This window comes from Agarivorans sp. DSG3-1 (assembly GCF_046774965.1).
Lineage (GTDB): Bacteria > Pseudomonadota > Gammaproteobacteria > Enterobacterales > Celerinatantimonadaceae > Agarivorans.
Window position 1 is genome coordinate 4,319,037 of record NZ_CP177241.1, and the last position, 230,686, is coordinate 4,549,722.

The 230,686-nt window shown below is 44.6% G+C and carries 215 protein-coding genes, 17 tRNA genes and 1 other annotated feature (2 of these 233 only partly in view); of the genes, 84 read left to right on the forward strand and 148 right to left on the reverse strand.

Features of this window, described 5'->3' with window-relative positions; genetic code table 11:
• The 8 genes from ACLD71_RS20005 to ACLD71_RS20040 all read right to left on the reverse strand — a co-directional run.
• Nucleotides 1-112: the start of a polysaccharide biosynthesis/export family protein gene (locus ACLD71_RS20005; RefSeq protein WP_411991781.1), read on the reverse strand. It extends 464 nt beyond the left edge of the window; the window shows 112 of its 576 coding nt (coding positions 1-112); the start codon lies at nt 110-112; its stop codon lies off the left edge, out of view.
• A 25-nt stretch (nt 113-137) separates the two neighbouring features.
• Nucleotides 138-1,547, reverse strand: coding sequence for an undecaprenyl-phosphate glucose phosphotransferase (locus tag ACLD71_RS20010; RefSeq protein WP_411991782.1), 1,410 nt, complete (start codon nt 1,545-1,547; stop codon nt 138-140).
• Between the two features lie 503 nt (nt 1,548-2,050).
• Nucleotides 2,051-2,141: transfer RNA gene (locus ACLD71_RS20015), tRNA-Ser, on the reverse strand.
• A gap of 54 nt (nt 2,142-2,195) precedes the next feature.
• Nucleotides 2,196-2,286, reverse strand: a tRNA-Ser gene (locus tag ACLD71_RS20020).
• Between the two features lie 182 nt (nt 2,287-2,468).
• On the reverse strand, nt 2,469-3,461 hold the full coding sequence (locus tag ACLD71_RS20025; protein ID WP_411991783.1) for a Gfo/Idh/MocA family protein: 993 nt from the start codon (nt 3,459-3,461) through the stop codon (nt 2,469-2,471).
• A gap of 167 nt (nt 3,462-3,628) precedes the next feature.
• On the reverse strand, nt 3,629-5,704 hold the full coding sequence (locus ACLD71_RS20030; protein ID WP_411991784.1) for a TRAP transporter permease: 2,076 nt from the start codon (nt 5,702-5,704) through the stop codon (nt 3,629-3,631).
• 76 nt (nt 5,705-5,780) lie between these two features.
• Entirely contained in the window at nt 5,781-6,785 is a 1,005-nt protein-coding gene (locus ACLD71_RS20035; RefSeq protein WP_137671509.1) for a TAXI family TRAP transporter solute-binding subunit, read from the reverse strand.
• 163 nt (nt 6,786-6,948) lie between these two features.
• Nucleotides 6,949-7,665 carry a substrate-binding periplasmic protein gene (locus tag ACLD71_RS20040; RefSeq protein ID WP_411991785.1) on the reverse strand — a complete coding sequence of 239 codons (717 nt, stop codon included), beginning with the start codon at nt 7,663-7,665 and terminating at the stop codon, nt 6,949-6,951.
• Between the two features lie 158 nt (nt 7,666-7,823).
• Here ACLD71_RS20040 and ACLD71_RS20045 point away from each other — a divergent pair, with 158 nt between their 5' ends.
• Both ACLD71_RS20045 and ACLD71_RS20050 read left to right on the forward strand, forming a co-directional pair.
• Nucleotides 7,824-8,504: a L,D-transpeptidase family protein gene (locus ACLD71_RS20045; protein ID WP_411991786.1), complete on the forward strand. Its 681-nt coding sequence runs from the start codon at nt 7,824-7,826 to the stop codon at nt 8,502-8,504.
• 45 nt (nt 8,505-8,549) lie between these two features.
• Nucleotides 8,550-8,942 (forward strand): hypothetical protein, encoded by a 393-nt coding sequence (locus tag ACLD71_RS20050; protein ID WP_137671511.1) that lies wholly within the window; start codon nt 8,550-8,552, stop codon nt 8,940-8,942.
• Nucleotides 8,943-8,964: 22 nt separating this feature from the next.
• Here the strand turns inward: ACLD71_RS20050 and ACLD71_RS20055 are convergent, their stop codons facing one another.
• The 3 genes from ACLD71_RS20055 to ubiT form a co-directional block, all read right to left on the reverse strand.
• Nucleotides 8,965-10,872: a sensor histidine kinase gene (locus ACLD71_RS20055; protein ID WP_411991787.1), complete on the reverse strand. Its 1,908-nt coding sequence runs from the start codon at nt 10,870-10,872 to the stop codon at nt 8,965-8,967.
• On the reverse strand, nt 10,862-12,037 hold the full coding sequence (locus ACLD71_RS20060; RefSeq protein WP_411991788.1) for an extracellular solute-binding protein: 1,176 nt from the start codon (nt 12,035-12,037) through the stop codon (nt 10,862-10,864). The genes ACLD71_RS20055 and ACLD71_RS20060 overlap by 11 nt, the downstream gene beginning before the upstream one ends.
• Nucleotides 12,038-12,161: 124 nt before the next feature.
• Nucleotides 12,162-12,650, reverse strand: a complete 489-nt coding sequence (ubiT, locus tag ACLD71_RS20065) for a ubiquinone anaerobic biosynthesis accessory factor UbiT (protein ID WP_411991789.1) — start codon at nt 12,648-12,650, stop codon at nt 12,162-12,164.
• Between the two features lie 140 nt (nt 12,651-12,790).
• Between ubiT and ubiU the strand changes: the two genes are divergently transcribed.
• Together ubiU and ACLD71_RS20075 are read left to right on the forward strand one after the other, a co-directional pair.
• Nucleotides 12,791-13,789 (forward strand): ubiquinone anaerobic biosynthesis protein UbiU, encoded by a 999-nt coding sequence (gene ubiU, locus ACLD71_RS20070; RefSeq protein WP_137671515.1) that lies wholly within the window; start codon nt 12,791-12,793, stop codon nt 13,787-13,789.
• A gap of 13 nt (nt 13,790-13,802) precedes the next feature.
• A complete protein-coding gene (locus ACLD71_RS20075; RefSeq protein ID WP_303516854.1) occupies nt 13,803-14,675 on the forward strand; it encodes a U32 family peptidase in 873 nt (290 codons plus the stop codon).
• A 27-nt stretch (nt 14,676-14,702) separates the two neighbouring features.
• Here the strand turns inward: ACLD71_RS20075 and nlpI are convergent, their stop codons facing one another.
• The 6 genes from nlpI to hemA form a co-directional block, all read right to left on the reverse strand.
• On the reverse strand, nt 14,703-15,572 hold the full coding sequence (gene nlpI / locus ACLD71_RS20080) for a lipoprotein NlpI (RefSeq protein WP_411991790.1): 870 nt from the start codon (nt 15,570-15,572) through the stop codon (nt 14,703-14,705).
• A gap of 126 nt (nt 15,573-15,698) precedes the next feature.
• Nucleotides 15,699-16,556 carry a 3-deoxy-8-phosphooctulonate synthase gene (kdsA, locus tag ACLD71_RS20085; protein WP_411991791.1) on the reverse strand — a complete coding sequence of 286 codons (858 nt, stop codon included), beginning with the start codon at nt 16,554-16,556 and terminating at the stop codon, nt 15,699-15,701.
• 10 nt (nt 16,557-16,566) lie between these two features.
• Nucleotides 16,567-17,331, reverse strand: coding sequence for a SirB1 family protein (locus tag ACLD71_RS20090; protein ID WP_137671519.1), 765 nt, complete (start codon nt 17,329-17,331; stop codon nt 16,567-16,569).
• A 54-nt stretch (nt 17,332-17,385) separates the two neighbouring features.
• Entirely contained in the window at nt 17,386-18,225 is an 840-nt protein-coding gene (gene prmC, locus ACLD71_RS20095; protein ID WP_411991792.1) for a peptide chain release factor N(5)-glutamine methyltransferase, read from the reverse strand.
• A 1-nt stretch (nt 18,226) separates the two neighbouring features.
• The gene (gene prfA / locus ACLD71_RS20100; RefSeq protein WP_411991793.1) at nt 18,227-19,318 is read right to left on the reverse strand and encodes a peptide chain release factor 1; all 1,092 of its coding nucleotides are present in this window, start codon (nt 19,316-19,318) and stop codon (nt 18,227-18,229) included.
• 67 nt (nt 19,319-19,385) lie between these two features.
• Complete coding sequence (hemA, locus tag ACLD71_RS20105) at nt 19,386-20,636, reverse strand: glutamyl-tRNA reductase (RefSeq protein ID WP_303516860.1); 1,251 nt, start codon at nt 20,634-20,636, stop codon at nt 19,386-19,388.
• 205 nt (nt 20,637-20,841) lie between these two features.
• Between hemA and lolB the strand changes: the two genes are divergently transcribed.
• The 13 genes from lolB (at nt 20,842) to ACLD71_RS20170 (ending at nt 27,290) form a co-directional block, all read left to right on the forward strand.
• Nucleotides 20,842-21,435, forward strand: coding sequence for a lipoprotein insertase outer membrane protein LolB (gene lolB / locus ACLD71_RS20110; protein ID WP_411991794.1), 594 nt, complete (start codon nt 20,842-20,844; stop codon nt 21,433-21,435).
• Nucleotides 21,416-22,294: a 4-(cytidine 5'-diphospho)-2-C-methyl-D-erythritol kinase gene (ispE, locus tag ACLD71_RS20115; RefSeq protein ID WP_411991795.1), complete on the forward strand. Its 879-nt coding sequence runs from the start codon at nt 21,416-21,418 to the stop codon at nt 22,292-22,294. Before lolB ends, ispE begins: the two co-directional genes overlap by 20 nt.
• A gap of 68 nt (nt 22,295-22,362) precedes the next feature.
• On the forward strand, nt 22,363-23,304 hold the full coding sequence (locus ACLD71_RS20120) for a ribose-phosphate pyrophosphokinase (RefSeq protein ID WP_137671525.1): 942 nt from the start codon (nt 22,363-22,365) through the stop codon (nt 23,302-23,304).
• A 205-nt stretch (nt 23,305-23,509) separates the two neighbouring features.
• Complete coding sequence (locus ACLD71_RS20125; protein WP_137671526.1) at nt 23,510-24,145, forward strand: 50S ribosomal protein L25/general stress protein Ctc; 636 nt, start codon at nt 23,510-23,512, stop codon at nt 24,143-24,145.
• Nucleotides 24,145-24,735 (forward strand): aminoacyl-tRNA hydrolase, encoded by a 591-nt coding sequence (pth, locus tag ACLD71_RS20130; protein WP_137671527.1) that lies wholly within the window; start codon nt 24,145-24,147, stop codon nt 24,733-24,735. The genes ACLD71_RS20125 and pth overlap by 1 nt, the downstream gene beginning before the upstream one ends.
• 25 nt (nt 24,736-24,760) lie before the next feature.
• Nucleotides 24,761-25,852 (forward strand): redox-regulated ATPase YchF, encoded by a 1,092-nt coding sequence (gene ychF / locus ACLD71_RS20135; protein ID WP_137671528.1) that lies wholly within the window; start codon nt 24,761-24,763, stop codon nt 25,850-25,852.
• A 488-nt stretch (nt 25,853-26,340) separates the two neighbouring features.
• Nucleotides 26,341-26,417, forward strand: a tRNA-Met gene (locus ACLD71_RS20140).
• A gap of 35 nt (nt 26,418-26,452) precedes the next feature.
• A tRNA-Leu gene (locus ACLD71_RS20145) sits at nt 26,453-26,537 on the forward strand.
• A gap of 39 nt (nt 26,538-26,576) precedes the next feature.
• Nucleotides 26,577-26,651 (forward strand) — tRNA-Gln (locus tag ACLD71_RS20150).
• Between the two features lie 126 nt (nt 26,652-26,777).
• Nucleotides 26,778-26,852, forward strand: a tRNA-Gln gene (locus ACLD71_RS20155).
• A 141-nt stretch (nt 26,853-26,993) separates the two neighbouring features.
• Nucleotides 26,994-27,070, forward strand: a tRNA-Met gene (locus ACLD71_RS20160).
• Between the two features lie 21 nt (nt 27,071-27,091).
• Nucleotides 27,092-27,176 (forward strand) — tRNA-Leu (locus ACLD71_RS20165).
• 39 nt (nt 27,177-27,215) lie between these two features.
• Nucleotides 27,216-27,290: transfer RNA gene (locus tag ACLD71_RS20170), tRNA-Gln, on the forward strand.
• Between the two features lie 145 nt (nt 27,291-27,435).
• On the opposite strand, the gene ACLD71_RS20175 is transcribed toward ACLD71_RS20170, so the two are convergent.
• On the reverse strand, nt 27,436-28,593 hold the full coding sequence (locus ACLD71_RS20175) for an FAD-dependent monooxygenase (protein ID WP_411991796.1): 1,158 nt from the start codon (nt 28,591-28,593) through the stop codon (nt 27,436-27,438).
• Between the two features lie 215 nt (nt 28,594-28,808).
• Between ACLD71_RS20175 and miaB the strand changes: the two genes are divergently transcribed.
• The 5 genes from miaB to lnt are packed head-to-tail and all read left to right on the forward strand — an operon-like array spanning nt 28,809 to nt 34,284.
• Nucleotides 28,809-30,236 (forward strand): tRNA (N6-isopentenyl adenosine(37)-C2)-methylthiotransferase MiaB, encoded by a 1,428-nt coding sequence (gene miaB / locus ACLD71_RS20180; protein ID WP_137671530.1) that lies wholly within the window; start codon nt 28,809-28,811, stop codon nt 30,234-30,236.
• 59 nt (nt 30,237-30,295) lie between these two features.
• Nucleotides 30,296-31,357: a PhoH family protein gene (locus ACLD71_RS20185; RefSeq protein WP_137671531.1), complete on the forward strand. Its 1,062-nt coding sequence runs from the start codon at nt 30,296-30,298 to the stop codon at nt 31,355-31,357.
• A gap of 2 nt (nt 31,358-31,359) precedes the next feature.
• Nucleotides 31,360-31,806 carry an rRNA maturation RNase YbeY gene (gene ybeY, locus ACLD71_RS20190; protein WP_137671532.1) on the forward strand — a complete coding sequence of 149 codons (447 nt, stop codon included), beginning with the start codon at nt 31,360-31,362 and terminating at the stop codon, nt 31,804-31,806.
• 35 nt (nt 31,807-31,841) lie between these two features.
• On the forward strand, nt 31,842-32,726 hold the full coding sequence (gene corC / locus ACLD71_RS20195; RefSeq protein WP_137671533.1) for a CNNM family magnesium/cobalt transport protein CorC: 885 nt from the start codon (nt 31,842-31,844) through the stop codon (nt 32,724-32,726).
• A 1-nt stretch (nt 32,727) separates the two neighbouring features.
• Nucleotides 32,728-34,284 carry an apolipoprotein N-acyltransferase gene (gene lnt, locus ACLD71_RS20200; RefSeq protein WP_411991797.1) on the forward strand — a complete coding sequence of 519 codons (1,557 nt, stop codon included), beginning with the start codon at nt 32,728-32,730 and terminating at the stop codon, nt 34,282-34,284.
• 78 nt (nt 34,285-34,362) lie between these two features.
• Here lnt and ACLD71_RS20205 read toward each other — a convergent pair whose 3' ends face one another.
• On the reverse strand, nt 34,363-34,857 hold the full coding sequence (locus tag ACLD71_RS20205) for a zinc ribbon-containing protein (protein ID WP_137671535.1): 495 nt from the start codon (nt 34,855-34,857) through the stop codon (nt 34,363-34,365).
• 175 nt (nt 34,858-35,032) lie between these two features.
• On the opposite strand from ACLD71_RS20205, the gene leuS reads away from it, so the two are divergent.
• From leuS to lipA, 14 genes are all read left to right on the forward strand, one after another.
• The gene (gene leuS, locus ACLD71_RS20210; protein WP_137671536.1) at nt 35,033-37,612 is read left to right on the forward strand and encodes a leucine--tRNA ligase; all 2,580 of its coding nucleotides are present in this window, start codon (nt 35,033-35,035) and stop codon (nt 37,610-37,612) included.
• 46 nt (nt 37,613-37,658) lie between these two features.
• A complete protein-coding gene (gene lptE, locus ACLD71_RS20215) occupies nt 37,659-38,153 on the forward strand; it encodes an LPS assembly lipoprotein LptE (RefSeq protein ID WP_411991798.1) in 495 nt (164 codons plus the stop codon).
• Nucleotides 38,154-39,164, forward strand: coding sequence for a DNA polymerase III subunit delta (gene holA / locus ACLD71_RS20220; protein WP_411991799.1), 1,011 nt, complete (start codon nt 38,154-38,156; stop codon nt 39,162-39,164). It begins immediately after the preceding gene.
• Nucleotides 39,151-39,798 (forward strand): nicotinate-nucleotide adenylyltransferase, encoded by a 648-nt coding sequence (gene nadD / locus ACLD71_RS20225; RefSeq protein ID WP_411991800.1) that lies wholly within the window; start codon nt 39,151-39,153, stop codon nt 39,796-39,798. Before holA ends, nadD begins: the two co-directional genes overlap by 14 nt.
• 57 nt (nt 39,799-39,855) lie before the next feature.
• Nucleotides 39,856-40,200, forward strand: coding sequence for a ribosome silencing factor (gene rsfS, locus ACLD71_RS20230; protein WP_137671540.1), 345 nt, complete (start codon nt 39,856-39,858; stop codon nt 40,198-40,200).
• Entirely contained in the window at nt 40,197-40,667 is a 471-nt protein-coding gene (gene rlmH / locus ACLD71_RS20235) for a 23S rRNA (pseudouridine(1915)-N(3))-methyltransferase RlmH (RefSeq protein ID WP_137671541.1), read from the forward strand. The genes rsfS and rlmH overlap by 4 nt, the downstream gene beginning before the upstream one ends.
• Before the next feature lie 10 nt (nt 40,668-40,677).
• On the forward strand, nt 40,678-42,540 hold the full coding sequence (mrdA, locus tag ACLD71_RS20240) for a penicillin-binding protein 2 (protein ID WP_161985062.1): 1,863 nt from the start codon (nt 40,678-40,680) through the stop codon (nt 42,538-42,540).
• A gap of 2 nt (nt 42,541-42,542) precedes the next feature.
• Nucleotides 42,543-43,655 (forward strand): rod shape-determining protein RodA, encoded by a 1,113-nt coding sequence (rodA, locus tag ACLD71_RS20245; protein WP_411991801.1) that lies wholly within the window; start codon nt 42,543-42,545, stop codon nt 43,653-43,655.
• Between the two features lie 8 nt (nt 43,656-43,663).
• On the forward strand, nt 43,664-44,641 hold the full coding sequence (gene mltB / locus ACLD71_RS20250; RefSeq protein WP_137671543.1) for a lytic murein transglycosylase B: 978 nt from the start codon (nt 43,664-43,666) through the stop codon (nt 44,639-44,641).
• Nucleotides 44,631-45,452, forward strand: a complete 822-nt coding sequence (locus ACLD71_RS20255) for a septal ring lytic transglycosylase RlpA family protein (protein ID WP_411991802.1) — start codon at nt 44,631-44,633, stop codon at nt 45,450-45,452. Before mltB ends, ACLD71_RS20255 begins: the two co-directional genes overlap by 11 nt.
• A 94-nt stretch (nt 45,453-45,546) precedes the next feature.
• Nucleotides 45,547-46,725: a serine hydrolase gene (locus tag ACLD71_RS20260; protein ID WP_303516422.1), complete on the forward strand. Its 1,179-nt coding sequence runs from the start codon at nt 45,547-45,549 to the stop codon at nt 46,723-46,725.
• A gap of 140 nt (nt 46,726-46,865) precedes the next feature.
• On the forward strand, nt 46,866-47,129 hold the full coding sequence (ybeD, locus tag ACLD71_RS20265; protein ID WP_137671546.1) for a DUF493 family protein YbeD: 264 nt from the start codon (nt 46,866-46,868) through the stop codon (nt 47,127-47,129).
• Entirely contained in the window at nt 47,129-47,785 is a 657-nt protein-coding gene (lipB, locus tag ACLD71_RS20270; protein ID WP_411991803.1) for a lipoyl(octanoyl) transferase LipB, read from the forward strand. Before ybeD ends, lipB begins: the two co-directional genes overlap by 1 nt.
• A complete protein-coding gene (lipA, locus tag ACLD71_RS20275; RefSeq protein ID WP_368411621.1) occupies nt 47,782-48,750 on the forward strand; it encodes a lipoyl synthase in 969 nt (322 codons plus the stop codon). Before lipB ends, lipA begins: the two co-directional genes overlap by 4 nt.
• Before the next feature lie 63 nt (nt 48,751-48,813).
• Here the strand turns inward: lipA and ACLD71_RS20280 are convergent, their stop codons facing one another.
• Both ACLD71_RS20280 and ACLD71_RS20285 read right to left on the reverse strand, forming a co-directional pair.
• Nucleotides 48,814-49,059 (reverse strand): hypothetical protein, encoded by a 246-nt coding sequence (locus tag ACLD71_RS20280; protein ID WP_137671548.1) that lies wholly within the window; start codon nt 49,057-49,059, stop codon nt 48,814-48,816.
• A 110-nt stretch (nt 49,060-49,169) separates the two neighbouring features.
• Nucleotides 49,170-49,760 (reverse strand): PEP-CTERM sorting domain-containing protein, encoded by a 591-nt coding sequence (locus tag ACLD71_RS20285; RefSeq protein ID WP_411991804.1) that lies wholly within the window; start codon nt 49,758-49,760, stop codon nt 49,170-49,172.
• A 734-nt stretch (nt 49,761-50,494) separates the two neighbouring features.
• Here ACLD71_RS20285 and ACLD71_RS20290 point away from each other — a divergent pair.
• Entirely contained in the window at nt 50,495-51,838 is a 1,344-nt protein-coding gene (locus ACLD71_RS20290) for a glycosyl hydrolase family 8 (protein WP_411991805.1), read from the forward strand.
• Nucleotides 51,839-51,888: 50 nt separating this feature from the next.
• Here the strand turns inward: ACLD71_RS20290 and ACLD71_RS20295 are convergent, their stop codons facing one another.
• Entirely contained in the window at nt 51,889-53,658 is a 1,770-nt protein-coding gene (locus tag ACLD71_RS20295; RefSeq protein WP_411991806.1) for a sigma-54-dependent Fis family transcriptional regulator, read from the reverse strand.
• A 251-nt stretch (nt 53,659-53,909) separates the two neighbouring features.
• Here ACLD71_RS20295 and ACLD71_RS20300 point away from each other — a divergent pair, with 251 nt between their 5' ends.
• Nucleotides 53,910-55,430: an aldehyde dehydrogenase family protein gene (locus ACLD71_RS20300; protein WP_411991807.1), complete on the forward strand. Its 1,521-nt coding sequence runs from the start codon at nt 53,910-53,912 to the stop codon at nt 55,428-55,430.
• Between the two features lie 78 nt (nt 55,431-55,508).
• Here ACLD71_RS20300 and ACLD71_RS20305 read toward each other — a convergent pair whose 3' ends face one another.
• Nucleotides 55,509-56,231, reverse strand: coding sequence for an SDR family oxidoreductase (locus ACLD71_RS20305; protein WP_411991808.1), 723 nt, complete (start codon nt 56,229-56,231; stop codon nt 55,509-55,511).
• Between the two features lie 136 nt (nt 56,232-56,367).
• On the opposite strand from ACLD71_RS20305, the gene ACLD71_RS20310 reads away from it, so the two are divergent.
• A complete protein-coding gene (locus tag ACLD71_RS20310) occupies nt 56,368-57,210 on the forward strand; it encodes a LysR family transcriptional regulator (RefSeq protein WP_137671554.1) in 843 nt (280 codons plus the stop codon).
• A 7-nt stretch (nt 57,211-57,217) separates the two neighbouring features.
• Here the strand turns inward: ACLD71_RS20310 and ACLD71_RS20315 are convergent, their stop codons facing one another.
• The gene (locus tag ACLD71_RS20315) at nt 57,218-59,632 is read right to left on the reverse strand and encodes a beta-mannosidase (RefSeq protein WP_411991809.1); all 2,415 of its coding nucleotides are present in this window, start codon (nt 59,630-59,632) and stop codon (nt 57,218-57,220) included.
• A 420-nt stretch (nt 59,633-60,052) separates the two neighbouring features.
• Between ACLD71_RS20315 and ACLD71_RS20320 the strand changes: the two genes are divergently transcribed.
• Both ACLD71_RS20320 and ACLD71_RS20325 read left to right on the forward strand, forming a co-directional pair.
• The gene (locus ACLD71_RS20320; RefSeq protein ID WP_411991810.1) at nt 60,053-60,697 is read left to right on the forward strand and encodes a hypothetical protein; all 645 of its coding nucleotides are present in this window, start codon (nt 60,053-60,055) and stop codon (nt 60,695-60,697) included.
• Nucleotides 60,698-60,739: 42 nt separating this feature from the next.
• The gene (locus ACLD71_RS20325; RefSeq protein WP_411991811.1) at nt 60,740-61,105 is read left to right on the forward strand and encodes a hypothetical protein; all 366 of its coding nucleotides are present in this window, start codon (nt 60,740-60,742) and stop codon (nt 61,103-61,105) included.
• Nucleotides 61,106-61,170: 65 nt separating this feature from the next.
• Here ACLD71_RS20325 and ACLD71_RS20330 read toward each other — a convergent pair whose 3' ends face one another.
• From ACLD71_RS20330 to ACLD71_RS20355, 6 genes are all read right to left on the reverse strand, one after another.
• Complete coding sequence (locus tag ACLD71_RS20330) at nt 61,171-61,698, reverse strand: SixA phosphatase family protein (protein WP_411991812.1); 528 nt, start codon at nt 61,696-61,698, stop codon at nt 61,171-61,173.
• A 69-nt stretch (nt 61,699-61,767) separates the two neighbouring features.
• Nucleotides 61,768-63,021 carry a glutamate-5-semialdehyde dehydrogenase gene (locus ACLD71_RS20335; protein ID WP_411991813.1) on the reverse strand — a complete coding sequence of 418 codons (1,254 nt, stop codon included), beginning with the start codon at nt 63,019-63,021 and terminating at the stop codon, nt 61,768-61,770.
• Between the two features lie 9 nt (nt 63,022-63,030).
• Complete coding sequence (proB, locus tag ACLD71_RS20340) at nt 63,031-64,140, reverse strand: glutamate 5-kinase (RefSeq protein WP_411991814.1); 1,110 nt, start codon at nt 64,138-64,140, stop codon at nt 63,031-63,033.
• 105 nt (nt 64,141-64,245) lie between these two features.
• Complete coding sequence (crl, locus tag ACLD71_RS20345) at nt 64,246-64,680, reverse strand: sigma factor-binding protein Crl (protein ID WP_235836131.1); 435 nt, start codon at nt 64,678-64,680, stop codon at nt 64,246-64,248.
• Between the two features lie 34 nt (nt 64,681-64,714).
• Entirely contained in the window at nt 64,715-65,944 is a 1,230-nt protein-coding gene (locus ACLD71_RS20350; protein ID WP_411991815.1) for an alpha/beta hydrolase, read from the reverse strand.
• Nucleotides 65,945-66,041: 97 nt separating this feature from the next.
• Entirely contained in the window at nt 66,042-67,331 is a 1,290-nt protein-coding gene (locus ACLD71_RS20355; protein ID WP_411991816.1) for an NCS2 family permease, read from the reverse strand.
• A gap of 403 nt (nt 67,332-67,734) precedes the next feature.
• Here ACLD71_RS20355 and ACLD71_RS20360 point away from each other — a divergent pair, with 403 nt between their 5' ends.
• A complete protein-coding gene (locus ACLD71_RS20360; protein WP_411991817.1) occupies nt 67,735-69,198 on the forward strand; it encodes an aminoacyl-histidine dipeptidase in 1,464 nt (487 codons plus the stop codon).
• 194 nt (nt 69,199-69,392) lie between these two features.
• Nucleotides 69,393-70,784 carry an SPFH domain-containing protein gene (locus ACLD71_RS20365; protein ID WP_137671565.1) on the forward strand — a complete coding sequence of 464 codons (1,392 nt, stop codon included), beginning with the start codon at nt 69,393-69,395 and terminating at the stop codon, nt 70,782-70,784.
• 5 nt (nt 70,785-70,789) lie between these two features.
• Here ACLD71_RS20365 and dinB read toward each other — a convergent pair whose 3' ends face one another.
• Nucleotides 70,790-71,869, reverse strand: coding sequence for a DNA polymerase IV (gene dinB / locus ACLD71_RS20370; RefSeq protein ID WP_411991818.1), 1,080 nt, complete (start codon nt 71,867-71,869; stop codon nt 70,790-70,792).
• Between the two features lie 164 nt (nt 71,870-72,033).
• Between dinB and ACLD71_RS20375 the strand changes: the two genes are divergently transcribed.
• The 3 genes from ACLD71_RS20375 (at nt 72,034) to ACLD71_RS20385 (ending at nt 75,543) form a co-directional block, all read left to right on the forward strand.
• Complete coding sequence (locus tag ACLD71_RS20375) at nt 72,034-73,911, forward strand: MOSC N-terminal beta barrel domain-containing protein (RefSeq protein WP_411991819.1); 1,878 nt, start codon at nt 72,034-72,036, stop codon at nt 73,909-73,911.
• Nucleotides 73,912-73,968: 57 nt separating this feature from the next.
• A complete protein-coding gene (gene gloA / locus ACLD71_RS20380) occupies nt 73,969-74,424 on the forward strand; it encodes a lactoylglutathione lyase (protein ID WP_137671568.1) in 456 nt (151 codons plus the stop codon).
• Nucleotides 74,425-74,583: 159 nt separating this feature from the next.
• Nucleotides 74,584-75,543, forward strand: coding sequence for a diguanylate cyclase domain-containing protein (locus tag ACLD71_RS20385; RefSeq protein WP_411991820.1), 960 nt, complete (start codon nt 74,584-74,586; stop codon nt 75,541-75,543).
• Here the strand turns inward: ACLD71_RS20385 and ACLD71_RS20390 are convergent, their stop codons facing one another.
• From ACLD71_RS20390 to ACLD71_RS20415, 6 genes are all read right to left on the reverse strand, one after another.
• The gene (locus ACLD71_RS20390; RefSeq protein ID WP_137671570.1) at nt 75,544-76,167 is read right to left on the reverse strand and encodes a sulfite oxidase heme-binding subunit YedZ; all 624 of its coding nucleotides are present in this window, start codon (nt 76,165-76,167) and stop codon (nt 75,544-75,546) included.
• A gap of 11 nt (nt 76,168-76,178) precedes the next feature.
• Nucleotides 76,179-77,186: a protein-methionine-sulfoxide reductase catalytic subunit MsrP gene (gene msrP, locus ACLD71_RS20395; RefSeq protein WP_411991821.1), complete on the reverse strand. Its 1,008-nt coding sequence runs from the start codon at nt 77,184-77,186 to the stop codon at nt 76,179-76,181.
• Between the two features lie 54 nt (nt 77,187-77,240).
• Complete coding sequence (locus ACLD71_RS20400; RefSeq protein ID WP_411991822.1) at nt 77,241-78,512, reverse strand: CinA family nicotinamide mononucleotide deamidase-related protein; 1,272 nt, start codon at nt 78,510-78,512, stop codon at nt 77,241-77,243.
• Nucleotides 78,513-78,525: 13 nt separating this feature from the next.
• Entirely contained in the window at nt 78,526-79,539 is a 1,014-nt protein-coding gene (gene ltaE / locus ACLD71_RS20405; protein WP_411991823.1) for a low-specificity L-threonine aldolase, read from the reverse strand.
• Nucleotides 79,539-80,372: an NAD(P)H-binding protein gene (locus tag ACLD71_RS20410; protein ID WP_411991824.1), complete on the reverse strand. Its 834-nt coding sequence runs from the start codon at nt 80,370-80,372 to the stop codon at nt 79,539-79,541. The genes ltaE and ACLD71_RS20410 overlap by 1 nt, the downstream gene beginning before the upstream one ends.
• Before the next feature lie 295 nt (nt 80,373-80,667).
• Entirely contained in the window at nt 80,668-81,687 is a 1,020-nt protein-coding gene (locus ACLD71_RS20415; protein WP_137671575.1) for a LacI family DNA-binding transcriptional regulator, read from the reverse strand.
• Between the two features lie 197 nt (nt 81,688-81,884).
• Between ACLD71_RS20415 and pdxH the strand changes: the two genes are divergently transcribed.
• A complete protein-coding gene (pdxH, locus tag ACLD71_RS20420; RefSeq protein ID WP_411991825.1) occupies nt 81,885-82,538 on the forward strand; it encodes a pyridoxamine 5'-phosphate oxidase in 654 nt (217 codons plus the stop codon).
• 132 nt (nt 82,539-82,670) lie between these two features.
• Here pdxH and ACLD71_RS20425 read toward each other — a convergent pair whose 3' ends face one another.
• From ACLD71_RS20425 to ACLD71_RS20450, 6 genes are all read right to left on the reverse strand, one after another.
• Entirely contained in the window at nt 82,671-84,614 is a 1,944-nt protein-coding gene (locus ACLD71_RS20425) for a transglycosylase SLT domain-containing protein (protein ID WP_411991826.1), read from the reverse strand.
• 35 nt (nt 84,615-84,649) lie between these two features.
• Nucleotides 84,650-86,221 carry an ABC transporter ATP-binding protein gene (locus tag ACLD71_RS20430; protein ID WP_411991827.1) on the reverse strand — a complete coding sequence of 524 codons (1,572 nt, stop codon included), beginning with the start codon at nt 86,219-86,221 and terminating at the stop codon, nt 84,650-84,652.
• A gap of 9 nt (nt 86,222-86,230) precedes the next feature.
• Entirely contained in the window at nt 86,231-87,283 is a 1,053-nt protein-coding gene (locus ACLD71_RS20435) for an ABC transporter permease (RefSeq protein ID WP_137671579.1), read from the reverse strand.
• A gap of 1 nt (nt 87,284) precedes the next feature.
• Entirely contained in the window at nt 87,285-88,379 is a 1,095-nt protein-coding gene (locus ACLD71_RS20440; protein WP_137671580.1) for a microcin C ABC transporter permease YejB, read from the reverse strand.
• A gap of 7 nt (nt 88,380-88,386) precedes the next feature.
• Entirely contained in the window at nt 88,387-90,159 is a 1,773-nt protein-coding gene (locus tag ACLD71_RS20445) for an extracellular solute-binding protein (protein ID WP_411991828.1), read from the reverse strand.
• 91 nt (nt 90,160-90,250) lie between these two features.
• On the reverse strand, nt 90,251-92,461 hold the full coding sequence (locus ACLD71_RS20450) for a putative bifunctional diguanylate cyclase/phosphodiesterase (RefSeq protein ID WP_411991829.1): 2,211 nt from the start codon (nt 92,459-92,461) through the stop codon (nt 90,251-90,253).
• A gap of 270 nt (nt 92,462-92,731) precedes the next feature.
• Here ACLD71_RS20450 and hpf point away from each other — a divergent pair, with 270 nt between their 5' ends.
• Together hpf and aroF are read left to right on the forward strand one after the other, a co-directional pair.
• The gene (hpf, locus tag ACLD71_RS20455) at nt 92,732-93,097 is read left to right on the forward strand and encodes a ribosome hibernation-promoting factor, HPF/YfiA family (protein ID WP_137671583.1); all 366 of its coding nucleotides are present in this window, start codon (nt 92,732-92,734) and stop codon (nt 93,095-93,097) included.
• Nucleotides 93,098-93,183: 86 nt separating this feature from the next.
• Nucleotides 93,184-93,311, forward strand: a sequence feature (Phe leader region).
• Nucleotides 93,312-93,327: 16 nt separating this feature from the next.
• The gene (gene aroF, locus ACLD71_RS20460; RefSeq protein WP_411991830.1) at nt 93,328-95,331 is read left to right on the forward strand and encodes a 3-deoxy-7-phosphoheptulonate synthase; all 2,004 of its coding nucleotides are present in this window, start codon (nt 93,328-93,330) and stop codon (nt 95,329-95,331) included.
• A 68-nt stretch (nt 95,332-95,399) separates the two neighbouring features.
• Here the strand turns inward: aroF and ffh are convergent, their stop codons facing one another.
• Nucleotides 95,400-96,800: a signal recognition particle protein gene (gene ffh / locus ACLD71_RS20465; RefSeq protein WP_411991831.1), complete on the reverse strand. Its 1,401-nt coding sequence runs from the start codon at nt 96,798-96,800 to the stop codon at nt 95,400-95,402.
• Between the two features lie 142 nt (nt 96,801-96,942).
• Between ffh and ACLD71_RS20470 the strand changes: the two genes are divergently transcribed.
• Both ACLD71_RS20470 and ACLD71_RS20475 read left to right on the forward strand, forming a co-directional pair.
• Complete coding sequence (locus tag ACLD71_RS20470; protein WP_137671587.1) at nt 96,943-97,734, forward strand: inner membrane protein YpjD; 792 nt, start codon at nt 96,943-96,945, stop codon at nt 97,732-97,734.
• Nucleotides 97,735-97,806: 72 nt separating this feature from the next.
• Complete coding sequence (locus tag ACLD71_RS20475; RefSeq protein ID WP_137671588.1) at nt 97,807-99,093, forward strand: HlyC/CorC family transporter; 1,287 nt, start codon at nt 97,807-97,809, stop codon at nt 99,091-99,093.
• Nucleotides 99,094-99,167: 74 nt separating this feature from the next.
• On the opposite strand, the gene luxS is transcribed toward ACLD71_RS20475, so the two are convergent.
• From luxS to recA, 23 genes are all read right to left on the reverse strand, one after another.
• Nucleotides 99,168-99,677, reverse strand: a complete 510-nt coding sequence (gene luxS, locus ACLD71_RS20480; protein WP_137671589.1) for an S-ribosylhomocysteine lyase — start codon at nt 99,675-99,677, stop codon at nt 99,168-99,170.
• 52 nt (nt 99,678-99,729) lie between these two features.
• Nucleotides 99,730-100,374 carry a hypothetical protein gene (locus ACLD71_RS20485; protein ID WP_174235914.1) on the reverse strand — a complete coding sequence of 215 codons (645 nt, stop codon included), beginning with the start codon at nt 100,372-100,374 and terminating at the stop codon, nt 99,730-99,732.
• Nucleotides 100,361-101,938, reverse strand: coding sequence for a glutamate--cysteine ligase (gene gshA / locus ACLD71_RS20490; RefSeq protein WP_411991835.1), 1,578 nt, complete (start codon nt 101,936-101,938; stop codon nt 100,361-100,363). Before gshA ends, ACLD71_RS20485 begins: the two co-directional genes overlap by 14 nt.
• An 84-nt stretch (nt 101,939-102,022) precedes the next feature.
• A complete protein-coding gene (locus ACLD71_RS20495; RefSeq protein ID WP_411991837.1) occupies nt 102,023-104,869 on the reverse strand; it encodes a M16 family metallopeptidase in 2,847 nt (948 codons plus the stop codon).
• Between the two features lie 16 nt (nt 104,870-104,885).
• A complete protein-coding gene (locus ACLD71_RS20500) occupies nt 104,886-105,317 on the reverse strand; it encodes a YqaA family protein (RefSeq protein ID WP_303516353.1) in 432 nt (143 codons plus the stop codon).
• A gap of 9 nt (nt 105,318-105,326) precedes the next feature.
• The gene (locus ACLD71_RS20505; protein ID WP_411991839.1) at nt 105,327-105,932 is read right to left on the reverse strand and encodes a beta-phosphoglucomutase family hydrolase; all 606 of its coding nucleotides are present in this window, start codon (nt 105,930-105,932) and stop codon (nt 105,327-105,329) included.
• A 295-nt stretch (nt 105,933-106,227) separates the two neighbouring features.
• Nucleotides 106,228-106,353: a hypothetical protein gene (locus tag ACLD71_RS20510; RefSeq protein WP_255437583.1), complete on the reverse strand. Its 126-nt coding sequence runs from the start codon at nt 106,351-106,353 to the stop codon at nt 106,228-106,230.
• Between the two features lie 59 nt (nt 106,354-106,412).
• Entirely contained in the window at nt 106,413-107,546 is a 1,134-nt protein-coding gene (locus tag ACLD71_RS20515; RefSeq protein WP_137671594.1) for a sodium ion-translocating decarboxylase subunit beta, read from the reverse strand.
• A gap of 12 nt (nt 107,547-107,558) precedes the next feature.
• Nucleotides 107,559-109,337, reverse strand: coding sequence for a sodium-extruding oxaloacetate decarboxylase subunit alpha (gene oadA / locus ACLD71_RS20520; RefSeq protein ID WP_411991841.1), 1,779 nt, complete (start codon nt 109,335-109,337; stop codon nt 107,559-107,561).
• A 19-nt stretch (nt 109,338-109,356) separates the two neighbouring features.
• The gene (locus tag ACLD71_RS20525; RefSeq protein WP_411991843.1) at nt 109,357-109,590 is read right to left on the reverse strand and encodes an OadG family transporter subunit; all 234 of its coding nucleotides are present in this window, start codon (nt 109,588-109,590) and stop codon (nt 109,357-109,359) included.
• Between the two features lie 363 nt (nt 109,591-109,953).
• Nucleotides 109,954-110,030 (reverse strand) — tRNA-Arg (locus ACLD71_RS20530).
• Between the two features lie 56 nt (nt 110,031-110,086).
• Nucleotides 110,087-110,163, reverse strand: a tRNA-Arg gene (locus ACLD71_RS20535).
• 11 nt (nt 110,164-110,174) lie between these two features.
• Nucleotides 110,175-110,267 (reverse strand) — tRNA-Ser (locus ACLD71_RS20540).
• 48 nt (nt 110,268-110,315) lie between these two features.
• Nucleotides 110,316-110,392 (reverse strand) — tRNA-Arg (locus tag ACLD71_RS20545).
• Between the two features lie 47 nt (nt 110,393-110,439).
• Nucleotides 110,440-110,516 (reverse strand) — tRNA-Arg (locus ACLD71_RS20550).
• A gap of 54 nt (nt 110,517-110,570) precedes the next feature.
• A tRNA-Arg gene (locus ACLD71_RS20555) sits at nt 110,571-110,647 on the reverse strand.
• A 46-nt stretch (nt 110,648-110,693) separates the two neighbouring features.
• A tRNA-Arg gene (locus ACLD71_RS20560) sits at nt 110,694-110,770 on the reverse strand.
• Nucleotides 110,771-110,781: 11 nt separating this feature from the next.
• Nucleotides 110,782-110,874 (reverse strand) — tRNA-Ser (locus ACLD71_RS20565).
• Nucleotides 110,875-111,116: 242 nt separating this feature from the next.
• Entirely contained in the window at nt 111,117-111,296 is a 180-nt protein-coding gene (gene csrA / locus ACLD71_RS20570; protein WP_137671596.1) for a carbon storage regulator CsrA, read from the reverse strand.
• Nucleotides 111,297-111,402: 106 nt separating this feature from the next.
• Nucleotides 111,403-112,617 (reverse strand): aspartate kinase, encoded by a 1,215-nt coding sequence (locus ACLD71_RS20575; RefSeq protein WP_137671597.1) that lies wholly within the window; start codon nt 112,615-112,617, stop codon nt 111,403-111,405.
• 38 nt (nt 112,618-112,655) lie between these two features.
• On the reverse strand, nt 112,656-115,280 hold the full coding sequence (alaS, locus tag ACLD71_RS20580; protein ID WP_137671598.1) for an alanine--tRNA ligase: 2,625 nt from the start codon (nt 115,278-115,280) through the stop codon (nt 112,656-112,658).
• A gap of 142 nt (nt 115,281-115,422) precedes the next feature.
• A complete protein-coding gene (locus ACLD71_RS20585) occupies nt 115,423-115,872 on the reverse strand; it encodes a regulatory protein RecX (RefSeq protein WP_137671599.1) in 450 nt (149 codons plus the stop codon).
• Between the two features lie 32 nt (nt 115,873-115,904).
• On the reverse strand, nt 115,905-116,948 hold the full coding sequence (gene recA / locus ACLD71_RS20590; RefSeq protein ID WP_137671600.1) for a recombinase RecA: 1,044 nt from the start codon (nt 116,946-116,948) through the stop codon (nt 115,905-115,907).
• Between the two features lie 160 nt (nt 116,949-117,108).
• Here recA and mutS point away from each other — a divergent pair, with 160 nt between their 5' ends.
• Complete coding sequence (mutS, locus tag ACLD71_RS20595; protein WP_411994890.1) at nt 117,109-119,694, forward strand: DNA mismatch repair protein MutS; 2,586 nt, start codon at nt 117,109-117,111, stop codon at nt 119,692-119,694.
• A gap of 48 nt (nt 119,695-119,742) precedes the next feature.
• On the opposite strand, the gene ACLD71_RS20600 is transcribed toward mutS, so the two are convergent.
• The 15 genes from ACLD71_RS20600 to rlmD form a co-directional block, all read right to left on the reverse strand.
• Nucleotides 119,743-120,947 (reverse strand): IS3 family transposase gene (locus tag ACLD71_RS20600; RefSeq protein WP_411991759.1). Its coding sequence is split into 2 segments (ribosomal slippage): nt 119,743-120,560 and nt 120,560-120,947, totalling 1,206 coding nucleotides; the frame shifts between segments, so codons are not numbered across the junction.
• 104 nt (nt 120,948-121,051) lie between these two features.
• A complete protein-coding gene (gene rpoS, locus ACLD71_RS20605; RefSeq protein ID WP_303511265.1) occupies nt 121,052-122,002 on the reverse strand; it encodes an RNA polymerase sigma factor RpoS in 951 nt (316 codons plus the stop codon).
• Nucleotides 122,003-122,057: 55 nt separating this feature from the next.
• On the reverse strand, nt 122,058-122,861 hold the full coding sequence (locus ACLD71_RS20610) for a peptidoglycan DD-metalloendopeptidase family protein (RefSeq protein WP_411991847.1): 804 nt from the start codon (nt 122,859-122,861) through the stop codon (nt 122,058-122,060).
• A 4-nt stretch (nt 122,862-122,865) separates the two neighbouring features.
• Nucleotides 122,866-123,444 (reverse strand): YqaA family protein, encoded by a 579-nt coding sequence (locus ACLD71_RS20615; RefSeq protein WP_303511260.1) that lies wholly within the window; start codon nt 123,442-123,444, stop codon nt 122,866-122,868.
• A complete protein-coding gene (locus tag ACLD71_RS20620) occupies nt 123,441-124,082 on the reverse strand; it encodes a protein-L-isoaspartate(D-aspartate) O-methyltransferase (protein ID WP_201798666.1) in 642 nt (213 codons plus the stop codon). Before ACLD71_RS20620 ends, ACLD71_RS20615 begins: the two co-directional genes overlap by 4 nt.
• A complete protein-coding gene (gene surE / locus ACLD71_RS20625; RefSeq protein WP_411991848.1) occupies nt 124,082-124,837 on the reverse strand; it encodes a 5'/3'-nucleotidase SurE in 756 nt (251 codons plus the stop codon). Before surE ends, ACLD71_RS20620 begins: the two co-directional genes overlap by 1 nt.
• Nucleotides 124,818-125,873 carry a tRNA pseudouridine(13) synthase TruD gene (gene truD / locus ACLD71_RS20630; protein WP_411991850.1) on the reverse strand — a complete coding sequence of 352 codons (1,056 nt, stop codon included), beginning with the start codon at nt 125,871-125,873 and terminating at the stop codon, nt 124,818-124,820. Before truD ends, surE begins: the two co-directional genes overlap by 20 nt.
• Complete coding sequence (gene ispF, locus ACLD71_RS20635; protein WP_411994892.1) at nt 125,874-126,347, reverse strand: 2-C-methyl-D-erythritol 2,4-cyclodiphosphate synthase; 474 nt, start codon at nt 126,345-126,347, stop codon at nt 125,874-125,876.
• 2 nt (nt 126,348-126,349) lie between these two features.
• The gene (ispD, locus tag ACLD71_RS20640) at nt 126,350-127,057 is read right to left on the reverse strand and encodes a 2-C-methyl-D-erythritol 4-phosphate cytidylyltransferase (RefSeq protein ID WP_411991852.1); all 708 of its coding nucleotides are present in this window, start codon (nt 127,055-127,057) and stop codon (nt 126,350-126,352) included.
• A 26-nt stretch (nt 127,058-127,083) separates the two neighbouring features.
• Nucleotides 127,084-127,368, reverse strand: a complete 285-nt coding sequence (ftsB, locus tag ACLD71_RS20645; RefSeq protein WP_137671610.1) for a cell division protein FtsB — start codon at nt 127,366-127,368, stop codon at nt 127,084-127,086.
• 138 nt (nt 127,369-127,506) lie between these two features.
• Nucleotides 127,507-128,805, reverse strand: coding sequence for a phosphopyruvate hydratase (gene eno, locus ACLD71_RS20650; RefSeq protein WP_303549770.1), 1,299 nt, complete (start codon nt 128,803-128,805; stop codon nt 127,507-127,509).
• 63 nt (nt 128,806-128,868) lie between these two features.
• A complete protein-coding gene (locus ACLD71_RS20655) occupies nt 128,869-130,500 on the reverse strand; it encodes a CTP synthase (RefSeq protein ID WP_137671612.1) in 1,632 nt (543 codons plus the stop codon).
• Between the two features lie 134 nt (nt 130,501-130,634).
• Nucleotides 130,635-131,447: a nucleoside triphosphate pyrophosphohydrolase gene (gene mazG / locus ACLD71_RS20660; RefSeq protein ID WP_411991855.1), complete on the reverse strand. Its 813-nt coding sequence runs from the start codon at nt 131,445-131,447 to the stop codon at nt 130,635-130,637.
• Nucleotides 131,448-131,468: 21 nt separating this feature from the next.
• Nucleotides 131,469-133,694, reverse strand: a complete 2,226-nt coding sequence (gene relA, locus ACLD71_RS20665; RefSeq protein ID WP_411991857.1) for a GTP diphosphokinase — start codon at nt 133,692-133,694, stop codon at nt 131,469-131,471.
• A 52-nt stretch (nt 133,695-133,746) separates the two neighbouring features.
• A complete protein-coding gene (rlmD, locus tag ACLD71_RS20670; protein ID WP_411991859.1) occupies nt 133,747-135,054 on the reverse strand; it encodes a 23S rRNA (uracil(1939)-C(5))-methyltransferase RlmD in 1,308 nt (435 codons plus the stop codon).
• A 94-nt stretch (nt 135,055-135,148) separates the two neighbouring features.
• Here rlmD and barA point away from each other — a divergent pair, with 94 nt between their 5' ends.
• Nucleotides 135,149-137,926, forward strand: a complete 2,778-nt coding sequence (gene barA, locus ACLD71_RS20675; RefSeq protein WP_411991861.1) for a two-component sensor histidine kinase BarA — start codon at nt 135,149-135,151, stop codon at nt 137,924-137,926.
• A gap of 51 nt (nt 137,927-137,977) precedes the next feature.
• On the opposite strand, the gene ACLD71_RS20680 is transcribed toward barA, so the two are convergent.
• The 12 genes from ACLD71_RS20680 to rpoE all read right to left on the reverse strand — a co-directional run bounded on the left by ACLD71_RS20680 (nt 137,978) and on the right by rpoE (nt 147,291).
• Nucleotides 137,978-138,289: a hypothetical protein gene (locus tag ACLD71_RS20680; RefSeq protein WP_137671617.1), complete on the reverse strand. Its 312-nt coding sequence runs from the start codon at nt 138,287-138,289 to the stop codon at nt 137,978-137,980.
• Nucleotides 138,290-138,301: 12 nt separating this feature from the next.
• Entirely contained in the window at nt 138,302-138,679 is a 378-nt protein-coding gene (acpS, locus tag ACLD71_RS20685; protein ID WP_137671618.1) for a holo-ACP synthase, read from the reverse strand.
• A 3-nt stretch (nt 138,680-138,682) separates the two neighbouring features.
• Complete coding sequence (pdxJ, locus tag ACLD71_RS20690; protein WP_137671619.1) at nt 138,683-139,423, reverse strand: pyridoxine 5'-phosphate synthase; 741 nt, start codon at nt 139,421-139,423, stop codon at nt 138,683-138,685.
• Between the two features lie 25 nt (nt 139,424-139,448).
• Nucleotides 139,449-140,156, reverse strand: coding sequence for a DNA repair protein RecO (recO, locus tag ACLD71_RS20695; protein ID WP_161985065.1), 708 nt, complete (start codon nt 140,154-140,156; stop codon nt 139,449-139,451).
• A gap of 2 nt (nt 140,157-140,158) precedes the next feature.
• Nucleotides 140,159-141,058 (reverse strand): GTPase Era, encoded by a 900-nt coding sequence (era, locus tag ACLD71_RS20700; RefSeq protein WP_137671621.1) that lies wholly within the window; start codon nt 141,056-141,058, stop codon nt 140,159-140,161.
• Complete coding sequence (gene rnc / locus ACLD71_RS20705) at nt 141,055-141,729, reverse strand: ribonuclease III (protein WP_201798681.1); 675 nt, start codon at nt 141,727-141,729, stop codon at nt 141,055-141,057. The genes era and rnc overlap by 4 nt, the downstream gene beginning before the upstream one ends.
• Nucleotides 141,730-141,739: 10 nt before the next feature.
• Nucleotides 141,740-142,654, reverse strand: a complete 915-nt coding sequence (lepB, locus tag ACLD71_RS20710) for a signal peptidase I (RefSeq protein WP_411991864.1) — start codon at nt 142,652-142,654, stop codon at nt 141,740-141,742.
• Between the two features lies 1 nt (nt 142,655).
• Entirely contained in the window at nt 142,656-144,455 is a 1,800-nt protein-coding gene (gene lepA, locus ACLD71_RS20715; RefSeq protein WP_201798667.1) for a translation elongation factor 4, read from the reverse strand.
• A 196-nt stretch (nt 144,456-144,651) separates the two neighbouring features.
• Complete coding sequence (locus ACLD71_RS20720) at nt 144,652-145,119, reverse strand: SoxR reducing system RseC family protein (RefSeq protein WP_411991866.1); 468 nt, start codon at nt 145,117-145,119, stop codon at nt 144,652-144,654.
• Nucleotides 145,103-146,113 carry a MucB/RseB C-terminal domain-containing protein gene (locus ACLD71_RS20725; protein ID WP_411991868.1) on the reverse strand — a complete coding sequence of 337 codons (1,011 nt, stop codon included), beginning with the start codon at nt 146,111-146,113 and terminating at the stop codon, nt 145,103-145,105. The genes ACLD71_RS20720 and ACLD71_RS20725 overlap by 17 nt, the downstream gene beginning before the upstream one ends.
• A 41-nt stretch (nt 146,114-146,154) precedes the next feature.
• Nucleotides 146,155-146,691 (reverse strand): sigma-E factor negative regulatory protein, encoded by a 537-nt coding sequence (locus ACLD71_RS20730; RefSeq protein ID WP_411991870.1) that lies wholly within the window; start codon nt 146,689-146,691, stop codon nt 146,155-146,157.
• Nucleotides 146,692-146,712: 21 nt separating this feature from the next.
• Nucleotides 146,713-147,291, reverse strand: coding sequence for an RNA polymerase sigma factor RpoE (rpoE, locus tag ACLD71_RS20735; RefSeq protein ID WP_137671626.1), 579 nt, complete (start codon nt 147,289-147,291; stop codon nt 146,713-146,715).
• Between the two features lie 200 nt (nt 147,292-147,491).
• Between rpoE and nadB the strand changes: the two genes are divergently transcribed.
• Entirely contained in the window at nt 147,492-149,105 is a 1,614-nt protein-coding gene (gene nadB, locus ACLD71_RS20740; protein ID WP_137671627.1) for an L-aspartate oxidase, read from the forward strand.
• Between the two features lie 70 nt (nt 149,106-149,175).
• Here nadB and ACLD71_RS20745 read toward each other — a convergent pair whose 3' ends face one another.
• Both ACLD71_RS20745 and ACLD71_RS20750 read right to left on the reverse strand, forming a co-directional pair.
• Entirely contained in the window at nt 149,176-149,577 is a 402-nt protein-coding gene (locus ACLD71_RS20745; protein ID WP_137671628.1) for a protein YgfX, read from the reverse strand.
• Nucleotides 149,549-149,794 (reverse strand): succinate dehydrogenase assembly factor 2, encoded by a 246-nt coding sequence (locus tag ACLD71_RS20750; protein ID WP_137671629.1) that lies wholly within the window; start codon nt 149,792-149,794, stop codon nt 149,549-149,551. The genes ACLD71_RS20745 and ACLD71_RS20750 overlap by 29 nt, the downstream gene beginning before the upstream one ends.
• 154 nt (nt 149,795-149,948) lie before the next feature.
• Between ACLD71_RS20750 and ygfZ the strand changes: the two genes are divergently transcribed.
• Both ygfZ and ACLD71_RS20760 read left to right on the forward strand, forming a co-directional pair.
• Nucleotides 149,949-150,893 (forward strand): tRNA-modifying protein YgfZ, encoded by a 945-nt coding sequence (gene ygfZ, locus ACLD71_RS20755; RefSeq protein ID WP_137671630.1) that lies wholly within the window; start codon nt 149,949-149,951, stop codon nt 150,891-150,893.
• Between the two features lie 29 nt (nt 150,894-150,922).
• Nucleotides 150,923-151,135 carry a DUF1289 domain-containing protein gene (locus ACLD71_RS20760; RefSeq protein WP_137671631.1) on the forward strand — a complete coding sequence of 71 codons (213 nt, stop codon included), beginning with the start codon at nt 150,923-150,925 and terminating at the stop codon, nt 151,133-151,135.
• A 49-nt stretch (nt 151,136-151,184) separates the two neighbouring features.
• On the opposite strand, the gene pstB is transcribed toward ACLD71_RS20760, so the two are convergent.
• The 11 genes from pstB to ACLD71_RS20815 all read right to left on the reverse strand — a co-directional run bounded on the left by pstB (nt 151,185) and on the right by ACLD71_RS20815 (nt 161,224).
• A complete protein-coding gene (gene pstB, locus ACLD71_RS20765; protein WP_137671632.1) occupies nt 151,185-151,934 on the reverse strand; it encodes a phosphate ABC transporter ATP-binding protein PstB in 750 nt (249 codons plus the stop codon).
• 9 nt (nt 151,935-151,943) lie between these two features.
• The gene (pstA, locus tag ACLD71_RS20770; protein WP_137671633.1) at nt 151,944-152,786 is read right to left on the reverse strand and encodes a phosphate ABC transporter permease PstA; all 843 of its coding nucleotides are present in this window, start codon (nt 152,784-152,786) and stop codon (nt 151,944-151,946) included.
• Nucleotides 152,786-153,721 (reverse strand): phosphate ABC transporter permease subunit PstC, encoded by a 936-nt coding sequence (gene pstC / locus ACLD71_RS20775; RefSeq protein ID WP_411991872.1) that lies wholly within the window; start codon nt 153,719-153,721, stop codon nt 152,786-152,788. Before pstC ends, pstA begins: the two co-directional genes overlap by 1 nt.
• Nucleotides 153,722-153,798: 77 nt before the next feature.
• On the reverse strand, nt 153,799-154,614 hold the full coding sequence (locus ACLD71_RS20780) for a phosphate ABC transporter substrate-binding protein (protein ID WP_411991874.1): 816 nt from the start codon (nt 154,612-154,614) through the stop codon (nt 153,799-153,801).
• Nucleotides 154,615-154,934: 320 nt separating this feature from the next.
• Nucleotides 154,935-155,501 (reverse strand): DUF882 domain-containing protein, encoded by a 567-nt coding sequence (locus ACLD71_RS20785; RefSeq protein WP_411991875.1) that lies wholly within the window; start codon nt 155,499-155,501, stop codon nt 154,935-154,937.
• A gap of 153 nt (nt 155,502-155,654) precedes the next feature.
• Complete coding sequence (locus ACLD71_RS20790; protein WP_411991877.1) at nt 155,655-157,400, reverse strand: L,D-transpeptidase family protein; 1,746 nt, start codon at nt 157,398-157,400, stop codon at nt 155,655-155,657.
• Between the two features lie 109 nt (nt 157,401-157,509).
• On the reverse strand, nt 157,510-158,049 hold the full coding sequence (locus ACLD71_RS20795; RefSeq protein WP_137671637.1) for a DUF924 family protein: 540 nt from the start codon (nt 158,047-158,049) through the stop codon (nt 157,510-157,512).
• Nucleotides 158,050-158,070: 21 nt separating this feature from the next.
• A complete protein-coding gene (locus ACLD71_RS20800; protein ID WP_137671638.1) occupies nt 158,071-158,511 on the reverse strand; it encodes a hypothetical protein in 441 nt (146 codons plus the stop codon).
• A complete protein-coding gene (locus tag ACLD71_RS20805; protein WP_411991879.1) occupies nt 158,508-159,131 on the reverse strand; it encodes a helix-turn-helix transcriptional regulator in 624 nt (207 codons plus the stop codon). Before ACLD71_RS20805 ends, ACLD71_RS20800 begins: the two co-directional genes overlap by 4 nt.
• Before the next feature lie 108 nt (nt 159,132-159,239).
• Nucleotides 159,240-160,439: an ABC transporter substrate-binding protein gene (locus tag ACLD71_RS20810; protein ID WP_161985068.1), complete on the reverse strand. Its 1,200-nt coding sequence runs from the start codon at nt 160,437-160,439 to the stop codon at nt 159,240-159,242.
• Nucleotides 160,440-160,759: 320 nt separating this feature from the next.
• Nucleotides 160,760-161,224, reverse strand: coding sequence for a hypothetical protein (locus ACLD71_RS20815; protein WP_137671641.1), 465 nt, complete (start codon nt 161,222-161,224; stop codon nt 160,760-160,762).
• Nucleotides 161,225-161,769: 545 nt separating this feature from the next.
• Between ACLD71_RS20815 and ACLD71_RS20820 the strand changes: the two genes are divergently transcribed.
• Nucleotides 161,770-163,758 carry a methyl-accepting chemotaxis protein gene (locus ACLD71_RS20820; protein ID WP_411991881.1) on the forward strand — a complete coding sequence of 663 codons (1,989 nt, stop codon included), beginning with the start codon at nt 161,770-161,772 and terminating at the stop codon, nt 163,756-163,758.
• Between the two features lie 220 nt (nt 163,759-163,978).
• Here the strand turns inward: ACLD71_RS20820 and ACLD71_RS20825 are convergent, their stop codons facing one another.
• From ACLD71_RS20825 to ACLD71_RS20855, 7 genes are all read right to left on the reverse strand, one after another.
• Nucleotides 163,979-164,377, reverse strand: coding sequence for a GFA family protein (locus tag ACLD71_RS20825; RefSeq protein WP_411991883.1), 399 nt, complete (start codon nt 164,375-164,377; stop codon nt 163,979-163,981).
• Between the two features lie 53 nt (nt 164,378-164,430).
• Nucleotides 164,431-164,946, reverse strand: a complete 516-nt coding sequence (locus ACLD71_RS20830) for a transglutaminase-like domain-containing protein (protein ID WP_411991885.1) — start codon at nt 164,944-164,946, stop codon at nt 164,431-164,433.
• Between the two features lie 2 nt (nt 164,947-164,948).
• Nucleotides 164,949-165,344: a DUF3465 domain-containing protein gene (locus tag ACLD71_RS20835; RefSeq protein ID WP_411991887.1), complete on the reverse strand. Its 396-nt coding sequence runs from the start codon at nt 165,342-165,344 to the stop codon at nt 164,949-164,951.
• 251 nt (nt 165,345-165,595) lie between these two features.
• Nucleotides 165,596-165,979: a GlcG/HbpS family heme-binding protein gene (locus ACLD71_RS20840; RefSeq protein WP_411991889.1), complete on the reverse strand. Its 384-nt coding sequence runs from the start codon at nt 165,977-165,979 to the stop codon at nt 165,596-165,598.
• Nucleotides 165,972-166,745, reverse strand: coding sequence for a DODA-type extradiol aromatic ring-opening family dioxygenase (locus ACLD71_RS20845; RefSeq protein ID WP_411991891.1), 774 nt, complete (start codon nt 166,743-166,745; stop codon nt 165,972-165,974). The genes ACLD71_RS20840 and ACLD71_RS20845 overlap by 8 nt, the downstream gene beginning before the upstream one ends.
• Nucleotides 166,742-167,731 carry a glutathione S-transferase family protein gene (locus ACLD71_RS20850; protein WP_411991893.1) on the reverse strand — a complete coding sequence of 330 codons (990 nt, stop codon included), beginning with the start codon at nt 167,729-167,731 and terminating at the stop codon, nt 166,742-166,744. The genes ACLD71_RS20845 and ACLD71_RS20850 overlap by 4 nt, the downstream gene beginning before the upstream one ends.
• A gap of 46 nt (nt 167,732-167,777) precedes the next feature.
• Nucleotides 167,778-168,197: a DoxX family protein gene (locus tag ACLD71_RS20855; RefSeq protein WP_411991895.1), complete on the reverse strand. Its 420-nt coding sequence runs from the start codon at nt 168,195-168,197 to the stop codon at nt 167,778-167,780.
• A gap of 138 nt (nt 168,198-168,335) precedes the next feature.
• Here ACLD71_RS20855 and ACLD71_RS20860 point away from each other — a divergent pair, with 138 nt between their 5' ends.
• The 4 genes from ACLD71_RS20860 (at nt 168,336) to ACLD71_RS20875 (ending at nt 178,037) form a co-directional block, all read left to right on the forward strand.
• The gene (locus ACLD71_RS20860; RefSeq protein ID WP_411991897.1) at nt 168,336-169,211 is read left to right on the forward strand and encodes a LysR family transcriptional regulator; all 876 of its coding nucleotides are present in this window, start codon (nt 168,336-168,338) and stop codon (nt 169,209-169,211) included.
• Nucleotides 169,212-169,279: 68 nt separating this feature from the next.
• Nucleotides 169,280-170,545, forward strand: coding sequence for an L-methionine/branched-chain amino acid transporter (gene yjeH / locus ACLD71_RS20865; RefSeq protein ID WP_411991898.1), 1,266 nt, complete (start codon nt 169,280-169,282; stop codon nt 170,543-170,545).
• 870 nt (nt 170,546-171,415) lie between these two features.
• The gene (locus tag ACLD71_RS20870; protein WP_411991900.1) at nt 171,416-174,628 is read left to right on the forward strand and encodes a glycoside hydrolase family 48 protein; all 3,213 of its coding nucleotides are present in this window, start codon (nt 171,416-171,418) and stop codon (nt 174,626-174,628) included.
• A 484-nt stretch (nt 174,629-175,112) separates the two neighbouring features.
• Nucleotides 175,113-178,037, forward strand: coding sequence for a glycoside hydrolase family 48 protein (locus ACLD71_RS20875; RefSeq protein WP_411991902.1), 2,925 nt, complete (start codon nt 175,113-175,115; stop codon nt 178,035-178,037).
• A gap of 66 nt (nt 178,038-178,103) precedes the next feature.
• On the opposite strand, the gene ACLD71_RS20880 is transcribed toward ACLD71_RS20875, so the two are convergent.
• Nucleotides 178,104-179,048 (reverse strand): L-lactate dehydrogenase, encoded by a 945-nt coding sequence (locus tag ACLD71_RS20880; protein WP_411991904.1) that lies wholly within the window; start codon nt 179,046-179,048, stop codon nt 178,104-178,106.
• A gap of 172 nt (nt 179,049-179,220) precedes the next feature.
• On the opposite strand from ACLD71_RS20880, the gene ACLD71_RS20885 reads away from it, so the two are divergent.
• Nucleotides 179,221-179,853, forward strand: coding sequence for a glutathione S-transferase (locus ACLD71_RS20885; RefSeq protein ID WP_411991905.1), 633 nt, complete (start codon nt 179,221-179,223; stop codon nt 179,851-179,853).
• Nucleotides 179,854-179,875: 22 nt separating this feature from the next.
• Here ACLD71_RS20885 and ACLD71_RS20890 read toward each other — a convergent pair whose 3' ends face one another.
• Nucleotides 179,876-180,472 (reverse strand): TetR/AcrR family transcriptional regulator, encoded by a 597-nt coding sequence (locus ACLD71_RS20890; protein WP_411991907.1) that lies wholly within the window; start codon nt 180,470-180,472, stop codon nt 179,876-179,878.
• A 115-nt stretch (nt 180,473-180,587) separates the two neighbouring features.
• On the opposite strand from ACLD71_RS20890, the gene ACLD71_RS20895 reads away from it, so the two are divergent.
• Both ACLD71_RS20895 and ACLD71_RS20900 read left to right on the forward strand, forming a co-directional pair.
• A complete protein-coding gene (locus ACLD71_RS20895; RefSeq protein WP_411991908.1) occupies nt 180,588-181,121 on the forward strand; it encodes a dihydrofolate reductase family protein in 534 nt (177 codons plus the stop codon).
• A 137-nt stretch (nt 181,122-181,258) separates the two neighbouring features.
• Complete coding sequence (locus ACLD71_RS20900; RefSeq protein ID WP_411991910.1) at nt 181,259-182,041, forward strand: substrate-binding periplasmic protein; 783 nt, start codon at nt 181,259-181,261, stop codon at nt 182,039-182,041.
• 46 nt (nt 182,042-182,087) lie between these two features.
• On the opposite strand, the gene ACLD71_RS20905 is transcribed toward ACLD71_RS20900, so the two are convergent.
• From ACLD71_RS20905 to ACLD71_RS20920, 4 genes are read right to left on the reverse strand one after another with little or no spacing between them, the layout of a single operon-like run.
• Nucleotides 182,088-182,585, reverse strand: coding sequence for a protein disulfide oxidoreductase (locus tag ACLD71_RS20905; protein WP_411991912.1), 498 nt, complete (start codon nt 182,583-182,585; stop codon nt 182,088-182,090).
• On the reverse strand, nt 182,575-183,381 hold the full coding sequence (locus ACLD71_RS20910; RefSeq protein WP_411991914.1) for a thioredoxin domain-containing protein: 807 nt from the start codon (nt 183,379-183,381) through the stop codon (nt 182,575-182,577). The genes ACLD71_RS20905 and ACLD71_RS20910 overlap by 11 nt, the downstream gene beginning before the upstream one ends.
• Before the next feature lie 4 nt (nt 183,382-183,385).
• On the reverse strand, nt 183,386-185,461 hold the full coding sequence (locus tag ACLD71_RS20915; RefSeq protein ID WP_411991916.1) for a protein-disulfide reductase DsbD family protein: 2,076 nt from the start codon (nt 185,459-185,461) through the stop codon (nt 183,386-183,388).
• A gap of 43 nt (nt 185,462-185,504) precedes the next feature.
• A complete protein-coding gene (locus ACLD71_RS20920) occupies nt 185,505-185,852 on the reverse strand; it encodes a hypothetical protein (RefSeq protein WP_411991917.1) in 348 nt (115 codons plus the stop codon).
• A gap of 216 nt (nt 185,853-186,068) precedes the next feature.
• Here ACLD71_RS20920 and ACLD71_RS20925 point away from each other — a divergent pair, with 216 nt between their 5' ends.
• The gene (locus ACLD71_RS20925; RefSeq protein WP_411991919.1) at nt 186,069-186,491 is read left to right on the forward strand and encodes a DJ-1/PfpI family protein; all 423 of its coding nucleotides are present in this window, start codon (nt 186,069-186,071) and stop codon (nt 186,489-186,491) included.
• Between the two features lie 51 nt (nt 186,492-186,542).
• Nucleotides 186,543-187,010: a GlxA family transcriptional regulator gene (locus tag ACLD71_RS20930; protein WP_411991921.1), complete on the forward strand. Its 468-nt coding sequence runs from the start codon at nt 186,543-186,545 to the stop codon at nt 187,008-187,010.
• 43 nt (nt 187,011-187,053) lie between these two features.
• On the opposite strand, the gene ACLD71_RS20935 is transcribed toward ACLD71_RS20930, so the two are convergent.
• From ACLD71_RS20935 to ACLD71_RS20985, 11 genes are all read right to left on the reverse strand, one after another.
• Nucleotides 187,054-189,090 carry a methyl-accepting chemotaxis protein gene (locus tag ACLD71_RS20935; RefSeq protein ID WP_411991923.1) on the reverse strand — a complete coding sequence of 679 codons (2,037 nt, stop codon included), beginning with the start codon at nt 189,088-189,090 and terminating at the stop codon, nt 187,054-187,056.
• A gap of 307 nt (nt 189,091-189,397) precedes the next feature.
• Complete coding sequence (locus ACLD71_RS20940; RefSeq protein WP_411991924.1) at nt 189,398-189,865, reverse strand: DUF302 domain-containing protein; 468 nt, start codon at nt 189,863-189,865, stop codon at nt 189,398-189,400.
• 110 nt (nt 189,866-189,975) lie between these two features.
• The gene (locus tag ACLD71_RS20945; protein ID WP_137671664.1) at nt 189,976-190,788 is read right to left on the reverse strand and encodes a hypothetical protein; all 813 of its coding nucleotides are present in this window, start codon (nt 190,786-190,788) and stop codon (nt 189,976-189,978) included.
• Nucleotides 190,781-191,344, reverse strand: a complete 564-nt coding sequence (locus ACLD71_RS20950; protein WP_411991926.1) for an RNA polymerase sigma factor — start codon at nt 191,342-191,344, stop codon at nt 190,781-190,783. The genes ACLD71_RS20945 and ACLD71_RS20950 overlap by 8 nt, the downstream gene beginning before the upstream one ends.
• 13 nt (nt 191,345-191,357) lie before the next feature.
• The gene (locus tag ACLD71_RS20955) at nt 191,358-193,166 is read right to left on the reverse strand and encodes a vWA domain-containing protein (RefSeq protein WP_411991927.1); all 1,809 of its coding nucleotides are present in this window, start codon (nt 193,164-193,166) and stop codon (nt 191,358-191,360) included.
• A 188-nt stretch (nt 193,167-193,354) separates the two neighbouring features.
• Nucleotides 193,355-194,350 (reverse strand): branched-chain amino acid aminotransferase, encoded by a 996-nt coding sequence (locus tag ACLD71_RS20960; protein WP_411991928.1) that lies wholly within the window; start codon nt 194,348-194,350, stop codon nt 193,355-193,357.
• Between the two features lie 463 nt (nt 194,351-194,813).
• Nucleotides 194,814-195,152, reverse strand: coding sequence for a hypothetical protein (locus ACLD71_RS20965; RefSeq protein WP_411991929.1), 339 nt, complete (start codon nt 195,150-195,152; stop codon nt 194,814-194,816).
• A 195-nt stretch (nt 195,153-195,347) separates the two neighbouring features.
• Nucleotides 195,348-196,070: a hypothetical protein gene (locus tag ACLD71_RS20970; protein ID WP_411991930.1), complete on the reverse strand. Its 723-nt coding sequence runs from the start codon at nt 196,068-196,070 to the stop codon at nt 195,348-195,350.
• 228 nt (nt 196,071-196,298) lie between these two features.
• On the reverse strand, nt 196,299-197,246 hold the full coding sequence (locus ACLD71_RS20975; protein ID WP_411991931.1) for a pyridoxamine 5'-phosphate oxidase family protein: 948 nt from the start codon (nt 197,244-197,246) through the stop codon (nt 196,299-196,301).
• A 17-nt stretch (nt 197,247-197,263) separates the two neighbouring features.
• Entirely contained in the window at nt 197,264-197,737 is a 474-nt protein-coding gene (locus ACLD71_RS20980) for a DUF1348 family protein (protein WP_411991932.1), read from the reverse strand.
• Nucleotides 197,738-197,844: 107 nt separating this feature from the next.
• Nucleotides 197,845-198,456, reverse strand: a complete 612-nt coding sequence (locus ACLD71_RS20985) for a glutathione S-transferase family protein (RefSeq protein ID WP_411991933.1) — start codon at nt 198,454-198,456, stop codon at nt 197,845-197,847.
• A gap of 273 nt (nt 198,457-198,729) precedes the next feature.
• On the opposite strand from ACLD71_RS20985, the gene ACLD71_RS20990 reads away from it, so the two are divergent.
• Nucleotides 198,730-199,314 carry a TetR/AcrR family transcriptional regulator gene (locus ACLD71_RS20990; protein ID WP_411991934.1) on the forward strand — a complete coding sequence of 195 codons (585 nt, stop codon included), beginning with the start codon at nt 198,730-198,732 and terminating at the stop codon, nt 199,312-199,314.
• A gap of 78 nt (nt 199,315-199,392) precedes the next feature.
• Nucleotides 199,393-200,346, forward strand: coding sequence for a hypothetical protein (locus ACLD71_RS20995; RefSeq protein ID WP_137671675.1), 954 nt, complete (start codon nt 199,393-199,395; stop codon nt 200,344-200,346).
• Between the two features lie 9 nt (nt 200,347-200,355).
• Here ACLD71_RS20995 and ACLD71_RS21000 read toward each other — a convergent pair whose 3' ends face one another.
• Together ACLD71_RS21000 and ACLD71_RS21005 are read right to left on the reverse strand one after the other, a co-directional pair.
• Nucleotides 200,356-201,522, reverse strand: coding sequence for a PQQ-dependent sugar dehydrogenase (locus ACLD71_RS21000; RefSeq protein ID WP_235836133.1), 1,167 nt, complete (start codon nt 201,520-201,522; stop codon nt 200,356-200,358).
• 156 nt (nt 201,523-201,678) lie between these two features.
• Nucleotides 201,679-203,166: an L-fucose/L-arabinose isomerase family protein gene (locus ACLD71_RS21005; protein ID WP_137671676.1), complete on the reverse strand. Its 1,488-nt coding sequence runs from the start codon at nt 203,164-203,166 to the stop codon at nt 201,679-201,681.
• 346 nt (nt 203,167-203,512) lie between these two features.
• Here ACLD71_RS21005 and ACLD71_RS21010 point away from each other — a divergent pair, with 346 nt between their 5' ends.
• Entirely contained in the window at nt 203,513-203,944 is a 432-nt protein-coding gene (locus ACLD71_RS21010) for a GNAT family N-acetyltransferase (RefSeq protein WP_137671677.1), read from the forward strand.
• Between the two features lie 122 nt (nt 203,945-204,066).
• Here ACLD71_RS21010 and ACLD71_RS21015 read toward each other — a convergent pair whose 3' ends face one another.
• From ACLD71_RS21015 to ACLD71_RS21040, 6 genes are all read right to left on the reverse strand, one after another.
• Nucleotides 204,067-205,110 carry an alcohol dehydrogenase family protein gene (locus ACLD71_RS21015; RefSeq protein WP_137671678.1) on the reverse strand — a complete coding sequence of 348 codons (1,044 nt, stop codon included), beginning with the start codon at nt 205,108-205,110 and terminating at the stop codon, nt 204,067-204,069.
• Nucleotides 205,110-205,625: a TetR/AcrR family transcriptional regulator gene (locus tag ACLD71_RS21020; RefSeq protein WP_137671679.1), complete on the reverse strand. Its 516-nt coding sequence runs from the start codon at nt 205,623-205,625 to the stop codon at nt 205,110-205,112. Before ACLD71_RS21020 ends, ACLD71_RS21015 begins: the two co-directional genes overlap by 1 nt.
• Before the next feature lie 177 nt (nt 205,626-205,802).
• The gene (locus ACLD71_RS21025; RefSeq protein ID WP_235836134.1) at nt 205,803-206,216 is read right to left on the reverse strand and encodes a lysozyme inhibitor LprI family protein; all 414 of its coding nucleotides are present in this window, start codon (nt 206,214-206,216) and stop codon (nt 205,803-205,805) included.
• Between the two features lie 85 nt (nt 206,217-206,301).
• Complete coding sequence (locus ACLD71_RS21030) at nt 206,302-206,826, reverse strand: GNAT family N-acetyltransferase (protein WP_137671680.1); 525 nt, start codon at nt 206,824-206,826, stop codon at nt 206,302-206,304.
• Nucleotides 206,827-207,026: 200 nt separating this feature from the next.
• Entirely contained in the window at nt 207,027-207,275 is a 249-nt protein-coding gene (locus tag ACLD71_RS21035; protein WP_137671681.1) for a DUF3297 family protein, read from the reverse strand.
• 179 nt (nt 207,276-207,454) lie between these two features.
• Nucleotides 207,455-208,936 (reverse strand): ricin-type beta-trefoil lectin domain protein, encoded by a 1,482-nt coding sequence (locus ACLD71_RS21040; RefSeq protein ID WP_411991936.1) that lies wholly within the window; start codon nt 208,934-208,936, stop codon nt 207,455-207,457.
• A 332-nt stretch (nt 208,937-209,268) separates the two neighbouring features.
• On the opposite strand from ACLD71_RS21040, the gene ACLD71_RS21045 reads away from it, so the two are divergent.
• The 7 genes from ACLD71_RS21045 to ACLD71_RS21075 are packed head-to-tail and all read left to right on the forward strand — an operon-like array spanning nt 209,269 to nt 215,842.
• On the forward strand, nt 209,269-210,495 hold the full coding sequence (locus tag ACLD71_RS21045) for an extracellular solute-binding protein (protein ID WP_411991937.1): 1,227 nt from the start codon (nt 209,269-209,271) through the stop codon (nt 210,493-210,495).
• Nucleotides 210,496-210,549: 54 nt separating this feature from the next.
• Nucleotides 210,550-211,419, forward strand: a complete 870-nt coding sequence (locus ACLD71_RS21050; RefSeq protein WP_152781747.1) for a carbohydrate ABC transporter permease — start codon at nt 210,550-210,552, stop codon at nt 211,417-211,419.
• Nucleotides 211,416-212,228, forward strand: a complete 813-nt coding sequence (locus ACLD71_RS21055) for a carbohydrate ABC transporter permease (protein WP_406610798.1) — start codon at nt 211,416-211,418, stop codon at nt 212,226-212,228. Before ACLD71_RS21050 ends, ACLD71_RS21055 begins: the two co-directional genes overlap by 4 nt.
• Before the next feature lie 11 nt (nt 212,229-212,239).
• Nucleotides 212,240-213,280, forward strand: a complete 1,041-nt coding sequence (locus tag ACLD71_RS21060; protein ID WP_411991939.1) for an ABC transporter ATP-binding protein — start codon at nt 212,240-212,242, stop codon at nt 213,278-213,280.
• A complete protein-coding gene (locus ACLD71_RS21065; RefSeq protein WP_137671687.1) occupies nt 213,270-214,043 on the forward strand; it encodes an MBL fold metallo-hydrolase in 774 nt (257 codons plus the stop codon). The genes ACLD71_RS21060 and ACLD71_RS21065 overlap by 11 nt, the downstream gene beginning before the upstream one ends.
• Nucleotides 214,033-214,845 carry an inositol monophosphatase family protein gene (locus ACLD71_RS21070; RefSeq protein WP_411991940.1) on the forward strand — a complete coding sequence of 271 codons (813 nt, stop codon included), beginning with the start codon at nt 214,033-214,035 and terminating at the stop codon, nt 214,843-214,845. The genes ACLD71_RS21065 and ACLD71_RS21070 overlap by 11 nt, the downstream gene beginning before the upstream one ends.
• A gap of 4 nt (nt 214,846-214,849) precedes the next feature.
• Entirely contained in the window at nt 214,850-215,842 is a 993-nt protein-coding gene (locus ACLD71_RS21075) for a substrate-binding domain-containing protein (protein WP_411991942.1), read from the forward strand.
• 27 nt (nt 215,843-215,869) lie between these two features.
• Here ACLD71_RS21075 and ACLD71_RS21080 read toward each other — a convergent pair whose 3' ends face one another.
• The 4 genes from ACLD71_RS21080 to ACLD71_RS21095 all read right to left on the reverse strand — a co-directional run bounded on the left by ACLD71_RS21080 (nt 215,870) and on the right by ACLD71_RS21095 (nt 218,283).
• Nucleotides 215,870-216,040, reverse strand: coding sequence for a hypothetical protein (locus tag ACLD71_RS21080; protein WP_411991944.1), 171 nt, complete (start codon nt 216,038-216,040; stop codon nt 215,870-215,872).
• A 139-nt stretch (nt 216,041-216,179) separates the two neighbouring features.
• Nucleotides 216,180-216,497, reverse strand: a complete 318-nt coding sequence (locus tag ACLD71_RS21085; protein WP_411991946.1) for a hypothetical protein — start codon at nt 216,495-216,497, stop codon at nt 216,180-216,182.
• 72 nt (nt 216,498-216,569) lie between these two features.
• On the reverse strand, nt 216,570-216,815 hold the full coding sequence (locus tag ACLD71_RS21090) for a peptidase (RefSeq protein ID WP_137671691.1): 246 nt from the start codon (nt 216,813-216,815) through the stop codon (nt 216,570-216,572).
• Nucleotides 216,816-216,912: 97 nt separating this feature from the next.
• Nucleotides 216,913-218,283 carry an MATE family efflux transporter gene (locus ACLD71_RS21095; RefSeq protein ID WP_411991948.1) on the reverse strand — a complete coding sequence of 457 codons (1,371 nt, stop codon included), beginning with the start codon at nt 218,281-218,283 and terminating at the stop codon, nt 216,913-216,915.
• A 101-nt stretch (nt 218,284-218,384) separates the two neighbouring features.
• Between ACLD71_RS21095 and ACLD71_RS21100 the strand changes: the two genes are divergently transcribed.
• The gene (locus ACLD71_RS21100; RefSeq protein ID WP_411991950.1) at nt 218,385-219,272 is read left to right on the forward strand and encodes a LysR family transcriptional regulator; all 888 of its coding nucleotides are present in this window, start codon (nt 218,385-218,387) and stop codon (nt 219,270-219,272) included.
• A 19-nt stretch (nt 219,273-219,291) separates the two neighbouring features.
• On the opposite strand, the gene ACLD71_RS21105 is transcribed toward ACLD71_RS21100, so the two are convergent.
• The gene (locus ACLD71_RS21105; protein WP_411991952.1) at nt 219,292-219,699 is read right to left on the reverse strand and encodes a GFA family protein; all 408 of its coding nucleotides are present in this window, start codon (nt 219,697-219,699) and stop codon (nt 219,292-219,294) included.
• Nucleotides 219,700-219,968: 269 nt separating this feature from the next.
• Between ACLD71_RS21105 and ACLD71_RS21110 the strand changes: the two genes are divergently transcribed.
• On the forward strand, nt 219,969-220,454 hold the full coding sequence (locus ACLD71_RS21110) for a hypothetical protein (protein ID WP_137671695.1): 486 nt from the start codon (nt 219,969-219,971) through the stop codon (nt 220,452-220,454).
• 45 nt (nt 220,455-220,499) lie between these two features.
• On the opposite strand, the gene ACLD71_RS21115 is transcribed toward ACLD71_RS21110, so the two are convergent.
• From ACLD71_RS21115 to ACLD71_RS21125, 3 genes are all read right to left on the reverse strand, one after another.
• Entirely contained in the window at nt 220,500-221,999 is a 1,500-nt protein-coding gene (locus tag ACLD71_RS21115) for a methyl-accepting chemotaxis protein (protein ID WP_411991954.1), read from the reverse strand.
• Nucleotides 221,996-222,577 (reverse strand): SCO family protein, encoded by a 582-nt coding sequence (locus tag ACLD71_RS21120; RefSeq protein WP_411991956.1) that lies wholly within the window; start codon nt 222,575-222,577, stop codon nt 221,996-221,998. The genes ACLD71_RS21115 and ACLD71_RS21120 overlap by 4 nt, the downstream gene beginning before the upstream one ends.
• Before the next feature lie 159 nt (nt 222,578-222,736).
• Nucleotides 222,737-223,558, reverse strand: coding sequence for an NAD(P)H-binding protein (locus tag ACLD71_RS21125; protein ID WP_411991958.1), 822 nt, complete (start codon nt 223,556-223,558; stop codon nt 222,737-222,739).
• Nucleotides 223,559-223,689: 131 nt separating this feature from the next.
• Here ACLD71_RS21125 and ACLD71_RS21130 point away from each other — a divergent pair, with 131 nt between their 5' ends.
• The 3 genes from ACLD71_RS21130 (at nt 223,690) to ACLD71_RS21140 (ending at nt 226,752) form a co-directional block, all read left to right on the forward strand.
• Nucleotides 223,690-224,646 carry an AraC family transcriptional regulator gene (locus ACLD71_RS21130; protein WP_411991960.1) on the forward strand — a complete coding sequence of 319 codons (957 nt, stop codon included), beginning with the start codon at nt 223,690-223,692 and terminating at the stop codon, nt 224,644-224,646.
• Nucleotides 224,647-224,800: 154 nt separating this feature from the next.
• A complete protein-coding gene (locus ACLD71_RS21135; RefSeq protein WP_411991962.1) occupies nt 224,801-226,045 on the forward strand; it encodes a cytochrome-c peroxidase in 1,245 nt (414 codons plus the stop codon).
• A 149-nt stretch (nt 226,046-226,194) separates the two neighbouring features.
• Nucleotides 226,195-226,752, forward strand: coding sequence for a VC2662 family protein (locus ACLD71_RS21140; protein WP_411991964.1), 558 nt, complete (start codon nt 226,195-226,197; stop codon nt 226,750-226,752).
• Nucleotides 226,753-226,836: 84 nt separating this feature from the next.
• Here ACLD71_RS21140 and ACLD71_RS21145 read toward each other — a convergent pair whose 3' ends face one another.
• On the reverse strand, nt 226,837-227,610 hold the full coding sequence (locus ACLD71_RS21145; RefSeq protein ID WP_411991966.1) for a hydratase: 774 nt from the start codon (nt 227,608-227,610) through the stop codon (nt 226,837-226,839).
• A 306-nt stretch (nt 227,611-227,916) separates the two neighbouring features.
• Here ACLD71_RS21145 and ACLD71_RS21150 point away from each other — a divergent pair, with 306 nt between their 5' ends.
• The 3 genes in view from ACLD71_RS21150 to ACLD71_RS21160 are tightly spaced (at most 35 nt apart) and all read left to right on the forward strand, a layout consistent with a single transcriptional unit that may run on beyond the window.
• Complete coding sequence (locus tag ACLD71_RS21150) at nt 227,917-229,263, forward strand: hypothetical protein (protein WP_411991968.1); 1,347 nt, start codon at nt 227,917-227,919, stop codon at nt 229,261-229,263.
• Nucleotide 229,264: 1 nt separating this feature from the next.
• Nucleotides 229,265-229,606 carry a hypothetical protein gene (locus ACLD71_RS21155; RefSeq protein WP_411991970.1) on the forward strand — a complete coding sequence of 114 codons (342 nt, stop codon included), beginning with the start codon at nt 229,265-229,267 and terminating at the stop codon, nt 229,604-229,606.
• 35 nt (nt 229,607-229,641) lie between these two features.
• Nucleotides 229,642-230,686, forward strand: the 5' portion of a protein-coding gene (locus tag ACLD71_RS21160) for a hypothetical protein (RefSeq protein WP_411991972.1). It continues 281 nt past the right edge of the window; only the first 1,045 of its 1,326 coding nucleotides appear in the window; it begins with the start codon at nt 229,642-229,644; its stop codon lies off the right edge, out of view.

The window sequence follows — 230,686 nt, forward strand, 5'->3', positions numbered from 1 at the left end:
CATCGGCACTAACAGGAGAGCTAAGCACCAGTAAACCTAATACTATGCTTAACCAGCTTTGCCACTTATGACTGGCCAGCTTAACCGACGCCAACAAACGTTCCCTATTCATCAAAACTCCTTGTACAAGCTTGTTTCTAGTAGGCTGTTTTACCTACAAAACCTTTAAAAATGGTGAGGAAAACAATTTTAATATCCATCCACAATGTCCAAACACGAATGTACTCCAAATCGTATTGAACCCGTTTTTCCATTTTTTCTAAGGTATCTGTTTCACCACGATAACCGTTTATTTGCGCCCAACCGGTAATACCAGGCTTTACTTTATGACGTAGCATGTAACGATTAACAATTTGACGATATTCTTCGTTGTGCGATACCGCGTGTGGACGAGGCCCAACAATAGACATGCTCCCCATCAGTACATTGAAGAACTGTGGCAATTCATCTAACGAAGTACGGCGAATAAACGCGCCAAATTTAGTAACTCTAGGGTCGTTTTTAGTGGCTTGTTTAACCACCGCGCCGTTATCTTGGGTGCTCATAGAACGAAACTTCCAAACTCGAATTCTTTTGCCATCTAAACCATAGCGATCTTGCTTAAACAAAATGGGGCCAGGAGAAGAACGCTTAACCCCAATGGCTACCGCTAACAGCAATGGGCTAATTAACATGATAATAATGGAAGCAAGCACGATGTCTTGAATCCGTTTAACCAACATACTGCCGCCTCTGAACGGGCTATCAAAAACACTAATGGTTTGAATATCCCCCAGAGAACTCCAACGTGAATGCAGTAAGTTGTAAGTAAAGAAATCAGGAACAATGAAAGTGGTGGTAGTGGTATCTGAGAGCTGCTGTAGATACTTGGTGATCCGCTCTTTTGCATGCATAGGCAGAGCAATATAGACATGATCAACTTCGCCACGCTTAGCCATATCTAATACGGTGTCGACTTTAGCAATCGGCCCAATAAAGCCAGAGTCTTCTAGTCTAGATTTATCACGGTCATCGAAGAAACCAACAAACTGAATACCCAGTTCATCGCTGTTTTCAAAGGTTTCCTTAAGTTGAATACCGTTAGGGGAAACACCGATAATGGCAGCACGCCTTGTGTTGTAACCAAAACGGCGTAAGACCGCTAAGCTTTCTCGAAACACTAAACGTGACAAAATGAGCAACATAGGTGTAATCAACACCCAGGAACCAACCACAACACGAGAATAAGTAGCAGATACTTTGAGGAAATAGTTAACTGCAAACAATAACGCGATGCTTACAACCCAAACCCACAAGCTAACCATCGCCTGCTCTTTGAGTGAAGCAACTCGCCAAGAGCGATAAAGATTAAACGACTCGGCAACCACCAGATAGATGGCTGAAAGTCCAACCCCCATCAGTTGAAAGGCAAATTCGTAACTGCCATTTTTGAGCCAAGATAAACCTGCCAGAGCGGCAATAATAAGAAAAACATCTGAGATTCGATAAACGACAGCGAGTTCAAATTCATTAGATCGAACGACACCATTTTGGTTCTGCATATCCATTTGCATACCTCTAAATCAAGCTGAAAATCCATGTTGTGCTTGTATATCTGTGTCTCAAATGGGTCGTTACTAAATTCAAGCTTGGCATTTTCTGCTCTTTAGCTGAACTCTTCATACAGGTCAAAACGAAGCAGACCTAAATCACAAAACTTAAAAACAACACAGACTTTAAGGTGATCGAGATCTCAAAAAAAATAACTAAGAAATCCATTTATAGGTATCTGTATTGTATTTGTCAACAAAAAATATAAAGCACAACAACATTTTTTTAGCCATTATTTGACTAATAGTTTATGTGCCATACACCTTATAATTGATAAATTTAATTTTTATGACCATAACATGTCAAGAATATGAATGTCACCAATGTGGCGAAAAAATATGTTTGAAACTGTAAAGATAGGTGGAAGAAATAGCTTTAATTTCAGAAAGTTAAAATCGGGAAATGTTTTTATACTGTTTAAAACGAAAAAAAGCCACGCAATAGCGTGGCTTTTTAAAAATGGCGGAGGAGGAGAGATTTGAACTCTCGAAGGGCTATTAACCCTTGCCGGTTTTCAAGACCGGTGCATTCGACCACTCTGCCACCCCTCCGCAGGGGTGTTGCTGCGATTAAAAAAGCCATGCTTTGGCATGGCAAATTTAATATGGCGGAGGAGGAGAGATTTGAACTCTCGAAGGGCTATTAACCCTTGCCGGTTTTCAAGACCGGTGCATTCGACCACTCTGCCACCCCTCCGCAGCGGTGTGAATATTACGTATATGAATTTAGAATGTAAAGACTAAAACCGTTTAACCGCTCGCAATTCAGTCAATTAAGCGTAAGTTTTTCTCTGCTCGTTGAATTATTCGCCAGTCCTCGTCTTTTTTAGGTCAACTAGCAAATGCTTAGCCTTAACCCAAAGACTTAATTAGTACCTTTTATTCACCTAAAAAAGGATAACGAACGCCAACTTGAGCACGAATTTCATCCATTGTTTGCATCGTAGCAATACTGTCTTGCCAGCCCATGACTTCACTTTGTAACTTGCCTGCCGCAACACATTGCATCACTTCTTCAATCTGATACTCGAATCCAGAGGCCTTAAATGGAAAATCAAGCATCTGCTCAGCTTGACCATCAACACGCAAGCTGGCTTTAGTACCTACCCAGAACATGTTTGGCACTCGAATAGAACCTTTAGTCCCATAAATCGTAAAATCATTTTCGGTGGTAGCCAGAAAGTTGCAGGTAAACTGACTGGCCGCGTTACCGTAATTCAGAATCACCGAGCTACGCTCGTCAACACCCGTTTCACCGACAATGCCATCGGCTAAAATTTTAGTCGGATTGCTTTGCATAACAAACTGGGACATCGATACGTTATACACGCCCATATCCAGTAAACAGCCACCCGCTAAGTCGATATTTAGTAAGCGGTCATTATCATCACGCGGAATGTTAAAACCAAAGCTAGAACTCATTAGCTTAATATCACCAATCAATTGCTCATCTAACCAACGGCGAACTTGTTGCCAGGAAGGCTGGAAACGGGTCCATAAGGCTTCCATCAAAAACACCTTATTCTGCTCAGCGATATCAACCAAGGCTTGAGTTTGCGCGGCATTTACTGTGAGGGGTTTTTCACATAGAACCGGCTTGCCAGCCTCTAGACACATTTTAATACTGTCAAAATGAAACCGGTGGGGATTGGCAATGTAAATAGCATCTACATTTGGATCTTCGGCTAAGCGCTGGTAATCATCATAGGCATATTGGCCAGAAAACTCATCAGCGAATGCTTGAGCTCGCGCTAAGTTTGAACTCGCCACCGCATATAACTCAGCGTTAGGAACTACAGCTAAAGCTTCAGCAAAATTACGGGCAATACGACCAGGAGCGATGAGCCCCCAACTAAATGCGCGTTCTGTCATGTTCGCTCTCTTTGATAAGTCAAATAAAGGTTTATTTTAACCCGTTTATGCTCACTTTCCAGCCACGCGCCCGCTTGCACCTAAAACATATAACAAACTGTGAAGCGCATCGACTAGCGCGTTTTTTCAATGAAACTTTTCATGATTAAATCAATAAAAACATCATGCTAAGCACGCACTACGGCTTGCGAGCTTCGACTAAAGTAAACCATGGCTATCGCTAAAACGGCCAAGGCGATAATCTGCCATTGCAGCGCCAATGGGCAAAGCAGCACTAATGCTATACAGGCCATTAATGCCCTCTCCCAATGTTGTAGCTTTCGTTTTTGCCAGCCTTGCATCACCAAGGTAAAAGCATATAAACCGGGTAAAGCAAACCCAAACACTTGAAGCGCATTTAACCAGTTACCGTGAGCAAGTGGCGTATAGGCAAACAATAGCGGAATAATGTATAAACCCTTGGCAATTTTCCAAGAAGTAAAGCCAGTAGCCATTGGTGGTGATTTAGCAATTGCGGCTGCGGTAAACGTACATAAACATACTGGCGGCGTAACATTACTGTCTTGCGATAACCAAAAAATGACTAAGTGGGATGCTAACAGCAACATTGAAATAGTCGCTTCATCAAGCAGCATCGGGCGCAATAAGGCCATCATTTCGTCCGGCATTTGCGCAATAACGTTCTGCGCTTCAGCCAAACTTAAACTGCCTTGCTCAGGGCTAACGCCTACCAGCATCAATACCGCTTGAACCTCAGCGCTAATCGAGCCAGAACTCAGTACACTAACTAATTCTGCATTAGCCATCAGTTGCAATAATGCAGGTGCGGATAAGGTAGCCAGCACAATGTATGAGGCGGTAACAGGCAACCCCATGCCTAATACCAAGGAAGCAATAGCCACCAGTAACAAAGCAATAAGTAAGCTGCCACCCGACCACTCGGTAATCATCAAAGAAAATGTATTGCCTATACCAGCAGTGGCAATAACGTTAACGATTAAGCCTACAGAGCAAAGCAATACCGCCGTAACCACCATATTTCGAGAACCCAGCGCAAACGCATCGGCAATCGCCCGAAAGCCCATTTTATTGGGGGTAAACCAAGAGCTAACAACAACGGCGATGATGGCGATTACCGCGGCATAGGTGGGTGTGTACCCCATCACTAACAACACAATGAGCAGGGTAACAGGCACTATAAACGACAAACCTTCGCGCATCACTATTGGTAACAGCGGTGGTGCTTTATCCATGGTGCGGGTAAGCCCGGCCTTGTAAGATTCGGTGCGCACATAAAACACTAATGAGGCGAAGTAGAGTATCGCTGGCAAAATACTCACCATAACAATAGTGCTGTAAGGGATCTGAGTATAACTGGCCATAACAAAAGCCCCTGCCCCCATAATTGGCGGAACAATTTGCCCACCTGTTGAGGCTGATGCTTCTACTGCTGCAGCGAATCGAGGGCTAAAGCCGGCATTTTTCATCAATGGAATAGTGACTACACCAGTTGATGCGGTATTGGCTACCGCACTGCCAGAGATAGTCCCGGTTAACCCCGAAGCAATAATCGCAACAATGCCCGGCCCTCCGACTAAACGACTCGCAATACTTTTCGATAGGTGAATGACAAAGTCACCTGCTCCAGACCGCAGTAAGAACGCGCCAAACAAAATAAACATAAATACAAAGCTGGCCGAAATTCGAGCAATATTGCCAAAAATGGCATCGTCGCCATAAATACTTCTAAACAACAGCGTTTCTAAACTAAGACCTTTAAACTGAAACACCCCTGGAACAAAATTACCCCACCATGCTAAATAAGAAATCGCGGTTACAATTAAAATAGGGATAACCCAACCGGTTGCTCGGCGAGTCATATCGATAGCGCCGAGTATCACTACCGTGCCACACAACCAATCTAAAGCGACTAAACGTACTCCACGCTCATAGATTAGGTCTTCAGCAAACAGTAAATAAACAGCAGATAGCGCAATCGCTAACACCCATACCTTATCGAGAAATGAAACAAATCTATTGTCTGTTAACGGCTTAAGTAGGCCACATAACAGTACAAAACCTGCGAAGTGTAAGATGTTCTGTTGCAGCACTGCGATGTCGGCAAAGATATTGAAATAAACATGAGCGAGGCTAATTACAATGCCCAAACCATAAACCACGGGTACAGCACGGGTATCTTCAATTTCCTGACGAATACTGTCAGGTACGGCGTTCCACTGCATGCTTAAGGATCCTGAAGGTAGAAGAATCTAAAAAGAAAAAACCTAGGCACTACACCTAGGCTTTAAGCCTCGCTAACTAGTTGGCAACAAGGTGATCTGGAATATCTAAGCCAGCTTCGCGGTAGTAACGAGCAGCGCCTGGATGTAGCGGCGCGGGCAAACCGGCAAGCGCTTTGTCTAAGGCCATTGCATTAGTCGCTTTATGAATGGCTTGCAAAAAGCCTAAGTTTTCGTAAACGGTTTTGGTGAGCAGGTAGACAAACTCTTCATCTACATCAGCGTGTACCGCCAGAAAATTAGGCTGCGCCATAGTATTCCAATCTTCGCTTAAATTTGGATAAGTACCGGCAGGGATAACATAACGGGTCCACAAACCTAAACCACCATTGGCCTTTTTCATCTGTTCATCAGTCACCGCAAGGGGCATAACATCCGCTGCAGCGGCTGCAAACAACTTGGTTACCGCACCAGTAGGTGCACCAGCAGGTGTGTTAATGCCTTCAACTTGGCCATTTTGCAGGGCTTCTGCTGATGGACCATAACCTGCTGAAAACAGCTCCATTTGTTTATCTATATCCACACCAAGATTACTCAGTAAAAAACGATTGGAACCAATGGTGCCCGAGTTCTTTTTACCTAAAGCTACTTTGCTACCCGTCAACGCCAGTAAATCACTTAAATCACCGTTTTTAGCGTGCTCCTTTTTCACCACAAATTGCTCAACGTTTTGCCACAACATAGTGATAGAACGAAGGTGAGTTTGCTTGCCTTCCTTCTCCAGAGGTCCAGTACCATTTACCGCATATGAACCATACAAACCTTGTAAAATGGCAAACTGCGCTTCTTTGTCACGCAAAAGCTTAATGTTCTCACCAGAGCCTGCAGAGTTAATCGCCGAAACACTCACTTTGTGCTTAGGTTGAATTTTCACCTTCGTTAAAGTGGCTAACGCCACCCCCACTGGGTAATAAGTACCGCCAGTACTGGCTGTTGCTAACAGGTAATTAGTGCCTGTGTCAGCGTGTACTGAAAAAGATAATGCACTCGCGATTAACGCGACCTTGCCAAGCCAGTTACGCATGGTTTTACTCTCCTTAGTAAGCAGCCCAGATACAACTCGAGCCAAACACGGTGTTGATTATGAAATCACAATGATTTAATGAATTTTCATCCTAGACATCGCGGCTTGAATTAACAAGCTATTAACATAGCTATTCGACTAAAGTTGCAAATGGTAAATAACGCTATTCAAAGTACTTTTTAAAGAGAGCGGCGAACTCGGCAGATTCACGTACCTGCGCCAAGGCTTGTTGAAAGCGTTGTAACTCTAGCTGACTAATTGAGCGATTAAAGGCAAAACAATATTGGTGTTCAAATAAGCGATAAATGGGTTTAAAACTTGATTCATGCCCTACTACGCTTTGCTCGGCAAGCGCAATTAAATCGACTCGGCGTAAGGCTAACAACTTAAACGCTTGCTCAACAGTTTTTAGCCTGTGCAGATTGTCTTTTAACTCGGTGTTACTTAAGTAGCCGTCTATTGCTTGCCCTTTAATCACCGCAATTTTATAGCTCGCAGCATCACTCAGTTGGGAAATCTTCAATTTACTATCAGACAAGCCATAAAACTGGCCTTTGGCAGAGTTAATCGGGCAAGCCCACTTAAAGTAGTCTTTACGTTGATGAGTTTTAATTGTGGAGAACAACACCGTATAACTTTGTTGCTGCAAAATAGAATAGCCACGTGCCCAAGGCACCATTTCTACCTTTGGCATTGGGCTACCAAGCTGTTTAAAGACTAACGCTAAAAGCTCAATAGAAAAACCACTTACCTGTTTTTGCTCAGTAAAGTTGTAAGGGAAATATTCTTCGCTGTAATACCGCAACTCTTCCAAAGTATGGGCATAAAGGGGCGTACTGGAAAACAACATAGCAAAGACAAAAGGCTTGATATTGAGCAAACAAATGTCCTCTTTAGGCTAACGGCCTTTGATGATAATGGCGATAATGCCATTGCAAACTGGCCAGCTATAGCACTTCTGATTAAGTACAAGTACACTTCTCACTCACTTATTCGATAGAGTATTAGCCTTTGAGTTTTTATCGACTGTGCTGCGCAATGTTACTCAGTTTTTGCAGCGCTTCTCTGCATGCCTCAGCTTGGCATGAAAGCCAGCCGACCGCCGCGGGTAAACGTTCTATTAAACAAGTGATTAAGACTTATCATAACGATAGTCTAAAGCGGCTATTACCGCTATTTGTCGCCGCTAAAGTGGACTACCCCCCACAAAAAATAACTTTATTGGCCAGCAAACGGTCACGCCGACTGGAGCTTTGGGCAGACAGTGGAGAGGGGTTTAAGTTTATAAATACCTATTGGATTAGACATGCCAGCGGCACTGCAGGCCCAAAACTGCGTGAAGGCGACTTACAAGTGCCCGAAGGGATTTACGAAATAAACGCTTTAAATCCAAATAGCAAATTCCACCTTTCGATGAAGCTAAACTATCCCAACAGTTTTGATTTAGAGAAAGCTAAACTAGAACAGCGCCATCAGCCCGGCTCCAATATTTTTATTCACGGTAAAACCTCATCGGTAGGCTGTTTAGCCATGGGTGACCAAAACATCGAAGACCTGTTTGTACTGGTGGAGAGAATTGGCCCCAACAACAGTAAAGTGGTCATTGCCCCTCACGATCCACGACTGTTATCCTTATTCCCAGTACCAGATCATTTACCCGAATGGACCGGTGAGCTATATAAACAAATTCAACAACAATTTGAACAATTTAGCCAATGAGTTAGGCTAAGCGTATTGCTTAACTCGTAAACGGAGAAGTTGTTAATGCCAATTGTGCATATTCGCTCCCTAGCACTGACCGACTCAGTAGATATGCCAGCGCTTTTGAACAAACTGGCCAAAGACTTTGCCCAACAGGCCAAGATTCAACTAGAGCATATTAGCCTTGACTGGCAATACATTCAGCCGGGGCACTACTTCGTTAACCAGCAAGTACATATGCAACAACATGTTCATCAGCCCCCTCTCATTGCAGAATTGATCGTACCCGATGTGCACAGTGAGAAGCGCCAGCAGCAGCTATTAAGCTTGCTAGCTAAGCTCATTCATCAGCACAGTCATATTGCGCTAAACAACATATTTATATCGCTGCAGGTCGCCCAGTCAGGGACTATTTTTGATAATGGAAAGATCGTTACTTGGCCTCAAAAAGGCTAAGAGGAAAGCGCCTTACATTCAACTACTTACCGTATTCTCTAGGCAAATTGATTTTGAAACCCAAACCCTGTGGCTCCGCGGTAAAACTCTCTACGCTGCCAAGTAAGTGTTGATGCACCAAGTTATATACTTGATTTAACCCTAAGCCCACATTGCCAGAGCTGCGCCCAGTTGTATAAAAAGGATTAAAGATGAGGTTTATATCTTCGGCTTGCACGCCTGTTCCATTGTCTTGATAAACAATTTCCACAGTCTCATGTGAGGCGCTAATATCCACTTTAATATGCGGGAAGGTTTGGCTAGAAAATCCATGTTGAATTGAGTTATCAATTAGACAAGAAAATACCAATTCTACAGCGCGCTGATTGAGCAACATATTTGGATTTGCCCCAGAAATAGACAACTGAATTTGTCGCTCCGAAAAAGGCTGCAAAAACATTTGTAGTTGTTGCTCCAACCATGTTTTTAGATTTAGTCGCTGCAAACTGGCATCAATGTCGCTGCCAGCCAAGGCCTTAAAGGTATTTACTAAGGCTGCCGAGCGCTGCAAGCTACTTTCAAGTAATTCACCGCCCTCTGCCCCTTGACGTATCAACGCTTCCAAGTCTGAGCGGGCTAAGGTTCCACTTTCTAAGCTTTGCCCTATCGTTTGAAAGTAACTCACTAATTGAGAGGCCGCAGTAATTCCCACTCCTAAGGGGGTGTTAAGTTCGTGAGCCATTCCGGCTACCAAGCCACCCAAGGCAGCCATTTTCTCTTTTTCCACCAGTTCTAATTGGGTATCGTTTAACTTACCCAATGTATCTTGTAGGGTATGATTTGCTTGCTCGAGCTCATAAGTTCGCTCGGTAACTCGTTGCTCCAGTTGTTCCTGATCTCGAGTCACTCTCTCCGCCATGCTATTAAGTAAACTACCCACTTGATTGAACTCTTCATAGGCCAACGACGGCGCTTTGCTGTCGTAGCGGCCTTCTGAATAATTAGCCACTAAACGACTAAGGTGCTCTAAAGGATCCACAATACGCCGAGTTAGCATTAGCGCGATGATCGCCACCAAAACAAAAATCACCAACAAGATAATTACAACATTAGATTGGCGCTCTACCAACAAGCCCCAAAACGAGCGGCTTTCAGCACTGAGTGATAGCGACAAGGGCTCCGACATATTACTCAAATCTAAGTCTACATCTATGTAAAATCTACGAATCGGTTCTTCGCCTTTAGTGCCTTTAAATAACAAACGCTGCGAGTGAAATAGCTCTAAACTTCCGTGCTGAGAAATCCTCGACTCAGCTTCTTTCCATAGCGATTGCATCGGCACAAAAACCAACAATGCCCCCACCTGTTGGCTGTTCTCTATCGCGTTTAAGTTTTTCTGTACTAAAGGTTGCATCAGCAACAAGCCCGAATCACTATCTATCGCCTCTCCATTTTCTACTAATTGGGCAAACTCGGCGTCTTGATATACTTCTACCACCGCCTTATTGCTACCTTGCTTGACCAACTGATTGAGCCTGCGAACTGCAGGTAAATGCGCTTTTAGATCTAGAATTTCAGCTTGAAGTGGCGCACCTTCAATAATTCGGCCATCTAAATCAACAATATAAATCGCTGAGGCCCAATCGTTTTGTTGCAGTACCTCAGTTATTAGCTGATTAGAATGGAAACCAAAAATTGCTGAGGTGGGTGTTAATACAACATCATTTACCTGCGCCAAACTTTGCAAATCTAATAGTAATTGGCGCACCCTGTGCTGAATGTTTTGGGCAATGTTATTAGCTTTTAAATACAAGGTTTGAGTAATAGCCTGTTGATCTTGCTCAGCAATTTGCTTGAGCATGAACGAGCCAATAAGCGTACTGGGCAACAAGGCTCCAAGTAAAATACTAAGCGCTAAAATGGTTCTAAGTTGGTTGGCCTTAATTCTCATTTTTTAGATGCTGTCCATAATCTCTTTCGGCATATTGCTGCATATATTCTCCAGCTTTATTTGCATCAATGACGCCTTTATTAAATAACTCAAATCCCTTACGCAAGCCAATCCAAGCACTACCTTGTGCTGCCTCGGCCGACATCGGTACCGCTAACTCTAGTTGAGCCAGCATTGCGCTTTCGTTTTCATCAGAGTTTGCTTTTATTTCACTAATTAGTTGGCTATCTACCGGTAAGAAACGCGCCTTTTCGTAAAGTACGCGCTGAACCTTTTCGCTTTGCAAAAATACACTTAATTGCTTAAGCGCCTCGGCTTTGGGGCCATCTAAACTGTTATCAGGAAACACTAACACTAAGCTAGAAGACAACGGTCGAAAGGCTTTTTTGCCAATATTGGGAATTAACGCAATACCTAAGTCATCCCCTAAGTGCTTCTCAAAATCAGCAACTGCCCACTCACCGTTTATTGCATACGCTACTTTGCCTTCAATAAAATCTTTGTATCCACAGTCGTAGGTGCACTCAGAGCTCACCAACCCTCGGGTTGCTAAGCTTTTGTAAAAATTAAGCGCATCATTCATTGGCGGATCGTTTAAGGTCACCAATTTTCCACGGGTCATTCGCCCACCAAAAGTATTATAAAAGCCCGCAAACCAATACATCTCAGAATAGTTCCAACCAATGGCCGCCACGCCAGCCTCATCAAACTGATCCTTTTGCTCTAACAAAGACTGCCAAGTCGTTATTGGTTCTTTCACTAACTGGCGATTGTAAAACAACATGAGGTGATTCCCCTGTAAAATGGGAATACCGTAAAGCGTATTATCGATGCTGGCAGTGAGTTGAATTTCGGCATTGGTTTTCTGGCTAATGAGCGCCTGCGGTACCTCAGAAAATTTGCCTTGTTCGGCAATACCTACGAAGTCTGAAGGGGCAAAAACCACATCGGCCGCAGTACCTTGCAGTACTGATTTTATTAAAGAGGGTTTTAAACTTTCTGAGGTGATTTGGTACAACGTAACTTGATGGTTATGGTCACGAGAAAACTCTTCAAGCAGCGCTCGGAAGGTAGCGCTACCTTGTTCTCGATAGTACAAAAAACTTATCTCGACTGCGCTAGCGCCTTGCCCTAATAGACATAAAAGCAGCAACCCAACTCGCATGCAAACCTCTTCTTCATCCACCCTGCATTGAGTGTAGTTCAAATGAAGCTGTTTGCGCCTAAATTGGGCTTATAATTCGAGACATAGCAATCACTTAAGTGATTGCAGTTTTGTTATTTTGGGTCTATGCAGGCTGGTATTGCGCCACTAATTCAGCACTCTGAGTAAGCGCTGTTTTTACCCAGTTAGGCAAGTCATCAATGTCTAAGTTATCCAAGAGATTTTTAAGCTCTAGACCTAACTCTGTATCGCCTTCTATTTTCAATCGGCGTTGGAAAAAAAGCGTATCAGGATCTTCTTGACGCCCCATCATCAACACAAAGTCATTTAACTCACCGGAAAAACTCACATCAACAGTGTCAGCTTTGGCTTGTACCTGCAATTTTTGCTGGCTAAAAGTGATGTACCAACTCGCGTTTAAATCACTCACTGTTAACTTTAAATGGCGCTGTTCTAGAAAGTCCAAGTCACCGTCTTCAATGGCCTCAGCAAAGGATACAGCTAAGGCTTTTTCTATCACTAAACTTTGTAAAGAAAAAGGGCAATATTTGGCAGGTAAACTCAATACCCTTGGCATTTCTTTCACTAAAGACCGTTTTAAGCGAGTAAGCACTTAGTTACCTCATAAAAATAAAATCAACGTATATAAGTGGCTCAGTTTACTCAAGTTTGCTTAGCGCAAAGCTGCGCTGAGTCAATATCCAATAGAACTAAGCCCAGTAGAATGACAAAAAATCTCTAGTAGAGCGACATATGGAATTACTTTGTCCTGCCGGCTCATTACCTGCAGTGAAAGCAGCGGTAGACCACGGCGCCGATGCCATTTACATCGGTTTTAAAGATGCCACTAACGCACGCCACTTTGCGGGTTTAAACTTCGAAGGCAAAAAACTAGATAAAGCCGTTGATTACCTAAAAAGCCGCCAGCGCCAATTGCACGTAGCAATCAACACTTTTGCTCACCCTCAGCAACACCACCTATGGTTTGCAGCCATTGATCGCGCCGTTGAAATTGGTGCCGATGTGGTGATTTTGGCCGACATTGCTTTACTGGAATATGCTAAACAGCGTCATCCTAATTTAACGGTACATTTATCGGTGCAGGCCTCGGCCACTAATGCCTCGGCAATTGCATTCTATCAACGTAACTTCAATGTAAAACGGGTGGTATTGCCACGCGTGCTATCGATACACCAAGTTAAGCAACTTTCTAGAGCTTGCCCAGATATGGAGCTTGAAGTATTCGCCTTTGGTAGCTTGTGTGTCATGGCAGAAGGGCGCTGTTATTTGTCATCGTATTTAACTGGCGAATCACCAAATACGGTTGGAGCCTGTTCACCAGCTTCTTTTGTTCGCTGGCAAGAAACCGAACAAGGCTTAGAATCTCGCCTGAATGACATTCTAATTGACCGCTATGGGCCCAATGAAACAGCTGGTTACCCAACGCTGTGTAAGGGCCGTTTCGATGTAGATGGCCACCGTTATCATGCGCTTGAAGAACCTACTAGCCTAAATACCCTCGAATTATTGCCAGAACTGTTTTCTGCCAATATCTCTGCAGTAAAAATTGAAGGCCGGCAACGCAGCCCAGCCTATGTCGCGCAAGTGACTCAAGTGTGGCGTGAAGCTATTGATAGCTACCAGCGTGACCCTGAGCAGTATGCAGCAAAAAATCAATGGATGAGCCAATTAGCGAAACTGTCTGAAGGCAGCCAAACTACCTTAGGCGCTTATCACAAAGCTTGGCAATAGAAATAGGTACATTATGAAGTATGCACTTGGGCCAATTTTGTATTATTGGCCAAACCATAAAATTGAAGAGTTTTACCACTTGGCTAAAGCCAGTAGCGCAGACATTATCTACCTTGGCGAAACTGTTTGTAGCAAACGTCGCAACATGAAAGCACAAGATTGGATAGACCTGGCAAAACAACTGAACCAAGCAGGTAAGCAAGTCGCGATTTCTACCATGGCCTTGCTAGAGGCACCGTCTGAGATCCGTAACTTAAAAAAGCTGATTGATAACGGTGACTTTATCATTGAAGCCAATGACTTCAGCGCTATCGAAGAAGCCCATAAAGCTAAATTACCATTTGTTTGTGGCCCTGCCATTAACATTTACAACGCTTATGCCTTGAAAGTATTGCTAGACCAAGGCATGCAACGCTGGGTAATGCCAGTTGAGCTATCGAGAGATTGGTTACAAAAGCTCAGTGACGAGTGTACTGAAATGGGTATTCGTGAACGCTTTGAAATAGAGGTTTTTGCTTATGGACATTTGCCACTAGCCTATTCCGCGCGTTGCTTCACTGCACAGTCTGAAGGCAAGAGCAAAGACAACTGCGAAACCTGCTGTATTAACTACCCTAACGGTCGTCGAGTAGACAGCCAAGAAGGCCAGCCACTGTTTGTACTTAACGGTATTCAAACGCTTTCTGGTGATTGCTACGACTTAATTAACGACCAACAAAGCATGCAGGGTTTAGTTGATATAGTGCGGATTAGTCCACTGGGTGAAGAGAGTATTGAACACTTAGAAGCTTTTCGACGTCGCACAGAAACCAGCGAACCCTTCCCCACTCCCGACAGTGTTAACGGCTACTGGCACCAAATTGCTGGCATTCGCCAGCAAGATTAAACCAAATCTAATCGCGATGAGAGCGAGTTAAATCTGGCTCTCATAACGGTTTAGTTCAAACAAGGCCAAACGGTGTTCTACAAAATCATACACGTTGTTCGCTAACGATAATTTGAAGTAACTGCTTGCCAACTGAGGGTCGCCAGCGCGCTGGGCTAATTTAGCCATGTAGAAATAAGCTTCGCATAAACGCTCAGCCAAAGCGCGGTTATCACCCTCTACATCCATGGTGCTGCGTAGAAACTCTTGTTGAGTGATTTCGCCAGCGTACAAACGAACAATTTCCCAACCCCAATCTTCATTTTGATACGTTTCTAAGGCTTCGCTTAGCTCTACAGCTGCGCCCTCTTCACCGGCTTCAAGCTGAATAAGGTAGCGCCACAACACACGGTAAGGGTCATTAGGAGCTTGGTCTGCATAGTGTTTTACATCAACGATGGCCAACTCAGGCTTGTTGGCATAATTAAGCGCAATTCCACGATAGAAATAAGCAAAGCTATAATTTGGTGCCAGCTCTACCGCCGAGTCAAAAGCTTCAAATGCGCTATCAAACTCTTCGGCTAAGGTGAAATAAACACCTAAAAAATTATAGGCTTCTACAAAGTCAGGCTTTAACTGAATAGCCCGGTTAAAATCGAAGCGTGCTAAGGCTCGCAACCCAACGCGGTCAAATACAATGCCGCGCTCGTAATAAAGCTGCGCCATTTGGTCTTGATTGTATTCACCAGAGTTAAGCATCTGTCCAAGACGCGCTAGAGCGACTTCAGATTGATAATTAACTTGTAAAGGTGTAGCTAATACCACCGTTTGCGGAGCTTGACTTGAAGTGCTGGCACAAGCGCTAAGGTAACCAAAAGTCACTAACATACACCCGGTGCGCAAGGCTTTAATTAACATATCACTTCCATTTTTCTTGTTGAGCTAAGGGCTGAAAAATAGCGACTTTCAGCCCTGTTAATGTTGTTTACCCTAGCAAGAGAAGAAGATTAGGGAAACCGAAAGTTGCCATTATCGACAAATTTCTTATTTTGAATGAGTATCTAAAACGTCGAAAGATTTCACCAAATCATCCAAGGCTTTAATCTGCGTTAAAAATGGCTCTAGCTTCGACAAGGGCAATGCACTTGGTCCGTCACATTGTGCATTATCTGGATCTGGATGTGCTTCTAAAAACAATCCAGCCAGTCCGGTAGCCATACCGGCTTTAGCCAACTCGCCAACTTGCTCACGGCGACCGCCAGAGGCAGCGCCTAATGGATCGCGACACTGCAGCGCATGGGTAACATCAAAAATAACTGGCGAACCATTACTAACTTTTTTCATGGTACCAAAACCTAGCGTATCAACCACCAAGTTGTCGTAACCAAAGTTGCTGCCACGTTCACACAGAATAATCTTTTCATTGCCGCACTCAGCAAACTTATCAACAATATTGCCCATTTGTGACGGGCTTAAAAACTGAGGTTTCTTTACGTTAATTACCGCGCCCGTTTTAGCCATTGCTTCAACTAAGTCGGTTTGGCGTGCTAAAAAGGCAGGTAGTTGAATAACGTCTGCCACTTCAGCAACTGGAGCGGCTTGCGCTATTTCATGTACATCGGTAATCACCGGAATAGAAAACTGCTGCTTAATCTCTTCTAACAAACGTAAACCCTGCTCCATGCCTGGTCCACGGTAAGAATGCACTGATGAGCGGTTTGCTTTATCAAACGACGCTTTAAATACGTAAGGAATACCTAACTTGCTGGTTACTTCTACAAAATGCTCAGCAATACGCATCGCTAATTCACGAGACTCTAATACGTTCATTCCGGCAAACAAAGTAAATGGCGCGTTATTGGCTACGGGGATTGCGCCAATATTAACGGTTTTCTGCTGCATGCTATTCCTCTTAATGCAAAATGGCAGGTTGCGAATCCATGGAGTGGATTTGCACCTTTAGTATCTTCGACAATGGGTCGTCGGGACACTGTTCAATAAAATATTCAAAGTCATTAATTGCAACGCTATTGCAATCGAGTTGTTGATAGATAAACCCTCTGTCACGCATTTCGTGTGGGTCACCAGGCTTTAAGCGTAGTAACACTTGGGAAACCCGCAATGCCTTCTCAAACTCATCTTCGCGTAAACAGGCACTCTTTAATTCGCCCAGCCAGCGCTCTGTCACTTGTGAAGAGCTAATCGGTTCTAAGTTGTCACTCAGTAATCGAGCCAAGTTGCCTTTATGTCCGCGATGAATCACTTCAAGTTGGCTTAAGCTTTTTTGCTCACCCGCAAAGGCATCAAAATAGATAAATCTATCGGTCAGCTTTACCGCCAAAATTGTTTGTGCCGGAAAGGCTAAGGCGTGACATTCAATATCGAGTTTACGGGCAAAGTAATGCAGTAACACCGCTAAACTAGTGCCATTACCACAACGCCGACTCAAGGCATCACTAATCAACCAGTTCTTACTGTGATAGTAAGACTGCCAATCACTGCTGAAGCCCAAGTCTTTATAAAAAAGCGTTTTGAGCTGTTCAAATCGAAGCTCAACCGTGTCTTCTAATGGATTGAGTTTGAGCCAATCTAACCACAGCCTATGCAAGGTTTTACGGACCAACGCAAAGGACTGCCCAGTGATCTCTTCTTCAATACCTAAAATGCGAAAAATCACTCGTTTTCTTTCCTTACTTTATTCTTTTACTGGCAGCGCTAATCCAGAACCACATTAGCCACTAAACCGGCCACCGCTTACGCGATCCATTCCGCCATAGTCTTGCTCAGTAAATACATCTTTGAACCCAGCTTGTATTAAAAGCTGCTGAACCGCCGTTTTTTGGTCGTAACCATGTTCTAACATTAACCAACCATCACTTTTTAAGTAGCTTGGTGCTTGTTCAACAATATGTTGAATATCGGCCAAGCCATGCTGCTCTGCGGTAAGCGCTGAGCTAGGCTCAAAGCGCACATCGCCTTGCGACAAGTGTGGGTCTTGTGGGTCAATATAAGGTGGATTACTTACCACCAAATCAAATTTTTGCTCACTAAAGGGGGCAAACCAAGAACCTTGCCTAACCTCTACATTAGCAAGCTTTAACAGCGCAGCATTCTCTTTCGCCAATGCTGCGGCTTCGTCTCGTAAATCACTGGCATATACACTCGCTTGCGGTAATTCGCTGGCAAGCGCAAGAGCAATTGCTCCAGTGCCGGTTCCTAAGTCGACTATTTTAGTATCGGCGTGATTAATGAGTTTCTTTAGGCTTTGTTCAACTAAAACTTCAGTATCTGGGCGCGGGATCAAGGTTGCAGGAGAGACTTTTAAGGCTAACGACCAAAACTCGCGTGAGCCAACAATATAAGCCACCGGCTCACCCGCTAGGCGTTTGGCCACCAGTTGTTGATAATTCTGCCACTGTTCGGCCGTTAACGTTCGCTCAGGCCAAGTGAGCAAATACGCTTGCTCACATTGCAATACGTGTTGCAAAATCACCTTAGCATCAACCTTCGGTGACTCGCCTCCCGCTAGAGCTTGCTTGGCCCACTCTTGAGCCTGGGCAATACTCGGCAATTTAGCCTTCACCTTCTGCTAATGCCGCCAGTTGATCAGCTTGAAACTCTTGTAGAATAGGGTCAAGTAAGGCCAGTAACTCACCTTCCAATATATCGTTTAAACGGTATAAGGTAAGGTTGATACGGTGATCGCTCACGCGGCCTTGTGGGTAGTTATATGTACGAATACGTTCACTACGGTCACCACTGGCAACCAATTCACGACGCATGCTGGTTTCTTCTGCGCGACGTTTATCGTCTTCTAGAGCTTGCAAGCGAGCCGACAGTACCGACATCGCTTTAGCACGGTTTTTATGCTGTGAACGCTCTTCCTGACATTCCACCACTACGCCTGTAGGTAAGTGAGTCAATCGAATGGCTGAGTCAGTTTTGTTAACGTGCTGACCACCTGCGCCAGACGCTCGGAAAGTATCAACCCGTAAATCACCGGTGTTAATCTCAATTTGCTCAGCTTCAGGAATCTCTGGTAATACAGCAACGGTACAGGCAGAAGTATGAATACGGCCTTGCGATTCAGTTTCTGGTACCCGTTGAACGCGGTGACCACCAGATTCAAACTTCATTAAGCGGAATACATCTTCGCCGTCAATTTTAGCGATCATTTCTTTGTAACCGCCTTGCTCACTTTCGTTAGCCGACATAACCGACATACGCCAGCCCTGCTGCTCTGAAAACTTGCTGTACATGCGGAATAAGTTACCGGCAAAAATAGCCGCTTCATCTCCACCGGCGCCTGCGCGGATCTCTAAAAATACGCTGCGAGAATCGTTCGGGTCGCGAGGCAATAACAATAACTGCAAGTCTTCCGACAAGGTTGCCATGCTTTCTTTAGCTTCGGAGGCTTCCATCTCAGCCATCTCACGCATTTCTGGGTCGTCGTCTTGCATCATCTCGTTAGCCGACTCAAAGTTTTCTTGAGCTTGCTGGTAAGCAGTAAAGCAATTTACCACTTCCTCTAACTGCGAATATTCTTTTGTCAGGCCTCTAAAGCGAGTTTGATCAGAAATAATTTCTGGTTCGCCGAGTAATACTTGAACCTCTTGGTAACGCTCTTTCAGGGTTTCAAGTTTTGTTATAATTGACGCTTTCATGCTTTCTCTCTATAAACGCAATATTCCGTCGGCTTTAGCTAGCAACGAAACATCGACCACAAATGGGTTATTTTCTTAGGCCTATAGCCTCTCGTATTACTGCCAGCTCTTCGAGACGACCATCGCGGCCAGCCTTATTAATGGCTTCGGTAGGGGCGTGAATCAACTTGTTGGTGAGTTGGAAGGCGGTTTCGCGAATCACTGTTGCGGGGTCTTTACCGTTGGCTAAGGACTCCATAGCTTTCTCTACTGCGGCATCACGAACTCGCTCGCTATGGCTGCGGTAGTCACGAATGGTAGTTACCGACTCTAACGAGCGTAACCAAGCCATAAAGTCTTCACTTTGAGCACTAACAATAAATTCAGCTTGTTCAGCAGCTTCTCGGCGCGAGGCCATATTCTGTTCAACAATACCTTGTAAATCATCTACGGTGTACAAGTAAGCATCACGCAAATCACCTACTTGTTCTTCAATATCGCGTGGTACTGCAATATCCACCAAAAACATCGGTTGAAAGCGACGTTTCTTTAACGCGGTTTCCACCATACCTTTACCAATAATGGGTAAAGGACTGGCAGTAGAACTAATCACGATGTCTGAAGCCGCCAAGTGCTGTGGGATTTCGTTTAGTGTAATCACCTCTGCACCAAACTTATCACCCAAGGTTTTAGCCCGAGATACCGTACGGTTGGCCACGATTAACTTATTTACACCTTGGTCAACCAAATGTTTAGCCACTAGCTCAATGGTTTCACCAGCGCCTACTAACATGACTTTAGACTGGCTAATGTCATCAAAAATTTGTTTCGCTAAGCTCACCGCAGCAAACGCCACTGAAACAGCATTCACGCCTATATCAGTATCGGTTCTCACTTGTTTCGCAACCGAGAACGCTCGCTGAAAGAAACGCTCCAATACGCTGCCCACTGCGCCTGCTTCACGAGATTCGGTATAGGCTTGTTTAATTTGCCCTAAAATTTGCGGCTCACCCAATATAAGAGAATCTAAGCCACTGGCCACACGCATTAAATGCGCTACGGCTTGCTGCTGCTCATATTGATATAAACAGGGCTTAACCTCTTGCTCTGATAACTGCTTGTAGTTAATTAACCATTGCACAACGGCTTGGCAATCTACATCGCCTAAATTGCAATACAGCTCGGTTCGGTTACAGGTAGATACAATCACCATCTCCACACCAAGCTGAGTACTAGCGTGACTCAACGCATGGTTGACCTGCTCAGGGCTAAACGCGACTTTTTCACGCAAGCCGACGGGAGCCGATTTGTGATTAATACCTAAGACTTGCAGAGTCATCGTTGTGGGGGGCTTTGCAGCGCCGTTTCCTAATGGGGTAAAAACACAAATTGTACGGGAATGTGGACTTAAATAAAAGAAACTCGCACGTTAAGCAGCGCTTGATGCACTAAATTTAATCTCAATTAGCGACACATCTTTGCTGATAAGCAATTTACAGCAAGCACCTTGAACTTTTATACTGCAAAAAAAAGTCGGAATCACTGTGCGCCAACTCGTTTTTATCATCATCTTTGCGATGAGCTTAACCGCTTGTAGCATTGCGCCACCTATTAGCACTGATAACAGTGAATGGGATAGCCATTTAGCCGATCTCAATCGCTTAAACAATTGGCAATTGAGCGGCAAAATAGCGTTTATTAGCGACGCCTCACGCCAAGCGGCCAATCTATATTGGCAACAGCAAGGCGACAAAAGCATTTTAAGAATTAACGGCCCCTTAGGAATACAAGGTATAGAGCTGCACTACCAACCTGGAAAAGTATGGGTAAAAACCAAAGACGAAGAATACTCAGGCAAAGATGCACAATTGTTAGTTCACCGGCTCACTGGCTGGCAGGTTCCTGTTGAACAACTCCCTAAGTGGCTACTGGGCATACCCACTCAAAATGACTACCAGCTAAACCCTCAACACCGTTTGGCAGGTTTTACCACCGATGAGCAGTGGGAAATTAGCTATGTTAATTACGCCCAATACAATACGCATACCCTGCCCCGCCAATTAGAGATGCGCTCGACCGACAATTTACTAAAACTCAATATTCATAAATGGCAGATTAATGACTCAACAAGCAACTAGTGGCCCGTGGTTATCACCCGCCAAACTTAATCTCTTTTTATACATCACTGGCCAACGTGACAATGGCTACCATGACTTACAAACCTTGTTTCAATTTATTGATTGCTGCGATCAGCTTTTTTTCACGCCTACTCAATCGGGTAGCATAGAGTTAAACAGCCAATTAGATTTTCCGGCGGAAGACAACTTGGTGGTGAAAGCCGCCCGCCTTTTACAGCAATATAGTCATATTCAACAAGGGGTAAGTATTACCCTAGATAAACACTTGCCAATGGGCGGCGGAATTGGTGGCGGCTCGTCAAATGCCGCAACCACCTTGCTGGTGCTTAACCACTTGTGGAAATGCAACTTAAGCCTCGATCAACTAGCCACTTTAGGTTTGCAACTTGGCGCCGATGTGCCTATTTTTATTCATGGTCATAGTGCGTTTGCCGAAGGCGTGGGAGAACAACTACAAAACGTAGTTGTAGCAGAACCATGGTATGTGGTTTTGCATCCGCATGTGCATGTTTCTACAGAAAGTGTATTTGGTCACCCTCTCCTATCAAGAAACACCGCAAAGCGAAGCTGGCAACAATTAGTTAACAGTGATTGGCAAAATGATTGCCAAGAAATTGTGGCTAAAGTTTATCCGGAGGTTGCACAAGCTCTTAGCTGGTTGTTAGAATACGCGCCGTCGAGGATGACAGGAACAGGTTCTTGTGTTTTTGCTGCCTTTGATACAGAGCGTGAAGCCTTGTCAGTGCTAGAAAAACGCCCTAAAAATGTTTCTGGTTTTGTGTGTAAAGCCTGTAATCAATCGCCCTTACATGAGCAGTTGAAAAACGAAAAAACACTCGAAAACACCGCAGGAGCTTAAGAAATTTCATTCTTAGGTTCTTAAAAAACGTAACGCTCTATTGACCCGATAAATCTGAGGTTTCCATCGTGCCAGACATGAAACTCTTCGCCGGTAACGCCACGCCCGAACTTGCCCAGCGTATTGCTGACCGCCTCTATACCACCCTAGGTGATATTTCAGTAGGTAGATTCAGTGATGGCGAGATTAGTGTACAAATCAACGAAAACGTTCGTGGTGGAGACATTTTTGTTGTCCAATCCACTTGCGCTCCAACTAACGACAACGTCATGGAGCTGATTGTAATCGTTGATGCTCTACGTCGTGCCTCTGCGGGTCGTATTACTGCGGTAATTCCCTACTTTGGTTATGCTCGTCAAGACCGTCGTCCACGTAGTGCACGTGTGCCAATTACTGCGAAAGTAGTAGCAGACTTCCTATCGAGTGTAGGTGTTGACCGCGTACTTACTGTTGATCTTCACGCCGAACAAATTCAAGGTTTCTTCGACGTACCAGTAGACAACGCTTTTGGTAGCCCTGTATTACTGCAAGACATGCTAGACAAAAACCTAGAGTCTCCAGTAGTAGTATCACCTGATATTGGTGGTGTTGTACGTGCTCGCGCCGTGGCCAAAATGCTTAACGACAGTGACCTGGCTATTATCGACAAACGTCGTCCACGAGCAAACGTAGCGCAAGTAATGAACATCATCGGTGACGTTGATGGTCGTGACTGCATCATGGTTGATGACATGATTGATACTGGCGGTACCTTGTGTCAGGCAGCAGCAGCACTTAAAGCTAAAGGCGCTAAGCGCGTGTTTGCTTATGCTACACACCCAGTATTCTCAGGTAACGCTGCGCAAAACATTACAGAGTCAGCCTTAGATGAAGTAATTATTACTGACTCTATTCCGCTAGCCGATGAAATGCGCAACGTAGAGAAAGTACGTCAACTATCTCTAGCGCCAATGCTTGCAGAAGCAATTCGTCGCGTCAGTAACGAAGAGTCAATCTCAGCAATGTTCTAAGTAACATTCAGCGAAAGATTTTAAAAAGCGCGGTAATGTGAATTACCGCGCTTTTTTATTGGCTTTCAAAAACGCCAATGGTAGAATGCCGCGCCTTTTGAATTGAAGTGGGTCAGTGCAAGTCACTTTTTCACTGTTCAATAAGGTACTGGTTAGAGTTTGGTCGCGAAACTTTAGCCTCATTTTTTTATTTGGAGAAACACAAATGTCTAACATTAAACTTGACGCTGAACTGCGTACAGACCTAGGGAAAGGTGCGAGCCGCCGCCTACGTCACGAAGAAAAAGTTCCTGCTATCGTATACGGTGCTGGCAAAGAGCCTGTATCAATCACTCTTGCACAACGTCACGTGATGAAAGCGCAAGAAGCTGAAGCGTTTTACTCAAGCATCATTACTTTGAATGTTGCTGGTGAAGCCGTAGACGTATTAGTAAAAGACATGCAGCGTCATGCATTTAAGCCACGTGTACAACACATTGACTTCCAACGTGTTGACAATACTAAAGCTATCCACAAAGCAGTTCCTCTACACTTCTTAAACGAAGAGTCAGCAGAAGCAGTTAAGAATGGCGGTAAAGTACATCACTTGGCAACAGAGATCGAAGTTAGCTGTCTAGCTAAAGATCTTCCAGAGTACATCGAAGTAGACGTAGCTAACCTAGAACTAGGTAACTCTCTACACATCTCTGACATCACTCTACCTGCTAACGTAACATCTGTTGAATTAGCTAAAGGTGAAAACCACGACCAAGCAGTAGTATCTATTACTACTCCTAAAGCTGTGGCTGAAGAAGCTCCTGAATCTGAATCTGATTCTGAAGAAGTAGCTACTGAAGAATAGTGATAAACGATATTCGTTTACTCGTGGGCCTGGGTAATCCAGGCCCCGAATATGCTTCAACTCGCCACAATGCTGGCGCCTGGTTAGTGACTCAGCTAGCCAATAATCATCACGTCCAATTAAAACCAGACAGTAAACATTTCGGACTCACCGGCCGTATTCAACTCGCCGATCAAGAGTTACGTTTGTTAATCCCCACAACGTTTATGAATTTAAGCGGCAAATCTGTTGCTTCTTTAGCTAAATTTTATCGCATAGAGCTTGAGCAAATTATGGTTGCTCACGACGAACTTGATATGCCACCGGGCGTAGCGCGCTTCAAAAAAGGTGGTGGTCATGGTGGTCACAATGGGCTTCGCGACATCATCAGTAAATTTGGCAATAACAAAGATTTTCATCGTTTGCGGATAGGTATTGGACATCCCGGTCACAAAGACCGTGTTTCAGGTTATGTATTAGGTAAAGCACCTAAAGCCGACCAAGAACTGATTGATCATGCAATTGATGAAGCGGTGCGCAGTACCGATATTTTGCTTAAAGATGGTTTAAGCAAAGCAATGAATCGATTACATAGTTACAAAGCGGGCTAAGCCCCTTAAACAAATAGGTATTATTATGGGATTTAAATGTGGCATCGTTGGTTTGCCAAACGTAGGCAAGTCAACCCTTTTTAACGCTCTGACGCAAGCCGGCATTGAAGCTGCTAACTTTCCATTTTGTACTATTGAGCCAAACACTGGCGTAGTACCTGTTCCAGATACGCGTTTAGACGCCCTGGCAGCCATTGTGAACCCACAACGTATTCTTCCTACCACCATGGAATTTGTAGACATTGCAGGTTTGGTAGCGGGCGCATCTAAAGGTGAAGGTTTAGGAAATAAATTCCTAGCCAACATTCGCGAAACCGATGCAATCGGTCACGTAGTGCGTTGTTTCGAAAACGACAACATCGTTCACGTAGCGGGTAAAGTAGACCCTGCAGAAGATATCGACACCATTAACACTGAGTTAGCGCTGTCTGATTTAGATACCTGTGAAAAAGCTCAGATCCGAGTCGCGAAGAAGGCCAAAGGTGGCGACAAAGACGCCAAATTTGAAGCCGAAATTTTAGTAAAAGTGCAAGCGCACTTAGAAGCAGATTTAATGCTACGCAGCTTAGACTTAAGCAAAGAAGAACAAGCAGCCATTGCTTATATGAACTTCTTAACTGCTAAGCCAACTATGTACATCGCCAACGTTAACGATGACGGTTTTGAAAATAACCCTTACTTAGATAAAGTAAAAGAAATTGCAGCGGCAGAAAATGCAGTTGTGGTGGCGGTTTGTGCCGAAATTGAAAGCGAGATTGCCGAACTAGACGCTGACGAAAAAGCGGAGTTTATGGACGAGATGGGCTTAGAAGAGCCTGGCCTAAACCGCGTTATTCGAGCCGGTTACGAGCTACTTGATCTACAAACCTACTTCACCGCAGGTGTAAAAGAAGTTCGCGCATGGACAGTACCTGTTGGTGCTACTGGCCCACAAGCTGCTGGTAAGATTCATACCGACTTTGAAAAAGGCTACATTCGCGCTGAAGTCGTTGGTTACGATGACTACATCGAACATAAAGGTGAGTCTGGAGCCAAGGTAGCGGGTAAATGGCGCCAAGAAGGTAAAACTTATGTGGTAAAAGATGGTGATGTGATTCACTTCTTATTTAACGTATAAGCCCAAACCCATCAAAAAAGCCAACCTCGAGTTGGCTTTTTTATTAGCGCCAGCAAATTTCAAACTTACTTCACCGCATTAGCCAGTACGTTCTATCCTACAAACTTCACTTTCAAGCTGCTGTACTTTAGGTTTTAGCCAACCCGTAACCTAGCTAAACGAGACTTGGTTTACCTTCAGCCCCACTCACTTCCTTATACTTCATCCAATTAAACCCATTATCTTACTAACTGGCTCACCACATCTTCAATTAAGCAATAATGAATATTTCAAGCCGCATAAATGCAAAGGCTAAAAACTAAACCTTCCATTAACCAAAATCGGCAATTGCACATAAAGCAAACAGGCATATTGAACAAACAGCCAGCATCGCGTACACAAACTGCACAAACAAACTTTTTTGCGGTTTTTTGGCAAAAAAACGGTTGACGCTATTGGGTCTGATACGCATAATACGCGCCGTTAACAACGCAAAGCGTCGTTCACAAGGCTATGTAGCTCAGCTGGTTAGAGCACAGCACTCATAATGCTGGGGTCGCAGGTTCAAGTCCCGCCATAGCCACCATTACTGTATACTATTAAAGTAACGGTAAGAAAAATGCGGAAGTGGCGGAATTGGTAGACGCGCTAGATTTAGGTTCTAGTATCGCAAGGTGTGAGAGTTCAAGTCTCTCCTTCCGCACCATTCTTCTCTTAGAGAAGAAGCCAAAAAGTAACACCCTGTAGGGATATCGCCAAGCGGTAAGGCAGCGGCTTTTGATGCCGCCATTCGTTGGTTCAAATCCAGCTATCCCTGCCACCATTTATAGCTTGAGTATGTATACTTGAGTTAAGCAATCAGAACTTAGGTTTTAGATTGCCAGTCTAAATTGAAAGATTAAGACACAGAAACTCTGTAGCAATACGTGTTTCGAACAGTTTCTGCAGGGATATCGCCAAGCGGTAAGGCAGCGGCTTTTGATGCCGCCATTCGTTGGTTCAAATCCAGCTATCCCTGCCACTTTATTGTGCTCAGGTTTATAATTTCAGAACGCAGTAACTGAAGGGCAATTGCCCTGGTAAGAGAATAAGTACTATGTCGTAGACTAGCATTTATACCCTGCCAAAATATTTGTAGCTTCACTTAAGTGAAAATACAGATGGCTATGTAGCTCAGCTGGTTAGAGCACAGCACTCATAATGCTGGGGTCGCAGGTTCAAGTCCCGCCATAGCCACCATTAGTTTTAGAAGTATTTCGTGCGGAAGTGGCGGAATTGGTAGACGCGCTAGATTTAGGTTCTAGTATCGCAAGGTGTGAGAGTTCAAGTCTCTCCTTCCGCACCATTCTTCTCTTAATGAAGAATCCAGTTCAAAGAGTTTTGTAGGGATATCGCCAAGCGGTAAGGCAGCGGCTTTTGATGCCGCCATTCGTTGGTTCAAATCCAGCTATCCCTGCCACCTTAAAAGGCCTGCTTTTTAGCAGGCCTTTTTTCTTTCTAAATTCGGTATTAGTAGCCACACACTTCTATAACCGTTTTCTTAAGCCTTTCTTCAGAAACAAAAAAGCCCGCATGACTCAGGCTTTGCATTCCGATTGATACCTTTACCCAATATCGCCTAGCGCATATTTCAGGGTCCAGTTTTTTATGGGCCCGCTATGCTGCATTCCTTTAATCGCTAACTTACGTAGCTGTTGTAACGGCGATAAGGAATTAGAGAACATTAGGTAGAATACGTCCATGCTGGTTTGCATGCTTAAATTATCTGGCTTGCGACGTACTTCAAAACGGCGTAATGCTTTATCTAGCTCCTCTAAACCACAGTGTTCTACTTGCTCAAGTAAGCACTTCACGTCTCGATAACCCAAGTTTACCCCCTGCCCTGCCAATGGGTTAATGGTGTGCGCCGCATCGCCAATTACTACTGCTCGGTGTTTTACATATTGGTTAACGTGGCGACGAGTTAGTGGGAAGCTGGCACTATTTAAAATATCGAAGTCTCCCGGTAGAGCAGGAAACTCTGCTTCAATACGGTGTTTAAGCTGGTTGCTTGTTAGCTGCTTTAAACCGCGAATAGTGTCTTTGCTGTCGTACCAAATTAGCGCAGCGTGCTGCTCGGCTAAAGGTAACAAGGCGCGCGGGCCACTAGGGTAAAATTGCTGCCAAGTAGCCGTTTGCTGGGGGGCATCCAGTTTAATGTTTATCGCAAAACAGTCATGCCGGTAATCCCAAGCACTAATGCCTAAACCAAGTTGTTGGCGCATACTTGAATTAGCGCCATCAGCTACCACCATCAATTTAGCAAACACTTCAGTGTCATCGATTTTTAGGCTGACACCTTCAGCGGTATTAGTTTGAAGCTGACTATTATGAACGATTCTACGGGTAACGCCTGCTTGCTCATTGGCCTGCCATAGTCCAAGTTGAATAATTCGATTCTCAACCATGAACCCTAATTCGGGTAAGTCTAGCTGCGCGCAATCAAATATCAGTTTGTCTTGTGGGTCTTCCCACACTTGCAACTGCTGGTAAGGGCACAATCGCATTGCACTAATGGCTGACCATGCGTCGAGTTGCTTCAGCAAATTTACACTAGCTTGGCTAATGGCACTTACCCGTAAATCTATAGCTTGGCTGGTGTCAAAGGCTTTAGGCTGGTAAGACTCTAGCATCAGCACCGACAAACCTTGCTGAGCAAAGCCCTGCGCGCTAGCGGCACCGATCATGCCACCGCCAACCACCACAACATCAAAATTTTCCATGGTATTTCAATTCATTCTCACTATTTATTGCAGTGTAACCCGAAGCCGTAAAAGGTTGCGAATCTTGCTGATGATAATGTGGAGTCGCTTGTTGGCTTTACGCAGCGGCCATTTTTTAATCTTTTTCTGGCAAAGCGCCGATTGTTACTAGTAAGGCTCAACATAAACCAGTAAAATACGCGTCCTTTTTTAGCGATGTAATGATGAGTAAAACGATGGGAAATAAGCTGCATATCAAAACTTGGGGCTGCCAAATGAACGAGTACGATTCGTCGAAGATGGCCGACCTACTCGATGCGACCCATGGTTTTCAGTTAACTGAAGAAGCCTCCGAAGCAGATGTTGTATTGCTGAATACATGTTCTATTCGTGAGAAAGCTCAGGAAAAAGTTTTTCATCAACTTGGTCGCTGGAAAACCCTAAAACAAAAGAACCCTAACTTGGTAATTGGTGTTGGCGGCTGTGTTGCTTCGCAAGAAGGTAAAGCCATTCGCGAACGCGCACCATACGTAGATATTGTATTTGGCCCGCAAACACTGCACCGCTTGCCAGAAATGATCAAGCAAGTAAAAGGCGGCGAAAAATCAGTCGTTGATGTGAGCTTTCCAGAAATTGAAAAATTTGACCGCTTACCAGAGCCACGTGCCGAAGGCGCCAGTGCTTTTGTGTCAATAATGGAAGGTTGTAGTAAATATTGTACTTTCTGTGTGGTGCCTTATACCCGTGGTGAAGAAGTTAGCCGACCACTGGATGACGTACTTTACGAAATTGCTTCACTCGCCGAGCAAGGCGTACGCGAAGTCAATCTGTTAGGGCAAAACGTAAACGCCTACCGAGGATTACAACACGACGACAGTATTTGTAGTTTTGCTGAGCTACTGCGTTATGTCGCCAGTATTAACGGCATCGACCGCTTACGCTTTACCACGAGTCACCCTATCGAATTTACCGATGACATCGTTGAAGTTTATGCCGATACGCCTGAGCTAGTGAGCTTTTTACACTTACCCGTGCAAAGTGGCGCCGACCGCATTCTTAACTTAATGAAGCGTGGCCACACCGCCATTGAGTACAAATCAATTATTCGTAAGCTTCGTAAAGCGCGCCCAGATATTGAAATTAGCTCTGACTTCATCGTAGGTTACCCTGGCGAAAGTACTGAAGATTTTGCTGACACCATGAAGCTAATCGAGCAAGTAAACTTTGATATGAGCTACAGCTTTGTATACAGCGCTCGCCCTGGTACGCCAGCAGCCGACTTGCCTGACGACGTCACTGAAGAAGAAAAGAAACAGCGTCTTTACATATTGCAAGAACGCATCAACCAACAAGCCATGCAAGTGAGCCGTCGCATGCTCGATACCGAGCAGCGTATTTTGGTTGAAGGCCCTTCAAAGAAAAACCCAATGGAACTACGCGGCCGAACTGAAAACAACCGAGTAGTGAACTTTGAAGGCAGCCATGACGTAATAGGTCAGTTCGTGGATGTAAAAATTGTTGATGTATTCGCCCACTCATTGCGTGGCGAGTTGCTAAGAACAGAGCAACAAATGCAGTTGCGTAATGACGTTGCGCCTGCCACTATTATCGACAAAACCGATGGGCAAGCTAACCACTTAGGCGTGGCCAGCTTTACGCCTTAGTCGCAGATACGCTTTTAAGGAGTTGCGGCTGGCTTTAAATAGCCAGCCCATAAAACAATTTGAGTAATAAAATCAATTCTATTGAGATCTACTTAGAGCCAGCCTCTAGCCCTCGCCTCGCGCAACTTTGCGGTCCACTTGATGATAATTTGAAACAACTAGAGCGCCGTTTAGGTGTAGAAATTAGTTATCGAAACAATAATTTTCAAATTACTGGTCGCCACGGCATGTGTTTGATTGCGGGCACTATTTTGCGCGCCTTATACATAGAAACCGCCCCGCTTAAAGGCGGCGATATCCCTGAGTTAAGCCCTGAGCAAGTGCATTTGGCAATTCAAGAAAGCCATGTGCTTGATCAAGATGATGAAACCACTCAGCATTACGGCAAAGAACTCAATATAAAAACCAAACGCGGCGTGATTAAACCGCGTACTTCTAACCAAGCCGCCTATATTGGCAACATGCTAGGTCACGATGTCACCTTTGGTATTGGCCCTGCTGGTACAGGTAAAACTTACTTAGCTGTAGCTTGCGCAGTAGACGCATTAGAGCGCCAAGAAGTACGCCGTATTTTGCTGACTCGCCCTGCGGTAGAAGCCGGTGAAAAGCTGGGTTTCTTACCGGGTGATTTAAGCCAAAAAGTAGACCCTTACTTACGCCCACTATACGACGCACTATTCGAAATGCTTGGTTTTGAAAAAGTAGAACGATTGATTGAGCGTAACGTTATTGAAGTAGCGCCGTTAGCTTACATGCGTGGCCGTACCTTAAATGATGCCTTTATTATTTTAGATGAAAGCCAAAACACCACGGTGGAGCAAATGAAAATGTTCTTAACCCGTATTGGTTTTAACTCACGTGCGGTGATTACTGGTGACATCACTCAGGTTGATTTACCTCGCCACCAAAAATCGGGCCTGCGCCACGCCATCGAAGTATTAGGTGAAGTACCCGCGCTTAGCTTTAACTTCTTCCAAGCTGCAGATGTAGTGCGTCACCCTATTGTGGCCGCCATTGTTGAAGCCTACGAAGAACAAGATGAACGCGACCGTATTGCTGAAGAAAAACAAAAACAGCGTCGCGAAGCCGCCCAAAAGCTAAACCAGCGAGACGATGACTAAACATGCCTTACGTTGACCTGCAAATTGCCACCGGCGATGAAGAGAACCTGCCAACCATTACCGCTTTTGAAGCGTGGTTGCACGCAACCTTGGTAGAGCATGATCAAGATACTGAATTAACCATTCGTATAGTTGACGAAGCCGAAAGCCAAGCGTTAAATTCGCAGTACCGTAATAAAGATAAACCAACTAACGTGTTATCTTTTCCTTTTCAAGCTCCTCCCGGCGTAGAGCTGCCTTTGCTAGGTGACTTAGTTATCTGTCGCCAAGTAGTAGAACGCGAAGCCGCGGAGCAACAAAAAGCAGTGTTTGACCACTGGGCGCACATGGTTGTACATGGCAGCCTTCATCTGCTAGGTTATGATCATATCGACGATCAAGAAGCAGAAGAAATGGAAGCACTAGAAATAGCAGTGCTCACCAAATTGGGTATTAGTAACCCTTACTAATATTCGTTATAACAAACTAGGTAAAACGAAAGAATATGAGCGACGACAACCCTCACTCGAGCAGCGGTTCCACTAAAAAAGGTTGGATAGAGAGAATTATTCAACTGGTGCAAGGGGAACCGAAAAGCAAAGAGGAATTGGTAGAAGTTATTCAAGATGCCAATCAACGAGAACTGATCGACCAAAACACCCGAGAAATGATTGAAGGTGTACTTGATGTATCAAGCCAACGCGTTCGTGACATCATGATCCCCCGCTCGCAAATGGTGACCTTAGATGTCAATCAAACCATTGCCGAAAGTTTACCTACGCTTACCGAAGCGCGTCACTCACGCTTTCCGGTGATCAACGAAGATAAAGACCATATCGAAGGCGTATTACTTGCTAAAGACTTGCTCAAGTTTGCCTTTACCGAAGAAGCCTCAACCACTCCCCTGAGTGAAGTGATTCGCCCTGCTGTCGTTGTTCCCGAGAGTAAACGCATCGACAAACTGTTGAAAGAGTTTCGCAGCGAGCGCTACCACATGGCCATTGTGGTGGATGAGTTTGGTGGCGTATCTGGCTTAGTAACCATTGAAGATATTCTAGAGTTAATTGTTGGCGACATTGAAGATGAGTTTGCCAACGAAGAAGACTTACAAGACGATATTCGCCGCATCAATGACAAAACCTTTGCGGTTAATGCCCTTACCGACATTGAAGATTTTAACCAATACTTCGGCTGTGAGTTTAGCGATGAAGAAGTGGATACCGTGGGTGGTTTAGTCACTCATGCCTTTGGCCACTTACCAGGGCGCGGCGAAAAAATTGAAATTGAAGGTTATCACTTTAAAGTTCGCACTGCTGACCGCCGCCGTGTGGTTCAGCTTCAAGTGAGCATTCCAGAAGAGAAAGCCTTGCAGCTGAGTATTCAAGAATAACATGCCTGTTTTAACACCGCGGCTACGCCTGTTAGCCGCTTTGCTTAGTGGCTTAATTGCCCCCTTCGCCTTTGCTCCCTATGGCCTCTGGCCATTAATGCCGCTTTCACTACTGTTTTTGCTGCTGCTGTTAAAACCTGAGCAATCGGGTTTTAAATTAGGCTTGTGTTATGGCTTAGGCTGGTTTGGTTACGGTATCCACTGGGTACATGTGAGCATGGCTGAGTTTGGTGGAATGCCCCTATTTGTCAGCCTAGCACTGATGGTATTGCTGGTAGGATATCTTTCGCTATACCCCGCGCTGGCTTGCTGGTTAGCCAATAAGTGGCAAGGCAAACGCTCGGCAATGTTCTACCTACTATGGTTTCCCGCCTGCTGGTTATTAAGCGAATGGTTGCGTAGTTGGGTACTCACCGGATTTCCTTGGCTTCAACCCGGTTATAGCCAAATTGACTCGCCATTATCCACCATTGCACCAATATTTGGACTGTATGGTGTCACTTGGTTGGTGCTGCTACTGGCTGCCGGTGGCGCACTGATTATCCGTCAGTCAGGTAAAACTCGCTGGCTAGCCAGTGCCGTTGTAGTAACACCGCTATTGATTGGTTTGATCTTCAAAGGCCATAGCTGGACAACCGCTCAACAGCCGCTCACTGTAGCCTTGGTGCAAGGTAACGTGCCGCTAGATATAAAATGGTTACCTCAAAATCGCGCTGCTAGCTTGCTTATGTACCAACAAGAAACGCTAGCCATTGAAAATGCCGATGTGATTGTTTGGCCTGAGTCAGCAATTGCCGCTCTAGAATATGAAGTCATTGATTTTCTGCATGAACTGGATGGCCAATTACTGAATAAACAACAAGCGCTGATTACCGGCGTTATTGCGCATAACTTACAAACCAATGCCTATTACAACGCCTTGGTCACCTTGGGTCAGCAATCTAAAGAAGCCGGTGCAAGCTCAGCGTATTATTACGAAAACCCAAATCGCTACTACAAAAACCACCTATTACCAATTGGTGAATTTGTGCCTTTTGAAGACTTGTTGCGCCCACTCGCGCCCTTCTTTAATTTGCCCATGTCCTCGTTCAATCGTGGCGATACACAGCAAACCAATTTAGAAGTAAAAGGACATCAATGGCTAGCCGCTATCTGTTATGAAATAGCTTTTGGCGAACTGTTACGCCCGCAATTTAGCGAGCAAACCGATGCCATTGTAACGGTAAGTAATGATGCTTGGTTTGGTACCTCGATTGGCCCTAAACAGCATTTAGAGATAGCGCAAATGCGCGCCTTAGAGTTTGGTCGCCCTGTGGTTCGCTCAACCAATACTGGTGTTACGGCGATCATTGATAGATTTGGCAAGGTGCAGCAACACGCGCCAGAGTATAAGCAACTCACACTGAGTGGCGAAGTTACGCCAGCCACCGGTATCACGCCATATCAACGCTTTGGCTTGTGGCCAATAAGCTTGGTGGTATTGCTTGGCTTAGCCAGTGGTTTAATGCCAAGGCTAAGACAGCGTTTACTTAAACCAGCAGCAGACAAATTAGCGTAGAGCCACACAGTTCTATGTAGCGTTTGCCTATCATCTTTAGTTTGCTCACTGCCCAAAGTTATGGCGTGTTAAAGCAAACTAAGCCGATTGCTCACTAATCGGGTGGCGATAAAAACGCTTCCCTTGGCAATGCTCACATCGACTAATAACGGTTGGGTGCCACAATGGCACCTTATCGCCACATTCGGCGCATTCAATCACCCCTAAACCAATCAGCTCTCCACTGTGATAAATACCTTGATGCTGTAAATCGCCAATCAGCTCGTGCCACTCAACTTGGCTTTGGTCGCTCATTTTCGCTAACCAATACCAAATACTTTCTTTAAGCAGCGCCATGCCGGGGCTTTCATCGTAAGCACGGCGATAGTCGTTACGCCAATCGCTTAAATCACGGCGAACATAATTAGCAATTAGTTGCCATTCGTCTTGACTCAAATCGCTGGCTGCTTGTAGATATTCTTGGGTGGTATCAATCAGCTTAGACAGCTCTTCTTGACCCACTTCCCCGCTCTCTTGGATGCGTTTTTCTAAGTCTTCAACAAACTCTTGATAGGCTTTAACTCGCTTTGGCATAAATCACCCACTGTCTAAAGTGCATCATCATTATTAAGCATAGACCTTTTGTTTCACTGCAAATGTGCGCTAGCTATTGTTGTCGGCAGGCGGACTCGGTATCCTATGCGGATCGAGTACAGTAGCCGAGTGCTACTCAGTCCAAATTTTTGGTTATTTCTGGAAGATTCCTTAGATGCAAGAGCAATACAGTCCACGTGATATAGAAACCAAAGTGCAACAGCACTGGGAAAAAGCGCAAACCTTTAAAGTTGTAGAGCAACCAGGCAAAGAAAAGTTTTACTGCCTGTCAATGTTCCCGTACCCAAGTGGCCGTTTGCACATGGGTCACGTGCGCAATTACACCATTGGTGACGTAGTCTCTCGCTACCAGCGCATGCAGGGTAAAAATGTTATGCAACCAATGGGTTGGGACGCATTTGGTCTTCCAGCAGAAAACGCCGCCATTAATAACAATACTGCGCCCGCTAAATGGACCTACGAAAACATCGAATACATGAAAACCCAGCTTAAGCAGTTGGGTTTTGGTTACGACTGGGATCGTGAACTTGCTACGTGTAAACCAGATTACTACCGCTGGGAACAGTGGTTCTTCACTAAGCTTTATGAAAAAGGCTTAGTTTACAAAAAAATGGCCACGGTAAACTGGGATCCAGTAGACCAAACAGTATTGGCTAACGAGCAAGTGATTGATGGCCGAGGCTGGCGCTCAGGAGCCTTAGTTGAACAAAAAGAAATTCCTCAGTGGTTTATTAAAATCACCGATTACGCCCAAGAGTTGCTTGACGATTTAGACCAGTTAGACGACTGGCCAGAGCAAGTTAAAACCATGCAACGCAACTGGATTGGTCGCTCTGAAGGCGTAGAAATGCAGTTTGGTTTAGAGAACAGCGAGCAGCTTGTTCCGGTTTACACCACCCGTCCAGACACCGTAATGGGAGTAACCTACGTAGGTGTAGCTGCCCAGCACCCACTCGCCTTAGAAGCCGCTAAAACAAACCCTGAGTTAGCCGCGTTCATCGAAGAATGTAAAAACAACAAAGTAGCCGAAGCCGATATGGCGACCATGGAGAAGAAAGGCATGGCCACCGGGCTAAATGCTGTTCATCCACTTACTGGTAAGCTGGTTCCTATTTGGGTGGCTAACTTTGTATTAATGGGTTACGGCTCTGGCGCTGTAATGGCCGTACCGGCTCACGATCAACGTGACTTTGAGTTTGCTCATGCTTACGGTTTAGACATTGTTGGTGTTATTAAGCCAAGCGATAGCGAGTTAGATTTAACTGAAGCGGCCTACACCGAGAAAGGCATATTGTTTAACTCTGGTGAGTTTGATGGTTTAGAGTTTAGTGCAGCTTTTGATGCAGTGGCCGCTAAGCTTGAGTCTATGGGTAAAGGTAGCAAACAGGTTAACTTCCGCCTGCGCGATTGGGGGGTAAGCCGCCAGCGTTACTGGGGTACGCCAATCCCAATGCTAAACCTTGCTAACGGCGACGTAGTGCCAGTACCTGAAGACCAATTACCGGTTGTATTACCAGAAGACGTAGTGATGAATGGCGTGACCTCGCCAATCAAAGCTGACCCTGAGTGGGCAAAAACTGAATTTGAAGGCCAAGAAGCTTTCCACGAAACCGATACTTTCGATACATTCATGGAATCTAGCTGGTACTACGCCCGTTACTGTAGCGCCAACAACGAAGACATGATGCTTGACCCAGAACAAGCAAACTACTGGCTACCTGTCGATCAATACATCGGCGGTATTGAGCATGCAATTTTACACCTATTGTATGCGCGCTTCTTCCACAAGTTATTACGTGATAGCGGCTTGGTTGACTCTGACGAACCATTCAAACGCTTGCTGACTCAAGGCATGGTATTGGCTGATGCCTTCTACTATGAAGATGAGAAAGGCGGAAAAGTGTGGGTATCGCCAGTAGATGCGGTAACCGAGAAAGACGAAAAAGGCCGTATTACCAGCGCTAAAACCGCCGAAGGCAAAGCCTTAATTTACGCAGGCATGAGCAAAATGTCGAAATCGAAAAACAACGGCATTGACCCACAAGTAATGGTAGATAAGTACGGTGCTGATACCGTTCGCTTATTCATGATGTTTGCCGCACCAGCAGAACAAACACTAGAATGGCAAGACAGCGCTGTAGAAGGCTCATTACGTTTCTTACGTCGCGTATGGAAACTGGCTTACGACCATATCAATGCCGGAGAAGCGGGTGCCGTAGACATCGCTAGCCTCAACGCTGCTCAAAAAGATTTGCGCCGTGATGTACACAAAACCATTGCCAAAGTGAGTGATGATGTTGGCCGCCGTCAAACCTTCAATACTGCTATTGCAGCAATTATGGAGTTGATGAACAAGCTGACTAAAGCTGACCAAACCGATGCCAATAATCGCGCGGTAACACGTGAAGCGATTAACGCAGTGGTATTAATGCTGTCGCCAATTACACCGCACATTTGTGACCAACTGTGGACACTACTAGGCAATGCTGGTGACATTGATACCGCACGTTGGCCAGAAGCCGATGCCAAAGCCATGGTTGAAGACAGCAAGCTTATCGTTGTTCAAGTAAATGGTAAATTGCGCGCTAAATTAACAGTGGCAGCCGACGCTGACCAAGACACCGTTCAAGCATTAGCCATGGGCGATGAAAACGTCAGTAAGTTTGTGGATGGGAAAACCGTTCGCAAAGTAATTTATGTTGCCGGCAAGTTGCTAAACATTGTAGCCAACTAAACCTTACGGCGGGCTACTAACCCGCCGTTTTTTATTGCGAGATAGCATGACTTTAAAAACTTTTAGTTACGGCTTTTTAATATTGAGCATCAGTTTATTAAGTGCTTGTGGTTTTGCTCCACGCCGCAGTTATTTACTCGATGATAAACTCACCCAGATTTATGTTTCTTCCAGCGATGAATTTAGCCCATTGGTTCGTGAGGTAAAACGCCAGCTCACTCAAAACAATGTAGCAGTATTTGAGTTTCCACAAGGCGACGTCCCCACCCTGCACTTAAGTGGCGAAAATATTAACAAACGTACACTTTCACTCTTTGAAAATGGCCAAGTAGCGGAATACGAACTGAGCTATCAAGTGGGTGGCTACCTACAAATTGCTGAGGAAGGTAACTACCCAATTAGCGTACAGCTGCACCGGGACTTCCAAGATAACCCGCTAGCCGCCTTGGCTAAACAACGCGAGCGAGAGTTATTGTACGATGAATTGCGCACAATGGCCGCCGACCAAATCATGCGTCAACTTGCCACGGTAAGTTGGTAAATGAAAATTTATGCCGACCGCCTGTCACAACAAAATGCAGCTAAATTTAGCTGCTATTTGGTGGCTGGAGAAGAGCCTTTAATCAAAATCGAAAGTATTGATAGCATTCGCCAGCAACTGCAAAAGCAGGGTTTAGCCGAAGAACGCTTAAAATTTACTTTAGATGCAGAGTTTCAATGGTCGAGCATATTTGACGCTATGTCGGAGCTATCGCTATTCAGCCAATATCGACTGATTGAGCTGCAATTAGATCGCGTGCCAGACAAAGCCATTCAAAATCAACTGGATGAGCTATTACCGCTGATCAATCCAGAAACACGCTTGTTATTAAGTGTGCCTAAAGTAACCAAAGCCAACGAAAAGCAAAACTGGTACAAATTTATTGACCAGCAAGGTTTGGTTGTGATGATTTACCCACCTGAGGGTGGGCAGCTACAAGCTTGGGTTAGACAACGATTAGCTCAGCAGCAACTTCCAACAAATAACGACTTAATCGCGTTATTAGTGCACTACTATGAAGGAAACCTGTTAGCGCTTAGCCAAGCAATTAACAACATTGCCTTGCGCTGGGGGCAGCAACTACCTCCCTTAAAAGAAATTGAAGCGGGCTTGTCTCATGCCAACCACTTTTCCAGCTTTCAGTTAGTTGATGCTTTGCTCGCTGCTGACTTTCAACGCAGCCTGTTAATTATCAAACAGCTACAGCTAGAAGGCGAAGAACCGACCCTGATTAACTGGGGTTTAGACAAAGAATTTAAGTTATTGCAACTGCTTCAAGAACAGCCCACTAGCCATCATTCAAGTTTGTTTAAGCAACATGGTGTGTGGAACAAACGCCAAGGCTTAATAAGCAGCGCGGCAAAACGCTATAGCGCTAAGCAAATTAATCAAGCGCGCTTGCAAGTTGCAGCTATTGACCAAGCCATTAAACAATTTGCCGGTGACTTAGCTTGGCATCAATTAGAACGCTTAGTATTCGAGCTTGCTTCGCCATCTCATGAGCACGCTTAAGCTTTTTTTTGGTGGATCATTTGACCCCATTCATCTGGGTCATATTCGTAGTGCAGAGCTATTACTAGCAGCCACTCAAGCACAAGATATTACTTTACTCCCCAATGCGCTATCGCCGCTAAAAGCCAAACAATTTAGTTCGCCTTTGCATCGCAAGCGGCTGTTAGCAGCCTCGCTTGAAGCCTATCCTCAACTAAACCTAGATTGGCGAGAGGTAGAACGAGGAGGGGCCTCTTATACTAGCGATACCTTGGCCGAGCTTGCCGAAGAGTTCCCCAATAATCATATCGCCTTTGTGATGGGGTTAGATTCCTTTAATCACTTAGATAAATGGCGAGATTGGCAAAACCTCACCAAACATACCCATATCATTGTCATTGCTCGGCCCGGTTACCAATTGGATATATCTTCACAACTTAGCGCTTGGTTGGCACCAAAGCGATGTGAAAACATTGAGACATTGCATCAACAGCAAGCGGGTCACGTGTATTTTTGCGAATTACAACCAATGGCAATATCTTCTAGCCAAATTCGCTTACAACTCGCCCAAAAAACTGATCTTGAATCATTGAAAAATCAACTGCCTAAATCTGCCGTAAATTATATTATCCAACATAAGCTTTACGGTGCTTAACCTAGCCTGACAGAGCGTGATATACTTATCTTTTAGTCCAAAATTGGGGTTCTTTTGTTGCAAAACCAACAACTGATTGATTTTGTTGTAGACAAAATCGAAGATATGAAAGGTCGAGATGTTCAAAATCTAGACGTAAGCCAACTCTCTAACGTAACCGATACAATGATCATTTGTAGCGGTAATTCAAAACGCCACGTTAAATCTATTGCCGACAACGTCATCAGAGAAGCCAAGCTATCTGAATTAGAAGTGATTGGCATTGAAGGCGTTGATGACTCTGAATGGGTATTGGTTGATCTAGGCGATGTGGTATTGCATATAATGCAAGACAGCGCGCGTGACTTCTACCAATTAGAAAAGCTATGGGCTCCAGCTGTTTCTGAGTCTAAAGCCGGATGAAAATCCAGTTAGTGGCGGTAGGTACTAAGATGCCTGCCTGGGTTGAGACTGCCTATCAAGAATATGCACGTCGCTTCCCAAAGGATATGCCGCTAGAGTTAATCGAGGTAAAAGCCGGAAATCGCGGTAAAAATGCCGATATAAAGCGCATACTCGATAAAGAAGGTGAAGCTACCTTGGCGGTCATTCCTAAAGGTAACCGAGTGGTGACTTTAGAAGTCACCGGTAAAGCTTGGACAACGCCACAGCTCGCTAAGCAAATAGACGCATGGAAAATGGACGGCCGCGACGTAAGTTTACTGATTGGCGGGCCAGAAGGCCTTGCCCCTAGTTGCACAGCGATTGCCGAGCAACGCTGGTCTTTGTCAGCCTTAACACTGCCTCATCCCATGGTACGAGTGATAGTAGCCGAAACGCTATATCGCGCTTGGAGCGTAACAGCCAATCACCCCTACCATAGAGAATAATCACTAAGATATGGCAAGACAACGCGTCGCAATGCGGGACCACTCGGCGGAATCACGGTTATTTAACCGCCGCTCACTCGTCTCGATTATTGGTACTTTTGCCTTAATCTGTGTATTACTTGGTAACCTTCATTACCTCCAATTTGAGCAACACGACACTTACACCACCCGCTCAAATGATAATCGCATTAAAGTACTGCCATTGGCGCCACCTCGTGGGCTGGTGTTTGACCGCAACGGTGCCCTATTGGCCGAGAATCGCCCTAACTTTAGCTTAGAAATCATCCCCGAAAACGTCGACGATTTGGATCAGATGATCCTTGAGTTATCCGAATTGCTGGAACTGAGCGAAAACGATATTGAACGCTTTGAGCAAAACCGTAAACATACTCGTCGCTTTAAACCGGTAGTGCTTAAATCGCAACTTAGCCACGAACAAGTGGCAATGTTTAGCGTGCAGCAACACAAATTTCATGGGGCAAGTATTGATGCGAGTTTAATTCGCTTCTATCCCTACGGCGATAGCCTTACTCACCTACTCGGTTACGTTGCCCGAATTAATGCGAAAGACTTAGAGCGCCTCGAGAAAGAAAACAAACTGGCTGAGTACGATGCGACTCGAACCATTGGCAAGCAAGGCATTGAGCGTTACTACGAAGAAATTCTGCATGGCAGCGTTGGTTACCAAGAAGTAGAAGTAAATAACCGTGGTCGTATTATTCGCACCATGAAAATCGTGCCGCCTATTCCCGGCAAAGATCTCTATCTCAACGTAGATATTCGCCTGCAATTAGAAGCCCAGCGTTTGTTGGCTGGTCGCCGTGGTTCTGCAGTATTATTAGACGCTAAAACCAGCGGCGTATTAGCAATGGTATCTAGCCCAAGCTACGACCCGAATCTATTCGTAAATGGTATCAGCAGTAAGAACTACAATAAGCTACTCAACTCTACCGACCGCCCTCTTATAAACCGCGCAACAAAAGGGGTTTACCCGCCAGCTTCTACCGTAAAGCCGCAGCTAGCGGTAATGGGCCTAGAACTGGGTAAAATTAGCGTAGAGCAACGTATTTGGGATCCAGGCTGGTTCCAAATCCCTAATACCAAGCGCCGTTTTCGTGATTGGAAGCGTTGGGGTCATGGTTGGGTAGACGTATATAAAGCCATTGAACAAAGTGTTGATACCTACTTCTACAAATTGGCTTACGAAACCGGCATTAATGAAATGCATGCTTATATGAGCAAGTTTGGTTTTGGTAAATATACCGGCGTTGATATTCACGAAGAAAGTCGCGCGAATATGCCCAGCCGCGAGTGGAAACGTGCCCGTTATCGCCAACCTTGGTGGCAAGGCGACACAATTTCGGTAGGCATTGGCCAAGGTTACTGGACAACCACTCCTTTGCAACTAGCCCAAGCAACCAACATCTTGGTTAACAAAGGCAAAATTATTACCCCGCGAATACTTAAAAGCGTGGGAGATGCCAACTCACACATTGGCTTGCCACCACAGGTACAAGCACCAATCGCACTAAACAGCGAGAAGAATTGGCAAGTAGCCTTAGATGGCATGTATGGGGTCATCAACAAAAGCAACGGAACAGCGCGTAAAGCGTTTAAAGATACAAGCTACGTAGCAGCTGGTAAGTCGGGCACCGCGCAAATTGTTAGCATCGCCGATGACGCAGAATATGACGCAGAAAGCCTAAAAGAAAAACACCGAGATAACGCCATGTTTGTTGCCTACGCACCTTTTGAACAACCCGAGATTGTGGCCTCTGTGGTAGTAGAAAACGCGGGTGGAGGCAGTTCAAATGCAGCGCCGGTTATCCGTGAGTTATTCGATAGTTATTTTGACGCTAAGGATCAATTGTAAGCATGGGCAACTACAGCCAAGAGCAAAAAAACTCTTTATGGTGGAGGCTGCACCTAGATTGGCCACTACTACTAGGCTTAGTTACCTTAATTGGTTTAGGTCTGTTTGTTTTATACAGTGCCAGCGGCGAAAGCAGTGCCATGCTAAACCGCCAATTCGTACGCATTTCTTTAGCCCTTATAGTGATGTTTGTACTGGCACAAATTCCCCCCGATGTTTATATGCGATGGGCGCCTCTATTCTTTTTTAGTGGCTTACTTATGCTTATAGCGGTTTTAGTAGTGGGTGATGTAGGTAAAGGAGCGCAGCGCTGGTTAGATTTAGGTGTGATACGTTTTCAGCCTTCCGAAATCATGAAGTTAGCAGTGCCACTAATGGTGGCCCGCTATATCAGCCAACACCCTCTTCCGCCAAGTTTTAAACACTTATGTGTTGGGGCAGCCATCGCCATTGGCCCTACGTTATTAATTGCTAAACAGCCCGATTTAGGCACCTCTTTATTGGTAGCCGCATCGGGTATTTTTGCTTTATTCCTAGCAGGTATGAGCTGGCGTCTGGTGGCTGCTGCAGGCGGTTTAGTGGCGGCCTTCATCCCTCTATTATGGTTCTTTTTGATGCGTGACTATCAGCGTCAGCGAGTACTAACTTTACTGAATCCTGAGAGCGACCCTCTCGGTGCAGGTTATCACATTATTCAGTCTAAAATTGCCATTGGCTCGGGTGGTTTTACCGGTAAAGGTTGGCTGCAAGGCACCCAATCACAGCTAGATTTTTTACCTGAGCGACATACTGATTTCATCTTTGCGGTGTTTGCCGAAGAATTTGGTTTTATTGGTGTGGTGTTATTAATGTGTTTGTACTTTTACATTATTGGTCGCGGCTTGTTTATCGCCACTCAAGCACAAACCGCTTTTGGTCGCTTACTGGCGGGCTGTATTATCCTCACCTTTTTCGTTTATGTATTTGTAAACATTGGAATGGTAAGTGGCCTATTGCCAGTCGTTGGGGTTCCTTTACCTTTAGTGAGTTACGGTGGCACTTCAATAGTGACACTGATGGCAGGATTTGGCATTCTGATGTCTGTTCACACCCACAAACGGCTTTATGCCCAATAAGGATTGTTATGCGCTTATGTTGTTGCTTAGTACTTGCCTTGTCTCAACTTTGGTCGAGCACCACTCTCGCCAATAACGAACAACAGCAACGTATTGAAGCATTAAGCCAAGAACTCAATATTCCGCTCGCTAGTTTAGAGCAAGCGGCAGAACAAGCCACATATCAGCAAGCAGTGATTGACGCGATTACTCGTCCTTGGGAAGCCAGACCTTGGCATTTATATCGTGATCTATTTCTCACTGAAGAACGGTTAGAGGCCGGTCTTGCCTTTTGGCAAGAACACCAAGTCACCATTGAACGAGCTGAAAAAGAGTTTAATGTCCCTGCCCAGATTATCGTGGCGATAATAGGCGTAGAAACTTACTACGGCCGCCACAAAGGCACTTATCCAGTGATTGACGCCCTATATACTTTAGGCTTTCACTACCCTAAACGCGGCCAGTTTTTCAGTAAAGAGTTCGCCTACTTTATTCGCCTAGCAGAACAGCAAGGCTGGCAGCTAGATGAAGTAAAAGGCTCTTACGCAGGCGCAATGGGCTTTGGCCAGTTTATTCCATCAAGCTACATTCATTACGGTGTCGATTTTGACCAAGATGGTGAAATTGATATGCTAAATAACCCTGTTGATGCCATTGGCAGCGTAGCAAATTACTTTAGCGAACACCGTTGGAAACTGGGTGAACCAGTGGTGCATTCTGCTCAATCTACAGCCACTCAAGCGAAGCCTTGGTTAAGCAGTGACTTAAAGATAAAAGATAGCTGGCAACAACTTGAGCAAAGCGGCATTACCAGCACTACAAAGCTTGCCGCTGAAACCCCAGTCAAACTGCTAGAGTTGGAAGAAGCCAATGGACATAGCTATTGGCTTGCCGAGCACAACTTTTATGTAATTACTCGCTATAACCGCAGCCCTCTGTATGCAATGGCGGTTTATCAATTCAGCGAACAGTTAAGAGAAGCCAAGGCAAAACTAAATGCAAAATAAGCGTTTATCAGGTGTGCTATCACTAAGCCCTTACATAGCCAGTGTAATGCTGGTCTTAGCGCTTAACGCATGTAGTTCTTCGCCCAGTAGCAATCAGCGCTATGGGATGAGCAACGACCAAGCCCCAGATTCCGCGCCCGAATTAGCACATTTAGAAGATCCTATCCCTCGTTTTGAGGCATACAGCCGCCAAGGAAATCGAGATTACACGGTGCGTGGTAAAAGCTACAAAGTATGGCGTGAAATTGAAGAACACGAAATTGAAGGTGAAGCCTCTTGGTACGGTAAAAAATTCCATGGTCATCTCACTTCCAATGGCGAGATTTATGACATGTACAGCATGTCGGCGGCCCATAAAAATCTACCGCTACCGAGCTATGTTGAAGTGACAAACTTGGCCAATAACAAAACCGTTATTGTGCGAGTGAACGACCGCGGCCCCTTCCACCAAAAACGTATTATCGATTTATCTTACGCAGCAGCCTATAAGCTAGACATGCTCAAATCAGGCACCGCCAAGGTTAAAATAAAGCTACTACGCTTCGACAACAATAAAGAGCTAGATGCCGCTTCTGGTGATGGTAAGCAGTATTACGTGCAACTGCTGGCCAGTAAAAATAAGCAAGTTATTAAACAACACCAAAACCAACTAGAAGCCGATGGGCTAACCACCCAACTCATTGATGAAAACGGCTGGACAAAGCTTCGTTTAGGGCCTTATTACGATGTACTTAGCGCCGAAAAGTACTTAGCTAATATGAAAAAAGGCCACTATAAAGATGCCTATATTATTAATCTAAAAGCAAACTAGCGGATTTACAGCAGGATACTAACAAACACCGCCTAAGTTTTGCTATAGTGTTTGCCGTCCGTGTTTTATTGACTAACAAGCCAAAGAGCCAACCATGATTAAAAATGTATTTCAGCGTGTTAGCTGCGCCTCAGCGCTTCTGATTGCAAGCAGTGTGAGCGTGGCCTTCGCGGCTCCACAAGTCATTCCCAACGCCCCTATTATTTCAGCCAAAGCCTACTACCTAGTCGATTTCGATTCAGGCCGAGTACTGGCTTCAGAAAACGAAGAAGATAGCCTAGCACCGGCCAGCTTAACCAAAATAATGACCAGCTACATTATTGGTAAAGAGATCAAGTCAGGCAAACTTAACCCGAACGATATGGTAACTATTAGTGAAAAGGCGTGGTCGAAAAACTTCCCCGACTCTTCAAAAATGTTCATTGAAGTGGGTAAGCAAGTTCAGGTCGCCGATCTTAACCGTGGCATCATTATCCAATCTGGTAACGATGCCTGTGTAGCTATGGCCGAGCACATTGCCGGTAGTGAAGATTCATTCGCTAGCTTAATGAACTCATGGGCCGACCATCTAGGCATGGTGAATACTCACTTCGCCAACAGCCACGGCTTAGATAGCACCGAGCAATACACTACCGCGAAAGATATGGCTGTATTAGCCACCGCCATGATTCGAGATGTGCCAGACGAGTACGCCATCTACAAAGAAAAAGCGTTCACCTTTAATGGCATTACTCAGCATAACCGCAATACCCTACTTTGGGATAAAAGCCTAAATGTAGATGGCATGAAAACCGGCCACACCAGCAAAGCGGGTTACAGCCTAGTGTCGTCAGCTACCGATAATGACATGCGTTTAGTGGCCGTTGTGATGGGCACCAATTCATCAAAAGCACGCGCAGCGGAAAGTAAAAAACTGCTTAACTGGGGATTCCGATTCTTTGAAACCGTTAAACCTTATCAAGCGGGCGATAGCTTTGTAGAGCAAACCGTGTGGATGGCGGAGCAAGACTCTGTATCACTCGGCGTTAATCAAAACATCGCGTTAACCTTGCCACGTGGTCAAGCGGCACAGCTAAAAGCCAGCTTTGAGCTAAAAGAAGAGCTAAAAGCCCCACTGAGTAAAGGCCAAACTGTTGGTTCTGTTTACTTCCAAGTGGGTGATGAAGATGTGGCAGAATACCCGCTAGTGGTTCTTCAAGATGTAGAACAAGGTGGTATTTTCAAACGTTTGCTCGACTACATAAAACTGTTCTTTGCTTCATTGTTTAGCTAAACCCAATAGCCCCATGCATACTCGCGAAAGCGATATGCGGAATTCTTAGGCAAAGATCACAAAAACGCGTTAGAATAACGCGTTTTTTATTTTTAGCTCGACTCAACGTCGCAGCTTAAATCAGTTTTCTTAGGTCAGATATGCAAACCAAATTCGATGAGTATTTAGAATTCCCATGTGATTTTACGTTCAAAATCATGGGGGTAAATAACGACACCCTAGAAGATCAAGTACTAAGCGTAATCCAAAGCTTAGCACCTGGTGACTACAGCCCTAAAACGCGCCCAAGCAGTAAAGGTAACTACAAAGCAATTTCTCTCGTCGTAAAAGTGACGAGCAAAGAGCATATTGAAAACCTCTACACGCAAATTGGTGCTATTGAAGACGTACGCCACGTACTGTAATGCCTGACCAAAACACCCTAGTAGTTCGCCATTTAGGCTTACAAGAATACAATCAAGTCTTTCAAGCAATGCGTGACTTTACTGATCAACGCGGTGCTGAACAGGCTGATGAGTTGTGGCTGGTTGAACACCAAGCGGTGTTTACCCAAGGCCAAGCTGGTAAACCAGAACACCTGCTAGCCAGCAGCGATATTCCGATTGTTCAAGCCGACCGAGGAGGGCAAGTAACCTATCACGGCCCTGGTCAATTAGTGGCTTACCCACTGTTGAACATTCGTCGTCGCAAACTAGGTGTGCGTGATTTAGTCACCATTATTGAACAGAGCATTATTGAAACACTAAGCGCTTACCAGATTGAAGCCTATGCCAAAAAAGATGCACCCGGCGTTTATGTAGACCACAAGAAAATTGCTTCTTTAGGCTTACGTATTCGCAAAGGCTGCTCTTTTCATGGATTAGCATTAAACGTAGACATGGACCTAAGTCCGTTTTTGCTGATAAACCCATGCGGCTACGCCGGCCTAGAAATGGCTCAAGTCAGTGACTTTAACAAGACCCTCACCGTTGAGCAGCTTGCCACAACCCTTACCCAAGTACTGGTTACGCAACTGGCTTACAACAATACAGAACAGCAACAAGGACTGCCCACACTATGAGTGCAAAAAAAGCGCGTATGGAGCCCGGAGTAAAACTTCGAGATGCCGACAAAATGGCATTTATTCCAGTGAAGGTAATACCCTCTGAAAAGGAAACCATGTTACGCAAGCCAGAATGGATGCGTATCAAACTTCCATCAGACAGCACCCGTATTAACGAAATTAAAAGTGCAATGCGTAAGCATAACTTGCACTCGGTGTGTGAAGAGGCTTCTTGTCCTAACTTGGCAGAGTGTTTTAACCACGGCACCGCTACCTTTATGATAATGGGCGACATATGTACGCGTCGCTGCCCGTTTTGTGATGTTGGCCACGGCAAACCGCTAGCCTTAGATGCCGACGAACCAACCAAGCTGGCTGCTACTATCGCGGATATGAAGCTGAAATATGTGGTGATCACTTCAGTTGACCGGGATGATTTACGCGACGGCGGTGCTGCCCACTTTGCAGAGTGTGTAAGCGAAATTCGCAAGCATAGCCCGCATATTCAAATTGAAACCCTAGTGCCAGACTTTAAAGGTCGTATGGATCGCGCATTAGAAATTTTAGATAAAACTCCACCAGATGTTTTCAATCACAATCTTGAAACCGCACCTGGTTTATACAAGCAAGTACGTCCAGGTTCAGATTACCAATGGTCACTCACCTTGCTACAACGCTTTAAAGAGCTGCACCCAGAGGTACCGACTAAATCGGGCTTAATGATGGGGTTAGGCGAAACCAACGAAGAGATTTTGCAAGTGATGCAAGACTTACGCGACCACGGCGTAACCATGCTAACACTAGGCCAGTACCTGCAACCTAGTCGCCACCATTTGCCTGTTGAGCGCTATGTACCACCAGCAGAGTTTGAAGAACTAAAAGCTAAGGCTGAAGCCATGGGCTTTACGCATGCTGCTTGTGGCCCATTGGTGCGTTCAAGCTATCATGCTGACTTACAAGCCAAAGGCGAAGAAGTTAAGTAAACAGCACTAAATCAAAGATAAAAAAAAGAGAGCCTAAAGGCTCTCTTTTTAATTTATAAGCGACTAATTTGGCGAAGCTGTTAAGCCGCCACCGCCAGGGCCACCGCCGTTACCCGGTAGGCTAGGCACAAAATCGGGTAAACCAGCGCTAGCCAATAAATCAGCAGTGCTAATTGGAGTACCCGCATTGATCGCCGCAAACAAATCACTTGGAGACGGCAACGTAGCTGCCGCTGGCGCATCAACCGCCATGGCATAGCCGCTTGAAAACAACAAAGCCGCTGTCAAAGTCCGTTTCAAATAAACCATAATTGGCTCCTTCAGTTACAACATCGAATAAAACATAAAATACATATAAAAACACCTACTGACAAGATTAATTAAATGACCATTTAATGACCTTGCCAATCGTTATATGTTTATTTAGCAAAAAAAGTATTGCGTGTTTTTCTTCCAAAAATAGCCAGTAAACCAAACAAGGCTAAGGCGTAGCTCGCAGGCTCAGGAACAGAAAACTGCTGCCCGCCTACTACCGCGCCCTCAACGGCTGCAACTACTGTCCATTCGCCACTAGTCACTAGACCAGCATCAAACAAAGAGGTATCACTCCATACCGACAGTACATCAAAATCTGCTTGCCAATCTTCAATTTGAAGCCACGTGTAAGGGTTGTAGTTTTGCCACACTAAATCGCCGCCATTAAACCAGTAAAACTCTAGGTCTAATAGTCCGTTTAAGTAGCCACCAGCTCCTTCATCTTGCGTTTGATCCAACATATCAAGGTCTAACATGAATGCGGCACGAATATCACTGCCTACATCAAATACTGTTTGAGCCACTGGAACACCGATAACTGAAGCAGGGTCACTAAAAGGTGTTGGAAAATCACCTAAATAAGTTGCCACTCCCGGTGCTTGTGCTGGATTTTCACTGGTTAACATCACTGTTGCATTTGCATTTATAGACACGGCCATCAAGAGTGTCGTTAGGGTTGAAAGTAGTGCTTTCATCGCTCAAGTCCTTTGCTGTTGAAAAAAAGTCTTCCTTTTATGCACCTCAACTATCGCAAGTACTAAGCCAGTTCTATAAAAAACCTAAAAACCCATCTAAGATATTGTTTTATATCGCTAATTAACTATTCACTCAAAAACACACAGTGATCCACATCACATCTAATGTAAGTTTAACCGACACAATGCTTATAACTAAATCTTCAATAAAATTAGGGGATTATATGACAATTAATCATTATGACTAAGCAGATCGGCTATAAACACTCACTACTGATAATTTTAAAAATTCGGAATGATTGAAAATATAAAGCAAGAAGCACTGGCTTCTATAAGATAAAATTTAAAATGCAGAACAATCCATCGCTTTATTAAAAACCTACAAAATCACTACTTTTACACTGTTTTTTTATGAAAAGTTTATGAAGTAAGCTGATTGGCTAAAAATTCAATTTATTGCTTAAATTACTACAAAAGCACAACTGTAAAGAAACCCGACACTTTACTAAGGTAGTTGTTTGCAGACCTTTATTTGCAAATCGCGAACAAGAAAAAACGTAAACCACGTTATGAGAAGCCACGCAAACAATCCAGATTTTACAGGGATTTACGCAAATTCACAGTATGAGCAATATCACAGTTACTCTAGTCTGGAGTAGAAATACGAGTCAGTTCCATTCCCAAATAGACCCGTAGAAAACCAATAACCTGAGTAAAAGGTAGCGAACGTTATTATGACAATGAATATTTCGAGTACTCAAAGCAATGCTTTAATCAAGCTTGTAAAAACGGTGGCGTTTTGCGCTTTACCGCTAGGCCTAGCCTCTTGCGCTGCGCCAGTAGAGAAGTCGTCAACACCAGCGCAAAGCACAGCTGTAGCGAATGTAGCTAACACTGCACCTGGGGCATTTTACAGCGGTGAATACCGCAATGCATTTGTCGAGTTAGGTATTGCTAGCCCAGAACAAGTGAGCAAAAAAGTTAACGATACCTACCAACAACTCTTTTATTCAGATTCGCGTAGCGAAAGCGGTAAAGCAGTATTCTTCCCTGTTGGCGACGACATGGGCTTTATTAAAGACATTGGTAGTAACGATATTCGCTCTGAAGGTATGTCTTACGGCATGATGATCGCCGTGCAAATGGACGACCAAGAAATGTTTAACAAGCTGTGGAAGTTTTCGAAAACTTACATGCAGCACAAAGATGGTTGGTACCAAGATTATTTTGCATGGCACCTTAATGCGACAGCGCCATTTGCACACAAATCAGAAAATCCAGCACCAGATGGTGAGCTTTACTTTGCCATGGCCTTATTCTTTGCAGAAAACCGTTGGGGCGCAGGTGAAGGCATTAACCAATACAAAGATGAAGCCAATGTAATTTTGCAAGCGATGGTAAACAAGCCAGAAACCGACTCGCAAGTTACGATGTTCAGCCGTGAAGAAAAACAAATTTTGTTTGTAACTGAGAAAGGCCTAGGTGTTTACACAGACCCTTCTTACCACGTAGCCGCGTTTTACGAACTATTAGCTCGCTGGGCTGATGAAGACAATCAACTGTGGGCAGACGCTGCGCAAGTAAGTCGTGATTACCTATACAACGCTGCACACCCTGAAACAGGTTTGTACCCAGAGTACGCAGCCTTTAACGGTACCCCGCAAGAAACGTCGTTTAACGACATTAGCCATAAATCGGGTTACGACGCATTCCGCGTGATTGGTAACATTGCCATGGACCACCATTGGTTTAACGCAGACCCAAGACAGCAAGAACTCGCTGACCGCATGATTGGTTTCTACGCAGATGAATACAAGCGTAAAGGACAAAACTACGCAGTCCATGAAATGGATGGTCGTATTGTTTCTGAATGGGGCAGCTCTGGCCAAAACGCCATGAACGGCACCGCAGCTATGATCACTAACAGCCAAGAAGCAAAAGAGTTTACCGAACGTTTATGGAAGCAAGCCACGCCAACCGGTAAATGGCGTTACTACGACGGCCTATTACATATGTTCTCGGTACTACAAATGGCAGGTGAATACAAAATATACGGCCCAACCGACGCGACTCAATAGATTGCATTAAGTAGGCCGAATCACAGAGAGCTTCGGCTCTCTTTTTTTGCTTAGTGCTTTAATTTCAATTTCCGTAACTTTCTATACAGCGTATTTCGGCTAATCCCCAATAGCTTGGCGGCTTTAGTGATGTTGCCTTGGCAGCGTTGATACACCGACACAATATTCTCATCAATGGTTTGTTTTAGATCGTTTGGTGATGAATCACTGCTTAACGACAAATTCGCTAGCTGCTTTTGTAAAGACTCAGGTAAATCATTCCAATTCAACTGGCTTTGCTGCTCGGCCAGTAAACACGCTACCTGCATAAAGTTATCTAACTCTCGCATATTTCCTGGCCATTCATAGGCCAGCAGCTTCGCAAACAGTTCAAGGTCAATGCTTTGTTCACTAGTACAATAACGCTGATGTAACTGCCTGAGTAATTGGCTTTTATCGCTGCGCTCTCGCAGTGCTGGTAAGCATATCTGTAAACCATTCAGCCGATAATAAAGATCTTCTCGAAACAAACCGCTCGCCACGTGTTCAGTTAAATTAACGTGAGTAGCCGCCACCACTTGTACATCTACAGGAAAGGCTTGATTGCCGCCAATAGGCACCACTTCACGCTCCTGCAGCACACGCAATAATCTGCACTGTGCCGCTAAAGGCATTTCGCCAATTTCGTCTAAAAACAAAAATCCACCATCGGCTTGGCGAATTTTTCCAATAAAACCTTTTGGGTTAGCGCCGGTAAAGGCACCCGCTTGGTAACCAAACAACTCAGCCTCCACCAGTTCATTAGGTAAAGCGGCACAATTAACTGCTTGCAACAATTTACCCGAGCGCTGGCTTTGCTGATGCAAGCGCTTAACAAAGCGTTCTTTGCCTACACCTGTTTCGCCCAGAATTAACAGTGGAATCGATTTGCTCACTACTTTTAACGCATGCTGCCAAGCCTTATTTACCGTTGGGTCAAGGCTAAAATCTTGCTCGCTGCCCGCGTGAATCGCCTCATACTTGGCTGTACTTGGTTTAAGCGATCGAGTATGTAAATGTAATTTGGCTTTATCAGATTGCCCCTCACTACTCCATCGCTCACCTAAGTGCTCAGCTAAAGATTCTCCAATACTGAGCTGCTTAATAAGCTGCTGCGCCATTGGGTTATGACCAACAATCTTGCCCTCACTATCTGCAACAACAATGCCCTGCCAGCCAGAGTTAAGTAAGTGAGCTTGCGCCGCCAAATCAATTCTGTAGTGGCTTTGCGGTAGCTGACACAACAAGGCTGTTTCAACTTGCTGAGCTAAGCTGCTACTAAGATGCATAGTTTGTTGATTATGTCGCTGCTGTTCACTGGTAATATCTAACACCGCTATCATTTCTCCACTTGGCGAAAAAATAGGGCTAGCGGTGCAACTCATAAAACGATGTTGCTTTATAAAATGCTGTTCACCAATTACTGCCACCGTTTTTTGGGTAGCAATAGCGGTACCAATTGCATTGGTGCCTTTGTATTGCTCCAGCCAATTCACGCCAGTTTCTAGCGCAATATTCGCCAACTTATCGCTGTAGCGCTCAATTCCCCAATACTGAATCACATAGCCATCCATGTCTGACAAAATCAAGCGACTCGATGTATGTGCCATAAGCTGTTCAAACAAAGGATAGGCGTAACGCTCTACCAAGGTAATGAGCTGTTGGTTTTGGTAGTGGCGCTGCTGAAGATCACTGGACGATAAGCGTAACTCGGTAGGTGCAGCTTGCTCAGATAAACCCGCATGCTGGCTGCGAAGCCAAGAAGCATCAATAGAGCGAGGTAATTGCGGCTTGCTAATCATAGCGTTGTTCCAAAATGTAACACTTCCACTGTGTCAGATAATGACAGTGTGACACGCTAAGTCATTCCGCTGCTTTATAGCCCGTCACGCCCAAGAAACTTGTTTACCTTGCCAATCATAACTTTACATTTCATTAACAACAAGTTTCTGCAACTTGGTGCAAGCCTTGCTCTATAGGGTTAGCGCGCACCATAAGCGCGCCACAAAATGAAACACTTTAATAACAAATGGAATTATAAAAGGAATTGACGATGCTATATGCACAGCCTGGTACGAGCGGTTCATTAATTACATTTAAAGAGCACTACAACAATTTTATTGGTGGTGAATGGGTCGCCCCAGTAAATGGACAATATTTTGATAATCCTTCACCAGTAAATGGTGAAGTATATTGCCGGGTTGCTCGCTCAGATGCCCAAGACATTGGCCTCGCGCTAGATGCTGCCCATGCTGCCAGAGAAAGCTGGGGCAATACTTCAGTCGCCGAGCGCTCAAATATGTTATTGCGTATTGCCGACAGAATTGAGCAAAACCTTGAGTATTTGGCAGTGGCCGAAGCATGGGAGAACGGTAAAGCCATTCGCGAAACACTAAACGCCGATTTACCCTTGGTGGTTGACCATTTCCGTTATTTTGCTGGCTGTATTCGGGCTCAAGAAGGTGGTGCTGCCGATCTAGACGCCAATACAGTGAGTTATCACTTCCCAGAGCCATTAGGCGTAGTTGGTCAAATTATCCCTTGGAACTTCCCAATGTTAATGGCGGCTTGGAAGCTCGGCCCAGCCTTGGCGGCAGGTAACTGCGTGGTGCTAAAACCGGCAGAGCAAACTCCGGCATCCATTTTAGTATTAATGGAGCTGATTGAAGACCTAGTGCCCAAAGGCGTCATTAACATTGTTAATGGCATGGGTGAAGAAGCTGGCCAAGCCTTAGCCATTAGCCCGCGTATTGCTAAATTAGCCTTTACTGGCTCCACCGAAATTGGCCAACACATTTTAAAATGTGCGGCTGAATCACTGATTCCCTCCACCGTTGAGCTTGGTGGTAAGTCACCCAATGTCATCTTTGCCGATGTCATGGATCACGAAGATGAGTACCTAGATAAAACCATTGAAGGTTTGCTATTGGCCTTTTTCAACCAAGGTGAAGTATGTACCTGCCCGTCTCGCGCATTAATTCAAGAATCTATTTATGACAAGTTTATGCAGCGAGTATTAGAACGCGTAAAAACCATTAAACAAGGTGACCCTCTTGATACCGATACTCAAGTAGGCGCACAAGTCTCTAAAGGGCAGCTAGACAGAATTATGAGCTACCTCGAAATTGGCAAAAATGAAGGCGCTGAGCTGTTAACCGGAGGCGTTACCGCTAGCTTAGAGGGGGAACACAACAATGGTTACTACGTTCGCCCTACCATACTAAAAGGCACCAACGATATGCGGGTATTCCAAGAGGAAATATTTGGCCCGGTAATTTCTGTCACTACTTTTAAAGATGAAGCCGAAGCACTAAAAATTGCGAACGATAGTGAATATGGATTGGGTGCCGGAGTGTGGACCAGAGATATGAACCTAGCTCAACGTATGGGACGAAAAATTGAAGCAGGCCGCGTATGGATAAATTGCTATCACGCCTACCCTGCTCACGCTGCTTTTGGCGGCTATAAACGCTCGGGAATTGGTCGCGAAACCCACCAAGTGGCGATATCGCACTACCAAAATACTAAAAACTTATTAATAAGTTACGACATAAACCCGCTAGGCTTTTTTTAGCCCTTAACAACAAACATTCAAAGTAATCCCAAAAGCAAAAAAGAGAGCCTAGGCTCTCTTTTCTTTCAACGGCCAATACTAAGCAGGTTGGCCAGTAGCGGCTAATACTACTTCACGAATACATACGTTTTGCGGCTGTCCGTAAGCATAAGCTACTGCGTCAGCAATGTTTTGAGTATTCAGTACACCGCCCATTTCTTCTTTCCATACTTGATAACCGTCTTTAATTTCTTGGCTAGTAGTATGGCTAAGCAGCTCGGTTTCTACCGCGCCAGGGGCAATAACCGTTACCCGAACATTGTCACCCGCCACTTCTTCACGAATGTTTTCACTTACCGCGTGAACGGCAAATTTAGTGCCGCAATATGCCGCATGGCTTGGGAAGGTTTTACGACCAGCAATTGAGCTAACGTTGATAATGGTACCTTGCTGGCGCTGCTTCATGCTGGCCAATACAAGATGAATACCGTTTAGTAAACCCATCACGTTCACGTCTAACATGGTTTTCCACTCGCTTGGCGCTTGCTCGTGAGCAGCCCCTAACAACATTACACCCGCGTTATTCAATAACATGTCTACTGGGCCATATTGTGCTTCCGCATCTTTAATCGCCGCTTCAAAATCACCCAGTTCAGTTACGTCTACTTTACGACAAAGGGTATTTGGTAGGTTTAGAGCTTCTAATTTCTCAATGCGTCGAGCGACTAACAATAAAGGGTGCCCGGCTGCTGACAGTGTTTTTGCACAAGCTTCGCCAATACCAGAACTTGCACCCGTAATAACCACTAAAGGCTTAGACATAGTAACTCTCCAAATCTACATTTATAAAGGACTCAAACAGCTAAAAAATGTTGCTGCTCGGTAATGGCGCTAACTATAGTTCTGGTTTATATAGGTGTAAAATATCGTTTTCCTCTGGTTACCATAGGTTTTAATTATGGATGTACGTTTACTTAAATGTTTTGTGGCAGTGTTTGAAGAACGCTCGATGACGGCAGCGGCCGAGCGCTGTTTTGTGTCGCAACCGTCACTGTCTTCGGCCATTAAACAACTGGAAGCAGAGCTAGAGGTGCAACTGTTTGTGCGCCACAAACGCGGCGTAGATTTAACCGACCAAGCTCACCATTTATATCCTTTGGCGGTTCAAGCGCTGGGGCAATTGAATAAAATGTCTAGTTTGTTTGCCAACCTTCCCGCTAGCTTGCCGCTAAAGCTAGCTAACTTTCACGATATTAGCCCCAGCTTGTTTGCTAAGTTCATCGCTCACTGTAAGCAACAACAGCCCTTGTTTAAATTTGAATTATTGGACGATCAAGATACTCAAGCGCAAGCTCGCTTAAGCCTTGATGTATTGAAGCAAGAAGACGAATTATTTATTCCATTATGGGATGAAGACTATGTACTGTGTGTGCCTCAGCAGCACGAACTTGCCAAGCAGCAGCAAGTAGAGATTGCCGCGCTAAACAACTACGACTTTATTGAATGCGTGGCCTGCGAAGCCCACCAGCAAACCTTAAGCCTGCTGGCCTCGCAAGGCTTTGCAGTAAACCTAGTGGCCAAAGCCCAACATAAAACCCAAGTAAAACACCTAGTCAGCGCCGGTGTAGGCATATCATTCTTGCCAACTGGCGTATTAGAAACCGCCGCCGATTTACAACAAGTAAAACTGCTCGCGCCACGCATGTATCGCAGCATAGGCTTGTGCATAAAAGCCAGTGCCAGTGCAAAGCCAGAGCTAAGCGCGCTGCTAGACGCTGCTAAAACTTGGGAAGTAAACTAATCGGGCGCTAATAGCTATCTGCTAGGTGATACACCCTCAAGCTAGCCGCCATGCGCTCAAACTCATCACCCATGTAGTTAAGGCTTATTGGTTGCTGTGGCAGCAAAGTAAAACTTGAATCAGAAAAGCGGCCACTGGCGTCGCTTTCTAAATGCACAAAAAAAGCAGGTTTGTTAGTGCTTAAAGTTATGCGTTGGTTTTCCTCATCAAGCTGAACACTCACTTCTGCTTTGGCTATCGCTAAGCTTTTGTAGGCTTCGCCCACCCAAGTGTTTTGCAGTTCGTCTCCGTTTGAGCGCCATTGCACAATGTAAAAGCCTTGAGTGCGCTGTTTCTCAAGCTCAGCCAAAGGCATCGTCCAAACCACATCGTTAGCATCGGCAGCTATATTAAGCTCTAGCGCCCTACTAAAGCCTAGATCCCCTTGCCAGCTAACAAACTGCAATTGGCAATCTAGTAAACTAGCACTCACGCTATCTTTAATAAGGCGTAATTCTAAAGCCTTATCACTTTCTACAAAGCTTAGGTATTGCGGGGCGAAGAAGCGTTTTGCGTGATAATGCAGTTGCTTCCAGCGGCCGCTATATTCAATGCTCGACCACGAGCTTACCGGCCAATTATCATTAAGCTGCCAATACAGCATGCCTCTACATTGGGGGCTATTAGCTCGCCAAAAATCACAGGCTGTTTTAATCGCCAAGGCTTGTTGCACTTGGCTTAAATACAACATCTTTTCAAAAGAGGCAGGAAAGCGAAACAGCCGAGTAAACATCTCAGTAATAATGCTATTACCGCTTGGATTCTTTTGATGATTCTCAAAGGTGGGTGAAGTTACGTTCCAGTCTTCAGGCTCCACAAAGGTTTTTACCTCAGCCAACGATGGCCAAGATTGATAACCAAACTCAGAACAAAAACGTGGTTTTATGGTTTGATACGCCGCAAAGGACTTACCCGAATGCCATACATCCCAAAAGTGCATATCGCCTTGGCTATCATCATGCCACGCGTCGCCGTAATCTAAAGCGCCATTACAAGGCGAACTAGGCCAAAATACCCGGCTAGCATCATGTTGCTCTACTACCTGCTGAATGGCGCGATTAAGCCTGTCGTAATTCACCACATAACGTTCGCGATTGGCTTTAGATTCGGGGTACCAATTAATGGCACCAATCACTTCATTGTCACCACACCACAGCACAATACAGCTATGGTCACGTAAACGTTGAATCTGGTCGCTTAATTCAAGCTGCACATTGGCCACAAACTCATCGGTAGAGGGATACAATGAGCAGGCAAACATCATGTCTTGCCACACCATTAAGCCTAACTCATCACACAGTTGATAAAATTCATCGGCCTCGTATTGGCCACCGCCCCATACCCGCAGCATATTCATATTGGCGGCTTTAGCATCAGTTAATAGCTGGCGATAACGCTCTGCTGTTTGCCTCGATGGCATCGCATCAAGCGGGATCCAGTTAGCGCCTTTGGCGGTAATGGGGCAACCGTTAACAATAAAGGTCATGGCGGAACCATGTTGATCTTTTTGAGTCTCTAACGCCAAACTTCGCAAGCCAATTTTTTTCTCAATGCGCTGTTCAGCCAAACTCACTTGCAGCGTATATAAGGGCTGCTCGCCGTAACCTGCTGGCCACCACAACTTTGGGTTGTCTAAATGAATGCTCGCCACGCTGGTCTGGCTATCTAGCTCTGGGATAACCTCTACATGTTGGTCGTCAAAGCTAAGGTGAATAGGCTGCAAGCAATCAAGGTCATGCTTTATGGTAATCACCAACTCAACAGCTTGCCCTTGCCAGTGCTGCTCTACTTGGGTACTTAACAATCTCGCTTGATTGGCCAGCTTAATTTGCACCGGGTCATAAATACCGCTCACCATTAAACAAATACCCCAATCCCAACCGGCGTGGCATTGGCTTTTACGCAAACTGTTCATATAGGGGATTTGGTTATTGCTCATGGACGAAGGCACAACAAAAGGCAGGGTGTCAGCGCGTTGCTTGGCGGCAACATCGGCGCGATGGAAATACACCCGAAGCTTATTAGACCCAGCTTTAACATAGGGCTTAATGTTAAAGCGCCATAAGCGAAACATGTTGTCGCAACTGGCCAGCAGTTGGTCATTTAAGTAAACCTTGGCCACCGTATCTACTCGGCTTAAGGCCAGCTCAATAAAATCATGATTTAGCTGTTCATCACTCAGCTCAAACTCAGTACTCAGTTGCCAATCAGCTTGCCCCACCCACTGCACATCTTGCTCGTTACATTTCGAGTAAGGATCTGGTATCAAGCCTGCATTTAGCAAGGCTGAATGATTATCACCAGGGATTTGGCAGGCGACATCAATCTCAGGATAATCAGGAGAAGTTAACCGCCAATTTTGGCTTAGGTTTAGACGAGTCATTTAGCCCCTTACTGAGCGATACCGCTTTGCTTTATTAAGCAGCCTACGCATAGCGTATAAGGGCGACAACTTAGATAAAAATGCTTTGTGGGAAGCATCAAAAATTACCGGCATTGGCTGATAGAATTTCAAGAGATTTGTCATAGAGTTATAGGGTTTTTATAACTTTGTGCTTATAACTTCACCCACAAAAACACTGCGCTTATACACCAGCAAATGGCAGTTACTATTTTCCACAGACGCCCGCACACTTCCATGCTGATATTTTTATTAATTTTAGAGCTAGGTGGCTGATGTAACTTAGGAAAGGTGATAGTCTAATTCTTATTGAATGAGGGAGAGGAAGAAAGCCTCCCTCATTTCAACAAGGAGTTTTCCTCTTAATAAGTTCGTTAGGTTTTTAATCAAGTAAGGTAGCTAATGGAACTAGTGTGCAAAATTTTGGCTTGGGATTGGGGTGAAATGATCCAAGTTGCAACCGGTGTCGGAACATTGATAATCGCTTGGGTTGCAATGTCTACTTGGAAGAAACAGCTAAAAGTGCAAAAAGTTACCGGTTTACTCGATGAACTTACTGATTCTGTTCATGAATTTATTCATCAAGTTAGCCTGCCGACTCAGCAGCTCCAATATATTCGAATTGCAATTAAGAGCATGCAATATGACATGAGTCTAAACAATGAACTGAAACATCCCCGATTAGTTAGGTATATCGAAAAATCTGGAAATGAAGCGGCACTAAAGTTAAAGGACAATTTGATTCCTTGTGACTCTTCTGTCCACCGTATTCGCTCACTAATTGTTAAAGCTCAAGTTTTTCAAATCGAAGACTTCGATAAGTGTTCTAATGCATGCCTAATGTTGGTTTGGCAGTACGACCGACTGTGGGCTATTTACTCAATGCTGTGTAGTTCAGGTATGAACTGGGAGCATCCTGATGTTATCAAGCAGTTGGATGATATAGACAAAATAACACACATAGAGATTGAGCAAGCATTATCCCAGCACCAAGTGAAGTTTCTCGAATTCGTTAAAGAGACATACAATGAGCAGTACAAAACCTAACGAACTGTTTAGGAGTGATTCTAAACGCATGGCATTTTTACTATGAGCTGGAAGCCAATAACAGAAGTAGACCTTTGGGATAGAATAAATTCCGCATGTGATCGTATGACCGCTGAGCAGGCTAAGATCTGGGAGGTTATCAAAATTCATCCCCACAAATGGGAAGAAGAAACCTACGGTTCACTTGGTGGTGGCTTTTGGGTCGTTGCAATTATTGGATCTTCGATTGTTTGGTTCAACGACATTGAAGATGGTTTCAACCAATCTTCCTATAGTGAGTTTGGAAAAATTGCCGAGTATTGCTGTAACCAGGACGAATTAGAGTGGGCAGTACAAAATGTCATTAATTTACTAAACGAAGGGTATTATTCAGCCGGTAGAAGTGGCCCGCCTCAGCCTGTTACTTAACAAGGCTATTGACCTTATTCTACCAAACTTAGGCTAATCCAAAACGCCTTTAGATTCATTAAAATCTACAACCTTGCCGCCAACATCTTCGGTGTATCAAACAAACTTAAATAGGCGCTCTGCTCACTCCAATTTTGCCAATCTAACTCAACCTCAATCACCGCTAGGCTGGCGGTAGGAAACTTAATTAAGTCTTCACCCGTTAAGTAGTTAACTAGGTCTTCAAAGGCTGGATTATGCCCTACTAGTGCAACTTTGCTTATTTGCTTAGGTAAGCTTTGAATATGTACCAGCAAATCTGCCCAGCGAAAAGTATATAAGCTGTTTTCACAAGTGATTTGAAGGTCGACCTCTACCTCACTGCCTTTAAGAAATTGACTACGCTGTGCTAACCAATATTCGCAGGTTTGCTGGGCACGCAGAGCTGGTGAGTAATGTACTAATTCAAGCTGAGAAAACTGGCTAGCGTAGTGACTTGCCATAAGCTGTGCAGCTTTGTGGCCGCGCTCTGCTAAAGGGCGTTGTCTATCACCTAAACTTGGATCGTCCCAACTGGATTTAGCATGGCGAATTAACCAAAGTTGGCGAGACATACGCATACTCCTGCATCCCAAAAACAAAAAAGCCTGCAAAGCAGGCTTTTAGCATAAGTGAATTAAAACTTAAGGGCGAGCTAACATGTCGCCAATACCGATCCACTTGTAAGAGGTTAACTCCTCTAAGCCCATTGGGCCTCGTGCATGCAGCTTTTGGGTAGATACTGCTACTTCGGCACCTAAGCCAAATTGCGCGCCGTCGGTAAATCGGGTTGAGGCATTTACGTAAACTGCTGCAGAACCTGCAGCATTCACAAAGCGCTCTACAGCATTTAAGTTATTCGACAAAATAGCGTCTGAGTGGCTAGCGTTGTGAGTGCGCATGTGAGCAATGGCTTCCTCTACGTCTGCTACTACTTTCACACCTAAGGTATAGCTTAGCCATTCAGTATCAAAGTCACCTTCGCCAGCTACTTGTAAGTCTTTAGCGTTAGCTAAACCCGCCATGGCATTTTCAGTGGCCACTAATTTAACCGATGATTTATTCATGCAATCGGCTAGCATAGGCAGTAACTCGGCAGCTACGTTTTGATCAACCAATAGGCTGTCTAAGGCATTACATGCTGATGGTCGCTGCACTTTTGAATTCTCAATAACATTGAGAGCAGCAGCCAAATCTACCGAGTTATCAACGTAAATATGGCTAATGCCAAATCCACCGATAATCACCGGAATGGTACTGTTCTCCTGACACATTTTGTGCAGGCCAGCACCACCACGAGGAATAATCATATCCACGTAATCGTCTAAACGCAGTAGTTCACCTACTAGCTCGCGGTCTGGTTTTTCAATGTATTGCACTGCTGCCGCTGGCAAACCTGTTTGCTCTAAGGCAGATTGAATGACCGACACAAGCGCCATGTTTGAATGGAAGGTTTCTTTACCACCGCGCAAAATACTGGCGTTGCCGGTTTTTAAACATAAAGCGGCAATATCAATGGTTACGTTAGGGCGTGCTTCATAAATAACCCCTACTACGCCTAATGGCACACGGCGTCGTGATAAACGCAGGCCATTTTCTAATACGCGGCAATCCATCTCGCTGCCGATAGGGTCGTTAAGTGAAATGACGTTACGCACGTCGCCAGCAATGCCCGCTAAGCGTTCGCTGCTTAGCATTAAGCGATCGAGTAAAGCTTCAGATAAACCCGATTGACGAGCTGCATCTAAATCAATTTTATTAGCCGCCAGAATGCGCTCTTGTTGAGCTTCTAACTGATCGGCAATGGCCGCTAGCGCTGCATTTTTTTGGCTAGTACTTAAGGTTGCTAAATCAAAGCTAGCTTGTTTGGCTTGTTGCCCTAGTGTTTGTAAACTCATTTGGAATTCCTATTTCAATACTAAATCGTCACGGTGAACAGCAACAGGCCCGTAGCCATACCCCAGGGTTTCTTCAATTTTCTCTGAATGTAAGCCCTTTATTAAGTCCATCGCTTTGGCTTGGTAGCGACAAACACCGCGAGCAACTTCTAAACCTTTGCTATCGACAATACGCACTACATCTCCGCGGCTAAACTTGCCTCGAATAGCGGTGATGCCTTTTGGTAACAAGCTTGAACCACAGTCCATAATGGCCTTACAAGCACCATCATCCAATACCAACTCACCTTCTGGTGGAAAACCGGCCAAAATCCACTGTTTGCGATTTTCGAGAGAGGTATTGGAAGTAGGGAAACGTGTACCCACACTTTCCCCTTCGACTAAACGCGTAATCACATTTTCAGCATGGCCCGCAGCTATAATCACTTCAACCCCTGCTCTGCCAGCCACTTCAGCGGCTTGTAACTTGGTTGCCATACCACCAGTTCCTAAGCCCCCCACACTGCCACCTGCTAAGGCAATAATAGACGCGCTAATTTCCGGTACTACTTCAATCAATTTAGCATCAGGGTTGTTGCGAGGATCCGCGGTATATAAACCGGGTTGGTCGGTTAACAGTAGTAGCTTGTTCGCTTCACCCAAAATAGCGGCTAGCGCCGACAAATTATCATTGTCACCAACCTTAATTTCAGCCGTTGCTACTGCATCATTTTCATTAATGATTGGCACAATACCGTGTTTTAGCAACGCTTTGAGCATATCTTTAGCGTTGAGAAAGCGTTCGTGATCTTCTAAATCTGCTCGCGTGAGTAGCATTTGCCCAACATGCATATCGTAAATACCAAACAGGCTTTCCCAGGTTTGAATTAATCTACTCTGGCCTACCGCTGCCAGCATTTGCTTGTTGGCAATAGTGGGCGCAATGTTATTGTGCGTAAGCGAAAGGTGTTCACGCCCTGCCGCAATGGCGCCTGAAGAGACCACAATTAGCTGATGACCCGCTTTACGCAACAATGCGCACTGTCGCACCAATTCGATCATATGGGCGCGATCAAGTTTAGAGGTGCCTCCAGTAAGCACACTGGTGCCTAACTTAACTACAATGGTTTGCTTCAACATGCTTGTTAACTATTCCAACTCGGCTAAAACGCAAAGCGAGTATTCTACCTGATATTAATAAGACGCACAGACTCTGTGCGCCATTTTTTTGCGGAACTCTTCGGCTTAAGCTGCCGGGAGAGCCAAATTGGGGGATAACGAGGGAGCAGCGCTAACGCTAAGTTCTAACTTTTGTAGGGTTACTAGCAGCTTTTGGTAAAACACGTCTAAAGAGTCTTGAACTTCTTTTTGGTGTTTTGCTGGAATGGCGCATTCTTGCCACTCGCCCTGCTTGTCGTATAGTCCGAACCAGTAATGATATTCAAAATTGTCTTCGCTCACACGTAGCTCTAGCCACCAGCCAAAAAACTCGCGTTCTTCTGCTGCTGGTTTGTCACTAACACAAGAGGCTAGGCAATCAAAAAAGTACTGTTCTTTACTACTATGTTCCTTGCGAAAGTACGGCCCCATAGCGGTAAATCTCGAGGTCAACTTTCCATGGCTTGGCCAAGTCACTTCCATGCGCTTAATCTCTCCACAGTGATGGTTGTTCAACAACATTTTGTATCACCATAATGACCACAATTAACTGAAATCACAATTGCTTTTGTAGCCAATGCGTGACCTTTGTGAAGATTTGGTTGTAATTTTCTAGTGAATCCACCTCTTTTAGCATTTCAACTTCACAATGAGATGAAGCCATATTTAACAAAGAGATATCGGTTTGCGGGCTAATTGCATCATTCTTACGCCCCACCACAAACATAGGCAGCTTGGTGCGTGGCCCACCTAAAATGCCTTGGGTTTTGAGGGACAAGGGTAAGCAACGATAAAACAAGCTTTCGGTATTGCCTGCGTTGCTCCCGCTGCGATTGGCTAAACAGTCTTGATACATTTGTGGCAAGTTTTGGAAACGCTGAATATCGGTAAACAATCGGTCTACTGGTGCACCCACCGTCACTACTGCGCGCAAACGTTGGGAAGCGATAAATGCCAAACGTGCTGCTACGTTACCAGCAAATCGATAACCCAACATGGCAACCCGGGCATGGTCAACCCATGGCACTTCAGGGAGGTGGTCTAGCACGGCTAAGTGGATCTTGCTGCTGTCTTGTTGCAATTTCCAGTGAGAGCAATGCCCTGCACCTGGCAAATCGATACACAGCATGGCAATGCCAGCTGGTGCTAAGAATCGCTCAAAAAACGGATACAACTCGGTTTGAATGGTATCTAAGCCGCCGCTCACTAACACCACCGGTTTTACCGAATCGGTGTCTGGTAAATGCAAATAACAAGGCACTTGTTTGCCTTCAATAGGCACATTTATAATTTTGCATTGATACTGGCTGTGCTCCATAGCAGACACAAAATTACTATGAGCAAGCGCATGTGCAGAGGTAGCTAAATCGTCCCCTTTAAAATGCGGATAAGCCGCTACAGTGGCGCTGTAGCTGGCTTGCAAAAACTCACTGTAGGCCTGCTGTTGTTCACCTTTTTCAGCGGCTTGTTTAGCCTTAACTTGATGCCCTACCGCACGTTGCATCCACTCATAATTCCAGTTACCCGGTTGGTAACCGCCAATGGTGTCTAACAGCTCGCTGGTACGTGGTTTGTCGCACATGGCGATACTGGCAAACAAACGCTCGGTTTCAATGGGATCTAAGCCTAACCATGCCCAATATTCTCGGCGTAACAAGCGATACCAGTTTCTGCCTTCTTCTTGGCCTATAGCGGTTGATTGAGCCGCATTAGAGTTTGAAACAGTGGAGGTTTCTACCACATTAATACGTGGCTTAAACAATACTTCGGATAGATTTTCCTTCACAACAACTTACTCGCAGTCTTATTAATAAATAAAATATACCATAAAAAAAGGTCGCCACATTGTGACGACCTTGTTTGTTATAAGGTTTTAGTCAGCTTTAGAAAAAAGCAAACTTAAGAACAAATACTACAGCCAGTACCCAAACGCTTAACGGTACTTCTTTATGGCGACCGGCTAACAGCTTAATCGCGGTGTAAGAGATAAAACCAATTGCGATACCGTCGGCAATAGAGAACGACAGCGGCATTAAAATAGCCACAATTGCAGCCGGAGCGGCTTCGGTTAAGTCGGTCCAGTCTACGTTAATAAGGCCCGATAGCATTAAAGTACATACGTAGAACAAGGCACCAGCGGTAGCGTAGGCAGGGATCATTCCAGCCAATGGCGAGAACAATAGCGCTAAGATAAATAGCACACCAACCACTACAGCGGTAAGGCCAGTGCGGCCACCCACTTCTACACCCGCGCCACTTTCAACGTAAGAAGTGGTGCTAGATGTACCCAGCATAGAGCCTGCAATAGTGGCACTAGAGTCAGCTAACAGTGCTTTTCTAAGGTTTGGTAAATTGCCGTTTTCATCCAGTAATTTACCGCGCTGAGCAACCGCAGTTAAGGTGCCTGCTGTGTCGAATAAATCAACAAACAAGAAAGCAAAAATAACACTGATCATGGTCACATCTAAAGCGCCCATAATATCTAGCTGCATAAAGGTAGGAGCTGGATTAGGTGGCATAGAAACAATACCGCCATATTGGGTGTAACCCAATACAATCGACAATACCGTAATCGCCAAAATAGAAATAAGCACGCCGCCTTTAACTTTGCGGTACTCAAGACCAATAATCAGGAAGAAACCTAATGCCGCTAGAATCATCTGATGTGGGTTCTCGTGACCTAAGCTCACCAACGTAGCGGGGTTGTCTACCACAATGCCAGCATTTTTAAGGGCGATAAAACCAAGGAACAAACCAATACCTGCAGCAATACCTACACGTAATGTTTGCGGAATTGAGTTGATAATCCACTCACGAACTTTAAACAAGCTCAAGCAAATGAAAATAACACCCGATAAGAATACCGCACCTAGCGCTACTTGCCAGCTATGACCCATGCCAAGCACTACGCCATAAGTGAAGAATGCGTTTAAGCCCATACCCGGCGCTTGAGCGATAGGATAGTTGGCATAAAGGCCCATAATGAAACAACCAACCGCTGCAGCTAAACAAGTCGCAACAAATACTGCGCCTTGATCCATCCCTGTGGCAGCTAGCATGCTAGGGTTTACAAAAATGATGTAGGCCATGGTCAAGAAGGTGGTTAAACCCGCAATGACTTCTGTGCGCACATCAGTGCCATGCGCTTTCAATTTAAATAGTTTCTCTAACATAGCAGTGTATGTTCCTTGGACAGACAGTGGTTTAGTTGGCCGTTGTTAGGCATTCCATTAAAGCTAACAGCGGAAATCGCGAGGCATTATATTCGTGGCCTAAGTAAGATGCTACTGGATGATGAAGCCAACCTGCGCTAGATCAGCAAAAAAACCTAAAATCACCAACTCACAGCGTTAATATCCGCTAGAGCAGCACATTTATTTGGATTATCTGCCAGCGTTAGGACTTTTTTGATAGTGATTATCATGCTAACCATCAAGGCGAATTTAATGCTCTACTGAATCAGAACTTGTTTATAAACAATTATTCCAGCTAAATAGCTTAATACAGGCTTATATTCATAGAATTGAGCTGCTACAGTCTGATTCATTCTACAAATACAGATTTTAAGGTGACTTTGTGTCTACACTATCTTCGCTAAAACCACAGGCCTTGTGGCAGCATTTTGAAACCATGTGTTCTATTCCTCACCCTTCTAAGCATGAACAAGCCATGATCGATTGGGTGACAGGTTTAGCTAGCGAGCATCAGCTTGAACATTTTCAAGATGCTGTTGGTAATGTGATCATTAAAAAGCCTGCTACCGCTGGCATGGAGAATCGCCAAGGTGTGATTCTACAAGCCCATTTAGATATGGTGCCGCAAGCGAACAACGATACCCAACACGACTTCACTAAAGATCCTATTCGCCCCTACATTGATGGCGACTGGGTTACCGCAGAAGGTACCACTTTAGGCGCTGACAACGGCATCGGTGGTTCGTCAATTTTAGCGGTACTTACCAGCAACGACATTGAGCATGGCCCAATTGAAGCGCTATTTACCATTGATGAAGAAGCAGGCATGACCGGCGCTTTTGGCCTACAGGCGGGTGTATTAGAAGGCAAGCTGCTAATTAACACCGACTCTGAGCAAGAAGGCGAAGTGTACATGGGTTGTGCGGGTGGCGGCGATACCAGCATTAGCTTTGCTAGCGAATATCAAGCTACCAACACCCAACAACTAGCGATTGAGTTAAGTGTTACAGGCTTAAAAGGTGGTCACTCTGGCTGTGATATCGATACCGGCCGAGCCAATGCTAATAAACTACTAGTTCGCATTGTAGCTGCCATGCAACAGCAAGGTTTTGAACCTGTATTGTGCAATATTCAAGGCGGTAGTTTACGTAACGCTATTCCACGCGAAGCTAGCACTAAGCTGGTTTATAAAGCTGAACAACAGGCCGTTTTAGCGCAGTTTATTGCTAGCCAAATCGACGACATTGTCGGTGAATTTGGTGCAGTAGAAACTGACTTAGAGATCACCGCAGCCGCCATTGATACGCCAAGCCAAAGCTTGACTGGCGAGCTTTCTCAGCAAATTGTTGCCAGCTTAAATGCTTGTAGCAACGGCGTTGTTAGCATGAGCCAAGCAGTTGAAGGCGTGGTAGAAACATCACTTAACCTTGGTGTAATTAGCCAAAGCGCAGACAGCATCGATATTAAAGTATTGGTTCGCTCGCTAATTGACTCTAGCCGTTTACAAGTAGAAGCCAGCCTAGCCTCTTTGTTCAGCCTTACTTCAGCTACCGTTTCATTCTCTGGTGCTTATCCAGGTTGGAAGCCAGAAACTGACTCGATAATGAAAACTCTCGTTCAAGACAGTTACCAAGAACTGTTTGGCAAATGCCCGAATGTAATGGTGATTCACGCAGGACTAGAGTGTGGCTTATTTAAAAGTGCTTACCCTGAATGGGATATGGCGTCTTTTGGGCCAACCATCAAGTTCCCACATAGCCCAGACGAAAAAGTAGAAATTGCCGCTGTAGAAAAGTACTGGCAACTACTGGTAGCCGTATTGAAAAACGTTCCCGTAAAAGCATAAGCAATACCCACCAAGCTGGCATCCTGTCAGCTTGGTATCTTAATTACTCGTTACATTTTCAAATCAACTAGCCCCTCTCGCTATTTTCTAAACTACTTCTCTATTTTAATGATATTTCCATCAAGCATTAATCAACTTGTGCTAGTATCCTGCGCCATTAAATATCGATATAAAACAATTAGAAGGATCTAGTAATGAGTGAAGACACCTTAGATAAAAAGCTAAGTTTGGATAAAATCAATAAGCTAAGCAGTGGTTTCAAATTTAACGTTAAATTTGTGGCTGTATTAGTGATGATTGCGGGACTCATTTACACCTTAAGTAACTCATTTTTCTACGCTGAGCCAGGTTACATTTATCACGTAAGAACAGTAACCGGTAACGAAGCGGTAGTAACCGAGGTCGGCTATAAGTTTTATCCTTTTGGTCGATATAATTCATGGAAAAGAGCCATGACGGTTCAGGCCTTATCGGGTTCATCTACCAACTCAATTCGAGCCGAAAAAGATTCTGACAATTCTTCAGCTAGCTTGCCACCAATGAGCATCATGTTTTTGGACCAAGTTGATGCCCATGCTGAAGCGACAGTGCGCTTTTCAATCCCTTCAGATCATGAATCTTTTCTCCACCTAGCCCACGAGTTTAGATCACCAGAAAACTTGCTACGCACCGCCCTCATTCCTGCATTTAAAGAAACCTTGCAAGCCAACGCGTCTTTAATGGCAGCTGAGGAGTATTACGCAGGCGGACGCACCGAATTCAACTCTGAATTTGAAAACCAAATGAACAGCGGTATTTTATTGGTTAAACGAGAAGAAATTATCATTCATTCTAAACAATCAACAGGCAGTGCTAATGCCGCTTTAGGTACCGACCAAGATGAGTATGGCGATAATAGCAAAACCGTTTTTGTGGTAAATAAAGTACTTGGGGAAGACGGACTACCTTTACGTAAATCACAACGGTTCACCGATTTTGGGGTAACCGTAGTATCTGCTCTCATCACCGATATGCGCCCTAATGCTAAATTTATCGAGCGTATGCAATTAAAACAAAAGGCATCAGCCGACCGAGCAATCGCCAGAGAGCAACGTGTTCAAGAGGAAGAGCAACGTTTGTTAGCCATTGCTCGCGGTGAGCGTGAAGTTGCCGAACGTCAGGCCAAAGCGAAAGTAGAGCAAATACAAAAAACCACTGAAGCACAAACTGATAAGCAGTTAGCGATTACCAATGCTGAAAAATTAAAAGCTCAAGCGAAAATTTCTAAAGAAACCGCTGAAATCAATTTAGAAAAAGCGCGTATTGAAGCCGAAACCCAGCAAACATTGGCCGAAGCTGAAGCCTACCAAAAACGAGTGATTTTAGAAGCCGATAACGCCTTGGCGCAAAAGCTGGAAGCAGAAGTGAAAATTCAAGCGCTTTGGGCTGATGCTTTTGCTAAACGTAATGTGCCCACCAACGTATTTGGTGCAGGGGGTAATTCAGGCACACCATCAGGCAGCGATGCAGAAACTCGTGCCTTTATGCAAATGCTGACACTAGATGCCGCTAAGCGATTAAGTTACGACCGCGAGATCACTAAATAACAGAACTAAAACGGCAAAATCAGTTGCGGTGACTGGTTTTGCTGCTCTGGCGCTAGACCAATATGCAAACCAATCAATCGTACGGCTTTGCCCTTACCTCTTGCTAGCGCTTCGTTAAACAACTCCAATAAGGTTGTTTCATCAATCTGTTGGCATTGCTTCTCTTTGGTGGTTTGCTGAAAATCAGCGAATTTCACTTTTACGCCTAATTTATTCATTTTGGCTTGTTTAAGGTGCTTTTCACTGCGGCGTTTTAACTCTGGCAGCAAAGCCATTAAACGTTCCACCAAAATACCTTGGTCACCTTCGTCTTGCGCAAAGGTACGCTCCACCGCTACTGATTTACGTTGCCGGTCGTTACTGACCGCCCGCTCGTCCACGCCTTGGCAACGCATCCATAACATCTCACCAAACTTGCCAAAAATTTGTTTTAGTTTATCTCGCTCGGCACGACGAATATCTCCCCCCGTGTAAAGCCCTTGGTGATGCAGTTTTTCAATGCTCACTTTGCCTACACCAGAAATTTTTTCTAGGGCTAAGGTTTCAATAAATTCGCTTACTTGCTCAGGTTTAATCACAAATAAACCATTGGGTTTGTTTAAGTCTGAAGCAATTTTGGCAAGAAATTTCACAGGAGCGACTCCAGCCGAAGCAGTTAAACCGGTTTTATCAAAGATATCTTGCCTAATTTGCTCGGCAATTAAGGTGGCTGAACCACGGCAGGCTTGGCTACTGGTTACGTCTAGGTAGGCTTCATCGAGAGATAATGGCTCTATTGCGTCAGCATAATCATGAAAAATTGCCTGCACTTGTTGGCTGGCGTCTTGATAGGCGGCCATACGTGGCGGCACTAGCACTAAATCAGGACAAAGCTGCATAGCCTTATGAGTTGGCATCGCCGAGCGAATGCCATATTGGCGAGCAATGTAATTGCAGGTGGTTAATACCCCTCGACCACTACGCATGCCACCAACAGCCAGCGGCACATTGGCTAACTCTGGCTGGTCACGCATTTCCACAGCCGCATAAAAACAATCCATGTCTACATGGATAATCTTACGCTGAATTGAAGCTGGTGTTGTCAATATGCCGCACTCATAACTGTATATACAAACAGTATAAAGCTGATATGCGGAATTACCAAGTAACACTGAGCAGTTTTTAGCATGCTAACCAGCCAAATTACTATGGCTTGAACGCAAGAGCTTGAGTAGTATTGAAAAACCAATTTGCTGAAGGAAGTAAAACTGTGAGTGATGCACGACTAAGCCAACTGAGTGTTTATCCCATTAAATCAACGGCCGGTATCCACCTTAATCATGCTTATGTTGAGGAACACGGTTTAGCTTTTGACCGCCGATTTGTTGTTTGCCAGCCAGACGGCATACAGATTACCGCGAGAACTCACCCTAAATTGGCACAAGTCCATAGCGCGCTAAATCGCGATGGTTTGCATTTGCGCGCACCTAATATGGCAGCGCTTGATATTGTTTATAGCGAGTTCTCAGAGGATTACCGTGAGGTAATGATTTGGAAAGACAGCGTACAAGCGCAACATTGCCACCGCTCTTACGATGCTTGGTTTAGTGAGTATTTAGGCGAACCTTGTCACTTGGTGTTTTTTGGTCAGCAATCTCAGCGCAAAGTAAAACAACGAGAGAGTCAGGTTTCTTTTGCCGATGGCTATCCATTGCTACTGATTTCTGAAGCGTCGCTTGAGGATCTCAATTTGCGCTCTAGCGCTATTCACTGTATGGAACAGTTTCGCCCTAACATTGTGGTAAAAAATACCGAGGCTTTTGCCGAAGATGGTTGGAAGCGCTTTAAAATTGGTGAAGTTGAATTTGAAGTACAAAACCCTTGTTCTCGCTGTATATTCACAACTCTCGACCAAGCCAGTGGTCAATTTCATCCGAATAAAGAGCCGCTTGCTACCTTCGCCAAATATCGCCAAGGAGACGGCGGCAATGTGTATTTTGGGCAAAATGTTGTGGCTCTAAATAGTGGCAAAATCAGCTTGTACGACAGCATTGAAGTACTAGAAACGCGCCAAGCAGAGGTATATCCAGATACCTCTGAAAAACGGCAAGCTAACAGCACTCCCTCAGCTCAACAGTGGCAGCAAGGTGAGGCGGTTAAGCTAAGTTGCATTGCAGTTCAGCAAGATACCCACGATGTAAAAACCTTTGTCTTTGAGCCACCTAAACATTTACAAGCTACTTACCTACCCGGCCAATACATGGGGCTTGAACTTGAGATCGACGGCAAGCCTGTTCATCGTAATTACACCTTATCAAGCTCACCTAGCCGCCCTTATCGCTTAGCCATTACCGTAAAACGAGTGACCGGCGGCCAAGCGTCTAACTGGCTGCACGATAACCTTAAACCGGGTATGCACTTAAACACTCACGCGCCAAGTGGCGACTTCCACCTAGAGCAAAGTAACAACCAAAAGCTGCTATTGCTGTCTGCTGGCAGTGGCATAACGCCTATGCTATCGATGCTTCGTTACTTAAGTGACATGAATATCGAAAAAGACATCGTGTTTTTACACAGTGCCCATAGCGAGCAGGACTTAATTGCCGAAGCGGAGCTAGCCCAGCTCAGCAATAACTTTAAACACTGCAGTATTCGCTACACCCTTACTCAGAATGCCCCAGCCAATTGGCAAGGTTACCAAGGCCGCTTAAATCGCGGTATGTTAATGGACATTGCTGATTTAGATCAGCGAACAGTGTTTGTTTGTGGCCCACAAGCCTTTATGCAAAGCGCGAAAGAGCAGCTACTAGCTCTTGGGGTGTACGAGTCAGATTACTTTGAAGAAAGCTTTGGCCACCAGCTCACAGAGAAGGTGGAGACCAAACCTGTCAATATTCTGTTTGATAGCTGGGATACTTATGTTCAAGGCAATAATCAGCAGAACTTATTAGAGCAAGCCGAACAGGCTGGTTTAAACTTAAGCTATTCTTGCCGCGGAGGATTTTGTGGAAGCTGTAAAGTAAAACTGCAAAGTGGTGACGTTAAGATATTGGAAGATAGCGGCTTAACCGACGATGAAAAACAACAGGGCTTTATTCTTAGCTGCAGTTGTATTCCAACAAGCGATGTTTGTATTACTCAAGACTAATATGACATTCAGTAACTCATAAATTTATAAACGTTTACATACGATAGGAAGATAAAAATGAAGTTTCTTCACACCATGGTTCGAGTAAAAGACCTCGATGAATCACTTAACTTTTATTGCAACTTGTTAGGGATGACCGAAGCCCGTCGCTACGAGAGCGAACAAGGTCGCTTCTCTTTAATTTACTTGGCCGCAGATGAAGACTTAGCCCGCGTAAAAGCCGAAGACGCACCTTGCCTAGAGCTTACTTACAACTGGCCAGACGAAAATGGCAATCAAGAAAGCTACAGCGGTGGTCGTAACTTTGGTCATATTGCAGTATCGGTAGAAGATATTTACGGCTTATGCGAAAAGCTACAAAATGCCGGCGTTACCATTAACCGCCCGCCTCGTGATGGCCACATGGCATTTGTAGTATCGCCTGATGGTATTTCAGTAGAACTATTACAGCAAGGCGAGTCTTTGCCTGCACAAGAACCTTGGTTGTCTATGCCTAGTACGGGTTCATGGTAATCTTCAGCAGACACTAACACCATATGTAAACCAAGTGATACACCAAAAAAAAGTGAATCACTTGGTTTATTTGACCGAGCAGTCAAAAGTTGTATGGGAATGACATACCATTTTTTGATATGCTGCTTACAATTGTAAAACTATTGTAAAGTCGAATTTATGGATGAAAGCGACAAGATTATCGCTCAATTAAGAGAGAAAAATCGTCAACTGACCCACCAGTTACAAGACACCAAAAATCTTCTCAATATCACCTTAAATGACAGTGGTTTAGTACTATGGGAGCAACATATCCCTAGTGGACGGCTGAGCCTTTACAATTCTGAATACGGAAAAATTTGTGGTATATCCGCCACAAAACAAGAAGCGCTATACGAAAACTGGAAGTCTAATCTTCACCCAGAAGATAAAGAGCTGGCGATAAAAGCCTTTGACTCGATGATTCATGGCCATAGTGATGAGTACAATATTGAATATAGGATGCTTCACCAAGACGGCAGTACTCGCTGGATAAAAGACCGCGGCACCGTTCAACAATATGATGACGATAACCACCCGCTAAGAGTGATTGGTACCCATATCGATGTTACCCAGTTGCGCTTGGATCAACATCGTTTATCGAAACTGGCCCATCAAGATAACTTAACTGGCCTGCTAAACCGCCATGCCTTTGAAGCGCAGTTTAATGACTACTGCCAAAACATTGGGGATGAAGGCGGCACCTTAATGTTTATTGATTTAGACAAATTTAAACCAATTAACGACCAACATGGCCATACCGCAGGAGATCATATTCTTAAGGCTTGCGCGGCACAGATTCAAAACAACAGTCCTGCTCACGGGAAGTGTGGACGGATTGGTGGTGACGAGTTCGCCCTACTCGTTCCCTATAGCGAACCACAAAAGTTGCAACAGCTTTGTCTGCAATTACTGAAAAGCTTTGATCAGCCCTTTAAATACAATCATATAGAAGTGGCCGTGAGCTTGAGCATTGGCGTATGTAGTTTTCATCGTCACAATGAAGACTTCAGCCAAATACTTCACCGTGCCGACCAAGCTATGTACCAAGTAAAACACAATGGGAAAAGCAACTTTTCATTTTGGAATGCGAAAAGTTAACTATTTAGCAAAGCTGCTTAACCAGCGCTGAATTTGCACTTTACGCACAAAAAACAAAATACCAATAATCGCTAAATATATCACCGGTTCCAGCCAACCAGATTTAAGTGACCACCAAAAGTGAATCACCACCAGTAAAGCAATTGGGTAGATAAAGCCGTGTAACTGCAGCCAGCGGCGCCCCAAGCCCGTCTGTAGCTTTTTAAGCGAGGTAATACTCATTGCCAGCAATACCACAAAACCCAGCATGCCTAACCAAATATACGGGCGCTTAATCGTTTCCTGCCAAAACAAGCCCCAGTCTAAGCCTAGATCTATTAACAAGTAAGCGGCTAAATGCAGCAAGGCATAAGCAAACACATACAATCCAATAAGCCGTCTAAACGCTAACAAGCTCGGCAATTTAAAACGCCGTGACAACGGCGCTAAACACAAGGTAATCAGCAGTATGTTTAGCGCGCTGTTAGCAAAATAATGAATAATAGCCTGTACAGGGTCGCCGCCCCACCACTCATTAAGAACAGCTGCTACGCAGTATGCAAAAGGGCTGAGCAGCAATACATGCAGAGCGAGCCGCGTTTGCCATTGATGCTTGGCTAAATACTGGTTAATGCGCTTATTCACATCGGCTCCCATTAATAATAACGACTCAAATCCATGTCTTTGTACATATGGGCTACCTGTTTGCTGTAGCCATTAAACATTTCAGTGTCGATGCGTTTGCGCCCAAGCAAGCCAGCATCATCAATGCGTCGTTCCGAGGCTTGGCTCCAACGAGGATGGTCAACCTGAGGATTAACATTAGCGTAAAAGCCGTATTCACTGGGCCCTAAAAGATTCCAGGTTGTTGGTGGTTGTTTATCTAAAAAGCGGATCCTTACAATAGATTTAATACTTTTGAAGCCATATTTCCAAGGCACAACTAAACGCAGCGGCGCACCATTTTGCGCAGGTAGAGTTTTGCCATACATGCCCACCGCCATAAAGCTCAGTGGATTCATTGCTTCATCAAGGCGTAAGCCTTCTACGTAAGGGTAATCTATACCGCCACCGACAAAGCGGCTTTTTTGCCCGGGCATTTGTTCTGGATCGTAAAGAGTCTCAAAGGCAACATACTTGGCCGAAGACAAAGGTTTGGCCATTTTCAATAAGTCGCTAAGCGAAAAGCCAACCCAAGGAATGACCATCGACCAGGCTTCAACACAGCGTAAGCGATAAATCCGTTGCTCTAAGGCCATTTTGGCCATCACATCGTCGAGATCTAAAGTGACTGGCTTTTCGACTAAGCCATCAATGGTGATAGACCAAGGTGTAGGGTTAAAGTTGCGACTGTTTTTTGCTGGGTCGTCTTTAGCGGTACCAAACTCATAGAAGTTATTGTGGCTAATGGCTTTGGATTCTGGAGTGAGCGCATCATTGTGCAGCGGCGCAATATCGGTTTTCTGTAAGGCTCTACGCACAATGGCAGCCGGTTCATCGTCGTCACTACCAAACCACGAAGCCGCATGACCGGTAACCGGCAGTAAACTGCTGGCACCGGCGACACCTAAGCCTTTGATAATATTGCGGCGTTGTTTAAACAACGCCTCGGGGGTTACGGAAGATTCAGACTCTTCCCAATCACGCTTAAATTTCAACAACATAGCATCTCCTTTTTATAACAGACCACGTATGTATTGAATAAATTTCGTGGTGGGTTAATTTCTGCTGGCTATCCGCTTTAGGTGTTGATAGTCACCTGCGACAGGTAAATTCGTAAGGTAACGGCGTAACATGTCCATTGCCACAGCGGTAGCCATAATACGTACTACAGAACGACTTCGATTACTTAATAGTAACTGTTGGCTAATACAGCGGTCGCCTTCGGCTAAAGTAAAGCACACCGTACCCACTGGTTTTTCCTCACTGCCACCCTCTGGGCCGGCAATACCAGTAATGGAAAGTGCGATATCGGCATGGCTGTGTTGTAACGCCCCCAAAGCCATTGCCTGACTGGTTTCGATAGATACCGCTCCAAATTGCTCAATAGTTTCTTTAGCAACACCTATGCTCTGCTGCTTAGCTTCATTACTGTAAGTAACAAAGCCACGCTCTAAATACGCCGAGCTCCCCGCCACTGCGATTAACTCCGCAGCTAGCATGCCACCAGTACATGACTCGGCCAGCACCAACTTTTTCCCTTGAGCAATCATCATTTGCTGTATGTGCAGCGCCCAATTACCTTGGTCTTCGGTAAATACGTTCTCCGCTAGCTCCTGGCGAATATGCTGGCTAAGCTGAGTAAACTGCTCATCTTGGCGGGGGTAAAACAACTTTACTTCAATGCTTGGTCTTGATGAGCGATAACCTAAACGCGCCCCTTCCGGTAACACTAGATCATTAAAGCGATCGTTAAGAGAAGACTCCGACAAGCCAAAAGTATAAAAGCGCTTAACTTCACCTTGAGCACTTGGCGCAGCCGCTTTAAGCATAGGAAACCACTGCTCTTTTAGCATACGTTTAAACTCACTTGGCACACCTGGAGTAAATAACAACTGTGCACCAGCATGCTCAACAATAAAACCACAGGCGGTACCAATGGGGTTATCAACCAGCTCTGCTCCAGCGGGCAACATAGCTTGCTTAATGTTGCTCTCTGGCATAATGACATTTTGATCGGTATACCACTGCTGCAACTTATCTAACCAACGTTGATTAAGGGTAAGCGCTTTGCCTACCAGTTTGGCTGCAGCATCGGCACTCAAATCGTCTGAAGTTGGGCCTAAACCGCCATTTACTAATACCCAATCGCTACGTTCTGCGGCTTGATTTAAGGCATCAACAATATCGTCTAAGTTATCTGCGACCGTTTGGCGGCGGCTAAAGCTTAAACCAAGGTCATTTAACTCTTGGCCGCACCACGCGGCGTTGGTATCAGCAATATCGCCTTGCAGCACTTCATCACCAGTACTCAGCATTTCAATCTTCATGGTTCGCCTTAATTTAGTGACTAACGTAAAACTGTTTTATGGCCGCAATGAGCGTTTGAATGTCTTGTTGATTCACATTTAAGTGAGTCACAAAACGCATTGGCGAGCCAGCCGTCATCAGTATGCCTTGTTTAGCTAGTTCCTCCGCTAAAGGCCCCGATTGGTTCCTGCGGCAATTAGCGTAAACAATATTGGTTTGAACGGCGCTTGGGTCACACTCAAGTTCTTCTATACTCGCCAACTGTTCAGCTAAAAAAACAGCATTAGCATGGTCTTCAGCTAAGCGTTTCACATTATTCTCTAAAGCATAATGACCAGCGGCGGCAATAATCCCGGCTTGGCGCATACCGCCACCTAGCATTTTGCGAATACGAGTGGCTGTAGTAATTAGCTCTTCACTACCCAGTAACAATGAACCGATTGGCGCACCTAAGCCTTTAGACAAACAAATTGTAAAGCTGTCGAAAGGAGCAACCAGTTTACGTTCATCTTCGCCACTTTTTATAATGGCGTTAAATACACGCGCACCATCTAAATGTAGTGCCAAATTGTGCTGATCAACAAAGGGGCGCAAACTGTTTACATAGTCCATGGGCAGCACTTTCCCACCAATGGTGTTTTCCAGAGATAACAAACGGCTTTTAGCAAAATGAAAGTCGTCTGATTTAATGGCTGCTTTAACCTTGCTTAAACACAAGCTGCCGTCACTGCTGTTCTCTACTGGCTGCGGTTGCACGCTACCTAATACAGCGGCTCCACCGCCTTCGTATTTGTAGTTATGCGCATTTTGACCACAAATATACTCATCGCCCCGCTGACAGTGGGCCATAATGGCCAACAAATTAGCTTGGGTGCCCGAGCTACAAAATAACGCAGCCGGTTTGCCCATTCGCTCTGCAGCGTAATCTTGTAGTTTATTTACCGTGGGATCATCACCATAAACATCATCTCCTACGGGCGCACGACTCATTAAATCCCGCATTGCTTTACTAGGCTGAGTTACTGTATCACTTCTAAAATCGCTCATTATTCTGCCTCTTGAATATTAGCCTGTAACCATTGCATGGGATCAGGGTAGTTAAATTGATAACCTAAGGTTGTTTTAATTTTCTGATTGGAAATAACTTTATTGGAGCTCGTCCCTTCAACAAAATGAGGAGGCGGAAGCGTTAGCTGCTCGGCGGCTAACTGGTAAAACGCTTGCTTGCTGGGGTTTTCACTAGCACTGGCATTAAAATCTTCTCCCCATTGGTCACGTTTGATCAGCTGAGTGATTAAGCCAATACAATCACTTCGATGAATAATGTTAATAGGGCTTAAAGGGCCGCTAACGGTTTTTCCCGACAAAAATCGGCCGGGCTTACGCTGCCCACCTACCAAGCCTGAAAAACGCAACACCGTTGCTTGGAAAGCAGAATGACTGGATATTTGATCTTCAATCTGTTTTAAAGCCCTACCTGAAGTGGTTTCTGCCAAGCGTTCGCTTAGCTCATCAACTACACCTTGTTGAGACCCATACACTGAAGTGGAGGATATAAAGAGAATTTTCTTAACCGTCTGCTGCTCGGCTGCACGTAACAGCGCGTTTATTTGTGCGATATGGAATTCAGCAGTATTAGTTTTTCTGCCAGGAGGAATATTAATGATCAATAAATCGCAGTTAAGTAAGCCCGCTATATCATTAGACTCCACTTGGGGGTTTAGCTCTAATTGATAGGCCTTAATGCCCTGGGCCTGCAGTTTAGCGAGCTCGTGCAACTCACGTTTAGAGCCGTTCACTGAGTAGCCATCTTTTATCAGGGACTTTGCTAGTGGCAAGCCTAACCAGCCACAACCAACAATACTAATTCGTTTAATCACTTACTTTCCCTTTTTACCTTACTTAGCACCATTATGCAGTGAAACGTAGGCAAAAAAAAACGACCTAATAAATTAGGTCGTAACAGCAAGTTTTTTAGAATTGTTGATACCTAGAAAAGCTAAGTAATTCAAACAACTCTATACAGCGGGAAAGTTTCAATTAAGTCATCTCAAACTCAATCTTCAAATGCGGCTAACAGTTTGCACTCGATGTGAAAACGATACCAGAAAAGGGTTTCAAGACAAGTCATAAAAAAGGCTGCAAGCAGCCTTATTAATGTTTATTTGAATTAGATCACGATTTTTTAGCAGCTGAGTCGCGAACGATCAACTCTGGAAGGAATTTTAGATCCATAACATTTGGACCGATCTCTTGACCTTTAGTCTCTAAAATATCAATGGCTAACTGCGCAGCGCGTTTACCCATATCTTCAATTGGGTAACGAACCGTAGTCAGCTTAGGATGAACAAAACGCGCATAGTGATTGTCGTCGTAGCCTACTACCGAGATTTGACCAGGGATATCGTAACCCTTATCACGCAGAGCAGATAAAGCACCAGCTACCATTGAGTCGTTGTAACCCACAATGGCACTAAACTCTACGCCACGTTCAAGTAGCTTCTCTACTGCTTGACTGCCACCTATTTCATCTGGGTAAGCGCGAGCAATTAACTCTTCGTTTAACGGACCAGACGATTCTTCCATGGCATGACGGTAACCCGACAAACGCTCTACACCATCGGAGAATGACAAATCATCAGTGGTAATAAAGGCAATGTCTTTATGCCCTTTTTCCAACAAGAACGATGTGGCTTTGTAACAACCTTCATGATTATCTAAATAAACACAACGATGCTCGAAACCTGGAATTAAGCGATTGATAAAAATAAACGGAGTATCGCAATCTGCAACCTCTCGTAATTCTTGGTCACTTAGTGCCATAGAGTGAACAATCACTGCATCACATTGACGCTGCAATAAAATGTCGATGGCATGGCGCTCTTTTTCTGCGCTATGGTGACCAGACATCACAATCGTGTACTTGTCAGACTCATCAACAATTTCTTCAATGCCTTTCATCATTTGCACGAAGAACGGACCACCGCCTAAATCACCAACGATAAGACCAATACAGTCGGAGCGTTTGCTCACTAAAGCTTGGGCAAAGCTATTTGGGCGATAATGCAGTTCTTCCATCGCTCTGAGTACGGCCTCTCGTTTCTCGGGTGCGACTTGAGCAGTATTGTTAATAACACGAGATACTGTTGATATCGAAACATTCGCCAACTGAGAAACATCTTTAATTGTGGCCAAATTACTTACCCTCTATTCGTCTGCAAAGCAGAATTAAACTTGAAATCCGAACCAGGCAAAACTATACCAAGCCAAAGCAAAACTTGATAGTTAAACTGTGTTTCTGAGTGTAAACTATGATCCAAAATCGGCTATTCACTTTTTATCTCTTCATGCAACATTTTGTTCGTTGCATCAACCAATTAAGCTAATTGATTATGTCACTGTTAAGTAAAATACGTTGTGCGTTAACCTTAGGCCAAGGCGTACTGTTGTCACCACCGGAGCCAACAGGAAACGAAGACCCATTTGAATTGTTTGGCGAGTGGCTACAGCAGGCAGAGAAGTCTGGCATTGTATTACCAGAATCGATGACGGTATCGTCAGTTGGGCCAGATGGTCGCCCCTCTGCTAGAGTGGTATTACTCAAAGAATTTGATGAGCAAGGCTTTGTTTTTTATACCAATTATGGCAGTAGAAAAGGCCAAGAGTTAGATTATCAACCACTAGCTTGTATCACTTTTCACTGGAACATCCTACAACGCCAAGTTCGAATTGAAGGTCGTGTAGAACGAGTGAGCCACCAGCAATCTGAAGCGTACTTTCACAGCCGTGGCCGTGGCAGCCAAATAGGAGCCTGGGCAAGTCACCAAAGCCAAGTCATTGCTGAGCGTGAAGTACTAGAACAACAAGTACAACACTACAAACAAGAGTTCGCTAACAAACCCATTCCTTTACCCGAGTTTTGGGGCGGCTATAGAGTGGTGCCAGACAGCATTGAATTTTGGCAGGGTAAAGCCGATCGTTTACACGACAGGTTTCGCTACACCAGTGATGCAAAAGGCTGGAAAGTCGACCGCCTTAGTCCCTAGTCTGCTTTAGAGCGCTAAACAAAAGGCGTAAGCTCTCGCATACGCCTTTAACAACTCTATTAACTCAACCATCCCATCACGGCTTCCATAACAAAGCAAAACGCTTAAAACCCAATGTCGAGTACTAATGACTTAGCCTTTCGGCTTGCCATAAGGGTAACCCAGTTCTTTTGGCGTTAGGAATGGCGTAATCTCTTGCTGGCGCCGATATTGATACACCACCTGGTAAGCTAATACACTTTGCACGTAATGGCGGGTTTCCTTAAAAGGAATAGACTCTACCCATACATCGGCAGGAACATCTCCCCTATCGGCTAACCATCGGCTCACCCGATGTGGGCCTGCATTGTAAGCTGCGGCGGCCAAAATTCGATTGCCTTTATATCGATTAAGCAAACCATCTAAATACGCACTACCCAATCTAATATTGTCTTCAGGCGTAAATAGCTGCGTGCGTGAACGGTATTTAAAGCCAATTTTACGCGCAGTTTCTTTAGCAGTTGCAGGCATCAACTGCATTAAGCCTCGAGCACCTACAGTGCTTTGAGCTAGCGGATACATGGCACTTTCCTGTCGCGCGACTGCGAATAACAGGCTAGCTTCTACTTGGCGCTTATTAGCAAAGTACTCAAACTCTTTAGCAAAACTTAAAGGGAAGCGCATTTCTAGCTGATCCCACTGCTTAGCAATAATAGAGGCTTGAACGGCAAAATCTTGCCAATTATGGCTTAAGGCTAATACTCCTAAATCTAACTGGCGTAACAAGCTTGAGCGACGCAGCAAGGTATCCCATTCAGTGCGCGCCGAGTAATACTCCTCAAGTGCCAATAGCTCTTTCACTCTAAGTACCACTGGGTGCTGATTTAGCTGCACTAAAGTATCGTCAGAGGTTTGATGGAGTTGCTCCCCTAACTGATAATCTTGACCCAAGTACTGCGCGGCTAGAAATCCATGATAACTACGTTCTTCGGCCAATTTTTCTATGGTTGGGGTGGCGAGTTCTTTCTGGCCAAGTGCCACTAGCGAGCGAGCCTGCCAATAAATCCAACGTTCTTGCTGCTGTTTAGCCTCTGGCAAGCGCGCAATCCATAAACCAATTTGGTCCCATTTTTGCTGCGAAATGGCCAAGCGGATCCGCCGCTCTATCGTGCTGGTATGGGGTTGTAAACGTAGCTGGCGGTCGGCCCATTTGAGCAACTCAGGGCTGGGATCACTTATCACCCTTCCAATTAAGTAACGCTCTGTACTATGGAATAAAGAGCTCGATTTGCTTAAGGGCTTCGACCAACGTTCGATATGCTCTACCGCAGCCACTAAATCTTTGCGCCCTAGGCGTTTTATGGCTAACAATGCAATTTCTTGATGGCGGCTAGATTGGTTTATTTTAAGTTTACCGGAGCTGATAACAACCATTGGTTTGGAGTAAGCATCAATCAACAACTTGGCATCAGATTTTTTTGAGTCTGATAAAGATTTAGAGAGGTATTTGAGTAAGCTAACTTGATTCGCTTGAAAGCTCAGTAACATCCGCTGCCAACGTAACTTGTCGCTAATATTGCCGGCTTTTTGCCAACTATCGAACAAAGGGTCACAAGACTTAGGACGGGAGCGCCCATGTAGCCACAAGCTTTCGGCACCTTGCCAAGCGTATTCAGCGTCGCCAACTTTTAAATTGGCGTAATAGTGATAGCACTGTAAATCTGTACTATTGGGTAGTTTAGGGTAAAAATCGAGATAGCTTTGCCACTCTTTGCGCCGAGCCAGTTCCACCATAAATCGTCGCTGAATGGCGTGGCGAAGGTAGGACTGTGGGTTATCTTGCATGAATTGTTCTACCTGGTCTTGAGAGACCTTACGCATTTGGCCGCGTAACTGGTAATACTGAAGGTAATTATAAAGAGGATATTGACTTAGCTTAGTGAGAGACTTCTCCGCTTTATCCCACTTTTGGCTGCGCTGCAGCTTTCTTACTTCATTATAAGCTTGCTGTTGCGGAGTCAAATCAACAGCCTGCGCTAAACTCAGACTGCTTCCACAAATCATACAAACTACTACTTGCCACAACCGCTGAAGCATTGCTTATAGCACCCTATCACTGAGTCTACTGATATTTAGATTAACGCAGCATTGATTAATCGGCGAGTATATTCTTGCTTAGGTTGCGAAAAAAGTTGTTCGGTTTCGCCTTGCTCAACCAATTGCCCGTATTGCATCACCATCACGCGGTGACTTAAGGCGCGAATAACCGCTAAATCGTGGCTAATAAACAAGTAGCTAAGGTTATATTTTTGCTGAAGTTTTCGTAATAACTCCAACAATTGCTTTTGTACCGTGCAATCTAATGCCGAGGTAGGTTCGTCGAGAATCAACACTTCAGGCTTTAATACTAGCGCGCGAGCTAAAGAAATACGTTGCCGCTGCCCACCAGAAAACTCATGAGGGTAACGATGCATGGTATCGGGCTCTAGACCGACATCAATGAGCGCCTCTGATACACGCTGCTTAAGGGCTTGTTCGTCTAAATCGAAATGAAGATTCAACCCTTCGCCGATAATTTGCAATACCGACATTCGTGGACTCAAGCTAGAAAAAGGGTCTTGAAAAACAATCTGCATGAAACGCCGCAATGGGCGCATTTGTTTAACTGAATGGTCTTGAATAAATTCCCGTTTAAAGGCAATGCTTCCTTCACTGTCGGTAAGCCTTAATACCGCTTGAGCTAAGGTGCTTTTACCAGAGCCACTCTCGCCAACAATGCCTAGAGTTTCTCCACGCTTCAAATGAAAATCTATACCGTTGACCGCTTTAATGTGATCAACCGTGCGCTGTAAAAAACCGCGCTTTATTGGAAACCATACTTTGAGTTTGTTTACATCAAGCAACATCTCTTGCTTGGCCTCAGGCAAAAACTCTCGCACTGGCTCTGAATCGAGCAGCATTTTGGTATAAGGATGTTGCGGCTCTGCAAATAGCGCTTTGCAGTTATTAACTTCCACTAGCTCACCACACTTCATTACCGCGACACGGTCGGCATAACCGCGCACTACATTTAGGTCGTGAGTAATCAACAATATCGCCATACCCAATTTTTGTTGTAGCTCTTGCAGTAACTCTAAAATTTGTTGCTGAATGGTAACGTCTAAGGCTGTGGTAGGTTCATCGGCAACCAGCAGTTTAGGCTCTGTCGCTAATGCCATGGCAATCATTACTCGCTGCCGTTGTCCGCCAGATAGCTGATGAGGGAAACTCGATAAACGTTTCTCTGGTTCAACAATACCCACTAAATCAAGTAACTCTAGCACACGCTCCCGCGCTTGCTGCTTATGCATGCCGCGGTGCACACACAATACTTCACTAATTTGTTTTTCAACACTATGTAGTGGGTTTAGCGACGTGAGTGGTTCTTGAAAGATCATCGCAATTTGATCGCCACGCAGCGCTTGCAACAATTTAACCGGTTGATTAAGTACCGATTGCTGGTTAAGCAAAATGTCGCCTGTCACTTCAGCATTTTCACCCAGTAAGGATAATATCGATAAAGCACTTACCGATTTACCAGAACCACTCTCGCCCACCAAGGCCAAAGTCTCCCCTTGAAATACATCAAAGCTCACTTTCTTTACTACTGGTTCAGGCAGGCCAAAGCACACCGATAGCTGTTTTACTTCTAATAACTTATTCATTGCAGCTACCTATACTCGTTTACGCGGGTCAAATGCATCTCGCGCCGCTTCGCCAATAAACACCAACAGGATTAAAATTATCGACATAGAGAAAAAAGCAGTAATACCCAACCATGGAGCCTGCAGATTATTCTTTCCTTGAGCCACCATTTCTCCTAGTGAGGGAGAGCCAGGAGGCAAACCGAAGCCTAGGTAATCCAAGGCCGTTAATGCTGTTAAGCCGCCAATAAAGATAAACGGCATAAAGGTTAACGTAGCGATCATTGCATTGGGCAGAATGTGTCGAGCCATAATCGCCCTATCGCCCACGCCTAAAGCCCGTGCGGCTTTTACATATTCTAAGTTTCGGCCGCGTAAAAACTCTGCTCTCACTACATCCACTAAGCTCATCCAACTAAACAGCAGCAAAATACCTAATAGCCACCAAAAGCTAGGCTGTACCAAGCTAGACAGAATAATCAGCAAGAACATTTGTGGCATGCCCGACCAAATCTCAATAAAGCGCTGACCTAACAAGTCCACTCGCCCACCAAAATACCCCTGCATGGCACCTACCGCTACGCCAATCACAGAGCTGCTTATTGCCAATACTAAAGCAAACAATACAGACAACCTGAAGCCATAAAGCAAGCGGGCAAATACATCTCTGCCTTGGTCGTCGGTGCCTAGCCAATTGATTAGCGTTGGTGGCGACGGAGAGGGTTCGGTGAGGTTGTAATTAATCGTGTCATAAGAAAAGTGCACCGGAGGCCAGATCATCCAGCCACCTTGTTCTTTAATCAGTTCTTGAATGTAAGGGTCTGAATAATCAGCTTCTATATCTAAATCACCACCAAATTCAAGCTCGGTATAGTGACTAACAATAGGCATCATCCATTGCTGTTGATAACGAATTAACACCGGTTTGTCGTTAGCAATAAATTCTGCAAACATACTCCCCACAAACAACAGCAAGAATAACCAAAAACTCCAATATCCGCGTTTATTAGCCTTAAACTGTAACCATCTTCGCTGATTAAGCGGGCTAGCTTTGGCGCGTTTCCATTGTGCAACTACACCCATGCTACTGCCTCCCCTCAAAGTTGATTCGAGGGTCAATCATAGTGTAGGTAATATCACTAATAAGCTTCAAGATTAGACCAATTAAGGTAGACATATACAAGGTGCCAAATACCACTGGATAATCACGATTCACCACGGCTTCAAAGCCCAACAAGCCCAGGCCATCAAGCGAAAAAATCACTTCAATCATGAATGAACCCGTTAAGAAAATGCTTATAAGAGTGGCTGGCAAACTGGAGATAACCAATAGCATAGCGTTACGGAATACATGACCGTAGAGCACGCGATTTTCGGTTAAACCTTTAGCACGGGCGGTCAGTACATATTGCTTGTTAATTTCATCTAAAAAGGAGTTTTTGGTTAACATGGTTAAGGTAGCAAAACTGCCAATTACCATGGCGGTAACAGGCAAGGCTAAATGCCAAAAATAATCGCCCACTTTACCCAGTAAACTGAGTTCTTCCCAATTAGTGGAGGTTAATCCACGCAGCGGGAACCAATCCCAGTAACTGCCTCCAGCAAATAACACAATCAACATAATTGCGAACAAGAAATTAGGAATGGCAAACCCGACAGTAACCAATGTCGAACTCCATACATCAAAGCGACTGCCATGCTGCACCGCTTTGCGGATCCCCAAAGGAATAGAGATACCGTAAACCAATAGTGTGGTCCATAAGCCAAGTGAAATAGAGACCGGCATTTTCTCAAGGATGAGATCTACAACTGAGCTATCACGATAGAAACTGTCACCAAAATCAAAGCGCAGATAGTTGCCCAGCATATCAAAATAGCGCTCGTGCACTGGCTTATCAAAACCATAAAGTTGCTCAAGTTCTTTGACTAACTCTGGCGGTAAACCTTGGGCTCCGCGATATTGGCTAGAGCCGCCACCGCCGTTGTTGGTTTGAATAATCTCGGTGTCCACGCCAGAATCAACGCGGCGAGTTGCCGAGGTATCAATACCTTGAATTTTGGCAATGGCTTGTTCAACGGGCCCACCAGGGGCCGACTGAATAATCACAAAGTTAAGAGTCATAATCCCCAACAAGGTAGGGATCATCAATAAAAGGCGACGCAGAATGTAGCTAGTCATTGAGGTTTTATTCTACCCACCAGCTATCAAGACCTAAGGCGAACTTTGGATTACGCTCTGGGCGCTTAAGCTTATCCCAATAAGCCACCCGCCACGCGTTTAAATGCCATTGCGGTACCACGTAATACGACCACAATAATACGCGATCTAAAGCGCGCGTAGCATCAACCAAAGCTTGTCTATCATCAGCGCCAATAACCGCTTCAATAAGTTTGTCTACTACCGGGCTATTTACCCCAATTATGTTACGAGAACCTACATGCTCTGCGGCTTTACTTCCCCAAAAATCGCGTTGTTCGTTACCCGGTGAAGATGATTGGCCAAAGCTGCCTACCACCATATCAAAATCAAACTTTTGCACTCGGTTAACGTATTGCGATACATCCACTACCCGTACTTCAGTACTAATACCTATTTTCTGTAGATTACGGGTATACGGCAGCACTATACGCTCAAAGGTTTTTTGGTAAATTAAAAACTCAATGTGCATTTGCTTGCCGTTAGCATCAACTAATTGGCCTTTACTCAGGGTCCATCCAGCGCCTTTCAGCAGAGCCAAAGCCTCACGCATTTGCGGGCGAATATTACCGTCTCCGCGGGTTTTCTCTAGGCTAAATTCTTTAGTGAATACTTCTTCAGGCAATTGGTCTTTAAAAGGTTCTAATAAGGCTAACTCGCCACCTTGTGGTAAACCGGTAGCAGCTAACTCTGAGGCGGCAAAATAACTGTCGGTGCGTTTATAAGCACCATAAAAAAGCTGTTCGTTGGTCCACTCAAAATCAAACAACAAACCAATGGCTTTGCGTACTTCTGGTTGGTTGAATAAGGGGCGGCGAGTATTAAAAACAAAGCCCTGCATACCCTGCGGGTTTTCGTTTAATAACGTGTCGGTGTGGATTTTCCCGCTATCAAACATTGGCCCTGTATAAGCTGTTGCCCAATCTTTAGCACTTGTTTCTATGCGGTAATCAATACGCCCTGCTTTAAATGCTTCTAGGGCAACTGAAGAGTCTCGGTAATACTCATAGTTAATGGTTGCGATATTATTACGGCCACGGCTAATGGGTAAGTCTTTAGCCCAGTAGTCTTTTACTAAGGCGTAACTCACTGAACGGCCAGTATCAAATTTGGCTATTTGATAGGGACCAGAACCCAGTGGCAAGGTAAGATCGGCTTTAGAAAAATCATGCTGTTGCCAGAAGTGTTTAGGCAAGATGGGTAATTGCCCCAAAATAAGCGGCAACTCACGGTTAGTACCGTCAACAAAATTGAAGCGCACGCTTTGTTTCGATTCGGCGACCACTTCCTTCACACTGCCATAATAAGCACGATAAAACGGCGCGCCTTTTTCTAGCAGTAAGTTGAAGGTAAATACCACATCGTCTGCGGTCACTGGCTCACCATCGTGAAAGCGAGCTTCAGGGCGCAAATTAAAGCGCACCCAAGAACGGTCTTCTGGCATATCAATGCTTTCAGCTAGCAAGCCATATTGGGCAAAGGCTTCATCATTATTAGCGGTGAGCAAGGTATCGTATATTTGGCCTACGCCAGCGGCGGGATTCCCTTTAACAATAAACGGGTTAAAGGTATCAAATGTACCTTGCGCTTCATGAGTCATGCTGCCTTGTTTGGGCGCATTCACATTTACATAGGGAAGCTGCGTGAAATCAGCAGGTAAGGCAGGCTCACCGTGCATCACTAAAGCGTGAGAACGACTAAATTCCTCGGCATGAGCAAAACTAAAAACCAATATACAAAAAGCCGATAACAGCCGTTTCATGATGGGCGCTTCCTTATTGAGTGAGTTGAAACATCAACTTAACTAATATCTACACCTAGTTATACCCGACTCGAAAGCAAAAGATAAAGGGCTATTGGGAATATTTCCGCTGAAAACGTTGAATATATCGCTCCATTGCGTCTGCAGGGATTGCTTTGCTGGATAAATAGCCTTGATAAAAGGTACATCCTTGTTGTTTAAGGAATTCCAATTGCTGGCGAGTTTCCACTCCTTCGGCGGTAACAGTAAAGCCTAAATGATTAGCCATGGCTAACACCGCATCAACAATGGCCATGTCTCGACTATCTCGTGGAATATCTCTAATGAAGGAGCGGTCAATCTTGAGCTCATCCACTGGCAAGCGTTTCAAATAACTTAAAGAGGAATACCCAGCACCAAAATCATCAATTGAAAAACGCAAACCAATATCTTTTAGCTGCTCCATTTTGCGAATGGTATCTTCAGCATGCCCCAGCACCACCGATTCGGTAATTTCCAAATTGAGCATCGCGCTATCCAATTGATAACGAGACATAAGCTCTTCAATTTTATCGACAAAATCAGGGTGGTGAAATTGCTTAGCACTCACATTTACTGATAATTCAGGTAGCAACAAGCCCATCGTCTGCCACTTAGCCATGTGTTTACAGCTTTGCTCTAATACCCACATTCCAATATCGATAATCAGGTCAGATTCTTCTGCCATAGGAATAAACTCGGTGGGCGAAACAATGCTTTTTCCCTCTGGCTGCCAACGGACTAAGGCCTCCGCACCCACTAATTCACCAGTGGACACCATATGTTGCGGCTGGAAATAAAGCAGCAGTTCTTGATTAGCCAAGGCGTTGCGCAAGGCATTGTTCATTTGCAAACGTTTATCGGCTTGGCGCTGCATGCCATCATCAAAGAACATTACAGTGCGTCGCCCGGCCGATTTAGCTTGATACATAGCCGTATCAGCTTGCTTTAACAAATCTTCAGCGGTTTGGCCTTTACCTGGGAATAACGTAATTCCCACGCTGGCGCCTATGTGCAGCGATTGACCATCAAATGGATAAGGAGCAGAAATAGTTTGAATCAGTCGTTTTCCCACAATATTGGCTTGCTGCTCAGCATGAGGCGGGCTCTCGCCCAAGTCGGCCAGTAGCAAAACAAATTCATCTCCGCCTAAACGCGCTAAAACATCCCCTTCTCGAATCAAATCTTGTAAACGATTAGCCACTTGTTGCAATACCCAATCCCCTGCGGCGTGCCCCAACGAATCATTAATATTCTTAAAATGGTCAAGGTCGATAAATAGCAAAGCACCAATAACATGCTGCTTTTTGGCGCGACTAAAACATATCGATAACTCTTCATGCAGCTTACGCCGATTAGGTAAACCAGTGAGCTCATCATAAAAAGCTAAGTGCTGATTTTTTTGCTCTGATTCAATACTGGCAGAGATATCTTGAATACACACAACATAGTGAGTGACTGCCGAGCCTTTATTATGCACCGCAGTTATGGTTTCCAATTGAGTATATTGCTGACCATTTTTGCGGGTTCGCTGCACTTCGCCTTTGCGCCGAACCGTGCCGTTAACTTCTTCAATAAAAACCGGATTAGGGCTGGCAAATATTGCGCTTAACTCACAACCTAATACTTCACTTGATGGGTAACCGGTAATTTGAGCGAAAGCCTTATTTACTTTTACAATACGATAATTGGCGTCGGTAATAATAAGGCCTTCATTACTTTCAAAAGCCACAGCCGACAGGCTCAATGCCTCATTCTGTTGGTATTGCAAAAACTCTGCGTTTAAACGAGCGATGAATGGTTGACACATATGGCTTAGCCGTTCAGCGTCGAAGTCTTCATCAATAAAGCTGAACGCCATATAACCAACAACCCTATCTTGCTCAACAATTTGCTGCGCCCAAAAGCCATTTATGTTGACCGTAAGTTCGGGTTGAACACTGGCATAATCGGGATAACATGCAGAAAAATCACTAATGGTCAGCCTTGAATGTTGTCTAATTGCCGCCAACAACTTGGGAGTAGCAGGGCTCAGTTTGTTTTGAATAAACTGACCACCGCGCCAATAAGCAATACAGGGTAATTGAGGAGCACGAGAGTCAAAGCGGGCTATATAAGCTTCATAAGCATTACAGCGTTTGGCTAACTGGGAAAGTAGCTCATTAAAGAAACCCTCGCTAGGTTGGGCCGCTAAGGCCAGCGCGAGTTGGGAGAGGGAAGCAGTAAACTCAGAAGATGAAAAAGAGGAGTTCAGTACAGCTTTAATGGGCTTTTTACTGTCCATAGTGGTTAAAGATAAAGCTAGTTGTCCTTAGGTTTGAGAGAAATTCTAACTACCGACTAACATCAACCGCTTGTTATCTATTCCAATGTGCCGAATTAACCATCAAGATTCAAGCGATTTTGAGGAATTTATAATACTTTTTGCTAAGCAGTCACATTGCTTAATCGGCTAAAGCTAACCCTTAAGAAATAGTGATCTAGATCTGGTTTTTTATTTCTTAAAATCGTATTCTGGAAGTGAAATAATTACTAGATAGTCTTTGGGAGGCTTATGATTATTGATATTACCAGTAAAACCATTTCTATTACCCCAACCATTCGCGAGCACATTGCCGCGCGCTTTGAAAAATTGGAAAAAAACCAAATCCCGCTCATTTCACCAAAAGTGACCATTACCACTGACAACAAAAAGGTAAAAATAGAAGCGAAGATTAACCTGCCAAACGGACAACTGTTTGCCAGTGATGCGCACCAAGATTTGAGTGTGGCCATTAACAACCTAGGGCAAAAGCTGGAACGCCAATTACACCGCTTCCAAGATAAGCCCAACGCTCACCGCGCTAGCCGCTCAGGGAAAGATTTCTTACGAGAGCCCGTTGAAGACGAGCTAAGTACCGAGGATGAACAAGCCGCATAAGGCTGAGTAATACAAGTAATGCCAAGTAACTAATCGCTTGGTATTACTTGACTTTACAGTGATTGCTTTTTAGTCTGACAGCATGAAATTATTAAACACCCGATTTTTGTTTGGTTTCTTTTTTACTCCACTCTTTTAGGGAGGCGGACGGAATTGGTGTAAAAAAGAAAACACACAGAATCCATAAAGCCTCCTACTAGGGGGCTTTTTTTTTAGACAGGGAATACAACATGGCTGACTTAGAGCAGATCCGAACAAAAATAACAGAGCTCGATCAATCGCTATTAAATTTACTCACCGAGCGTCGCCAACTTAGTGTAGAAGTAGCCAAAAGCAAAATAGAAAACCCAAAAGCGATCCGCGACCAAGAGCGCGAGCAACTGCTTTTAGTAAAATTAATCAATAAAGGTCGCGAGCTGGGTTTAGACGCTCACTATGTGACCCAGCTTTATCACACAATCATTGAAGACTCGGTGCTCTCACAGCAAGCTTTTTTGCAAGGTATTACCAACCCAGACATTCACGCCCAAGCAGTTCGAGTCGCCTTTTTAGGCAATAAAGGTTCTTACAGCAACATTGCTACTCATCAGTATTTCTCCCGTTACAAAAAGCAAATTGTTGAGTTTGGCTGCAGTGGTTTTCAAGACATTGTTGATACTGTGGAATCTGGCCAAGCAGACTACGGCATGCTACCGATAGAAAACACCAGTTCAGGCAGCATCAACGAAGTGTACGATGTGATGCAGCACACCAGTTTGTCGATTGTAGGTGAACTGTCTATTGCCATCGATCACTGTATTTTGGCCCACCCTGCCGCTAACCTAGAACAAATTACCACCTTATATGCACACCCACAGCCTTACGCACAATGTAATTTGTACTTACGTACTTTGGCCAGTACCCGCGTGGATTTTGTAGATAGCTCATCAAAAGCCATGGAGGTTGTTGCCAGTGGCGATGATCTCACAGTAGGTGCTATTGGCAGTAAAGTGGGTGGCGAAATGTATGGCCTACAAGCACTAAAAACCGACATTGCCAATCAACAGCAAAACTATACCCGCTTCATTGTAGTTTCTCGTAAACCGGTGGAGGTTGCAGAGCAAGTACCTGCGAGAACGACTTTTATTATGTCAACCGCGCAACATGCAGGCTCTTTGGTTGAAGCACTATTAGTACTTCGCGAACACGATATAAACATGAGCAAGTTAGAGTCTCGCCCAGTTCAAGGTAATCCCTGGGAAGAGATGTTTTATGTGGATGTATCCGCCAACGTTAAGTCAGCACAAATGCAATCGGCCTTAGCCGAGCTCACTCGCCTAACCCGTTATATAAAAGTGCTTGGCTGCTACCCCAGTGAGAATGTTGACCCAACCCTAATTCCACTAGAAGCACTGGCTAACAAACGTGACCAAAACAAAGTGGCACCAAGCTTGATTAGCACTATTCAATCTGATGGCGCGCTATCAAGTCGCTCACATAAATCAACCAGCACCATAGTTCGAGTTGGCGATGTAAAAATTGGTGACGGCGGGTTTGTGACCTTTGCTGGCCCAAGTGCGGTGGAATCAGAACAGCAGATTATTAACTGTGCAGGCGCAACCAAAGAAAGTGGCGCTGCGGTTTTAGCTGCCGGCTGCTTTAAACCACGTAGTTCACCGTATAGCTTCCAAGGTTTAGGCGAAGAAGGGTTAAATTACTTAAATGCCGCAGGTAAAAAGTACAAACTGCCAACCATGACCGAAGTAAGTGCTGTTGACCAAGTGGTCACTCTAGCTGCCAAAGCAGATATATTGCACGTACGCTCTCGCCATATGAAAAACTTCAACCTGCTTAAAGAGCTCGGTAAATCTACTCGCCCTATTCTGCTAGAACGCAACAATATGGCCTCTATTGATGAATGGTTACATGCCGCCGACTACATTCTGGCTCAAGGTAACCAACAAGTTATTTTGTGTGAAGCTGGCGTAAGAACCCTCGAAGGCAAAAACAAAGTCACTTTAGATTTAGGCGCCATTAGCTTGCTACGCGAACGCACCCATTTACCGATTGTGTTAAACCCTGGCGAAGCGGTAGAAGATTTAAGCTCGGTAGCTCCAATGGCCAAAGCAGCCAAGCTATTAGGCGCTGACGGCATTGTGTTATGCGCTCATCCATCACCGAGTGATGCCAGCGTAGATGCTGATAAGTCACTAGACTTTAACCAACTACAACAATTAATGGCTGAACTTTACTAGGCCAGGCCAGACCAAAACTAAAAAAGCCCAGCATCTAGCAGGGCTTTTATCATCTTTTTGATAGCAACTTAGAATCGGCCGCGACCACCGCCGCCCATACCACCCATGCCGCCCATTCCACCTGGAGGCATCATGCCTTTCATTTGGCTCATCATTTTACGCATTCCGCCTTTACCCGACATCTTCTTCATCATTTTTTGCATCTGGGTAAATTGTTTCAGCAGTTTGTTTACGTCTTGGATCTGAGTACCAGAACCTGCCGCGATACGGCGTTTACGTGAGCCTTTAATGATTTCAGGGCGCTTACGCTCACCCGGCGTCATTGAGTTAATAATGGCTTCCATTTGATTGGTGAGCTTATCATTCATTTGATCTTTAACATTGTCTGGCACTTGACCCATGCCTGGCAATTTATCCATCATGCCCATCATGCCGCCCATGCTTTTCATTTGCACCAGCTGCTCGCGGAAGTCTTCTAAATCAAAGCCTTTGCCTTTTTGTACTTTCTTGGCCAACTTTTGCGCTTGGTCTTTATCAACCTTACGCTCGACTTCTTCGATTAAAGACAGTACGTCACCCATGCCTAAAATGCGTGAGGCGATACGATCTGGGTGGAAAGGTTCTAAAGCGTCGGTTTTCTCACCCACACCCATAAATTTAATTGGCTTACCAGTAATATGGCGAATCGACAATGCAGCACCACCGCGCGCATCACCATCAGTTTTAGTAAGAATGACACCAGTGAGTGGCAGGGCTTCGTTAAAAGCTTGAGCGGTGTTGGCAGCATCCTGACCGGTCATGGCGTCGACCACAAACAAGGTTTCTACTGGCTCAACAGCTTGGTGGAGCGCTTTAATTTCGTCCATCATGTCTTCGTCGACATGTAAACGACCAGCAGTATCTACAAGCAATACGTCGGCAAATTGAGTTCTGGCTTCAGCAATCGCGCCATTCACAATATCAACCGGGTTTTGCTGTTCGTTACTCGGGAAGAAAATGGCGTCTACTTCAGCAGCTAATGTTTCTAGCTGTTTAATCGCGGCGGGACGATAAATATCGGCACTCACCACCATTACTTTTTTCTTTTCGCGCTCTTTTAAATATTTAGCAAGTTTGGCTACCGAAGTGGTTTTACCCGCGCCTTGTAAACCAGCCATCATTACAACCGCTGGCGGCTGCGCAGCTAAATTTAGGCTTTCGTTAGATTCGCCCATGGCGGCTTCAAGTTCTTGTTGAACAATCTTAACAAAGACTTGACCAGGACTAAGGCTCTTATTGACTTCTTGACCTAAGGCGCGTTCTTTTACTCGTTTGACAAACTCACGAACAACCGGCAAGGCTACGTCGGCTTCTAGCAAGGCCATACGCACTTCACGCAGCGTATCTTTAATATTGTCTTCAGTTAATCGGCCGCGGCCACTGATATTTTTTAGCGTTTTCGAGAGTCTATCAGATAAGTTTTCAAACATGCTTTTTCCTGTTGATCATATAGCGAGCATAGTTCAGCGCGCACATTATACCTTAGCAAGGATATTCTAAAAGCTAATTCTAGCCCTGACTGTATTGGGCGCGTATACTGAACCCAAACAATCAGTTAGTTAGCGTTAAATCATGAATGTATTGGTTCTTCCTACCACTGTGTTTTATCTGTTGGCCGCGTATGTCTGCATAACCGGTTTACTGAATAAACGAAGTGGCGCAAATAAGTGGCTTTGGCTAAGTGCCGGCTGCGCCATGCTGCTGCATGGTATTTGGGAATTCCAACATTTGTTTTTGGCGCAGGGCCAAGATTTAAGCATTTTTAACGTAGCTGGTTTAGTGAGTTTACTTATCACGATGACCGTAACAGCGTTAGCCAAGCCCTTTAAGTTGTGGTTTGTTCTGCCGGTTGTGTATCTATTTGCCATAGTAACGATGTTACTCGCGGTGCTTATTCCCAGTGATTACATCATTCATTTGGAGCTTAAACCACAAGTTCTAATACACATTAGTGTAGCTCTTGCAGCCTTTACAGTGCTAATGATAGCGAGTTTATATGCCTTACAAATGGCCTATTTAGACTGGACCTTAAAGCGCCACAAACCTGGGGCTATTCACCCGGCTATGCCTTCATTGATGGGTATTGAGAAACAATTATTCACGCTAATTAGAGTTGGTTTGATATTGCTGAGTATTTCTTTGCTTAGCGGTTTTGTGTTTCTCACCGACTTTTTTGCTAATGGCCGCGGCCATAAAGCTATCTTTAGTTTAATCGCTTGGTTTATCTATTCAGCATTACTTTGGGGCCACCATTATCGAGGTTGGCGTGGTAAATCGGTGGTGATCTTGACGGTAATTGGTTCAATCTTGCTGAGTTTAGCCTATTTTGGCTCACGCTTTGTTAAGGAAATCATCCTTAGCTAACAATCTAACCTTGACAGCCCTTAAAGCCAGCATATAAATTAGGGCGGTTATATAAATCAAGGATTTTCCTGCTTGGACGACATATCTACGAGTAGCTTACTGATACTGCTCGTATTCCTCATTATTTGCTCTGCATTCTTTTCTAGCTCTGAAACTGGCATGATGTCGCTTAATCGCTATCGCCTGCGTCACTTGGTGAATACCAAACACAGCGCAGCGAGCCGCGTCGACAAATTACTGCAACGTCCAGACCGCTTAATTGGCTTAATCCTTATTGGTAATAACTTGGTGAATATTCTCGCCTCGGCAATTGCCACTATTATTGGATTACGCTTGTTTGGCGATGTGGGTGTCGCCATTGCCACCTTAGCGCTCACTTTTGTTATTTTAATTTTTGCAGAAGTCACGCCTAAAACCATGGCGGCGCTTTATCCAGAGCGCATTGCGTTTCCCGCTTCGCTTTTGTTGCGCCCGCTCATGAAGTTACTATTTCCGGTAATATGGGCCACTAATGGTGTCACTAATGGCCTACTTCGCTTATTGGGAGTAAATCCTAACAGCAAAGACGACGAAGCCCTTAACCCCGAAGAATTACGCACCGTAGTGGATGAAGCCGGTACACTGATACCTAAGCGCCACCAAGACATGCTGTTAAGTATTCTTGACCTAGAAAAAGTTACCGTGGATGACATTATGATCCCACGTAACGAAATTGCCGCCATCGACATTAACGACGATTGGGACAGTATTCTTCGGCAACTAACTCAAAGTACCCATACTCGAATTTTGTTGTTCCGCGACAGCATTGATGATTCAGTGGGTTTTGTGCATTCAAGGGATTCATTACGTTTGTTGTCTCGCGAACAGTTTGATAAAACGTCCATGCTGCGTGCTGCCAAAGAGATTTACTTTATTCCCGAAGGTACACCGCTGAATGTTCAACTGTTGAAGTTTCAACGACGCAAAGAGCGAATTGGGCTGATTGTTGACGAGTATGGGGATATTCAAGGTTTAGTGACGCTAGAAGATATTCTAGAAGAGATTGTGGGTGACTTTACCACTAGCATCGCACCTGCGCCGAGTGAAGAAATCCACCCGCAAATCGACGGTAGCTATCTAATCGACGGCACGGTGAACATTCGAGACTTAAACAAAGAGATGAGCTGGAAGCTACCTACCGATGGTCCCAAAACACTCAATGGCTTGATTGTAGAGCATCTGGAAGATATTCCCGAGGCCAACTTATGCTTACGCTTAGCTGGATACCCTATCGAGATTGTAGAGATAGAAAATAATACCGTGAGCTTAGCGCGAGTGATGCCAGCCTTTTACGCTAAGCCAAAAGAGAAAACCAATTAATCCACAATAATTGGATAAAATTATCTAACAAAAAAGCCAGCGTTAAGCTGGCTTTTTTTAATCGCAATGGTTAATTACAACTTGCCTAAAATCTCATCCGACAAACCTAGCTCGTCGTTCTTATTTACGCTAATGCCGCGGTCTATGATGTTCTTAGCAATACTTTTTGCTTCGTCTAACGAATGCATAGAGTAAGTACCACACTGATATTCGTTTAGCTCTGGAATGTCATTTTGTTGCTCTACCGCTAATACGTCATGCATAGACGCTAGCCACGCTTCAGCAACCTGAGATTCATTAGGGCTTCCAATTAAGCTCATGTAAAAACCAGTACGACAGCCCATTGGTGAGATATCAATAATCTCTACATTCGCAGAATTTAAATGCTCGCGCATAAAGCCAGCGTAAAGGTGCTCTAAAGTATGAATGCCTTTTTCTGACAGAATTTCTTCATTTGGCACACAGTAACGAAGGTCAAACACAGTAATGGTGTCTTTGCTTGGCGTTGCCATGGTTTTTGCTACGCGAACTGCAGGAGCATGCATACGTGTATGGTCAACGGTAAAACTATCTAATAAAGGCATGATTATCTCTCTTCAAATCCTAGCTAAGCCAAGATGACTTAATGGGGTGTATTCAACCAAAAAACAGTCGCCATAGCCAGCTACTATCTAGATCTTCTTTACATTTATTATACTGTGCGGCGTAACGTTTAGAACGTTGGTCTACCGTACCGGCTACTTTTACTAACCATTGTTTCTGGTGATAAGTACCACGTTTATAGCCACCCCAGCCCTCGTGGTAGTTCAAATATTGGTTGCGTGCGTCCCACTTAGATACGCCGTTTATTTTATGGGTTTTGTTGGTAAACCAGCCCATAAAATCAATCGCATCATCAAAGTTAGTGCGCGAAGACCAAGAGTTTCCTGTTTCCCGCACATAATCATCCCAAGTCATGGTTTTGGCTTGGCTATAACCGTAAGCGGTACTTGCTCGACCAACCGGAATAAAACCAAACCAATATTGCATCGGTGGGCGAGCATTATGCTTAAAGCTAGACTCTTGATACATCATTGCCATAGGAACATGCACAGGGGTTCCCCATTTCTTGTTCATTTTCTTGGCTGATTTATACCAATCGCGCTTTTCTTCAAAAATACTGCACAAGTTTTCAGGGTCTTGCGGCGGCGCACTACTGCATCCCGCCAATACACTTAAACCTAGAATGACTACCAAAGCCTTGGCAAACTTAACTACAGGCACTTCCTTATTTATTGGCATTCTCAAAGTACTTCACTAAAAAGTCATCAAAATCGAGGTCATCACCAGCTTCTATTGCTTGTTGCTCAATAAAGCTTTGCTCAGCCATCGCGCTAAAGTCTTGATCTTGCCAGTTAATACTCGTATGACCAAGCATCTCTTCGCGATATTGTGCAGCCCATTGCAAGCCTAAGCCGCTGTTATCTTGAGCCTGAGCTTTAAGCAAACGTAAGAAACGAGATGAATAGGTATTGTCATTACTGATATCAGCAATCACCTCTTCTAGAGCATTCGAGAAATCAGGGGCTTCACGTTGAACATCCAGCAATTCAGCGGCTTTACTCATCTGCTCAAGCAGCTGCTCAATATGCTTAGGTAAGCCTTGAGTTTGCCCGGCAATGGTCATCTCTAGTGCCGGATTACGCCCCTGAATAGCCACTATATTAAAGTTATCTCGGCTTTGCTGTAACTCGTTTTGGTCCATCTCTGGTGAGTCCATCAATACACACGCTAACAATAAACTATCAATCACTCTAACTTGTGACTCTGTTACGCCTACACCACTAAACGGGTTAACATCTAAAGCACGAATTTCGATATATTCAATGCCGTCTTCAGCCAATGCTTGAGAAGGTGTTTGCCCAGGTTTAGCCACCCGCTTAGCGCGAATAGGTGCGTATAACTCATTTTCGATTTGCAAAATATTAGCGTTAAGCTGGCGGTATTCACCCTCAACTTTCACACCAATATTGGCAAACTCATCGGAGTGAGTGCTTACTGCTTTACGGACACTTTTAACGTATTCACTAACGCTGTTGTAGTTGATGTCTAATTGATGCTGAGCCGAGCTGGTATAACCTAAATCACTTAAACGTAATGACGTAGCATAAGGCAAGTACAAGGTACCTTTACCCATGGTTTCAAATGCCAGTTCACTGTCGCCTGCATTCATAAACGAGCCACATAAAGCCGGTGAAGCACCATATAGGTAGGCAACCATCCACCCGTAACGATAAAAGTTACGAATTAAGCCCATGTAACGCTGAGAGACAAATTCAGCAATATCTTGCTGGTCACCCTCCACTTTTTGCAGATTCTGCCAAAAGCTCATCGGCAATGAGAAATTATAATGCACACCCGAGATCACTTGCATGGCACTGCCATAACGATGACGCAATCCTTGGCGATAGGCGTGTTTCATTTTGCCAATATTAGACTGACCATAGTCAGCTAATACAATGTCTTCTTCATCACCAATGTAACAAGGCATGCTCAACGGCCATAAACGCTGGCCGTCTAGTTGCTTCATCGTTTCGTGATGAATATCGGTAAGCCGCGACAACACCTGTTCTACACTATCTGATACTGGCGTAATAAACTCCAGCAATGTCTCGGCGTAATCGGTAGTAATGAGAGGATGCGTTAAAGCAGCGCCTAGTGCTTTAGGGTGGCCATTTGGCGCCAACTTCCCTTGTTCACAAATACGTAATGCTTCACGTTCAATACCACGTTGTATGCCTAGCACACCGGTATCAGCCATTGCTGCGCTCAGTTGCGTCAGCCGAGTTGTAAACTGTTGAGTCAAGTTGAACTCACTATTTGTTGTAACGCGTAATGTGGCAAAGCATAGCGAGTTCACTCACCTTTTACCACCGTCCGCGTAGGTCCTTTACAATGCAAGTTCTTGAACTGGCATACCTATTTTCTTTAATTCGGGTAACAGCTGTTCTTTGTCACCTACCACAACCACTATCATTTGCTCTGGTGAAAAGTACTTTGCAGCTAACTGCTGTAATTCACTTTGGCTAATGGTGGCAGTAATTTGATTTTGCGTGGCCACAAACTCTGGGGTTAGATCGAAGGCTAGCATTTGCATCAAAAACGAGGCTTTTTGCGAAGGCGTGGCATAGGCCAACGCTTCTTGTTGCGATACAGCGCTGCGCATATAAGCCAGCTCTTGCTCACTAGGGCCATGCTTTGAATAGGCGTCTAACTCTGTCAGCAGCTCTTTTATCGCTGGCGCCGTTGCGTCTTGGCGCACATCGGTAGAAATCACGAAGCTACCACCGTCTTTAAAGCCGCCAAAGCCGCTGCTCACCCCGTAGGTGTAACCCTTGTCTTCACGTAGATTCATGTTGATACGACTATTGAAATTACCGCCAAAGTTAAAGTTCATCAAATTGGCTTTAAAGTATTCGCCGGTCGCGTCATAGGGCATCGCTGAACGACCAATTCTTATAACAGACTGCACCGCACCGGGTTTATCAAGTAGATAAATGGTGTTGTTGCTGGCCGATTTCTTCGCTACTAAATGCGCGGCTTGGCTAGCTTTACCCTGCCACTGTTGCTGTAAAGGCGTAAGTGCTGTTTCAAGTTGTTGCTGGCTTAAGTTACTCACCGCGACCAATTGGCTTCCGTCAGGTTGGTAATGTTGTTGCCAAAACTGTTTCACATCTTCAAGGCTTAGCGAGGCAATACTCTCGCGGCTGCCATAACTTGAAGTGGCTAAACGGCTACCTTCGCCAAAGAACAAGCCTTGGCTAGCGATGCTGGCTAACCAACTAGGCTGGTTAAATTTTTGCTCAATGCTTTGTAGATGGCGCGCTTTTTCTCGTTCAAACTCTTGGGGGTCAAAAGCGGGAGTTAATAAACGTTGCTCTAACACATTTAAGGCTTGAGGCAATGTTTCGGTCAATGATGTTAAATTGACATTCTGACTGTACAAGCCGCCACTAAAACTTACCGATGCACCTAACTCAACCAGTTCATCGGCTAAATCTGCGGCTAAGGTTTGTTGAGTACTTTGCATCAGCATTTGCGCAGTAAGTTTAGCTAAACCTTCTTTACCCGCAGGCTCCGATACACTGCCACCGGCTAAGCGAAACTGCAGAGTTACGGTAGGTGTAGCTTGTTCTGAGGTGCCTAGTACTTGCAAACCGTTACTCAATTTAGCTTGCCATAAGTCTGGTAGTTTTACAGCAACCGCTGGCCCAGAGGCAGGCTCAACACTTCTATCGAAGTTATCGGTGACCTCGCGCAGCGCGAGTTGATTATCATCTAAATGCTGGTGCTCAGGCAGTTGGCGCGGCTCTGGTTGGTAGTTATCAGGCCCTGCAATCAGTTGTGTTTTCCCTTTAGGCACTACGCTCATCACCACTCGAGGTTTGTTTATTATGTATTGCTGATAAGCTTGCTGCACCTGCTTGTCATCAACATTTTTAAACTGTTCTAGCACTTGGCTAATATACAAAGGCTGACCAAAGAAAGTTTCACCAAAGGCGAGCTGAGTGACAACATCAGAGACACTTTCTAAGCTGTAAATGGTTGAAGCTTTTAATGAAGACCGTACTCGCTGCAAATCTTCGGCATTTACGCCCCGTTCAGCAAAATCATTAATTGCTTGATCTACGTCTTGTTGTAGCTGCGCCAACGTTAAACCGGCTTGCGGATTGGCGCGTACGTAAATTGATAAAGTACAGGCCATTTCACGGCAATAATGAGAACTACCCGCCGATAGCGCTTTACCACTTTCAACCAAAGACTGATGCAACAATGAGTTTTTGCCGCCACCCAAGATCTCAGAGAACATATCTAGCGCAACTTCGTCATCTGCACCTGCGTAAACCGTTGGGTAGCTAATGTATAACAACGGAATATGCACTCTGTCTTCCAAAGAGATATAGCGAGTTTCGCTAAGTTGAGCAGGAAGAGGGGTTATCTCAGGTACTTCGGGCCCACTTGGAATACTGCCAAAGTACTGAGCAACCCAAGCTAGTGTTTGCTGTTCGTCAATGTCACCACCAATGCTGATGACCGCGTTATTTGGCCCATACCAGCGAAGGAAAAAGGCTTTTAGGTCGTTCACATCTACCCGATTTAGGTCTTCAATATAGCCAATTGGCTGCCAGGAATAAGGGTGTTCACGAGGGTACAAGGCTTCATCAACACGTTCCGACAACAAACCATAAGGAGCGTTATCTACTCGCTGGGCTCGTTCGTTTTTAACGGTATCTCGTTGGATCTCGAATTTCTTTTGACTGACCGCCTCAAGTAAAAAACCCATTCTATCGGCTTCTAACCACAGTACTTTTTCTAACTGATTAGCCGGAACAGTTTGGTAGTAATTAGTACGATCTTTGGTCGTGGAACCATTCATGGTACCACCCGCCTCGTTGATGATACGAAAATGCTCTTGATCACCAACATGTTTTGAACCTTGAAACATCATGTGTTCAAAGAAATGTGCAAAACCAGATTTACCTGGTTCTTCGCGATTTGAGCCAACATGATAGGTCACATCAACATGTGCCAGTGGTGCGTTATCATCTTGATACAGCAATACTGTTAAGCCGTTTTCCAAACGGTACTTTTTATAAGCGATTTTAATATCACTATTGTTGGCCTGCGAAGCCTCTATTAATTGGACTCCCTTAGGCAGAGTATCGCCGGGCTTGGGATCTATCTGAGTACAAGCTGCTAACCACAAGATGCTAAATACACTTAACCATCTAAGCACTATATTGTCCTCTCTCTTATAAATTGGCTACAGAACTGCCTAGCCATATTAGCAAGGCGTAGCGAATGGTTTTACCAATCAACATTGCAATAGTACTTTGCCATACCGAAAGCTTGGCGGCTCCCGCAACAAAACACAACGCGTCTCCAATAACCGGTGCCCAACTCATTAACAAGCTCCAAGCACCGTATTTTGTTAACCAAGGTTTAGCTTTGGCCTGCTCACTTAAGTTAGGTAACCAAGTAAAATGTCGATTACCGTAATTAAAAGCGCCCCAGCCCATGGCAAAGGTGACTAATCCGCCAATGGTATTGCCAATACTGGCAACCACTAATAGGCTAATCCACTGCTCTGGCACCTGGCTAACTAAACCAAGCAATAACACCTCTGAGCTACCCGGTAGCAAAGTGGCGGAGACAAAGGCGCTAAAAAATAATAAGGCTAACAATAGAACGACTTAATCAACAAAATAGTTCGCCGGCCATAAATTTCTTACATCTACAACATCCATACCCGCGGCATTAGCGGCAACGACGCCTGCATCGGCATCTTCAAATACCAAGCAGGCTTGTGGCTGAACGTTCATTAACTCTGCGCATTTTAAAAAAGTGTCTGGTGCTGGTTTGTGCTCGGCGACGAGATCTGCCCCCACAATCGCTTCAAACTGCTTAGCAATACCCAGCTTAGTCAATATCAACTCAGCTTGTCGCTGACTAGCACCAGTGCCCACCGCCATTGGTTTTTTACCAAGGTAGTATTCAAATACTTCAATCAACGGTGTCGCCAATACCTCACTGTTTACCAATTGGTGATAACGCTGTTCTTTTGCTTCAGCTACTGCAGCAACATCAATATTGCTTATATGGGCATCGGCAAGCAGCTTTTCAACCGATAAGCCCGTAGGCATACCGCTCATGGCTAGCATTTGCTCGGAGGTATAAGGGATATTGAACTGTTGTAAAGCAAACTCCCAAGCCTGTTGGTGTTGCTTCATTGAGTCGATGAGGGTTCCGTCCATATCAAAGATAAAGGCTTCATAATCTTGGTATTGTTGGATATTCATTGAGCACTCGTAAACTACTCGGACTGAACAGCAGCCGATTCATGCTGCATCATACCAATAAGCTTTGACAAAGGTGGACTAAATTCTAAGCAAGCAAACAGCAAAGGCTTCAGATACTGAATATCAAGCAAAGAGATAAACTAAAATGATTGTATGTGAAGCCAAACGAAGTTGTAGCGTAAAGCGCTTCTATTCAGCGTTAATGCAGGTAAACTAAAAGCTGTTCAATCACTTAAGCGAAGTAATAGGTAAGACTATGGTGCGTTTTTTCTTAATACCTTTGTTGTTGACGATATTATGGACGCTCTTTCTTTTTCATTTTGGCTTGAGCTTTAAACAAGGCCGAAAAGGCTACTATTGGATTATTGGTTTGAGTGCTGCGCTGATCGGTTTCTTCTCGTTGATGATATGGATAACCCATTAATTAGCCAATAAAAAAGCTTGCCGAGGCAAGCTTTTTTGGTTCAGCTAATAACCTGTTTAACCACCAACAAGCGACAACAATACACCCGCCGCTACAGCACTACCTAGTACTCCGGCCACATTCGGACCCATAGCATGCATTAGCAAAAAGTTATGTGGGTTAGATTCTAAACCAACCTTGTTCACTACTCGTGCAGCCATAGGTACCGCTGATACACCAGCCGCACCGATCAATGGGTTAATCTTACCACCGCTCAAGCGGCTCATGAGTTTAGCCATTAATACGCCTGAGGCAGTACCAATACCAAACGCCACGGCACCTAAGCCAAGAATACCCAAGGTTTCTACGGTTAAGAATTTGTCAGCAGACAGTTTAGAACCTACAGCTAAACCTAAGAAGATAGTCACAATGTTGATAAGTTCGTTTTGAGCAGTTTTGCTCAAACGATCCACCACGCCACTTTCTCGCATCAAGTTACCTAAACAGAACATACCCACAAGTGGTGTTGCTGCTGGTAAGAACAAGATAGTTAAGCCAAGCACTGCAATTGGGAAGATGATCTTCTCACGCATGCTCACCGGGCGAAGCTGCTCCATTTGAATTTCGCGCTCTTCTTTTGTGGTTAGCGCTTTCATGATCGGTGGTTGAATAATCGGCACCAATGCCATGTAAGAGTATGCTGCTACCGCAATAGCACCGAGTAGGTCTGGTGCTAACTTAGATGCCAAGAAGATTGCAGTAGGGCCATCGGCACCGCCAATAATCGCAATAGCCGATGCATCAGCAAGGCTGAAATCGAAGCCCGGAATGGCGTTTAGTAAAATAGCGCCAAACAAGGTAGCGAAAATACCAAACTGCGCCGCAGCACCCAATAACAACATTCTTGGGTTGGCGATAAGCGCACCAAAATCTGTCAGCGCGCCAACTCCCATAAAGATCAATAATGGGAATACCCCAGTTTCAATCCCGACATGGTAGATGTAGTAAAGCAAACCGCCTTCATCATTGAATCCCGCATTTGGAATATTTGCTAATACTGCACCAAAACCAATTGGCAATAGCAGCAATGGTTCAAACTTACGCACGATAGCTAAATACAACAGCAGTAAACCTACCGCCATCATGACCAGCTGACCAAACTCAAAGTTAGCTAGGCCTGTTTCAGACCATAGCTTAATTAATCCTTCCACTTTATGGCTCCCTTACGCGATGCTTAGCAGGACTTCGCCCACTGCAACCGCATCACCTTCTTTAACTAGAACCTCGTCAACAACCCCGGTTTTAGCGGAACGGATCTCAGTTTCCATTTTCATTGCTTCCATAATCAGCAATACGTCACCTTCTTGAACATTGGCTCCTGGCTTAGCCAGAACCTTGAAGATGTTACCCGCAAGTGGAGCTGGTAGCGCTTCACCATTGCCACTAGCGCTGCTCGCTACTGGCGCAGAGGCTGGTATGCTTTGAGCAACGGCTTTAACACCATCAATTGAGCCTTCAGGACCAACATCAACACTGTACACTTGACCATCAACCCGCACTGAGTAAGTTTCTACTGCACCGGCTTTAGCAGGAGCGGCAACCTTTACGTCTTCAGCGCTTGGTACAGGTTCAAAGGCATCAGCATTGCCGCGATTCTCTAAGAACTTCAAACCAATTTGTGGGAATAAGGCATAAGTAAGCGCATCATCGATTACCGCATCAGCCAATTTAAAGCCTTTGTCTTTTGCGTGTTGAACAACCTCTGTTTCAAGACGCTCCATTTCTGCTTGCAGTAAATCAGCAGGGCGACAAGTAATTGCTTCCGCACCGTCTAATACGCGCGCTTGTAGCTCGGCGTTAATTTCGCCCGGGGCTTTACCATATTGACCACTAAGAATACCGGCAGTTTCTTTAGTAATCGTTTTGTAACGTTCACCAGTTAAAACGTTAAGCACGGCTTGGCTACCAACAATTTGCGAGGTTGGTGTAACCAGCGGAATGTAGCCCAAATCTTTACGTACTTTAGGGATCTCTAACAATACCTCGTCAAGCTTGTCGGCCGCCCCTTGCTCTTTTAACTGGCCTTCCATGTTGGTTAACATGCCGCCTGGTACTTGAGCGATAAGGATGCGTGAATCAACACCTTTTAAGCTACCTTCAAACTTCGCGTACTTCTTCCGCACTTCACGGAAGTAAGCGGCAATAGACTCTAGCTTAGTAAGGTCTAAGCCTGTATCGCGCTCAGTGCCCTCTAACATCGCTACAATGGTTTCTGTTGGACTGTGGCCGTAAGTACAGCTCATTGACGAGATAGCTGTATCAATAATGTCTACGCCTGCTTCAATGGCTTTAATATGCGTAGGTAAGCTTAAGCCGGTTGTAGCATGACAGTGCAGTGCAATTTCTACATCGGTTTCAGCTTTAAGACGTTTAATTAGCGTTTCGGCTTCGTAAGGCTTTAACAGGCCTGACATATCTTTAATCGCAACAGAGTGACAGCCAATATCTTCTAAACGCTTGGCTAAATCTACCCAGTTATCTAAGGTATGAATTGGGCTAGTCGTGTACGAAATCGTACCTTGGGCGTGTGCGCCACAATCTAACGCCGCTTTAACTGCTGTTTGAAAGTTGCGAGGGTCGTTCATCGCATCAAAGATACGGAATACATCCATGCCGTTTTTCACAGCGCGTTCTACAAAGCGTTCTACTACATCATCGGCATAATGACGGTAACCTAATAGGTTTTGTCCACGTAACAACATTTGTTGTTTCGTGTTAGGCATCGCCTTTTTAAGTTCGCGTAGGCGCTCCCAAGGATCTTCGCCAAGGTAACGAATACAAGCATCAAAGGTAGCGCCGCCCCAAGTTTCTAAAGACCAATAACCAATTTGGTCAAGTTGCTCAGCAATAGGCAACATATCTTCGATACGAAGACGAGTTGCTAGCAATGATTGATGCGCGTCGCGCAATACAACATCGGTTAATGCAAGTGGTTTAGACATTGCGTTAAATCCTCTTTAGTTATTGGGCCTTCCGGTACTGTTGAACAGCAGCAGTAATTGCAGCTACAACAGTGGCATTATTGGCGGGTTGGGGAGACGTTGGCAAAGCTTGGCTAGGTTCGGGAATGTCAGCTAAAGGTGGTGCGAGTTTAGCTAAGCCCATTACAGCCACAATTAATAGCGACAAAAACGAGAATACGGCGATCATCCCGACCCCCATTAACGTTGCTGCTTCTAAGAGCACCTCAGTCATATCCATCATATTATATAATCCACATCCTTTGAGATTGGCGTAAGAATTACATGTCAAACGACAAAAATCAAACTTGAATTTTGAATAATTATTCAAAACCTTGGTATTGTTAACTTTATTTTATCAATGACAAAATCCGCAATAATCCAAGACTTTAGCTCTTATACAGGGTAAACGCCCAAAGCTTAACAAATGATTAACATGCTATTCACAGTAGCTTGACAGCGTATTACTGTTAGTAATTTAGCAGCTTAACTACTCCAAAAGTAGTAATCTCGATCACAAGAGTTGGAAATTTGAGGTGCATAAGTGGTGAATAGTGATCTAGGGGTATTAAGAGATTGGATAATAAAACAAAAAAGATGGCGCGCGTGGAAGGATTCGAACCTCCGACCGCCTGGTTCGTAGCCAGGTACTCTATCCAGCTGAGCTACACGCGCGTTGGGTATGAAACAAGCCTAGATGAGAATAAGCAAAGCTTCAAATTTAAAAGAGATGGCGCGCGTGGAAGGATTCGAACCTCCGACCGCCTGGTTCGTAGCCAGGTACTCTATCCAGCTGAGCTACACGCGCGTTGAAATCGATGGCGGTGAGGGAGGGATTCGAACCCTCGATAGGGCTACAAACCCTATACTCCCTTAGCAGGGGAGCGCCTTCGGCCACTCGGCCACCTCACCTCGACTTCGCTTCACCAAAGAAGATATAAATACCCTCTTCAAGAAGAATGGCGCGCGTGGAAGGATTCGAACCTCCGACCGCCTGGTTCGTAGCCAGGTACTCTATCCAGCTGAGCTACACGCGCGCAAAAACACTTTGAAACAAGAATGACGAATCACTCTTTCTAAATAATGGCGCGCGTGGAAGGATTCGAACCTCCGACCGCCTGGTTCGTAGCCAGGTACTCTATCCAGCTGAGCTACACGCGCACAGGTAACACTTCAATAAAAAAAGCTCACATTAACTATGAGCTTTTTAAATAATGGCGCGCGTGGAAGGATTCGAACCTCCGACCGCCTGGTTCGTAGCCAGGTACTCTATCCAGCTGAGCTACACGCGCGCAGAAAACACTTTGAAACAAGAATGACGAGTCACTCTTTAAAATATGGCGCGCGTGGAAGGATTCGAACCTCCGACCGCCTGGTTCGTAGCCAGGTACTCTATCCAGCTGAGCTACACGCGCGTTGAAATCGATGGCGGTGAGGGAGGGATTCGAACCCTCGATAGGGCTACAAACCCTATACTCCCTTAGCAGGGGAGCGCCTTCGGCCACTCGGCCACCTCACCGCGATTTCGGATGCAGATATTACTGCTTCCAAAAATATAGTCAAACCTTTTTTACCACTTTTCTCTTGTTCGTTCAGCTTTCGAACAGTTCGCTGCCTTTTTGTTAGCTAACAGCTTAAAAGCTAAGCGGAGACTGCAAGCATTGTAGATTACCCAACATCAAAATGGCTTGAGCAAAGCCCTAAAAAACAAAAGGAAGCCAGAGGCTTCCTATAGTCAAATCATGGCGATAAAACGTGCGCTTAGGCGCTAGCGTTTTTCTCGGCTTGAATGCGCATGTAAATCTCTTCACGGTGCACAGATACTTCTTTAGGAGCGTTCACACCGATACGTACTTGGTTTCCTTTCACGCCCAATACAGTAACTGTTACTTCATCCCCAATCATCAACGTTTCGCCTACACGGCGAGTCAAAATTAGCATTCATTATCTCCTTAAATTCGTTTTCTTGTTCTTTAGCGACTTATCAAAGCTATTATTTTTCTGCTATTAGCGTATAGACTAGCTTGTTTAAGCCAAAGAGTCATCATTATTGCTCTAGGTTGTATGCACTATGCAATGCACGCACAGCCAACTCTAAATACTTTTCGTCAACTACCACCGATACTTTGATTTCAGAAGTAGAGATTAGTTGCATATTTATCCCCTCATCACCCAAAGTTTCGAACATTGTTTTCGCTACACCAGGGTGATTCATCATCCCTACCCCAACGATAGAAATTTTCGCCAGAGAATCTTTACCTTGAACTTCACGTGCGCCCAACTTGTTAGAGGTGTCCTCTAGCAGCTCTTTAGCCCGCTTGTAATCGTTACGGTGAACGGTAAAGGTAAAGTCGGCAGTATTGTCGCCCATAGAGTTTTGGATGATCATATCCACGTCGATATTAGCATCACCAATTGGGGCTAAAATAGACGCTGCTACAGAAGGTTTATCTGGCACACCCAAAATTGTTAAGCTTGCTTCATCGCGGTTAAACGCAATGCCTGAAATTACGGGTGACTCCATTTTATTTCCCTCATAACTGATTAAGGTACCGTTACCTTCAGTGAAACTAGATAAAACACGTAGCGGCACATTGTACTTGCCAGCAAACTCAACTGCGCGGATTTGCAAAACCTTAGCGCCAAGGCTCGCCATTTCTAGCATCTCTTCAAAAGTAATGCTTTCAAGGCGGCGCGCCTTAGGCTCAACCCGTGGGTCGGTGGTATAAACGCCATCTACATCTGTGTAGATTTGGCACTCATCGGCTTTTAAGGCCGCAGCAATTGCTACAGCGGTAGTATCGGAACCACCTCGACCAAGCGTTGTTATGTGGTTCTCTGGACTGCGCCCTTGAAAACCTGCAATAACCACCACTTTATTCTGCTGCAAATGTGCTTGAATGTTGTGATCGTCAATACTAGTGATACGCGCTTTGCCGTGGGCATTGTCTGTATGCATGCGAATTTGATCGCCTGTCATCGATACAGCGTCACAACCTTTCTTCTGCAAGGCAATACTAAGTAAAGCAATAGTGACCTGCTCACCCGTCGATACCAGTACATCTTTTTCGCGTTCGGCGGCATTTTCGTCTATTTCATTGGCAAGACCCAATAAACGGTTGGTTTCACCAGACATTGCTGAAAGAACCACAACCACATCATCGCCGGCTGCTTTACTGCGAATAACTCGGTCAGCAACCGCTTGAATACGCTCAAGCGTGCCTACCGAGGTACCACCATATTTTTGAACAATTAGTGCCACTTGCTTTCCTTTTTCTTTAACACTTAATGCCTAGTTGATTACAGCTGCTCGTTTAACCACTCTTTCACTTTCTCAAGTGCAGTTTGCAATCCATCCGGATTAGAGCCGCCTGCTTGCGCCATATCTGGGCGACCACCACCTTTCCCCCCTACACATTGGGCGGCAATGTTCACCATTTCACCAGCTTTAACACGAGAGGTTAAATCTTTAGTCACACCTGCCACTAGGCTTACTTTTCCATCGTTTACTGTGGCCAATAAAATCACGCCACTCTCAAGTTTCACTTTTAGCTCATCTACGCTACTGCGTAAGGCTTTACCTTCAACGCCATCTAAGAAGGCAATTAATACTTTCACACCGTTAATTGTTTGTATTTGATCTGCGGCATCATTACTAGCGGCGCTTGCTAGTTTAGCTTTTAGTTGAGCGACGTCTTTTTCAAGCATCTTATTGCGGTCAACTAACTGCATCACTTTTTCGCCAATGCTGAACTGGTCGCCTTTCACTAAGTTGGCGGCTTTCTCCATTTCTTCAGCAATACGGTGTATTAGGTCTATTGCGAACTGTCCCGTTACCGCTTCAATACGGCGAACGCCCGCTGCAATCCCGGCTTCGCTGGTAATTTTGAAGAAGCCTATGTCACCGGTATGGTTAACATGGGTTCCGCCACAAAGCTCGGTAGAGAAGTCGCCCATGCTAACAACACGAACATCGTCATCGTACTTCTCGCCAAACAAAGCCATAGCACCAGCTTTTTTAGCTTGATCAAGGTTCATAACTTTAGTTATTACCGGCAGATTGCGGCGAATTTGCTGGTTAACTAAATGCTCAACTTGGCGGATTGAATTCATCGAAATAGCTTCAAAATGAGAGAAGTCAAAACGTAAGCGCTGAGCTTCTACCAGTGAGCCTTTCTGAGTAACATGTTCACCTAGGGTTTGGCGTAATGCAGCATGTAATATGTGCGTGACCGAGTGGTTTAACGCCGTGTTCCAACGTCGACGAGAATCTACTTTAGCCTTAACGACTTTTTGTAAACATAAGTCTCCACCTTGCACATAACCTTTATGCACAAAAGCTTTGCCTACTTTAATGGTATCTTGCACCACAAAGCTGCCGCCTTCATACATCAGTTCGCCAGCGTCACCAGCTTGGCCACCCGACTCTGCATAAAAAGGCGTTTTATCGAGAACGATAATCGCTTGCTCTCCACTACGAACGGTTGATTCAGCTTCACCGTCTTTAAACATCTCAACGATTTTAACTTCCGCCTCTAAGTGGAGGTAACCCAAAAACTCAGTTTCGCTATCAATAATTAAGTTATCGTTGTAGTCAGTGCCAAAATTGCTAGCCTGCTTGGCACGTTCTCGCTGCGCGCGCATTGCAGCTTCAAACTCAGCTTCATCAACACTCAGTTCACGCTCGCGCGCGATGTCTGCTGTTAAGTCAGCGGGGAAGCCGTAAGTATCATAAAGCTTAAATACCAAGTCGCCAGGAATTACCGAACCTTCGAGCTCATTTAAGGCTTCGTCAAGAATGATTAAACCGCGGTCTAATGTTTTTGCAAATTGCTCTTCCTCAAGCTTAAGGACTCGCTCAATAACTGGTTGTTGAGTACTAAGCTCAGGATAAGCCTCGCCCATTTCAGCGATTAGGGCGGGTAATAGTTTGTAGAAGAAACCTTCTGTTGCACCCAGTTTATTGCCATGGCGAACAGCGCGACGGATGATCCGGCGTAATACATAACCACGACCTTCGTTGGCGGGCATAACACCATCAGCAATGAGGAAGCCACAAGAGCGAATATGGTCTGCGATTACTCGCAGTGATTTGTTTTCCAAATCGCTGGTACCAATAATGTTGGCCGCGGCAGCAATTAGATTCTGAAAAATATCGATTTCGTAGTTTGAGTGCACGCCCTGCAAAATAGCAGCAATACGCTCTAGACCCATACCAGTATCTACTGACGGGTTAGGCAGTGGTTCCATGCTACCGTCTGCTTGACGATTGAATTGCATGAATACAACGTTCCAGATTTCGATGAAACGATCGCCATCTTCTTCAGGCGTTCCTGGAGGTCCGCCCCAAATGTGTTCGCCGTGGTCGTAGAATATCTCGGTACATGGACCGCACGGTCCAGTGTCACCCATTTGCCAAAAGTTATCTGACTCAAACTTCTTCTCTGGAGATTTATCACCGATACGAATAATACGGTCTTTAGGCACACCGATTTTGTTGGCCCATAAATCAAACGCTTCGTCATCGGTTTGGTAAACCGTAACCAACAACTTTTCTTTAGGTAACTTGACCACATCAGTTAAGAATTCCCAAGCGTAGCCAATAGCTTCTTCTTTGAAGTAATCCCCAAAGCTAAAGTTACCTAGCATTTCAAAGAACGTATGGTGACGTGCGGTATAGCCAACATTTTCTAAATCGTTATGTTTACCACCGGCACGTACACAACGTTGAGAGGTCGTAGCTCGTGAATAGTTACGCTTATCAATGCCTAGAAATACATCTTTAAATTGATTCATACCCGCATTGGTAAACAGTAAGGTGGGATCGTCGTGAGGAACTAACGAACTACTGGCAACTATTTGGTGATTTTTGCTGTTAAAGAAGCTTAAAAATGCATTTCTTACTTCAGCTGAAGTCATCTTCATGAATCTATTTCCTGGGGGTTTGTAGCAACTCGACATCGTGGTAAAACTCGGGGTTACTCGTCGATAGGCGCTAAAATAGGTGAAACCGTAATTAATCGCGACAATATATCACGCAGACCCATGCAGGCAAAGTGTTGAGGGCTTATTGCTGTTGTAGTTCGCTAAATAGCGTATTGATTAACTCAAAGTCAAAACCGCGGCGGTATAAATATGCAGTACATTTTTGCTTAAGTACGCGGTCAGAAGGGAGACCTTGTTTAAACTTTCGCTCAAAACATAAGGTTAAGCTTTGATACCAATCCCATTCAGGATCAGCCAGGACCTGATTAGCTAAGTCGCTATTGATGCCTTTGCTTTGCAGGTATTGTTTTATGTAATTACGCCCGTAACCTCGAGCTAATCTAGCGCGAGTTAAAGAACTAGCGTAGTTATGATCGTTAAGCCAAGCATTTTCAATGGCATAGTTAATCGCATCTGCGATTTCAGCTTCTTGGTAGTCCTTTTGTCGCAATTTCTGCAACAATTGCTGCTGACTATATGAACGCCTTGAGAGCAGATCGATGGTGGTGTGAAGTGCGCTACGATTGGTCATAATAAAAAGGAGCCTTTCGGCTCCTAATCAATTTATGCTTCTTGATCAGCCGGAGTTTCAGTAGCTGTATCTTCTTCAACAACTTCGGTGTTGTTAAGCAGGTTGTTACGAATCGTCATTTCAATCTCTTGAGCAACTTCTGGGTGCTCCTTCAAGTAATTTGAAGCATTCGCCTTACCTTGACCGATTTTGTTCCCTTTGTAAGAGAACCAAGCACCAGCTTTGTCGACCAATTTTTCTTTTACGCCCAAATCAACTAACTCGCCGTAACGGTTAAAACCTTCACCGTACATGATTTGGAACTCGGCTTGTTTAAATGGTGCAGCGATTTTATTTTTAACCACTTTAACGCGAGTTTCGTTACCAACGATCTCATCGCCACTTTTCACCGCGCCGATGCGACGAATATCCAAACGTACAGATGCGTAAAACTTCAGTGCATTACCGCCAGATGTAGTTTCTGGATTACCAAACATTACACCAATTTTCATACGGATTTGGTTAATGAAAATACACATACAGTTGGTTTGCTTAAGCGTACCAGTTAGCTTACGTAACGCTTGCGACATTAAACGTGCCTGCAGGCCAACGTGGCTATCACCCATGTCCCCTTCAATTTCAGCTTTAGGCGTTAAAGCTGCTACCGAGTCAATTACAATCATGTCAACGGCACCAGAACGCGCTAGCATATCGGTAATCTCTAGGGCTTGTTCACCAGTATCAGGTTGAGATACCAATAAGTTGTCTACATCTACACCAAGCTTTTTGGCATAAATAGGGTCTAGGGCATGTTCGGCATCAACAAACGCACATACCTTGCCCACTTTTTGAGCTTGAGCAATGGCTTCTAAGGTAAGAGTAGTTTTACCAGAACTTTCAGGACCATAGATTTCAATCACACGACCCATTGGCAAACCGCCAGCGCCTAAGGCAATATCAACGGATAAAGAACCTGTAGAAATGGTTTCGATATCCATGGTACGGTTGTCACCAAGCTTCATGATTGAGCCTTTACCAAATTGTTTTTCAATTTGGCCTAGGGCCGCAGCTAATGCCTTTTGTTTGTTCTGATCCATATCGCCCTCGTAGGTGCTTTTAACTATCTTAATGACCAGTAGTATACTGGGTATTCATACAGTATCAAGTTTATTCCAGAAAATTCATAAAAGAGTTTTGCCTATTCGGCTGACAGCTTTTATCCTTGCTGCTTCGTTTAGCCATTAACCGAGTAGTTCGATAAGACCCATGACTGAGACAAATCTAGAAAAACACACTCCTATGATGCGCCAATACCTAACGTTAAAGGCTCAACATCCCGAGATTTTATTGTTCTATAGAATGGGCGATTTTTACGAATTGTTTTATGACGATGCCAAACGCGCATCTGAGTTAATGGATATTTCCTTAACAAAACGTGGCCAGTCTGCTGGTACACCTATTCCAATGGCAGGTATTCCCTACCACGCAGCAGAGAATTATTTATCGCGCCTGGTTCAATTAGGTGAATCAGTCGCTATTTGCGAACAGATTGGCGACCCGGCTACCAGTAAAGGGCCGGTGGAAAGAAAAGTTGTTAGAATTATCACACCAGGCACGGTGAGCGACGAAGCCTTGCTGGAAGAGAAACAAGATAACTTGTTAGTCAGCGTAATAAACCAGCAACAACAAATTGGTCTTGCTTATTTAGATATTGCCAGTGGCCGATTCGTGATTAATCAATTTACCGGTGAACAACAACTACAAGCCGAACTACAACGCTTAAACCCTGCGGAACTGCTCTACCCTGATGACTTCGAGTTTTATTCGGAGCTGCAAGCATACAAAGGTTTACGACGTCGTGGAGAATGGGAATACGATTTAGCCACCGCACAAAAAGTATTAAATCAGCAGTTCGGTACTCGGCATTTAGACGGGTTTGGGGTAAGTGAATACCCGCTAGCCCTTTCAGCAGCCGGTTGTTTAATGCAGTATGTTCAAGATACTCAGCGCACTGCCCTACCGCATATCAATGCAATTATCGTTGAGAGCCAAAATCAGTTTATTCAACTTGATGCCGCAAGCCGTAAAAACCTAGAGTTAACCCGTAACCTTGCTGGCGGCTACGAAAACACCCTAAGTTCGATATTGGACCGCAGCTCCACTGCCATGGGAAGCCGCTTGCTAAATCGCTGGTTACACCAGCCTTTAAGCAACCAGCAACAAGTGAGTGCGCGCCAAGATTGCATTGCTGAAATACTAGAAACCGACCTTTATCCTCTAGTGCAAACTGTGCTTAAGTCGATTGGCGATATTGAGCGAATATTGGCCCGCTTAGCCCTTCGTTCTGCCCGACCGCGTGATTTAGCGAGGTTGCGTAACGCCTTTAGTTTACTACCAGAACTGCAATCTTATTTAAGTTCTACACAAGCACTAGCGCCAATAGCTAAAAATATTGGTGAGTTTCCCGATACCTTAGCCTTGTTAGAGCGAGCAATAATTGATAATCCTCCTGTGCTCATTAGGGATGGCGGAGTGATTGCACCAGGTTACCATCGAGAGTTGGACGAGCGGCGAGACCTAAGCGAGGGAGCGACTCAGTTCTTAAAAGACATAGAACAACGGGAACGCGAACAAACCGGAATTGCCAACCTAAAGATTGGGTATAACAAAGTACACGGTTTTTACATTGAGGTAAGCCGCCTTTATTCCGAACAAGTACCCGAGCACTATATTCGCAGGCAGACGCTAAAGAATATGGAACGCTACATTATCGCGGAACTTAAAGAACACGAGGAAAAAGTGCTCTCTAGCCAAGGTAAAGCTTTGGCATTAGAAAAGCGGCTATATGAGGAACTGTTGGATTTGCTCATGCCAAGTTTGAGCAATATGCAGCGTAGCGCTCAAGCAATAGCTCAGCTTGATGTACTGTGTTGTTTAGCCGAGCGAGCGGAAAGCCTAAACTATGTACGCCCTCACTTTAGTGAACAATCGGGAATTAGTATTGAGGGTGGCCGACACCCAGTGGTTGAACACGTAAACGACACTCCGTTTATTGCGAACCCTGTAACGCTTGCAGAAAAGCGCAGACTGCTGATTGTAACAGGTCCAAATATGGGTGGTAAATCTACCTATATGCGCCAAACCGCACTGATATGTTTGATGGCTTTCATGGGAAGTTTTGTGCCAGCAGAAAGCGCAACGCTAGGCCCCATCGATAAGATTTTCACTCGTATTGGCGCGTCAGATGATTTAGCCAGTGGCCGCTCTACCTTCATGGTGGAAATGACTGAAACCGCCAATATTTTGCATAATGCCACAACCAACAGTTTGGTATTGATGGACGAAATTGGCCGTGGAACCAGTACCTATGATGGTATGTCTTTAGCTTGGGCGGTAGCACAAGCCTTAAGTAAAATAGAGTCGCAAACACTATTTGCTACTCACTATTTTGAGTTAACCCAATTGCCAGAAATCCTAGACGGTGTGGCTAATGTTCATTTAGATGCCGTGGAACATCAAGATACTATCGCCTTTATGCACCAAGTTCAGGAAGGGGCAGCCAGTAAAAGTTACGGCTTACAAGTTGCCGCATTAGCTGGAATACCTAAAGCTGTAATTTCACAAGCTAAACGTAAGTTAAAACAGTTAGAAGCGGCTAACCCTGCACCGGTAGATACCCCAAGCATTCCAGAAAGTGACTTAGCAGCTCAATTAAGCATGGACTTAGGCAGTGTTGAAGAACACCCGATACTAGATCAACTGCGTAATTTGGACCCAAATGAATTGTCGCCACGAGCGGCATTAGACTTATTATTTAATTTAAAGCAACAAGCAAATAGTTAACTGCACTAAACGACTGACCCGTCCTGATATGGGTTGACACTTGATTAACTAAAACGCTCGATGCACTTCATCGGGCGTTTTGTATTTTAGTGCCTCGTGAGGCCTATATTCATTGTAGAGCTTAACCGATTCATCGACCATTTTTCGTGCCTCATTTAAGTCTGTAGGTTTATTCAGCAAGTACTCCATCTTTAGTGTTCCATTTATTCTCTCCGCAAGGGCGTTCTGATAACAGTCATAACCGTCTGTCATCGAACAAGATACATTCTGCTGACGGTGTATCGCTTGATATTCACTGGAGCAATACTGAACACCTCGGTCCGAATGATGAACAAGCTCCCCTATAGACCTTCGTTCCTTCAACGCATTTAAGAATGCTTGTTTGACCGTGTAAGCTTTCATATCCTTACCTAGGTGATATCCCACTATTTTTCTTGAGTAAGCATCCGTCACGAGACTGAGATAGGCTTCACCGCTTAGCGTTGCCAAGTAGGTGATGTCAGCCACCCATAACTGTTCTGGTCTCTCTGGTATTAGGCCTTCTTTTATGCGGTTAGGGTGGCAGTAAAAACGATGATTGCTATTTGTAGTTCGATGGTAAGCCCTTCGATTATGAACTAATAATCGATTCATTCTTAGTAAAGAAAATAAGCGGTCTCGGCCAATATCGATATCATTCTGGGCAAGTAGGTACTTGAGCTTACGAGCCCCGATACGAGGGTGCATCATTCTTTGTACTTTCACAAAGTTGAGCACTGACTCATCTTTTTGTATTTGGTGAGCCTGGGCAATACCGCGCTTGTAAAAAGCTTGCCGTGTAATACCCATGAAGTGACAGGCTTTCGTTACAGTTAACTTTCGGACCGCTTTTTCCTTAATAACTCGGCCTTGCGCTTCTTTGAGAGCCGAACTCCGAAGTCTCTATCCATGACTTTTACCACCGCTTCAAAGAAATCAGCTTTCATCTGAGAGTCTTCTAGCTGCTTCTCTAGCTCTTTAATGCGTTGCTCTGGGGTTTGAGGCGAAGAAGAATTTGACATAGCAGTAACTACCATTCTCGTATGCTCTATTCCTTTAGACCAATCTAGTCGACCATGTTTGCGAAGCCAAACTAAAACGGTAGAGCGACCTTGGATCCCATAACAGTCCTGAGCTTGTCGATAAGACATTTCGCCTTTTTCAACTTGGTCTACCACTGCCAATTTAAAGGCAAGAGAATAATTTCGTTGGGTACGTTTACTGGTTGTTTTCATGACACTCTCCAATTTCATGTTGGATATGTGTCAACCTTATTTAGGACGGTACAGACAAAACAAAAAAGGAAGCCTAAGCTTCCTTTTTTTAATTGATAACATCACTAGACTTTAAATAGTGAGTCTATAGATAGATTTTGTAACGACAGTATGTCACGTAAGCGGCGTAATGCTTCCACTTGAATTTGCCTTACTCGCTCGCGAGTTAAACCAATTTCTCTGCCCACATCTTCCAAGGTAGAGGCTTCGTAACCTAACAACCCAAAGCGGCGTGCCAATACTTCGCGTTGTTTGCTATTAAGCTCGCCTAACCAACCAACAATGCTATTTTTCATATCATCATCTTGGGTTTTGTGTTCTGGGCCGTGATCATTTTCATCAGAGATAATGTCTAATAATGCTTTATCGTTATCACCACCAATCGGGGTATCAACCGAGCTAATACGCTCGTTTAAACGAAGCATTTTAGTCACATCTTCTACTGGGCGGTCCAGTGTTTCGGCAATTTCTTCTGCAGTAGGTTCGTGGTCTAGTCGATGAGCCAGTTCCCGTGCAGTACGAAGATACACATTCAACTCTTTAACCACATGAATAGGCAAACGAATTGTACGAGTCTGATTCATAATCGCTCGTTCAATAGTTTGGCGGATCCACCAAGTAGCATAAGTTGAAAAGCGGAAACCACGTTCTGGATCGAACTTTTCTACTGCGCGAATCAAACCAAGGTTCCCTTCCTCGATTAAATCCAGCAGAGCCAAGCCGCGGTTGTTATATCGTCGTGCTATTTTAACTACTAAGCGCAGATTACTTTCAATCATCCTTTTACGCGCGGCTTCGTCACCTCTAAGGGCACGTCGGGCGTACAGAACTTCTTCTTCTGCGGTAAGTAAAGGTGAGAAACCAATTTCGCCAAGATAGAGCTGAGTAGCATCTAAACTCTTGGAAACATCGGCTTGCATGATGTCGTCTTTGTTAGCTTTTTTGTCAACCTTTGCGCTTTTAGCATCGCCAGTTGAAACACTTTTTAGTTTTACAGCAGTTTTTACTTGGGTCATAGCATAACCTCCCTGAACAAGACCTGATTGCTGTTATTATTATGTGCAATCTAGGCTAGAGTGCCGGTAGATATTTCTTTGGATCTACTGACTTTCCTTTGAAACGGATTTCAAAATGTAATCGCGTATCGGTTGTTCCTGTATCGCCCATATCGGCGATATGTTGCCCTACTACTACTTGCTGTTTTTCTTTTACACGTAAACGACTGTTATGTGCATAAGCACTTAAGTAATCGTCATTATGCTTTATTATTATAAGTTTTCCGTAACCTCTTAACGCGCTGCCCGCGTACACCACTCGACCCGGTGCTGAAGCTACAATTTTCTGCCCTTGGCTGCCGCGAATATCAAGGCCTTTATTACCATTCTCTTTATTAGAGAAACCTTTGATAATTCTACCTTTTGTTGGCCAAACCCAGCCTTTGACTGAGCCTGTTTGGCTGCTTACTACAATCTTAGGCGAGTTTTTAGCGTATGCCTTTGTTGACGTTGATTCAAGTTTTTTTGACGATTTCTTAACATCTTTAACTTGCGGCTTCACAGTTTTATGCTTATTCGTTTTAGCTTTGCTGGTTTTAACACTGCTAGCTTTCAAATTAATAGTTTGACCGACATAAATTGTGTAAGGCGCTGGAATATTATTTCTTTTTGCTAATTGTTTGGGGTCAAGCCCAGCTCGCCATGCAATAGAGTATAAAGTCTCGCCTTTTTTAACTTTATACTGCGAGCTGTTTAACACGCCGCGTGTATCTGCGTTATACACACCAGCATCGGTTACTGGCGCAGGACCACCTTCTCGACTACATCCCTGCAGTAAGCTAATGGCTAATATGAGGCAAACATAACGCAGATAAACCATTCAGTTAACGCAGTAGCAAATAAGCCACTACTGCTAACACAACAACTGCCCAACCAAGAATTTCAACATACTTACGTAATTGAGCTTCCATTTTGGCGCCGCCCCACTTCATTAAACCAGCAACCAAGTAAAAGCGTAATCCTCTACCGACCAAAGAAATCAGAATGAAAGGAATAAATGCCATGTTTAGAATACCTGCAGTCAAGGTAAACACTTTATAAGGCACTGGCGTAAAGCTGGCGACAAAAATAACTAATACGCCCCACTTTTCAAACCATTCAAATGCGACATCCATTTTGTGTTGATAACCTACCGACTGAATCAGTGGCTCTACCACTGGCTCATAAAAAAACTGGCCGAGCGCATAACCTAAAGCGGCACCGAGTACCGAGAAAATAGTGGCAAGCATAGCAAAACGCCAGGCTCTGTTTGGACGTGATAAAGCCATGGGCGCTAACATTACGTCAACGGGGATCGGCCAAAAAATAGATTCGATAAAACTCATGCCCGACAAATATCGAACGGCATGGCGATGCTCAGACCAAGTCATCACTTTGTCGTATAAGGCACTAAAAATTTTCACGCTAATTCACCATTAATTAAAGGAACAAAACGCACAGGCTCTAAATTGTGTTGAGTAAAACCTTGTGCTTGCTTTTCGATTTGGACAAGTGTCTGTTGTTGCTGTTGCTCACCCACTGGAATAATCATTCGGCCGCCAACACTTAACTGCGCAACAAGCGCCTCTGGAATAGCAGCTGCTGCAGCAGTAACGATGATGGCATCAAACGGACCTTTGCTTGACCAGCCTTTCCAACCATCGCCATGTTTTGTTGCAACATTATGTAAATCCAACAATTTTAAGCGTCTTTTAGCTTGAAACTGAAGGGTTTTAATACGTTCAACAGAATAGACTTGGTCAACCAGCGATGCTAATACCGCTGTTTGGTAACCTGAACCGGTACCAATTTCTAGAACTTTCTTAGGGTTAGTTTGCAACAGTATTTCTGTCATTTTAGCCACAATGTAAGGCTGAGATAGCGTTTGCCCCTGACCTATTGGCAGAGCAGTGTTATCCCAGGCTTGATGGGCTAAGGCTTCATCAATGAAATACTGTCGTGGCAATTTAGCGATGGCGTTTAACACAGCGGTATGTTGAATTCCGTGTTGACGCAGTTGATTAACCAATTTCAAACTATTCGGGCTTTCGCCAAATTGCATTACCTTGCCTCCCAATCCTTGATCCAAGTATCTAGTTTGCCAATAAAGCTGTGTGCTGTCATATCTATCGTTAGTGGTGTGATAGAAACATAGCCTGCGGCGACTGCCGCAAAGTCGGTTCCTTCGCCGGCATCTTGCATTTCACCCGGAGGACCCAGCCAATAAATATCGTGGCCTCTAGGATCTTGTTGTTTCACCATGACCTCTGCGCGATGACGACTGCCTAATCGCGTTACCTTAAAGCCTTTGATTTCTGTTAAAGGTAAATCAGGAACGTTCACATTAAGAATTTGATTGCTTGGAAGCGCATGCTCGCGCAACTGCTCCAACAACTTTAAGGTTACGCTAGCGGCGCTGTCATAGTGTTTGCCCTCTCGCCCCACCAAAGACACTGCAATAGCAGGAAGCCCTAAATTACGCCCTTCCATGGCCGCAGCAACAGTTCCCGAGTAGAGTACATCATCACCTAAATTAGCACCTGCATTGATCCCAGCAACAACTATTTCTGGTAACTCATCCACTAACTCATTAATCGCTAAGTGAACACAATCGGTTGGCGTGCCTTTTACTGAGATGGTATTTTCATCGAGATAAACAATCCGCAGCGGATCTTCAAGGGTTAAAGAGTTACTCGCGCCGCTGCAGTTTCTATCGGGGGCAACGGTTAATACTGGTGAAATCTGCTTTAACGCTTGAGCCAAACATACAATACCCGGCGCGTATACGCCGTCATCGTTACTCACTAATATGGTCATTGCCTTCGCCTTCACAATTAACAATTTCACGCAAAATACTTGTGGCGTAATTGCCGGCGCTTAAAAAGAAACTCAACACTAAATCATTACCCTCGGCTTTAAATGAAAAGTCTTTTGGACGAAGAGCTAATGCGCGCCGCTCCATTTTTAAGCCAGCATCTGCTAGGCCTGAGACTATTTCTGGATAGGCCGCTAACACGGAGCTCTCGAACTCTAAGGCTTTGTCTTGGCTGGCTAGCTCACCCTTTCCAACCATTGGGGCAGACAATTCTATTTCGCCTTGCAAATAACGCTCTACAATACCTTGGTCAACTTGATTGGCTACAAAGTGTGCATTGCTCGTAGCAAACTTCATCACATCCCCATTGAGTACCTGAGTGAACAACTGCTGCTCAATGCGTTGGCTAATAGCATGATTGAAAACCAAACTGCGCGCGGCAGATAAATACATACTGCGTTTTTCTCGGCTACGAATTCGTTTGCCAGCAAACATGTTTAAGGCATTATCTATATTGCTGGCACCACGGCCAAATCGTTGAGAGCCAAAGTAGTTAGGTACACCAGATTCGGCAACTTTACTTGCTCGTTCTAACGCTTGCTCAATATCCGAAACGTCTCGTAGGCGAATCACAAAATTATTTCCCGACAAAGAACCACGCTTGAGTTTGCGGTTGTGCCTTGCGGTTGCAAGCACTCTAACGCCTTCGCCTAACTCTTCAGATAACGCAACATTGTCCTTTCCCGGTATTTGAATACTAAACCATTGGGTGGTGACCGCATGGCGATCTTTTAGGCCTGCATAGCTAATAACATTGGGGTTTACTTGGCAGGCTTCTGCTAGCATTTTTGCTACCCAAGAGGTGTTTTCGCCAGTTTTTTCAATCTTCACCAACATATGCTCGCCGTCGTCACTGAACTCGAACGGCAGTACTTCATCAACTTTAAAATCTATGGCTTGTTGTTTGAGCAAACCACTACAGCTCGGTTTACCATGCAGGTAATTAAGTTGCGAAATTAGCGTTAAATAATCACTCATTTAAATACTCTCCAATAACACAACCGCATGACTCGATATCCCTTCTTTACGCCCTTCAAAACCAAGTTTTTCAGTGGTAGTGGCTTTCACGTTTACTTGGCTAATGCTGACATGTAAATCTTCGGCAATATTGAGGCGCATTGCTTCAATGTGCGGTGCCATTTTTGGGGCTTGGGCAACAATAGTTAAATCGAGGTTGGCTAACTTATAACCTCGCTGAGTAATTTGTTCGACTACTCGGCGTAACAAAATGCGGGAATCTATCCCCGCATACGCTTGGTCATTATCAGGAAAATGATGTCCTATATCACCTAACGCTAGCGCGCCTAACAAAGCATCACACAAAGCATGTAAGGCAACATCGCCATCAGAGTGAGCAATGAATCCCTGCTCATAAGGAATTGCCACGCCAGCAACTACCAGCGGCCCTTGTCCACCGAATTTATGTACATCAAAACCGTGCCCAATGCGAATACTCACCCTACTACCTCTTTTTGTTGTTGCTGACTTAAATACCACTTGGCTAAGGCCAAATCTTCAGGGCAAGTCACTTTAATGTTGTCACTACGACCTTCAATAATACTCACTGGCTGTTCCGCCCATTCCATAGCAGACGCTTCATCAGTGACTTTTTCACCAGCAGCCATAGCATTGCTGATGTTTTGTTTTAGCGATTGAACCAAAAACATTTGTGGCGTTAAGGCATGCCAAAGTTGCTCTCGTGACACTGTGTGTTCAACTTTACCATCAGCGCTTCGCTTCATGGTATCGCGCACCGGGTTGGCTAATATGCCGCCATGCTGATGTTGCTCGCAACTTGCAATAAGTAAACTAATGTCTTGATGAGTAATACAAGGCCGTGCTGCATCGTGTACCAATACCCACTCATCTTCATTAATGGTTTGTAGACCTGCAAGTACAGAGTCTGCTCGTTCATCACCACCTTCAACTGTTTGAATGCGTGAAGAACAGGCAATTGATAAGTCTTTAAACCAACGATCATTTGGATGGAGAACTACAATCACCTTCGCGATAGCAGGGTGACTAAGAAAAGCAGCAGCGGTTGTTTCAAGAATTGTTTTCTCACCCAAAGGCAAATACTGTTTTGGGATACTTGCTCGCATGCGACTACCAATACCCGCTGCTGGTAGCAATGCAGTATATTGCTTAATAGAAGAAATCATTTATTAGTGATACTCGGAGTCAACCATTATTCAAGTTCTGAGGAAGGAATAATTCGGTAAAAGGTTTCACCCTCTTTAATCATTCCTAGTTCGTTACGCGCCTGCTCTTCCACGGCATCTAAGCCGCTACGCAAATCGGCGATTTCTGCAACCAACACTGCATTGCGCTGACCAAGATCTTGGTTAGCAACCGCATGTTTTGCCACTTCATCACGCAAAGCAAAATAGTCATTTAATGAGTTTTTGCCAAACCATAATTGGTACTGTAAAAGCAAAACAATCAGTATCAGTAAAATTTTAAACGAACGCATGGTTCCTCCCTGACAGAGATAATCCCATAAAGCCGATTGTTACTCCATAAGCGTTGTATGATTTATCTAAATCCAAGGCAAAAAAAATCCCCGCCAAAGCGAGGATTTTATAAAGCTATAGGCTTAATTCAAAAAGAATTACTGACCTTTAACTTCTTTAAGACCGTTGTAAGGTGCTTTTGAACCTAAAGCTTCTTCGATACGTAGCAATTGGTTGTACTTAGCAACACGATCAGAACGGCTCAATGAACCTGTTTTGATTTGGCCAGCAGCAGTACCAACAGCTAGGTCAGCGATAGTTGCGTCTTCAGTCTCGCCTGAACGGTGAGAGATAACAACAGTGAAGCCAGCGTCTTTCGCCATTTTAATTGCAGCCAAAGTTTCAGTTAAAGAACCGATTTGGTTGAATTTAATTAGGATAGAGTTAGCAATACCGTTGTCGATACCGCGCTTAAGGATCTTAGTGTTAGTTACGAACAAATCGTCACCAACTAATTGGATTTTATCACCCATTAGTTTGGTTTGGTGTGCGAAACCATCCCAGTCAGACTCATCAAGACCATCTTCGATAGAAACGATTGGGTACTGTTCAGTAAGTTCTTGTAGGAATACGTTGAACTCTTCTGAAGTGAATTTTTTACCTTCGCCTTTAAGGTCGTAGATGTTTGCTTCTTTGTCGTAAAACTCAGATGCAGCACAATCCATCGCTAAAGTGATGTCTTTTCCTAGCTCGTAGCCAGCGTTTGCAACAGCAACTTTAATAGCAGCAAGAGCCGCTTCGTTAGACTCTAGGTTTGGAGCGAAACCACCTTCATCACCAACAGCAGTTGAGTGACCGCCAGCTTTAAGAACTTTAGCTAGGCTATGGAAAACTTCAGCGCCCATACGTAGGCCTTCACGGAAGTTAGCAGCGCCAACAGGTTGAATCATAAATTCTTGGATGTCTACAGAGTTATCTGCGTGCTCACCACCGTTGATGATGTTCATCATTGGAAGAGGCATTGAGTAAACACCAGAAGTACCGTTTAGGTCAGCAATGTGAGCGTATAGTGGTACTTTCTTAGAAATAGCAGCAGCTTTAGCAGCAGCTAGAGATACAGCTAGGATAGCGTTTGCGCCAAACTTAGCTTTGTTTTCTGTGCCATCTAGGTCGATCATGATTTGGTCAAGAGCAGCTTGAGCCAATGCATCTTTACCGGCTAGCGCTTCAGCGATTGGGCCGTTTACAGCTTCAACTGCTTTTAATACGCCTTTACCTAAGTAACGAGCTTTATCGCCGTCACGTAATTCTAGGGCTTCACGAGAACCCGTTGATGCACCTGAAGGAGCAGCAGCCATACCGATAGAACCATCAGCAAGATGAACTTCAGCTTCTACAGTTGGGTTACCGCGTGAATCCATGATTTCGCGACCAAGTACTTTTACGATATTAGACATTACTAATTTCCTCTATATAAATGAACTTCTAACTCTCTAAAAAACGTTACCCGCTAATTGATTCTAGCGAGCTTTATTAAATTCACCAGCAGCCTTCACAAACCCTTCAAACAATGGGTGTCCATCGCGAGGGGTTGAGGTGAACTCAGGGTGGAACTGAGCAGCAACAAACCAAGGGTGAGCTGGGTTTTCTATTATTTCTACTAACTTTTTATCTGACGAAAGACCCGTTACTTGCAAGCCCTTTGCAGTAATCTTAGGCAATATCGTGTTGTTCACTTCGTAGCGGTGACGGTGGCGTTCGTAAATCTCTACACTACCGTACAAGTCAGCTACTTTAGAGCCTTTAGTTAGGTGACATAGTTGTGAACCAAGACGCATAGTACCGCCTAAGTCTGAATCTACATCACGTGTTTCTACTTTCCCGTCTTCATCAATCCATTCGGTGATTAAACCTACTACCGGATATTTAGACTTAGCGTCAAACTCACTAGAGTGCGCACCTTTCAGGCCAGCTACGTTACGTGCGTATTCAATCAACGCCACTTGCATGCCTAAACAAATACCTAAATAAGGCACTTTGTTTTCACGGGCATATTGGGCGGCCAAAATTTTACCTTCAACGCCGCGCTCGCCAAAACCACCTGGAACCAAAATAGCATCGAGATGTTGCAGAACATCGGTGCCTTTTACTTCAAGATCTTGGGAGTCTACATATTGAATTTTAATGCTTAAGCGATTTTTAAGGCCGGCATGTTTAAGCGCTTCATTGACTGATTTATAAGCGTCGGGAAGCTCAACATATTTACCCACCATACCAATAACCACTTCATTGGTTGGATTGGCTTCTTCATAAATCACTTGTTCCCATTCACTTAGATCAGCTTCTGGGCATTCAACCCCAAAACGTTCAATCACTAACGCGTCTAAGCCTTGTGATTTAAGTAACGCAGGAATTTTGTAAATACTGTCTACGTCTTTCAGTGAGATAACTGCGCGGTCTGGCACGTTAGTAAATAACGCAATTTTAGCGCGTTCATTAGCCGGAATAGCGCGGTCGCTACGACAAATAAGAATGTCTGGCTGAATACCAATAGAACGCAACTCTTTCACCGAATGCTGAGTCGGTTTAGTTTTCACTTCGCCAGCAGCACCAAGATATGGCACTAAGGTTAAGTGCATGTACATGGCGCGCTCGCGGCCAATTTCAGTACCCAACTGACGAATTGCTTCTAGGAAAGGTTGTGACTCAATGTCACCCACCGTGCCACCAATTTCTACAATGGCAACATCTACGCCCTCGCCACCCGCTACAATGCGCTCTTTAATGGCATTGGTGATGTGAGGAATAACCTGAATAGTCGCGCCTAAGTAATCGCCACGACGTTCTTTACGTAGTACATCTTCATAAACCCGACCCGTTGTGAAGTTGTTACGCTTAGTCATTTTGTTACGAATGAAACGCTCGTAGTGACCTAAATCTAGGTCAGTTTCAGCGCCGTCTTCGGTCACAAATACTTCGCCGTGTTGGATCGGACTCATCGTGCCGGGGTCAACGTTGATGTACGGGTCAAGCTTCATAATGGTCACTTTAAGACCACGAGCTTCGAGGATAGCAGCCAATGATGCAGCGGCAATACCTTTACCCAAGGAGGATACTACGCCTCCAGTGACGAAAATGTACTTTGTTGTCATGTCTAACCTGAGAAGTTGGATGTGTTAAGGGCGTATCTGCGATACTTGGACGGGGGCATAGTATAGCAAAGCCTCTTTAACACCACAATCAATGTCACTGTATCAAGACTAAGATTTAGTGGTTTTGTTGTAAATCAATTTTTGTAATTTTCTTTCACTTTATCCCAAAGCGCATCCATCTCTTCAAGGCTCATCTGCTTAAGATCTTTGCCACTTTCAGCCGCTCGAGCCTCTACTCCTCTGAATCGATTAGAAAATTTCTGGTTGGCTTGGCGCAATAAGTCTTCCGCATCAAAATCACAGGTGCGAGCTAAATTTACGCAAGAAAACAACAAATCACCGATTTCCTCGGCTACACCTTGGGATTGTTGAGAGGCGATAGCCTCTTGAACTTCTTCAAGTTCCTCTTTCACTTTATCAATGACTGGCTCAACACTTGGCCAGTCAAACCCTACGTGAGCACAGCGTTTTTGTAGCTTTTGTGCACGGCTTAATGCAGGTAATGCCATAGGCACATCGTCTAACACACTCGCCTTGCTAGCCGATTTACCCGCGCGCTCTTTGGCTTTTTCAGCTTCCCAATTGGCTTTTATGGCAGCTTCATCGGCAAAGGCTTGCTCAGTAAACACATGGGGGTGGCGGCGGATCAGCTTCTCACATATACCATCAACCACTTCAGCAAAGTTAAAGCTTCCTTGCTCTTGGCCAAACTGGGCATAAAAAACCACTTGAAAAAGCACATCACCCAATTCTAGTTTTACTTCTGAAAAATCTTTGCTTTCTATCGCCTGATTAATCGCATCAACCAGCTCATAGGTTTCTTCTATTGTGTGCGGCACTATGCTTTGCCAGTGCTGTTGTTGATCCCATGGGCAACCAACTTCGGGATCTCGCAACTTAGCCATAATGCCAAGCAGCGTATCCATAGTGTAAGGACGCTGATTCATTTGTTATTGCTTCCAACAGGCTTAACGTAAACGACGAGCTTCAATAATATGGTTAAGCTGGTTTATCTTAGATAGCACTCGAGACAGAGATTCGAGATTATAAATCTCTACTTCCATATCAATAGTAGCAGTTTGGCTTTTCACATCTGAATGACTTTGCATGCCCATTACGTTCACCTTGTCATTAGCTAACACCGTGGTGATATCTCGTAATAACCCCCCTCTATCATTAGCAACAATACGAATAGTGAGGTTATATCCACCCGAATCTTTTCCACCCCATACCGCGTCAATCACCCGCTCCGGGGTACGACTAACCAGCTCAGCTAATTGCTCACAATCGGCACCGTGAATTGAGATACCACGACCTTGAGTGATAAACCCTTTAATGAGATCGCCTGGGATGGGCTGGCAACAGCGCGCAATATGGGTCATTAGGTTACCGACACCGTCAACAACAATGGCATCTTTAGCACGTTTCTTCTTTTGTCCGTGATGTTCGGCTTTCTTGGTAATAGTCTCAAGTGCTTGGCGGTCAAGTTCTTCAGCTGTTGGTTTATGAAGAGTAGCCTGCAGATGATGAATCAGTTGGTTTAAACGCACGTCGCCAGCGCCAATAGCCGCCAGCAGGTCATCTAAGGTTTTAACATTAAAGCGCTCTACACAGCTTTCTACGTCACTCATCTTAAAGCCATGCTTGTTAAGCTCAGCTTCTAATAACTCTTTACCAACAACTTGATTTTTATCTTTATCTTGTTTCTTAAACCAAGTGGCAATTTTGTTTCGAGCCCGCGACGACTTCACATACCCTAGATTAGGGTTTAGCCAATCACGGCTTGGGCTAGATTCTTTTTGAGTAATAATTTCAACTTGCTCACCTGTGCGTAACTGGTAGGTAAACGGCACGATGCGCCCACCTATTTTAGCGCCAATACATCGGTGACCCACTTGGCTATGCACGTAATAAGCGAAATCTAATGGCGTAGAGCCCGATGGTAAGTCAATCACCTCGCCACTTGGTGTGAATACATACACACGGTCATCGAATACTTGCGAGCGAAGCTCTTCTAACATTGAACCGTTTTCAGCAATATCATCTTGCCAAGCCAGTAGCTTGCGTAGCCAGGCGATTTTATCTTCAAAATCACTGCGCCCAGCAGAGCCAGCACCGCCCTCTTTATATTTCCAGTGGGCGGCCACGCCCAGCTCGGAATCCTCGTGCATTTGTTTAGTACGAATTTGCACTTCGATAGATTTGCCTTCAGGGCCAATAACTACCGTATGGATCGACTGATAACCGTTAGGTTTAGGATTAGCAACATAGTCGTCAAATTCGCTAGGAATATGGTGCCATGAGGTATGTACAATACCTAGAATGGCATAACAATCTTGCAGCTTTTCAGCGACGATTCGAATTGCGCGAACATCAAACAGCTTATCGAAAGATAAATCTTTCTTCTGCATCTTCCGCCAAATGCTGTAAATGTGTTTTGGTCGCCCATAAACCTGGGCATCAATATTTGCGCCTTCAATTTCTTGCTGTAGCTTGGCAACAAAATCATCGATATACTGGGTTCTGTCTAAACGTTTTTCATCGAGCTGCTTGGCAATTTGTTTATAGGTAATAGGATGTAAATAGCGAAAAGTGAAATCTTCCAATTCCCACTTAAGCTGACCAATACCTAAACGGTTAGCCAATGGCGCATAAATGTCTTGGCTCTCTTTAGCTGCCAGTACTCGCACATCTTCTTCTTCGTTTTTCACTTCACGTAAAAAACAGATACGTTCGGCCAACTTAATTACAATGGCACGTACATCACCGACCATCGCTAATAACATGCGACGAACATTATCAATTTGGATTGAAGATAAACTCTTGTTTTGCCCGGTGCGCAGTACTTTCATTGCATCCATTTGCGCCGCGTCGTATTGAAGCTTTATCACTTCATCGGGAAACTGTGGGCTTAGTTTATCTTTAGAAAGTAGACCTGCATCCACAAAAGGAAACAGCAACGCCGCTTTTAAGGTTGGCAGATCCATGTTCAAAGTAACAAGGATCTCCACCATCTCTTTGCCTTTACTCAAACAACTGTGGATTTGCTGTTTATCTGCATCTAAGGCACGAAAATAATTACAGGCAACAAATAAGCGCTGTTGGTCTTCAACCGCTATATCTAAGCTTTCAACCCATTGATTTTCATCAAACAAGAGCTCTTGATTAAGGTGTGTTTCTCGAACCGAGACCATACAGCTACATTTCCTTTGTTTTATTATTCTCTATTAACAAACTAGCCAACACCTAGCGTTCGAACAAGGTCATTGTTTCAACGTGTTCAGTGTGGGCGAACATGTCTACCAGCGCTAATTTAACTAACCGGTACCCCGCCTGTTTAAGCACTGCTGTGTCTCTAGCTAGTGTTGCAGGGTTACAGGACACATATACTACGGTGCTTGGGCTAAGCTTGGCAACCTGAGTAATAGCAAGTTTTGCACCTGCACGAGCAGGATCTAATAAGACTTTAGTGACTGCTGAATTTTCCCATACTGTTGCGGTTTCAACCTGTTCTAAATCACCACTAAAAGCTTGAATATTACTAATATCATTGCGTGTTGCATTAAACATCACACGTTCGCTCATGGCCGCTACGCCTTCTACCGCAATCACTTGCTGAGCTTGCTGGGCAATCGCCAAACTAAAGTTGCCAATACCAGAATACAAATCCAATACCACATCGCTTTTGTTAAGCTGCAACCAATCTATAGCAGTAGACACAATCTGTTGATTCATTGCTTCATTCACTTGAATAAAGTCACCGGGCGTAAACGCCAAGTTTAGCTGTTGCTCGTTTAACGTGTAATAGGCATCAGAGCCTACTAGCCATCGCTGTTCCTCAGTGTGCAACTGCAAGCCAATATTATGTCGCTCGGCAAACTGCTTTAATTGCAGCTCTAATTTCTCACTAGGCGCTTTGGTTAAGCGAATTTTGCAAACGGTTTGAGGTTGGCAATCTATTAACTCAATATGCCCCAAGCCAACCGTTTTAGGCCAAGCCTTAACTAAGAGCTGTAAAGCAGGAATTAGTTCCGAAAGCCGGGGCGTTAGCACCTTACATGCTGAAATAGCCACCAATTGCTTACTGGCCTTTTGCCTAAAACCCAACTGCCAGCCAGTGGTTTTATCAAACCAAGAGCTTAATCGAGCAACCCGGCGATATTGCCATTCATCACCATAAATCGTTTCAATCTTCGGCAAATCGGTAAAACCGGATAAACGTGAAATCAATGCAGCCACCGCGTACTGTTTGTATTCACGCTGCTCGGCTGCGCCTAAATGCTGTGCACTACAGCCGCCGCAACGTTGATAAAACTCACATTCAGGTTCTAAACGCTGAGGTGAAGAACTCAAGCGTTTTAACAACTTAGCAGGGCCTGATTTACTCGCCGGCAAAATATCTATGCGCTCTCCTGGCAGCACATCGTCGACAAAAAATGTTTGCCCATTGGCTTTAACTACGCCCTTTAAGTGGTGATCGAGCTGCAAAACCTCTACACCTCTAAGAGCTTTAACATTGTTCGATTTGGGTTTAGCTTTAAAAAATTGCGCCATAGAAGAGACTTATTAAACCTGTGAATACAAAAAGGGATGGGCTTATGTCATCATAAGCGATTGGAACCATGTCATTTTCCCATAAGAAACGTTTATGACCAAGTATGGCTTACGTGCCCGCGTATATATTCTCACCATTATACCCACTCTGTTCGTGGGGATCTTGTTAGCGAGTTACTTTACTTTTAACCGTAATCAGCAACTCGATAACTTTGTGATTGAACAAGGGGTTAACGTTATTGAACCGCTGGCTATTGCCAGTGAAGTAGGTTTAAGCCGTTACAACCGAGAAAAAGTTAAATCACTGATCAGTGTAACTCACCGTAAAATGTCTCCGCTTATCAAGAGCATTGCGGTTTACGATAAACACAATCAGCTATTTGTCACCAGTAACTACCACCGCAATATTCGTTTGTTGCAAAGCGATCCAGAATTACCGCTCCCGCAATCAACTCAAGTAGAAATTTACCCCAATCGCATTATTTTACGCGCCCCCATTTGGGCTGAAGCCGAAGGTAGCTTCGCAGCATTTAGCAATGGTAAGCCCGAATTATTGGGCTATATCTCAATGCAGTACAACAAAGACAGGGCGTTGTTACTGCAGTTTAGAGATACCACCGTTGCCCTATTTATTGTTTTATTTGGTGTACTGATTAGTGTGTTGTTTGCCTTCCAATTAAGTAAACAAGTCACTCAGCCCATCACCAATATGGTAAGTATTGTAGATAGAATTCGCCAAGGGCGCTTAGATGCGCGGGTAGATGGCAGTTACACAGGTGAGTTGGGTTTACTGAAACATGGTATTAATTCCATGGCGAAATCCTTGGCCGAGTACCACGAAGAGATGCATCAGAGCATTGACCAAGCCACCAGTGATCTACGGGAAACCTTAGAGCAGATTGAAATTCAAAACATTGAGCTGGATATTGCTAAAAAAGAAGCCCAACAAGGGGCAAAAGCTAAATCTGAATTCTTAGCAAACATGAGCCATGAGCTTAGAACGCCACTAAATGGCGTCATTGGTTTTGCTCGCCAACTACTAAAAACGCAACTGAGCAATAACCAAGCAGATTACCTGCTCACCATTGAAAAGTCGGCTAACAACCTATTAGCTATCATTAACGACATTCTAGATTTCTCAAAATTAGAAGCCGGTAAACTAAAGCTAGAACGTATCGACTTTAACTTTCGCGATACAGTAAACGATGTAGTCACCCTACTCGCACCTAGCGCTCAAGATAAAAACCTAGAATTAAACCTTCTGATTGAACCAAATGTTCCCGAAGGCTTACGAGGTGACCCCTTGCGCCTACAACAAGTCTTTACCAACCTGTTGGGCAATGCCATTAAGTTTACCCACCAAGGGCAAATAACTGTAAACGTTGGCTTAGTTAAGCAACAAGGTCAGCAAGTAATACTTGGCGCCTCGGTACAAGATACTGGTATTGGTATTTCGAAAGAACAACAGTCTCAGCTGTTCCAAGCCTTTAAACAAGCAGACACCAGCATTAACCGTGAATACGGTGGTACTGGATTAGGGTTAGTGATTACCCAGAAGCTAGTGCAACAAATGGGGGGCGACATTAAACTAAGCTCTGAGCCTGAACATGGCGCTATTTTTGGTTTTGAGCTCCATATGGAACTTGCGGAAATGGTATTGGGCGCACCGCTTCCACTCACCGCCTTAAGTAAGACCTCCGTATTATTGTTTGAACCTCACGAGATTAGCCAAGCGGTTGTATCTGGCTTGGCTGAACAGTGGCAGTTACCACTGCAAACCGTTAACACTGAGCAACAGTGGCGCAATGCCCTTGTCGATTTTCAGGGCACCTTGGTCATCGGCCATAGCGATTGGAAAGATTTAGCGCCTCTTCAACAAAAAATAACCCAAGCACTTAAAGTGTCTTACGAAGTGATTGCGCTGATTAACTCAAGCGATCCCGATATTCACCAAGTGATTTTACAAGCAGGTGCGAAACACTGCATTAGCAAGCCCATTAATCATCGTAAATTCGCACACGCCTTGGTAGATGACCGCATCGACGACTCTCCTGTTGTTACGCCAATCGCCAAAGTATCGCGCTCAAAACTGGTCCTGCGAGTACTCGCAGTTGATGACAACGCCGCCAACCTCAAGCTAATTTCAGCCATGTTGGAAGAGTTGGTGACCGAAGTAGATACCTGTACGAATGGCTTAGAGGCAATAACTAAAGCCGAAGAAAACTCTTACAACCTGATATTGATGGATATTCAAATGCCGATTTTAGACGGTATTAGCGCCACACAAAAAATCCGTGAAAATAGTAAAAACCAGCAAACACCAATTATTGCGGTAACGGCGCATGCCTTAGCCGGTGAAAAGGAACAGCTGCTCGGCCAAGGTGTAGACGACTACCTTGCCAAACCTATCGACGAGTCCTCTTTAGAGAAGCTTATTCATCGCTGGCAACCCAACGCCAAATTGCTCAGTCGTGAAAACTTAGTGTCTACCTTAGAGCAACCGCAGATATTGGAGTTTGAAAACGCCAGCTTGTCTTGGCAATTAGCCATGCAACGTGCCAACAATAATCAAACTCTTGCGCTAGATATGTTTGTGATGCTTCAAGAAAGCTTTGCTGAAATAGAAAGCGGCATTGAGCAAGTACTTGCTCAGCAGCTAAACGCTGATGAATTTGTATTGCTGATCCATCGCTTTAGAGGCGGCTGTGCTTACAGCGGCTGTAAACGCCTAGAGTCTTTAGCTGGCACTATTGAAGATAGCTTACGTCAGCATGGAGAGGTGGCTAGGGTTGAGCCTGAACTGCTTGAGCTAAGTGATGAGATTGAAAAAGTGAAACTCGCTGCTAAGCAAATCAACCAACAACTCAACTAATCGCTCAATGGGATTCACTCCAAGAAAAAAGCCGCTTTGCAGCGGTTTTTGTTATTGTTCTTCTTCTATTTTAGCTTGGTCTTGTTGTTCTTTTAAGAATCGCCCGGTGAGCACTTGCCCTCTATTGCGATTACAATACCAGTTGTAGAAGGGGTAACTTACTAGGCCAAATAAAGCCGTCACTAAAGCATTACTGAACGGCGAAATAATCATCGGCAATATCGCCTGAATAATGTTTCCACCATTCATAATGGTATAGATTAACAAAGCCAAGCCAGCTATTACACCTACACCAAAACCCACTAAAGCCAACAGCTTCATTAGACCAAATAAGTCTAACTGAACGCGATATCGTTCAACCAAGATACTTCTCCTTTATTCGCGCTCTAGTACTACGGTAGCCACCGCGTAATCGCGCTCATCACTAATACTAATAAACTGACTGGTTACCCCTAGCTGCTCTGCTAACGCTAAAGCGGCTCCGCTAAAATGCAACTCGGGTTTACCCAATTGGTTGTTACTAATTTCAATTTGCTGAAAACCAACGCCTTTGGCGATGCCGGTTCCCAAAGCTTTGGCAGCAGCCTCTTTAGCAGCAAAGCGTTTAGCAAGAAAACGAGCCGCTGAAGAATGTTCAGCAAATCGTAGCTGTTCGCTTTCGGTTAAAACACGCTTTGCTAGGGCTTGCATTTGCTTACTATTAGCAATGCGCGCTACCTGTACAATATCGGTGCCCAAACCTACCACGGCCACGACTTATTGCTCGCTCTTGCGCGCTTGTACCATTAAGGCTTTCATTTCGCTTACGGCCTCAGTCATGCCAACCATTACCGCGCGAGCAATAATGGCATGGCCAATATTCAACTCAATAATTTCTGGTAATGCCGCAATAGGCAATACGTTGTGATAGTGCAAACCGTGGCCAGCATTCACTTTTAGGCCTTTATCAGCGGCATAGCTAGCGGCTGCTGCAATTTTCTTTAATTCTGATTGCTGGGCAGCTTCATCTTTTGCATCGGCATAATGGCCGGTATGCAACTCAATAAACGGTGCGCCTGAGGCTAACGATGCATCAATTTGCTCATCATCTGCATCGATAAACAGCGACACTAATATACCCGCTTTAGATAAGTTGCTCACCGCGGCGGTAATCTTCTCAAGATTACCAACAACATCCAAGCCGCCTTCTGTAGTTAGCTCTTCACGCTTTTCCGGCACTAGGCATACAAAATGAGGTTTATGCTGACAAGCAATTTCTATCATTTCATCGGTAACAGCCATCTCAAGGTTTAGACGGGTCTGCACTGTTTGGCTCATTACCGCTACGTCACGATCCACGATATGGCGACGGTCTTCTCTCAAGTGAATGGTAATGCCATCGGCACCGGCCATTTCAGCAATGCCAGCAGCCAAAACAGGATCTGGATAAGTGGTGCCACGCGCTTGGCGTAAAGTGGCGATATGGTCGACGTTAACGCCTAATAAAATGTCACTCACGTACTTTCCTTCTTCAACAATGCTGTTATCGAACAGCTTTATTGGTAGTTTTAATTGGGGTAAATAGCTTACGACTGGTTAGTTCTCTTCCACCGAGTAACTGCGCAATCGCGATTCGACAAAAACGTTTGGCACAAGCAAGGTGTGACGCTTGTAGCGGATCAAAACTTAGCAACATCAGCACTTCTTGGTAACTAAAAATAACATTACTTAAGCGAAGAGACGTTACAACAAATCCTTGGTCTAAACGATACTGATAGTTAACACCATCGGCAAGCTGTTCTGGCTCAGTTAAGGCGAAACCTAAATCAGCTATCAAATTCAATTCAAATTCACGTAAACAGGCTTCCAAAGGTTGCTGCTTCGCCAATGCCATTAAACTATCTTGGTACAGCTGATACAAGCCGGGATAAGCGGTATTTTCGTCGAGCAAATAGTACAATAGCTCATTCAGGTAGAGGGCGCTGTATAAGTAGTTGCCAAACAACGGCAAAGCTAAATTACTGGCCTCTACTTGTTTAAAATTGAGTAAGCTACCTTTGCCAGCAAGTTCAACCAGCAAAGGAACGCCAGGCTGCAAAATGCCGCGCGATTTAGACCGTTTAGCCCGCGCACCTCTTGCTACAGCACTTACTTTGCCAAATTCTAACGTGAATAGCTGAACCAACAAACTCGTTTCACGATAAGGCCGCGTATGAATAACAAACGCGGGAGTAAGTGCCTGTTCAGGCAAGCTTATTCGTCTCCGTAACCTAAGCTACGCAAAGCGCGCTCATCGTCGGCCCAACCAGATTTAACCTTCACCCACATTTCTAGGAACACTTTGTTATCAAACAAACGCTCCATATCTAAGCGGGCTTCTTTACCAATGGTTTTCAATTTGTCGCCTTTGCTGCCAATAATCATTCGTTTTTGGCTAGGGCGTTCAACAAGAATAAGGGCATTGATTTGATACACGCCATTCTCTTGCATCTTAAACTGTTCAATTTCTACGGTGGTTGAATACGGTAATTCTTGACCGGTAAAACGCATCAGTTTTTCACGTACAATCTCTGCAGCCATAAAGCGCGAAGAACGGTCGGTTATATAGTCTTCAGGGAAAAAATGCACATTCTCAGGCAGGGTTTGTTGTGCCCATTCTCGAATTTGCTCAATGTTTTTCCCCTGCTTGGCTGATATCGGTAGTATGTGTGAGAAATCAAATTTTTCCTGCATCAACTTCATATGCGGGAATAACTCTTCTTTATCTTGTACGTTATCCACCTTATTAATTGCCAATACTACTGGCACTTTTAAATGGCGTAATTTTCCCAGTACCAATTCATCATCGGCTGTCCACTTGGTGCCTTCAACCACAAACACCACCATTGACACATCGCCCAAAGAGCTGGTCGCAGCGCGGTTCATTAAGCGGTTAATGGCACGCTGTTCTTCAATATGTAAACCGGGAGTATCTACAAAAATAGTTTGATAGATATCATCGGTATCAATACCTAGAATACGGTGACGAGTGGTTTGTGGCTTCTTAGAAGTGATGCTTACCTTTTGGCCAAGAATAGAGTTAAGTAAAGTGGATTTACCTACATTTGGGCGACCAACAATGGCTACAAAGCCACAACGAGTATCATAATTCATACTAAACGCTCCAATACCAACTCAGCGGCAACTTGTTCAGCTTTACGGCGACTAGTGCTAGTGCCAACAACAGGTTCATCTAAGCCTTCTACAGCACAACTCACGGTGAACTGCTGATTATGTGCCTCACCTTTTATGTCTACTACTTGGTAGTCAGGTAAAGCTTGTTTACGTGATTGCAAAATCTCTTGTAAACGGGTTTTAGGATCTTTTTGACTTAAACCTGGTTCAATAGTGTTTAAGCGATCTTGGTACCAATTCAGCAGCATAGTTTTGGCGCTATCAGTGCCACTATCTAAGTATACTGCACCAATAATTGCTTCAACCGCATCGGCTAAAATAGATTCACGACGAAAGCCGCCACTTTTCAATTCACCGGGCCCCAATTTAATGTATTCACCCAACTCAAAATTACGGGCTAGCTCAGCTAAGGTTTTACCCTTAACCAAAGTAGAACGCATAGGGCTTAAGTCGCCTTCAGATACATCGGGAAAACGGTGGTAAAGCTCGTCAGCAATCACCCAACTCAGTACCGCATCGCCTAAAAACTCAAGGCGTTCATTGTGTACGCCTCCGGCACTGCGATGCGTTAATGCTAAGTTAAGCAGGCTGTCATCTTTAAATTTGTACCCTATCGCACGCTGCAAGCGTTCTGGGTTTGAGCTAATCATCATCTACCTTTTACTTGATCGCACCAATGCGATTAAATCGAACACCGGTGGGTATCCATCCTGGTAATATTGAATCTTCGGCGCGCTCAAATTCAAAGCTAATCCATATAGCTACGGCTTTACCTACTAGGTTCTCATCAGAAACAAACCCCCAGTAACGGCTGTCTGTACTGTTATCGCGGTTATCGCCAAAGGCCAAGTAATGACCTTCTGGAACAATCCACTCATCTTTAGCCGTACCTGGCTGCTGATAAAAGTATTGCACGCGATCTGGAGCTGCTGGATTAATCAATATTTCATGACTCACTTCGCCCAGTTGCTCATGATAATTTTCTAGTGACATAGGGCCTTGTTTAAAGCGACCTGACACTTCAAAGTCTAGTGGAACAGGCTTCAACTCAGGGCAAGGTGTGGATTCACACTTTGGCTGAATGAACAACTGCTTGCCTCGATAAATCACTCGATCGCCGGGTAAACCTACAATGCGTTTGATGTAATCAATACGAGTATCTTGAGGATACTTAAATACCGCTACATCGCCACGCTCTGGGCTACCAGTTTCCAATAAGGTCGAACGAGTTACCGGATCTTTCAACCCGTAAGCAAACTTCTCAACCAAAATGAAATCACCCACTAATAAAGTCGGCATCATCGAGCCAGATGGAATTTGAAAAGGCTCGTAAATAAACGAGCGCAGCACCATCACAATGGCAATAACCGGGAATACTGAACGCCCGTTTTCAATCCACCCTGGAGGCGCTGTGATCTTCTCTTCTGCGTCACTAGGTAAATCACCGCCAGCGGCAGTTCGAGCATCTTGCAACTTCGCGGCACGTTGCTTTTCCCAATGAAACTTATCTAAAGCCCAGATAATTCCGGTTACAAATGTAGCCAATACCAGAATTAGCGGAAATATAGTGGCCATGTTAGTCCTTTCCAATATGTAGTACGGCTAAGAATGCTTCTTGAGGTACTTCCACGTTACCTACTTGCTTCATTCGTTTCTTACCCGCTTTTTGTTTCGCTAATAGTTTCTTCTTACGGCTAACGTCGCCGCCATAACATTTGGCGATAACGTTCTTACGCAACTGCTTAACAGTAGAGCGTGCAATAATATGCATGCCAATTGAGGCTTGAATAGCAATATCGAACATCTGACGCGGAATCAATTCTTTCATTTTATCTACGACCTGGCGACCACGAGACTCAGAGTGATCTTTGTGAGTAATTAATGCTAGGGCATCCACTCTGTCACCATTGATCATGATGTCTACACGCACCATATTCGCCGCTTGGAAATGTTTAAAATTGTAATCCAACGAGGCATAACCACGGCTAGTCGATTTCAGCTTATCGAAAAAGTCTAATACCACTTCAGCCATTGGAATTTCGTAAGTTAGTGCAACTTGCTTACCGTGATAAGCCATGTTGATTTGCATGCCGCGTTTTTCAACACATAAGGTAATCACATTACCCAAGTACTCTTGTGGCACCAAAATGTTTACTTCAGCGATGGGTTCACGAATTTCAGCAATATTATTGGTTGGCGGCAATTTAGCTGGGCTATCAACAAACAGCTCTTCACCACTGTTCATTTCAACCTGGTAAACCACAGTAGGTGCAGTGGTAATTAAATCAAGATCGTATTCGCGTTCTAAGCGCTCTTGAATAATCTCCATGTGCAACATGCCTAAGAAACCACAACGGAAACCAAAACCTAAAGCGGTAGAGTTTTCTGGCTCATAAAATAAAGAAGCATCATTCAGGCTTAGTTTGCCTAAGGCATCACGAAAGTTTTCGTAATCATCTGAACTGGTTGGGAACAAACCTGCATATACCTGAGGTTTAACTTTTTTAAAGCCCGGTAAAGCTTGCTCAGAACCATTCTTAAGCGTGGTAAGCGTATCGCCCACTGGTGCACCAAGAATATCTTTAATGCCTGCCACAATGTAGCCCACTTCGCCTGTTTTCAACACACCAGTATTGGTTTGCTTAGGCGTAAAAATACCCACTTCATTCACTACGTGTGCTTGTCCGGTAGACATCACAACCATTCGTTCACCGGCTTTTAGCTCGCCATTAGTGACACGAACTAACGACACTACGCCTTGGTAGTTATCAAACCATGAGTCAATAATTAGTGCTTGTAGCGGCGCTTCATCGTCACCTTCTGGTGGCGGAACGTCACGTACAATGGTTTCTAATACGTCTTCAATACCTAAACCCGTTTTAGCAGAACAAACTGTAGCGTCGGTGGCGTCAATCCCCACAATGTCTTCAATTTCTTCAGCTACGCGATCAGGATCAGCCTGTGGCAAGTCAATTTTGTTAAGCACAGGAATGACTTCTAATTCCATTTCCATCGCCGTATAACAGTTGGCTAAGGTCTGCGCTTCTACGCCTTGCGCTGCGTCAACTACCAGTAAAGCACCTTCACAAGCCGCCAAAGAACGTGATACTTCATAGGTGAAGTCAACATGCCCTGGGGTATCAATAAAGTTAAGTTGGTAAGTTTCACCGTTTTTGGCGGTGTAATCCAAGGTGACACTTTGTGCTTTAATGGTAATTCCGCGTTCACGCTCTAAATCCATAGAGTCTAAAACTTGCGCTTCCATCTCACGATTACTCAAGCCACCACAGTGTTGGATTAAGCGGTCGGATAGGGTCGATTTACCATGGTCGATATGAGCGATAATCGAAAAGTTACGAATATTCTTATTTATCAAGATATTACCTTTGTAAAATCATCAATGAGCAAACCAAAGCTCAACTTTCTTTAAAATGCAGCAATCGCGCATTGTATCGTTGACGCGGATACTACCACAATCCATCAAAATCCAAAAAAAATGCGTACTTATTTCAGTAAATGTTTTACCAGTAATAAAACTAAAAAAGCGCCCAATTTTGGACGCTTTAAAAAACTTAACTTTGCCGACTCAGCATTCGTGGTCGATAACGCGAATGATGAATAAAATACCTAGCCAGCAAACGTACCGATAAAAAGCCAAGTAACAAACCGCTAAACGCGCTTAAAGCGATAAGCCAATCACCCGCCATAATCTGTTGGCTTAACCATTTTCCGATACCTGCACCTGCGATAAGCATAATCAAGGGCAGTAAATACACGAGCAAAGCACTTTGCAGCATATTTTTTGCCACCAAACCCAATTCAATCTGATCACCTACTTCTACTGAATCAGTGAGTTTTACTTTAAGTTGGTGAGTTCGAGTTGGAAAAGCTTTAGCGATAGCGCTATTCCCGCAATGCTCGGCACTTCCACAACTACCACAGGCACTTTTACTGACACACTCTACGGTTGCATAGCCGTCATCTACCTCCACGACTTTAGCGGTTTCAATGATCAGCGAGCCGTTATTGAGCTGGCTCATTAGCTTTCTCTAGGTATGGGCCGATAACTACGGAGTCAGCAATTTTTGACGCAGTTTCTGGCGGAATTTCGCCCACAACCGTAATTTCAATGCCTTTTCTCACTACAGTGTGCAAACTTGTCGCACCTTGACGAACCAGTTGCTCACGTAAAGGATTCGTTTGGCCAATTGCGTTCGCGTAAACCGAGATATCAAATAAGCCGTCGCTGAGTTTGATGTAGTCAACAGATTCAGACAACACAGCCAAAGAATGCTGCTCTTTTTGTGCAATATTCATCCCTTTGGGCTGCCAACCTAAACGCCAATTAATCTTATGTTTTTCGTTGTTAACCGCTTCTTTACCCACAACCGTACTAGGTAAATCTAAGTTCGAGAGCTCTACCATCCATTCACTTGGTTGTTCAAACTCAGATAAGGTCACAGCCATTTGCTGCTCTACTAGCTCACCATTTTGGTCAACAATGTCTAAACGCAAAGGTAGCTGCGATCCATAATCTATCCAAAAATATAAGCCGTATAAGTCTGAAGATTTAGGCACAATCCGCATCACTTGAGCGGGACGCCCTGCTACGCGGCTCTTACCTGCAATAACAAGATCGTAATTGGCTTGTAAATGCGCTAAGTCCACAGCAGCCAAATTACCAAACATTCCCGGCAAGCGAGTAGTTGAAAGGCTGTAAGGAGTTTGCCCAGGTTCAAAAAATGCCACGGTTCCGTCTCGATACACCGCTTCATTAGCGGGGCCATTGAGGTAGACTCGATGAGCTACTTCAACGTCATTCACTACACCATGAATCAGCCGCACAGGTTCTATGTGGCCTTGGCGTACGACAATATATGAAATTTCATATTGTCGCTGTCGAAAAGCGTGTTGATAATCTTGAAGCAAGCTAATAGCGGGGCTAGTTTGAGTAACAATGCTAGAACTAGCATCAGCGGTGGATGAGGTGTTGATAGTTTCTGCTGAAACAGAAAAGGATGCCAGCAACAACATTACTGGCATCCCGATAGTCTTAAAGCGCATAGGCTATATTTTTACTCTACGATACGTTGCTGAAAACGGTGGTCCTGTAAATAGGCACTAATACGTTTACGTTGTTCGACAATTTCAGCTTCGCTTAATTCACGAGGCTGTGGGTTAGACTGCAAGCTAACTGGCGCTACTGCACCACCCACTGGCACGGTATTAAAAACCGGCAGAGGCTGTTCGGCATCGCCCGCTTGGAAAGAATATTGTTGAACACCGATAATCGCCGCTACAGCTACCGAGGCAGCAATTGCATATTGGCCAGCGTATTTAAAGAAACGAACCACCTTAACAGAAGATTCTTTAGTCTCTGTAACCTGAGGTTTAGGCGCTACAATAGCAGGCTCTTGCTCTAGGGCTGAAGCAACTTTACTGGCAATATCTATATCGATTTGCTTTGGCGCATCGCCTCGAAGTACATCACCAATCAAATGGTAATTACTCCACTGCTCTGTATGCTCTGGCTCATTGGCTAACAGATCTAACAGTGTTGCGTCGGTTAATTCGTTATCAACCAGTGCGGATAACTGTTCTTTATTTGCCATATTGGTCATTAATCCCCAAAGTTACCTACTTAAAAGCGGTTGTATTCGCTTTTCAATTGCATCCCTTGCTCGAAATATCCGTGATCTCACGGTTCCGACAGGACAATCCATTACATTTGCAATCTCTTCGTAGCTTAAGCCATCTATCTCTCGAAGAGTAATTGCTGTGCGCAAATCATCAGGTAGTCCTTCCATTGTAGCAAAAACTACCTCTTTTATTTCTTCGGATAACAACAAAGTTTCTGGAGTGTCAGCTTCTTTTAAAGCTTCAGCGCCATCGTAAAACTCTGCTTCCTCCGCATCCACATCATTTGCTGGGGGTCTACGCCCTTGAGCCACAATATGGTTTTTCGCAGTATTAACCGCAATTCGGTACAACCAAGTATAAAACGCACTTTCGCCTCGAAAGTTAGGTAAAGCACGGTAAGCTTTGATAAACGCATCTTGCGTTACATCTGCTACATCACCATGATTCACGATATAACGTGATATAAGGTTTGTTACCTTATGTTGGTATTTTTGTACCAACAAATTAAATGCCGCTTTATCGCCACGCTGTGTCCGTTCGACCAACGTTTGATCTGTCCACTGTTCTGACATCTGTAACTACCGTCTCCCTAATGCTTGAGTTTCGGTAGCTTTTTTGGCGGCACATCTCTTCAGACTGCTTGTTTTCAAAAAAGTTCTCTTCCAACCAAATAAAATTTTGCGCCTCTGTGAGACACTGCAAACTTAAGTAAGTTTCAGTTAAACTAGCTTATACTCCAATTTTTCTTTTAACTACGTATAAGAGCGCATCTATGGAATACACTAGCGATGTTCTAATAATAGGCAGTGGCGCTGCAGGCTTAACTATGGCCTTAAACTTGGCTGATTATGCCAAAGTCCACGTGCTGAGCAAAGGGCCACTGAAAGAAGGTTCCACTTATTATGCTCAGGGCGGTATCGCCGCAGTGTTTGATAAGAATGACAGCGTAGAAGAACATGTCAATGATACCTTGATAGCCGGAGACGGCTTATGTGATGAAGAAGCGGTTAAATTTACCGCAGAAAACAGCAAGCAGTGTATTGATTGGCTCATTAACCTTGGTGTGCCCTTCGACCAAGAAACCGCCACTAACGGCGAATCCAAGTACCACCTTACGCGTGAAGGCGGTCATAGCCGCCGCCGTATTCTGCATGCTGCAGACGCCACTGGTAAGGCCGTTCAAAAAACCTTAGTAAGAGCAGTGCTTAGCCACCCTAATATTACTTTGCTAGAACGTTTTAATGCCGTGGACTTAATCACCGAAACCACCAGTAATGAAAAACGGGTTGTTGGCGCGTACGTTTGGAACCGTAATAAAGAACGCGTAGAAGTAGTTAAAGCCAAATTTGTGGCAATGGCGACTGGCGGCGCCAGCAAAGTTTATCAGTACACCAGTAACCCAGATGTAAGCAGCGGCGATGGTATTGCCATGGCCTGGCGTGCAGGTTGCCGTGTGGGTAATATGGAATTTAATCAGTTCCATCCAACCTGTTTATTCCATCCTGAAGCGCGTAATTTTTTACTTACCGAAGCGCTTCGTGGTGAAGGAGCCTTATTAAAACGTCCTGACGGCAGCCGTTTTATGCCAGACTTTGATTCACGCGAAGAACTCGCCCCACGTGATGTTGTGGCTCGCGCTATCGATTATGAAATGAAGCGCCTAGGTGCCGATTGTGTATACCTTGATATTAGCCATCGTGACGATGAATTTATTGAGCTTCACTTCCCTACTATTCTCAAACGCTGCTTAGAACTGGGCATTGATATTCGCAAACAATCAATCCCGGTAGTGCCCGCTGCCCACTATACATGTGGTGGCGTGGTCACCAACCTGCAAGGCGAAACCGACTTAGCCAACTTATACGCGATTGGCGAAGTGGCTTATACCGGTTTACATGGCGCTAACCGCATGGCCAGTAACTCTTTGCTGGAGTGTGTAGTGTTTGCTCATGCCGCCAGCCAGCACATTAAGCAGCACTTAAATGATGTTGAGCTTTGCCATCAAATACAACCTTGGGACGACAGCCAAGTGAGTGATTCAGATGAAGAAGTTATTATTAACCACAACTGGCACGAACTGCGCTTGTTTATGTGGGACTACGTAGGCATCGTTCGTACTAATAAACGCTTACAGCGAGCAATGCGAAGAATTCACTTGCTGCAGCAAGAAATTTTTGAGTACTACTCAAACTTTAAAGTGGGCAATAATTTGCTAGAACTACGTAATTTGTTGCAAGTTGCTGAGTTAATTGTAGGTTGTGCCATGCGCCGCCATGAAAGTCGCGGCCTGCATTACAATCTAGATTATCCAGATAAGCTAGACAAAATTAAACCCACTATTTTAGACCCAGAAACCTTCTACCAAGAAGATGATAACGACGCTTAAACGCGCTTTAAAAGGCTTACTACGGTAAGCCTTTTTTGTCTCTGTCGCTCTCTAAAGCAGGAGATAGTTACTAAGCTTGCGGGAAGTTGATAACAAAGCACAGCTGGCGGTAAACATCATTGGGTAAGCTGTCGGCAAAAATCACTTTGATAGTAGGCTTATCTTGAGTGCTAGAAACCACCAAACACGCTCCAAAAGCTACCCGAGAATTGGCCAACCATAAGTGCTTAACGTGATGTTCACCTTGCTGATACACAATCTGCTCAGCACTAAAGTACCCACTAGGTTGGTAATGCCACCAATGGTAAAAAAAGCAGCTTGTCGCCAAAAGGCACAAAGCAAAGAGCGGCATCAACTCAGGAAAAGCTAACAGCAAAGTAACTTGCAGCAAGCCATTGGCGAAGACTAAATAGAAGTAGCAGCGCGAGCGCGCTGCCGAGAACTCACACTTTGACGCGCTTGAGAATAACATCAACCATGTCTGCGAGTTGTTGATCTTCACATTCTTTGTGGCCCATAAACCAAGCGAACAAATCAGGATCGTCACAAGCCAATAAACGTTTAAAGGTTTGTTTTTGCTCGTCGCTTAATTCGTCATAAGCCTCATCAACAAAAGGCATAAACAACACATCAAGCTCTAACATTCCCCTACGACAGGCCCATTTTAAACGTGACTTATTTTCCTGCATGTTGTTCCTTGTAGACATGAGTTACACTGGTCAGCAATACTGAAGCCCATTAAAAGGCTTATTAGCGGCGCTGTAAAAGTATTAACGAAGATACCATTTCAGCCACCAAATTACACCTTAATAAGCTTGACCTAGCTCTCAACGGAAGTCGACTATGTCTCAACAAACTTTATGTACTTTGCCTCCATTATTAGTTCAACCATTAGACCAATGGCACTTGGTTAGAGTGAGCGGCGAAGATGCTAATAGCTACCTACAAGGCCAATTGAGCTGTGACGTAAATAGCTTATCTCCTGGTCAACAAAGCCTTGCTGCTCATTGCGATCCAACGGGCAAAATATGGTCGGTACTGCGTTTACTGCGCCTAGAGCAAGACTACCTCTACCTGCAGCCTCAATCCTTGGCTGAATCTCAGTTAAAAGAATTAAAAAAGTATGCGGTATTCTCAAAAGTAAATATCGAAACCGAAACCACCTTACATACCACGGCAGTAATGGGCAGCGAAGCACCGCATTACATTGCCGAGAAGTTTGGTGAAGAAATTGCTAGCCATGGCGGATTAATCGAACAAGGTATTTGTGTGCATATCGACGGCCCTAAGCGCCGTTATTTGGTGATTACCGAAGCGGCTGACTGGGGGCAAGATGCACCGAGCAGTGATCTAGACGCTAACGAGTTGTGGCGAGCACTGCAAATTGTGTCAGGCTTGCCTACCATTGAGCAGCAAACTCAGCAGCAATTCATTCCTCAAGCGCTTAATTTGCAGCACCTCGATGCACTAAGCTTTTCTAAAGGCTGCTACACAGGCCAAGAAACCATTGCCCGCGCTAAATATCGTGGAGCCAATAAACGCGCTTCGTTACGTCTTGCTGGTCATGGCAATACATTACCCAAAGCCGGTGATCGCTTAGAGCAGCAAATGGGTGACAATTGGCGCGGTAAAGGCACTGTGTTACAAGCGGTACAACTTGAGCCTGGCTATATAGAGTTATTAGCGGTGCTTAATAATGATACCGATGCAGAAGCTAAGTTTCGCTTAGCAGGTGATGAGCAAAGCCTGTATACCATCGCCCAGCTTCCTTATAGCTTGGTAGAGTGAGCAGATTATAACTGTCGAGGTACACGAAAATGGACTTACAAGAGCAAATTGAATCACCCTGTATTCGCCAGTGTACCCTCGATGGTGAAGATGTTTGTGTCGGTTGCTTTCGTCGTCTAGATGAAATTTGTGCGTGGACAGGGGTAAATAACGAAGCGAAAAAAGCCATTTTGAAGCGTTGTGAGCAACGCCGAAGAGATGCCCCTAAATGGCATATAGAGTCTTTGCCTATTAATCGCTAAATACAAAAAAGCCGCTGCGTAACCAGCGGCTTTTTATTAAGCAATAAACTTAACCAAAGTCGCCGTTTACATAACCACGGGTTCGCTCGTCTACTGGTGCTGTAAATACTTGCTCGGTGTCGCCATGCTCAACTAATTCACCCATCCAGAAAAATGCAGTTTTATCTGAAATGCGTTTAGCCTGCGCCATAGAATGCGTAACAATCACAATGGTGAACTTTTTACGCAGCTCATCCATTAACTCTTCAATTTTGTGAGTCGCGATAGGGTCTAGCGCGCTGGTTGGCTCATCCATCAAAATCACATCGGGTTGAATAGCAATAGTACGAGCAATACACAAACGCTGCTGCTGACCACCAGACAAACCAAATGCAGGGCTGTTTAATCGATCACTCACTTCATCCCACAATGCAGCGCTACGCAGTGCCGTTTCTACGGTTTCATCCAAGACTTTCTTATTGCGGATCCCTTGGGCTTTTAAACCATAAGCTACGTTCTCGTATATGCTCATTGGAAACGGGTTAGCTTTTTGAAAAACCATACCTACTTTCATACGCAGCGCTGCTACATTGCGATCTTGGTAAATGTCTTTACCTTCTAGTTTTACATCACCCTTAATGGTGACGTTCTCAATTAAATCGTTCATACGATTTAAGGTACGTAATAAGGTAGATTTTCCACAACCTGAAGGGCCAATTAACGCTGTAACCTTCTTCTCAGGGATCGGTAAGTTAATGCCTTTTAATGCGTGAGTGTCGCCGTAATGTAAATCAAGTTCTTTAACGTCAAACTTATTCATATCAATCTCTTAGTAAGCAGCTTTGTTGAATCGACTCGCGATCAATTTAGTCAGTAGGTTAATAGCAAGCACCAATATTATAAGTACGGTGGCAGTTGCGTAGGCTTGATTCCATTCATTAACAGTGAACAATTCTTGGGTTAATTTATACAAATGAACCGTTAAGGTACGGCCAGAATCCAGCACTGATTCAGGGATTCTGGTTACCATACCTGCGGTTAAAAACACCGGGGCAGATTCACCAATGATTCGACCAGTACTTAAAATAACTGCTGTCACAATACCCGGCATCGCAGATGGCAAAATCACTCGCCAAATAGTGTAGATTCGCGAGCTACCTAAACCGTAAGACGCCTCACGGTAAGATTGTGGAACGGCAATCAGCGCTTCTTCTGTGGTTCGAATAATCACTGGCAAAATCAATATAGCCAGCGTTAACGCGCCAGATAAAATTGAAAAGCCTAAACCTAAGGTCACCACAAAAAAGGTCATACCAAATAGGCCGTAAATAATTGACGGAATACCCGCCAATGACTCTGTACAAAAACGAATAATTTTAACTAATTGACTGCCTGGCTTGGCGTACTCGGTTAAGTACAGCGCGGTCATAATGCCAATGGGCGCAGCAATAGAAATGGATAACACCACCATATAAATGGTGGAAACAATCATCGAGAAAATCCCCGAAGTTTCACCAATAGTAGTGTACGCAGAGCTAACGAACTCCCAACTAACATGGCTTAGGCCGTTGCTAAGAATATGCCAAAGCATCCACGCTAAAAATAAAATGGTCATGCCGGCTCCGCCCCAAATAAGGCTTAGCGCAACATTATCTTCAATACGACGGCGCATTACTTCACCTTCTTACGGTTTAATACAAGCAAACTAGTATTTAGCAGCATCACAAACACCAATAACACAATACCGGTTGAGTACAACGAACTTGCATGAATGCCTGTTGCATAAGACATTTCCAAGGCAATATTCGCCGTTAATGAGCGCGCTGAATCCAGCAACGAACCTGGCATAGCTGTTGAGTTCCCCATGACCATAATAATGGCCATGGCTTCGCCTACTGCACGTGCTACTCCCAACACAACACCCGCCAAAATACCCGAGCGCGCAGCCGGCAACATCACTTTAAAAATAGTGAACATTGGCGACGCACCTAAGGCATAAGAGCCTTCTTTATAGGTTTTAGGGATGGCGCGAATCGAGGTTTCAGCAATAGTAATAACGGTGGGTAAAATCATCACCGCCAGTACAACTATACCTGCTAGCAACGTACTACCGGCTGGCACATTAAAGGTTGATTCGATGGCCGGTACGATAATCACTAAACCAAAGAAGCCGTAGACTACAGAAGGGATACCCGCTAACAACTCAACCGCTGGTCGAATCATGTTAGCTAACCATTTAGGCGCAACTTCTGCTAAAAATATCGCGGTTAACAAGGCAACCGGAACACCAATGACTACCGCACCTAAAGCCGATACAACCGAAGCAACAATCATTGCTCCAATGCCGTATAGCGCAGGCGGATACCAATCTACACCTAATAAGAAGTTGGTTAAGCCAGCAAACTGAATCGCTGGTAAACCTTCAAGCACCAAAAAGTAGCCAATAGTGGCCACTGATATCACGCCAATTAATGCACTCACCAAAAATAGTAAGTTAAAAATACGACCAACCCAGTCGACCTTGTGAGCAGACTGGTTAAGCGCATCTATCAGCGCCGGATTTTTAAACTCAAATTCTTGAGTTGGAGCAGCAATCGTTTGATTCATTTTATTTTCATTCCAAAATCAACGTACAACAAAGAGGCATATTGCTATGCCTCTTTTCTTCGTTTCGAATAGGAAACTTAGTTAACTTCGATGTAGCCTTCTTCAGCTACAATGGCTTGGCCAACAGTACCCATGATGTAATCAAGGAACTGTTGTGCTTCAGCGGCTGGCTGGTTGTTTACCAACAATACGAATGGGCGGGCAATACCGTAAGCACCAGACTTGATGTTGTCTTTAGTAGCAGCAGCACCTTCAATAGATACAGCAGCTAATGAGCCGTCAACTGAACCTAGAGAGATAAAGCCAATAGCGTATGGGTTGTTAGCCACTAAGGTTTTGATAGCACCATTACCACTAGCCACTTGAGCGCGTGGAGAGATGGCTGTAACAGTAATATCGTTAATTTTTCGGGTTAGACCCATGATGTCTTCAAATGCACCACGAGTACCTGAACCTACTTCACGCGTTACTGCCACGATAGGTTGGTCAGCGCCACCTACTTCTTTCCAATTTTTAATCTCACCCATGTAGATTTTTTTAACTTGCTCAATGCTTAAATCTTTTACTGAGTTAGCATTGTTAACTGCTACTGCGATACCGTCCATCGCCATAATCACTTCTTGAGTGCTTTGGTTTTTCTCTGAATCTTTAACATCACGAGAAGACATACCAATCATGCTGGTACCTTCTTTAGCAGCGCGAATACCAGCAGACGAGCCAGTACTTTGTACTTCAACCACATCGTGCTGAGTAGCCTGATACCTCTCAGCAAGTACTTCCATGATGCCAGATACTGAAGTAGAACCTGAGACCGTAACAGTGTTACTAGCAAATGAACTTGCAGCAAACAACATAGAAGCAGCACTTAATGCCGTGATTAACTTGGTTTTCATAAGATTTCTCTTCGCAATTAAAAATTAACAATCAGTTTGTCTAAGTCGGGATGCATTGAAACAACCCAATATGACAAAAACATTACAAAAAGAACTTTTGGGAAATGTTTCAGGTTATTTATAGATTTTTTATCTATTCATATACCTAATTTACATAGCATTAACCACAAATCGCTAAACAATAAGAAGCTTGTGACTAAAAAAAGCATATGATTCAGATTATTAAGCCGGTACTCCACCTTCGCAGCGATACATCAGGTAATAAAAAAGGCGTAAGTAATAATTACTTACGCCTTCTAACATGTGACGGTGTTTTTAACTTAAGAGCCACGCCAGTTGCGTACTCTTGCGGTATCAAGGTGGATAAAACCACTGCGTGGGTAATACCCCACCCCGCCTAATTTCAACTCTAGTGCCGCGCGATGAACTTTAGCTAAGTCATGCCCCTGCACCCTTAAGTCGATGGCTTGCCCGGTCATATGAAAACTCTTCTTCGCCACACCGCCACTTTTACTGCGTAGCATTTCGTTAGTTGCTGGCGAACGATATCCAGAAATAATGTCAAACTTAACATTGCCACCAAGACGTTCTTGAAGCAGTGCCATTTGCATATATAGCGCCTTATCCATATCGGTGGCTTCATTGCGCCTAAAATCTCGCAACAAGCTATCTAACTGCTTTACTTCTTTCTCTTGAAACTGACCATCTTTCCAAAAACATACCTCACAACTTTCATTGGTATGTAAGCTAGTCATACTTAGGAAGCGCTCGCCAGGTAACTCTCTAGCAATACTTGAACTTGCGAAGCTTTTTGGTATTCCAAGACCGATTAACCCAGCGCTCAAACCCAACAACAACGACCGCCGTTTCATCTTTCGGTCTAACATTTACACTCACCCCAATAGATCAAAAAACCACCAGCTTGGAGCAAAATACCGATAAGAGACCTAAAAATCAAACAAAGCACTAAGAAACATTTGCCTTATGCAAGCAAACATTGTTTACACAGTTGGATTAAGCTTCTGTTAAATTGAGCTTTTTTAGCTTGCCAGAGCGCTTTCGCTAGCTTCAAAGTTATAAATATCTTTTCGATAATGCAAACCGCCAGAGCCATCAAACCACGAAGTAAAATAAACGAGATAAACAGGGACCTTTTGCCTTAAAGGCACCCATTTGGGCTCTCCTTTAGCAATTAAATGCTGTTTATACTGATCACTATAACCGGCTTGTTTTAACAAGGTAGCCGCTAGTATTTCAGCCGCTTCCACTCGAACACATCCTGAACTAAACGCTCGTTGCTGCTCCGAAAATAATTCAGGTGAAGAGGTATCATGCAGGTATACCGCAAATTGGTTATCAAAGTGGAACTTGTAAGCCCCTAAGGCATTACCTGGCCCTGGACGCTGACGCATACGATATGGGAAAGCACCAGTATCTTTTACCAGAGTCCAATCAATCTGCTCACTTTGTACTGCGGCTCCGTGATAATCAAACAACTCAAAACGTTGTTGCTCTACATAACTAGGGTCACGGCGAAGCTTAGGAATAATGTCTCTACGCACAATGGTTCTAGGTACGTTCCAGTAGGGATTAATTACCACACTGCTAATTTCACTCACTAATAGCGGTGTGGCGCGTGAAGCCCGACCAACCACGACTTTAGATTGAAACACCTCTGCACCTTGGTCCATATAAGTCATTTGATAAGCAGGCACATTTACCATTATTCGTTGCTGGTCAGACACTAGCATAAAGCGTTGTAACAGTTGTTTTCTGAGTAAGTTTCTGGCCAACATTTTGGAGCGATGAATCGGCTTAAAGTTAAGCCAATACAAAGTATCGTTGCCCACAATACCATCTGCTTTTAGCCCATGCTGTGCCTGAAACTGTTGTAAGGCGTTCACTGTAGCTTGGTCCATTAGTTCTGCTTGGTCCAAATCGTCACTAAACTGATTAGCAATATCAAACTCAGCTAAACGTTGGCGTACTAACGGAACCCGAGAGTCGCGGCCTCCAGCATGAATCAGCTGGCCGCGCTTAATGTTATCTGCAGACTGACGCTGCTGCTGAGCATTGACCCAATATAAAATCTGCTGGCGATAGCGCAAACGCTCTATGTCAAGCTCACCTCTTAAGCCGGTTAGCTGCTGGTAAAGATCGCTACGGCTTAATCGTGCTAACCACGGCTCATCAATTAAAATGTGTAATGGCGTCGTCGCGATGTCATTTAATGCCATGCTTTGGGCGTAATCTAAACGCATCAGCTGCTGGCTAAAGGCCATCACACCAAGATAAGCATCGGTATACAAAGCTTCCCATTGTGGGCTGTCGTTATCTACATGATTAATTTGCCTTAACCAATCACTAAGCTGCTTAGGCCCGCCCGCGAGACTTAACTCCAGCAGTAACCATTGTAATTGGTCACGTGCATTTCTTGCCTGAGGGTAGCCATACCATAGAGGCTCCGGATGAAAGTACTGAATTGACTGCTGAAGCTGTGGGTAACGCAATTGGTAAGCGCTAATATCGGTAACGAGCAAGTTCGATTGCGGATCATAAGGAGGCCAATTAAGCCGACTGAGTAAACGTTCTCCAAGGCCCACTTCATTGGTTTGCGCACCTTTAACAACAATAGAATGACTTGGCATTGCTGTGCTGTTGCTCGGCTGCTGATTGGCTTGTTTAAATACGTTTTGAGGCTCGTCACTCGGCCCCAGCAAACTCACGCTAGCGTATACATTAACTGAAAATAAACTCACCAATAGGCTAAACAGCAACCTTCTCACCCACTACTCCAACACCAACTAATACCTTTAAAGCTTAGTGTCTAAGTGGGTTTGGCAGCACAAAAAAACATGACATTTTTATGTCAGCGCTTTAAGTCTATGAGATCGTTTAGAAAGAAGAATTTGGCCCGGCTAAAAAATCTAACTCGGCTTGGCTAGACTCCCTACCTAGTATTTTATTGCGGTGAGGGTAACGACCAAACTGCTCAATAATCACTTTATGTTTCAGTTCAAATTGATAGCTTTGCTCTAAACCTGTTTGATTAAACAGGCATTCAGCTTGTTGATGAACCAACAAAGATTCGCTATGCATGTAAGGCATATATAAAAAGTTTCGCTGTGAACTTGCTAGCTGCTGATCTTGGCCATTACTCACCGCATGCTGTGCTAAGGCGAGCGCTAAGGAATCACTGGCAAATGCTTTAGACGAGCCGCGATAAATGTTTCTAGAAAACTGATCAAGTACAATCACTTCAGCTAAACAGCCTTCTGCACTCTCACGCCAGCTAAACAATTCACATTGTGTCGCTTGTTCAAACAAGGCGCTAAAACGCTGAGAAATAAGCTTGTCTAAGCCTTCATCAACACTAAACCATTGCTGGGGACTTAATTGCTCAAACCAAAACTCGAGTACTTCTTCATACTTCATCTTGATGCCTTTTTGTCCAAGTTAACAACCACAATCACCTTGTAAGGCCCATTGGCATTGCTGATAGTTTTCTGCCGTAGCAATTTGGCTTAGATACCCGACTACTTCACAGCCTGGTTCGCCCCAAGTACAGCCTGGTCTAATCATATTCTCAAGCTGTATTGAAGTCGCGTGATAGCGAAAACCTTGCAGCGAACGATAACCAGGCTCAATTAACAGGGCGCTAGGCCGCGCCCCCCAAAGGTTCACCAATTTACCATTGCGCATCATTATTGGATTCGTGCCATCAAGGTCAGTTTGCAACACAATGCTTGGCCTAATCGGCGGTTTAGCGGGGAAGTAGTAACTACAACCACAACCCATACGTTGCTCACTAAAAGGAATAGCCGCCAACTCACAGGCCGCTATAAACGAACTAAACAAAGGGCTCAATAACAACAAGCAAATCTGAACTTTTATCATGCTTTATCCAACGGGCTGAGTTTGTAAGCGCAGCGGCGCGAACCAGTAACAATATGTTCAGTGCGCTCCACTTGGCACTCTACAAACAGCTTTTGCAGCATTTCTAACTCTGAGCGACACAAACCTTGGCACTCGGTAGCGGCTACACATATTGGGCAATGGTCCTCAATAAAATAGTAATCTTGCTGATCTTTTTGCCAGCTAGCCATGTAACCTTCTTGGCTTCGTTTGGCACTGAGTCGCTCAAGTTTATCGGCTATGTCCGTGTGCCCTGCTAGCGCTTGTTGGTATGCACTAAAGCTTTGTTGCTCGCGATGAATAATAAGCTGTTCCATGCCTGCATCACCAAACACTTGTTGTACCGCGCCCAACAACTGAACACTTAAATCACTATGGCAATCGGGGAAACGGCCATGGCCTTTATCAGTAAGTTGCCAGAACCGAGTGGGCCGACCTACTTTTACTTTTTGGTCAAAATGTTCAATCAAGCCCTCTTTTTCAAGACTTTGTAAGTGCTGCCTTACACCCATACTGGTTATAGCCAGTTGCTCGGCCAACATCTTTACCGTTTGGCCACCTTGGCTTTTAATACGGTATAAGATGTTATCTGTGGTTTTCATGGGGAATTCCTAAGGCTTGAATAATCACATTATTGTCATTGCCAACATCTTTGTAAAGTTAGAACTATATTAAGTCCTTAGGCAGAAACCCAAACTAAAAGATAAAACTTAATCAGCGGAATCAAACACCTTACTGCGAATAGCTTCTATTTGTTGCATTGCTTGCTTAGCATCAATTCGCTGCTCCAAAAAATCAACCATCACTGCCATAGCTGGGCTGGCAAATTCTCTTGGGCTATCACGATCAAAAAACTGCGACACACCTTTGGCATTACGCAGCAACTGCTCGCCTTCTTTTATAAATTTGTCGCTACTAGCTGGCGCGTTGAGCAATGGATTAATTTTGCCTAGGTCTTGGTTAAGGGCAACTAAAGCTTGGCTTGAGACTAAGAAATCTAAAAATTGATAAGCCGCTACATTTCCTTCAGCTTGCTTATGAGCCACAATCACATCAATTGGGGCTTCCTCATAATAGTCTTGTCCCGCTTTGAGTGGCGGAAACGCCGCAAACGCTAAATCATTTGTTACCCGTTCTGGCACCGTAGCCACAAAGAAATTACCCATTAGTACTGACGCGGCTTTACCACGATACATCGCCGGAAGCGCTTGTTTCCAACGCAGCTGATCGCTACTAGGAATGAAACATTGAGCGGAGATGGCTTGCTGCCAAAAGCTAAAAACCTGTTCAACACGAGGATCGTAAAATGAGATTTCCCCGGCTAACAATTGCTGATGAAAAGCTAAGCCATTCAGGCGTAAATTAATATAATCAAACCACCCCGCTACCGGCCACGCATCTTTGGTTCCAATGCTCACCAAGTGCCTACCCTGTTTGGCTAACTCTTGGCAAGTGTTTAGCAGTTGCGGCCATGAGGTAAAGGTATCTGGATAGTGGCGAATCATCGAATGACGATAATAAAATCCCCACTGATAATAATTAATTGGCAAAGCAAAGTGGGCTTGATTCAGCTGAGATGCTTGCTCTGAAGATGCACTAAACTTTTCGCTCCACTCACCTTTTTGCCACCAAGAGCTAATATCAAGCAGATAGTCCTCTTCGGCGAGTTTACGTAAGCGCTCCCCACCAAACCAAAAGAACAAATCACCTTCGCCGTCGTTACTTTGCAAAATGCTTTCAATGTTTTTTTTGTAGTATTCGCTTTCGTAAACAAGGGTTCCCACTGCCACATCTGGGTAGTTCTCACTAAATTGCTCAATCAAGCGTTTATAGGCTTCACGCTGTTTGCCACTGCTAGGCATTAAAACCAAAGTAAGCGATTGCGATTGAGATAAAGCGAGTGTTTCCACTCCCAACTCTTCAGCAGCATCACTCGTCGTTGATATCAGTAGCCCGCAAATTACGCTCGCTACCAAACGAAAAGATTTAACCATATAAAACATAAGGTAGGTAGTCTCCAGTGCGAAGGCCTGCTTGGCGCTTAAGTGTGCGAATAAAATGAGTCGTACTCAGATAATTGAGTTTATAGGCAATTTCAGTAATCGTCCTTATTACCTTGTTAAACAATTAATCTAAGGCATGCTGAAAATAAGCATGCTAGCCTCTTCCTAAATACTGTGCTGTTAGCAAAGTGGGAGTATAAAAGAAGAGTAACTTTCTCATCAGCCAATCATTTGCAGTATTTACTAATGTTTTCTTCTATTTGCTGACGACAACTTTGGTTATAGCGAGTATCGATTTCTTTAATCAGATTGTTGTAGGCATCAAAGCTTTCTTCATAAGCCTCGAAGGCACTGTCGGCATTGCCTTTAAGGCCCTTATCAGCACAATTTTCATGCACGGCATACCATGCATCGGTTGCCATTTCAGCCTGACTTAATACCTTTGCTAGCGGCGCGTCATTAATCGTGTTCAATTGCTTAAGCTTACCGGTAAACAGGCTGCATACTTTTTCACGCGGCATGTCGTAATCCCAAGAACACGCTTCAACATATTGCTCACTCAAGGCTTTAATATCACCCCGTAAGCGCTCGTTTCCGCGAGAGGCATTGTCAAAACCAGCGTTATCACAGGAATTAGCCAAAGCCACACCAGATAGGCTTGAAACAATTAGAGCAGTGAGTATTTTTTTCATCTTCATCCTTAAAGCTGAAAGAGTATTAATGACAGCTTTCTTATCAATATTGCACATCATAACTAAGCCCTTTAATAAAAGCTAAACAACTTAGTAAGTTGAAATAAGCGAATGAGATCTATGAAGAAATCTACAATAGTTAAGCACTAATGGAGCACTAACACATAAATCAACTTGGTTTTTTGTGGTTTTAGCACTACCGAATAACTAACATCGCCATAACAAATAAATCGTCTAAAAATAGCGCTATTTTATTCTTATATACGAGCAATTATCTACGCCAAACAAAAACCATGCTAAGGCTTAATTACAGGGTGATTCACTCAGTTCACCATTGGTGTTAAATCTTATCGACTAGGTTTCACTTAATTTACAATTTTTTATCTGGTCAACCAATATCAGCTTATGGTATTTATATTAGCCAACGAATGAATCGTTAGGTTTATCCATAAAATCAATCAATTAGAAAGCAAGTAGCCAAACACTAAATGCTTACTATGGTTAATGATGTGATTGCAGGATAGCAATAAACAGGGAAGCCCAGAATGAAACTACAAGTTGTAACCAGAACGCTGCTCGGTTTTGGCGTGCTGTTAGCATTACTACTAGTGGTAGCCTTAATTGGCCAACTAAACATGCGACAACTGGAAACCCAGTTGGATAACACAGTCAGTCGATTAGCACCAATGGCTGAACAAGTTAATCAGCTCTCTGGGCTATTACTTAACTCTGCACGTAAAGTCGGCTTACACAGTAGCAGTCAACATGCCGAACAGTCACAGCAGCTAGAACAAGAGGTATCAAGCTTGTTTAGTAGTTACAGTCAGCGAATGAGTTCCCTGTCTCAGCTGGCTAAACCTTACCCAGCAATTCTTGATGGTTTACGTTCACTAGATCAAGATGTGAGCAACATTAAAACCACCAGCCTGGCCCAGTTAACCTTAGGTAATGAAGCACTCCAAGCCCAACAAACGCTAACCAACCAACGTCAAAACTTCACCAACAAATGGAAGAACTTTCCAGGCGATATGGAGTTTATGATTGAAATGGTGGAAGAAAATGCCGAGTGGGTAGTGACCGGCATGCAAGCAGATATAGGCGCGTTCTCTGCTTCATTAGAAAAACTGTTTTACGCTCAAAACGAAGCTCAATTTAACTCATTATTCAGCGTAATAAACAGTTACAACTCGTCACTGCAAGAGAAGCAGCAACAGCTCATCAAGCTCGACCCTAGCAGCGCAGAGGAGTTAAGTAGCTACTTTGAACTGCTTACTCAAGCATTTGCTAGTAATGGTTTATTTGATCATTTAAAGAACCAGCAACTCATTCTTACCCGTCAAAATCAACACTTAGTTCAGCTCAATCAACAAACCGACACGGTATTGTTGCAGCTAGATGATCTATCAAACCAACTCAGTGAGATTATTACCTCCGCTCACCAAACGGCTCAGCAAAGCGCTAGCTCGGCGCTAATCCAAACATTGGCGGTATTGCTGTTTTCAGTGTTAGTGACTGTATTAGTCGCCTGGAGTGTAAGCCGCCATATTCGAATTCCTTTAGGCCACACCCTTAGCCAAATAAAACGCATGGTAGATGGCGACTTTAGCGCTTACCAAGGGAAACAGTCTAAAGATGAATTTGGTCAGATTGCCACGCAACTGGTTCATTTAAGTGAGCAAATGAATCACGTGGTTAGCCAAATGAATAACAACGCTAAACAGCTTGCGGCAAGTGCAGAAAGCGGCTTAGCAACCAGCCAACACTCTCACAAAGTAATTCAAGAACAACAAGACCAAAGCCAATTGGTGGCCGTAGCAGTAAGCCAAATGGAAGTAGGCGTAAACGAAGTATCTGAACAGGCACAACAAAGCCGAGACGATATTGGCCAAGTGAATCAACTTACCGGTCAAAGCCATCAAGCGGCTCAATCGACCCTAGCCACCACTAACCAATTACAAACTACGGTGGTGGAAGCCAGCCAGCAAGTTAGCGAGCTTAAACAACAAAGTGACGACATTAATCGCATCGTAGATGTTATCCAAGGCATTGCCGAGCAAACTAACTTACTAGCCTTAAATGCAGCCATTGAAGCTGCTCGTGCTGGAGAGCAAGGCCGAGGCTTTGCCGTGGTGGCCGATGAAGTGCGCGGCTTAGCCACCCGAAGCCGCGAAGCAACCCAAGAAATTCTTAGCATGATTGAGCAACTACAAGGTCGAGCACAACAGGCTATGGACATGATGGTACAGGGTGAAACCATGGTGGGCAGCTGTATTGAAGAAGCCGAGCAAAGTTCGCAACAGCTAGAACAAGTCGCCCAGCTGTTAAGTACCGTTCAAGAACGCAGTGAGGCAATTGCCAACAACGCCCAAGATAAACACACCGTGGCCTTGCAAGTGGCGAATAATGTGGAAAAAATTGTTGAGCTTAGTGAATTGGCCAACCGCGATGCCAATCAAACCCAGCAAGTCAGTGAGTCATTACAACAGCAATCGCAGCAGCAACTTGGCGAACTGTCGCATTTTAAACTGAGTTAGCTATACATCACTAACTCAGTAAACCACCGGCAAAAAAAAGTGGCCAATACTAATGTGGCCACTTATTTCTTCCCCTTAAACCAATGCTCTTACCCAACCAGCGATACAAAGCTTGTGCATTTAAAAGAGTGTTAACTTCCTTAAACACCTTTCGTTTAAAGGCACATAGCGGTCAAAACGCAGCTCCAACACTCGCTAACCAAGGGTGAGCAGAATCCGTTTAACGGCCTTCTTGCCATTCTGAGTAGGCATTAATCTGAGAACCATATTCTAACCATAGTACTTCATGATTTTTCCAAATATGAAACTCTGGTTTAGTGAGAGGATCTTGGTCAAGTGTTGCCACTCTTAGTATTAGCATGGGTTTACCCGCTCTTTCTGCCACTAATTGAGAGCCACACTGTGAGCAAAAGTGACGAAACTTACCCGGCGAAGACTCATAGGCACTAAGCTTGCCCTCGCCTTTTAGCCAACAAAAATGATCACGATGAACCGCCGCGGTACTGGTAAAGGCAGCCGCATGAGCTTTTCTGCAACTTAAACATGAACAATGTGCAATGGCAGAATCAAGCTGAGCAACCGAGTATTCTATCGCTCCACATAAACAGCTTCCTTTCATCTTAATCCCTTATTTCTTATCCCTTGTTATAGATCAGCACTTGCGGTGTATATTCAAATACCGCTAAGCAACGTGCTATCGCTAAAGCCTGTCATATCGCTAAAGCCTGTCATATCGCTATAGCGGGTATGATAAGCAATATCATGCTTTTCGAACCAACGGTATGATTTAAGCTTATGATTACGCGAGGTGACTAACAATAGTTGCTCAAATGAAAAAGGGCCTTTTAGCCTGCCATTATCAATACAAAAATACCCATCATTTTGCTGATACACACATACAAAATGGCCAGCATTGGATTTGCACCCCCACTCTCCCCAAGAGACAAACAATAACCTTGCGCAAGCAATATTCGATAACTCCAAGCCATGTAATGCAAATGCTGCTAGGTCATAACAAAAGCCATACCCGTCTTCAAAGGTTTGTTGCGGAGTTTTCCACCAGCAACCATGAGATGTAGATAATACACGTTGCTGCTTTGAGGCGTAGCCAATATGCTTTCTCATAAATTCACTAAGAGCTTCGGCAGAGGCAAAGCTACTGCAGACTACATCAACGTTTAAGTTCATAATTACTGGTAAGTTTTACCACCATGCTTTAACCAACCATGCTCATGGTTATTTCTTGGGTCTTTATGTGTCCAATGCATAACGCCGCCCTGATGGTTCCACTCATATTCACCATAAAACGCTACCGTATCACCCTCTTTTAAATAAGGGATACGCGGCGCTAAATCAATATTGTGTGCCACCAGTAGGGTTTGGCCGCTGGCTAAACGCAAAATAAACTTCTGATGCCTAGAGCCTTTATTATCATCGGGAAGTATCCGCTCAACAACGCCAGAGCCTTGCAATTGGATGTCGCTTTGTTGGTAATCATAGGCTTGTTGTAACGCGCTATCATTAGCCCAATTAGCGGGCGAACACAAACTAAGCGCCAGTGATAAAAACAGAATAAGCCCTTTCATTTTTCACATCCTTTTGTAACAGGCAATAAGCCACTTTCTATGAATAGCCAATGCAATACTGAACGAGCATGTTAAGGCTATTGCCAATAGAAGCTATTATTTAAACCATCAATAGATTACCTAAAAGCCAAATAAAAATCTCTAGGAGTAAACGGCATCTAACAGCGCTTTGCTTTTTTTAACATAGCCCTCGCATTACATAGCGGTTTAAGAGGAATATTTTGAGATAGCGTTAGTCGCGACCCATTCATCTAGATCAGACGATGCGCCAGAAATACCGATTGCCCCATCACTTGCTGTTGCTCAACAATAAGCACGCCGCCTGGTAAAGGAATAAACTCACCGCCCGTTGCCCCGTTAATAGTTGCAGCAAACATTTCTGGCAGTACCTCTGATTTAACCAATTGATAAAACTGCCGAGTATTAAATCCCATGCCTAATGCTGCGTGAGCTTTGCCTAAGGCAATTTGATAGCGCTGAGTCCCTACACCGTCTTCACTAACCATGGCTTTTAGGTGTGCACCACTATCCAGAACAACAATCGACAAAGGCGGTAATGCCTTGCCTCTCGCTAACGCTAGAGACTCTGTGATTAGGCTACGGGCTTGGCGTAAAGTAATACCGCGATTATTCATTAAGTTCCCCCCAAAGCCAGCTAGAGTTATTGCCGTTTTTTAGCTCCCAAGAATCGTGTATTAACTTAGCAGGCTGTGCTCCTGCTGCGCCTAAAGCAACAAACAGCGGCCTTAGATGTTCATCTCGCGGATGTGATTGTTGAGCGCCAGGCGCCAGCTGACGATAATTAAGCAAGGCTTGAATATTACACTGTTCCACTGTGTGCTGAAGCCATTCTACAAATGCCAGTGCCCAGCTATTGGGCTCACCTTGGTAAGCCAGCGCTGCCAAGTTATGCGTAGCCATGCCAGAGGTGACCAACATGATGCCCTGAGCCCGTAAACCAGCCAGTTGTTCACCCACTGCATATAGCTCCGCCAAGCTTGCGTCACGAGGCAAACTAAGCCCAACCACTGGCACATTTTGCTTGGGGTACATCAAGTGCAGTAGTGACCACGCGCCATGATCTAAGCCCCGCTTGGTTCCCGCAACGTGTGGCAAACTCCGTTTAAGTGTTTGGTGCAACCATTCAGGGCTGTCAGCCAAATACTTAATTTGGTTTAACGCATTAGGAAAGCCCCAAAAGTCGTAAATCGTTTCTAGCTGCGCTTGCTGAGTAAAATGCAAACCGGTAGTTTCCCAATGGGGAGACACTACAACAATCGCTTTTGGGGTAGCTATTCGCCCCGCTAAGCTTTTTAAAAAGGTATTCGCAGGGCTACTCTCCAGCACTCGCATTGGCGAACCATGAGATAAAAACAGTACCGGCGCTAAGGTGTTGTTCATAAAGTCACCTTATTAGCGGGCAAGAAGGCTAGCTTCGGCCCTATCGGCACTATACCGCTAGGATTTAAGGCTTTAACTGAATAGTAACCTTGCTTGATGTGCTCAATATTTACCGTTTCCGACACGCCTTGAAGCTCATAAATACGCTGCAAGTAGTCACTCAATAATGGGTAATCCTGCAATTGCTTAAGGTTACACTTAAATGCGCCTACATAAGCGGCGTCAAAACGTACCAAGGTAACAAACAGCCTTACATCAACTTCGCTCAACTCGTTGCCTAACAAGTAATCGCGGCCATCACTTAAGCGTTGTTCTAGTGTTTCTATGCCCGCAAACAGCCTACTCACTGCCTCTTTATATGCGGTTTGGCTTTGGGCAAACCCCGCTTGATATACTGCATTGTTAATATGCTCGTATAACCATGGATTAAGTTGATTAATATCTGCCAACCAATGCAGGGGACGCAGGTTAACACTGGCATCTCCCCATTGGTCAAACGCACTGTTTAGCATTTCGATAATGTCTGCCGATTCATTATTTACAATGGTGTCGGTGAATTTGTCCCACAACACTGGCACAGTGGCTCTACCAGAGACCTTAGGATCCGCATGCGTATAAAGCTGATGAATAAACTGCTTGTGGTGTAAATGGTCTTCACTCGCGCCCTTTAGCCCCGTAAGCCCTTTGCCAGCAAAACTCCAGCCTTGCTCAGTAATGCGCGGGTCAACAATGCTAATACTAATCACCGACTCCAGTTTTTTGAGCTTTCTCACCATTAAGGCTCGGCTGGCCCAAGGGCATATTAAGGCCACATAAAGATGATAGCGATTCGGTTCAGCTTTAAAGCCTGCCCGCCCGGTTCTACCTGCGCTTCCATCTTTGGTAACCCAATGTCTAAAACTGGATGCTTGGCGAATAAAGTCGCCGTTTTCATTGGTTTTTTGATAAGGGTCCCAGGCCGCTTGCCACTCGCCATTCATTAACATATTAGTTCCTTAGTTGTGGTCTTTACGATTGAATCGGTGAGTCGCGCTAAGCACTGGCGGCGTTGTTATGTAGGGCTTTAGGTTTTAAGGCATAAGCACCATCGCCTAGCAGTATTTGCGCAAATGAAGCCATCATGAGGAATAGCGGATACTCCCAGCCGCCACCTTGGTTTGAAAACGACCAACCATTGCCAGCATGAGCAAAAAACAAAGCACCTAATAACACTGGCAGTAACCCTGCTGTAACCACACGAGTTTTTACGCCCAGCAATAGCGCTGTGCCGCCCAGCAACTCAGCAGCAATGGTTAAATAAGCAAGCGCACCCGGTAAACCTAATGAGCTAAAAAACTGGGCTGTGCCCGCAGGAGTAAACACCGCAATCTTTAACCATGCGTGAGATAAAAACATCACCGCTAAACTGATGCGTAATAAAGTGCCAGCGTATAAGGCTTGTTTGTTATCCATTGTTACTCTCCTAGTGACTTTGATTAAGGCCAAACCAAGTGGCTGGCGTAAAGAAAGTATCGTCCCGCTTTCACTCGTAAACAATAGCCATCACAATCGACACATTGTTTACTATTTGTATACAGTTAAGGCGAACGAATGAATCACTTAGCGTTATTTTCTAGTTTTGTTGCGGTGGTAGAACACGGCAGTTTTACTCAAGCCGCACAACACTTAGGCAAAACCAAAGCGATGGTCAGTCGGCAAGTTAGCCAACTAGAAGCGCAGCTCAATAGTCGCTTAATTAGCCGAACCACTCGTGCCTTGTCGATTACCGAATCGGGTAAAGAGGTCTATCAACGGGCTAGAGCTATTCTTGAGCAAGTGGACGATTTGAGCCAATACAGCCAACAACAAAATGAGCAATTGTCGGGACGGTTACGCTTAAGTGCGCCGCAAACTTTTGGCGAGCTAAACCTAATGAAAATACTGCCCAGCTTTATGCAAAAGCACCCTCAGCTAAAAGTAGAGTTGGTGCTAAATGACCGCTATGTAGACATTGTTGAAGAAGGCTTCGACCTCGCCATACGTATTGGCCAATTAGACGATTCAAATTTGATTGCGCGAAAGATTGCCAGCTACCAACAAATACTCGTCGCCAGCCCTAAATTTGTAACCAAGCACCAAGTGACTCACTTCGAGCAGCTATCTACCCTTGCCTGCATCGTAGACAGCAACCGCCGAGGTGGGAATAAATGGCAGTTTACCCGCCAAGGTTCAATACACAGTGTAAAAGTGAATCCGCAACTCAATGTAAACAGTGCCTTAGCAGCAGCTGTTGCAGCCGAGCAAGGTTTAGGTATTTGCCTGTCACCGGCATTTGCCGTACAACAGCAACTCACCAACGGCAGCTTAGTGAGCCTGTTTGATGACTACCTCAACGACGGCATTGGTGTGTATGCTATTTACCCACATCGCCAATATCTCACCAAAAAAGTGAGCGCTTTTATTAACCATTTACAGCAGCACTTCTAAAGCATGGTTATTAACAAAGTACTTTGTTAAATTAGCATTCTGCAAGATACAGTGATTAAGGATTAATCTTGGCTCAAGGGCGTTTATCGGTAATTCAAGGAGCCAGCTTATTAGTCTCGGCACTGCTTGGCTCTAGTGTACTCATTATCCCTGCCCTCGCCGCCGATCAATCGGGAGCGTACTCTTTATTAGCGTGGGTAATCATGATTATTGCCATGTTGCCGGTAGTATTTACCTTTGCTGCATTAGGCAAACGCTACCCACACGAAAGCGGCACCGCCTATTACGTTAAACAAGCTTTTGGCGAAGACGCTGCCAAGGCGATTGGCTGGGTCTATTTGTCCATCGCCCCCATCGGCCCTCCGGTAGTATTTATTGCCGGCGCCAGCTACTTTGGACAAGTGTTTGGAGGGCTTGGCCTGCCCTTAATCTACTTAGAACTCGCCATGCTAGCGCTAGTTTTTTTTATGAACCTAGCCCGTATAGAAACCTCTGCTAAAGTACAGTCTTTGCTAAGCCTTGCCTTAATTGGCACCATTTTGTTTATTTGTTTTAAGGTGATGAGCACTCAGCCTTTCCCACGCGAACAATTTACGCATGCTGGTTTTTCTTTACACTCGCTGGGCCAGTCAATGGCACTAATGTTTTGGTGTTTTGTTGGCATAGAAGCCATTTGCCATGTGGCCAAGCAGTTCAGTAACCCCGAACGTGATTTTGCTAAGTCGGTATTGCTGGGCGTAGGCAGTGCGGCATTTGTGTATGTGCTGGTTAGTTATGCGGTAGTCGTTATGCATGCCTATGGCAGCGAGCAACAAAACCTGCTTTCTATTACCCATATCGCCGCTTTATCTAGTGGAAAATGGGCGGCAAGTTTAGTGGCTGCGGTAGGATTTTTCGGCTGCTTTTGTGCGGTCAACCTCTATGTCATCAGCTTTGCTAATATGCTTTACAGCACGGCTGAGGAAAAAGGCAATCAACACCCTTTAAGAATATGCAGCGCCAACGGCTCACCAATTGTCGCTACTTGTATTGTAACTGCGTCAATTGCCTTAGTGTTGATTGCTCGAGATTATTGGGATTTCTCTTTCGCCTATTTGTTGGAATACGCCAATGGCTTATTCGTAGTGATTTATTTGGCCGCTGCCTTAGCGGGTGTAAAATTGCTAAAAGGAGCAATGCGTTACGCGGCAGGCTTTTCAGCACTATTCTGTGGCCTTATATTATTGGTTATAGGCAGCAGCGGCTTGCTATGTTTAGCTGTATTCGCAGCGGCATTTTTCGCTTTTAAATTGCGAAAACTAGCCTGGTTAAATAACCGAGCCTTACCTAAATAAGCTTCATATATTGGTTTCGCCGTAAACACTACCCTAAACTAAGCCAATTCAACACTGCACTACTTTATTTACTTCAATCTACCCAAGTTCATTTGGCCCATCGCCTAAGCAAAATAGGCCCCACCGATGTCGCCAATTTAAGACAGCACTATCGCCTTAAAAACAGATAACTCACTAAAATCGTTTACAGCCCAGTCTATTCCTAGCTAGGTACAAACATTTAGCCTGTCTCAATAAGGAGACAGCTTATTTGACAAAAATGCATAAATAACATTTAATAGCTACACTTACATTAACGGTTTATTCGCTTTTTTAGCGCGAAATGTTCACATAGAGGAACACTTAAACACCTATCGAAATGATCATAAATAGTTAATTTTATTAAAATAAATGTTAAGAAAAGCTACTTTCAAGTCATAAGTTAATATTTATAAAAGCAGTAATTATTGTATAAAGCTGCTAAATAATTGATATTCTCGCCAACACTCAACCCGATCAAAATCACATATTTATGCAATCTCGCATGAAACCACAAGCTAAATCCGTTCTATTTTTAATCATTCACTGTTTTAGATCACACCTAAAGATTTGGTAACAAAATCAACTATAGATATTTTTGTTATTTAATTTAAACCTTTAGCCGCGGGTTTATCGTGCAATCAGTTGGTTAGGTGTTTACTCCCCTGTGAAAAAAGTAACACGCCCAAGCTAACCAAAGGATTGGCGATGAACTCTGCTTTACCGAGCTGTATACATAATTGTTGCAAAGTGAAGCGGCTATAAAGCCCCACACAGCAACAGTGACCAATGTGTTCTAAAGGTGACAGCGACGCCCTTGCAAAGGGCTTCTTTTTTAAAATGGAGTTTACAATGCAATTTGCTAAACGTTTGGGTTTGAACCATCAGCATGGTTTAAATCAAGCTACAGGATTAATACAACGCTCTAAACTAACCACTGCAATTCTTAGCGCACTGATTGGTGTTAGCTTTTCTGGTATTGCTAACGCCTCAGTGTATGAGGATCGCTTTGCCGAGATTCGTGATGAGATTTATGCCCCTGAAAACGGCTATTTAAGTGCTGATGGAGGCCCTTATCACTCTGTTGAAACGTTTATTATTGAAGCACCTGATCATGGGCACGAGTCAACTTCAGAAGCCTACTCTTACATACTGTGGTTAGAAGCCGTTCACGGTAAAATTACCGGTGACTGGGAGCCTCTAATTAAAGCCTGGGATCTTATCGAAGAACAAATTATCCCTACGTCTGAAATGCAACCTACTGCAGATAAGTATGCCAACGGTAAAGCGACTTATGTTCCAGAAGGGCCATTGCCGTCAAGCTATCCACTACCACTTACTAATGGCGCAGCGGTTGGTGAAGATCCTATTAGTGCTGGTTTAGCCTCTACTTACGGTACTTGGGATGTATATGGTATGCACTGGTTGTTAGACATGGATAATGTTTATCAATACGGTAATTTAGGCGACGGAACCTCAACGCCTTCATACATCAATACCTTCCAACGTGGTGAGCAAGAGTCTGTATGGGAAACTGTTCCTCACCCATCGTGGGAAGACTTTAGCTGGGGCGGAGAATACGGCTTCTTAGATTTATTTGTTGCCGAGTCTCAAGCACCTGCTAAACAATGGCGTTACACCAACGCTCCTGATGCCGATGCTCGTGCTGTACAAGTAATGTACTGGGCACTGCAATGGATGAAAGAACGTGGCCAAGATCCTGAAGTAGTTGCGCCTGGCTTAATGGCCAAAGCGGCTAAAATGGGTGATTACCTTCGCTTAGCCATGTTTGATAAGTACTTCAAAAAAATTGGTTCTCAAGACGAACAAGGTAGTGCTGGCCAGGGTTATGACTCTGCTCACTACTTAATGTCTTGGTACTACTCTTGGGGCGGCCCAATCGATACCTCAGCCAACTGGGCTTGGCGAATTGGTTCAAGCCACATTCATTTTGCTTACCAAAACCCAATGGCCGCTTACGCGCTATCTCAAATTGCTGAACTGCAGCCGAAAGCGCCTAACTCTGTGCAAGATTGGGACACCGGCTTAGAACGCTCTCTAGAATTCTTCCAGTGGACACAATCAGCCGAGGGTGCATTCTCTGGCGGTGCAACCAACAGCTGGAATGGCAAGTACGACACATACCCAGCCGATCGCGCTAACAATACCTTCTACGGTATGGCATACGATGAAAACCCAGTATATGAAGACCCAGGTTCAGGTACTTGGTTTGGCTGGCAAACATGGGGTGTTGAGCGAGTCGCTGAGTACTACTTCATTACGGGTGAGAAACGCGCCAAAGACATTCTAGACAAATGGGTAGCTTGGGTACTAAACGCTACACCAGAAAAAGGCCTGCCAGTTCTAGACTTTAGTGATAACGATGTAAAACTGGCCGCTACACTGGCCTTCTCTGGTATACCAGAAAAATGGGATCCAGCTAATCCTAAAGCTAATAACGACTTACATGTAGAAGTTATTGATCACGGACAAGACGTTGGAGTTGCCCACAACTTAGCTAAAACTCTGATGTACTACGCTGCAGCAGAAGAAAAACACCAAGGTGATGTTCACCAGGGAGCTAAAGATGCGGCTCAGATGATCTTGGACCGTTTTTGGGCTAACCACCGCACTGATAAAGGCGTTTCGGCACCTGAAACTCGTGGTGACTACCCTGAGCGTATTAACGAGCCAGTATTCTTCCCTGCGGGTTGGACTGGTAAGAATGCAGTAGGCGCAGACTTAAACGCTGATACAACGTTCTCAAGCATGCGTCCATTCTATGATAGTTCGGATCCTGGTTATCAAGAGCTACAAAACGCCATGGCCGAAGGTCGCGATCCAACTTATACCTACCACCGTTACTGGGCGCAGGTAGATGTTGCAACAGCAAACGCCTTGTATTCTGATTTGTTCCCTGAGGCTGATTGTGCCGATGGTTGCGCACCAACAGCTAAAGATATAGCGGTTAAAACCTCAGTAGGTACGCCTGCTAGCATTACCTTAGAAGGCAGTGACAGCAACGGCACTATTGAAGCTTACAGCTATACTCAGCCAGCGAATGGCACAGTAAGTGGCAACGGTAAACAAGTCACTTACACGCCACAAAGTGGTTTTGTAGGGGGAGATAGCTTTACCTATACAGTAAGCGATGATGAGCAACTTAGCTCTGCACCAGCTACGGTGACGATTAGCGTTGAAGATCTTAACAGCAACGTTCCACCAGAAGCCTGTTTTACCGCTACTCCAAGCAGCGCAATGGTAGGTGACATCATCAACTTCGAAGCAAGCTGCTCAAGTGATGCTAATGACGATACCTTAACTTACAGCTGGGCCTTTGGCGACGACAGCAACGGCAGTGGTGCGTCAATTAAGCATAGCTATACAATGGCGGGTACTTACGATGCGATGTTAACGGTAAATGACGGTAAAGGTGGTGTAGATAGCACCAACGTGACCATTACCATTGAAGAGCCTGCCGGTAACTTACCACCAGAAGCTTGCTTTAGCGCTACACCAAGCAGTGCCAACATTGGTGACGCTATCAGCTTCAACGCAAGCTGTTCAAGCGATGCTGATAACGACACGCTAAGCTACAGCTGGGCCTTTGGTGATAACAGCAAGGGCACTGGTGCTTCTGCTCAACATAGCTACACCCAAGCGGGTCGCTATAATGCGGTATTAACCGTAGACGACGGCCAAGGTGGTGTAGATACCGCGAGCAAAACCATTACTATTGCTGATGCGCCAGTATCAAGTGCAAGCTGTAAGTACGAAGTTCAAAACCATTGGAACGCTGGTTTTGTGGCTAAAGTAACCATTACCAACAACGGCAACGAAGTGATTGATGGTTGGGATGTAAGCTGGAACTACGCTGATGGCTCAGAAATGAGCAACGGTTGGAATGCTAACTTTAGTGGTAGCAACCCATACTCAGCCAGCTCACTAAATTGGAATTCAAAAATCCAACCGGGTCAATCGGTAACCTTTGGCCTGCAAGGTAATAAAGCTGTATTTAACGGTCCTGCTCCTGTAGCAACCGTAACCGGTGCAGTGTGTAACTAGATCCACCGTTCGTTTTATAATCCGTAAGTAAAGGAGGCCTCGCGCCTCCTTTTTTGTATTTAATCTCCGCTAATCACGTTTAGCTGCCTAAGCAAGTTCTCATTTTCTGAGACATTTGCCTGAAATATCCCCGCTAAATTTCTTACCGTTCTTTTAGTTTGTGCTTCGCTCACAGTTCTAATTTTTATTGTGTAAATACAAAATAAAAATAAAAAAGGTGAATTATACCTTTATTCGCATGGGGGAATTATGTGATTAGTCAATACCGTGAGGGCGCAATTTGCCGCAAAGACTTCGCCGGAGAGCGAACACTAGCCGAGCTCACAAATAAGTTGAATAAACATACATGCATAGCAAATGGTAAATAGCTAGCGAACGAAGAATACAGCTTTTAGCACAGAGCTGCCCAGCCACGACTCGCCTGCTATTGATAATACTCAACTCATCTACACGATGAGTATTTTCACATGAAACGGAGATTCACATGTTTTTATCTAAAACATCTAGCAAGCAGTCCAAGCTGGCTAAAAGCAAATTTAAACATCCCTCTTTACGCCTATCTATTGCCGTTGCACTTGCTACAGCAGGTTTAAGTAGCGTGGCAAATGCAGGGGTATATCAAGATAGATTTACCGAAATGCGCAACGAGATCTATAACCCCGAAAATGGCTACTTAAGCGCTGACGGCGGCCCTTACCATTCTATCGAAACCTTTATTATTGAAGCGCCAGATCATGGCCACGAGTCAACCTCAGAAGCCTACTCATACATCCTGTGGTTAGAAGCAGTGCACGGTAAAATTACCGGTGATTGGCAACCACTAATCGACGCTTGGGAAATCATTGAAACCCAAATTATTCCTACTTCGGCCATGCAGCCAACGGCAGCAAATTATGCATCAGGTAAAGCCACTTATGTGCCAGAGGGACCATTACCATCCAGTTACCCACTGGCGCTTGATTCAGGCGCAGCAGTGGGTGAAGACCCTATTAGTGCTGGGCTAGCAAGCACCTACGGAACCTGGGACGTATACGGTATGCATTGGCTACTGGATATGGACAATACCTACAAATATGGCAACTTAGGCGACGGTGTCTCTACCCCTTCTTACATCAATACCTTTCAACGTGGCGAGCAAGAATCGGTGTGGGAAACTGTCCCCCACCCGTCTTGGGAAGAGTTTAAGTGGGGTGGCCAGTATGGCTTTTTAGATTTATTTGTGTCAGAGCCGCAAGCACCTGCTGCGCAGTGGCGTTACACAAATGCACCCGATGCCGATGCACGTGTGGTACAAGTTATGTACTGGGCACTGCAATGGATGAAAGACCAAGGTGTAGACCCAGAAGTGGTGGCGCCTGGCTTAATGGCTAAAACCTCAAAAATGGGCGACTACCTGCGTTTAGCCATGTTTGATAAATACTTCAAAAAAATTGGTTCACAAGATGAACAAGGTAGCGCAGGCACTGGCTATGATTCTGCTCACTATTTAATGTCGTGGTATTACTCTTGGGGCGGCCCAATTGATACTAGCCAGAACTGGGGCTGGCGCATTGGCTCTAGCCATATTCACTACGCCTACCAAAACCCTATGGCTGCGTACGCACTATCTCAAATCCCAGAGCTAAAACCACTGGCTCCTAACTCGGTAGAAGATTGGACGGTAGGTTTAGAGCGCTCTCTCGAGTTTTTCCAATGGACTCAATCGGCAGAAGGTGCATTTTCTGGCGGGGCAACCAATAGTTGGAATGGCACTTACTCTACTTATCCGATAGAGCGCCAAGACGCGACCTTCTACGGCATGGTGTACGACGAAAACCCAGTGTATGAAGATCCAGGTTCAGGCACGTGGTTTGGCTGGCAAGCATGGGGTACCGAACGCGTAGCCGAGTACTACTACATTACTGGCGAAACCCGTGCTAAAGCGATTATGGATAAATGGATTGGCTGGATCCTAGATAGCACTCCAGCCACAGGCTTAGCTGTACTCGACTTCAGCAATAACGATGTTAAGTTGGCTGCTGGCCTCGAGTTTAGCGGCTTACCTGAAAAATGGGACCCAGCAAACCCACAAGCTAATACCAACTTACACGTAACGGTGACTTCGCAAAACCAAGATGTAGGTGTAGCTCACAGCTTAGCCAAAGCCTTGATGTATTACGCGGCCGCTGAAGAAAAACACCAAGGGCAAGTTCACCAAGGTGCTAAAGATGCTGCTCAGAATATCTTAGACAGATTTTGGGCAAACCACCGCACCGACAAAGGGGTATCAGCACCTGAATCACGCGGCGATTACCGAGACAGAATTAACGACCCGGTATACTTCCCTGCAGGCTGGAGCGGCGTAAATGCAGTAGGCGCAGACTTAAACGCGAACACCACCTTTAGCAGTATGCGTCCTTTCTATAACGATACCGATCCAGGTTACGTTGAATTACAAAATGCGATTAGCGAAGACCGCGACCCAACGTACACCTATCACCGATACTGGGCACAGGTTGACGTAGCTACAGCTAATGCTCTATTTGAGGATTTATTCCCGATAAGCTGTGATGTAAACTGCCCACCAACGGCTAAAGATATAAGTGCTAGCACGAATATTGATACGCCTGCCAGCATTACCTTAGAAGGTAGCGACAGCAACGGTAGCATTATTAGTTACAGCTACAGCCAAGCCAGCAATGGCGTGGTAAGTGGTACTGGTCCGCAAGTAACTTACACTCCTAATACTGGCTATGTGGGAGTGGATAGCTTTACCTATACGGTTACCGATGATGAGCAGCTTACCTCAGATCCAGCAACGGTGACGGTAACGGTAGAAGACCCAAATAGTAACCTTCCTCCAGAAGCATGTTTTACCGCAACACCAACCTCAGCGTATGTTGGTGACCCTGTAGCCTTTGATGCAAGCTGCTCAAGCGATGCAGATGGCGATACCCTTAGCTACAGCTGGGCGTTTGGTGATACCAACTCTGCCACTGGAGTCAGTGCAAGCCACAGCTATCAAGCAGTGGGTAGCTACAGCGCGATGCTCAGTGTTGATGATGGTAAAGGCGGTGTAGATACCACGAGCAAAACCATCATCGTAAGCGAAGCACCCGTAGTCGCTAACTGTACGTACACCATCGACAACGAATGGGGCTCTGGTTTTGTTGCCAATATTACCATTGCTAATAATACAAGCTTAGTGATTAACTCATGGGATGTAAGCTGGAGCTATAGTGACGGCTCAACCATGAGCAACGGATGGAATGCCACCATCAGCGGTGCGAACCCATACAATGCGGTAGCACTGGCGTGGAATGGCCAAATACAACCAGGGCAATCTGTTACCTTTGGTTTGCAAGGCAATAAAGGCGTAGCAAACGCCCCAGCCCCAATCCCAACAGTAACTGGCTCAGTTTGTAACTAAGTCGATCTTAGGTAAAAAACTATTAAAAAAGGAGGCTCAGCGCCTCCTTTAAAGCTCGTAATTAGCTCAAAAACCAATACTAGCTAGGCTTTCTCGCATGGTTTCACCAGACAATTGCAATGCTGCCAGCTCTTCACTCTCTAAGGGCAATTCAACCAACTTTTCAACTCCTTTCACGCCAACACAGGCGGGTAAACTTAAAGCAACATTACTTATTCCATATTCGCCACTTAAACGCACCGATATCGGCAACACTGTTTTGCTATCATCTAGAATGGCTTCTACCAAGCGAGCAATAACAACACCAATGGCTAGGTTGGTATAACCTTTACCTTCAATGATTTTATAAGCAGCTTGCTTCACTCTTATGGCCAGTTCATCCAGCGTGCTTTTTGAATAATCGATACCCAACACCATTCGTTCTTTAATGGCCAAGCCGCCAATACTTACCGTAGACCAAGCCGCCAGCTCGGTGTCTCCGTGCTCACCTAATATGTAGCCATGTACAGATTGAGGACCAACATGGTACATGTTACCTAATAGGGTTTTTAAGCGAGAAGTATCTAACATAGTGCCGGTACCAACTATCCGATGTTTAGGTCGCCGGCTAAGTTCTTGCAACATAAAGGTCAACACGTCTACTGGATTACTTGCTACCACCACAATGGCACTTGGTGCATAGCGATCAAGCTGCTCGGCAATAGATTTAAAAACCTTGGTATTGTTTTCTAATAGCTCTAATCGGCTCTCGCCTGGCTTTTGCCCCACTCCAGCTGTCACAACAATCACTTGGCAACGCGCTAAATCAGTATATCCACCAGCACTTACCTGCATTCGCCCAGTTAATCCTTGTCCGTGCATTAAATCCAAGGCTTCTCCTTCAGCCCGTGCTTTATTCATGTCAACCAGCACCAGTTCTTCACAAGCTTCGCGCAGATACAAAGCATAAGCACCTGCCACACCAACATTACCCACTCCAACAATGCCAACACTTCGCGTTCTATGTTCCATTACTTTTCCTTTAAATAACATTGCACGCCTACAGGCGGCATTAATATGAGAAAAATTAATAATAAATTAGTGTTAGCGTTAGACTCACTTTTTAGCAAGGTTTAAAGTCATAGGCTTGCGTGGTTTAGCTTAACTGGTTAAGGTCAGCCCATCTAAATTGAAGGAACAGTTTATGCCCGCCACACTCTATTCTTTTCGTCGTTGTCCTTATGCAATGCGCGCCCGCCTAGCCATTGCTATAAGCCAAACACCTGTGTTGCTCAGAGAAATACTGCTGAAAAACAAGCCAGAGGAAATGCTCGCGCTTTCACCCAAGGGCACAGTGCCCGTATTAAAGCTTGAAAACGGTGAAGTGATTGAAGAAAGCGTTGAGATTATGTTGTGGGCACTTGAACAAGCCGATCCACAAGCATGGCTTGCTCCCAATCACAGCAAAATGCTGCAATGGGTAGAAGAGAACGACGGACAATTTAAAACTGCACTCGATAAATACAAATACGCGGTGCGCTTTCCCGAACAAAGCCCCGAAGACTACCGCCAGCAAGGCGAGCTGTTTTTACTAAAAATGGAACGACAACTTAGCCAAAGTCGCTACCTAATGGGCGAGCAATTAAGCCTCGCAGATATGGCCTTATTACCTTTTATTCGCCAGTTTGCCTCGGTAGATTTACATTGGTTTGAGCAAGCCCCCTACCCACAGCTACAAGCTTGGTTAAAGCAGTTCATTGATTCGGCATTGTTTCGTTCAATCATGCAAAAATACCCGACCTGGTTAGACAGCCAACAAGAAGTGAGCTTCCCTTAAGGGGGATTATTCAGCAATTAATTTAACCAGTCGATTTAGCTGCTAGCGCGTCAACAAAAAATGCCATCACCTTGTCGTCTACTCGCATGGTTAGAGGGTCTTCGGTCTTGTTGCAACTTACTGCTAAAGCAAAACCATGTAGGTAATCCACCAATAAATGCAATGCTTGCTCTATATGTTCTTGGCTAAGGTTCAGCGGCCTTAATATCAAACTAAAACGCTGGCTAAATAACTCTGCAGGGCCATGTGTTTTCATCGACAGCAAAGTAGTCAATAAACCCGCATTTTGTTGTAACAGCAGTAAATAGCTTTCACATAAACGTGTTAACTCCCACTTCCAGAAGTGATTACTTAGTGAATCCAACTCAGAGGCTTGCGGCTGATAAATGCCTTCAATCAAGGTCAGCGTTAACGCTTCTAACAAGGCGTTTTTATTATCGAAATAGTAATAAATAGCCATTGGGTCAACCTGTAAAGCTGCGGCTAGCTGCCTTATGCTAGGCACTTTTCCAGACTCTTGCTGTAACGCTGTTGCCTGCAACAAAATCTTCTGCTTTGTCAGTGAGTTGGCATTTTGCTTAGGCCTGCCACGCTGTTTTTGCTTGACCACTTTAGTCATTTTTCGTTAACCTACACATATAATTCTACAGTGTAGAATTATATGTGTAATACACGCTATTTCAAGCGTTAGACGCACTCACTTAAAGATCTTTTTGATTATCGGGAGCAATTAAATGTCGAATATCGTATACATCGCAGTCAGCCTAGATGGCTTTATCGCCGATAAAAATGGTGGTTTAGAGTGGTTAGAAAGCGTGCCAAACCCAGAAGGGCTGGACTTAGGTTACAACGCATTTATTGAAAGTATTGATGCTTTAGTCATGGGCAGAAACACCTTTGAAAAAGTAATCAGCTTTGATTGTGAATGGCCTTACAGGAAACCAGTAATGGTATTAAGTAACAGCCTAAAAAAATTACCAGAAGGGTTTACAGGCGATGTGCGGCTAATGAACGGTGAGCTAACAACTCTAGTAAATCAGCTTAATCAACAGGGTTTCAATAACTTGTATATTGATGGAGGACTTACCATTCAGCAGTTTTTAGCTCAAGACCTCATCGACGAACTTATTCTTACGCGCTTTCCTATGCTTTTAGGTGGAGGCGCCCCTCTGTTTGGTGACCTACCTAGCATCAAACGCTTCAAGCACCAAAAAACTACTGTATTGCTAGACCAACTAGTTCAAAGTCACTACGTTCGAGAGCCGTAATTTGGCTCAGCAACTTTGTTCAGATCTATATCGCTATTATTTAATTACATAATAAACACACTATCACTAAACGCTAATTGCTGCTTTAATAAACAATGAAATGGATTTCGCTAGTCTCCCTAAACTAAGGATTGGGTTTGCTTATTTCTCAGTACTTTCGCCGATTAATATTTGCAGGCTGCGTGGGCCTAGGAGTGTTATCTACGCCCCTTAAAAGTGCAGAACTGATCACTCTTACTAATAGTGAGTGGCCACCCTTTACCTCTAAACACCTTCCTCACCAAGGTTTTTACTCTGAGATAGTTCGTCAAGCCTTTGCCTTAGAGGGTTACCAAGTTGAATACCAATTTTTACCGTGGGCACGCGCTTACATGTACGTGAAACAAGGAGAGGTAGATGGCTCTTTAACCTGGGCTAAAACCGAGCAAAAAGAGCAAGAAGTGCTGTTTAGTGACCCGGTATTTTGGCACACAAAGGTATTTTTTCATCTCAGCAGTGAGCCATTTGAATGGCAAAATATAAGCGATTTACATGGACATAGAATTGGCGCTACCGAACTCTATACATACGGTCATGCCTTTGACTCTGCGGCTAAAAATGGAGAGATTAATGTAGAATATGTCTCTTCGGATTTGCTTAACTTTAAGAAAATGCTACTTAATAGAGTTCAGCTTTTTCCTTCCGACATCATGGTGGGGAAAACACTTATTCAACAACACTTTACCGCGGAACAAGCCGCTCTGTTTACCTACCATCCTAAGTCGGTACAACAAACCTATACCCATGTGATTTTCTCAAAGAAAAATAGTGAGCGAAATCAACTGCTATTAGCTGCATTTAACCGTGGCCTCGCTAAGTTAAAAAGCTCTGGCCGTTATCAACAAATTGTAGATAACGCGACTTTAGACACACTAGAATAGGAAAAGCCACAACGCTAGATGTGGCTTTTCTCTCGTTTCAATACAGTTAAGACACCAGCATGCGCCACCACATTCCTGGCAACGTGGTAAAGCCAGCAGTGTAGTGTTTCAGTTCGCCGTCTTTTATCACCATCAAAGTGGGTGTTACACCAACGCCCCATAGCGACCCCAACTGCCCTTGCGGGTCATTAACTACGTTAAATTGATAGTCATGATGGTTTAAGTAGGCTTGCACCTTGCTTTGATTACCAGAGCGTAACGCCACCGTAACCACGTTAAAGTGATTAGCCATGGTGTTTACCGCAGGGCTAACAAAGTTGCATACACCACACCAAGAGCCCCAAAAATATACCAGTACCGGTTCATTTTCGCTTAATGCATGTAAATCAATCGACTCGCCATTAACACCTTGAGCACTTAGCTGAGGCAGCTGACCTTCTGGCAGATCTTGGGAGCGCCAAAGGTCTACACCAATGCTTATCACCGTAACAAAAAACAGCAGCGATATAAGTTGTTTAAAGGCACTCCATATCTTACTGGCCATGTGTTTGCTCCTTAGCATTTAGCTCAGCGTCAATTGCCTGCTTTATTTGCTCGTAAGCCACCAATCCGGGTATCACATCGTTGGAGAAAACCAAACTTGGCGTACCACCAATGCCTAATTGCTCCATTAATCGAATATTGCCATCGAGAATCTGTTTTACCAGAGCATTTTGTTTAGAGGCTTCGAGTGACTTTTCACTGCTCGTTAGTTTAGCGACTTTGGCGATAGACTCACTGGTCAAACGGCTTGGGCTAGCCATTAGCTTGTTATGTAAAGCCATAAACTGTTGCGGTTGTTCTAACCAAAGAGTTTGAGCAAACATTGCCGCTTCTTCTGAGCTTGGGCCCAATACCGGTACCATTTTAATCACCACCCGCAGTTGCGGATATTCTTCAACTAATTTGGCCAGCGAAGGTTCTACTCGCTTACAGTAAGGGCAGTTAAAATCGGTAAAATAGGCAATGGTAATACTCGGCTTATCGCTGCCCATCCAAGGGTCATTGGGGTTATTAAACAAATGGTCTGCTTGTTGTTGAATGACGCCTTTTACACCTAATTGCTGTTGCTGCTCTTGATATGCTTGAAAGGCGATAATCGCATCACGCAGTATCTCTGGATCCTCTACCATCGCATCGCGGATAAGTAGCTTAAGCTCGGCACGTTGTTCATCACTAAAGCTCGATGTTTCAGCATTTACTTGTGCACTGTTGAATGCTAAAAATGCTAGGCTCATCAGCAAAAAAGCCGCCTTATTCATCGTTGCTTTAATGGTGGAAATAGTGATTGAAGTCATCATAGATTTACTCCTGAATTCGAATAGCAGAGCCAGTAGCTTGAGCGAACGCTTGCTCTATGGCTTGGTGGCTTAATATAACGGGAAGTGCGATACCTTGCGGAGCCGCAGGGCCATAAACAATGTTAAATGGCACGCCAAAGCGCTGATAGCTTTGCAAAAATGTACTCACCTGATTAGAAGGCTTGGTCCAGTCGCCTTTCACTAAGCGGGTCGAAGGCTGCTTTAATAAGCTATAAGTAGGGTTTTGTAATATCACCCCTACTTTATTGGCTTTACAGGTAATGCACCAGTCGGCGGTGACGTCTACAAACACAACGTTTCCCTGCTTAACCTGCTCAGCAATATTGCTTTGTTGTAAAGGCTGCCAGACTAAATCGGTAGGCAAGGCTTTAGCCCACCGCTCACTGGTTAAGGCACCAAGTAAAGCCACACCACCGCCTAACAAGACCATTGAACTTAAACTAATCAGCAGTACTTTTGCGCCATGCTGTTTAGCTAAAATCAATACAAATACCAACAACAGCAAAGTCACAACAGCAAGCAATATTGGCGTTGCTACAAAGTTTGCCAATAGACTAACTAGCCATAAACAGGTGAGCAGCAGCATTAGTGCAAAAATTAGCTTCACTTTGCCCATCCACTTACCGGGCTTTGGCAGGGCTTGAGCTAAACGAGGAAAAGCAGCGACCAATAACCAAGGCAAGGCCATACCTAATGCTAAGGCTGTAAATATCACCAATAAGCTCGCGGTGTCGGCGCCTAATGCAAAAGCTACCGCAGTGCCTAAAAATGGCGCACTGCATGGCGTGGCTAACAAGGTAGCAAACATGCCCTGTAAAAAGTGCCCTAAGTAGCTGTTGTCGCCGCTGGTGGCTAAGCGAGTCTGCCAAGAAGAAGGTAAACTAATTTCAAAAGCACCGAGCATGTTTATAGCAAACAAGCCTGTCACCAGTACCATGAAAGCAATAAACCAAGGCTGCTGAAACTGCACGCCCCACCCCACGGCTTGGCCACTAAACTTAAGTAGCAATACAAAGCCTGCCAACAGCCAAAACGACGCCACAATACCCGCGGCAGACGCCACAAATTGACGGCGAATGTGTGCCTGTTGTTGATGAGGTGCAGCAATGACCGAGCTAAGCTTCATGCCAAGTACCGGTAATACACAGGGCATAATGTTCAAGATTAAGCCACCCAATAAGGCAAACGCCAACAACTTAAACCAAGAAACAGATTCAAGCATTACTGCGCCAGCTTGTACTGTTGCGTGATATTCATAAGCGTGCTGCTTATCAAATACACTTACCTTGAGCGTATTACCCAATAGTTCTGGCTCACCTAGCCAGTTTGCGCCATTGAATATGGCGCTCAGGCCATTGGCACTTTGTTCTAACTGCAACAACTTAAAGGTGGTATCAGGGTCACCGTCCACCAGCACAGTAGGTTGTTGCCAATCTAGGCCTTTGGCCAAATTTACTTGCAGCCGTTGCTGATTTGCATCCCAAATAAACTCACTGTTATTGCTACTCACTACCTGTGGAACCGCTACCTTGGCCTTGTTGTATAAATACATGGCTTCGCTGTCTACCCGTAGCTGTTCAGGAATAAAATCTAAGCTGAAGGGATAGTCGGTAAGCACACATACATTGGTGCACGTAGATAAGGTAAGAACCCCTTGCAACTTAGTGGCTTGGGTTAAGGAAGTCACGGTAAGTAATAGCGGAAAATCAACACTATGCTGGTAGCCGTAGGTTTCTAAGCCTAACAATGAAAAACGCTGTGGAACAGGCCACAACCATTCAGCCGAGTCGAAATTGCTCGAACCTTGCCAATCAATGCTAGGAGCAACACCACCCTCACCAGGTGACCGCCAATAGGTTTTCCAATCGTCTTCCAACTTAACTTGTAAAACTGCAGGTAAACGCTGGGTTGCGGCGTCTAACTCGCCGGTAAGCATAAGCCGTACTTGAGCTGGCGGATGCTGAGGTGAGCTAAGCCAAGCAGTACTTTGAGCAAATACCGTGGTAGAAAACACCAAGCTAAACAGCAGCATTAGTCGTAATAAAATGTTCAATATCATCTCCAAAAATGAAAAAAGTAAACGCGAGAGAAAGCGTTCAGTTTTATTCTCGAAAATGACACTGGCTACAATACAGCCGTCGCGGAGGAGGAATAGTGGGCTTAGCAAAAGGCAGTGTATAGCCAGCACTTTGGGCAGCCAAAGTTGCAAAGGCCAAAAACAACACCACTACAAATACTTGCTCTACATTTTGTTGTTGCTGCTGTAAAACGTGTTCGCTAAGTTGACAACCTTCGTTAGTAATAAGCCCACCAGCAAGCTCTTCACTCGCCACATGTGCTTGTGGACACGTTACCTTAAGCCCGATGTTTTTAGCCACGCACACGCTTAGCATTACTGCGAGCAGTAATAGGCTTACGGTGGCTTTAAACTGTTCTTGTTTAAACAACATAGTTTGGACTAATAAGGTAATAGCAAGTGAGTACTTATACCAACATTGGTTTTCAAGTAAAGCCGTAAGTAATACAGCAACAAACTATAAGACCGGGAAACCCGTATTTTATTCCCAGAGAAATGCAACTTCGTAGTTTACCAATGGTCGAAGCTAGGTGTTTGTTCTATAAGACCTTCGTCCTCAAAACATGCTAAATGTGAGTAAGCTTTTACCATGACTACATCAACGTCTATTACTGTTATTAATTATCCTGGTGCATTGCAATCAGCAGTGTTTGGCCTTCAAGAAATGCTTAGCTTAGCTAACGATATAACGGAATCAATGCAGCATAACCACCGCTTTACCTGCCAACAGCTTACACCAGAGCAATGTACAGATACGGTTCCGCAAAAAGCGAACAACTCACAGCAAATTATTGTTGTGCCACCTAGCCTGAAAGATCAGTATTACTTAGCGCCAAGCCAAGACTTTATCAACTGGCTAAGCAAGCAACATCAACACGGGGTGCTGTTAAGTTCTGCTTGTGCTGGCGCATTTATTCTTGCCAAAACGGGTGTATTAAATCAACGCACTGCAACCACTCATTGGGGCCTAGCTGATGAATTTGCTAAGCATTACCCAGATGTAAAACTGTAAAGTGACGCCATACTCATCAACGATGGAGATGTTATTACCGCAGGGGGCGTGATGTCTTGGTTAGATTTAGGCTTGGAGTTGGTTGCGCAATGTACCCACCCAGGGATAATGCGCCAACTGGGTAAAAACATGGTGATTGATACCGGGCTGCGCGAGCAGCGTTATTATCAAAGTTTTAAACCTCGTTTCGAGCATGGCGATAATGACATCATTAAAGTGCAGCATTTTTTGCAGAGCCATTACCCCACATCAATCAACATTGCCCTACTTTGCCAACAGTGCTTTCTTACTGAACGCACCTTGTTACGCCGCTTTGTAAAAGCAACTGGCTTAAAACCTATTCAGTATTTGCAAAAATTAAGAGTGCAAAAGGCCTGCGAATTAATTGAAAATAGTCAGCTTAAACTTGAGGCTATTGCGCTAAAGGTGGGTTACGAAGACCCTGGTGCGTTTCGAAAAGTGTTTATTAAAGTGATCGGCTTAAGCCCACGAGAGTTTCGTCGCCGCTTTAGCGGATAACAACATACTATCGCCAGCCACGCTGGCGATAGTATTCGTCGTGTTAACTAAATTGCGCTACCTGATGATGCAACTCTTGCGACAGATCTTGTAGATGAGTCGCGCTATTTGCCGTTTGCGCCGCCGTGGTGCGGCTATCGCTGGTTAAATTACTAATTTGAGAAGCATTAGCCGCAATTTCTTGTGATACTTGCGATTGCTGCTCAGTAGTCGCTGCAATGGTCACCGACTGACTGGCAATGCTCGCCACTTGCTCAGTAATGCCATTAAGTGCTTCGCCAGTTTGCGCGGCATGTTCGGTAAAAAACTCTCCGCGTTTTTGGCTTTCGCTCATCATCTTCACCGCGTTATTGGTGCTGTTTTGTAGTTTGCCAATAATACCTTCGACTTCTTTCACCGATTCCTGAGTACGTTGTGCTAAGGTTCTCACCTCATCAGCAACCACCGCAAAACCACGGCCTTGTTCGCCAGCGCGAGCAGCTTCTATAGCGGCGTTTAAGGCCAACAAGTTGGTTTGGTCGGCAATATCGTTAATCATTCGAGTAACATCTTGAATATTGTTACTCTCTTGGCCCACTAGCTCAATAGCTTCAGCAGATGAATGCAGTTGTTGATTGAGCAAATCAATCTCATTCACCATGCGCTCAACCAGTTGTGCGCCTTCCTGAGTATTGTTATCTGCCTCTCTCACACTCACCGCAATTTCCTCGACTTGCTGAGCTACAGAGGCCGCAGAAGACGACATTTCTTCAATCGCGGCAGCCACTTGGTCAACTTGTGCTTGCTGAGAGTCTAACTGGCCTAGGCTATGCTCAGCATCTTTATAAACACCGTTAGATTTACTCTGCAAATCACTGCTAGTTTCTCGAATACTGCTCACCAACACATTCAATTTGTTGGCCATCTCTTTTGCACCGGCACTAAGCTGCTCTACCTCATTGCTAGATTCTGCTCGGCCGCCTTGAAAGCTCACACTAATTTCGCCATTGCCCATGCGCTGCATGTTTTCACTTAATAACTCTAAGGGTCTGGTCATGCTTCGCAGTAGCATAGCCAAACCAATCAGCACCACCACCGCTACCGAAATAGACACCGCTACAATCAACCATAATAAATCGCTGCTCGCCTTAGTGATTTCACTAACAAAAGTGCCACCCAGTAGCTTCCAATTCCACCCGTCCACTTCAGCAAATACTAGGTATTTCTCGCCGACTACACCTTGATACTCATAGGGATAAAACACGCTGCCAGAAGGTTCTTTAAAAATCGCTTTAAAGGGCTGATTACCTGCGTAATCTCTGCGGTCAATAATAGACTCGCCAGGCTTAACCGAAGGGTGCAATAAATAGTTACCCAGTAGGTGACTAGCATCGTTATCCACCACAATGGTATAGCCCGTATCGCCCCACTTAATCTTAGAGAGATTACTAAAAATCTCCTCAGTGGCTTGGTCAATCGGCACCCCAATAAAGCTTAGGGCTGCCACTTTTCCTTGATCATTTTTAATGGGGTAGTAATAGGTGAGGTAATCCTTACCAAATAGACTCACTTTGGCATGATAAGGTTGACCGCTGAGTAGCACCTTATAACCGGGATGATTAACGCCTAGTTTGGTCCCAACCGCTCGTTCGCCTTGGCTATCTTTCAACGAAGTAGACACTCGCACAAAATCATTGCCAGAGGCGCTAAACAGAGTAGCTACCGCATTGGTATCTCGCGTAAAACGGTCAACAAAACCGTTTGCGCCTATTAGCGACGCTCCGCGAATGTGAATGTCTTTAACGCTAGTAGATTCAAAGCTCACTTCACGGTTGGCAACGGTAACACCGTTCATGTAACCATTGCGAAATGTTGCCTCAAGATCGTGAGCCCGTTCAAGGTAACCATCAAATTGCCCAGCAACCATTGAAGCAACAGCGTTAACTTTAGACTGATGATCAACCATCGCCTGTTCAAACAAAGCTTTAGACGCTTTGTTGTATACCAGCGCCGCCATAACGCTCAGTCCGAGCAGAATAATCAATCCAATAATCAACTGTAGTTGTATTGAAATGCTACGGCTCTTGAACCCATTAATCATATCTAACTCCCTTTGATGCTTATAAGCTGACAGTTTAGTCAACTAAATATCACTAGGGTTAATTTATTTAATTCAATTGATGATGTAAATGTCATATGAATGTGATGGGAGGCTTCTTTGTTTTACATCAATAAGTGCTTAAGGCAGGCATGAACCAAGGTCTATTACAATATTTAACTGGGAGGTAAAGCTCACAAAACAACCATTGATTTTTTTGTGAGCTTTCGAACTTTAAAACGAGTTTTAGGCTTAAATAGCGTAAGCAAAGCCTATCTTTTTGCTTACGCTTGCCAATTTACAGCAACAATTAATTCGCGGCGGCTTTAGAAATACCCGCTAGTGCTCCGCTAACTTTGCTTAACACCGCTTCACAACCTTGCATGTTGTGGCGCTTAGCCAAATACTGAGGATCGTTATAAGAAATCCACACTTTGCCTACTTCATCTTGCCAAACTAAGGCTTTTTGCGGTAAATCTAAAGCCATTAACTGCTGACATAGCATTAACGGTGAGCCCACTTTGGGATTACCAAAAATCACTAATTCAGTATCTCTAAGCTCAATGTCTACCTTAGCAGCCCCTTCTGAGTGTTTAATATGATTAAACACCGTCATGCCTTTTTTCTCGAGTATCTGCAGCATCCGTTCAGCGGTTTGGCTAACCGTGTGCTGGCTTGCAACATTAATCACGCCCTCGCTATTGGCAGTTGCCCCGCCTACAACTCCCGCAGCCGCAATACTAACAGCCAATATTAAACGTCGAATCATTCCTTTCATGAAACCTCCAAGATAATACCTACCACAAGCCAGCTATTTAGCTTGCTTAGCTCCTAAACCTTACTTAGCCAAGTCTAGTTCAGTTTTCACTTTTGCCAGCTAAGGCTAAATTAGGGCTGACAATTTCTCGTTAAACCACCCGGTATACGATAGCCTTCTTTGAAATTTCCGTCTGGGCTTTGCTGAGTCACTAACCAAGCCAAATCGTATTCGAATATCTGCCAAGTGCGCCCTTGCCACCTTATCTCTTGTAAGTCTTGCGGCTTAACAAGATCAGTTAGTTTTGCCAGGTCGCTAGCCAATAGCGGTTTGAGTTGTTCTGCTTCAACACCTTGCAAGATGTTTTCAATACAGGAGCGCTGTTGCTCAGTGGCTTTAGCAGTAACTACACTAGCGGGCATTTGGGTAGAGGCGGCATCAAATAAAGCGCGTTCTTGAATTATCATCACTTGCTCAGGCACTTCCGCCGCCTGTCTTTTGGCTGTTTTGGTGCTGGGTTTGGCTTGCTGCTGGCGCGCCTTTTCTTCGCGTTTACGCGCTTCGGCCACCATAAACTCATGTTGTTTCCGTTTACTTTCAGATAAAGCCTCATCACTTTCGCTACGCGCTTCAAGCTGCGGAGCTTGTAGCAAACTCACATGGCTTTGATACTGTATTTCGCTAGGTGGCACACTCGTTTCACTAACCAGCCACCAGCCTAATACACCCACGCAGGCGAATGACGCAGCGCTAGCCCACCAAGGGGCACTCGCCCAAGAATAAGACTTAGCCTTTGGCTTTAGTGTTTCCGCCTGTTTTTTTGCCATCGCTTGAATGCGTTTATCAAGCAGCTCCGAGGGCTGAATATTCTCTGTTGCCTGCTGATAGATGGCATCTATCTCATCGTCGCTAGGGGTTGAATCTGTTGTCGGCTTATCAACCATGATGTTTCTCCCAGCATTCGCGAAGTTGTTGGTAAGCGACTCTAAGTCGACTTTTTATTGCATCAAAAGAGGTTTCCAATACTTGACTCATTTCGGCTACCGCCAAGCCAGATTGTTTTAAACTAAATACCTCTTGCTGCTTTTGCGGTAACAACGAAACACAGCGCAAAATAATCTGTTTATCTACGCCTTGTTGATGTTCTGTTTCAGGGCTAGAAGAAGATGCCAGCTCATCAAAGTTTTGCTCTGCGTCATCTGTTCTCCGCTCTTTAGACCGCCAGTAGTCAGCCACTCGTCGTCGTGTAATGGTGTATAAAAACCCCCTAAAATGCCCAGAGGGCTGGTCAGTTACACTGCCTTGAATAGGCAGCTGATAGGCTTCCGCTTGGGTGATGATAACTTCCCACACCTCTTGAAATACTTCATTGCAGGCGGCCTCGGGCATTTTTTGCCGAATAAACGCAAACAAAGGCTGGCGATGACGCTGATAGAGTTGGTCAAACGCGGCTACGTTACCGCGCTGTCCATAATCAAGCATCAACTGTTCATCACTCATTGAGCTCATAGTGTTAGTTATTAATCCTTGCCGGTAAAGTAACGGGTAATGGCTGCACAGCGTACTCATGCTCTGGCAACTGCACAGGCTGAGGAGTATTGTTCTGCTGTGCTAAGGTATTGGTTAACCTTGCTAACTTAACAAACTCTGCGCGATAACCAAATGCGTCTTGGCCCTTGCCGCTGTTTGCCCATTCAATAATATCCTGATAAGCCAAATCATCAAGGTGTTCGCTAGCTCGGAGTTTTTGACCAAACGCCGCTACCGCAATAGCAAAGCGGTCGTCGTTACTCACGCTCTCAAACTCAACAAGATCTTTATTATATAAACGTTGAGTGTATTTAGCCGACGCGTCAGACTGGGCTTTTTTGTAACGAACCCTCACTTCAGCTAAGGCTTCATTTTTGGGTTTTACCGCCATTTTGTTTTGCTTTTGTTGCTGAAATACCAGTGGGTCAATTAAACCCGGCTTACCTACTGGGGTAATTTCGTAAATCGCGGTTACGCTGTGGCCTGCGCCCATGTCGCCAGCATCTTTCTTGTCGTTATTAAAATCAGCGCGGTCTAACTGGCGGTTCTCGTAACCCAACAAACGGTATTCAGACACCATGGTTGGATTAAATTCTACTTGAAACTTAACGTCGAGAGCCGCGGTATACAAACTACTCCCTAGCTGATCAACCAGTAGTTTTTGCGCTTCGTGCAAGGTATCAATATAACCCGCTACCCCATTACCGTTATCCGCCAACTGCTCCATAAGATGGTCGTTGTAATTGCCGGTGCCAAAACCAATGGTTGAGAACTGCACGCCTGCTTTGCGCTTTTGGCTAATCCTATGTTTAAGCTCGTCGATATCGGTAATGCCCACGTTTAAGTCACCGTCAGACATTAAATACACATGGTTGATTCCACCTTCAATAAAGCCGTATTGCGCTTGGCTATAGGCTAATTCAATCCCCGCTGAACCGTTGGTTGAGCCACCGGCACTTAAACTATTAATGGCGTTTTCAATGGCATGTTTGTCACTCACTTTAGTCGCTGGCAAGGCCACACCAGTGCCACTGGCATAAGTCACAATGGCCACACTGTCGTGAGCTTTAAGTTGATTAAGCATCAATAACATTGACTGCTTCAGCAATGGCAGCTTTTCTTGCGATTGCATCGAGCCCGATACATCCACCAAAAACACCACATTAGCCGCTGGGCGAATATCGGTGTCGGGCTGGTAAGCACTAACACCTATTCGAATCAGTTGGTTGTGTTCATTCCATGGCGAAGCGGTTAGCAAAGTATCAATGGCAATCGGTTGATCTTCACTAAGCTGCTGGTTTGCTGATTGAGAGTAATCGTAGGAAAAGTAGTTAATCAGCTCTTCTACCCGCACCGCATCTTTTGGCGGTAGTCGCCCATTATTAATAAAGCGACGCATGTTAGCGTAACTGGCGCTGTCTACATCGGCGCTAAAGGTAGATACCGGTTGCTCTGCCACCGAGATAACTGCCAAGTTATCGAATTTTTGGTAGTTCTCGGTGTTTTGCACTTCATAATAAACCGCATCGTTTGCGTAGTGCGAGGCAAGGGCCATTTGTGATTGCTGAGCCACTCGCGTTCTTTTTTGGCTTTGCTCAAGCTTTGCAATCGGGTGCATAGGTTTAACTAGAGCCTGATGTTCTTGAATAGCGGGAGAAGTCGCAGGCGGTTGCTGGTTGGTTTGCGCTTGTTCTGCATCGCCAGTTTGGCCACAGGCGGTCAAGGCCGCGAGAGCGATGCCAATGGCAACAGAGCGAGCGACAGGCGAATAGGTGAAAGATAAGTTTTGCATTGTATGAATACCTTGTTGTGACGAATTAGGGTTTAAGACAATCTCAACGAAGTAATCGCAGCTAAAACAAAAGCGAGGCTAAATTAATTTAAAAAAATTTAAATTTTTTTAAAGGCAGCAAAAATAGCGCCTTTATAAAACAAAACAGCCCGCATAATGCGGGCTGATAGTAACGTTAGATAAAGAGACTAAATGGTGGTTAACCAAGCATGTTGGTCCTCGGCTTTACCCCATTGAATGTCATTCAATGCTTGGCGCAGTTTTAAGGTGGTTTCACCCGCTTCGCCACTACCCACAGTATGCTCTTTACCTTTATGAATTAAGGTGCCTACTGGAGTAAGTACTGCAGCTGTTCCCGATAAAGCGGCTTCACAACCCGGCTTAGCAGCGCGTTCTAATAATTCATCTACGGTGAGTTGGCGTTCGCTTACCTTCAGGCCTAAATCACGGGCCAGAGTAAGAATAGAGTTACGCGTTACGCCGTGTAAAAAGCTGCTATCTAGCGCTTTAGTAATGAGCTCATCGCCATCAATTAAAATAAAGTTGGCTGCGCCGGTTTCTTGTACATCGCCATCAGGGCAGAACAATACTTGGTCGGCGTCTACTTCGTTACGCGCTTGGCTAATTGGCCCTAATGCGCTGGCGTAGTTACCGCCAGACTTCACCATGCCCATGTGCGGCGCACAACGCATACCGTTTTCTTCAAGCAACAAACGCAAAGGCTTAGCGCCTACTGCAAAGTAGTCGCCCACAGGAGAAAGCAATACATATAACAATGCGGAGTTAGTCGGAGCCGCCGCTTTACCAATCGCAGGCTCGGTGCCGATAAAAGTGGGACGAATGTACATAGAGCCTGGTGCAGCGGGTACTTCACTAGCAAATTTAGCCACTATGTCTTTAACCATTTGCTCTAATAGCTCAGGTTTAAAAGCAGGCAAACTCAATAATTCGGCAGATTGCGCCATACGTTTAATGTTGGCATCCATACGGAAGATATGCACACTGCCATCTTCATGGCGAAAGGCTTTAAGTCCTTCAAAACAAGTACTTGAGTAATGAAGTACGTGTGCACCAGGGTGTAGGCTAATACTGTCAGACGAGACAATTTCACTATCACCCCATTGTTGATCTTCGTATTTTGCCAATGCCATTTGTGGCATAAAAACCGTACCAAAAGCTGCCATGTTGTGTTCCTAATTATGCTTGGGCTTAAACGCCCTTTTTATATTTTTACTGAAATGGAGTAGAAAGCTGGTGGGATTAAATGAGTTCGCACTATTTACAACCGATATACCAGAACAACCACTGCCAATTTATCCATAAACTGGGTTCGCTGAATGGTAAAAGAGTATGTGGTGTTATGTCACTGCGATCAAGCTTAAGACTCGTCCAATCTGAAAATATTCTGCAATAAATGCAGTGGGAGTACTATTTTCACAACCGGAAAGGCCAATTTTCAGTGTTGTGGCTGTTGCTGTGTTGCAGCTCAAGCTTCTTAGCTAGAGACGCACTCAGTATTTATACGCGGCTATATACACCAACAAACTGAGCCAATGAAAATAGATGAAAGCGCCTTTGTTTTTACCTATTAAGTCAAACAATGTGAGCAAGCTTACTTTATGTGTTTGCGGTGTTTCTTCGGTTTAATCACTCACTACAGGGGCAACTTACTGCCGGAATATAGTTAAGTTTATTTTGTTTAAACAGCGAAAATACAAGCAACAATTCCTTGTTTATATACTCGATCAGCGCCTCTTCATTTGTAGCTGAAGCAACCTGCTCATTCTCATATAACCAACCACCGCAACCAAAGCCCACCAATGGCAACTCTTTTGGTAAAATCTGCGGGTCATCAGCAATTTCTACCACTAGCGATTTACCTTTTAATTGAAGATACCACGAGTACCCATCAATTCGCCCACGGGCTTTTGATGTTGCATCCAAAAGTAAACTCCCAGACCAATTTTCACCGGATAATTCAATCATATGTTGTTACCTTGGCAATGCCCCAACAGGGGATAAGTTTGGCGAGTTCCAGAGTACGCTGGCCGAGTAGCCTTAAAATCCACCGAGTATTGCTGAGCCTTTTACCTGTTTTATAAGCTGGCATAAACACCTCATCTTGTTTTAATCAAGTGTCTACTGAATCGGGTCAACTACAGCGTCCTTTTGAGTAAATTGTTAGCTTTTATTTAAAAATATAAGTGCCGCGATGATTATCCCCGCAACAATAAACAGTAACTTATTATTATTTTTACTGCTCTCATTTGGAGTAGTTGGCTTAGCAATATGCTCGATTTGTTTTTTTGGCTCTGATTCTTCTGTTGTTTCTAAAGATAAACTAAAAGGGTCTGAGCCACGCTTAATTTTTAATTTATCTTCGTACTCCTCCCAAACATCAAGGTGAAGCTTATGCAAAGTACTATGTGATTCCGGTTCGCCCCAAACTTCAATTAGCCACTTAACATCAGTTTTATTCAGTAAAGTTAAATCTGTATAGCCGAGGGATTTATAAGAGAAAGGTAAAGTTTTTAACTTCTCTCCTGGAATTGATTCAATCACGTTGTATCCAGGCTCTTGTAATTTTTCAGAGTACGGGATTGAAAACGAATCAACAGCTGCTAACCAATAAAGTAAGTAGAGTTGCTCATCATAGGATTCTTTTTCTTTTCTTTTTTCTCTGATTAGTGCTCTAGTTGCAATAGCTGCTTCTCGAAACGAAGCAGGTAACGGCAGATTTTCTAAAGCCAGTTTGAGCCTCTTTGCTGGTTCACCTTTATATTTTTTAATTCGGTCAGCCCAAAACTCACCATTATTTAGCTCTTCAGAGTGTCTATTCCAAAACTCAATAGTGTGATTATCTGCTTCAAGGTCATCTGAAGTTTTATGCCACGAGTTACTCATAAGTCTCCGTAAAAGCTAACAGGTTATTAAAAGGAAAGACTCCTTGTTTAAACAAGGAATCTTTCCTTTTATCACACATTTGATAAACCCAGATTATCACCTTTCCTAAACTACATTAGCCACCTAGCTCGAAAAATAACAAAAACATCAGCACAAAAGAATGCCAGACCTTGTGGACAAGAAATGTGAAAACAAACAGAGTTGAAAAAAGGGCTTATTTTTGTTCCATCAAAAGTCTAGCGCGGGAGAATACTCCACATCAGAACTCTGCACTAAGGTGGCAATATCTAAGCGCAAGCATTGCTCTATATTTACCTGCACATAACGCTGTGCGCCTTCATAGTTAAACTCCTCTGTTTCGCCCCACAGTATTTCCGCATGACCTTTTATCCAAAATCCACAGCCAGTTTCAAAATCCGGGATATACAACCCCACTCGAGAATCGGCAACTATATTGCCCAAGGTATTGAAGAAGTTGTTACCGGAGAAATCTGGAAAGATAAGCCTTTGTTTAGGGCTATTTGTTTGCTTGAGCAAGGCTACAAAACCTGGCTTTCCGCCTCGGTGAGATACATCAACGCCTCCGCTTTCTGCTTGCCCTTTTATAACTGCGCGCGAAGCAATGAAAAAGGTATCGCACTGCTCTAGGTGTTGCTTTAATACTAGGTCGTTTGATGCTAGTTTTTTGAAATCAGTAACTCTGGGTGCTTTTAGCCCTGCAAAAGCATCAAGCTGTAATTCGCGCTTTTGAATATACTTAGGGCAGTTGCCAAAGCTTTGCTCTACTTCAAAACGCAGCAGGTGGTCGCTAGCATAGCTAATCAGCCCGTTAGCTCGGTTACGCCTGCGGGTATTAAGCTCTAAACCCAGTAAAGCCAAGCTGTCGCCAGCACTTAGGCTGGCTAGCCCCGAATACTCGATTAATGCTCTCGCTTCTATAGACAAGGTTTGAGCATTGGGTGAGCTAATAAACCCTTGCTCGCCCAATATCGGTGAAGCCCATGGGTGCCCCTCGTTGTCGAGTAACCCTGCGTATAACAAGGCTTGCTGCGAAAAAAAATCGCGATGCTGATCGGGCATAAAGTCACGAATAAACTTGTCGCCAATCGGCCCGATATGCTCTTTTACGCCAGCACGCGCTTGTACCACCAATTCGCCTTGATGAAAAACACCCATGAATGTCTCCGTTATTTTTATAAACCTAGATCACTCAAGCTTGGGTGATCGTCTGGCCTGCGCCCTTGCGGCCAATGAAACAGGCGCTCTTCTTCGCTTATTGCTAGGTCATTAATGCTGGCAAAACGTTTTTGCATTAAGCCATTTTCATCAAACTCCCAGTTTTCATTGCCATAAGCGCGATACCATTGGCCAGCTTTGTCCTGCCACTCGTAGGCAAATCGCACCGCAATACGATTACCGCTATAGGCCCATAATTCTTTAATCAAACGGTAAGCTTGTTCTTTTTCCCACTTTTCACTCAAAAAATGCTGAATTTGCTCGCGGCCCTTAATAAAGCTATCGCGGTTTCGCCACTGGCTATCTTTGGTATAGGCTAAAGCCACTTTTTCTGGGTTGCGTGAGTTCCAACCATCTTCAGCCATGCGCACTTTTAGTGCAGCTGTGTCGGCATCAAACGGCGGTAGTGGAAGGCGTTGCTCTATGGTCATACTGTTTTCCTATGTTTGAGTCGTAATTCATTGAATGCGTTCTGTTTAAGCAATTTTTAGGCTAGCTCGGTGTTTACATCGCTAAACACCGAGCTATTTGCGCTAACTTAAACGGCTTCTTTTAAGGGAGTTTTTTGCATTGCAACAAATCCATCAAGCGCTTCTACATTCGCTAACCAGCGCAAAATATTTGGGTAAGCATCTAGCTCAACCTTGCCTTCTGGTGCATGAGCGATATAGGAGTAACATGCTACGTCGGCAATGCTCGCTCGCTCACCTACCATCCACGCTTTACCTTCAAGCAAACCATCAATAATCGACAGCATTTGATGGCTGGCTTCGATTACTGTCTCTTGATCAAACTTGGCGCCAAATACCGTAATTAAACGAGCGCGAGCTGGCCCTTCGGAGAGGTTGCGTGCAGCTAGCGCCAACCATTGTTGAATTTGCGCTTGTTGTTCGCTGTTTTTCGGGTTCCAGCTCGGCGCATAGGTGTTGGCAAGGTGAATAATAATGGCGATGGAATCTCGAATCACCAGGCCATCGTCGTCCAGTACTGGTACTTGAGCAAAAGGATTAATCGAGCGAAAAGCGTCTTGTTTGTGCTCTCCTTGCGCTAAGTTAACTGGAATTTTTTGATACTGCAGTTTTAGCAAAGCCAGCATCAATCTCACTCGATGGGCGTGACCAGACAACTCGAAATCGTAAAGCTTTAACATAACCTTATCCTTAGTTGATTAAACATTCTTGGCTCAAAACCTGATGACTTCGCCTTCGCAAAGTAAACAAGTCGGTCTACTTGCCATTTAAATTAGGAGACAGGTCTGTCTATGTCAATAAAAATATCACCCAAAGGGCAGAGACAAATTTGAATAGCCAGCTAACAAGCTGTTTTAAAAAGAGAATTTAAATTTGAAAAATTTGTGAGCCAGAGAGTTTGCCGAATCAGGAGACAGAGCGGTATACTTATCACGAAGCAATCAGGAAACATTATGGCCAGTACTAAACGCGATTTACTTATCGACACCGCCCAAGGGCTGTTTTACCAACACGGTTTTAGAGCTACGGGTATTGATACCATTTTGGCTGAATCAGGTGTGGCCAAAAAAACCTTGTATAACCATTTTAAGTCGAAAGAAGATCTTATCGTTGCTTGCCTATATCGGCGTGATCAGCAGCTGTTAGCGCTTTTAGAAAACAGCATTGAACAGCTTGCTCCCCAGCAAAAGTGCCAGCCACAGTTTGCCCGCATCATGGCCTTTTTTGATGCTCTTGATAGTTGGATTAACTCAGATAACTTTTTTGGCTGCATGTTTATTAATGCCTCTGCCGAATACCATCAAGCGGATAATCCGGTACATATTGCCTGCACCGAACACAAAAACTTGGTGATAAAGCTTATCGAACAACAGTTAAGTGAGTTAGCACTCACCCAACCTTTAGAGACTGCCAAACAGCTAGCTATTTTAGCCGATGGCGCGATAGTAGGCGCTCACACCACTAACGATTCGGCATCAGCAAAACACGCGAAAGCAGTGGCTGAAGTTCTGTTAAACAGCTTTGCCCAAGCGGCTTAACAGTTGCTGTAAAGAGTGATGTTGGTAATTGCTCAATTTGATATATTGCCATTTTTCAGGTAACCACAGTGATGAATAATGCCTACATTTCAAGCTAGTAAACTCCCTCTTCCCCGCAGCGACGATGAATTTGAAGACATGGTTACAGCTGTTTATAACAGTTCACAAACAGCTGTTTTTCCAACGTTTCAGCGTTATGGGCGTAATGGGCAGAAGCAAGATGGGGTGGATGTATTTTGTTCTGAAACTAAAACAGCAATACAGTGCAAATTGTTAAGCAGTATTATCACTCAGCAAATTATTGATGCTGAACTAAGCAAGTTTAAAGATGGTCGCTTTTGGCCTGAAGATGACCAGCAAAAGTATCGTGACTATGTGTTTGCCGTAAGCCACGATAGAGACACACATATACAAAACTATATTGAATCTATATCTAGCCAAGAGCTATCTATCAGCATTATTTTTTGGCCAGAAATTCAAAATAAGATCACTCAAAATAAGCCCTTACTTAGTCAATTTTACCCTGAGCTCTCATGTTTGAACCAAACCGCTCAAACCCAGCTATCGGCCAATGATGAACAATGTATAAGCCAACTAATTAATGCTTTAAGTGGCAACCGAAATAACTCTGAACAAGCAAGCTTATTTGTTACTGAAAATGCCTACATAACCAAGCAGTTTAGCTCTGAATTTATCGACAGTATCTCTCAAATTGTTTGCCAGCCGCCATTTTTCCAAGATTCAAATTTAGAGAACTTAAAACGCAACTTATTCCAACAGCTTTCTGCATTTTTACGTATATTTGGCCAATACTACTCACGCAATAAGTCATCAACTTATTCTCGTATTCAGCCGATTAACCCTCAAGATTTTGAGATATTGGCACGAGCCACTGAAGAGTTATTAGTTGCGGTCGAACCCGCTAGGCTAATCTTCAATACTCTGTTGGTTAACACTGCATGGCAAGGCTCAGCTAGTAGCCAAAATATCTGTCGATACTATGGCTTAGACTACACAAAGGCTCTATGTTGAAAAACAGATTTAAGGCACGGCCAATGGGCTAAGCCTGTAGATATTGCCGCTATCACCACTAAAATAGATGTTTCCTTGGCTATCGCTAAGTAGTGCGCGCACCCGTTCATTCAAGTCTTCAAGTAAACGTTCTTCACCAACGGGCATACCGTTTTCATCCATAATGATGCGGTTAATGTGCTGTAGCTTTAATGCTCCGCTTAATAAGTCACCTTGCCAGGCCGGAAAAGCAGCGCCGAAGTAAAGCATTAATGAACCAGGCGCAATAGAGGGAACATACACTTTTAAGGGTGAGTTTATTCCTTCTTTTATTTCTGCTTCGCCAACCTTTAACGGCCCCCAGTATTCCTTACCATGAGAGGTAATCGGCCAACCATAGTTAGCGCCTGCTTCAATTAAATTAAGCTCATCACCACCACGTGGGCCGTGCTCTATGGCCCATAGGCGCTGGTGCTTTGTATCATAAGCGAGACCTTGAGGATTGCGGTGACCGTAACTATATATAGCGTCGGCTACTTTTCTATTAGCTACAAAAGGGTTGTTGCTTGGTAGGCTACCATCAAGATTTAGTCGAATAATGCTGGCCGCATGGTTAGCGGTATTCTGGCCATTATCACGCTCTCCTCTATCTCCAACAGAGAAATACAGATAAGATTCATCGAACGCAATTCGACTGCCGTAATGGCGATTAGTAGAACCTGCAGAGTTGGTAACGAGCACATCTCGCCAGTTACTCATCATCACTTGGCCAAATTCATTTTGCTTAATTTGCGCTTTAGCTAGGGTTGTTACGCCGCTGCCATTGAGTGGCTTGCTGTAGGTAAAATAGAAGCTTCCATCGGGTCCACGTACAACATCTAACAATCCACCTTGACCCTGCGCCCAAATTGCCGGTAAACCAGCAATGCTCTTCCAGGCTTTCTTCCCTTGTTTAGCTTGAGTAAGGTTAACACTTACTAACTCACCATGGCGCAAAGTAATAACCAATGTATCGGCATTAAGCCAAGCCATACCCCAAGGCACACCAGGCAGTTGAGTGAGAGCCTCTACTTGTAAGTTGTAATCTTGGCTGGCGTGTTGAGTCGGCTTCGCATTAAGCTCACGAGTAAAAAGCATTGCTGCAAGTACACCCCCAAAAAGCCATAAAAAACTTATACGATTACTTAGCTTGCTCATTAGTTTATCCCTACGCCGAACCAAATGGACAAGCTAACTATAAGCAAATTTAGATGTATTCTACAGTTTAATATCTGCTCATTTAAGTTAGATAAGTCAAACAAAAAAGCCGACTAAGGTCGGCTTTCAAGACTGCAATTTTACCTATTTAGGCGTTTATAAAAACACACTTGGGATTTCGTTTGGAAAACGCTCTTGAGCAGGCTGGTTGTAATCGATGTCAGACACGCCCAATAAGTTAAGCACTTGGTACAGCGTTTTAGCTACATGGCCAAAAGCAATACCAGCGTGGTGCGGATAGCGTTTCTCAACCAATACATGGCGGTAAAAACGTTGCATCTCAGGAATGCCAAAGGCAGCAATTGCACCAAACGATTGCGGGTCGATATCGAGAATATCACCCTGCGCAACGTAGGCACGTAACTTAGTATCAGCGGTGGATTGCAAACGAAATAGGGTTATTTCACCCGGTTTAATTTGTCCTTCCAAGGTGCCACGAGTGATATCAGGCTCTTTGCCCGGCTCCATCAAGCTATGCATAATTTTTTGGAAACGAAGTTGCGAGTTTTTCATGCAGCTTGGCGCGGTGTTACCACAGTGGAAGCCCATGAATAGGTCTTTCGCCGTATAGTTACCCATTACCGCTGCACTAGCGTCAACCATATCTTGTGGCACAGTGTTGTTAATGTCTAACAAGGTAGCAGGGTGATTAGTGGCACAGGTGATCATGTACTCAGACAGCGCACCATAAATATCCACTTCACAAGCAACCGGAATACCGCGCTGCGCTAAACGTGCATTTACGTAACATGGCACAAAACCAAAGAACTTCTCAAACGACGGCCAACACTTATTGGCAAACACACCAAAGGTAGACGCGCCCATATTAGCCGCATGAAAATCTAGCAAGGCAGCTTCATACTGAGCAAGCTTAGGTAACAAATCTGGGTATGGGTTGTTATCACCAAGTTCCGCTTCCATCTCGGCAACAATTTTAGGAATGTCGGCATGGCCTTCGGCAGCTTGATAGATATCCAGCAAATCAAGCTCACTGTTTTCCATGATCTCTACGCCAAGATCAAACAAAGCTTTAATTGGCGCGTTACAAGCCACAAAATCTTGTGGTCGTGGGCCAAACGAGAAAATCTTCAAGCCTTGCAAACCCAGTATGGTGCGAGCTACCGGCACAAAATCACCAATCATGCTGGCAACTTCAGTAGGCGTGCCTACTGGGTACTCTGGAATATGTACGGCCAAGTTGCGCAACCCCGCACTGTAAGAGGCGTTAAGCACCCCACAATAAGCATCGCCGCGCGCATCTTTAAGGCCAGCGGTGGCTTCTTCGGCGGCAGCGACAAACATAGTTGGGCCAGCAAATCGCTGCGCCATAATGCTTAGTGGTCCTTCTGGGCCAAAGTTACCTAAGTAAATAGCCAAAGAGTTAATGCCAGCTTGCTTCGCTTCGGCCAGCGCCTTCACTACATCGTTTTCATTTTCGATAATGGTTTGTAGCTCAACCACTTCAATATCTTTTTCTATACAGGCTGCAGCCACCGCTTTACGGCGTTGCTCAGACAATGAAAGAGGGAAACAGTCACGGCTTACCGCAACAATACCTAATTTTACTTGTGGGATATTTATCATCACTCGCTCCACGGGTGCTTGGGTCTTTTGACCTTGGTTTTAGCTTTTGTTTTATAGTTGCCCTAGTGTGAATGAGAGCGGTGCAGTAAATGAATTGACGCGGATCAACAAAGGCTTCGCTTGTAAAATAACGGAATACCTATATTAAAAAGCGTTAGTGATAAAAATGGTTTACGACATATCCGCATTAGATTTGTTAACACTAGGTAAAGCAAATAGCCTCCTAATCAATCAGCCATGCCCCAACCCGATACTTATCACTCACAGCCATTTATTTGCTAATATTGGCGGGTAAAAATACGGTTTATTTGGCCGTTCGAATTGATTAAAAATATTGAGCAAGATAATGATTGTAGAAAATGTGCTTGCTGAAGATTACGCTGAAATGCTTAGTCTTTGGGAAGACTCTGTGAGAGTAACCCACGACTTCATTACAGAAGATGACATTGAGTTTTTTAAACCTATCATCCTTGAGCAGGCCTTTCCTGCTGTAGCCCTACGCTGCGTTAAAGATGCCAAGGGTGCTATTATTGGCTTTGTTGGCGCTGCCGATGAAAAAATTGAAATGCTGTTTATTGCCAATTCTGCTCGTGAGCAAGGCATTGGTAAACTGCTGCTGCAATATGCTATCGACACCTTAAACTGCACTAAAGTAGATGTGAATGAACAAAACCCAGCTGCGGTAGGTTTCTATCAACATATGGGATTTAAGCTTGTCTCTCGCTCCCCGCTTGATGACATGGGAAAACCTTTCCCCATTTTGCACTTAAGCCTTTAACTCATTAACTCAAAAGCTAGTAACGCTCTGCAGATCCGAAAGCCCCGAAGCAACTTTACTTCGGGGCTTTTTGATTAAGTGCTTTACTTAATAGACAAACAAAATGTATAGCGCGTAGCTAGCTACATCGTTAGCACAATTTTACCTAAGAATTTTTTCTCTAAGAAGGTGGTTTGCGCAGCCACTATCTCTTTTAATGGGTAAGTATGCGCAACTAGCGGCGCGATATCTTCGCGCTCGATGTGAGCAATCAAATTACCAAAAACCTCCGGCTCTATCACGGTACAACCAAAGAAACTTAAGTCTTTTAAGTACAAGGTGCGAACGTCTAATTCCACCATGGCTCCGCCAATCGCGCCCGATACCGCGTAACGGCCTTTTGGCCTTAAAACCTCAAGCAACTGAGGAAATAAACTACCCGCAACTAGGTCAATGACTACGTCAACACTGTTTGCGGACATCACATCGCTAAGCTTGTCGCTGCGCAGTACCACTTCATCAACACCAAGCTCTTCAATCATTTGCTGCTTGCTTGGGCTAGTCAGCGCAAGCACATACGCACCACGTGCTTTAGCCAATTGAATGGCCGCCGAACCAACACCGCCGGAAGCACCAGTAATTAATACCTTATCACCCTGTTTCACCTTAGCGCGGGTCAGTAAGTTTTCTGCGGTAGAGTAAGAGCAAGGAAACGACGCCAGCTCTGCATCACTATATTTGCTGGTTATTTTGTAGGCATGGCTAGCCGCTACTTTAGTGTATTCGGCAAAGCCGCCATCACACTCCGAACCAAAATACCAAGCTTGCTCTAGCGCTTTGCCATTCACTTCCGTTAAACAAGGCTCAATAAGTACCCGCTCTCCTACCCTACTCGGATCAACCTGCTCACCTACCGCCACAATGTAACCACAAACATCGGCACCTTGAATACGCGGAAACTGCAAAGCCTCACTCGACCAAGAGGCGTCCTCGGCCTTGTCACTTTTCGAATACCAACCAATACGGGTATTAATGTCGGTATTGTTTACCCCGGCGGCCGCTACTTTAATTAATACATCACGCGCGCCAATAATTGGCATTGCTACATCGCTGCGATAGCTCAGTTTATCGGTATCTCCGTGACCGGTCATATGCACGGCACACATTACTTTTGGAAGAGTTGTCATTACGAATTACCTAAAAGTTGTTCTAAAGTGAGTTGAGCAGCTTCAAAGCTGGGAGCACCAATTACCGGCCAAGCAGCGCTTACGCCCTCGTGCAGCAAAAAGATCTGCATGGCTAGCGCTTCATCGCCACAGCACGTTTCAAACAGGGCTAACAAATCTTGCTTATGTTGCTTTACTGCTTCGCTAATTAAGGTGTTATCGGGGTATGCTGCCAATGCGCTCATCGACATGCACCCGCTGGGTGCTTGTGTTTGCATCCACTGTTCTAGTTGCCTAAATATTGCTAACAGATTGTCTTTTCGCGAGTTTGTTTGCTCAGCTGAAAGCAGCTCAATATAACGAGCATGTCTATGCTGCAAAGCGCCAATTACCATCGATTCTTTAGAAGGGTAATAACGGTATAAGGTTCGCAAGCTTACCCCAGAGGCTTTTTGCAACTTAGCCACACTAGGCTCGGTAAACCCATAGTCACTAAATGCCCGCTCAAGTTGTTCGGCAATTTGTTGTTCAAGCATTGATGTTCTCAAGTAGAGTGTTCATTCTACCTGCGATGGTAGAATAAACACTCTACCTAGGTCAACAGAACATTTAAGCCAGAGGCACTATTGGGGTCGGGGTCGGGGTCGGGGTAGAGGTGAAGGTGAAGGTGGTGCTTGCGTTAACTGATTGAGATAAATGTGAAAAGCTGCAGCTTATTTAGGCTCGGGTAAAACTGGGGGCGTACTGTCCATATAAGTTAAAAAGTTTGACCAAATATCGTGAGTTCGCTGCTTAGTTAAGGCCGTTTTACAAGAGATAGCCATAACACCTCGAATCGACCCTTCTCGCCATTGTGTATAAATAGAGTCACAATGAGAAGACATATAAGCTTTCCAATCCGTTTGAGCTGCCTTAATAGCAATGATCAACTCAGGATCATAAGCATTGTGCTTAAAGCTAGCTTGCAAATACTGGCTTAACTTTGCATCTGCCGCTTCCAACTCAATAGCAGCACACTGATTAGTGTCGAAGGTAGAAATAGCATTCTCACAATCAAGAGGTTCATCCGCAGCTCCAATGGCAAACGAAAAACTCAACAAAGTTAATAAGATGTACTTTTTCATCATTTTGTATTCAACCAATTCTTGTTTAACAAATCACATCGCTTAATAGACAACAGATAAAAATTCGCGACACCGTTCGCCACGACAATCAATTGCGCAATTTCCAGTGTTGACGAGTCATTCGATACAAGCGCACTTGTCGCTTATGAAATTGCTGAAGACTGTATTCAACGAATCCAGCCTTTTCTGCCACCCTAATTGACCCAGCATGTTCTGGTTCGATAAGAACAACTACGGATTCACGCCTTTCTTGCTCGAAAACATATTCTATTACACCTTTAACCGCTTCTGTTGCAAAGCCGTGATGCCAATATGAACGTGCTAAACGGTAGCCTAAGTTGATCTCCTCAACGCCGCTGACTATCTCAGGTGAAACTCCACAAAAGCCTATAAACTTATCTGATATTTTCTCAACCAAAGCCCATGGGCCAAGCCTATGAGATGAGTAGCATTTTAAACACCAGCCTATAAAGTCTCGCGTAGCGTCTTCATCACAGACTCCGCGAACTGAATACTTCATAACTTCTGGGTCACGTAGTATTTCAGCTAAAGCCGTAAGGTCTTGATAAGATAATGGCCTTACTACCAACCTTGGTGTTTCAAATAGTTGCACTAAGTTCTCTTTGAATATATCGCTGCAATTTGGAGGACAATTTTTTCATCTAAGAGCTTATCCTTATTCGGAACAAGCTAATAAAATGCAGATTATCACTTTTAATCTTTATCGGCTGCTTTAGCCAATAAAAAAGCCATAGTACTGTTAAGGCGTTATGGCTTAACAGCACTATGGCTTACCTATTTGTGGTAGCGGGCCTACTTGTAAAACGCTTCCACTTCGCCTTTAAGTTTAATGAGCATTGGCTGGCCAACACGGTCTTTAGCTTTAGGTGAAGGGATTTTTACCCACCCTTCGCTAATACAGTATTCTTCAACGTCGGTGCGCTCTTTGCCATTAAGTTTAATGCCAATGTCGTGCTCGAAACACTCGGCAACATGGAAAGGGCTGCGAGGGTTGCCCGCAAGATGATCTGGCAAAGCAGGTTTAGCGTTGTTGTCGCTCATGTTAACTACCTGAAATACGTAAAAAGTGCGTCATTGTAGACAATGCCAGCGCTAGCCCCTCAATAAATGCCACAAGCTAACACGCAGAGTAGTCACTTACTTAACAACTGCCTATCCTAATTGGCTATGGCAGCCTTTAATCCAACACGGCTGCCTTTTAACTTGCTAAGCAAATACCACTAGTGAGTGGTTTGCCAACGGCTTACTGGGCGTAACTCAAACCGTGTATTGGCATTGTAGCTATTACACGAATAAAGATGATATTGGGTGAGTAAACCACCGTTGTTGGTATCCATGCAAAAGCCATTGCCACTGTTGCCGCCATTGCTACTATGTTTGTTGGTAAAGCTGCCATTTTGTTTAAGTAACCAACGCTCGCTGTCGCCACCATCACAAGTCCACAAGTGTAACTTGGCGCCATTTCTTGCACGTCCGCCGTCAACGTCTACGCAGTAACTGGCATTTCCTTTAGGCCGTAACTGTGACTCGGCCGTATAAACAAACTGCTGGCTAGCGGTGTTACGGCAGGTTTCGTTCACCAAGGCTGCACCTTTGCGATAACTTCCGTCTTTAACCGCTAAACAGCGTTGTGACTGAGCATTATAAAGCTGAAAAAAACCAGGAGTTGATCGTCTAACACCCACTAGAGGAATGCTATTGTTCCAAGTTGTGTGCTGCTGCGGAGTATTTTTCTCTCGATTGATAAACTGAACTCCATGCGCCACTGCGGCGTAGTTGTATTCAAAACTATCGGGTGCGGCTGGCGAGGTGCCCCACAAATGCATCATTTGTTTGTTATTTGCTACCTCGTTAGCGACCTCTTGGTAATGCTTGGTTTGAGCCATGTTGTTACAAATAAAACGTTGCGAATCATCACGAGAAATTCCGCTCAAGCTACCACCTACTTTTACATGGTCAACGGTGCTGCCTTCAGGGCACATAAAACTTGCAGGGTAAACGCCGCGATTATTCCACAACCAATCCCAGCCAGAGCGAAAGTTTTGATTTTTGCTGCCAATTTTTCCGCCAGTTAACACCACTACAATTTTGCCACGCATATCTTTAATGAGTGGCCACCCATAGGCTTTGCTTAATGCTCTAACATTTTTGGCAGGCGAATTAGCAAGACTAGAATTAGCTTGCCTAGCCTTAGGCACTAGGTAGTTTTGTAAATAATTAGAAAAGCTATATTGGTAAGATCCAAGATGGTTAGACATCCATTCATCTAACAATGCTACTTCGTCATGGTTCCAGGCGTTGGCAGGATCCCAGCTCACCTTCATGTCCACTAAAACAACTACCGGAAAGTTTGGGTTATTTCTATCAATCCATTGCTTTATATCGTTAAAACAATCACCTAGGCGGGTATTACTGCCGCCAGAACAATTGCGTTTACCTGGGCTACTAGAGTGAGAAACATAAGGGCCTAGAGCCTCGTTTTCCCACTGCCCTCGATCGATGACATCCAGCTCTACCGCGCCAAAACCGTAGTTCAACCAATCAGTTAACTGGTTGCTGTAGTCTTGAGTATTGTGCTGTTGCATGTAGTAAATATCATTAAAGCGATCTCGATTGGGATCGATTGGCGTCACTGAGGGCACCGCTGCTAATACCCAAGAGCTGCTCAGCAAAAGCGCTAAACCAGTAATAGATTTAATCATGTGTTCATCCTTGCACTCGCGTTCAAAAAAGGAACACTAAATTACCTCTCAGATCATGACTGTTCGGTGAAGGCTAACCGAAACTTTCTTTACCAATCGATGATGTTTTTCTTACCAAGTATATAAAAACAGCGTGCACCGCCCAGAAAATAAGATATAGCAAGGCTCATGGCCCTCAACATTTCCTCATGATTTTATCTAGCAAAACCAAGCCAGACCATAAGTTTCACATTGCTGTCATGCAATTGACATTTTCGCTGATTAATTTGGATAGCGAAAAATGAACGCGCGTGCAATCACACTATTTATTTTCAAAGGACGAGGAATACAGCATGTTTCAACGCTTACTTGTGGCAACAGCCCTAGCCAGTGCCACCTTTTGCAGTGCCGCTACAGAATTAGTTATTGCCGGTCGCGATAGTAGTTATGGGCAGGCCATGCAACACATTGTGGATGAATATCAAAAAGCCCACCCTAGCACCAATATCAAACTGGTTAAGCGCCCAAGCAAAGGTTTATACGAGAGCATTAGTTTGTCGATGCGCGAAAAAACCGGCAACTACGATGTGATTTTGATGGACGATACCTGGGCTCCAGAGTTCTTATCAAACAATTGGCTTACCGCTCTACCTAAAGAAGTTGAAGATAAAGACTTTATTCAAGCGCCCTTTGATATTGGCCGCTACCCTAACGCAAACAGCGCAGCGTACGCAATGCCTATGGTAGGCAATGTCGCTATGTTTGCCTGGAACAAAGCGGTATTTGATGCCAACAACATTGAAAAACCAAGCTCGTGGTCAGAAGTATTAGCCGCAGCAAAAAAAATAAACGCCAACAGCGCCAAAGATACTAACGGCATTGTATTTAGAGGGGTCAAAGGCAACCCAATTGTAACTGGCTTTTTACCTATTTTATGGGGATACGGCGCCGATGTAGTAGACGCTAACGGCCAAGCCAGCTTGAATACTCCTGAAGCCAAACAAGCTCTAACTGCCTTTTTAGCCATGAAACAATATGCACCACGTGGGGTTGACGTATACAACGCCGATGAGGTGCGCGACTCGCTACAAAAAGGCAGCGCCGCCATGGCAATTGAAGTATGGCCAGCATGGGTGCCTAATTTAGATAACCCAGAAATGTCTAATGTGGTGGGTGATATGGAAATTATGGCCCCACCAGCAGAAGTAGGTGCGCCGGCTCCTATGTTAGGAATTTGGCAACTAGCGATCCCAGCTGACGCCAACAACAAAACCGAAGCGGCAGCGTTCTTAAAATTTGCCACCAGCCCAGCAATTCAAAAAACCTTGGCGCTAGATTATGGCATCCCTCCTACACGCGAGAGTATCTACAACGATGCTGAGGTTGTAAGCAAGTACCGTTGGTACCCGCAACAAGCTAAAGCGCTAACTACCGGCAAGGCTCGCCCACGTATTCATAACTGGGCAGAAGTAGAAAGCATCCTTGGTGACTTTTTACAAATGACCATGTTAGGCCAAATGACGCCAGAGCAAGCTTTAGAGCAAGCTCAACGCCGCATTAGCCGTGTCATTAAAGTGTAAAACCCATCCATGATGTTTGGCTCTACCTTAGTAGAGCCAAGTTGGAGTGATTGAATGTTATTTGAGAATCGTAAACAGCTGACCGCACTGTTATTGCCATCCCTAACAATACTGGGGCTGTTGGCTGTTTACCCTATTGGCTCGGTAATGATTAACGCCTTTGGCAGCGTAGATTATCTAAGCAAACAATATCAGTTTGTTGGCTTAGCTAACTTTGTAGAATTGTTTGAAGATTTCTTTTTCATCGCCGCCATGAAAAACACCTTAGTTTTTACACTTGTAGCCTCTTCTGCTCAGGTACTACTTGGTTTATGGCTGGCGCTGCTATTTAACCAAAAGTTCTCTGGCCGCCGCTTTGCTCTGCCCATTATCATTTACCCGATGATGATTTCTACGCTGGTATGTTCATCAATCTGGCGTTCCTGGTATCACTACGATTTTGGTCTTTTAAACAGTGCACTTGTAGCCATTGGCTTGCCAGCCCAAGAATGGTTATTTAACCCCGATTTAGCGCTGTACGCCATTGCGCTAGTAGACACCTGGCAATGGACCCCCATGGCCTTTTTAATCATATTGGCAGGCTTGCAATCTATCCCCAAAGACATTGGCGAAGCAGCGATGGTAGATGGTGCTAAAGGCTGGCGTGCCTTTACCTTTATCACACTGCCACTGATTCAAAAGCAGCTAATGTTGGCGTTTTTATTACGCTCTATCGACGCTTTCAAGCTCTTCGATAAAGTTTATGTCATGACGGGAGGAGGCCCAGGCAACGCCACCGAAACCCTTTCAATGTTTGTTTATAAATATGGTTTTCGTTTCTTTAACTTAGGTATGGCCAGTGCGGCAGCATTAGTCATGCTAGCCATCTCGTTATTAATGACCTTGTTTTACGCCCGCCGAGTAATGAAGGGAGGCAAACAATGAGCCGCTATTTACACCGTTTTTTTGTTTGGTCTGCGGTAGCTTTATTTATTCTGCCCATTGTTTGGATGTTTAGCACTGCCTTTAAATCGCCTGGCGAGATCTTCCATGCTGGAGCTAACTTAATTCCACAGCAAATCAGTCTTGCTTCTTTTCAAGCGCTGCTAAATGGAGAGCTGCCAATACTGGTGGCCAATACAGTATTCATTGCGCTTTCTGCCACCATGGTGTCGCTGTGCATTGCCTTTTTTGCAGCCTACGCGCTAGTACGTTATCGATTCCCAGCAAAGCTAGACAACCTATTTTTGCTGGCGGTGTTAGTAGTAAAAATGATGCCACCAATTGTAGTTGCAGTGCCGCTTTACTCTTTAATGAATACCCTTGGGCTACTAAACAGTCAGTTAGGTTTGGTATTGGCTTATCAGGTTTATACCCTGCCATTTTGTATTTGGATGTTGCTGAGCTTTATTCGCGATATTCCTCTAGAAATTGAAGAAGCAGCCGCAATGGACGGAGCTCACTTGCTCAAACGTTTAGCCTTTGTAGTATTTCCACTATGCGCACCCGGATTGGTTGCTACGGCTATTTTTGCCATGATTTTAGGCTGGAACGAGTTTCTCTTCTCGTTACTGTTTATTCATACCCCCGACAAATTCACCATCCCTTTATTTATCTCAAACTTTATGACCGAAGACGGCACCGCTTGGGGAGAGCTAATGGCCATAGGCATTGTGTCGTCGTTACCCATGTTGGCACTAGCAGGTTACATGCAGCGCTATTTGTTACGTGGTTTTTCCATGGGATTGAAATAGGACATCTACAAATGAAAACTCTAGAAATAAAACAAGTTGCTAAAGCCTATAACGGCCACACAGTTATCCCAGAGATAAACTTAAGCATTAATGATGGTGAATTTATGGTGTTTGTTGGGCCCTCGGGCTGCGGAAAATCTACCCTGCTGCGCATGATTGCAGGCTTAGAATCGATCACCAAAGGCAGCATTGCCCTTAATGGCAAAACCCTAAATGGCGTGCATCCATCCGCCAGAGAAGTGGCCATGGTGTTTCAATCCTATGCACTTTATCCACATTTGTCGGTAGAAAAAAACATGGCTTTTCCATTGCGTATGGCTGGCGTAAGCAAAAGTAAAACCAAGCAGTTGGTAAACGAAACCGCTGAAAAACTGCAACTAACCCCGCTGCTAAAACGCTTGCCGGGGGCATTATCTGGTGGACAACGCCAGCGGGTGGCAATTGGTCGCGCCATTGTGCGTGAGCCAGCTTTGTTTTTGTTTGATGAACCCTTGTCTAACCTAGATGCAAAACTTCGCAGCGAAATGCGGGTTTACTTAAAGCAGCTGCATCAGCAACTAAAAACCACCATGATTTATGTTACTCACGATCAAGTAGAGGCGATGACTCTCGCCGATAAAATAGTGGTGCTTAACCAAGGTGAGATTGCTCAAATTGGCGCACCAGAAACACTCTATAACCAACCGGCCAATAAGTTTGTCGCAGCCTTTATTGGCTCACCGGTGATGAACTTTATTCCACAAGATGCGTTTAGCTCGCTGCTTAATCACATTAGCTTGCCTAGTAATACTCAATCGGTAGGTTTAAGGCCAAACCAAGTAACTGTTGATAAACTGCACCCCGATTGCCATATGACAATTTCGGTAGTTGAACCATTAGGCCACGCTCGGCTTTATTACGGCGAGCTAGCAGGTAGCCAGTTTGTAGTGGAAAGCAGCGAACTCTATAACTGTGGCCAACAGCTGCCGCTAAAACTGAGCGATTCAACACTACATTTTTTTGATCACAATGAGCAACGTATTAACGCACTAGAGGTATCTAATGCCGCATAAGTTTAGTGCCGAAGTGATTGGCTGTGGAGACGCTTACGACGGCCAGCATACCAATGCTAGTTTGTTACTCAAACAAGACTGTTTTAGTTTGCTAATAGACTGTGGACCGTCGGTACCCAAGGCACTATTTGCCAAGCAGATAACGCCAGAGCAAATTGACGCGGTGTATGTAACCCATAGTCACCCAGATCACTGCTTGGGCTTAACCAGCTTAATAAATTGGATGGATGCCCAAGGCCGTAAAAAGCCCATTTACATCATTGCCCAGCAAACCCAATGGGCAGTGCTAAAACCTTTAATTGAATTTGCTTATTGGCCGCAAACGCAGTTGGGTTTTCAAGTTATTTGGCAAGACAGCGCAACCACATCAACCATTGGTCCTTGGAGCATAAAAACTGCCGCGACTCGCCACGCAGTCAGCAATTTGAGTTTGCAACTAAGTAATACCGACCAACACCGCTTGTTTTATTCTGGCGATGGCCTGTTATCAGAGCAAGGCGAACAACTAGCGGCTCAATCAGACTGGGTATTTTTGGAATGTGAAACCTTAGAACACCACTCTAGCCATGGCTCTTGGCAAGATATTAAAGGCTTACCTTGTAAAGCAAATAGCCTGTGGCGGCTTTATCACATAGACCCAAGCGTACGAGCTAGGTTAGCCAAATTAGTCCAAACAACCGCAAACATCCGTTTGGCCGAAGAGGGAACAGTGTTATGCAGCATCGAGCATCCAACAAACCAAGGAACTAGCCATGTCGCCTAACTCACTAGACCGAATATTAGCCAGCGCCTTACCCATCGCAAAACACGCCGGTGAATTAGCTATAGATTGGTTTAAGCGACGCGACGCATTACTTATAACCAGCAAAGGCCACCAAGATTGGGTAAGCCAAGCTGATCAAGAGGTAGAAAGCTACCTTCGCCAAGCCTTGCTTAACGCTTTTCCCCAGCATCAATTTTTAGGTGAAGAAAATGGTGGCCGCTACCAGCCCCCTTGTTGGGTGGTTGACCCCATCGACGGCACGACCAACTTTCTTTATGGCCAAGCCGACTTCGTAGTTAGCCTAGCCTTCGCCGATGAACAAGGGCCTGCTTTAGGCATTATTGTCGCCCCTGCCCTGCAGCGACTACTTTACGCAGTGCGTGGCAAAGGTGCATTTGAAATAGTGGATGGAAAAGCTAAGGCACTAAAGCCGCGGGCAGCGGCCAAAGAACAGTTAGTGGTGGGTTTAAATCTTAACTATCAACCAGGCATTCCCCAGCAATATATGGCGCATAGCCAAGTACTAATTGATGCAGGCCACCAAGTAAGGGTTAATGGTTCAGCTGCTTGGGGCTTAACTCAAGTTGCCACTGGCGAGTTAGATGCCTGCTACATGGGGGAAGTAAATATCTGGGATGCCATGGCTGCCCAAATTATCTGCCAAGAAGCCAATCTAAGCACCGCTCCTCATCTTATTGAACAGCTGCATGGCCCTGTTTGGGCCTGGCCTAAAGATGCTGCGATTAGCGACTTACTAAGTATCGACAATCACAAGGAGCAAGCTCATCAATCAGTTAAATAAAAAAGTGACCGCATCTGATGTTGCCGCCCATTTAGGCCTATCACGTTCTGCGGTATCACGCGCTTTTACCGAAGGGGCCAGCATCAATCCAGCTAAGCGGGAAAAGATTTTGGCCGCAGCCAAAGAATTAGGTTACCAGCCTAACTTTTTGGCCCGTACCTTAAGCACCCCAGCAACCCGTTCACGCTCCCATTTAGTTGCGATTTTGATAAGTGATTTCTCCAACCCTTTTCAATCGTTTCTATTTGAGGAGCTTTCCACTACTTTGCAGCTTAATGGCAAGCAACCCATGCTATTAAATGTGAAACAAGCAGAAGACCTAGACGCCGCAATTTTACGTCTGTCAGGCTACCAAGTAGACGCCGTTATTGCGGTAATGGGCTCCCTACCAGCCGAAAGCTTTGCACAATGCCAAAAGCTCTCCTTGCCCTTAATTACACTGGGCCGAGCCGACCAACGCGGTCTTATTCCTTCGGTACAAACCGACAACGTAGAGGCTGGTCGATTAGCTGCCCAGCACTTATTAACTCAAGGCTTAAACAAACTTGGTTTTGTGGCTGGACGTAGCGATGGTCAAGCCTCGATTGAACGTTACCAAGGCTTTTGCGAAATCCTCAGCCAACGAGGTGCAACGCCACCAATTCGTTTAGATGCCGGGCGCTATGGCTACAGCGCAGGTTTTGAGTTAGGCGTACGCTCTATAGACACTCTACGGGAATTAGAAGGTATTTTCTGCGCTTCAGATGCGCTGGCAATGGGCTTAATCGACAGTTGCCGTGAAGTAAGTAAAGTGGCGATTCCAGAAATGCTGCGTGTGGTAGGTTGTGACGATGTACCACCAGCTTCTTGGCAAGGTTACCAGCTAAGCTCAATTGCTCAGCCGGTGCCTGAAATAGCCCAACAGGTTATGCAGCTATTGGAGAAAATGTGGCAAAAAGATGGAGATATCCCAATAATAACGAGGTTGGCGCCAAGCTTAAAAGTACGTAGAACCTAGCTTACTGAACACACCCATTACCCACAATTATTCGCGATTTTCGGAAGTTAACGACGCGGAATTTCGCGCTGCGGCTTTAGGTGCAAAAAAATCACAAGCTTGGCGGTCTGCCATTGTTGGTTGTTCCCATGCGCCACACAAATCTTTTTGGTTGTCGGGAGTTCGGGTAAATTGGCGACATTGCCCACACTTGCTCATTGCTCTATTCCTTGAGGCTACAAAAGTCTCAAAAGACTACTAAAATAAGCAGGCTAAGCACCTGATATAAATCAGAATAATCAACAGTTTGTGCTAACTAGTAACGGTGAGAAAAGTAAAGAATAGCAGCATTAAGATACTAATTCTTACTGACTATGTTTTTAAGGGCTTTCGCGATAAGTGAATCGGTAATTTCTGTTATAAGCAGCCTAGCACCTAGCAAGGCCACAACAATAGACACAAGCAATAACCAGCTTGAATAGCCAAACAAAAGGTATGTTCCACCGCATAATACGGCGATAAACCCAATACGCACCAAGTAGCGAATTACCATAAAAATTGGAAACGAAAAGCGGGCGTTAATGCTCTCTAGTGCTTGCTCCAGCAAAGTAAATTGCTGCTCGCGCGCTAAGTCTGAAATGTCGTCGAAATAATCAATGTACTGTTTAATATCCATATTTACTCAGCGGGTAGCGTATACAACTCAAAAGATGTGCCTACGCTACACCAGTAGCCAGCAGGATGCGAGTTAGCCCACTAAAAAATAACGCACAATGCCGTAGACATAAACAATAGAGAAGATGATGTTAATGTATTTAAGCTGACGTTCGCTATGCAACCACGCACAATAAATCCAAATTAAACAAAAAGGCAGGCTGACAAAAATAGTGAGTGGATACCAATCCTGCACAGCGGCCACGGTACTTACAATACCTAAGGCAAGCGCCAACCATTTCAATTCTTGTTCATATTTGGCAAGACTTTTCCCTGTCATTTACTGCTATTCCTTTTTAAATTAAAACGTTAATTCTGTGTTTGTTGGGTGTTTAAAGTGCTTACTGTCCAAGCGCTTTGACCTAAGCTCTTGTGATTTACGAATTTAAACAGACCAAACTCGGCGCTGGCTCAGCCCTTTGCTGCAGATCGCGCAGATTAAAATACAACATCGGCAATACCACTGCGCTAAGCACTAAATTAGACAAAGGCACCGAAATCCAAATGCCTGTAACGCCAATAAACTGTGGCAATAGCCATAAAAATGGAAGCTGTATTAGCATGTTTCCCGCCGATACAAATAGCGCTTTTTTCGCCTCGCCCACTGCCATAAAGTAGACAGCGCTGATAAACAAAAAGCCATCTAAAAAGATGCCAGCTAAGTGCAAACGCACACCGGCTTTACTGGCTTGCATTAAGGCTTCATCGCCACTAGAAAAAACCGCAATAAACCATTCTGGAAAGAGGTTAAGAAGCACCACAATGGCAATACCAGAGCCCACTGTCACCGAAAATGCTAAGGTAACGGTTTGAGCAATTTTATTGATTTGTTTTGCCCCTAAGTAATAACTTACTGGCGGCTGCAAACCACTGGCGACGCCTTCGGCAAAGAAGTAATACACACTGCCTAGGTAACCCACTATGGCAAAAGCCGCTACATCGGTGGCCGAGGCATAGCTCATAAACAATTTATTGTGCAAGGCCATCACAAAGCCAAAGTACACAAACATCATTAAGCTAGAAGACCCCAGCTGTAAAATGCGTGATGCACTAGCCCATTCAAACCGGCTGCCTTTTAATGGCGTATTAGCTTGAGCTGAGAAAAAGTAATGCACGCAATATAAGCTAGTGACCGACTGAGCAATTAAGGTTGCAATAGCTGCGCCGCGTAAGCCCATAGAAAAATGCGCGAGAAACAAGTAATCCAACCCAATGTTCAGTAAAGCGCCTAGCACAATAAACAAGGTGGCCAAATTGGGTTTGTCGTCATTTCGAACCAGCAATGGCAAAGCACTTGCCGCGATAGACACTAACGCCCCGGCCGACATAATGCCCAAATATTGCTGCGCCATGTTTTGCGCTTCGCCCTCTGCGCCTTGCAGAGCAATTAAGCGAGAGTCACCAAATTGCAGAACTATGCTAATTAGCAATCCCAATAGCACCACCAGCAACAAGGCTGAAGCTAAACTATTCTGGCAGGCTCGGCAGTTGTTCTCTCCTCGATACATTGACAACATACTGCCGCCGCCCATGCCAATCATTAGGCCCACACCAGTAACTAGCGCCATAACGGGAATAGACATATTAATGCCTGCAAGCCCTTGCGCGCCCACATAATGCCCTACAAAAATACCGTCGATAACTTGATACAAGCCACTCACTAACATCGCCACTACAGACGGAATAGCAAAGCGCCAAAAGTTGGCACTTACCGATTGCTCGTTAGGGATAGAAATAGACTGCTGCATGCCACTCACTCAAGGTTAAGACCGAGCATTATAGTTGATTTAAAGATACATAAGAGTTAGTTTCTATCCGAATAACGGATAGGTAACTGAAGTGAGTAAGCATGAATTGGAGCATTGATCAGCTACAAGCCTTTGTAAGTGCAGCACAATTAGGCTCATTTTCGGCTGCTGCTCGCAAACTAGGTAAAGCACAGTCACGAATTAGCAGCGCCATTGCTAATTTAGAAGCCGATTTAGGTTTCGAGCTTTACGATCGCAGTGCCAAGCTGCCGGTTCTTACCGCCCTTGGTCAACAAATGCTGCCTGAGGCTCAACAGGTATTAGAACAATGTCGTCGATTACAGTCGCGCGCTTTAACCGCCGCCAATAAAGAGCCAATAGCTTTAAAAATCGCGATTGATGAAGCGATTCCTATTGAAGCTATTCATTCGATGTTTATGCGTTTAGGCGAGCAATTTCCTTACCTACAGTTAACGGTAACCAACGGTACCCAAGACGACATCTCGGCGGCGATAGAAAATAGACAACTAGATATTGGCTTAATGCTGAGTCAAAAAGCCTTGCCAGACAACGTGATGTTTGGCTCGTTAGGCTATTTTGAATTAGCGCTAATTGTGGGTAAACAGCACCCTTTCGTTGAGCTAGAGTCACTGCGTTATCAGGACCTACAACAGTATCGGCAGCTAGTGCAGTGTAACCGTGCTGGTCTGGGTAGCTCTGTTCCTATTAGCCCCAGCCATTGGTATATCGACAGCTACTATTTAATTAGTGAGTTGGTGGCCAAAAACCAAGGCTGGGCCTTTGTACCCAAGCATATTGCGCAAAATGATTGGATAAAAGATGCCATTCAAGTGGTGCATTGTGATTCATTATTAGCAAATATGAAGTTTGAAATTGGCATAGTAAAACGCTGCGATAGCCCAGACAGTAAACTCACTACTTGGTTGGTGAACGAGTTACTTAAACTGCTCGACGATGGCGCTAATTAGTCACTACTTCTCATCTTACTTAAGAGCGCGAGTCCTCGTACGCATCGTTACGAATGAGGTCTGCATCTAAGTCTTCCCAATTCGCTTTAGAGCTAACAAAGTTGTGTGATATTGGCCGCTCAACTATCGCCGAATCAAGCATGCCTAAGCGTATTCTTAAGCGACTAGGATCCGCTTGGTTAGAACTATGAATAGGTGATGCGCATACTTTGCAAAAATGCCTCACCTTCCCCGGAGAGGTTTGATAGTGACCAAAATCTTCAACCCCTTTTAACACTTTGAATCCTTTGGTCGCCACAAAGCCATTGGTAGCAAATGCAGTGCCACTGTTTTTTCTACATAAAGAACAATGGCAATGAATAATTGAATTGATACCTCCCGATATTTCAACTTGAATAGCCCCACACAAACAACTTCCTTGATACATAGTTTTTCCCTTTTGTTTACATCAACTTAATGTCACAGACATTAACATTGGCTCAGCTCACAATTACACGATACAGCGTAAACTTATATAGATTTATAGTATAAAAACACTAAAATCCTCACCCTAACATCAAATTGGCCAACCAAAAGATAAATCGTTAAACCAATTTACTACTATATACCCAAACGTAGCGGCGGCTAAGTGCTCTCTATTTGGCTTGCTTAGTGTTGCTAAGTTTTACCTTTAAACATCAAGGACGAAAAATATCCATGCTTAAGAAAAGTGTTATAGCCCTTTCTATTCTATTAGCGTCAGGCTGCTCAAGTATCGTTAGTGACAGTAAGTATTTAGTGGCTATTGATTCTACTCCCAGCCAAGCCAGCTTCTCTATTAAAAACAGAGCCGGAGTAACAGTTCAGAATGGACAAACACCAGAAACCCTTACGTTAAAGGCTTCTGCTGGTTTTTTTAAAGGCGAAACCTACCAGCTAGTATTTAATAAAGAAGGTTATGAAGAACAAATTATCGAGCTTAAAAGCAGTGTAGACGGTTGGTATTTTGGTAACATTTTGTTTGGCGGCTTAATCGGCATGTTAATCGTAGATCCAGCAACAGGTGCCATGTACAAGTTGCCAGAAAATGCCATTGCCGAGCTAACAGAAAGCGAAAAAGAAAACAAAGAATCGCTTACTATTGCCATGCTAAACAGTATTCCTGAACAGCAGCAAGCGCAGTTAATTCCGTTAACTGAGTAGCGATAATAAACGGCAAAGGCCTATACTTTGCCGTTTAGCAATAAATTACACCTGAGTTTGATACACAGCAACACGCTGCTCTAACGATGCCAGAGTATTAGCAACTGTGCAGGCCGTTTCAGCTAACAACTGGCTTTGCCCCATCAGCGTTTCATTCTTATCTCTAATCTCATTAATGCTTCGTTCAATTTGATCACATGCGTCAGTTTGCTCTGAAGTACTGCTAGCAATTTGTGCATTCACATCGCGCATGTCACTCACGCTTCGATTAATTAACGATAAAGTACTGCCACCGGTTTCTATCTTGGCTTTGGATTCGTCGGAATACACTAAGCCTTTTTGCATTGAATCAACCACTTGTGAAGCATTCGTTTGTAGCGTGTCGATTATTTGATTCACCTCTCCAGTAGACTTTTGCGTACGTGCAGCCAGCGCCCGCACCTCATCGGCCACTACGGCAAAGCCCCTGCCTAATTCTCCGGCTCGAGCGGCTTCAATGGCAGCGTTCAAGGCCAATAAGTTAGTTTGCTCTGAGATGGCTTTAATCACCTCAATCACTGCATTAATCCCTTGAACGTTATCGTTCAGCTGTCTGGTATATACCTCAGACTCACTCAGCAGTTTATTCAGGGTTTGAGTGGCCTCCACCGACTCGCCCACTTGCTGCGAACCAGACTTAATCTGTGTCTCTACCGATTCAGCAGCGCCTGCGGCATGCTCTGCGTTATCAGATACATTTCGTGCAGCTTGAGATAATTCTACCGATGCACTGGCTACCGAATCACTCTGCTCCATTTGCTGTAATACAACGTTTTTAGTCTCAGCACTTTGTTGATTTAGCCCACTCACCAAATCATTAATGTCCACAATCGATTGTTTTAAGTCGCTAAATAAGGCGTTGAATTCGCTAATTAAGGTATTAAAAGCGATAACCGTGGGGTGCTCTTTGTTGCTGTCGATAGTCGCCGTTAAATCTTTGTTGGCGGCCAGCTTATCTACCGCCACAATGATTGAATTGGACACCTTGGCATCTTTGGCCATATTAATCGCGTAAAACACCAATACCCCGCTTTCAAATACCACAAAGGCCGCATGCTCAATAGCGGTTCCCCAAGAGCAGCCAGTGGCATAAATCATCAATGGAACATCTGCCACTGTTACGCCACTCAACTGCATATAAGTAAAAACGAGATGGTGCACGGCGATTATGCCCGCGGCAGCAATTACCGGTAACCAATCTTTATAAATAAGCACAAATGCAAGGGCGGCAAAAATATGAAAATGCATCTCCAATCGGCCAAGCTGGGCTTGAATCATCACCATGGAATACACCATTAACAGCATCGCGTTAATGCATGAAGACACTCGACTGCCGCGCAAATACGCGTAATTAAGTAACGCAATAATCGATATTAGCATCGACATAGTTAAGGCAAAACTATGGCTGGCAAAACCAATCGGCACTAATAGTCCCACTACCGGAAGGTGAGCCAATAAGATATACAGCACTTGCTTATCTGCTAATTGCGCAGGGTTTGCGTTCATAGTATTTCACCTTGTTGTAATTGTTTGAAATCCTGTATTACTTTGTCTATTTCAAGATTCACTTGGGTATAAACTAGGCTTACCTCACCACGAGGATCGAGCAAATACAGATAAGCCGAATGATCGACAATTTGAGCATCGAAGTTGCTTGCAACATACCCAGGAAATTGCTGAGACACTTCTGTGGCCTGCTGAAAATTAGCCACCTGACGAAACAGCACATTGTCTAAAGAATGCTCGGCCACGACATTGGACGCCGAACCTGCTACTAGGTCTACGTAAAGAAACTGTGCCTGTTTGAGCTGATTTGAATTAGCCAGTGCGGCTAAGTTGAGAAGTTGCCGAGGACAAGCTTGGCTGCAGCCCTGAAAGCCTAAAAACAAATAAGTGAAGCGCCCTTGATAATCACTTAAAGACTCACCATTGTTCAGTTGAATATTGTAAGCCGCGGCATTACTGCCATGACCATAAAACTCGCTAAAGTGAATCAGCGGCATAACAAAGGGAAACGCGAAGGCAATCGCTATAGGGCAAGTAAGCAATAAGCCAGCGCGTAATCTAAAGAGAAAGCTTTTCATGTATTGAGCATAGTTGTCCTATGTTTATTAACCCAGTTATCAACGTCTTGAATACCAAGCCTTTGCGCCTGCTCTTCGCGCTAAGCTCAAACCTTCACCTAGGTAAGTCAGTGAGGAACGATAGCAAACGGCACATTGCTCCCCACTGGCTGGCACTAATTATGACCACATATCTTGCGCTGCTGTTGCGCTTACATAGTCTGCGAATGATTTAGCGGGTCGCCCAAGCGCTTGCTCGACCCCGTGACACAAATGGCTATTTCGGCCATCCATTACTTCGCTAAATAACTCATTCATTAACCACAGCATATCGTCTGGGAATTGCTGTTGTTTTAAAGCACCCACAAACTGCTCTACGCTGAGTTCAACAAACTCAATGGGGCGCTGTTTGGCATTAGCGATCATTGCCACACATTCTCGTAGACTCAGCAGCTCGGGCCCTGTTACCTCAAACAGTTGATTGCGTAATGCCGGTTGGGTTAAACACGCTACCGCCACTTCAGCAATGTCGTCTACATCAACAAAAGGCTCTAGTACATCTGCGCGTGGTAGCGCCACTTGGCCACTGTTTACCGACTCAATTAAAAAGCCTTCGCTAAAGTTTTGCGAAAACCAGCTAGCGCGCACTACATTCCAGCTTAAGCCGCTTTTAATTAACTGTCGCTCGGCAGCAACCGCGCCATCTTCCCCGCGCCCCGAGAGCAAAACAACATGTTGAATGCCGGCTTGTTTTGCATGCTCAATAAACTCAGCAATCGCCGCTTGTGCAGCGGGTACTGCTAAATCGGGTTGGTAACATACATACGCTGAATCACAGCCCTGCATAGCGGCTTGCCAAGTGCTAGGGTTTAACCAATCAAAAGAGGGAGACGTAGAGCGAGATACCCCACGGGTAAGGCGCCCTGCCTCTGTTAATAAACTATTTACGCGTCGACCAGTTTTACCGTTTACGCCAACAATCAAAGTTGTGTGTGAAGTCATTTGGGTGCTCCTAGTTAAAGATAAGTAAGTAGTGGCTCATCCACGGGCTTAGTATCGCGTGTTAAAACTGGATACTTAATGCTTATACATCTACAATTTTTAACTATTCGTCCTAAATAGCCGTAATCTCTATGCCATCAGCAACCAGGGTTAACACACCGGTGTTTCCACAAGCCAACGATCCTTTGGGCGAGACTCTGCACCAACTACGCGTAGATGGCAGCCTTTATTGCCGCTCAACGGTGCGTGGCGACTGGTCACTCGACATGCCTATTCTGCCGGGTAAATTAATGATTCATATCGTAACCAAAGGCCAATGCTGGTTGAGCATAGAGGGCCTAGCACCTCAGCGACTTAAGCAAGGGACTTTAGTATTGGTGCCCCATGCCAAAGGCCATAGCTTAAGCAGCGATCCACAACTTACGCCCACGCCGCTGTTTGATGCTGGCGTGGAACGGATAAGTGAGCGTTACGAAGTACTTAAAATTAACCAAACGGGCGAACTGACCGAAGTAACCTGTGGTGTACTAGGCTTTGATTTACTGGCTGCCCAGCGGCTTATTCAGCAGCTACCGCCAGTACTGGTATTGCAACACACCGAGCTGGGACACCAAGATTGGTTAAGTAACAGCTTGGCGCTTATTTCGTCTGAAGCTGAGCAGCTAAGGCCAGGTGGAGAAACCATTATTACTCACCTGGCCGACATACTAGTGATTCAGCTCATTCGCCATTGGATTGAGCAATCCCCCCAAGCCAGCGAAGGTTGGTTAGGCGCGCTACGCGACAAACACATAGGCATTGCCTTACGCGCCATTCACCACCAGCCAGAACGAAATTGGACAGTAAATTCATTAGCGCAAGAGTGTGGCATGTCACGCTCTGGTTTTTCTGCTCGCTTTACCCAGCTTATTGGCAACAGCGTTAAAAACTACCTGACTGAATGGCGAATGAACTTAGCTCACCAACGCTTAAAGCAGCAACGCATCCCTTTAATGGTGTTAGCTGAAGAGCTGGGCTACAACTCTGAAGCCGCCTTTTCGCGCGCCTTTAAACGAGTGATGGGAATATCCCCCGGCAAAATTGTTTAGCGTAAGCAGGCTTTGGTTTCGCAAAAAGCGCTTAGCGAATACAGCCCGCTAATTTGCGGAAACTCGTCACATTATTAACAGAGTTTGCGCTGGTTTACGTATCTTTACACAGCAACTGTTATGTTAAAAAAAAGGATTTTTAAGGTACATTTCAGTGAAGAACAAGCACATTGCGTTACAACTAAGCATGGTTTTACTACTCGGCGCATGCGGTGGAGGAACTGAATCCAGCAGCAACAACGATGACTCAGAGACTACTCCACCAGTTATCGAACCAGAAACTGAACTCAACTTACCCAGTGAACACTTTAATTACGCCAACATTGCGCTGCCGACGCACTACACCGAAAACAACTTCCCCGCGCAATCTCAGTTTCAACATGCCGCTATTGAATTCGACAATACCCCAGTAGACAACCCAATAACCGATGCCGGTGCAACCCTAGGCCGAGTATTGTTTTACGACAAAAAACTGAGTGCCAATGGCACTACGGCCTGCGCCTCTTGCCACTTAGCCGAGCACGGTTTTTCCGATCCCAAAGTGCTCAGCCAAGGCTTTAACGGTGAGCTAACCCGCCGCCATTCGATGAGCATAGTCAATGCGCGCTTTTACTTTAGCGGCAGCTTCTTTTGGGACGAACGTGCCGCCACCTTAGAAGAACAAGTACTCATGCCTTTTCAAGACCCAGTGGAAATGGGGCTTATTTTAGCCGAGCTAGAAGAAATAGTGGCTAATCAAGCCTATTATCCTGCGCTATTTAACGATGCCTTTGGCGACCAAAGCATTTCAAGTGACCGCATATCAAAAGCCTTGGCGCAGTTTATAAGAAGCATGGTAAGCACCACTGCCAAATACGACCTCGCCCGAGCCGAAGTACAATCTCCACGCTTGGATTTTCCCGGCTTTAGCGCTCAAGAAAACCTTGGCAAAGATCTTTTCCTTCTACCAAGAGAGCTTGAAAATGGTGACAGTGCTAACTGCGCCGGATGCCATGTAAGCGAAGCCTTTGTTGGCCCGATACCAAATGGCCCAGTAGGTACGACTACATCAACCGTTAACGGGCTAGATGCAGAGTCTAGTGACGATTTAGGTATTGCAGAAACCACCGGCACAGCTAACGATAACGGTAAATTTAAAGCGCCGTCACTACGTAACATTGCCATTCGCCCGCCCTATATGCATGACGGCCGTTTTACCAACTTAGATGAAGTAATAGAGCACTATAGCAGCGGTATTCAGCTTCACCCCAACTTAAGAGCGCCACTATTAGGCTCAGATGGCCAAGCGGTAAAATTCAACTTTAGCGAAGATGAAAAACAAGCACTGATCGCGTTTTTAAACACCCTAAGCGACCACGATATGCTGGCCGATGAGAAATACAGCGATCCATTTAACTAGGAACAAATAGTTTACAAAGGACGTATAGTAGATATAAGCAATGCGGTATTTCAATTACCTATCTCTAATGTATACTTCGCGCCCTATTTAATTGACTAACACATTGATATGAGAGCAAAGATATCGATGTGTGTTTTGGAGATTTACCTTTGAAAAAATTCATCCCTGCTTTAGTTTTAGCTGCTTTTGTCTCTGCCCCTGCAATGGCTAGCGCACCTGTTATGTTCTCAACAATGAATGGCTACAATGCACCTGATGCTGACGCAGTTGGCGGCGTACGTTTATCGGTTCTTCACGGCCAGGTAGACGAAGTAAAAGGTGTAGATTTTTCTGTACTAGGTATGTCTGAAACCAAACGCACTACCGGTGTTAACTTTGGTTTATTCTTTGGTGGCGCTAAAGTGACCGAAGAAATGAAAGGTGCTTCTTTAGGTTTATTTAACTGGAACACAGGCTCAACTACCGGTGTTAACTTAGCAGCAGTGAACGTAACTAACGATGTTAATGGCTTAAACTGGAGTGCAGTTAACTACTCTGAAGGCTACACTAAAGCAGATATAGGTGTTGCCAGTATTTCTGAAAAATCTAACTTCCAGTTAGGCATATTCAACAAAACGAATACTATTGACGGCGTTCAAATTGGTTTAATTAACTGTGCAGACAATGGTTTCTTCAAGTGTTTCCCAATTATTAACTTTGCTAAATAAATAGCTCTGAGTTAATCGCTAATAAGGGAAAAACCAAGCATGGTTTTTCCCTTTTTTATTGCCCTGTAACGTTCCCACTTTCCCCTAACTAGCTTGGGCTTTTACCAGCTTAACTTGATAAGCGCCTAAATCTTGGTACTCAATCAAGGTATCAACATCAAACTCCAACTCTACAATGCCAGCGTAAGAGCCAGTAATAAGCGCTTCTCCAGCCTTAAAGCTTACGCCTCGCTTGCTCATAAAGTTAATTAGCCAGTAAATAGGGCTGACAGGGTGTTGATTCGGGTGCTTGCCCTCAAAGCTTTGTTTATTGTCGTTTTGACTAAGGCTTAACTGAATGCTGCTGGCGGCAAACGCCTTGGCTTTATCTAGTTTAGGCCCCAAGTACAAACCGCGGTTTACTAAGCCATCGGCTAGCACTTCTAAAAAAGCAGCCTCTTCACTGTCGGCAAAGCGGCGCTGAATAAGTTCTAAAGCCATGTGGCAATCGCCAATCGCGTCGTTAATCTGCGCTTCACTATAATCTTCAGCTTGAGCCGGTAAGTCTTTGGCTAATACAAAGGCGATTTCTGGTTCAATTTTAGCAATGCCGGTATCGGCCATTAGCTCACAATGGATGCCGCTTTGCACATCGGCAGTGAAAATAGGCGCCACAATCACTTTGTCTTCTGCTGGCGGTAATAAACACTTCCAGCCACCAATCTTATCTTGGCGTAATTCAGCCATTGCCGCTTGTATCTCTAGCGCGTCATCAATGGTATGAGGGCGAAGTTCAGGCGCTAAACGCGCAACTTTTTGATCGGTATTGCGATTGCTAAGTAATACCTTAGCGGCTTGCAGGCTAGTGTCTTTGTTCATTGCGAATTCTTATCCAAAAGTTGAGTCGTAATATGATAACAATCTATTTGTATGATAAAAAGACCAGTAAACTACGCGAGTTAATTTTTGAGCGTTTAATGGTGTTTAGCGTCCCTATCACTACAAGCTCAAACCTGATAGTTAAAACCTTGATATCAGGTTTCGCACTGCTATCAAAAAGAAACCCAACAAACACTCCTAAACATGATTAACACCATGTTATTCATCATGTTTATCACTCTTCGTTTTTGACAAAATAAATAATAAAGGACATAGTTGGCGCGAGATTTACGCTGAAGGAACAGCATGCCAATAATAGACATGAGTGATATGCCTGCGCACTTAGCCCAGCAAGTCGCCACGCTGGTTAACAACCCAAACTGGCAGGCACAACGCCAACAGCTATGGGATGACCACTTAGGTGAAATCTATGCCGAATATAAACGCAGCAAAATTAATGCGCTTAAACTGTGCTTTTTTAGCGGGCAGATAGATAAAAAACTGCTCGACTACGAACACCTTCCTTATTTATTTGACCTATTCCCAGTGATTAGCCCAGACAGTATCTGTTACTTAATCGACACCCTTCTGCCTTTACTCGAAGGCATGAAGATGAATGACGATGAGCGTAAAACCGTTGCCGATTGCTTAATCGAATATCTAAGCGCGCTGGTTGGCGCTGAGTTTAGCGCAATGCCACGGTGGGCAATTAACCAGCTTAACGAGGGCGCCAAACTTGACATTTTTGATTGGCTATTTGGTAGCTGTTACCAAAACAATCGCCCAATAAAACACAGTTACCAGCCCGACCACCCCGGCTGGCCACTTACTATAACCACCGATAAATTGTTATTGCGACTACTGTTAAGGCTAATGTCAGAATTGGCTAACAATAGTGACCTACGCCCAAGTATATTGTGGCAACGCCCCAACTATCTTGCATCACTGATTGCCGCCCTACCAGATAGTTATTTAACAGCCAACTGGGATAAAGACGAAGATAAACAAGACACAAAAACGTATTTATGGATTGCGCTCGCCATGGGCATAAGCAGCGCCACAGCAAGCTTATCGCCCCGTTTACAGGCGCTTAAAGATAAACACTCGCAACTTATTACTACTGTAACTATGGCCGCCGAGCAGCGCCCTCTTTTGAAACAACTATTGAGCGACCTTCAAGCCCCCTCGGCCTTTTTTAAACCAATACTCGAGTATGCCGAAGTACTTAATATACAAATTGGTTTGGATGAAGCTAACCTTAAAATTTGGCAGCAGCACTTTAACGAACTTGAGCCAAGAGAAGGTCAAAGCGAAACGTATTGGGGTTTTGTAGACCTTCGAGTTGCCCCCGACGCCCCCGACGACCCCGACAATCCAGATTTAGTGCTTAGTTTACTGGCTAAACTCGCCCCCCAGCTTACCGAACAGTGGTTAGCTATTCGTGCCTTAAACATAGATGTAGGAATATCCCTACTGCAAAAGCCCTATCACAAAAACTACGCCTTACTTTTTGAATGCGATACGCGATGCTCTTCAAATTGTGATACCCAGCAAGCTGAGCAGGCTTTAGTGGCACTATTGGAACAATTGCCAATTACAGCCCTCGAAAGCTGGATGTACCACACATCGACATTTATTAAAAATAGGAGCTAACATGACAGACATCGTATTACTTAAACTACAAGGCCAAGCAGAACATCACCCACAGTGGCAAGCCATTGCTAAGTTATTTATGGCCAATACCATTGGCCACCAACTGCAAGATTTGTTTGATGAAATACGCCCCGATAGCGGTGACGATTTTGAAGAAATACTCGATGCCTTCCCCGATATATATGCGGAGCAAGCCGACTATAAACAAGGCCAACTAACGGTAGAGTTTTTATCTGGCCCAGATACGGAAGAGTTAGCCGAAGCGCTAGACGCTTTTTTTAAGCCCTTCCCGCTAGTCAGTTTATCGATAAACCAAAGCTGTGATGACGCTGAATTTGAGTAAACAGCCCAAACCGTTAACGCTGAAGGAACAGCAACATGCCCGCACCTAGTTTTACTCCCCTACCAGAGCCACTCGCCAGCGAGCTGGCGCAAAACACTAATAACCCGCAATGGCAGGCTGAGCGTCAGCGCCTATGGGATATTCACTTAGAAAAATCTTACAGCCAATTTAAACGCAGCGATGCCAAGGCGATTAAACACTATTATTTTACTGGAGAGCTTGCCCCCAAGCACTTTGGTGAAGTATCGGTCGAAAGGCTGCTTACTCTTTACCCAATCATTAGCCCGCAAAGCATCAGTTATTTATTAATGGTACTGCCTACCTTGGGCATAAAGCGACCATCTAAAGAGCCTTTGGAAATTCGCAGTGATGATATACCGCGCTTTGCTGATAGCTTAATGCGCCAATTTTCTTCCCATGCTCCAGAGCCCCATCAAAGCCAGAGTATTGAACAGCGTTTAGCAGTGGTGGATTGGCTATTGGGCGATGCGTTTACCCCGCAACGCCGCGTAGAAAATGTTCTCGATCCCAATCACCCGGGCTGGCAGTTAAGCATAGAGCCCTTAAACATGTGCCGTGATATCTTAGGTAATGTTGTCTCATGGATGCACTGCGCAGAGTTCAACGCTTGCCCGCCCTTATGGCTAAAACGCCTCGATTATTTAGTGTCGGCCTTTAAACAGCTGCCCTTAGAAGCGCATAGCCGTAACATCCCCCATCGTATGCAAGTAGAACACCAGTTTAAACGTTATTTATGGAGCCTAATCGACGAAGGGCTATTTAGTGACGCTGGAGCGCTTAACCCACGTTTGCAAGGCTATAACCAAGCGCGCGAGCAAGTATTAAACTGCTTATTACCCCTAGCCGAACACATCCCTGCCTTTAAGCAAGTGTGCCTCGACATTAAACACCAAGACAGCTTTTTTGTTGAAAAATTGCGTAGCAGTCGCTACCAAAAAATGCGCTTTAAAATTAGCCCTGAGTTATTTAAGCAATGGCAACAACACTTTGTACATGAAAAACTCGACAGTGAAGATGAGCGGCAACGTTGGTGGTCATTTGGCCATGATATGTATGAAG

Coding starts and splice junctions, on each gene's coding strand:
- ACLD71_RS20010 (WP_411991782.1), bottom strand. CDS start 1,547: ATGGATATGCAGAACCAAAATGGTGTCGTTCGATCTAATGAATTTGAA.
- ACLD71_RS20025 (WP_411991783.1), bottom strand. CDS start 3,461: ATGACAGAACGCGCATTTAGTTGGGGGCTCATCGCTCCTGGTCGTATT.
- ACLD71_RS20030 (WP_411991784.1), bottom strand. CDS start 5,704: ATGCAGTGGAACGCCGTACCTGACAGTATTCGTCAGGAAATTGAAGAT.
- ACLD71_RS20035 (WP_137671509.1), bottom strand. CDS start 6,785: ATGCGTAACTGGCTTGGCAAGGTCGCGTTAATCGCGAGTGCATTATCT.
- ACLD71_RS20045 (WP_411991786.1), top strand. CDS start 7,824: ATGTTACTCAGTTTTTGCAGCGCTTCTCTGCATGCCTCAGCTTGGCAT.
- ACLD71_RS20050 (WP_137671511.1), top strand. CDS start 8,550: ATGCCAATTGTGCATATTCGCTCCCTAGCACTGACCGACTCAGTAGAT.
- ACLD71_RS20055 (WP_411991787.1), bottom strand. CDS start 10,872: ATGAGAATTAAGGCCAACCAACTTAGAACCATTTTAGCGCTTAGTATT.
- ACLD71_RS20060 (WP_411991788.1), bottom strand. CDS start 12,037: ATGCGAGTTGGGTTGCTGCTTTTATGTCTATTAGGGCAAGGCGCTAGC.
- ubiU (WP_137671515.1), top strand. CDS start 12,791: ATGGAATTACTTTGTCCTGCCGGCTCATTACCTGCAGTGAAAGCAGCG.
- ACLD71_RS20075 (WP_303516854.1), top strand. CDS start 13,803: ATGAAGTATGCACTTGGGCCAATTTTGTATTATTGGCCAAACCATAAA.
- nlpI (WP_411991790.1), bottom strand. CDS start 15,572: ATGTTAATTAAAGCCTTGCGCACCGGGTGTATGTTAGTGACTTTTGGT.
- kdsA (WP_411991791.1), bottom strand. CDS start 16,556: ATGCAGCAGAAAACCGTTAATATTGGCGCAATCCCCGTAGCCAATAAC.
- prfA (WP_411991793.1), bottom strand. CDS start 19,318: ATGAAAGCGTCAATTATAACAAAACTTGAAACCCTGAAAGAGCGTTAC.
- hemA (WP_303516860.1), bottom strand. CDS start 20,636: ATGACTCTGCAAGTCTTAGGTATTAATCACAAATCGGCTCCCGTCGGC.
- ispE (WP_411991795.1), top strand. CDS start 21,416: ATGACTCAACAAGCAACTAGTGGCCCGTGGTTATCACCCGCCAAACTT.
- ACLD71_RS20125 (WP_137671526.1), top strand. CDS start 23,510: ATGTCTAACATTAAACTTGACGCTGAACTGCGTACAGACCTAGGGAAA.
- ychF (WP_137671528.1), top strand. CDS start 24,761: ATGGGATTTAAATGTGGCATCGTTGGTTTGCCAAACGTAGGCAAGTCA.
- ACLD71_RS20175 (WP_411991796.1), bottom strand. CDS start 28,593: ATGGAAAATTTTGATGTTGTGGTGGTTGGCGGTGGCATGATCGGTGCC.
- miaB (WP_137671530.1), top strand. CDS start 28,809: ATGGGAAATAAGCTGCATATCAAAACTTGGGGCTGCCAAATGAACGAG.
- ybeY (WP_137671532.1), top strand. CDS start 31,360: ATGCCTTACGTTGACCTGCAAATTGCCACCGGCGATGAAGAGAACCTG.
- corC (WP_137671533.1), top strand. CDS start 31,842: ATGAGCGACGACAACCCTCACTCGAGCAGCGGTTCCACTAAAAAAGGT.
- lnt (WP_411991797.1), top strand. CDS start 32,728: ATGCCTGTTTTAACACCGCGGCTACGCCTGTTAGCCGCTTTGCTTAGT.
- ACLD71_RS20205 (WP_137671535.1), bottom strand. CDS start 34,857: ATGCCAAAGCGAGTTAAAGCCTATCAAGAGTTTGTTGAAGACTTAGAA.
- leuS (WP_137671536.1), top strand. CDS start 35,033: ATGCAAGAGCAATACAGTCCACGTGATATAGAAACCAAAGTGCAACAG.
- lptE (WP_411991798.1), top strand. CDS start 37,659: ATGACTTTAAAAACTTTTAGTTACGGCTTTTTAATATTGAGCATCAGT.
- holA (WP_411991799.1), top strand. CDS start 38,154: ATGAAAATTTATGCCGACCGCCTGTCACAACAAAATGCAGCTAAATTT.
- nadD (WP_411991800.1), top strand. CDS start 39,151: ATGAGCACGCTTAAGCTTTTTTTTGGTGGATCATTTGACCCCATTCAT.
- rlmH (WP_137671541.1), top strand. CDS start 40,197: ATGAAAATCCAGTTAGTGGCGGTAGGTACTAAGATGCCTGCCTGGGTT.
- mrdA (WP_161985062.1), top strand. CDS start 40,678: ATGGCAAGACAACGCGTCGCAATGCGGGACCACTCGGCGGAATCACGG.
- rodA (WP_411991801.1), top strand. CDS start 42,543: ATGGGCAACTACAGCCAAGAGCAAAAAAACTCTTTATGGTGGAGGCTG.
- mltB (WP_137671543.1), top strand. CDS start 43,664: ATGCGCTTATGTTGTTGCTTAGTACTTGCCTTGTCTCAACTTTGGTCG.
- ACLD71_RS20255 (WP_411991802.1), top strand. CDS start 44,631: ATGCAAAATAAGCGTTTATCAGGTGTGCTATCACTAAGCCCTTACATA.
- ACLD71_RS20260 (WP_303516422.1), top strand. CDS start 45,547: ATGATTAAAAATGTATTTCAGCGTGTTAGCTGCGCCTCAGCGCTTCTG.
- ybeD (WP_137671546.1), top strand. CDS start 46,866: ATGCAAACCAAATTCGATGAGTATTTAGAATTCCCATGTGATTTTACG.
- lipB (WP_411991803.1), top strand. CDS start 47,129: ATGCCTGACCAAAACACCCTAGTAGTTCGCCATTTAGGCTTACAAGAA.
- lipA (WP_368411621.1), top strand. CDS start 47,782: ATGAGTGCAAAAAAAGCGCGTATGGAGCCCGGAGTAAAACTTCGAGAT.
- ACLD71_RS20280 (WP_137671548.1), bottom strand. CDS start 49,059: ATGGTTTATTTGAAACGGACTTTGACAGCGGCTTTGTTGTTTTCAAGC.
- ACLD71_RS20285 (WP_411991804.1), bottom strand. CDS start 49,760: ATGAAAGCACTACTTTCAACCCTAACGACACTCTTGATGGCCGTGTCT.
- ACLD71_RS20290 (WP_411991805.1), top strand. CDS start 50,495: ATGACAATGAATATTTCGAGTACTCAAAGCAATGCTTTAATCAAGCTT.
- ACLD71_RS20295 (WP_411991806.1), bottom strand. CDS start 53,658: ATGATTAGCAAGCCGCAATTACCTCGCTCTATTGATGCTTCTTGGCTT.
- ACLD71_RS20300 (WP_411991807.1), top strand. CDS start 53,910: ATGCTATATGCACAGCCTGGTACGAGCGGTTCATTAATTACATTTAAA.
- ACLD71_RS20305 (WP_411991808.1), bottom strand. CDS start 56,231: ATGTCTAAGCCTTTAGTGGTTATTACGGGTGCAAGTTCTGGTATTGGC.
- ACLD71_RS20310 (WP_137671554.1), top strand. CDS start 56,368: ATGGATGTACGTTTACTTAAATGTTTTGTGGCAGTGTTTGAAGAACGC.
- ACLD71_RS20315 (WP_411991809.1), bottom strand. CDS start 59,632: ATGACTCGTCTAAACCTAAGCCAAAATTGGCGGTTAACTTCTCCTGAT.
- ACLD71_RS20320 (WP_411991810.1), top strand. CDS start 60,053: ATGGAACTAGTGTGCAAAATTTTGGCTTGGGATTGGGGTGAAATGATC.
- ACLD71_RS20325 (WP_411991811.1), top strand. CDS start 60,740: ATGAGCTGGAAGCCAATAACAGAAGTAGACCTTTGGGATAGAATAAAT.
- ACLD71_RS20330 (WP_411991812.1), bottom strand. CDS start 61,698: ATGTCTCGCCAACTTTGGTTAATTCGCCATGCTAAATCCAGTTGGGAC.
- ACLD71_RS20335 (WP_411991813.1), bottom strand. CDS start 63,021: ATGAGTTTACAAACACTAGGGCAACAAGCCAAACAAGCTAGCTTTGAT.
- proB (WP_411991814.1), bottom strand. CDS start 64,140: ATGTTGAAGCAAACCATTGTAGTTAAGTTAGGCACCAGTGTGCTTACT.
- crl (WP_235836131.1), bottom strand. CDS start 64,680: ATGTTGTTGAACAACCATCACTGTGGAGAGATTAAGCGCATGGAAGTG.
- ACLD71_RS20355 (WP_411991816.1), bottom strand. CDS start 67,331: ATGTTAGAGAAACTATTTAAATTGAAAGCGCATGGCACTGATGTGCGC.
- ACLD71_RS20365 (WP_137671565.1), top strand. CDS start 69,393: ATGAGTGAAGACACCTTAGATAAAAAGCTAAGTTTGGATAAAATCAAT.
- gloA (WP_137671568.1), top strand. CDS start 73,969: ATGAAGTTTCTTCACACCATGGTTCGAGTAAAAGACCTCGATGAATCA.
- ACLD71_RS20385 (WP_411991820.1), top strand. CDS start 74,584: ATGGATGAAAGCGACAAGATTATCGCTCAATTAAGAGAGAAAAATCGT.
- msrP (WP_411991821.1), bottom strand. CDS start 77,186: ATGTTGTTGAAATTTAAGCGTGATTGGGAAGAGTCTGAATCTTCCGTA.
- ACLD71_RS20400 (WP_411991822.1), bottom strand. CDS start 78,512: ATGAAGATTGAAATGCTGAGTACTGGTGATGAAGTGCTGCAAGGCGAT.
- ltaE (WP_411991823.1), bottom strand. CDS start 79,539: ATGAGCGATTTTAGAAGTGATACAGTAACTCAGCCTAGTAAAGCAATG.
- pdxH (WP_411991825.1), top strand. CDS start 81,885: ATGTCACTGTTAAGTAAAATACGTTGTGCGTTAACCTTAGGCCAAGGC.
- ACLD71_RS20425 (WP_411991826.1), bottom strand. CDS start 84,614: ATGCTTCAGCGGTTGTGGCAAGTAGTAGTTTGTATGATTTGTGGAAGC.
- ACLD71_RS20430 (WP_411991827.1), bottom strand. CDS start 86,221: ATGAATAAGTTATTAGAAGTAAAACAGCTATCGGTGTGCTTTGGCCTG.
- ACLD71_RS20435 (WP_137671579.1), bottom strand. CDS start 87,283: ATGGGTGTAGTTGCACAATGGAAACGCGCCAAAGCTAGCCCGCTTAAT.
- ACLD71_RS20440 (WP_137671580.1), bottom strand. CDS start 88,379: ATGACTAGCTACATTCTGCGTCGCCTTTTATTGATGATCCCTACCTTG.
- ACLD71_RS20445 (WP_411991828.1), bottom strand. CDS start 90,159: ATGAAACGGCTGTTATCGGCTTTTTGTATATTGGTTTTTAGTTTTGCT.
- ACLD71_RS20450 (WP_411991829.1), bottom strand. CDS start 92,461: ATGGACAGTAAAAAGCCCATTAAAGCTGTACTGAACTCCTCTTTTTCA.
- hpf (WP_137671583.1), top strand. CDS start 92,732: ATGATTATTGATATTACCAGTAAAACCATTTCTATTACCCCAACCATT.
- aroF (WP_411991830.1), top strand. CDS start 93,328: ATGGCTGACTTAGAGCAGATCCGAACAAAAATAACAGAGCTCGATCAA.
- ffh (WP_411991831.1), bottom strand. CDS start 96,800: ATGTTTGAAAACTTATCTGATAGACTCTCGAAAACGCTAAAAAATATC.
- ACLD71_RS20470 (WP_137671587.1), top strand. CDS start 96,943: ATGAATGTATTGGTTCTTCCTACCACTGTGTTTTATCTGTTGGCCGCG.
- luxS (WP_137671589.1), bottom strand. CDS start 99,677: ATGCCTTTATTAGATAGTTTTACCGTTGACCATACACGTATGCATGCT.
- ACLD71_RS20485 (WP_174235914.1), bottom strand. CDS start 100,374: ATGCCAATAAATAAGGAAGTGCCTGTAGTTAAGTTTGCCAAGGCTTTG.
- ACLD71_RS20505 (WP_411991839.1), bottom strand. CDS start 105,932: ATGAATATCCAACAATACCAAGATTATGAAGCCTTTATCTTTGATATG.
- ACLD71_RS20510 (WP_255437583.1), bottom strand. CDS start 106,353: ATGGGTTATCCATATCATCAACGAGAAGAAACCGATCAGCGCAGCACT.
- oadA (WP_411991841.1), bottom strand. CDS start 109,337: ATGTCTAAACCACTTGCATTAACCGATGTTGTATTGCGCGACGCGCAT.
- ACLD71_RS20525 (WP_411991843.1), bottom strand. CDS start 109,590: ATGACTGAGGTGCTCTTAGAAGCAGCAACGTTAATGGGGGTCGGGATG.
- csrA (WP_137671596.1), bottom strand. CDS start 111,296: ATGCTAATTTTGACTCGCCGTGTAGGCGAAACGTTGATGATTGGGGAT.
- alaS (WP_137671598.1), bottom strand. CDS start 115,280: ATGAAGATGACTTCAGCTGAAGTAAGAAATGCATTTTTAAGCTTCTTT.
- ACLD71_RS20585 (WP_137671599.1), bottom strand. CDS start 115,872: ATGACCAATCGTAGCGCACTTCACACCACCATCGATCTGCTCTCAAGG.
- recA (WP_137671600.1), bottom strand. CDS start 116,948: ATGGATCAGAACAAACAAAAGGCATTAGCTGCGGCCCTAGGCCAAATT.
- rpoS (WP_303511265.1), bottom strand. CDS start 122,002: ATGACCCAAGTAAAAACTGCTGTAAAACTAAAAAGTGTTTCAACTGGC.
- ACLD71_RS20610 (WP_411991847.1), bottom strand. CDS start 122,861: ATGGTTTATCTGCGTTATGTTTGCCTCATATTAGCCATTAGCTTACTG.
- ACLD71_RS20620 (WP_201798666.1), bottom strand. CDS start 124,082: ATGCAATTTGGCGAAAGCCCGAATAGTTTGAAATTGGTTAATCAACTG.
- surE (WP_411991848.1), bottom strand. CDS start 124,837: ATGACCATATTAGTGAGTAACGATGACGGCGTATACGCGCCGGGTATT.
- truD (WP_411991850.1), bottom strand. CDS start 125,873: ATGAGTGATTATTTAACGCTAATTTCGCAACTTAATTACCTGCATGGT.
- ispD (WP_411991852.1), bottom strand. CDS start 127,057: ATGATTTCTTCTATTAAGCAATATACTGCATTGCTACCAGCAGCGGGT.
- ftsB (WP_137671610.1), bottom strand. CDS start 127,368: ATGCGTTCGTTTAAAATTTTACTGATACTGATTGTTTTGCTTTTACAG.
- eno (WP_303549770.1), bottom strand. CDS start 128,805: ATGTCTAATATCGTAAAAGTACTTGGTCGCGAAATCATGGATTCACGC.
- ACLD71_RS20655 (WP_137671612.1), bottom strand. CDS start 130,500: ATGACAACAAAGTACATTTTCGTCACTGGAGGCGTAGTATCCTCCTTG.
- mazG (WP_411991855.1), bottom strand. CDS start 131,447: ATGAATCAGCGTCCTTACACTATGGATACGCTGCTTGGCATTATGGCT.
- relA (WP_411991857.1), bottom strand. CDS start 133,694: ATGGTCTCGGTTCGAGAAACACACCTTAATCAAGAGCTCTTGTTTGAT.
- rlmD (WP_411991859.1), bottom strand. CDS start 135,054: ATGGCGCAATTTTTTAAAGCTAAACCCAAATCGAACAATGTTAAAGCT.
- barA (WP_411991861.1), top strand. CDS start 135,149: ATGACCAAGTATGGCTTACGTGCCCGCGTATATATTCTCACCATTATA.
- era (WP_137671621.1), bottom strand. CDS start 141,058: ATGAATTATGATACTCGTTGTGGCTTTGTAGCCATTGTTGGTCGCCCA.
- rnc (WP_201798681.1), bottom strand. CDS start 141,729: ATGATTAGCTCAAACCCAGAACGCTTGCAGCGTGCGATAGGGTACAAA.
- lepB (WP_411991864.1), bottom strand. CDS start 142,654: ATGGCCACTATATTTCCGCTAATTCTGGTATTGGCTACATTTGTAACC.
- ACLD71_RS20720 (WP_411991866.1), bottom strand. CDS start 145,119: ATGAGCCAGCTCAATAACGGCTCGCTGATCATTGAAACCGCTAAAGTC.
- ACLD71_RS20725 (WP_411991868.1), bottom strand. CDS start 146,113: ATGTTGTTGCTGGCATCCTTTTCTGTTTCAGCAGAAACTATCAACACC.
- ACLD71_RS20730 (WP_411991870.1), bottom strand. CDS start 146,691: ATGGCAAATAAAGAACAGTTATCCGCACTGGTTGATAACGAATTAACC.
- rpoE (WP_137671626.1), bottom strand. CDS start 147,291: ATGTCAGAACAGTGGACAGATCAAACGTTGGTCGAACGGACACAGCGT.
- nadB (WP_137671627.1), top strand. CDS start 147,492: ATGGAATACACTAGCGATGTTCTAATAATAGGCAGTGGCGCTGCAGGC.
- ACLD71_RS20745 (WP_137671628.1), bottom strand. CDS start 149,577: ATGTTATTCTCAAGCGCGTCAAAGTGTGAGTTCTCGGCAGCGCGCTCG.
- ACLD71_RS20750 (WP_137671629.1), bottom strand. CDS start 149,794: ATGCAGGAAAATAAGTCACGTTTAAAATGGGCCTGTCGTAGGGGAATG.
- ygfZ (WP_137671630.1), top strand. CDS start 149,949: ATGTCTCAACAAACTTTATGTACTTTGCCTCCATTATTAGTTCAACCA.
- ACLD71_RS20760 (WP_137671631.1), top strand. CDS start 150,923: ATGGACTTACAAGAGCAAATTGAATCACCCTGTATTCGCCAGTGTACC.
- pstB (WP_137671632.1), bottom strand. CDS start 151,934: ATGAATAAGTTTGACGTTAAAGAACTTGATTTACATTACGGCGACACT.
- pstA (WP_137671633.1), bottom strand. CDS start 152,786: ATGCGCCGTCGTATTGAAGATAATGTTGCGCTAAGCCTTATTTGGGGC.
- pstC (WP_411991872.1), bottom strand. CDS start 153,721: ATGAATCAAACGATTGCTGCTCCAACTCAAGAATTTGAGTTTAAAAAT.
- ACLD71_RS20780 (WP_411991874.1), bottom strand. CDS start 154,614: ATGAAAACCAAGTTAATCACGGCATTAAGTGCTGCTTCTATGTTGTTT.
- ACLD71_RS20785 (WP_411991875.1), bottom strand. CDS start 155,501: ATGTTAGACCGAAAGATGAAACGGCGGTCGTTGTTGTTGGGTTTGAGC.
- ACLD71_RS20795 (WP_137671637.1), bottom strand. CDS start 158,049: ATGAAGTATGAAGAAGTACTCGAGTTTTGGTTTGAGCAATTAAGTCCC.
- ACLD71_RS20800 (WP_137671638.1), bottom strand. CDS start 158,511: ATGATAAAAGTTCAGATTTGCTTGTTGTTATTGAGCCCTTTGTTTAGT.
- ACLD71_RS20805 (WP_411991879.1), bottom strand. CDS start 159,131: ATGAAAACCACAGATAACATCTTATACCGTATTAAAAGCCAAGGTGGC.
- ACLD71_RS20815 (WP_137671641.1), bottom strand. CDS start 161,224: ATGAAAAAAATACTCACTGCTCTAATTGTTTCAAGCCTATCTGGTGTG.
- ACLD71_RS20820 (WP_411991881.1), top strand. CDS start 161,770: ATGAAACTACAAGTTGTAACCAGAACGCTGCTCGGTTTTGGCGTGCTG.
- ACLD71_RS20825 (WP_411991883.1), bottom strand. CDS start 164,377: ATGAAAGGAAGCTGTTTATGTGGAGCGATAGAATACTCGGTTGCTCAG.
- ACLD71_RS20830 (WP_411991885.1), bottom strand. CDS start 164,946: ATGAACTTAAACGTTGATGTAGTCTGCAGTAGCTTTGCCTCTGCCGAA.
- ACLD71_RS20835 (WP_411991887.1), bottom strand. CDS start 165,344: ATGAAAGGGCTTATTCTGTTTTTATCACTGGCGCTTAGTTTGTGTTCG.
- ACLD71_RS20840 (WP_411991889.1), bottom strand. CDS start 165,979: ATGAATAATCGCGGTATTACTTTACGCCAAGCCCGTAGCCTAATCACA.
- ACLD71_RS20845 (WP_411991891.1), bottom strand. CDS start 166,745: ATGAACAACACCTTAGCGCCGGTACTGTTTTTATCTCATGGTTCGCCA.
- ACLD71_RS20850 (WP_411991893.1), bottom strand. CDS start 167,731: ATGTTAATGAATGGCGAGTGGCAAGCGGCCTGGGACCCTTATCAAAAA.
- ACLD71_RS20855 (WP_411991895.1), bottom strand. CDS start 168,197: ATGGATAACAAACAAGCCTTATACGCTGGCACTTTATTACGCATCAGT.
- ACLD71_RS20860 (WP_411991897.1), top strand. CDS start 168,336: ATGAATCACTTAGCGTTATTTTCTAGTTTTGTTGCGGTGGTAGAACAC.
- ACLD71_RS20870 (WP_411991900.1), top strand. CDS start 171,416: ATGCAATTTGCTAAACGTTTGGGTTTGAACCATCAGCATGGTTTAAAT.
- ACLD71_RS20875 (WP_411991902.1), top strand. CDS start 175,113: ATGTTTTTATCTAAAACATCTAGCAAGCAGTCCAAGCTGGCTAAAAGC.
- ACLD71_RS20880 (WP_411991904.1), bottom strand. CDS start 179,048: ATGGAACATAGAACGCGAAGTGTTGGCATTGTTGGAGTGGGTAATGTT.
- ACLD71_RS20885 (WP_411991905.1), top strand. CDS start 179,221: ATGCCCGCCACACTCTATTCTTTTCGTCGTTGTCCTTATGCAATGCGC.
- ACLD71_RS20890 (WP_411991907.1), bottom strand. CDS start 180,472: ATGACTAAAGTGGTCAAGCAAAAACAGCGTGGCAGGCCTAAGCAAAAT.
- ACLD71_RS20895 (WP_411991908.1), top strand. CDS start 180,588: ATGTCGAATATCGTATACATCGCAGTCAGCCTAGATGGCTTTATCGCC.
- ACLD71_RS20905 (WP_411991912.1), bottom strand. CDS start 182,585: ATGGCCAGTAAGATATGGAGTGCCTTTAAACAACTTATATCGCTGCTG.
- ACLD71_RS20910 (WP_411991914.1), bottom strand. CDS start 183,381: ATGATGACTTCAATCACTATTTCCACCATTAAAGCAACGATGAATAAG.
- ACLD71_RS20915 (WP_411991916.1), bottom strand. CDS start 185,461: ATGATATTGAACATTTTATTACGACTAATGCTGCTGTTTAGCTTGGTG.
- ACLD71_RS20920 (WP_411991917.1), bottom strand. CDS start 185,852: ATGTTGTTTAAACAAGAACAGTTTAAAGCCACCGTAAGCCTATTACTG.
- ACLD71_RS20925 (WP_411991919.1), top strand. CDS start 186,069: ATGACTACATCAACGTCTATTACTGTTATTAATTATCCTGGTGCATTG.
- ACLD71_RS20930 (WP_411991921.1), top strand. CDS start 186,543: ATGTCTTGGTTAGATTTAGGCTTGGAGTTGGTTGCGCAATGTACCCAC.
- ACLD71_RS20935 (WP_411991923.1), bottom strand. CDS start 189,090: ATGATTAATGGGTTCAAGAGCCGTAGCATTTCAATACAACTACAGTTG.
- ACLD71_RS20940 (WP_411991924.1), bottom strand. CDS start 189,865: ATGAAAGGAATGATTCGACGTTTAATATTGGCTGTTAGTATTGCGGCT.
- ACLD71_RS20945 (WP_137671664.1), bottom strand. CDS start 190,788: ATGGTTGATAAGCCGACAACAGATTCAACCCCTAGCGACGATGAGATA.
- ACLD71_RS20950 (WP_411991926.1), bottom strand. CDS start 191,344: ATGAGTGATGAACAGTTGATGCTTGATTATGGACAGCGCGGTAACGTA.
- ACLD71_RS20955 (WP_411991927.1), bottom strand. CDS start 193,166: ATGCAAAACTTATCTTTCACCTATTCGCCTGTCGCTCGCTCTGTTGCC.
- ACLD71_RS20960 (WP_411991928.1), bottom strand. CDS start 194,350: ATGGCAGCTTTTGGTACGGTTTTTATGCCACAAATGGCATTGGCAAAA.
- ACLD71_RS20965 (WP_411991929.1), bottom strand. CDS start 195,152: ATGATTGAATTATCCGGTGAAAATTGGTCTGGGAGTTTACTTTTGGAT.
- ACLD71_RS20970 (WP_411991930.1), bottom strand. CDS start 196,070: ATGAGTAACTCGTGGCATAAAACTTCAGATGACCTTGAAGCAGATAAT.
- ACLD71_RS20975 (WP_411991931.1), bottom strand. CDS start 197,246: ATGGGTGTTTTTCATCAAGGCGAATTGGTGGTACAAGCGCGTGCTGGC.
- ACLD71_RS20980 (WP_411991932.1), bottom strand. CDS start 197,737: ATGACCATAGAGCAACGCCTTCCACTACCGCCGTTTGATGCCGACACA.
- ACLD71_RS20985 (WP_411991933.1), bottom strand. CDS start 198,456: ATGTTAAAGCTTTACGATTTCGAGTTGTCTGGTCACGCCCATCGAGTG.
- ACLD71_RS20990 (WP_411991934.1), top strand. CDS start 198,730: ATGGCCAGTACTAAACGCGATTTACTTATCGACACCGCCCAAGGGCTG.
- ACLD71_RS20995 (WP_137671675.1), top strand. CDS start 199,393: ATGCCTACATTTCAAGCTAGTAAACTCCCTCTTCCCCGCAGCGACGAT.
- ACLD71_RS21000 (WP_235836133.1), bottom strand. CDS start 201,522: ATGAGCAAGCTAAGTAATCGTATAAGTTTTTTATGGCTTTTTGGGGGT.
- ACLD71_RS21005 (WP_137671676.1), bottom strand. CDS start 203,166: ATGATAAATATCCCACAAGTAAAATTAGGTATTGTTGCGGTAAGCCGT.
- ACLD71_RS21010 (WP_137671677.1), top strand. CDS start 203,513: ATGATTGTAGAAAATGTGCTTGCTGAAGATTACGCTGAAATGCTTAGT.
- ACLD71_RS21015 (WP_137671678.1), bottom strand. CDS start 205,110: ATGACAACTCTTCCAAAAGTAATGTGTGCCGTGCATATGACCGGTCAC.
- ACLD71_RS21020 (WP_137671679.1), bottom strand. CDS start 205,625: ATGCTTGAACAACAAATTGCCGAACAACTTGAGCGGGCATTTAGTGAC.
- ACLD71_RS21025 (WP_235836134.1), bottom strand. CDS start 206,216: ATGATGAAAAAGTACATCTTATTAACTTTGTTGAGTTTTTCGTTTGCC.
- ACLD71_RS21035 (WP_137671681.1), bottom strand. CDS start 207,275: ATGAGCGACAACAACGCTAAACCTGCTTTGCCAGATCATCTTGCGGGC.
- ACLD71_RS21040 (WP_411991936.1), bottom strand. CDS start 208,936: ATGATTAAATCTATTACTGGTTTAGCGCTTTTGCTGAGCAGCTCTTGG.
- ACLD71_RS21045 (WP_411991937.1), top strand. CDS start 209,269: ATGTTTCAACGCTTACTTGTGGCAACAGCCCTAGCCAGTGCCACCTTT.
- ACLD71_RS21050 (WP_152781747.1), top strand. CDS start 210,550: ATGTTATTTGAGAATCGTAAACAGCTGACCGCACTGTTATTGCCATCC.
- ACLD71_RS21055 (WP_406610798.1), top strand. CDS start 211,416: ATGAGCCGCTATTTACACCGTTTTTTTGTTTGGTCTGCGGTAGCTTTA.
- ACLD71_RS21060 (WP_411991939.1), top strand. CDS start 212,240: ATGAAAACTCTAGAAATAAAACAAGTTGCTAAAGCCTATAACGGCCAC.
- ACLD71_RS21065 (WP_137671687.1), top strand. CDS start 213,270: ATGCCGCATAAGTTTAGTGCCGAAGTGATTGGCTGTGGAGACGCTTAC.
- ACLD71_RS21070 (WP_411991940.1), top strand. CDS start 214,033: ATGTCGCCTAACTCACTAGACCGAATATTAGCCAGCGCCTTACCCATC.
- ACLD71_RS21080 (WP_411991944.1), bottom strand. CDS start 216,040: ATGAGCAAGTGTGGGCAATGTCGCCAATTTACCCGAACTCCCGACAAC.
- ACLD71_RS21085 (WP_411991946.1), bottom strand. CDS start 216,497: ATGGATATTAAACAGTACATTGATTATTTCGACGACATTTCAGACTTA.
- ACLD71_RS21090 (WP_137671691.1), bottom strand. CDS start 216,815: ATGACAGGGAAAAGTCTTGCCAAATATGAACAAGAATTGAAATGGTTG.
- ACLD71_RS21095 (WP_411991948.1), bottom strand. CDS start 218,283: ATGCAGCAGTCTATTTCTATCCCTAACGAGCAATCGGTAAGTGCCAAC.
- ACLD71_RS21100 (WP_411991950.1), top strand. CDS start 218,385: ATGAATTGGAGCATTGATCAGCTACAAGCCTTTGTAAGTGCAGCACAA.
- ACLD71_RS21105 (WP_411991952.1), bottom strand. CDS start 219,699: ATGTATCAAGGAAGTTGTTTGTGTGGGGCTATTCAAGTTGAAATATCG.
- ACLD71_RS21110 (WP_137671695.1), top strand. CDS start 219,969: ATGCTTAAGAAAAGTGTTATAGCCCTTTCTATTCTATTAGCGTCAGGC.
- ACLD71_RS21115 (WP_411991954.1), bottom strand. CDS start 221,999: ATGAACGCAAACCCTGCGCAATTAGCAGATAAGCAAGTGCTGTATATC.
- ACLD71_RS21120 (WP_411991956.1), bottom strand. CDS start 222,577: ATGAAAAGCTTTCTCTTTAGATTACGCGCTGGCTTATTGCTTACTTGC.
- ACLD71_RS21125 (WP_411991958.1), bottom strand. CDS start 223,558: ATGACTTCACACACAACTTTGATTGTTGGCGTAAACGGTAAAACTGGT.
- ACLD71_RS21130 (WP_411991960.1), top strand. CDS start 223,690: ATGCCATCAGCAACCAGGGTTAACACACCGGTGTTTCCACAAGCCAAC.
- ACLD71_RS21145 (WP_411991966.1), bottom strand. CDS start 227,610: ATGAACAAAGACACTAGCCTGCAAGCCGCTAAGGTATTACTTAGCAAT.
- ACLD71_RS21150 (WP_411991968.1), top strand. CDS start 227,917: ATGCCAATAATAGACATGAGTGATATGCCTGCGCACTTAGCCCAGCAA.
- ACLD71_RS21155 (WP_411991970.1), top strand. CDS start 229,265: ATGACAGACATCGTATTACTTAAACTACAAGGCCAAGCAGAACATCAC.